The organism is Vibrio toranzoniae (genome assembly GCF_024347655.1).
Taxonomy (GTDB): Bacteria; Pseudomonadota; Gammaproteobacteria; order Enterobacterales; family Vibrionaceae; genus Vibrio; species Vibrio toranzoniae.
The window spans coordinates 634,094-864,779 of the sequence record NZ_AP025514.1; the positions used below are offsets into that span (position 1 = coordinate 634,094).

225 protein-coding genes (2 of these 225 cut by a window edge) are annotated in these 230,686 nt (G+C 44.3%); 144 read left to right on the top strand and 81 right to left on the bottom strand.

All coding sequences use genetic code 11. From position 1 onward, the window contains the following. From tgt to secF, 4 genes are all read left to right on the top strand, one after another. A protein-coding gene (gene tgt / locus OCU50_RS02780; RefSeq protein ID WP_017056177.1) for a tRNA guanosine(34) transglycosylase Tgt crosses the window boundary here: on the top strand, positions 1-742 show its 3' portion. 395 nt of this gene lie to the left of the window's left edge; only the last 742 of its 1,137 coding nucleotides appear in the window; the start codon falls outside the window, past its left edge; it ends in the stop codon at positions 740-742. Positions 743-852: 110 nt separating this feature from the next. Further along, positions 853-1,182, top strand: a complete 330-nt coding sequence (yajC, locus tag OCU50_RS02785; protein WP_010440492.1) for a preprotein translocase subunit YajC — start codon at positions 853-855, stop codon at positions 1,180-1,182. Between the two features lie 20 nt (positions 1,183-1,202). Then, on the top strand, positions 1,203-3,059 hold the full coding sequence (gene secD, locus OCU50_RS02790; protein ID WP_082710345.1) for a protein translocase subunit SecD: 1,857 nt from the start codon (positions 1,203-1,205) through the stop codon (positions 3,057-3,059). 14 nt (positions 3,060-3,073) lie between these two features. Then, positions 3,074-4,021: a protein translocase subunit SecF gene (gene secF, locus OCU50_RS02795; RefSeq protein WP_017056180.1), complete on the top strand. Its 948-nt coding sequence runs from the start codon at positions 3,074-3,076 to the stop codon at positions 4,019-4,021. Positions 4,022-4,307: 286 nt separating this feature from the next. On the opposite strand, the gene suhB is transcribed toward secF, so the two are convergent. Continuing rightward, the gene (gene suhB / locus OCU50_RS02800) at positions 4,308-5,111 is read right to left on the bottom strand and encodes an inositol-1-monophosphatase (protein WP_060468420.1); all 804 of its coding nucleotides are present in this window, start codon (positions 5,109-5,111) and stop codon (positions 4,308-4,310) included. A gap of 181 nt (positions 5,112-5,292) precedes the next feature. On the opposite strand from suhB, the gene trmJ reads away from it, so the two are divergent. From trmJ to ureG, 33 genes are all read left to right on the top strand, one after another. Further along, a complete protein-coding gene (gene trmJ / locus OCU50_RS02805) occupies positions 5,293-6,021 on the top strand; it encodes a tRNA (cytosine(32)/uridine(32)-2'-O)-methyltransferase TrmJ (protein WP_060468419.1) in 729 nt (242 codons plus the stop codon). 116 nt (positions 6,022-6,137) lie between these two features. Beyond that, positions 6,138-6,659 carry a Fe-S cluster assembly transcriptional regulator IscR gene (iscR, locus tag OCU50_RS02810; RefSeq protein ID WP_029626962.1) on the top strand — a complete coding sequence of 174 codons (522 nt, stop codon included), beginning with the start codon at positions 6,138-6,140 and terminating at the stop codon, positions 6,657-6,659. Positions 6,660-6,686: 27 nt separating this feature from the next. Further along, a complete protein-coding gene (locus OCU50_RS02815) occupies positions 6,687-7,901 on the top strand; it encodes an IscS subfamily cysteine desulfurase (protein ID WP_017056184.1) in 1,215 nt (404 codons plus the stop codon). A gap of 33 nt (positions 7,902-7,934) precedes the next feature. Beyond that, complete coding sequence (gene iscU, locus OCU50_RS02820) at positions 7,935-8,312, top strand: Fe-S cluster assembly scaffold IscU (RefSeq protein ID WP_060468418.1); 378 nt, start codon at positions 7,935-7,937, stop codon at positions 8,310-8,312. 97 nt (positions 8,313-8,409) lie between these two features. Further along, positions 8,410-8,733: an iron-sulfur cluster assembly protein IscA gene (iscA, locus tag OCU50_RS02825; RefSeq protein WP_010440519.1), complete on the top strand. Its 324-nt coding sequence runs from the start codon at positions 8,410-8,412 to the stop codon at positions 8,731-8,733. 84 nt (positions 8,734-8,817) lie between these two features. Beyond that, complete coding sequence (hscB, locus tag OCU50_RS02830; protein ID WP_060468417.1) at positions 8,818-9,333, top strand: co-chaperone HscB; 516 nt, start codon at positions 8,818-8,820, stop codon at positions 9,331-9,333. Between the two features lie 22 nt (positions 9,334-9,355). Further along, positions 9,356-11,206, top strand: coding sequence for a Fe-S protein assembly chaperone HscA (hscA, locus tag OCU50_RS02835; RefSeq protein WP_060468416.1), 1,851 nt, complete (start codon positions 9,356-9,358; stop codon positions 11,204-11,206). Positions 11,207-11,226: 20 nt separating this feature from the next. Next, positions 11,227-11,565 carry an ISC system 2Fe-2S type ferredoxin gene (gene fdx, locus OCU50_RS02840; protein ID WP_060468415.1) on the top strand — a complete coding sequence of 113 codons (339 nt, stop codon included), beginning with the start codon at positions 11,227-11,229 and terminating at the stop codon, positions 11,563-11,565. Positions 11,566-11,682: 117 nt separating this feature from the next. Then, positions 11,683-11,883 (top strand): Fe-S cluster assembly protein IscX, encoded by a 201-nt coding sequence (gene iscX / locus OCU50_RS02845; RefSeq protein WP_004740335.1) that lies wholly within the window; start codon positions 11,683-11,685, stop codon positions 11,881-11,883. A 203-nt stretch (positions 11,884-12,086) separates the two neighbouring features. After that, positions 12,087-13,382, top strand: a complete 1,296-nt coding sequence (pepB, locus tag OCU50_RS02850; protein WP_060468414.1) for an aminopeptidase PepB — start codon at positions 12,087-12,089, stop codon at positions 13,380-13,382. Positions 13,383-13,483: 101 nt separating this feature from the next. After that, complete coding sequence (gene ndk / locus OCU50_RS02855) at positions 13,484-13,918, top strand: nucleoside-diphosphate kinase (RefSeq protein WP_060468413.1); 435 nt, start codon at positions 13,484-13,486, stop codon at positions 13,916-13,918. 291 nt (positions 13,919-14,209) lie between these two features. Beyond that, positions 14,210-15,352: a dual-specificity RNA methyltransferase RlmN gene (gene rlmN / locus OCU50_RS02860; RefSeq protein ID WP_017056191.1), complete on the top strand. Its 1,143-nt coding sequence runs from the start codon at positions 14,210-14,212 to the stop codon at positions 15,350-15,352. A 436-nt stretch (positions 15,353-15,788) separates the two neighbouring features. After that, complete coding sequence (locus OCU50_RS02865) at positions 15,789-16,679, top strand: RodZ domain-containing protein (protein ID WP_060468412.1); 891 nt, start codon at positions 15,789-15,791, stop codon at positions 16,677-16,679. Between the two features lie 7 nt (positions 16,680-16,686). Then, positions 16,687-17,808, top strand: a complete 1,122-nt coding sequence (gene ispG / locus OCU50_RS02870; protein WP_060468411.1) for a flavodoxin-dependent (E)-4-hydroxy-3-methylbut-2-enyl-diphosphate synthase — start codon at positions 16,687-16,689, stop codon at positions 17,806-17,808. A gap of 70 nt (positions 17,809-17,878) precedes the next feature. After that, on the top strand, positions 17,879-19,147 hold the full coding sequence (gene hisS / locus OCU50_RS02875) for a histidine--tRNA ligase (protein WP_060468410.1): 1,269 nt from the start codon (positions 17,879-17,881) through the stop codon (positions 19,145-19,147). Between the two features lie 76 nt (positions 19,148-19,223). Then, the gene (locus tag OCU50_RS02880) at positions 19,224-19,838 is read left to right on the top strand and encodes a YfgM family protein (RefSeq protein ID WP_060468409.1); all 615 of its coding nucleotides are present in this window, start codon (positions 19,224-19,226) and stop codon (positions 19,836-19,838) included. Between the two features lie 10 nt (positions 19,839-19,848). Further along, complete coding sequence (bamB, locus tag OCU50_RS02885) at positions 19,849-21,009, top strand: outer membrane protein assembly factor BamB (protein WP_060468408.1); 1,161 nt, start codon at positions 19,849-19,851, stop codon at positions 21,007-21,009. 158 nt (positions 21,010-21,167) lie between these two features. Next, the gene (gene der / locus OCU50_RS02890; protein ID WP_060468407.1) at positions 21,168-22,655 is read left to right on the top strand and encodes a ribosome biogenesis GTPase Der; all 1,488 of its coding nucleotides are present in this window, start codon (positions 21,168-21,170) and stop codon (positions 22,653-22,655) included. Between the two features lie 132 nt (positions 22,656-22,787). After that, the gene (locus OCU50_RS02895) at positions 22,788-23,690 is read left to right on the top strand and encodes a hypothetical protein (protein ID WP_060468406.1); all 903 of its coding nucleotides are present in this window, start codon (positions 22,788-22,790) and stop codon (positions 23,688-23,690) included. A gap of 402 nt (positions 23,691-24,092) precedes the next feature. After that, entirely contained in the window at positions 24,093-24,320 is a 228-nt protein-coding gene (locus OCU50_RS02900; RefSeq protein ID WP_060468405.1) for a zinc ribbon domain-containing protein, read from the top strand. A gap of 296 nt (positions 24,321-24,616) precedes the next feature. Further along, the gene (gene urtA / locus OCU50_RS02905; protein WP_060468404.1) at positions 24,617-25,903 is read left to right on the top strand and encodes an urea ABC transporter substrate-binding protein; all 1,287 of its coding nucleotides are present in this window, start codon (positions 24,617-24,619) and stop codon (positions 25,901-25,903) included. A 160-nt stretch (positions 25,904-26,063) separates the two neighbouring features. Continuing rightward, positions 26,064-27,692 (top strand): urea ABC transporter permease subunit UrtB, encoded by a 1,629-nt coding sequence (gene urtB / locus OCU50_RS02910; protein WP_060468403.1) that lies wholly within the window; start codon positions 26,064-26,066, stop codon positions 27,690-27,692. Between the two features lie 10 nt (positions 27,693-27,702). Beyond that, on the top strand, positions 27,703-28,875 hold the full coding sequence (gene urtC, locus OCU50_RS02915; protein ID WP_060468402.1) for an urea ABC transporter permease subunit UrtC: 1,173 nt from the start codon (positions 27,703-27,705) through the stop codon (positions 28,873-28,875). Next, the gene (gene urtD, locus OCU50_RS02920) at positions 28,872-29,714 is read left to right on the top strand and encodes an urea ABC transporter ATP-binding protein UrtD (RefSeq protein ID WP_060468401.1); all 843 of its coding nucleotides are present in this window, start codon (positions 28,872-28,874) and stop codon (positions 29,712-29,714) included. The genes urtC and urtD overlap by 4 nt, the downstream gene beginning before the upstream one ends. Position 29,715: 1 nt before the next feature. Then, positions 29,716-30,411 carry an urea ABC transporter ATP-binding subunit UrtE gene (urtE, locus tag OCU50_RS02925; RefSeq protein WP_060468400.1) on the top strand — a complete coding sequence of 232 codons (696 nt, stop codon included), beginning with the start codon at positions 29,716-29,718 and terminating at the stop codon, positions 30,409-30,411. After that, entirely contained in the window at positions 30,408-31,355 is a 948-nt protein-coding gene (locus tag OCU50_RS02930) for an urease accessory protein UreD (RefSeq protein WP_060468399.1), read from the top strand. The genes urtE and OCU50_RS02930 overlap by 4 nt, the downstream gene beginning before the upstream one ends. Before the next feature lie 133 nt (positions 31,356-31,488). After that, positions 31,489-31,791: an urease subunit gamma gene (gene ureA / locus OCU50_RS02935; protein WP_004735119.1), complete on the top strand. Its 303-nt coding sequence runs from the start codon at positions 31,489-31,491 to the stop codon at positions 31,789-31,791. An 11-nt stretch (positions 31,792-31,802) separates the two neighbouring features. Then, complete coding sequence (locus OCU50_RS02940) at positions 31,803-32,138, top strand: urease subunit beta (RefSeq protein ID WP_060468398.1); 336 nt, start codon at positions 31,803-31,805, stop codon at positions 32,136-32,138. Positions 32,139-32,178: 40 nt separating this feature from the next. Beyond that, positions 32,179-33,882 (top strand): urease subunit alpha, encoded by a 1,704-nt coding sequence (gene ureC, locus OCU50_RS02945; RefSeq protein ID WP_060468397.1) that lies wholly within the window; start codon positions 32,179-32,181, stop codon positions 33,880-33,882. A 141-nt stretch (positions 33,883-34,023) separates the two neighbouring features. Beyond that, positions 34,024-34,476, top strand: a complete 453-nt coding sequence (gene ureE / locus OCU50_RS02950; protein ID WP_060468396.1) for an urease accessory protein UreE — start codon at positions 34,024-34,026, stop codon at positions 34,474-34,476. Between the two features lie 72 nt (positions 34,477-34,548). Further along, positions 34,549-35,145 (top strand): HupE/UreJ family protein, encoded by a 597-nt coding sequence (locus tag OCU50_RS02955; protein ID WP_060468395.1) that lies wholly within the window; start codon positions 34,549-34,551, stop codon positions 35,143-35,145. 41 nt (positions 35,146-35,186) lie between these two features. Next, entirely contained in the window at positions 35,187-35,867 is a 681-nt protein-coding gene (locus OCU50_RS02960; protein ID WP_060468394.1) for an urease accessory protein UreF, read from the top strand. Between the two features lie 46 nt (positions 35,868-35,913). Then, positions 35,914-36,552, top strand: a complete 639-nt coding sequence (ureG, locus tag OCU50_RS02965; protein WP_060468393.1) for an urease accessory protein UreG — start codon at positions 35,914-35,916, stop codon at positions 36,550-36,552. Positions 36,553-36,654: 102 nt separating this feature from the next. Here the strand turns inward: ureG and xseA are convergent, their stop codons facing one another. Next, the gene (gene xseA, locus OCU50_RS02970) at positions 36,655-38,001 is read right to left on the bottom strand and encodes an exodeoxyribonuclease VII large subunit (RefSeq protein ID WP_060468392.1); all 1,347 of its coding nucleotides are present in this window, start codon (positions 37,999-38,001) and stop codon (positions 36,655-36,657) included. Positions 38,002-38,270: 269 nt separating this feature from the next. Between xseA and guaB the strand changes: the two genes are divergently transcribed. From guaB to OCU50_RS02985, 3 genes are all read left to right on the top strand, one after another. Then, complete coding sequence (gene guaB, locus OCU50_RS02975; protein ID WP_060468391.1) at positions 38,271-39,734, top strand: IMP dehydrogenase; 1,464 nt, start codon at positions 38,271-38,273, stop codon at positions 39,732-39,734. A 202-nt stretch (positions 39,735-39,936) separates the two neighbouring features. Further along, positions 39,937-41,490 (top strand): glutamine-hydrolyzing GMP synthase, encoded by a 1,554-nt coding sequence (gene guaA / locus OCU50_RS02980; RefSeq protein WP_060468390.1) that lies wholly within the window; start codon positions 39,937-39,939, stop codon positions 41,488-41,490. Between the two features lie 289 nt (positions 41,491-41,779). Further along, entirely contained in the window at positions 41,780-43,453 is a 1,674-nt protein-coding gene (locus OCU50_RS02985; RefSeq protein ID WP_060468389.1) for a chitinase, read from the top strand. Positions 43,454-44,117: 664 nt separating this feature from the next. Here OCU50_RS02985 and ebgR read toward each other — a convergent pair. After that, the gene (gene ebgR, locus OCU50_RS02990) at positions 44,118-45,101 is read right to left on the bottom strand and encodes a transcriptional regulator EbgR (RefSeq protein WP_060468388.1); all 984 of its coding nucleotides are present in this window, start codon (positions 45,099-45,101) and stop codon (positions 44,118-44,120) included. 394 nt (positions 45,102-45,495) lie between these two features. On the opposite strand from ebgR, the gene galE reads away from it, so the two are divergent. From galE to galM, 4 genes are all read left to right on the top strand, one after another. After that, positions 45,496-46,515, top strand: a complete 1,020-nt coding sequence (gene galE, locus OCU50_RS02995) for a UDP-glucose 4-epimerase GalE (RefSeq protein WP_060468439.1) — start codon at positions 45,496-45,498, stop codon at positions 46,513-46,515. A gap of 137 nt (positions 46,516-46,652) precedes the next feature. After that, a complete protein-coding gene (locus OCU50_RS03000) occupies positions 46,653-47,705 on the top strand; it encodes a UDP-glucose--hexose-1-phosphate uridylyltransferase (RefSeq protein ID WP_060468387.1) in 1,053 nt (350 codons plus the stop codon). A 250-nt stretch (positions 47,706-47,955) separates the two neighbouring features. Then, complete coding sequence (gene galK, locus OCU50_RS03005) at positions 47,956-49,116, top strand: galactokinase (RefSeq protein ID WP_060468386.1); 1,161 nt, start codon at positions 47,956-47,958, stop codon at positions 49,114-49,116. A 112-nt stretch (positions 49,117-49,228) separates the two neighbouring features. After that, positions 49,229-50,308, top strand: a complete 1,080-nt coding sequence (gene galM / locus OCU50_RS03010) for a galactose-1-epimerase (protein ID WP_060468385.1) — start codon at positions 49,229-49,231, stop codon at positions 50,306-50,308. Positions 50,309-50,529: 221 nt separating this feature from the next. Here the strand turns inward: galM and OCU50_RS03015 are convergent, their stop codons facing one another. Then, entirely contained in the window at positions 50,530-51,528 is a 999-nt protein-coding gene (locus OCU50_RS03015) for a substrate-binding domain-containing protein (protein WP_060468384.1), read from the bottom strand. 199 nt (positions 51,529-51,727) lie between these two features. Here OCU50_RS03015 and OCU50_RS03020 point away from each other — a divergent pair, with 199 nt between their 5' ends. Then, positions 51,728-52,060, top strand: coding sequence for a tRNA-binding protein (locus OCU50_RS03020; RefSeq protein WP_060468383.1), 333 nt, complete (start codon positions 51,728-51,730; stop codon positions 52,058-52,060). A gap of 46 nt (positions 52,061-52,106) precedes the next feature. Here OCU50_RS03020 and OCU50_RS03025 read toward each other — a convergent pair whose 3' ends face one another. Further along, positions 52,107-52,661, bottom strand: coding sequence for a gamma-glutamylcyclotransferase family protein (locus OCU50_RS03025; protein ID WP_060468382.1), 555 nt, complete (start codon positions 52,659-52,661; stop codon positions 52,107-52,109). Positions 52,662-52,947: 286 nt separating this feature from the next. Here OCU50_RS03025 and OCU50_RS03030 point away from each other — a divergent pair, with 286 nt between their 5' ends. Then, positions 52,948-54,132, top strand: coding sequence for an NnrS family protein (locus OCU50_RS03030; RefSeq protein ID WP_060468381.1), 1,185 nt, complete (start codon positions 52,948-52,950; stop codon positions 54,130-54,132). 178 nt (positions 54,133-54,310) lie between these two features. Beyond that, the gene (locus tag OCU50_RS03035; RefSeq protein WP_060468380.1) at positions 54,311-54,628 is read left to right on the top strand and encodes a DUF3622 domain-containing protein; all 318 of its coding nucleotides are present in this window, start codon (positions 54,311-54,313) and stop codon (positions 54,626-54,628) included. Positions 54,629-54,811: 183 nt separating this feature from the next. Here OCU50_RS03035 and OCU50_RS03040 read toward each other — a convergent pair whose 3' ends face one another. Next, entirely contained in the window at positions 54,812-55,858 is a 1,047-nt protein-coding gene (locus OCU50_RS03040; protein ID WP_060468379.1) for a succinylglutamate desuccinylase/aspartoacylase family protein, read from the bottom strand. Positions 55,859-56,128: 270 nt separating this feature from the next. Between OCU50_RS03040 and OCU50_RS03045 the strand changes: the two genes are divergently transcribed. Beyond that, entirely contained in the window at positions 56,129-56,668 is a 540-nt protein-coding gene (locus OCU50_RS03045) for a DUF3332 family protein (protein WP_060468378.1), read from the top strand. A gap of 298 nt (positions 56,669-56,966) precedes the next feature. Here OCU50_RS03045 and OCU50_RS03050 read toward each other — a convergent pair whose 3' ends face one another. Then, complete coding sequence (locus OCU50_RS03050; protein ID WP_060468377.1) at positions 56,967-58,439, bottom strand: aminoacyl-histidine dipeptidase; 1,473 nt, start codon at positions 58,437-58,439, stop codon at positions 56,967-56,969. A 456-nt stretch (positions 58,440-58,895) separates the two neighbouring features. On the opposite strand from OCU50_RS03050, the gene vcdP reads away from it, so the two are divergent. From vcdP to OCU50_RS03125, 16 genes are all read left to right on the top strand, one after another. Beyond that, positions 58,896-58,982: a small protein VcdP gene (gene vcdP, locus OCU50_RS20795; protein ID WP_016767614.1), complete on the top strand. Its 87-nt coding sequence runs from the start codon at positions 58,896-58,898 to the stop codon at positions 58,980-58,982. Positions 58,983-59,497: 515 nt separating this feature from the next. Further along, a complete protein-coding gene (locus OCU50_RS03055; protein WP_060468376.1) occupies positions 59,498-60,787 on the top strand; it encodes an NCS2 family permease in 1,290 nt (429 codons plus the stop codon). An 84-nt stretch (positions 60,788-60,871) separates the two neighbouring features. Beyond that, positions 60,872-61,336, top strand: a complete 465-nt coding sequence (gene gpt, locus OCU50_RS03060) for a xanthine phosphoribosyltransferase (protein WP_060468375.1) — start codon at positions 60,872-60,874, stop codon at positions 61,334-61,336. A gap of 89 nt (positions 61,337-61,425) precedes the next feature. Beyond that, entirely contained in the window at positions 61,426-62,679 is a 1,254-nt protein-coding gene (gene frsA / locus OCU50_RS03065) for an esterase FrsA (RefSeq protein WP_017056246.1), read from the top strand. Between the two features lie 144 nt (positions 62,680-62,823). Beyond that, complete coding sequence (gene crl, locus OCU50_RS03070) at positions 62,824-63,213, top strand: sigma factor-binding protein Crl (protein WP_060468374.1); 390 nt, start codon at positions 62,824-62,826, stop codon at positions 63,211-63,213. Positions 63,214-63,335: 122 nt separating this feature from the next. Further along, positions 63,336-64,475 (top strand): glutamate 5-kinase, encoded by a 1,140-nt coding sequence (gene proB, locus OCU50_RS03075; protein WP_202603175.1) that lies wholly within the window; start codon positions 63,336-63,338, stop codon positions 64,473-64,475. Positions 64,476-64,628: 153 nt separating this feature from the next. Then, positions 64,629-65,879, top strand: coding sequence for a glutamate-5-semialdehyde dehydrogenase (locus OCU50_RS03080; protein WP_060468373.1), 1,251 nt, complete (start codon positions 64,629-64,631; stop codon positions 65,877-65,879). A 154-nt stretch (positions 65,880-66,033) separates the two neighbouring features. Then, a complete protein-coding gene (nrdR, locus tag OCU50_RS03085; protein WP_004734394.1) occupies positions 66,034-66,483 on the top strand; it encodes a transcriptional regulator NrdR in 450 nt (149 codons plus the stop codon). A 40-nt stretch (positions 66,484-66,523) separates the two neighbouring features. Further along, complete coding sequence (gene ribD / locus OCU50_RS03090; RefSeq protein ID WP_060468372.1) at positions 66,524-67,603, top strand: bifunctional diaminohydroxyphosphoribosylaminopyrimidine deaminase/5-amino-6-(5-phosphoribosylamino)uracil reductase RibD; 1,080 nt, start codon at positions 66,524-66,526, stop codon at positions 67,601-67,603. 69 nt (positions 67,604-67,672) lie between these two features. After that, on the top strand, positions 67,673-68,329 hold the full coding sequence (locus OCU50_RS03095) for a riboflavin synthase (RefSeq protein WP_060468371.1): 657 nt from the start codon (positions 67,673-67,675) through the stop codon (positions 68,327-68,329). Positions 68,330-68,437: 108 nt separating this feature from the next. Then, positions 68,438-69,547, top strand: coding sequence for a bifunctional 3,4-dihydroxy-2-butanone-4-phosphate synthase/GTP cyclohydrolase II (ribBA, locus tag OCU50_RS03100; protein ID WP_060468370.1), 1,110 nt, complete (start codon positions 68,438-68,440; stop codon positions 69,545-69,547). A gap of 279 nt (positions 69,548-69,826) precedes the next feature. Further along, positions 69,827-70,297: a 6,7-dimethyl-8-ribityllumazine synthase gene (gene ribH, locus OCU50_RS03105; RefSeq protein ID WP_004741508.1), complete on the top strand. Its 471-nt coding sequence runs from the start codon at positions 69,827-69,829 to the stop codon at positions 70,295-70,297. Beyond that, complete coding sequence (gene nusB, locus OCU50_RS03110) at positions 70,297-70,764, top strand: transcription antitermination factor NusB (protein ID WP_017056253.1); 468 nt, start codon at positions 70,297-70,299, stop codon at positions 70,762-70,764. Before ribH ends, nusB begins: the two co-directional genes overlap by 1 nt. Before the next feature lie 88 nt (positions 70,765-70,852). Next, on the top strand, positions 70,853-71,827 hold the full coding sequence (thiL, locus tag OCU50_RS03115) for a thiamine-phosphate kinase (RefSeq protein WP_060468369.1): 975 nt from the start codon (positions 70,853-70,855) through the stop codon (positions 71,825-71,827). After that, positions 71,827-72,336 carry a phosphatidylglycerophosphatase A gene (gene pgpA, locus OCU50_RS03120; RefSeq protein ID WP_060468368.1) on the top strand — a complete coding sequence of 170 codons (510 nt, stop codon included), beginning with the start codon at positions 71,827-71,829 and terminating at the stop codon, positions 72,334-72,336. Before thiL ends, pgpA begins: the two co-directional genes overlap by 1 nt. A 35-nt stretch (positions 72,337-72,371) precedes the next feature. Beyond that, on the top strand, positions 72,372-72,731 hold the full coding sequence (locus OCU50_RS03125) for a putative quinol monooxygenase (RefSeq protein WP_060468367.1): 360 nt from the start codon (positions 72,372-72,374) through the stop codon (positions 72,729-72,731). A 124-nt stretch (positions 72,732-72,855) separates the two neighbouring features. Here the strand turns inward: OCU50_RS03125 and dxs are convergent, their stop codons facing one another. The 3 genes from dxs to xseB are packed head-to-tail and all read right to left on the bottom strand — an operon-like array spanning position 72,856 to position 75,911. After that, a complete protein-coding gene (gene dxs / locus OCU50_RS03130; protein ID WP_060468366.1) occupies positions 72,856-74,739 on the bottom strand; it encodes a 1-deoxy-D-xylulose-5-phosphate synthase in 1,884 nt (627 codons plus the stop codon). Between the two features lie 21 nt (positions 74,740-74,760). Then, positions 74,761-75,648 (bottom strand): (2E,6E)-farnesyl diphosphate synthase, encoded by an 888-nt coding sequence (ispA, locus tag OCU50_RS03135; RefSeq protein WP_046223684.1) that lies wholly within the window; start codon positions 75,646-75,648, stop codon positions 74,761-74,763. A 20-nt stretch (positions 75,649-75,668) separates the two neighbouring features. Continuing rightward, entirely contained in the window at positions 75,669-75,911 is a 243-nt protein-coding gene (gene xseB / locus OCU50_RS03140; RefSeq protein ID WP_029626968.1) for an exodeoxyribonuclease VII small subunit, read from the bottom strand. Between the two features lie 297 nt (positions 75,912-76,208). Between xseB and pomA the strand changes: the two genes are divergently transcribed. The 7 genes from pomA to rlmM all read left to right on the top strand — a co-directional run bounded on the left by pomA (position 76,209) and on the right by rlmM (position 83,368). Next, complete coding sequence (gene pomA / locus OCU50_RS03145) at positions 76,209-76,973, top strand: flagellar motor protein PomA (RefSeq protein ID WP_017056260.1); 765 nt, start codon at positions 76,209-76,211, stop codon at positions 76,971-76,973. Between the two features lie 12 nt (positions 76,974-76,985). Next, positions 76,986-77,933, top strand: a complete 948-nt coding sequence (locus OCU50_RS03150) for a flagellar motor protein MotB (protein WP_060468365.1) — start codon at positions 76,986-76,988, stop codon at positions 77,931-77,933. A 344-nt stretch (positions 77,934-78,277) separates the two neighbouring features. After that, positions 78,278-79,726: a tRNA uracil 4-sulfurtransferase ThiI gene (gene thiI / locus OCU50_RS03155; RefSeq protein ID WP_060468364.1), complete on the top strand. Its 1,449-nt coding sequence runs from the start codon at positions 78,278-78,280 to the stop codon at positions 79,724-79,726. Between the two features lie 641 nt (positions 79,727-80,367). Then, on the top strand, positions 80,368-81,276 hold the full coding sequence (locus tag OCU50_RS03160) for a transcriptional regulator GcvA (RefSeq protein WP_017056263.1): 909 nt from the start codon (positions 80,368-80,370) through the stop codon (positions 81,274-81,276). After that, positions 81,269-81,892, top strand: a complete 624-nt coding sequence (locus OCU50_RS03165; protein ID WP_060468363.1) for an alpha/beta fold hydrolase — start codon at positions 81,269-81,271, stop codon at positions 81,890-81,892. Before OCU50_RS03160 ends, OCU50_RS03165 begins: the two co-directional genes overlap by 8 nt. Beyond that, on the top strand, positions 81,882-82,280 hold the full coding sequence (locus OCU50_RS03170) for a DUF423 domain-containing protein (RefSeq protein WP_060468362.1): 399 nt from the start codon (positions 81,882-81,884) through the stop codon (positions 82,278-82,280). The genes OCU50_RS03165 and OCU50_RS03170 overlap by 11 nt, the downstream gene beginning before the upstream one ends. Next, positions 82,277-83,368: a 23S rRNA (cytidine(2498)-2'-O)-methyltransferase RlmM gene (rlmM, locus tag OCU50_RS03175; protein WP_060468361.1), complete on the top strand. Its 1,092-nt coding sequence runs from the start codon at positions 82,277-82,279 to the stop codon at positions 83,366-83,368. The genes OCU50_RS03170 and rlmM overlap by 4 nt, the downstream gene beginning before the upstream one ends. Positions 83,369-83,448: 80 nt before the next feature. Here rlmM and xni read toward each other — a convergent pair whose 3' ends face one another. From xni to queF, 5 genes are all read right to left on the bottom strand, one after another. Further along, on the bottom strand, positions 83,449-84,222 hold the full coding sequence (gene xni / locus OCU50_RS03180) for a flap endonuclease Xni (RefSeq protein ID WP_060468360.1): 774 nt from the start codon (positions 84,220-84,222) through the stop codon (positions 83,449-83,451). Positions 84,223-84,338: 116 nt separating this feature from the next. Beyond that, entirely contained in the window at positions 84,339-85,706 is a 1,368-nt protein-coding gene (gene ppnN / locus OCU50_RS03185; protein ID WP_060468359.1) for a nucleotide 5'-monophosphate nucleosidase PpnN, read from the bottom strand. 287 nt (positions 85,707-85,993) lie between these two features. Next, complete coding sequence (locus OCU50_RS03190) at positions 85,994-87,559, bottom strand: GGDEF domain-containing protein (protein WP_060468358.1); 1,566 nt, start codon at positions 87,557-87,559, stop codon at positions 85,994-85,996. A 117-nt stretch (positions 87,560-87,676) separates the two neighbouring features. Beyond that, positions 87,677-89,935, bottom strand: coding sequence for a tetratricopeptide repeat protein (locus tag OCU50_RS03195; RefSeq protein WP_060468357.1), 2,259 nt, complete (start codon positions 89,933-89,935; stop codon positions 87,677-87,679). Between the two features lie 58 nt (positions 89,936-89,993). Further along, a complete protein-coding gene (queF, locus tag OCU50_RS03200) occupies positions 89,994-90,839 on the bottom strand; it encodes an NADPH-dependent 7-cyano-7-deazaguanine reductase QueF (protein WP_060468356.1) in 846 nt (281 codons plus the stop codon). A 131-nt stretch (positions 90,840-90,970) separates the two neighbouring features. Between queF and syd the strand changes: the two genes are divergently transcribed. From syd to OCU50_RS03215, 3 genes are all read left to right on the top strand, one after another. Next, positions 90,971-91,516 carry a SecY-interacting protein gene (gene syd, locus OCU50_RS03205; protein ID WP_060468355.1) on the top strand — a complete coding sequence of 182 codons (546 nt, stop codon included), beginning with the start codon at positions 90,971-90,973 and terminating at the stop codon, positions 91,514-91,516. A 4-nt stretch (positions 91,517-91,520) separates the two neighbouring features. Continuing rightward, the gene (locus tag OCU50_RS03210) at positions 91,521-92,297 is read left to right on the top strand and encodes a Zn-ribbon-containing protein (RefSeq protein ID WP_060468354.1); all 777 of its coding nucleotides are present in this window, start codon (positions 91,521-91,523) and stop codon (positions 92,295-92,297) included. A 409-nt stretch (positions 92,298-92,706) separates the two neighbouring features. Next, positions 92,707-93,912 carry a carbohydrate porin gene (locus tag OCU50_RS03215; RefSeq protein WP_060468353.1) on the top strand — a complete coding sequence of 402 codons (1,206 nt, stop codon included), beginning with the start codon at positions 92,707-92,709 and terminating at the stop codon, positions 93,910-93,912. A gap of 95 nt (positions 93,913-94,007) precedes the next feature. On the opposite strand, the gene metQ is transcribed toward OCU50_RS03215, so the two are convergent. The 3 genes from metQ to metN form a co-directional block, all read right to left on the bottom strand. Continuing rightward, on the bottom strand, positions 94,008-94,817 hold the full coding sequence (gene metQ, locus OCU50_RS03220; protein ID WP_060468352.1) for a methionine ABC transporter substrate-binding lipoprotein MetQ: 810 nt from the start codon (positions 94,815-94,817) through the stop codon (positions 94,008-94,010). A gap of 82 nt (positions 94,818-94,899) precedes the next feature. After that, positions 94,900-95,583: a methionine ABC transporter permease gene (locus tag OCU50_RS03225; protein WP_017060764.1), complete on the bottom strand. Its 684-nt coding sequence runs from the start codon at positions 95,581-95,583 to the stop codon at positions 94,900-94,902. Further along, a complete protein-coding gene (gene metN / locus OCU50_RS03230) occupies positions 95,573-96,607 on the bottom strand; it encodes a methionine ABC transporter ATP-binding protein MetN (RefSeq protein WP_017056277.1) in 1,035 nt (344 codons plus the stop codon). The genes OCU50_RS03225 and metN overlap by 11 nt, the downstream gene beginning before the upstream one ends. A gap of 241 nt (positions 96,608-96,848) precedes the next feature. Between metN and gmhB the strand changes: the two genes are divergently transcribed. From gmhB to treC, 5 genes are all read left to right on the top strand, one after another. Continuing rightward, positions 96,849-97,400, top strand: coding sequence for a D-glycero-beta-D-manno-heptose 1,7-bisphosphate 7-phosphatase (gene gmhB / locus OCU50_RS03235; RefSeq protein ID WP_060468351.1), 552 nt, complete (start codon positions 96,849-96,851; stop codon positions 97,398-97,400). A gap of 117 nt (positions 97,401-97,517) precedes the next feature. Then, the gene (locus OCU50_RS03240) at positions 97,518-97,853 is read left to right on the top strand and encodes an MliC family protein (protein WP_060468350.1); all 336 of its coding nucleotides are present in this window, start codon (positions 97,518-97,520) and stop codon (positions 97,851-97,853) included. 91 nt (positions 97,854-97,944) lie between these two features. After that, on the top strand, positions 97,945-98,889 hold the full coding sequence (gene treR / locus OCU50_RS03245) for a trehalose operon repressor TreR (RefSeq protein WP_060468349.1): 945 nt from the start codon (positions 97,945-97,947) through the stop codon (positions 98,887-98,889). A gap of 205 nt (positions 98,890-99,094) precedes the next feature. After that, complete coding sequence (treB, locus tag OCU50_RS03250; RefSeq protein ID WP_048661201.1) at positions 99,095-100,519, top strand: PTS trehalose transporter subunit IIBC; 1,425 nt, start codon at positions 99,095-99,097, stop codon at positions 100,517-100,519. Between the two features lie 122 nt (positions 100,520-100,641). Further along, positions 100,642-102,327 (top strand): alpha,alpha-phosphotrehalase, encoded by a 1,686-nt coding sequence (gene treC, locus OCU50_RS03255; protein ID WP_060468348.1) that lies wholly within the window; start codon positions 100,642-100,644, stop codon positions 102,325-102,327. Between the two features lie 144 nt (positions 102,328-102,471). Here treC and OCU50_RS03260 read toward each other — a convergent pair whose 3' ends face one another. The 3 genes from OCU50_RS03260 to OCU50_RS03270 all read right to left on the bottom strand — a co-directional run bounded on the left by OCU50_RS03260 (position 102,472) and on the right by OCU50_RS03270 (position 105,727). Further along, positions 102,472-103,380 (bottom strand): hypothetical protein, encoded by a 909-nt coding sequence (locus OCU50_RS03260; RefSeq protein ID WP_060468347.1) that lies wholly within the window; start codon positions 103,378-103,380, stop codon positions 102,472-102,474. 145 nt (positions 103,381-103,525) lie between these two features. Continuing rightward, complete coding sequence (locus OCU50_RS03265; protein ID WP_060468346.1) at positions 103,526-105,034, bottom strand: winged helix-turn-helix domain-containing protein; 1,509 nt, start codon at positions 105,032-105,034, stop codon at positions 103,526-103,528. Between the two features lie 90 nt (positions 105,035-105,124). Continuing rightward, complete coding sequence (locus OCU50_RS03270; protein ID WP_016767593.1) at positions 105,125-105,727, bottom strand: YitT family protein; 603 nt, start codon at positions 105,725-105,727, stop codon at positions 105,125-105,127. Between the two features lie 347 nt (positions 105,728-106,074). On the opposite strand from OCU50_RS03270, the gene glyA reads away from it, so the two are divergent. Continuing rightward, a complete protein-coding gene (glyA, locus tag OCU50_RS03275) occupies positions 106,075-107,325 on the top strand; it encodes a serine hydroxymethyltransferase (RefSeq protein ID WP_060468345.1) in 1,251 nt (416 codons plus the stop codon). 333 nt (positions 107,326-107,658) lie between these two features. Here the strand turns inward: glyA and OCU50_RS03280 are convergent, their stop codons facing one another. The 6 genes from OCU50_RS03280 to tsaA form a co-directional block, all read right to left on the bottom strand. Beyond that, positions 107,659-107,985 carry a hypothetical protein gene (locus OCU50_RS03280; RefSeq protein WP_004736794.1) on the bottom strand — a complete coding sequence of 109 codons (327 nt, stop codon included), beginning with the start codon at positions 107,983-107,985 and terminating at the stop codon, positions 107,659-107,661. 231 nt (positions 107,986-108,216) lie between these two features. After that, the gene (locus OCU50_RS03285) at positions 108,217-108,408 is read right to left on the bottom strand and encodes a DUF4250 domain-containing protein (protein ID WP_017056285.1); all 192 of its coding nucleotides are present in this window, start codon (positions 108,406-108,408) and stop codon (positions 108,217-108,219) included. Position 108,409: 1 nt separating this feature from the next. After that, positions 108,410-108,613: a YaeP family protein gene (locus tag OCU50_RS03290; RefSeq protein WP_060468344.1), complete on the bottom strand. Its 204-nt coding sequence runs from the start codon at positions 108,611-108,613 to the stop codon at positions 108,410-108,412. A 164-nt stretch (positions 108,614-108,777) separates the two neighbouring features. Continuing rightward, positions 108,778-109,473: a tellurite resistance TerB family protein gene (locus OCU50_RS03295; RefSeq protein ID WP_060468343.1), complete on the bottom strand. Its 696-nt coding sequence runs from the start codon at positions 109,471-109,473 to the stop codon at positions 108,778-108,780. A gap of 190 nt (positions 109,474-109,663) precedes the next feature. After that, positions 109,664-111,379 (bottom strand): proline--tRNA ligase, encoded by a 1,716-nt coding sequence (locus OCU50_RS03300; RefSeq protein ID WP_060468342.1) that lies wholly within the window; start codon positions 111,377-111,379, stop codon positions 109,664-109,666. A 101-nt stretch (positions 111,380-111,480) separates the two neighbouring features. Then, positions 111,481-112,176, bottom strand: a complete 696-nt coding sequence (gene tsaA / locus OCU50_RS03305) for a tRNA (N6-threonylcarbamoyladenosine(37)-N6)-methyltransferase TrmO (RefSeq protein WP_060468341.1) — start codon at positions 112,174-112,176, stop codon at positions 111,481-111,483. A 124-nt stretch (positions 112,177-112,300) separates the two neighbouring features. On the opposite strand from tsaA, the gene OCU50_RS03310 reads away from it, so the two are divergent. The 3 genes from OCU50_RS03310 to OCU50_RS03320 all read left to right on the top strand — a co-directional run bounded on the left by OCU50_RS03310 (position 112,301) and on the right by OCU50_RS03320 (position 114,660). Further along, positions 112,301-112,561, top strand: coding sequence for a type B 50S ribosomal protein L31 (locus OCU50_RS03310; protein ID WP_060468340.1), 261 nt, complete (start codon positions 112,301-112,303; stop codon positions 112,559-112,561). Then, entirely contained in the window at positions 112,562-112,687 is a 126-nt protein-coding gene (gene ykgO, locus OCU50_RS03315; protein ID WP_017056291.1) for a type B 50S ribosomal protein L36, read from the top strand. Positions 112,688-113,073: 386 nt separating this feature from the next. Then, positions 113,074-114,660 carry an AbgT family transporter gene (locus OCU50_RS03320; protein ID WP_060468339.1) on the top strand — a complete coding sequence of 529 codons (1,587 nt, stop codon included), beginning with the start codon at positions 113,074-113,076 and terminating at the stop codon, positions 114,658-114,660. A 111-nt stretch (positions 114,661-114,771) separates the two neighbouring features. On the opposite strand, the gene OCU50_RS03325 is transcribed toward OCU50_RS03320, so the two are convergent. The 4 genes from OCU50_RS03325 to OCU50_RS03340 all read right to left on the bottom strand — a co-directional run bounded on the left by OCU50_RS03325 (position 114,772) and on the right by OCU50_RS03340 (position 117,692). After that, complete coding sequence (locus OCU50_RS03325; protein ID WP_060468338.1) at positions 114,772-115,215, bottom strand: YaiI/YqxD family protein; 444 nt, start codon at positions 115,213-115,215, stop codon at positions 114,772-114,774. Positions 115,216-115,299: 84 nt separating this feature from the next. Then, positions 115,300-115,587 carry a hypothetical protein gene (locus tag OCU50_RS03330; protein WP_060468337.1) on the bottom strand — a complete coding sequence of 96 codons (288 nt, stop codon included), beginning with the start codon at positions 115,585-115,587 and terminating at the stop codon, positions 115,300-115,302. Between the two features lie 695 nt (positions 115,588-116,282). Next, positions 116,283-116,591 carry a DUF3301 domain-containing protein gene (locus tag OCU50_RS03335; RefSeq protein WP_060468336.1) on the bottom strand — a complete coding sequence of 103 codons (309 nt, stop codon included), beginning with the start codon at positions 116,589-116,591 and terminating at the stop codon, positions 116,283-116,285. 60 nt (positions 116,592-116,651) lie between these two features. Next, positions 116,652-117,692: a DUF3549 family protein gene (locus OCU50_RS03340; protein ID WP_060468335.1), complete on the bottom strand. Its 1,041-nt coding sequence runs from the start codon at positions 117,690-117,692 to the stop codon at positions 116,652-116,654. A gap of 87 nt (positions 117,693-117,779) precedes the next feature. Between OCU50_RS03340 and OCU50_RS03345 the strand changes: the two genes are divergently transcribed. Further along, the gene (locus OCU50_RS03345) at positions 117,780-118,094 is read left to right on the top strand and encodes a YqcC family protein (RefSeq protein ID WP_060468334.1); all 315 of its coding nucleotides are present in this window, start codon (positions 117,780-117,782) and stop codon (positions 118,092-118,094) included. Continuing rightward, positions 118,094-118,831, top strand: a complete 738-nt coding sequence (gene truC / locus OCU50_RS03350) for a tRNA pseudouridine(65) synthase TruC (RefSeq protein ID WP_060468333.1) — start codon at positions 118,094-118,096, stop codon at positions 118,829-118,831. The genes OCU50_RS03345 and truC overlap by 1 nt, the downstream gene beginning before the upstream one ends. A 117-nt stretch (positions 118,832-118,948) precedes the next feature. Here truC and OCU50_RS03355 read toward each other — a convergent pair whose 3' ends face one another. From OCU50_RS03355 to map, 3 genes are all read right to left on the bottom strand, one after another. Further along, entirely contained in the window at positions 118,949-119,332 is a 384-nt protein-coding gene (locus OCU50_RS03355) for a DUF3461 family protein (protein WP_017056299.1), read from the bottom strand. A 200-nt stretch (positions 119,333-119,532) separates the two neighbouring features. Further along, entirely contained in the window at positions 119,533-122,154 is a 2,622-nt protein-coding gene (glnD, locus tag OCU50_RS03360) for a bifunctional uridylyltransferase/uridylyl-removing protein GlnD (protein ID WP_060468332.1), read from the bottom strand. A 139-nt stretch (positions 122,155-122,293) separates the two neighbouring features. Further along, the gene (gene map, locus OCU50_RS03365; protein WP_060468331.1) at positions 122,294-123,172 is read right to left on the bottom strand and encodes a type I methionyl aminopeptidase; all 879 of its coding nucleotides are present in this window, start codon (positions 123,170-123,172) and stop codon (positions 122,294-122,296) included. A 456-nt stretch (positions 123,173-123,628) separates the two neighbouring features. Here map and rpsB point away from each other — a divergent pair, with 456 nt between their 5' ends. The 21 genes from rpsB (at position 123,629) to OCU50_RS03470 (ending at position 146,333) form a co-directional block, all read left to right on the top strand. Further along, positions 123,629-124,360 (top strand): 30S ribosomal protein S2, encoded by a 732-nt coding sequence (gene rpsB / locus OCU50_RS03370; protein ID WP_032547899.1) that lies wholly within the window; start codon positions 123,629-123,631, stop codon positions 124,358-124,360. A 138-nt stretch (positions 124,361-124,498) separates the two neighbouring features. Beyond that, a complete protein-coding gene (gene tsf / locus OCU50_RS03375; RefSeq protein WP_060468330.1) occupies positions 124,499-125,344 on the top strand; it encodes a translation elongation factor Ts in 846 nt (281 codons plus the stop codon). A 161-nt stretch (positions 125,345-125,505) separates the two neighbouring features. Further along, a complete protein-coding gene (pyrH, locus tag OCU50_RS03380) occupies positions 125,506-126,237 on the top strand; it encodes a UMP kinase (protein ID WP_017056304.1) in 732 nt (243 codons plus the stop codon). A 98-nt stretch (positions 126,238-126,335) separates the two neighbouring features. After that, positions 126,336-126,893 (top strand): ribosome recycling factor, encoded by a 558-nt coding sequence (gene frr / locus OCU50_RS03385; RefSeq protein ID WP_017056305.1) that lies wholly within the window; start codon positions 126,336-126,338, stop codon positions 126,891-126,893. Positions 126,894-126,991: 98 nt separating this feature from the next. Continuing rightward, complete coding sequence (locus tag OCU50_RS03390; RefSeq protein WP_017056306.1) at positions 126,992-127,744, top strand: isoprenyl transferase; 753 nt, start codon at positions 126,992-126,994, stop codon at positions 127,742-127,744. Between the two features lie 15 nt (positions 127,745-127,759). Beyond that, complete coding sequence (locus OCU50_RS03395; RefSeq protein WP_060468329.1) at positions 127,760-128,602, top strand: phosphatidate cytidylyltransferase; 843 nt, start codon at positions 127,760-127,762, stop codon at positions 128,600-128,602. Positions 128,603-128,652: 50 nt separating this feature from the next. Continuing rightward, positions 128,653-129,861 (top strand): 1-deoxy-D-xylulose-5-phosphate reductoisomerase, encoded by a 1,209-nt coding sequence (gene ispC / locus OCU50_RS03400; protein WP_060468328.1) that lies wholly within the window; start codon positions 128,653-128,655, stop codon positions 129,859-129,861. Next, positions 129,858-131,216 (top strand): sigma E protease regulator RseP, encoded by a 1,359-nt coding sequence (rseP, locus tag OCU50_RS03405; RefSeq protein ID WP_060468327.1) that lies wholly within the window; start codon positions 129,858-129,860, stop codon positions 131,214-131,216. Before ispC ends, rseP begins: the two co-directional genes overlap by 4 nt. 48 nt (positions 131,217-131,264) lie before the next feature. Next, positions 131,265-133,670 (top strand): outer membrane protein assembly factor BamA, encoded by a 2,406-nt coding sequence (gene bamA / locus OCU50_RS03410; RefSeq protein ID WP_017056310.1) that lies wholly within the window; start codon positions 131,265-131,267, stop codon positions 133,668-133,670. A gap of 27 nt (positions 133,671-133,697) precedes the next feature. Further along, the gene (locus OCU50_RS03415; RefSeq protein WP_017056311.1) at positions 133,698-134,198 is read left to right on the top strand and encodes an OmpH family outer membrane protein; all 501 of its coding nucleotides are present in this window, start codon (positions 133,698-133,700) and stop codon (positions 134,196-134,198) included. Positions 134,199-134,204: 6 nt separating this feature from the next. After that, the gene (gene lpxD / locus OCU50_RS03420) at positions 134,205-135,236 is read left to right on the top strand and encodes a UDP-3-O-(3-hydroxymyristoyl)glucosamine N-acyltransferase (protein ID WP_060468326.1); all 1,032 of its coding nucleotides are present in this window, start codon (positions 134,205-134,207) and stop codon (positions 135,234-135,236) included. Positions 135,237-135,329: 93 nt separating this feature from the next. Next, positions 135,330-135,782 carry a 3-hydroxyacyl-ACP dehydratase FabZ gene (gene fabZ, locus OCU50_RS03425; RefSeq protein ID WP_029626974.1) on the top strand — a complete coding sequence of 151 codons (453 nt, stop codon included), beginning with the start codon at positions 135,330-135,332 and terminating at the stop codon, positions 135,780-135,782. 1 nt (position 135,783) lies between these two features. Beyond that, positions 135,784-136,572: an acyl-ACP--UDP-N-acetylglucosamine O-acyltransferase gene (gene lpxA / locus OCU50_RS03430; RefSeq protein ID WP_060468325.1), complete on the top strand. Its 789-nt coding sequence runs from the start codon at positions 135,784-135,786 to the stop codon at positions 136,570-136,572. 82 nt (positions 136,573-136,654) lie between these two features. Continuing rightward, a complete protein-coding gene (gene lpxB / locus OCU50_RS03435) occupies positions 136,655-137,851 on the top strand; it encodes a lipid-A-disaccharide synthase (RefSeq protein WP_060468324.1) in 1,197 nt (398 codons plus the stop codon). Positions 137,852-137,899: 48 nt separating this feature from the next. Further along, positions 137,900-138,520 carry a ribonuclease HII gene (rnhB, locus tag OCU50_RS03440; RefSeq protein WP_060468323.1) on the top strand — a complete coding sequence of 207 codons (621 nt, stop codon included), beginning with the start codon at positions 137,900-137,902 and terminating at the stop codon, positions 138,518-138,520. Between the two features lie 126 nt (positions 138,521-138,646). Beyond that, complete coding sequence (gene dnaE, locus OCU50_RS03445) at positions 138,647-142,126, top strand: DNA polymerase III subunit alpha (RefSeq protein WP_060468322.1); 3,480 nt, start codon at positions 138,647-138,649, stop codon at positions 142,124-142,126. A gap of 45 nt (positions 142,127-142,171) precedes the next feature. After that, complete coding sequence (gene accA, locus OCU50_RS03450; protein ID WP_060468321.1) at positions 142,172-143,131, top strand: acetyl-CoA carboxylase carboxyl transferase subunit alpha; 960 nt, start codon at positions 142,172-142,174, stop codon at positions 143,129-143,131. 124 nt (positions 143,132-143,255) lie between these two features. After that, positions 143,256-144,590, top strand: a complete 1,335-nt coding sequence (gene tilS, locus OCU50_RS03455) for a tRNA lysidine(34) synthetase TilS (RefSeq protein ID WP_060468437.1) — start codon at positions 143,256-143,258, stop codon at positions 144,588-144,590. A 58-nt stretch (positions 144,591-144,648) separates the two neighbouring features. Beyond that, on the top strand, positions 144,649-144,960 hold the full coding sequence (locus OCU50_RS03460) for a c-type cytochrome (RefSeq protein WP_060468320.1): 312 nt from the start codon (positions 144,649-144,651) through the stop codon (positions 144,958-144,960). 130 nt (positions 144,961-145,090) lie between these two features. After that, a complete protein-coding gene (gene glnB / locus OCU50_RS03465; RefSeq protein WP_004738609.1) occupies positions 145,091-145,429 on the top strand; it encodes a nitrogen regulatory protein P-II in 339 nt (112 codons plus the stop codon). A 61-nt stretch (positions 145,430-145,490) separates the two neighbouring features. Further along, on the top strand, positions 145,491-146,333 hold the full coding sequence (locus OCU50_RS03470; RefSeq protein ID WP_060468319.1) for an endonuclease/exonuclease/phosphatase family protein: 843 nt from the start codon (positions 145,491-145,493) through the stop codon (positions 146,331-146,333). A gap of 52 nt (positions 146,334-146,385) precedes the next feature. Here the strand turns inward: OCU50_RS03470 and OCU50_RS03475 are convergent, their stop codons facing one another. The 3 genes from OCU50_RS03475 to gloB all read right to left on the bottom strand — a co-directional run bounded on the left by OCU50_RS03475 (position 146,386) and on the right by gloB (position 149,469). Beyond that, positions 146,386-147,072 (bottom strand): YIP1 family protein, encoded by a 687-nt coding sequence (locus OCU50_RS03475; RefSeq protein ID WP_060468318.1) that lies wholly within the window; start codon positions 147,070-147,072, stop codon positions 146,386-146,388. After that, entirely contained in the window at positions 147,069-148,640 is a 1,572-nt protein-coding gene (locus OCU50_RS03480) for a LysM peptidoglycan-binding domain-containing protein (protein WP_060468317.1), read from the bottom strand. The genes OCU50_RS03475 and OCU50_RS03480 overlap by 4 nt, the downstream gene beginning before the upstream one ends. A 70-nt stretch (positions 148,641-148,710) precedes the next feature. Then, complete coding sequence (gene gloB / locus OCU50_RS03485) at positions 148,711-149,469, bottom strand: hydroxyacylglutathione hydrolase (protein WP_060468316.1); 759 nt, start codon at positions 149,467-149,469, stop codon at positions 148,711-148,713. A gap of 53 nt (positions 149,470-149,522) precedes the next feature. Here gloB and OCU50_RS03490 point away from each other — a divergent pair, with 53 nt between their 5' ends. After that, entirely contained in the window at positions 149,523-150,305 is a 783-nt protein-coding gene (locus OCU50_RS03490) for a class I SAM-dependent methyltransferase (RefSeq protein WP_060468315.1), read from the top strand. A gap of 72 nt (positions 150,306-150,377) precedes the next feature. Here OCU50_RS03490 and rnhA read toward each other — a convergent pair whose 3' ends face one another. Next, positions 150,378-150,842, bottom strand: coding sequence for a ribonuclease HI (gene rnhA, locus OCU50_RS03495; RefSeq protein WP_060468314.1), 465 nt, complete (start codon positions 150,840-150,842; stop codon positions 150,378-150,380). 56 nt (positions 150,843-150,898) lie between these two features. Between rnhA and dnaQ the strand changes: the two genes are divergently transcribed. Beyond that, positions 150,899-151,687, top strand: a complete 789-nt coding sequence (gene dnaQ, locus OCU50_RS03500) for a DNA polymerase III subunit epsilon (RefSeq protein WP_201023950.1) — start codon at positions 150,899-150,901, stop codon at positions 151,685-151,687. Between the two features lie 9 nt (positions 151,688-151,696). Beyond that, positions 151,697-152,944 (top strand): TIGR03503 family protein, encoded by a 1,248-nt coding sequence (locus tag OCU50_RS03505; RefSeq protein WP_060468313.1) that lies wholly within the window; start codon positions 151,697-151,699, stop codon positions 152,942-152,944. Positions 152,945-153,074: 130 nt separating this feature from the next. Here OCU50_RS03505 and fadE read toward each other — a convergent pair whose 3' ends face one another. Continuing rightward, positions 153,075-155,540: an acyl-CoA dehydrogenase FadE gene (gene fadE / locus OCU50_RS03510; RefSeq protein WP_060468312.1), complete on the bottom strand. Its 2,466-nt coding sequence runs from the start codon at positions 155,538-155,540 to the stop codon at positions 153,075-153,077. Positions 155,541-155,867: 327 nt separating this feature from the next. On the opposite strand from fadE, the gene lpcA reads away from it, so the two are divergent. Next, positions 155,868-156,443, top strand: coding sequence for a D-sedoheptulose 7-phosphate isomerase (gene lpcA, locus OCU50_RS03515; protein WP_017056331.1), 576 nt, complete (start codon positions 155,868-155,870; stop codon positions 156,441-156,443). A gap of 63 nt (positions 156,444-156,506) precedes the next feature. After that, the gene (locus tag OCU50_RS03520; RefSeq protein ID WP_060468311.1) at positions 156,507-157,352 is read left to right on the top strand and encodes a class II glutamine amidotransferase; all 846 of its coding nucleotides are present in this window, start codon (positions 156,507-156,509) and stop codon (positions 157,350-157,352) included. Positions 157,353-157,468: 116 nt separating this feature from the next. On the opposite strand, the gene purN is transcribed toward OCU50_RS03520, so the two are convergent. Together purN and purM are read right to left on the bottom strand one after the other, a co-directional pair. Next, complete coding sequence (purN, locus tag OCU50_RS03525) at positions 157,469-158,125, bottom strand: phosphoribosylglycinamide formyltransferase (protein WP_099049788.1); 657 nt, start codon at positions 158,123-158,125, stop codon at positions 157,469-157,471. A gap of 151 nt (positions 158,126-158,276) precedes the next feature. After that, complete coding sequence (gene purM, locus OCU50_RS03530; RefSeq protein ID WP_060468309.1) at positions 158,277-159,317, bottom strand: phosphoribosylformylglycinamidine cyclo-ligase; 1,041 nt, start codon at positions 159,315-159,317, stop codon at positions 158,277-158,279. Positions 159,318-159,486: 169 nt separating this feature from the next. On the opposite strand from purM, the gene upp reads away from it, so the two are divergent. Beyond that, positions 159,487-160,113 carry a uracil phosphoribosyltransferase gene (gene upp, locus OCU50_RS03535; RefSeq protein WP_017056335.1) on the top strand — a complete coding sequence of 209 codons (627 nt, stop codon included), beginning with the start codon at positions 159,487-159,489 and terminating at the stop codon, positions 160,111-160,113. 140 nt (positions 160,114-160,253) lie between these two features. Here the strand turns inward: upp and OCU50_RS03540 are convergent, their stop codons facing one another. After that, complete coding sequence (locus tag OCU50_RS03540; protein ID WP_060468308.1) at positions 160,254-161,492, bottom strand: uracil-xanthine permease family protein; 1,239 nt, start codon at positions 161,490-161,492, stop codon at positions 160,254-160,256. A gap of 278 nt (positions 161,493-161,770) precedes the next feature. Between OCU50_RS03540 and OCU50_RS03545 the strand changes: the two genes are divergently transcribed. Beyond that, positions 161,771-163,036 (top strand): DUF2066 domain-containing protein, encoded by a 1,266-nt coding sequence (locus OCU50_RS03545; RefSeq protein ID WP_060468307.1) that lies wholly within the window; start codon positions 161,771-161,773, stop codon positions 163,034-163,036. A gap of 109 nt (positions 163,037-163,145) precedes the next feature. Here the strand turns inward: OCU50_RS03545 and OCU50_RS03550 are convergent, their stop codons facing one another. The 4 genes from OCU50_RS03550 to bepA form a co-directional block, all read right to left on the bottom strand. Then, on the bottom strand, positions 163,146-163,583 hold the full coding sequence (locus tag OCU50_RS03550) for a DUF2069 domain-containing protein (RefSeq protein WP_060468306.1): 438 nt from the start codon (positions 163,581-163,583) through the stop codon (positions 163,146-163,148). Continuing rightward, on the bottom strand, positions 163,580-164,173 hold the full coding sequence (gene wrbA, locus OCU50_RS03555; RefSeq protein ID WP_060468305.1) for an NAD(P)H:quinone oxidoreductase: 594 nt from the start codon (positions 164,171-164,173) through the stop codon (positions 163,580-163,582). The genes OCU50_RS03550 and wrbA overlap by 4 nt, the downstream gene beginning before the upstream one ends. 6 nt (positions 164,174-164,179) lie before the next feature. Continuing rightward, the gene (gene arsC / locus OCU50_RS03560; protein WP_046223728.1) at positions 164,180-164,530 is read right to left on the bottom strand and encodes an arsenate reductase (glutaredoxin); all 351 of its coding nucleotides are present in this window, start codon (positions 164,528-164,530) and stop codon (positions 164,180-164,182) included. Positions 164,531-164,651: 121 nt separating this feature from the next. Beyond that, positions 164,652-166,106 (bottom strand): beta-barrel assembly-enhancing protease, encoded by a 1,455-nt coding sequence (bepA, locus tag OCU50_RS03565; RefSeq protein ID WP_060468304.1) that lies wholly within the window; start codon positions 166,104-166,106, stop codon positions 164,652-164,654. 178 nt (positions 166,107-166,284) lie between these two features. Between bepA and OCU50_RS03570 the strand changes: the two genes are divergently transcribed. Together OCU50_RS03570 and OCU50_RS03575 are read left to right on the top strand one after the other, a co-directional pair. Further along, positions 166,285-166,524 carry a sulfurtransferase TusA family protein gene (locus OCU50_RS03570; RefSeq protein ID WP_060468303.1) on the top strand — a complete coding sequence of 80 codons (240 nt, stop codon included), beginning with the start codon at positions 166,285-166,287 and terminating at the stop codon, positions 166,522-166,524. Next, positions 166,517-167,593: an AI-2E family transporter gene (locus tag OCU50_RS03575; RefSeq protein ID WP_060468302.1), complete on the top strand. Its 1,077-nt coding sequence runs from the start codon at positions 166,517-166,519 to the stop codon at positions 167,591-167,593. The genes OCU50_RS03570 and OCU50_RS03575 overlap by 8 nt, the downstream gene beginning before the upstream one ends. Positions 167,594-167,740: 147 nt before the next feature. Here the strand turns inward: OCU50_RS03575 and bcp are convergent, their stop codons facing one another. Both bcp and OCU50_RS03585 read right to left on the bottom strand, forming a co-directional pair. Further along, positions 167,741-168,211 (bottom strand): thioredoxin-dependent thiol peroxidase, encoded by a 471-nt coding sequence (gene bcp, locus OCU50_RS03580; RefSeq protein ID WP_060468301.1) that lies wholly within the window; start codon positions 168,209-168,211, stop codon positions 167,741-167,743. 12 nt (positions 168,212-168,223) lie between these two features. Next, complete coding sequence (locus OCU50_RS03585; RefSeq protein ID WP_017056344.1) at positions 168,224-168,766, bottom strand: glycine cleavage system transcriptional repressor; 543 nt, start codon at positions 168,764-168,766, stop codon at positions 168,224-168,226. Between the two features lie 373 nt (positions 168,767-169,139). Here OCU50_RS03585 and dapA point away from each other — a divergent pair, with 373 nt between their 5' ends. Further along, positions 169,140-170,018: a 4-hydroxy-tetrahydrodipicolinate synthase gene (gene dapA, locus OCU50_RS03590; protein ID WP_060468300.1), complete on the top strand. Its 879-nt coding sequence runs from the start codon at positions 169,140-169,142 to the stop codon at positions 170,016-170,018. Positions 170,019-170,066: 48 nt separating this feature from the next. After that, complete coding sequence (bamC, locus tag OCU50_RS03595) at positions 170,067-171,113, top strand: outer membrane protein assembly factor BamC (protein WP_060468299.1); 1,047 nt, start codon at positions 170,067-170,069, stop codon at positions 171,111-171,113. Between the two features lie 141 nt (positions 171,114-171,254). On the opposite strand, the gene OCU50_RS03600 is transcribed toward bamC, so the two are convergent. The 4 genes from OCU50_RS03600 to OCU50_RS03615 all read right to left on the bottom strand — a co-directional run bounded on the left by OCU50_RS03600 (position 171,255) and on the right by OCU50_RS03615 (position 173,796). Then, on the bottom strand, positions 171,255-171,464 hold the full coding sequence (locus OCU50_RS03600; protein ID WP_060468298.1) for a DUF2897 family protein: 210 nt from the start codon (positions 171,462-171,464) through the stop codon (positions 171,255-171,257). A gap of 8 nt (positions 171,465-171,472) precedes the next feature. Beyond that, positions 171,473-172,147, bottom strand: coding sequence for a M15 family metallopeptidase (locus OCU50_RS03605; RefSeq protein ID WP_060468297.1), 675 nt, complete (start codon positions 172,145-172,147; stop codon positions 171,473-171,475). A 45-nt stretch (positions 172,148-172,192) separates the two neighbouring features. Next, positions 172,193-173,329: a succinyl-diaminopimelate desuccinylase gene (gene dapE, locus OCU50_RS03610; RefSeq protein ID WP_060468296.1), complete on the bottom strand. Its 1,137-nt coding sequence runs from the start codon at positions 173,327-173,329 to the stop codon at positions 172,193-172,195. Between the two features lie 119 nt (positions 173,330-173,448). Further along, positions 173,449-173,796 carry an ArsC family reductase gene (locus OCU50_RS03615; protein WP_046223736.1) on the bottom strand — a complete coding sequence of 116 codons (348 nt, stop codon included), beginning with the start codon at positions 173,794-173,796 and terminating at the stop codon, positions 173,449-173,451. A gap of 205 nt (positions 173,797-174,001) precedes the next feature. On the opposite strand from OCU50_RS03615, the gene OCU50_RS03620 reads away from it, so the two are divergent. The 3 genes from OCU50_RS03620 (at position 174,002) to OCU50_RS03630 (ending at position 176,635) form a co-directional block, all read left to right on the top strand. Continuing rightward, positions 174,002-174,289, top strand: coding sequence for a winged helix-turn-helix domain-containing protein (locus OCU50_RS03620; RefSeq protein ID WP_017056352.1), 288 nt, complete (start codon positions 174,002-174,004; stop codon positions 174,287-174,289). Positions 174,290-174,692: 403 nt separating this feature from the next. Continuing rightward, the gene (gene rimK, locus OCU50_RS03625; protein ID WP_017056353.1) at positions 174,693-175,598 is read left to right on the top strand and encodes a 30S ribosomal protein S6--L-glutamate ligase; all 906 of its coding nucleotides are present in this window, start codon (positions 174,693-174,695) and stop codon (positions 175,596-175,598) included. A 53-nt stretch (positions 175,599-175,651) separates the two neighbouring features. Next, positions 175,652-176,635 carry a succinylglutamate desuccinylase/aspartoacylase family protein gene (locus OCU50_RS03630; RefSeq protein WP_235588151.1) on the top strand — a complete coding sequence of 328 codons (984 nt, stop codon included), beginning with the start codon at positions 175,652-175,654 and terminating at the stop codon, positions 176,633-176,635. Between the two features lie 267 nt (positions 176,636-176,902). Here the strand turns inward: OCU50_RS03630 and OCU50_RS03635 are convergent, their stop codons facing one another. The 3 genes from OCU50_RS03635 to OCU50_RS03645 all read right to left on the bottom strand — a co-directional run bounded on the left by OCU50_RS03635 (position 176,903) and on the right by OCU50_RS03645 (position 178,609). Continuing rightward, positions 176,903-177,769, bottom strand: coding sequence for a universal stress protein (locus OCU50_RS03635; protein ID WP_060468294.1), 867 nt, complete (start codon positions 177,767-177,769; stop codon positions 176,903-176,905). A gap of 150 nt (positions 177,770-177,919) precedes the next feature. After that, a complete protein-coding gene (locus OCU50_RS03640; RefSeq protein WP_060468293.1) occupies positions 177,920-178,252 on the bottom strand; it encodes a DUF4156 domain-containing protein in 333 nt (110 codons plus the stop codon). A 12-nt stretch (positions 178,253-178,264) separates the two neighbouring features. Further along, positions 178,265-178,609 carry a DUF2956 domain-containing protein gene (locus OCU50_RS03645; protein WP_060468292.1) on the bottom strand — a complete coding sequence of 115 codons (345 nt, stop codon included), beginning with the start codon at positions 178,607-178,609 and terminating at the stop codon, positions 178,265-178,267. A gap of 109 nt (positions 178,610-178,718) precedes the next feature. Between OCU50_RS03645 and OCU50_RS03650 the strand changes: the two genes are divergently transcribed. From OCU50_RS03650 to OCU50_RS03665, 4 genes are all read left to right on the top strand, one after another. Next, positions 178,719-179,180 (top strand): DUF2919 domain-containing protein, encoded by a 462-nt coding sequence (locus OCU50_RS03650; protein ID WP_060468291.1) that lies wholly within the window; start codon positions 178,719-178,721, stop codon positions 179,178-179,180. 65 nt (positions 179,181-179,245) lie between these two features. Then, complete coding sequence (locus OCU50_RS03655) at positions 179,246-180,169, top strand: Dyp-type peroxidase (protein WP_060468290.1); 924 nt, start codon at positions 179,246-179,248, stop codon at positions 180,167-180,169. A 121-nt stretch (positions 180,170-180,290) separates the two neighbouring features. Further along, positions 180,291-181,424: a flagellin gene (locus tag OCU50_RS03660; protein WP_060468289.1), complete on the top strand. Its 1,134-nt coding sequence runs from the start codon at positions 180,291-180,293 to the stop codon at positions 181,422-181,424. A 298-nt stretch (positions 181,425-181,722) separates the two neighbouring features. Continuing rightward, positions 181,723-182,856, top strand: a complete 1,134-nt coding sequence (locus OCU50_RS03665) for a flagellin (protein WP_065311174.1) — start codon at positions 181,723-181,725, stop codon at positions 182,854-182,856. A gap of 382 nt (positions 182,857-183,238) precedes the next feature. Here the strand turns inward: OCU50_RS03665 and crr are convergent, their stop codons facing one another. The 5 genes from crr to cysZ all read right to left on the bottom strand — a co-directional run bounded on the left by crr (position 183,239) and on the right by cysZ (position 188,225). Further along, a complete protein-coding gene (gene crr, locus OCU50_RS03670; protein ID WP_004737851.1) occupies positions 183,239-183,748 on the bottom strand; it encodes a PTS glucose transporter subunit IIA in 510 nt (169 codons plus the stop codon). Between the two features lie 106 nt (positions 183,749-183,854). Beyond that, positions 183,855-185,579: a phosphoenolpyruvate-protein phosphotransferase PtsI gene (gene ptsI / locus OCU50_RS03675; RefSeq protein ID WP_060468287.1), complete on the bottom strand. Its 1,725-nt coding sequence runs from the start codon at positions 185,577-185,579 to the stop codon at positions 183,855-183,857. A gap of 136 nt (positions 185,580-185,715) precedes the next feature. Beyond that, the gene (locus OCU50_RS03680; protein WP_004734263.1) at positions 185,716-185,973 is read right to left on the bottom strand and encodes an HPr family phosphocarrier protein; all 258 of its coding nucleotides are present in this window, start codon (positions 185,971-185,973) and stop codon (positions 185,716-185,718) included. Between the two features lie 302 nt (positions 185,974-186,275). Then, positions 186,276-187,244, bottom strand: coding sequence for a cysteine synthase A (gene cysK / locus OCU50_RS03685; protein WP_060468286.1), 969 nt, complete (start codon positions 187,242-187,244; stop codon positions 186,276-186,278). A 222-nt stretch (positions 187,245-187,466) separates the two neighbouring features. Continuing rightward, entirely contained in the window at positions 187,467-188,225 is a 759-nt protein-coding gene (cysZ, locus tag OCU50_RS03690) for a sulfate transporter CysZ (RefSeq protein WP_046224676.1), read from the bottom strand. 228 nt (positions 188,226-188,453) lie between these two features. Here cysZ and zipA point away from each other — a divergent pair, with 228 nt between their 5' ends. From zipA to cueR, 5 genes are all read left to right on the top strand, one after another. Continuing rightward, on the top strand, positions 188,454-189,488 hold the full coding sequence (gene zipA, locus OCU50_RS03695) for a cell division protein ZipA (RefSeq protein ID WP_060468285.1): 1,035 nt from the start codon (positions 188,454-188,456) through the stop codon (positions 189,486-189,488). Positions 189,489-189,580: 92 nt separating this feature from the next. After that, entirely contained in the window at positions 189,581-191,593 is a 2,013-nt protein-coding gene (ligA, locus tag OCU50_RS03700; RefSeq protein WP_060468284.1) for an NAD-dependent DNA ligase LigA, read from the top strand. Between the two features lie 525 nt (positions 191,594-192,118). Beyond that, positions 192,119-193,219: a porin gene (locus OCU50_RS03705; RefSeq protein ID WP_060468283.1), complete on the top strand. Its 1,101-nt coding sequence runs from the start codon at positions 192,119-192,121 to the stop codon at positions 193,217-193,219. A gap of 98 nt (positions 193,220-193,317) precedes the next feature. Beyond that, positions 193,318-194,121, top strand: a complete 804-nt coding sequence (locus OCU50_RS03710) for a DUF2057 family protein (protein ID WP_060468282.1) — start codon at positions 193,318-193,320, stop codon at positions 194,119-194,121. 93 nt (positions 194,122-194,214) lie between these two features. Beyond that, positions 194,215-194,607 (top strand): Cu(I)-responsive transcriptional regulator, encoded by a 393-nt coding sequence (gene cueR, locus OCU50_RS03715; protein ID WP_017056369.1) that lies wholly within the window; start codon positions 194,215-194,217, stop codon positions 194,605-194,607. A gap of 69 nt (positions 194,608-194,676) precedes the next feature. Here the strand turns inward: cueR and OCU50_RS03720 are convergent, their stop codons facing one another. The 6 genes from OCU50_RS03720 to OCU50_RS03745 form a co-directional block, all read right to left on the bottom strand. Continuing rightward, complete coding sequence (locus OCU50_RS03720; protein ID WP_017056370.1) at positions 194,677-194,856, bottom strand: hypothetical protein; 180 nt, start codon at positions 194,854-194,856, stop codon at positions 194,677-194,679. A gap of 319 nt (positions 194,857-195,175) precedes the next feature. Continuing rightward, on the bottom strand, positions 195,176-195,625 hold the full coding sequence (locus OCU50_RS03725; RefSeq protein ID WP_060468281.1) for an NfeD family protein: 450 nt from the start codon (positions 195,623-195,625) through the stop codon (positions 195,176-195,178). A 3-nt stretch (positions 195,626-195,628) separates the two neighbouring features. Next, positions 195,629-196,558, bottom strand: a complete 930-nt coding sequence (locus OCU50_RS03730) for an SPFH domain-containing protein (protein WP_046224680.1) — start codon at positions 196,556-196,558, stop codon at positions 195,629-195,631. A 205-nt stretch (positions 196,559-196,763) separates the two neighbouring features. Continuing rightward, the gene (locus OCU50_RS03735; RefSeq protein ID WP_060468280.1) at positions 196,764-197,618 is read right to left on the bottom strand and encodes a co-chaperone YbbN; all 855 of its coding nucleotides are present in this window, start codon (positions 197,616-197,618) and stop codon (positions 196,764-196,766) included. Positions 197,619-198,016: 398 nt separating this feature from the next. Next, positions 198,017-198,844 carry an SDR family oxidoreductase gene (locus OCU50_RS03740; RefSeq protein WP_060468279.1) on the bottom strand — a complete coding sequence of 276 codons (828 nt, stop codon included), beginning with the start codon at positions 198,842-198,844 and terminating at the stop codon, positions 198,017-198,019. Positions 198,845-198,887: 43 nt separating this feature from the next. Further along, a complete protein-coding gene (locus OCU50_RS03745; RefSeq protein ID WP_060468278.1) occupies positions 198,888-199,802 on the bottom strand; it encodes a TIGR01777 family oxidoreductase in 915 nt (304 codons plus the stop codon). A gap of 301 nt (positions 199,803-200,103) precedes the next feature. On the opposite strand from OCU50_RS03745, the gene OCU50_RS03750 reads away from it, so the two are divergent. Genes OCU50_RS03750 through yfcE form a run of 5 tightly spaced genes read left to right on the top strand, consistent with a single transcriptional unit; the run spans position 200,104 to position 202,966 of the window. Next, complete coding sequence (locus OCU50_RS03750) at positions 200,104-200,838, top strand: DUF1538 domain-containing protein (protein ID WP_060468277.1); 735 nt, start codon at positions 200,104-200,106, stop codon at positions 200,836-200,838. After that, on the top strand, positions 200,835-201,629 hold the full coding sequence (locus tag OCU50_RS03755) for a DUF1538 domain-containing protein (protein WP_060468276.1): 795 nt from the start codon (positions 200,835-200,837) through the stop codon (positions 201,627-201,629). The genes OCU50_RS03750 and OCU50_RS03755 overlap by 4 nt, the downstream gene beginning before the upstream one ends. Next, positions 201,619-201,969 carry a P-II family nitrogen regulator gene (locus tag OCU50_RS03760; protein ID WP_017056378.1) on the top strand — a complete coding sequence of 117 codons (351 nt, stop codon included), beginning with the start codon at positions 201,619-201,621 and terminating at the stop codon, positions 201,967-201,969. Before OCU50_RS03755 ends, OCU50_RS03760 begins: the two co-directional genes overlap by 11 nt. Then, positions 201,966-202,373: a CBS domain-containing protein gene (locus OCU50_RS03765; RefSeq protein WP_060468275.1), complete on the top strand. Its 408-nt coding sequence runs from the start codon at positions 201,966-201,968 to the stop codon at positions 202,371-202,373. Before OCU50_RS03760 ends, OCU50_RS03765 begins: the two co-directional genes overlap by 4 nt. Positions 202,374-202,420: 47 nt before the next feature. After that, positions 202,421-202,966, top strand: a complete 546-nt coding sequence (yfcE, locus tag OCU50_RS03770; protein WP_060468274.1) for a phosphodiesterase — start codon at positions 202,421-202,423, stop codon at positions 202,964-202,966. 25 nt (positions 202,967-202,991) lie between these two features. Here yfcE and OCU50_RS03775 read toward each other — a convergent pair whose 3' ends face one another. From OCU50_RS03775 to OCU50_RS03790, 4 genes are all read right to left on the bottom strand, one after another. Continuing rightward, positions 202,992-203,303 (bottom strand): Rdx family protein, encoded by a 312-nt coding sequence (locus OCU50_RS03775; RefSeq protein ID WP_060468273.1) that lies wholly within the window; start codon positions 203,301-203,303, stop codon positions 202,992-202,994. A gap of 18 nt (positions 203,304-203,321) precedes the next feature. Then, entirely contained in the window at positions 203,322-204,077 is a 756-nt protein-coding gene (locus OCU50_RS03780; RefSeq protein ID WP_060468272.1) for a sulfite exporter TauE/SafE family protein, read from the bottom strand. Positions 204,078-204,191: 114 nt separating this feature from the next. After that, positions 204,192-204,707, bottom strand: a complete 516-nt coding sequence (locus tag OCU50_RS03785; protein WP_060468271.1) for a regulatory protein ToxS — start codon at positions 204,705-204,707, stop codon at positions 204,192-204,194. A 1-nt stretch (position 204,708) separates the two neighbouring features. Then, positions 204,709-205,620 (bottom strand): transcriptional regulator, encoded by a 912-nt coding sequence (locus OCU50_RS03790; protein ID WP_060468270.1) that lies wholly within the window; start codon positions 205,618-205,620, stop codon positions 204,709-204,711. A gap of 270 nt (positions 205,621-205,890) precedes the next feature. Between OCU50_RS03790 and htpG the strand changes: the two genes are divergently transcribed. The 3 genes from htpG to hemH all read left to right on the top strand — a co-directional run bounded on the left by htpG (position 205,891) and on the right by hemH (position 210,059). After that, entirely contained in the window at positions 205,891-207,795 is a 1,905-nt protein-coding gene (gene htpG, locus OCU50_RS03795; protein ID WP_060468269.1) for a molecular chaperone HtpG, read from the top strand. Positions 207,796-208,183: 388 nt separating this feature from the next. Continuing rightward, positions 208,184-208,828, top strand: coding sequence for an adenylate kinase (adk, locus tag OCU50_RS03800; RefSeq protein ID WP_046224691.1), 645 nt, complete (start codon positions 208,184-208,186; stop codon positions 208,826-208,828). A 268-nt stretch (positions 208,829-209,096) separates the two neighbouring features. Further along, on the top strand, positions 209,097-210,059 hold the full coding sequence (gene hemH / locus OCU50_RS03805) for a ferrochelatase (protein WP_060468268.1): 963 nt from the start codon (positions 209,097-209,099) through the stop codon (positions 210,057-210,059). Between the two features lie 106 nt (positions 210,060-210,165). On the opposite strand, the gene OCU50_RS03810 is transcribed toward hemH, so the two are convergent. Further along, entirely contained in the window at positions 210,166-211,563 is a 1,398-nt protein-coding gene (locus tag OCU50_RS03810) for a peptide MFS transporter (protein WP_060468267.1), read from the bottom strand. 504 nt (positions 211,564-212,067) lie between these two features. Here OCU50_RS03810 and rfaH point away from each other — a divergent pair. Then, positions 212,068-212,574 (top strand): transcription/translation regulatory transformer protein RfaH, encoded by a 507-nt coding sequence (gene rfaH / locus OCU50_RS03815; protein WP_060468266.1) that lies wholly within the window; start codon positions 212,068-212,070, stop codon positions 212,572-212,574. Positions 212,575-212,662: 88 nt separating this feature from the next. Here rfaH and asnB read toward each other — a convergent pair whose 3' ends face one another. The 4 genes from asnB to nagA all read right to left on the bottom strand — a co-directional run bounded on the left by asnB (position 212,663) and on the right by nagA (position 218,588). Beyond that, positions 212,663-214,333 (bottom strand): asparagine synthase B, encoded by a 1,671-nt coding sequence (gene asnB / locus OCU50_RS03820; RefSeq protein WP_060468265.1) that lies wholly within the window; start codon positions 214,331-214,333, stop codon positions 212,663-212,665. A gap of 231 nt (positions 214,334-214,564) precedes the next feature. Next, positions 214,565-216,151, bottom strand: coding sequence for a cation:proton antiporter family protein (locus tag OCU50_RS03825; protein ID WP_017056391.1), 1,587 nt, complete (start codon positions 216,149-216,151; stop codon positions 214,565-214,567). Positions 216,152-216,234: 83 nt separating this feature from the next. Beyond that, complete coding sequence (gene nagC / locus OCU50_RS03830) at positions 216,235-217,449, bottom strand: DNA-binding transcriptional regulator NagC (RefSeq protein WP_060468264.1); 1,215 nt, start codon at positions 217,447-217,449, stop codon at positions 216,235-216,237. Positions 217,450-217,451: 2 nt separating this feature from the next. Continuing rightward, complete coding sequence (gene nagA / locus OCU50_RS03835) at positions 217,452-218,588, bottom strand: N-acetylglucosamine-6-phosphate deacetylase (RefSeq protein ID WP_060468263.1); 1,137 nt, start codon at positions 218,586-218,588, stop codon at positions 217,452-217,454. A gap of 474 nt (positions 218,589-219,062) precedes the next feature. On the opposite strand from nagA, the gene nagE reads away from it, so the two are divergent. Together nagE and glnS are read left to right on the top strand one after the other, a co-directional pair. After that, the gene (gene nagE / locus OCU50_RS03840) at positions 219,063-220,622 is read left to right on the top strand and encodes an N-acetylglucosamine-specific PTS transporter subunit IIBC (protein WP_060468262.1); all 1,560 of its coding nucleotides are present in this window, start codon (positions 219,063-219,065) and stop codon (positions 220,620-220,622) included. A 301-nt stretch (positions 220,623-220,923) separates the two neighbouring features. Continuing rightward, positions 220,924-222,591, top strand: coding sequence for a glutamine--tRNA ligase (glnS, locus tag OCU50_RS03845; protein WP_060468261.1), 1,668 nt, complete (start codon positions 220,924-220,926; stop codon positions 222,589-222,591). A 169-nt stretch (positions 222,592-222,760) separates the two neighbouring features. Here glnS and fcrX read toward each other — a convergent pair whose 3' ends face one another. Continuing rightward, positions 222,761-223,210, bottom strand: a complete 450-nt coding sequence (gene fcrX / locus OCU50_RS03850; protein WP_004734226.1) for a ferric iron uptake transcriptional regulator FcrX — start codon at positions 223,208-223,210, stop codon at positions 222,761-222,763. Positions 223,211-223,417: 207 nt separating this feature from the next. Between fcrX and OCU50_RS03855 the strand changes: the two genes are divergently transcribed. Then, positions 223,418-223,927 carry a DUF4442 domain-containing protein gene (locus OCU50_RS03855; protein ID WP_017056396.1) on the top strand — a complete coding sequence of 170 codons (510 nt, stop codon included), beginning with the start codon at positions 223,418-223,420 and terminating at the stop codon, positions 223,925-223,927. Positions 223,928-224,020: 93 nt separating this feature from the next. Here the strand turns inward: OCU50_RS03855 and fldA are convergent, their stop codons facing one another. From fldA to OCU50_RS03870, 3 genes are all read right to left on the bottom strand, one after another. Then, entirely contained in the window at positions 224,021-224,554 is a 534-nt protein-coding gene (gene fldA, locus OCU50_RS03860) for a flavodoxin FldA (RefSeq protein WP_017056397.1), read from the bottom strand. A gap of 58 nt (positions 224,555-224,612) precedes the next feature. Next, on the bottom strand, positions 224,613-224,831 hold the full coding sequence (locus OCU50_RS03865; RefSeq protein ID WP_017056398.1) for a DUF2788 domain-containing protein: 219 nt from the start codon (positions 224,829-224,831) through the stop codon (positions 224,613-224,615). A gap of 108 nt (positions 224,832-224,939) precedes the next feature. Beyond that, the gene (locus tag OCU50_RS03870) at positions 224,940-225,701 is read right to left on the bottom strand and encodes an alpha/beta fold hydrolase (RefSeq protein ID WP_060468260.1); all 762 of its coding nucleotides are present in this window, start codon (positions 225,699-225,701) and stop codon (positions 224,940-224,942) included. Between the two features lie 93 nt (positions 225,702-225,794). On the opposite strand from OCU50_RS03870, the gene seqA reads away from it, so the two are divergent. Together seqA and pgm are read left to right on the top strand one after the other, a co-directional pair. Next, positions 225,795-226,334: a replication initiation negative regulator SeqA gene (gene seqA / locus OCU50_RS03875; RefSeq protein WP_017056400.1), complete on the top strand. Its 540-nt coding sequence runs from the start codon at positions 225,795-225,797 to the stop codon at positions 226,332-226,334. Positions 226,335-226,426: 92 nt separating this feature from the next. Next, complete coding sequence (gene pgm, locus OCU50_RS03880; protein ID WP_060468259.1) at positions 226,427-228,073, top strand: phosphoglucomutase (alpha-D-glucose-1,6-bisphosphate-dependent); 1,647 nt, start codon at positions 226,427-226,429, stop codon at positions 228,071-228,073. A 121-nt stretch (positions 228,074-228,194) separates the two neighbouring features. On the opposite strand, the gene OCU50_RS03885 is transcribed toward pgm, so the two are convergent. After that, entirely contained in the window at positions 228,195-228,953 is a 759-nt protein-coding gene (locus OCU50_RS03885) for a DUF1853 family protein (RefSeq protein WP_060468288.1), read from the bottom strand. Between the two features lie 123 nt (positions 228,954-229,076). On the opposite strand from OCU50_RS03885, the gene OCU50_RS03890 reads away from it, so the two are divergent. Next, positions 229,077-229,835 (top strand): Nif3-like dinuclear metal center hexameric protein, encoded by a 759-nt coding sequence (locus OCU50_RS03890; RefSeq protein WP_060468258.1) that lies wholly within the window; start codon positions 229,077-229,079, stop codon positions 229,833-229,835. Between the two features lie 135 nt (positions 229,836-229,970). Here OCU50_RS03890 and OCU50_RS03895 read toward each other — a convergent pair whose 3' ends face one another. Then, positions 229,971-230,686: the 3' portion of a citrate synthase gene (locus OCU50_RS03895; protein WP_017056404.1), read on the bottom strand. It continues 574 nt past the right edge of the window; 716 of the gene's 1,290 nt are visible here — the last part of the coding sequence; its start codon lies beyond the right edge, outside the window; the stop codon is at positions 229,971-229,973.

Here is a 230,686-nt window from a genome sequence, read left to right on the forward strand (position 1 = left end):
CCAAAAAGATTTAGGTTCAGATATCGTCATGATCTTTGACGAGTGTACGCCTTACCCAGCGACACACAAAGAAGCAAAAGACTCAATGGAGATGTCTCTTCGTTGGGCTGAGCGTTCACGCAACCACTTCGACAAGCTTGAAAACCCGAACTCACTATTCGGCATCGTTCAAGGTGGTGTGTACGAAGACCTCCGTGATGTATCTGTTAAAGGCCTAACTGAAATTGGTTTTGACGGTTACGCAGTTGGTGGCCTAGCAGTAGGCGAACCAAAAGAAGATATGCACCGCATTCTTGAGCACACATGTCCTCAACTGCCGGAAGATAAGCCACGTTACCTAATGGGCGTAGGCAAACCTGAAGACTTGGTTGAAGGTGTTCGTCGTGGTATCGACATGTTTGACTGCGTAATGCCAACGCGAAATGCACGTAACGGCCACCTATTTGTGACTGAAGGTGTGATCAAGATCCGTAATGCGAAGCATAAAACCGATACAACACCACTAGATTCAGAGTGTGACTGTTACACTTGTAAGAACTACAGCAAGTCGTACTTACACCATTTGGATCGTTGTAACGAAATCCTAGGTGCTCGACTGAACACGATTCATAACCTGCGTTTCTACCAACGAGTAATGTCAGACATTCGTCAGTCTATCGATGAAGACCGCTTTGAAGAGTTCGTTGCAGAGTTCTACGCAAGAATGGGGCGTGAAGTGCCACCACTAGGCAAAGAATCTTAGTATTTCTTTTTTGCGAGCCCTATCTCTCTTCCAAGAGGTGGGGCTTGAAAATAAAGGGATATAACCCAATTAGACAAACAATTACCAAAATATAATAGAGGATGTTTTTAATGTTTATTTCTCAAGCTCACGCAGCAGCAGAAGGTGCACCAGCAGGCGGCGGTTTCGAAATGCTTATCATGCTAGGTATGTTCGCTGTGATCTTCTACTTCATGATCTACCGTCCACAAGCGAAGCGTGTTAAAGAGCACAAGAACCTTATGTCTTCTATGGGCAAAGGCGACGAAGTTCTTACAAGCGGCGGCCTAATTGGCAAGATCACTAAGATTGCTGAAGACAGCGACTACGTTGCTATCGAACTGAATGCAAACAACGAAGTCGTTATCAAAAAAGACTTCGTTACAGCAGTGCTACCAAAAGGTACTCTGAAATCTCTATAAACAGCTAGAGGATCCTCGCTGTGCTAAACCGTTATCCGTTATGGAAGTATTTGATGGTGGTGTTTGCCATTGCTATCACTGCGCTATACGCACTTCCAAATATATACGGTGAAGATCCGGCAGTTCAAGTTACAGGGGCGCGTGGCGCCTCTGTAGATCTGTCTACGCTGGATGTTGTCACCAATGCTCTTGAAGCAGAGAGCCTTTCTACTAAATCCGTTGCTTTAGAAAACGGTTCCATTCTTGTTCGCTTTAACGATACAGATACGCAAATTAGCGCCCGTGATATCATCACAGAGGCACTAGGCGATGACGTTATCGTTGCTTTAAACTTAGCAGCTTCAACCCCTGATTGGCTTGAATCTATTGGTGCTGCACCAATGAAACTGGGTCTTGACCTACGTGGTGGTGTTCACTTCTTAATGGAAGTGGATATGGACGCTGCAATGGAAAAGCTCGTTGGCCAACAAGAAGAAGCGTTCCGCAGCGAACTTCGTGAAGAAAAGATTCGTTACCGTGCAATTCGCCCATCGGGTAAAGATGCCGTTGAAGTGCTTCTGCGTAATGAAGAGCAGCTTGCTGAAGCGAAATCGTTACTGCAATCTCAACACCAAGATATGACGTTCGTAGATTCTGCATCTAACGGTCGTTTCTCTTTGGTAGCTAACTTCACGGAAACTCGCCTTCAAGAAATCCGCAACTACGCGGTAGAGCAAAACATTACTATTCTACGTAACCGTGTTAACGAACTTGGTGTCGCTGAGCCTTTGGTTCAACGTCAAGGTGCTAGCCGTATCGTAGTGGAATTGCCAGGTGTTCAAGACACGGCTCGCGCTAAAGAAATTTTAGGCGCAACCGCGACTCTTGAATTCCGTGAAGTCGATAGCAGTGCAGATTTAGCTGCAGCCGCTTCTGGTCGTGCTCCTGCGGGGAGTGAGATCAAGCAAGATCGTGATGGTCGTCCTGTGGTACTTGAGAAGCGCGTTATCTTAGGCGGTTCAAGTATTACTGATGCAAGCTCTAGTGTTGATGAGTATGGTCGTCCACAAGTTAACATCTCGTTAGACAGCGAAGGTGGTAGCAAGATGTCGGCTTTCTCTAAAAAGAACATCGGTAAGCTAATGGCAACCGTATTTGCAGAGTACAAAGACAGTGGTCGTAAAACACCTGAAGGCCGAGTGATCCTAAGTAAGCACGAAGAAGTCATTAACCAAGCGACAATTCAATCAGCGCTTGGTCGTAACTTCCGTATTACTGGTATCGACTCAACGGCTGAAGCTCATAACTTGGCACTTCTACTGCGTGCGGGTGCTTTGATTGCGCCTATCTCGATTGTAGAAGAACGTACGATTGGTCCATCTATGGGTCAACAAAACATCGATATGGGTATCATGGCGATGGTTTGGGGTATGGCTGCAGTTATGCTATTCACGCTGCTTTACTACCGTAGCTTTGGTCTTATTGCGAACATTGCGCTAATGGCTAACTTGGTGTTGATTATCGGTGTAATGTCGATGATTCCGGGGGCGACTATGACCCTGCCAGGTATTGCTGGTATCGTATTGACGGTCGGTATGGCGGTTGATGCCAACGTTCTGATCTTTGAGCGTATACGTGAAGAGCTTCGAGATGGACGTAGTCCGCAGCAAGCGATTCACCAAGGTTACGCGAACGCATTCAGCACTATCGCCGATGCCAATATCACCACACTACTAACAGCAATTATTCTATTTGCTGTCGGTACCGGTGCGATTAAAGGTTTCGCGGTAACGTTATCAATTGGTATCTTGACTTCAATGTTTACAGCTATTATCGGAACACGTTGCATCGTGAACCTGATGTATGGTGGTAAACGCGTTAAGAAACTGTCGATCTAAGGCTAGGAATTAATATGTTTCAGATTCTAAAAGCAGAAAAAATGATCGACTTTATGCGTTGGTCAAAATTTGCCTTTGTGTTTTCTATCTTGATGATTGGTACTGCCATCTTTACCTTAACAACGAAATCGTTGAACTGGGGGTTAGATTTTACAGGCGGTACTCTGATTGAAGTCGGTTTTGAGCAACCAGCAAACCTACCCGATATCCGTAGCTCACTAGAAGCTGAAGGCTTCGGAGATGCAACGGTACAGAACTTTGGGTCGGCACGTGAGGTTATGGTTCGTTTACGCCCGCGTGACGGTGTTGCAGGCGAAACGCTTGGTAACCAGATTCTGGCTGCTATTAAAGACGGTACTGGTGAGCAAGTTGAAATGCGCCGTATCGAGTTCGTAGGCCCTAACGTGGGTGATGAACTAACAGAAGCTGGTGGCCTTGCTATCATCGTTTCTCTTATCTGTATATTGATCTACGTATCAGTCCGATTTGAATGGCGTTTGGCTGCGGGTGCGGTATTAGCACTGGCGCACGATGTTATCATCACACTTGGTGTGTTCTCTCTAATGCAAATTGAGGTGGATCTAACCATCGTAGCAGCCTTGCTAACGGTAGTCGGTTACTCCCTCAACGATACCATCGTTGTATTCGACCGTATTCGTGAGAACTTCCGTAAGATGCGTAAAGGTGAAGCGCCTGAAGTACTGAACAACTCAATCACACAAACATTGAGCCGTACATTGATCACTTCTGGTACCACGCTATTCGTAGTTATCGCACTGTTTGTACAGGGCGGTGCTATGATTCACGGTTTCGCAACCGCACTTCTGTTAGGTATTACGGTTGGTACTTACTCTTCTATCTACGTTGCATCAGCACTGGCTATGAAGTTGGGTATTACACGTGAGCACCTAATGCCACCACAAGTGGAAAAAGAAGGTGAAGAGTTTGAAGAAATGCCTTAGGCCTTGGCTTAACAAGTTTCGGTAAACCAAAAAACCGCTAGGCAACTAGCGGTTTTTTTACGTCTGCATTTTGTGGGAAAGCTCAAGCAATTTATCGGCGAAGTGAGTTGTACTTAATGTAACTAAGAGCCACCCTGCTCGTATCTCGTATCTCGTATCTCGTATCTCGTATCTCGTATCTCGTATCTCGTATCTTTGAATCGCAGGTACAAAAAAGCCTCGCAGTAGCGAGGCTTTGGAATTTCTGTGCGCCCTTGAAACAGGGAGCGTTAACGTAAGGTCTGAATTACTTCAGCATACCTTCGTTAGCGTTCTCACGAACGTGCTTAAGAATAGACTTAACACCACGTGCGCTTGAAGCAACAACGTTACCAGAAGCCATGTAATCAGTACCGCCAGCAAAGTCAGTCATGATAGCACCAGCTTCACGAGCGATTAGATCGCCAGCAGCTAGGTCCCATGGCTTAAGGCCTAGTTCTAGGTAACCATCAACACGGCCAGCTGCTAGGTAACATAGGTCAAGAGCAGGAGAGCCTGTACGACGGAAATCAGCACAGTCGATGAATAGACCAGAGATGATCTTCATGAAAGATTCAGAGTGTTGTTTTTGCTTGAATGGGAAACCAGTCGCTAGAACAGTACCTTGAAGGTCTTTTAGTTGAGTAACACGCATACGAGCGTTGTTAAGCTGTGCGCCAGCGCCACGTTGAGCGGTGAATAGCTCGTTTAGCATTGGGTCATAAACACAAGCTACTTCTGTACGGCCGTTCATGCGAACTGCGATAGATACAGAGAAGTGAGGGAAACCTTTTACAAAGTTGTTGGTGCCATCGAGTGGGTCAACGATCCATTGTACGTCAGAGTCTTTACCTTCAGTTAGGCCTTTCTCTTCAGAAATAATGCTGTGCTCTGGGTAAGATGCTTTGATTGTCTCGATGATCATGTACTCAGCTTCTTCAGCAATGTTAGTAACGTAATCGTTGTTACCTTTCAAAGACGTTTCGATCTTATCTGTTGTTTCTAGAGATTTTGCAATATGGTTGCCAGCTTTACGCGCAGCGCGTATCGCAATGTTTAGCATTGGATGCATATGGTTTTTCCCACAAGATGTTAAAGAACAATTTAAAGCGGCGGCGAGTATACCAAAGTTTCCGTAAAAAGGAAGTGGTTGTTTTTTGAACTCTTGAATTCACATTCCGCGAAGGGTCTGACCATTTTACTTTGCTATGTGTTAATATCTCGCGATTAATTTTAAAGTGGTGTCATATAGCATGTTAGACAATGTAAAAGTCGTTCTGGTCGGTACGTCTCATTCGGGAAATATCGGCTCAGCAGCTCGCGCAATGAAAGTGATGGGTTTGAGTCAATTAGTTCTTGTAGACCCTCAATGTGAAGTTGACGAGCAGACCTTAGCACTGGCTGCTGGAGCTGGTGACATCGCAGAAAATGCGGCCATTGTTTCTACGCTTGATGAAGCAGTAAAAGACTGTGGCTTGGTGGTCGGTTCAAGTGCGCGTTCACGTACGCTTGAGTGGCCAATGCTTGAACCTCGTGAGTGTGGACAAAAATTTGCTGTTGAAGGTCAAAAACATCCAGTCGCATTAGTGTTCGGTCGTGAACGTACTGGCTTAACGAATGATGAACTGCAGAAATGTCACTATCACGTATGTATCCCTGCTAACCCAGAGTACAGCTCATTAAATCTAGCGATGGCGGTACAGACTCTGAGCTACGAGGTTCGTGTTGCACACCTTGATATGGTGGCTAGCCAATATCAGCCACAACAACAAGATGAATACCCTCGTCACGAAGAGCTAGAAATGTTCTATGAGCACCTTGAAAAAGTGATCATTGAGACCCAATTTATCTCTAAGGATAAGCCTGGTCAGGTGATGAATAAGCTACGTCGTATGTTCAGCCGAGCACGACCAGAATTGCAAGAAATCAACACTCTACGTGGTATTTTGACTTCAATAGAGAAGAGTAAAAGCGACAAATAAATCCCATATAATATTCATGGGTGAATACTTGACTAATTTAGTTGGTTAAATACTTGACCAATTTAGTCAAGTATGGGAAAATTCCAACCACATAAACAATGTGGATACGGTGTGATATGAAACTTACATCTAAAGGAAGATATGCGGTAACAGCTATGCTAGATGTAGCACTGCATTCGCAAAAAAGCCCGGTTCCTCTGGCTGATATTTCAGAGCGACAAGGCATATCGTTATCTTACTTAGAACAACTGTTTTCTAAGTTACGTAAAGCTGGTTTAGTTGCTAGTGTTCGTGGTCCTGGCGGCGGTTACCGTTTAGGTGCTGAAGCAAGCGACATCGCTGTCGGAACTGTGATTGCCGCAGTGGACGAATCCGTTGATGCAACTAAATGTCACGGTCGAGCAGATTGCCAAGGTGGTAGTCGTTGTTTAACTCATACCCTATGGCGTGATTTAAGCTCCCGAATCAGTAGCTTCTTAAATGACATTACGCTCGGTGAGCTAATGAAAGATAACGAAGTTTTAGAAACTTCTGACCGTCAAGATATCGATCTTGCGGTTAATAATGGTTTTGCACATAAGAATACGAGCACTACAACGATTAGTGCAGCACCTCACGGTGTCAATGCCCGCTCTTAGCGGTCAGTTTTTACATTGGAGTAGAAAATGAAACTGCCTATTTATTTTGACTATTCAGCTACATGCCCAGTCGATCCACGTGTTGCTGAAAAAATGGTTCAGTGTATGACGATTGACGGTAACTTCGGTAACCCTGCATCTCGTTCACACCGTTACGGCTGGCAGGCAGAAGAATCAGTAGATAATGCTCGTGAGCAAATTGCCGATTTACTGAATGCAGATCCACGTGAAATTGTTTTCACATCGGGTGCTACAGAGTCAGATAACCTTGCTATCAAAGGTGCTGCGCACTTTTACGAGAAGAAAGGTAAGCACGTAATCACGTGCAAAACAGAACACAAAGCGGTTCTTGATCCATGTCGCCAACTAGAACGTGAAGGTTTTGAGGTAACTTACCTTGAACCTGAAGCAAACGGCATCATCGATCTAGACAAGCTACAAGCTGCAATGCGCGAAGATACTGTTTTAGTTTCTATCATGCATGTAAATAACGAGATTGGTGTCATCCAAGATATCTCTGCAATCGGTGAACTATGTCGCTCACGTAAGATCGTCTTCCACGTTGATGCGGCTCAGTCTGCGGGTAAAATTCCACTAGACGTACAAGAGATGAAAGTTGACTTAATCTCACTTTCAGCTCACAAAATGTATGGCCCTAAAGGTATCGGTGCACTTTACGTTCGTCGTAAGCCACGTATTCGTCTTGAAGCGCAAATGCACGGCGGCGGTCATGAGCGTGGTTTCCGTTCAGGTACGCTTGCTACTCACCAAATCGTGGGTATGGGCGAAGCTTGTGCTGTTGCTAAGCAAGACATGCAGAAAGATTACGATCACGCATTAGTACTTCGTGAGCGCCTATTGAAAGGGGTTCAAGATCTAGAAGCGGTAACGGTAAACGGTGACCTAGACCAACGTGTACCACACAACCTAAACGTGAGCTTTGCTTTCGTTGAGGGTGAGTCTCTGCTGATGTCTCTAAAAGACCTAGCGGTATCATCAGGTTCAGCGTGTACATCAGCAAGCTTAGAACCTTCATACGTTCTACGTGCTCTTGGTCTAAACGACGAACTCGCACACAGTTCTGTACGTTTCTCATTCGGCCGTTTTACTACGGAAGAAGAAATCGACTACGCGATTGCACAAATTCGTGTAGCGGTAAACAAATTACGCGACATGTCTCCTCTATGGGATATGTATAAAGAAGGGATTGATTTGAACACTGTTGAGTGGGCTCATCACTAATCTCACGGAACTAGAGGATTCGAGGTAACTATCATGGCATATAGCGAAAAAGTAATTGATCACTACGAAAGCCCACGTAACGTAGGTTCGTTTGATAAAGAAGATCCAAGTATTGGTAGCGGCATGGTTGGCGCACCAGCTTGTGGTGACGTAATGAAACTGCAAATCAAAGTATCTGCAGAAGGTATTATTGAAGACGCAAAATTCAAAACTTATGGTTGCGGTAGCGCAATCGCTTCTAGCTCACTAGTCACTGAGTGGGTTAAAGGTAAAAGTATTGATGAAGCGGCGGCTATCAAAAACTCTGAAATTGCCGAAGAGCTAGAGTTGCCACCAGTGAAAGTTCACTGTTCAATTCTTGCTGAAGACGCAATCAAAGCAGCCGTTGCGGATTACAAAAAGAAACGTTAATCGTTTCATTAAGTAATTACGTAAAATAAGCAATATTTGGGAGCATCCTTTGTGCTCCCCCTGAGTTCTCAATTTATATAAAACACAAGGTTGTAGTATGGCCATCACCATGACAGATACGGCAGCAAGCCGAGTTCAAGCTTTCCTAGATAACCGAGGTAAAGGTATCGGGTTACGCTTAGCGGTAAAAACGACTGGCTGTTCGGGTATGGCGTATGTACTAGAATTCGTTGACGAGCTTAACGAAGAAGACGAAGTGTTCGAGCATTCAGGTGTGAAGGTTATCATTGATCCAAAGAGCCTAGTCTACCTAGACGGTACTGAGCTTGATTATGTCAAAGAAGGCCTAAACGAAGGTTTTGAATTCAACAACCCTAATGCCAAAGGCGAATGTGGTTGTGGTGAGAGCTTCAACGTATAAACACTTCAATCGTTAAGCGTTTATTGTGAGCGAAGAATAAAATTAGGCTTTGTTTAAAAAGCCTAAACTTAGGACCACCGTTAAATGAATCATTTCGAATTATTTGGGCTACCACTTCAGTTTCAACTGGATGGTAGCCTTCTTTCTTCTCAGTTTAGAGATCTACAACGCCAATTCCACCCTGATAAATTTGCTACAGCTTCTGAGCGTGATCGCTTATTGGCCGTGCAAAAAGCGGCACAAATCAATGATGCGTATCAGGTGTTGAAGAATCCAATCAGCCGTGCTGAATACCTGTTGATTCAACACGGTGAGGATATTCGCGGCGAGCAGCAAACCATGCAAGATCCAATGTTCCTGATGGAGCAGATGGACTTGCGTGAAGAGCTTGAAGATATTGCCGACAGTTCTAACCCTGAAGATGCATTACTTGCATTTGAAGGAAAGGTTAGCAAAATGTATAAACAACAATTAAGTGCTATCCAACAAGAACTCGACAGCGAAGCTTGGCTAGAGGCAGCAGACCGAGTAAGAAAGCTTAAGTTTATTGCAAAATTAAAGAATGAAATTGAGCTAGTTGAAGATCGTCTGATCGGCTAGTTTGTATAACAAGGACACATCCATGGCACTACTTCAGATAGCAGAACCAGGGCAAAGCGCCGCTCCTCACCAGCACAAGCTTGCTGTGGGTATTGATTTAGGTACAACAAACTCATTGGTTGCCGCAGTGCGCAGTGGTGAGGCGAGCACTCTCGTGGACCAACAAGGCCGCAGTATTTTGCCTTCCGTTGTTCACTATCAGTCAGAGTCATACACAACGGGTGATGAAGCGCGTGCAAGTGCACAGACTGATCCTAAAAATACCATTATCTCAGTAAAGCGATTAATCGGTCGTTCACTGTCAGATATTCAACAGCGATACCCATCTCTGCCATATCAGTTTGAAGAAAGTGATAATGGTCTACCTGTGATTCGCACTGAGCAAGGCAACAAGAACCCAATCCAAGTATCAGCAGATATTCTGCGAGCGCTAGGCCAACGTGCTGAGTCCACGTTGGGTGGGGAGCTCTCTGGTGCTGTGATTACCGTTCCTGCGTATTTTGATGATGCACAACGTGCAGGTACTAAAGACGCAGCACAGCTTGCCGGTCTCCATGTTTTACGTCTTTTGAATGAACCAACGGCTGCAGCCATTGCATACGGATTAGATTCAGGTAGGGAAGGGATCATTGCCGTTTATGACTTAGGTGGTGGTACGTTTGATATCTCTATCTTACGCCTATCTAAAGGCGTTTTTGAAGTACTTGCAACGGGTGGCGACTCTGCATTAGGTGGTGATGATTTTGACCATTTAGTCGCGGAGCACTTTCAAGAGAAAATGGGCTTATCAGTACTAACAGCAGAACAGAATCGTATTCTGCTAGATGCAGCAACAGAAGCGAAGATTGGCTTATCTGAAGCTGAAAGTGTTGATGTTGAAGTGCTTGGTTGGTCTGGTTCATTAACTCGTGAAGAGTTTGAAGAGATCATCAAGCCGCTGGTTAAGAAAACATTGCTTTCGTGCCGCCGTGCACTGAAAGATGCAGACGTTGATGCGGACGAAGTTCTCGAAGTGGTCATGGTGGGTGGTTCAACTCGCACATTGCTTGTACGTGAAATGGTCGGTGACTTCTTTGGTCGTACACCACTAACCAGCATTAACCCTGATGAAGTGGTTGCGATTGGCGCATCGATTCAAGCGGATATCTTAGTCGGCAATAAGCCAGATTCTGAAATGTTACTACTGGATGTTATCCCGCTTTCCTTAGGTATTGAAACCATGGGCGGTTTGGTCGAAAAGATCATCCCTCGTAATACCACGATCCCTGTGGCTCGCGCACAAGAGTTTACCACGTTCAAAGACGGTCAAACTGCAATGACAGTGCATACCGTGCAAGGCGAACGTGAAATGGTTGACGACTGTCGTTCACTGGCTCGTTTTGCTCTAAAAGGCATTCCCCCAATGACAGCGGGAGCGGCGCATATTCGTGTGACTTACCAAGTGGATGCTGATGGTCTATTATCGGTTACCGCTATGGAGAAGAGCACTGGCGTTCAAGCAGAAATCCAGGTTAAACCTTCTTACGGCCTAAGCGACGACGAAGTGTCTAACATGCTGAAAGACTCGATGACGTTTGCCAAAGAAGACATGCAAGCACGTGCTCTTGCGGAACAACGCGTAGAAGCTGATCGTGTTATCGAAGGCTTGATTGCTGCAATGCAAGCTGATGGTGACGAGCTCCTAGATGAACAAGGGAAACAGCAACTTGTTCAAGCGATTGAAGTGTTGATTGAAGTGCGTAATGGCGACAATGCTGATGCCATTGAACTAGAAATTAAGAATATCGACAAAGCGAGCCAAGACTTTGCTTCTCGTCGTATGGATAAATCAATTCGTGCTGCACTGTCAGGTCAGTCAGTCGATAATATTTAATAGTTAGAGAATAGATAAGCATGCCAAAGATTATTGTTTTACCTCACGAAGATCTATGTCCAGAGGGCGCTGTTTTAGAAGCAAAAACTGGCGAAACGGTTCTTGATGTTGCATTGAAGGCCGGTATTGGTATTGAACACGCGTGTGAAAAGTCATGCGCCTGCACTACATGTCATGTTGTGATTCGCGAAGGCTTCGATTCTTTAGAAGAGAGTGATGACCTAGAAGACGACATGCTAGATAAAGCATGGGGCTTAGAAATGGAATCTCGCCTTGGTTGCCAAGCTAAAATGGCTGATACAGACCTAGTTGTTGAGATTCCAAAGTACACATTGAACCTAGCGTCTGAAGATCACTAAGAACTTCTCTACAGTTATGGTGGTTTCGCCATGACTGAGATAACGGTTTAACAAAACTGACCTAAAGTATAGATCATAAAGGTGACAGAGCGTCGCTGATAAATATAAGGAAGTGTTATGAGCTTGAAGTGGATTGATTCGCGAGATATCGCAATTGAACTATGTGATTTGTACCCAGATACTGATCCTAAAACGGTACGTTTTACCGATTTGCATCAGTGGGTGCTAGACCTTGAAGAGTTTGATGACGAGCCTAATCACTCGAATGAGAAAATCTTAGAGGCGATTATTTTGTGCTGGATGGATGAGATGGACTAAGCCTCTTGTCTGATGATTTGGTCGTGGGTTGGGATCTGTCCAATATAAAACGCAGCCAAGTTAACAATTCTTACTAAAAAAGCGGACCTTATGGTCCGTTTTTTATCAAAATGACATTTTACTTCTACATAATGCTAACATCAGTGCGCTAATAAAAAATAACCGAGCCACTCAAGCAAGGTGGTTCATGACAAGGAGAAATCATGTCTACACAGATGTCTGTATTTTTAAGTCAAGAAGCTGCCCAGCCTCAGTGGGGAGAAAGAGCTATTTTATCGTTCTCTGAAGCGGGATCGACAATTCATATTGGCGAGGGCCACGATTTAGGCGCGGTTCAACGTGCTGGTCGTACACTTGATGGACAAGGTATTGCATTCGTATCACTTCGTGGTGAAGGTTGGGATCTCGAAAGTGTTTGGGCTTTTTATCAAGGCTACCGTGGACCAAAGAAAAAGAATGCATTGGAGTGGGATGCACTTTCAGAAGCCGACCAAGCTGAACTAGAGGCTCGCATTCGTTCTACTGATTGGACTCGTGACATTATCAATAAAACCGCTGAAGAAGTGGCGCCTCGTCAATTAGCGACGATGGCAGCCGAATACATCAAATCAGTGGCTCCTGCGGGCACAGTTAAAGCGAAAATCGTTAAAGACAAAGACCTACTTACCGAAGGGTGGGAAGGCATCTATGCGGTAGGCCGCGGCTCTGAACGCACATCTGCGATGCTTCAACTGGACTTCAACCCAACCGGCGATGAAAACGCACCGGTATTTGCTTGCCTAGTCGGTAAAGGCATCACTTTCGATTCAGGCGGCTATAGCATTAAGCCAGGTCAATTCATGACAGCGATGAAGGCTGACATGGGCGGTGCGGCAACCATTACGGGTGGCTTAGGCCTTGCGATTGAGCGTGGCTTAAACAAGCGCATTAAACTTATCTTATGCTGTGCAGAGAACATGATCTCTGGCCGTGCGTTGAAGCTTGGTGACATCATTACTTACAAAAATGGTAAGACGGTTGAGATCATGAATACCGATGCGGAAGGTCGCTTGGTTCTTGCTGATGGTTTGATGTACGCCAGTGCACAAAACCCAGATCTGATCATCGACTGCGCAACGTTAACCGGTGCGGCTAAAAATGCACTAGGTAACGACTACCACGCATTATTAAGCTTCGACGATGAGCTGTCTCACCAAGCATTAACGGCGGCAAATCAAGAAAAAGAGGGTCTTTGGCCACTGCCTCTTGCTGACTTCCACCGTGGTATGCTGCCTTCTAACTTTGCTGATCTCTCAAACATAAGCTCTGGGGATTACTCTCCGGGTGCAAGTACAGCGGCTGCGTTCCTTTCTTACTTTGTTGATGATTACAAAAAAGGTTGGATTCATATGGACTGCGCGGGTACTTACCGTAAGTCAGCAAGTGATAAATGGTCGGCAGGTGCGACTGGTATGGGTGTCCGTACTCTGGCTCGCCTTCTTATCGACCAAGCAAAATAATAAGAGTGCGCGGTATTTAATGCCGCTTATTCATAACACTAAGATCGAATGATCTCAGTACTTTCAGTATTTAATAACAAAAATGAAGTGAAGGAATCCCTATGGCTCTAGAAAGAACGTTCTCAATTGTTAAGCCGGATGCAGTTAAGCGTAACCTTGTTGGTGAAATCTACCACCGTATCGAGAAAGCAGGTCTAGAAATTATTGCTGCTAAAATGGTTCGTCTAACTGAAGAGCAAGCGAGTGGCTTCTACGCAGAACATGAAGGTAAAGAGTTCTTTGGACCACTTAAAGAGTTCATGACTTCTGGTCCTATCATGGTTCAAGTGCTTGAAGGCGAAAACGCGATCGCTCGTTACCGTGAACTTATGGGCAAAACTAACCCAGAACAAGCGGCTTGCGGTACTATTCGTGCTGACTACGCAATCAGCATGCGTTACAACTCAGTACATGGCAGCGACAGCCCCGAGTCTGCAGCTCGCGAAATCGAATTCTTCTTCCCAGAATCTGAAATTTGCCCACGCCCAGCTCAATAATCGGCACTGCGAGTAAGTTTTAAAGGCTTCACTTCGGTGAGGCCTTTTTTGTAAGTAGATTTTACGCTCTCGATAATCAATTTAGTCGTCACTCCCGAAACGACGAAGGAGTGCTGTCGGGAATATTTTGTTTAAATTAGGCAATCTCAGGCCAATAAACAAAATTGTTCAAGTTTTAATCGCTTAAGTTTGAATGTCTTAATAAACACAGGGTTTTACAATGCTTGTTGAAGTTGCGTAAAGCCTGTACAATTCGCGCCCTTAATTATTGTTCCGTCATTGAGAGGCATCATGACCACAGCTAAAGTCAATCTACTCGATTTTGATCGTAAAGGTCTTCGTCAATTTTTCGCAGAAGAACTGAATGAGAAAGCGTTTCGAGCAGAGCAGGTGATGAAGTGGATTTATCATTTCGGTGTTGATGACTTCGAAAAAATGAACAACATCAACAAAAAGTTACGTGAAAAACTTGAGCGTCGTTGTGAGATTGTTGCACCAGTTGTTTCAGAAGCTCAACACTCTTCAGACGGCACAATTAAATGGGCAATGAGCGTTGGCGATCAAGATGTTGAAACCGTATACATCCCAGATGGTGACCGTGCGACGTTATGTGTATCGTCTCAAGTTGGTTGTGCACTCGAATGTAAATTCTGCTCTACTGCTCAACAAGGTTTTAACCGTAACTTAAAAGTTTCAGAGATCGTTGGCCAAATCTGGCGTGCATCTCGTGAAATAGGCCTAGAGAAAGAAACGGGTCGTCGCCCAATTACTAACGTCGTAATGATGGGGATGGGTGAGCCGCTGCTAAACATGAAGAACCTAATGCCGTCATTAGAAATCATGCTTGATGACCTAGGTTTCGCACTGTCTAAGCGTCGTGTTACGGTATCAACTTCTGGTGTTGTTTCTGGCCTTGACCAAATGACAGACAACATTGATGTTGCGTTGGCTATCTCTCTACACGCGCCAAACGATGCACTACGTAGCCAGATCATGCCGATTAATGATCGTTGGGATATTCAAGATTTCCTAGCGTCTGTTCGTCGTTACATTGCTTCTTCAAATGCTAACCGCGGTAAAGTAACGGTTGAGTATGTTTTACTGGATCATGTGAATGATGATATGGACCACGCTCGTGAGCTTGCAGAGTTAATGAAAGACACGCCGTGTAAGGTTAACTTAATTCCATTTAATCCTTACCCGGGATCGCCTTATAAGAAGCCAAGCAATTCTCGTATTGACCGCTTCCAAAAAACGTTAATGGAATACAATTATACCGTAACTGTTCGTAAAACTCGTGGTGATGACATTGATGCCGCATGTGGGCAGTTAGTGGGTGATGTGATTGATAGAACCAAGCGCACTAAAATGATCAAAGCCGCATCAGAAGCGAATTTGATTGCAGGCGGTGTGATTGAAGTAAAAGCGGTATAAAAGATAGTTGAACCTAAACAAGCCAGAAGCATTACTTCTGGCTTGTTGCTTTTCAGGGAAGAAGTTTTGTCATTTTGAGCTTCTTCTCCGTGCTTTCTTACATTTTTCGTCAAATTTTGGACAAAAGCATGAGCTGACGGTAAATTTTGTTTAAAGTGTTTTTGCCTTGCAATGGCATTAGCTTATGATTAAATAACCTTAAATTAATTTAAGTGCTCGCTTGCTACTAATCATCAATATGTCTATTTAGGTTGGCTACTTGATAAACTAGCTTCCTGAGAGGATCATTCATAACAATATGAGTGATGTTCGCTTTTAAGGGTTGATGATTTAGGTAACAGGAAAAATTTCACATAAAGTGGGTTGCTAGATTGAGCTTAAACGATAATAAAAATGCTCTCATCAACCTGCGATAATCTTTAGAAGTTCACTTTTTATGAACACAGAACACGATACAAAAACACAAGAAACCGTTGCTCCAGCTTTGGAGGCGGGAACGCTTCTCAAAAATAAACGCGAGTCTCTTGGTCTTACACAAAAACAGATCTCTGATCGCTTAAAGCTTCGCGTTACTTTGATACAACAAATCGAAGAAAACCAATTTGAGTCAGATCAAGTGGCGACTTTCATGCGTGGTTACATTCGCTCATACGCGAAATACGTCAATCTTGATGAAAAAGTGGTACTGAGCGCACTTCACCATGCAGGTGATGCTCAACATCAAGAACAAGAAATGTTGAGCTTTTCTCGTAAAACAAAAACCGAGAAGCACAACAGTCGCATTATGTTGCTGACTTGGAGTATCTTCGCTGTTATTGCTGGTATCTCTTCATTGTGGTGGTGGCAGAATCAACAACAAGACACTTTATCTCAATCTCTGGTCAATGCTGAGAGGCCAGAAGAGTTGGTGGCTGAAGAACCGCTTACTCCTGAGTTAGATTCATTAGCCGTTATCGAAAGTGTTGATGCTCTTACCGTGGTTAGTGCTGCTGAATCTTCAGATACACTCACGCAAGTTGAAGAAACCCAAGCAGCTGCAGAGGTTGACTCTGCTGTTGCTGAACCAGAAGTTGTAACTCCTGAACCTGTAGCTAATCAGCTCGTTATGCAATTTTCTGCTGATTGTTGGATTCAAGTAAAAGATGCGGCAGGCAATACTTTGTCTACCGGTATCAAAAAAGCAGGTCAGACACTCAATCTTTCAGGAACGGCGCCATACAAAGTGATTCTAGGTGCACCTGAGGGCGTATCGATGACATTTGCAAGTGAACCTGTCGACCTTTCTGGGTATACTTCAGGCAAAGTCGCTAGAATAACCTTACCTTAGAGTTAATATGCAACACGAATCTCCTATTATTCGTCGCAAATCAACCCGTATTTATGTGGGTGATGTGCCGATCGGTGATGGTGCGCCAATTGCTGTGCAATCCATGACCAACACAAGAACAACCGATGTAGCCGCGACCGTTGCTCAAATTCGAGCTTTGGAAAAAGTGGGCGCTGATATCGTTCGCGTATCTGTACCAACTATGGATGCCGCTGATGCGTTTAAGCTAATCAAGCAGCAAGTTTCTATTCCTTTGGTTGCTGATATCCATTTTGATTATCGTATTGCCCTTAAAGTGGCAGAATATGGCGTAGATTGTCTGCGTATCAACCCTGGTAATATCGGTAACGAAAGCCGTATCCGCTCTGTTGTGGATTGCGCTCGCGATATGAATATTCCGATTCGTATTGGTGTTAACGGCGGCTCTCTTGAAAAAGAGATCCAAGAGAAATACACAGAGCCTACAGCAGAAGCGCTTGTTGAATCCGCGATGCGTCATGTAGATATCCTAGACCGTCTGAACTTTGATCAGTTTAAAGTCAGCGTTAAGGCCTCGGATGTATTCTTAGCCGTCGGTTCTTATCGTTTGCTTGCCAAGCAGATTGACCAACCACTTCATCTTGGTATTACCGAAGCGGGCGGTGCTCGTGCTGGTTCTGTGAAGTCAGCCGTCGGTTTAGGCATGTTATTATCTGAAGGTATCGGCGATACGCTGCGTATCTCACTCGCGGCGGATCCTGTTGAAGAGATCAAAGTCGGCTTTGATATTCTTAAATCTTTGCGCATTCGTTCGCGTGGCATCAACTTCATTGCGTGCCCGAGTTGTTCTCGTCAAGAGTTCGATGTTATTAACACCGTTAATGCTCTTGAAGAGCGCTTAGAAGACGTTATTACCCCAATGGATGTGTCAATCATCGGTTGTGTGGTTAACGGCCCTGGTGAAGCTGAAGTGTCTCACTTAGGTCTAGCGGGTAGTGCACGTAAGAGTGCCTTCTATGAAGACGGTAAGCGTCAGAAAGAGCGTTTTGACAACGATGACCTTGTCGACAAGCTTGAAGCGAAGATCCGCGCAAAAGCATCGGTGCTTGATAAAGCAAATCGCATTGATGTAGAAAATTTAGAAGATTAATACAACACGATGGGGTGTGATTGTCTATTCGCACTAACATCTGGTCGTGAGAAATTACGGAATAAATACTGTGGCTAAAAATATTCAAGCAATTCGAGGCATGAACGACTGCCTTCCAACTCAATCACCACTGTGGCAGAAAGTAGAAAACGCAGTTAAAAACGTGGTGAGCGCATACGGTTACAACGAAGTACGTATGCCTATCGTGGAAGAAACGACCCTATTTAGCCGTGCGGTTGGTGAAGAGACTGATGTTGTTTCTAAAGAAATGTACACCTTTGATGACCGTAATGGCGATAGCCTAACGCTGCGTCCAGAAGGCACTGCTGGTTGTGTACGTTCATGTATTCAAAACAGCCTTATCAATCGTGATGAACAGCGCCTATGGTACATGGGGCCTATGTTTCGTCACGAGCGCCCTCAAAAAGGCCGTTACCGTCAATTCCACCAATGTGGTGTTGAGGTGTTTGGGCTAGACGGTCCAGATGTAGACGCAGAACTGATTATGATGACAGCGCGTCTATGGCGTGAACTAGGCATCGATAAGCATGTTCGATTAGAGCTGAACTCAATTGGTTCTCAAGAAGATCGTGTAAGCTACCGCACTGCGTTAGTGGCCTTCCTAGAGCAACACATTGATGTGCTAGATGAAGACTGTAAACGTCGCATGCACACCAACCCTTTACGTGTACTTGATACTAAAAACCCTGATGTTCAAGCTATCTTAGGTGACGCACCTCGACTATCTGAATATTTAGGTGAAGAATCGAAGCAACATTTTGCTGGTTTGTGTGAACTTCTTGACGCTGTTGGTATCGAATACCAAGTTAATGAACGTCTAGTACGTGGTTTAGATTACTACAACCGTACCGTATTTGAGTGGATCACCGACAGCCTTGGTGCACAAGGTACAGTGTGTGGCGGTGGCCGTTACGATGGTCTTGTTGAGCAACTAGGCGGCAAAGCAACTAATGCGGTTGGTTTTGCAATGGGTCTAGAGCGTCTGGTTCTGATGATGGAAACACTAGAACTAACAGAAGTTCGCCGTAGCGTTGACGTATATATGGTTGCTGCTGGTGAAGGTACAATGATCGCGGGCATGAAGTTAGCGAATCAATTACGCGACACCGTTGAAGGCGTGCGTGTAATGAACCACTTCGGTGGTGGTAACTTCAAGAAGCAATTCAAACGTGCTGACAAAGTAGGTGCTGTTGTAGCGCTTGTACTTGGTGAGAACGAAGTTGCTGACAATACAGTAGTGCTAAAAGATTTGGTTGGCGGCGAGCAAGAAACCGTGTCTCAAACGGAAGTCGCAGATAAAGTGGCTGCTCTAATCTAAACCATTGAGCAAACGCTCATAATGAATACTAACGTCAGCACTATGCTGGCGTTTAAAGAATTAAAGAGGACAGGAAGTGGAACTTTACGATAGCGAAGAGCAACAAGTTGAAGCCATTAAAGATTGGTGGAAAGAGAACGGTAAAGCCGTAATCTTTGGTGCAGTTATTGGTTTAGGTGGTCTATTTGGTTGGCGCTATTATCAAGATTCAGTCGTCGAAGCACGTGAAGCTGCTTCGGAAAGCTACACTTCTGTAATTTCAGCGCTTGATGCTAAAGGCGTTGCGGCTCAATCTGACATTCAAGCTTTCATCGATGCAAACAAAGACGCTGAGTACTCAGTACTTGCTGCAATGCAACTTGCAAAAGCACAAGTACAAGCGGGTGAGCTAACGGCGGCACTTGAACAACTTGAATGGGCAAAATCGGCAACGAAAGATGTGGCACTTGAGCCTCTGCTTACTTACCGTGTTGCACGTATTAAAGCTGAGCAAGGTGAATTTGACGCAGCATTGACTGACCTTGCTGCAATGACTGATGAATCTTGGAAAGGCCGTGTTGCGGAACTGCGTGGTGATATCTCACTTCGTAAAGGCGACACTGACGCAGCATACAGTGCCTATACAGAAGCACAGCAAGCTGTTGATGCGAGCCAAACGCTTCAAATCAAACTTGACGACCTAGCTAAATAAGGCGCTTTGAATGAAGAAGATGTTTCCAAAAGCGGCGTTATGTGCGATTGCTCTTGGCCTACTAGCTGGCTGTGCAGGTGAAGAAGACACCGTAATCATGGCGCCAGTACCAACAGTAAACAGTGAGTTCACTCCCAAACAAGAGTGGTCTACGTCGGTTGGTGATGGTGTTGGTCACTACTTTTCCAAATTAACGCCAGAGCTTGCTTACGACAAAGTGTTTGTCGCGAGCCGTGACGGTATTGTTAAAGCGCTAGACCCTGAAACGGGTAAAAAGTTGTGGGAAAACGATCTTGAAAAAGAAGTGATCGCACGCTTATCTGGTGGCCTAACAGCAGCTTACGGCAAAGTGTTCTTAGGCTCTGAAAATGGCGAAGTGATCGCACTGGAAGAATCAACTGGTGAACAGCTGTGGCGTGTATCAGTGAATGGTGAGGTGCTTGCATCCCCAGTAACTGATAGTAACATGGTTATTGTTCATACCAGCCGTGGCATGTTGATCGCGTTAGATCAAGACAACGGTGAGCAAAAGTGGGCCATCAGTACTGAAGTTCCAAGCCTAACACTACGTGGTGATAGTACACCAGTTGCGGTTTCTGGTGGTGTATTCTGGGGTACAGCAAATGGTCGTCTAGCAGCTGCTATCGTGGACCGTGGCCAGCTTATTTGGCAACAGCCAGTCGGCACGCCAAAAGGCGCAACGGAAATCGATCGCTTAGTCGATGTTGATGCATCTCCGGTTGTTCTTGGTGGCACCCTGTATACCGTGGGTATCAATGGTCAGTTAATCGCTATCGATCTTCGCTCTGGCAAGCCAGTTTGGAAGCGTAACTACTCGTCAGCGATAGATTTAGCGAGTGATGGCAGTCGTTTGTTTGTGGTCACAGACAAAGATCATGTGGTTGCGGTTGATGCTCGTAGTGGTACTGAACTTTGGAGCACTCCATTGTTAGAAAACCGTCTACTAACGGCCCCTGCTATTATTAACGGTTATGTAGTTGTCGGTGATACGGAAGGTTACCTACACTGGTTAGATCGTTCATCTGGTGAGTTTGTTGCTCAACAGCTAGTCGATGATAGCGGCTTTGCGGTTGCACCCATTGAAATGCCTGAAGGCTACTTAGTGACGACTCGCAATGGCGATGTAAAGAAACTAACGATTAGCAAATAAAAGCGTGATATAATTCACAATCGGCTCCTGGTTGGTAACAGCTAGGAGCCGTTTTGTTGTTATAAATTAATAAACCATGTGGTTATAGGTAAGAGTTTAAACTTGCGAACAAGAGTTTACCTATAACTACATTTAGAGAAGAAATTGTAGAGGTTGTTATGGTACCTGTTGTTGCTCTAGTAGGGCGTCCGAACGTAGGTAAATCTACGTTATTTAACCGATTGACTCGAACTCGTGATGCATTGGTTGCGGATTTTCCTGGCTTAACGCGTGACCGTAAATATGGCCATGCTCATTTTAGTGAGCATGAGTTTATTGTTATCGACACTGGTGGTATCGATGGTACTGAAGATGGTGTTGAAACTAAAATGGCTGAACAGTCGCTAGCAGCGATTGACGAGGCTGATGTTGTCCTATTTATGGTAGATGGCCGTGCGGGCCTAACACCTTCAGATGTGGCAATTGCTAAGCACCTTCGTCAGCTAGAGAAGCCTTCAATGCTAGTAGTTAACAAGGTTGATGGTATTGACCCTGATGCTGCAAGTGCTGACTTCTGGCAGCTAGGTGTAGAAGACATGTATCAAATCGCCGCGGCACACGGTCGTGGTGTAACAGCGCTGATTGATCTGGCTCTTAATCCGTTCGCCGAAGCTTTAAAAGCTGAGAATGGCGAAGTTAGCGATTTAACTGAGTTTGAAGACGAAGAAGAAGAGCAAGTTGATTTCACTGAAGAAGAGGCTGAAGAAGAATTCCAGCGTCTTCAAGATCAACCGATTAAGTTAGCGATCATTGGTCGTCCTAACGTAGGCAAATCAACACTCACTAACCGTATTCTTGGTGAAGAGCGTGTGGTTGTTTACGATATGCCAGGTACAACTCGCGATTCTATTTATATCCCAATGCAGCGTGATGAGCGTGAATACGTTCTAATTGATACTGCGGGTGTTCGTCGTCGTAAAAACATCAATGAAACCGTAGAAAAGTTCTCTGTAGTAAAAACATTGAAAGCGATTGAAGATGCTAACGTTGTATTGCTGCTTATTGATGCCCGTGAAAACATCTCTGATCAAGATCTAAGCTTGTTAGGCTTTGCGTTGAACGCGGGTCGTTCAATCGTGATTGCAGTAAACAAATGGGATGGCCTAGATAGCGACGTTAAAGATCGCGTTAAGAAAGAGCTAGACCGTCGTTTAGGTTTCGTCGATTTTGCACGTATTCACTTTATCTCTGCACTTCACGGTACAGGTGTGGGTCACTTGTTTGAGTCTGTTCAAGAAGCTTACAAGTCAGCGACGACTCGTGTTGGTACTTCTGTTCTAACTCGTATCATGAAGATGGCAACTGATGATCACCAACCGCCTATGGTTCGTGGCCGTCGTGTTAAACTAAAATACGCGCACGCTGGTGGCTATAACCCACCGATTATCGTTATCCACGGTAACCAAGTACGTAACTTGCCAGATTCATACAAGCGATTCCTGATGAACTACTACCGTCGTTCACTAGAGATTATGGGTACACCAATTCGCATTCAATTCCAGAACAGCGAGAACCCATTTGAAGCTAAGACTAACAAGCTAACAATCTCTCAAGAACGTAAACGTAAGCGTAAGCGTATGATGAGCATGATGAAAGGCCGTAAGTAGCTCTTTCCAATAGATTTGATACCCGAGCCTGTCTCGGGTATTTTTTTAAGCAAAATTTACGTTAATCCATAATAAGTTCCTCTTTATCGCTATGGATTAACGAACCAGACTAGATTCCAGAAGAAGAACGATATGACCACTAGCAACTTGATCACACAAGCTGAAGTAATCACACCAACCATCACTCAATTTTGCCATCAGATTTGGCAGCTCAAGGCTAAGGTGTTGAATATTGAAAGTGATGAGAATAAAACTTATCTGATCACTGATGTGACTCCTTTTCACCCTGTGAGTCATATTTGGCCCGATCACCCGGCAGACCAAGGCTTTGTCACTGTTGGCGACGTGCAATATCCAGTTGAAGATTGCCTTGTGGGAGCAATAGAACAATCTACTGGAAAACTTTTTATCGCAGCAGATATTCCTGTTAAGCGTGATGCGGAAGGCTGGGCATTTGTGGTTGTTCATCAGTTATCGGCATCAGCTTCTATGATTAATATTCACGACGAAATCGTGTTGTCGGTTGATAAAGAGTACCAAGCCAGCCTTAGCCGAGGTCACAGCGCAGGTCACATTGCTTCCTTAGCGTTGAATAAAGTATTAGCAGAGAGTTACTGGCGCAAAGATGCCGACAGAAAAGATCCGCTCGGCAGCTATGACTTTAATAGTTACGCGCAAGTGACCAGCTTTGTGACTCAAGAGTTGTGTACCGACAAGTATCGCTTGGGTAAAACTCTGAAGAAACGCGGCTTGAACGTTGCAGACATGCTAGCAAACCTTGAGAGTATTGAAGCTGATATCAATCAGATGATTTCTGGCTGGCTTGCTGAGTCAACTCCAGTAGCAATGAGATTGGAAGGCGAGGCATTAACAGATTCTCGTTACTGGGAATGGCAACTTGATGCAGAGACACTTGTCTCTATTCCGTGTGGCGGAACTCATATTGAGAGCACGTCAGAACTCAAGAGGTTATCCGTTAAGTTAACGCAACTGGATGAACAGCACATTGAAATGCTGACGCATGTAATTCGATGATTCAGATTACAGATCGAAATCACTTATGCTGTTTGTTTTGTTTTATTGTGTTTATTTTAATATAAATGACTATATAAAATTGAAATGCAGCACATGTAACTTATGCTTTCGGTGTGTGGTGATATAAATATTCTTTTTAGGGTAGATCGCTGATCAAAACAGATAAAGCAAAAGATCAACCTATGATCTTCGGTTTTGTGTCGTACTCATTTAGTCTGCTGATAGCAACTAATACGATCTTGCACAACAACGATCTGCGCCAAAATATATAATTGAAAGCACTAACGAATGACGCAACAATCTGTCTTAGAAGCTTATCGAGAGTTAAAGAGCTTGTTTCGAAAGCTACATAAGTTTCATCGGTAGTAGATTATAAAAATAGTAGTGAATTAGGAAGTGCTAATGAGTGAAAATATCTGCCCTAAGTGCCAGTCAGAGCTAGGCTGGGATGGTAAGTACCACTGTGAAAGTTGTCAGGCTCACTTTACTAAAGTGGGGCTTTGCCCAGAGTGCAGCAGCCAACTTGAGAAGCTTCAAGCTTGTGGGGCTGCGAGCTATTTCTGTAATGGCGATTGCAACGAGCTTAAATCGAAGTCGAGAGTAAAGTTCGAGTTTCAAGCTGCGGATTAGCTTGAAAGCGAGAAGGTTAAGTATCGTAATCCATAATATTTAATTGAGGCCTAATACTTATGTATTGGGCCTTTTTTGTATCCATTGTACGGTTATGTTTCATCTTGGTTCATTCTTATCGTCGCTGCACCAGTATGAAACATAGTTACATGATTGCTATGCACGCTATTGGTGTGAATGAATTTTTAGTTTCATTAATACAATGACTTATAAACTTATCGGTTAATTTTTAAGTTTGGCACTCTTCTTGTAACTCTGTAATTGAATAACAAAAATACAATTATGGAGTTACAATCATGAACAAGGTGTTCAATTTATCGCTAGCTGCACTGTGTACAACACTTTCATTTTCTTCTGCATCAGTACTTGCGGCTGACGAGACCATCAAGGTCGGTGTTCTACACTCACTCTCTGGCACTATGGCGATCAGTGAGACCACGCTAAAAGATACCGTGCTAATGCTTATTGAAGAGCAGAACAAAAAAGGCGGTTTGCTTGGCAAGAAGCTAGAGCCTGTAGTCGTTGACCCCGCGTCAAACTGGCCGCTATTTGCTGAAAAAGCGCGTGAGCTTATCGAAAAAGAGAAAGTCGATGTGGTTTTCGGTGGTTGGACATCGGTATCGCGTAAATCTATGTTGCCAGTATTTGAAGAGCTCAACAGCATCCTTTTCTACCCAGTTCAGTATGAAGGTGAAGAGTCTTCGAAAAATGTTTTCTACACTGGCGCTGCGCCAAACCAACAGGCGATTCCAGCCGTCGATTACTTGATGGAAGAGCTTGAAGTTGAACGTTGGGTACTAGCAGGCACCGATTACGTTTATCCACGTACCACCAATAAGATCTTAGAGGCTTACCTAAAAGATAAAGGTGTCGCAGAAGAAGACATTATGATCAACTACACGCCATTTGGTCACTCTGATTGGCAATCTATCGTTTCAGACATCAAAAAGTTCGGTGAAGCGGGCAAGAAAACCGCTGTGGTTTCTACTGTGAACGGCGATGCGAACGTTCCTTTCTATAAAGAGCTTGGCGCTCAAGGCATTTCATCTGAAGACATCCCGGTAATTGCATTCTCTGTTGGTGAAGAAGAGCTGTCAGGCATGGACACTGAACCACTGGTTGGTCACCTAGCGGCTTGGAACTACTTCATGAGTGTTGATACCGAAGCCAATGAAGAGTTCGTTGAAACGTGGCAGTCATTCATCAAGAGTGAAAAGCGTGTCACCAACGATCCAATGGAAGCGCACTATGTTGGCTTCAACATGTGGACGCAAGCGGTAACCAACGCGGGCACAACCGATCCTGAATCTGTACAAGATGCCTTAATTGGCGTGTCGGTTCCTAACCTTTCTGGCGGCTACTCAACCATGCTGCCAAACCACCACATCACGAAACCCGTCCTGATCGGTGAGATCCAAGACGATGGTCAATTCGATATCGTTTGGGAAACCACTGGTCTTGTTGCGGGCGATGCTTGGTCGAGCTACTTACCTGAATCAGCGAAGCTGTTCTCTAGTTGGTCGAAGCCATTCTCATGTGGTGCGTTTAACGTCGAAACCAAGAAGTGTTCTGGCGGTAACTAGAGCGTTAATTTAGGAATATTGAGCCTTCTTGTTTGGGAAGAGCGCCTCTGTTTAAGAGGTGAAGCAAGCGGAAGGCTCATCGTTTCAACTAACAATAATTCTCCACATGTCCACTGAGCAAAAATAACAATATCTAGCTAGGTGGATTAAGGAAGCAGGGATGAAAAACGTATTGAACGTATTTAAGGTGCTATTGCTTATGGCAGTCAGCGCTCAGTTGGCTTTTGCTGGAATAACGGATGAAGCTAGCTTTACCAAGGCGCTAGTTGGTAAGAAAACATCGGATAAAGAATTGGCTATCGATTGGGTTATTGAGGCGCAAACGGGAGACGTGTCGAAACCTATTTTGGATGGCTGGTTAAATGGTAATCTCTATTACTTCAATGACAAACAGAGCGAGCAGTACAAAAAGCTCTACCTTATTCAGAGCATCAAAACAGCGATGGTAGCTCAGTCGGCATGGGATGATTCAAGCCTCAATATCGAGAATGCTAGACAGTTCAAAAAAGTTCGCGTGAACAACAAGCTTCGCGGGATCTTGCGTGGGGAAATCGCCTCGATTGGACTGAATAGCAGTAAATCAGACGTGCGTTACAAAGCGGTTTTGGATCTGCTCGGTACCAAAGATTCTGACATTATCGATCGTTTAGCTGTACTCAGAACCAGTGAATCAGAGGGGAAAGTCGCTGAGTTAATGGACTTGTCGTTAGCCATATTTACCTCTCTTGATAAGAGTGCCACGGTTGACGATCGTGTGGCTTCGATTGACCGAGTTGGCGACTTCAAACATTCAGTGGTACTCAAAACCTTGAATAAACTGCTCAACAGCGAACAAGATCCAAAGGTCTTGGCTGCAGCTGAGCGTGCAATGGACGATTATCAACAGAGCCAAGCGCTGTATTCTGGTGTCGAAACCGTATTCTTCGGTTTGAGCTTAGGTTCAGTCTTGGTGCTGGCGGGTATAGGTTTAGCGATCACCTTTGGTGTGATGGGCGTGATTAACATGGCTCATGGTGAACTGATCATGATTGGTGCTTACACCACCTATGTATTGCAACTGCTAATGCCGAATCACATCGGTTTAGCGCTCATTCTCTCTATTCCTGCAGCGTTTATTGTGTCTGGCTTAGTGGGTATTGTGATTGAGCGGAGTGTGATTCGCCATCTTTACGGACGCCCATTAGAAACCTTACTTGCGACCTTCGGTATCAGCTTGATCTTACAGCAAGCCGTTCGCTCTATTTTCTCTCCACTTAACCGCTCAGTGAGCACGCCTGAATGGATGTCTGGCGCACTTCAATTAAACCCAATGTTGTCCCTGACCTACAACCGCTTATATATCATCCTTTTCTGTGGCTTGGTGTTTATGGGGCTATTGATGGTTCTGAAAAAGACACCACTAGGTTTGCAAGTTCGTGCGGTTTCTCAAAACCGTGGCATGGCGCGTGCGATGGGGATTCGTTCTGAGCGAGTTGATGCGATGACCTTTGGTTTAGGCTCAGGTGTCGCGGGTGTCGCGGGTGTGGCACTGTCTCAATTGACTAACGTTGGCCCGAATATGGGGCAAGCGTACATCATCGATTCTTTCATGGTGGTGGTATTCGGTGGAGTCGGCAACTTGTGGGGCACACTCGTCGCAGGTCTGAGTCTTGGTTTGTTCAATAAGATCTTAGAGCCTTGGGCTGGCGCAGTACTTGCCAAGATTCTAGTACTGGTTTTCATCATTCTATTTATTCAAAAACGCCCACGCGGATTGTTCCCGCAACGTGGCCGTGCGGCTGAAGGTTAAGGACAACATCATGCAGTCAAAATCATTTGTACTTTCGGCAATGCGTGGTGACAAAGGTGGCCAACTGACCATCTTTGCCATTCTTGCGGCCGTGATTCTTATCCCACTGGCTAACACCATGTTACCAAGTGGGCACCCACTTCATGTTGAGACTTTCACTATCTCACTGATGGGCAAATACCTGAGCTACGCAATGTTGGCGCTGGCGCTCGATCTTGTATGGGGCTATCTCGGCATATTGAGCCTAGGCCACGGCGCTTTCTTTGCGCTTGGCGGTTATGCGATGGGCATGTACTTAATGCGTCAGATTGGTGACCGTGGGGTTTATGGTGATCTAATCTTGCCTGACTTCATGGTGTTTCTTGATTGGTCTGTGTTGCCATGGTTTTGGCAGGGCTTCGATCAGTTTTGGTTCGCCTGTTTAATGGTCATGTTAGTGCCGGGTGCTTTGGCTTACCTGTTTGGTCATCTTGCTTTCCGTTCCCGAGTGTCTGGAGTTTATCTTTCTATCATGACTCAAGCGTTAACTTACGCATTGATGCTGGCATTTTTTCGCAACGAGATGGGTTTTGGTGGCAATAACGGACTGACGGACTTTAAAGACATCATCGGTCTGAGCTTGCAGAGTGATGCCGTTAAGATTGGCCTGTTTGTCGCGACGGGCATCTCACTCATTCTCAGTTACATCGCGTGTCGCATGGTAGTGACGAGTCGATTAGGTCGTGTGGCACTGGCGATACGTGATACCGAGTCTCGCACTCGCTTTATGGGTTACGACGTTGATGGCATCAAGTTGTGGGTCTTCGTTTTGTCTGCGGTTATCGCGGGTATTGCTGGTGCGTTATATGTGCCTCAAGTCGGCATCATCAACCCTGGAGAGTTTGCGCCGCTTAACTCGATTGAGATTGTAGTTTGGGTTGCCTTGGGCGGTCGTGCCACTCTGTTTGGTGCCATCGTTGGGGCTCTGATCATCAACTACGCCAAGAGCTGGTTTACCGTTGAATTTCCAGAAGTGTGGTTATTCGCTCTCGGTGGTCTATTCGTACTCTCAACCATGTACTTCCCACAAGGTGTGATTGGCTTTGTCAGTGAAAAATGGCAGCAGCTGCGCAAGGTATCAAATGGGAAAAACCAAGGTAAAGATAAGGATGATCAGCACAAGGCCAAGGAGGTAATCGCATGACCACATTTAATAGCGTAAAGGAATCGGTTCAGGCGTTCACTCGTCGAGACGAAGTGTTTGATTACCTCAAACCCGATATTCATCCTGCCATCGATACTCGCCATAACGTGCTGTTGTATGTCGAAGGCGTCAACAAAAGCTTCGATGGTTTTCAAGCGATAAACGACCTCAACCTTTATATCAAAGAGGGCGAATTGCGCTGCATCATCGGTCCTAATGGCGCAGGTAAAACCACCATGATGGATATCATCACCGGGAAAACTAAGCCGGATACAGGTGAAGTGTGGCTAGGTTCGAACATCAATCTACTCAAGATGAATGAAGCTGAAATTGCCAATGCAGGCGTTGGGCGTAAATTCCAAAAGCCGACGGTGATTGAATGCTTAACCGTGTGGCAAAACCTTGAGTTGGCGATGGCCGGTGATCGCTCAGTATGGGCGACTTTCACTGCGGTGATGTCTGGTGAGCAGAAAGACAAACTGACCTCGGTACTTGAGTTGATTCACCTCAAAGACGAAGCCGCGAATTTGTCGGGCAACCTGTCACATGGGCAAAAGCAGTGGTTAGAGATCGGTATGTTGCTGATGCAAAACCCTAAGCTGTTGCTGGTGGATGAACCCGTTGCAGGTATGACTCACCAAGAGATGGATCGCACTTCTGAGTTACTCAACTCACTGGCAGGTAAGCACTCGGTGGTTGTGGTTGAGCACGATATGGATTTCGTTCGTTCGATTGCTAGCCATGTCACCGTGCTTCATCAAGGTCACGTGTTGGCAGAAGGCACCATGGACCAAGTGCAGGTTCACCCTGAAGTTAAACAAGTTTATCTCGGAGAATAGGATGTTAGAGGTTAAATCAGTCAATCAATATTACGGTGAGAGCCACACCTTGTGGGATTTGGACATGCAGATCCCAGAGGGTAAATGCACGGTGTTAATGGGGCGCAATGGCGTCGGTAAAACGACTCTTCTGCAATGCATTATGGGGCTAGTTACAGTCAAAAGTGGTGACATTTCGTTATCGGGTGAATCGCTGCTGAAAACCGATGCCGAAGATCGCTCACGCCAAGGGATAGGCTATGTGCCACAAGGTCGCCAGATATTCCCAATGCTTACGGTTCAAGAAAACCTAGAAGTTGGCTTGCCGATTAGAGAAAAGGGCGACCGTAAGATCCCCGAATTCATCTTCGATATCTTCCCAGTGTTAAAAGAGATGCTGCATCGCCGCGGTGGTGACTTGTCCGGTGGCCAACAACAACAATTGGCGATTGGGCGTGCGCTGGTGGTTAATCCCAAGCTATTGATCTTGGATGAACCGACAGAAGGTATTCAGCCTAATATTGTGCAAGAAATTGGTGACATTATTCGCATGCTCAACGAGAAGATGGGGCTTACGGTTCTGTTGGTTGAGCAGAAGCTGCCATTTGCGAGAAAGGTCGGTGACCGCTTCTGTATTCTCGACCGTGGGCGCCAAGTGGCAGAAGGTGAAATGACAGGGCTCGATGAGTCCTTGATTAAGGAGTACCTAACCGTATGAATTCTCTCTTTTCTCCGAATGAAGTAAGGAACGCTTCTTTAGTAGAAGCCTTGTCTCTGAATGACACCATTGAACAAGATATTCGAGACGGTTGGCAAGCGAGCTTAAACCTCACTTTTGTCGACCGTGGTGATAAAACCGTTTTAAAGAATCGTCAGCAGTCTGGTCCGCTTGCGGTGCAACGCCCCCTGTATCCTGATGGGGAAACGTGTCACACCTACTTACTTCATCCCCCCGGCGGAGTGGTAGGTGGTGACACTCTCAATATTGAGGTAACCGTAGAAAGCGGTGCTCATACGTTGATCACCACACCCGGTGCGACCAAGTTTTACCGCTCAAATAACAAATACGCCAAGCAGAAGCAAACCCTTCGAGTGAAGAAAGGCGCACGTTTAGAGTGGATGCCACAAGAGAATATCTTTTTTCCTAATGCACACGTTCGCCTAGACACTGAAGTTCGCCTAGAAAAGGGTGCACAGTTTTGGGGTTGGGAGATGCACTGTTTTGGACGACCTGCACAGAATGAGGGATTTGAGCGTGGTCACCTTGTAGGGAAAACGGAAATCTATCTTGATAATCAAAGGCTTCTTACGGAAGGTTTTAATTTTCATGGCGGTGATAAGTTGATGATAAATATGGGGTTACTTGATTATTCAATGATGGGAACTTTTTATATCACTTCAAATGAGAAGCAAGATTTAGAGTTGGTACAGAGTTTGCTCTTATCTATTACACAGCAAGCTTCACAGCAATCAGTTACATCAAAAACATCGAGTGAACCCACATTAATAATGGGAGCGACTCAGATAGAAGGATTGATTGTGGTGCGAGCCTTGGGTTATTGGAGTGAAGACATCCTCCAAGCCTTTGGTCAGATATGGCAAGCAACTCGCTCTCATTTATGTGGTACGACTCCTGACTTACCAAGGATTTGGGCAACTTAGCGATTAGCCCTTTTTGTACCTAGGGTGACTTCCGGCTCTAGGTACATTTTTTCAAGCTTGCTGTGTTTGAATCCCACTTACTGCTCATACGTTTTTGAGCACTAAGAAAACAACACTAACAGCGGGCGGCTAAATGGAATTAACACCAAGAGAAAAAGATAAGCTACTTATCTTCTGCGCAGGAATGCTGGCACAGCAGCGTAAACAAAAAGGCTTAAAACTCAACTATCCAGAATCTATTGCACTGATCAGCAGTGCGATTCTTGAAGGTGCCCGCGAGGGGAAAACCGTTTCGGAATTGATGGATTTTGGGCGCACACTGCTTACTGTCGATGACGTTATGGAGGGGATCCCTTCGATGATCCCTGATGTACAAGTCGAAGCGACTTTTCCTGATGGCACCAAGTTGGTGACCGTTCATGAACCTATCGTGTAGGGAGAAGACATATGGCTGGTTCCACCAAACAATACTCAGGCTTCGTTCCCGGAAAAGTAGAAACGGCTCCTGGTGACATCACCTTAAATGAAGGCCGAGACACGACGTCCATTAAGGTGCAAAACATTGGCGATCGTCCTGTTCAAATTGGCTCCCATTACCACTTCTATGAAGCAAACCCTTCGCTGATCTTTGACCGAGAAGCGACTAAAGGTTTTCGACTTAATATCCCTGCAGGCACCGCCACCCGTTTTGAACCGGGTCAGTCGCGCAGTGTCGAGTTAGTACGTTACGCCGGTAAGTTAGAGATCTACGGCTTCCAAGGGAAAGTGATGGGTAAGCTCTAAGCGCTCTCACGGAAATAATGAAAACAACAAAGGATTGATCATGGCGAAGATATCCAAACAGGCTTACGCCGAAATGTTTGGGCCAACAATCGGAGACCGAGTGCGTCTTGCTGACACCGATTTATGGCTAGAAGTTGAAAAGGATTACACCGTGTACGGCGACGAAGTGAAGTTCGGCGGCGGTAAAGTGATTCGTGATGGGCAAGGGCAAAGCCAACGTCCAAGTGCCGAAACACCAGACTTGGTGATCACCAACGCGATTGTTTTGGACTACTGGGGCATTGTAAAAGCGGATGTCGCTATCAAAGACGGCCGAGTTCAAGCGTTGGGTAAAGCGGGCAACCCAGACGTTCAACCGGGTGTCGATATTGTGATTGGCCCGGGTACGGAAATTTTAGCCGGCGAAGGTTCGATCCTCACTGCGGGTGGCATCGACTCACACATCCACTTTATCTGTCCGCAGCAGATTGAAGAAGCATTGGCATCGGGTGTGACAACCATGATAGGCGGTGGCACGGGGCCAAACACCGGTACTAACGCAACCACATGTACACCGGGTCCGTGGAACATGCACCGTATGTTGGAATCGCTCGATCAGTTCCCAATGAACTTTGGTTTACTCGGGAAAGGCAATGCTAGCCAACCGGAAGCATTGCGTGAGCAAGTGGCAGCGGGCGCAGTGGGTTTGAAGTTGCATGAAGACTGGGGAACAACACCCGCGTCAATTGATACTTGCTTGAGCGTCGCCGATGAGATGGACGTACAAGTTGCGATTCACACCGATACGCTAAATGAATCGGGTTTTGTTGAATCGACACTTGGCGCCATCGGTGATCGCGTGATTCATACCTACCACACGGAAGGTGCCGGTGGTGGTCATGCTCCCGATATTATTCGGGCTGCAGGTGAGCCGAACGTTCTGCCTTCTTCTACCAACCCGACACGACCTTATACCGTCAATACGGTCGATGAGCACTTAGATATGCTGATGGTGTGTCATCACCTTTCACCGTCGATTTCTGAAGATGTGGCGTTCGCCGAGTCGCGTATTCGTCGTGAAACCATTGCCGCTGAAGACATTCTTCATGATTTAGGTGCGTTCTCGATGATCGCTTCTGATTCACAAGCGATGGGGCGCGTAGGCGAGGTGGTAACCCGTACTTGGCAAACCGCACACAAGATGAAAGTTCAGCGTGGCAGCCTAAAAGAAGATTCCGACTACAGCGATAACTTCCGCCTAAGACGTTATGTCGCTAAGTACACCATTAATCCTGCGATCACGCACGGCATGGCCCATGAGATCGGCTCTATCGAAGCAGGGAAATTAGCTGACCTAGTGCTGTGGAAGCCCGCTTTCTTTGGTGTGAAACCGAGTGTCATTTTGAAAGGCGGCATGATCGCGATGGCACCAATGGGTGATCCTAACGCTTCAATCCCAACCCCTCAGCCAGTTCACTATCGCTCAATGTTTGGTAGCTATGGCAAGGCATGTCAGAACACATCGATGCTGTTCGTTTCCAAGGAAGCCAAAGCACAGAATATCGATAAGCAGTTGGGGTTACAGAGTTTGATTGGCGTAGTCAGCAATTGCCGAAACATCAGCAAAGCGGACATGAAGCTTAACGATTGGATGCCGAAGATCGAAGTCGATTCTCAGACGTATCAAGTGCGCGCTGATGGCGAACTGTTGACGTGTGAGCCAGCTGAAGTATTGCCAATGGCTCAGAGATACTTTCTATTTTAATCGCTCGGCTGAAGGCTATTGTTTTAAGGCTTAGCTGAAGACCCATATTTTAGACCTTTAGCTGAAGCTCCTATTTTGGATCTTGGCTGAGGGCTCTTATTTTGAACGTTATAAATCTCACAAGGAGATTGAGGTAATAGCATGATTGAACTAACTCAAATTCAAACGGAGTTGAGCACGGCTCCTGATGGCTTTCTAAGCCTACCAATCGATAGCCGTATTAAGAGCCGCCTTAAGGTGATGCTCGATGACGGACGCAATGCAGGGCTGTTTCTACCACGAGGTCACATCTTGCGTGGCGGTGAACAGCTTTCAAGTGAATGTGGTTTAGTGGTGGAAGTAAAAGCCGCACCGGAAACCGTGTCGACCGTTTACTGTGAAGATTCGCATCTATTAACTCGTGTTGCTTACCACCTTGGTAACCGACATGTGCCGCTGCAAGTGGAAGCGGGCTGGGTTCGCTATCAACACGACCATGTTTTGGATGAAATGGTTGAAGGTTTGGGCGCGACAGTGACGACCGAAAAACAACCGTTTGAACCAGAAGGTGGCGCTTACGGCGGTCGCTCAGGTGGTCATCATCACCATCATTAATCGAGTCATTTGAGACTCACTAAACGATTTATATAACAACGAGATTAATAACAATAACGCAAGGATTATGCGATGAACTTTAAAACAGCAGCAGGCTTATGCACTTTCACAATAGCTTCTCTAACAACATCAAAATTGGCTTTTGCTCACCCAGGGAACGGTTCGCATTCGGTTTATGAGTCTCACTCATTTATGTCTGGCTTAACTCACCCAGTGACTGGCATGGATCATCTGATCATGTTGATCGCCTTTGGTTTGTTAATTGGCGCACTGTCGTTTTCAACCAAGATAAAAGCTGCGTTGATTGGCGGCGGATTGGCATCTTTAGTGGTAGGGCTTATCGCAGGCCAAGCCTTAGGTTTTTCTGTAATTGTTGAGCCAGCTATTATCGCTTCTCTGTTCGTCGTCAGCCTATGTTTATGGCACGTATTCTCACCATCAACCAAGCGTGTAAACAGCGTATTGGTCGCTTCGATTGCAATGCTGTTTTTCCATGGTTACGCGCACGGCGTTGAAGCGGCGAGTAACTTAACTCAATTTGCAACCGGTATGAGCATCAGTGCTTTGGCATTAATGGTTATCGGTACGTTTGTCGGCCGCGCGATTTACTCTAAATGGATGTCGGTCGGCGTGGCTTCAGCAAGCGCACTATTACTGTTAGGTGCGTAAGCTCTCGAACTTTTCGATTCTAGAGGACAAAGAACAAGAGTATGACCACAACAGAAAATGTCGCGATTTATCGTCTGTTCCAATTGATCAGTCCGTCGTTGCCAATTGGTGGGTTCACTTACTCGCAAGGTTTAGAGATGGCGGTTGAGGCGGGGTGGGTAACGGATCGCAATAGCATGGAACAGTGGCTTAATACCATTGTCAGCTCTAGTGTCGCGACCTTGGAGTTACCTATCTTAGATCGTCTTTATCACGCGCTAGAAAAAGGTGAACTCGATGAGATTGAGCATTGGTGTAACTACTTATACTCAAGCCGTGAAACCAGTGAATTGCGAGCGGAAGAGAAGCAACGTGGACATGCCTTGAATACCTTGTTGAAGCGCTTAGATATCGATATTTCGCTGGTGGATTCCGTTGATAGTCACCCAAACCAATTGTTGGGCATGTGTATTGCTGCTCAACATTGGAACATTGATTTAGAAAGCCTCAAGCAGGGTTATCTATGGAGCTGGCTTGAGAATATTGTCACCGCAGGGGTTAAGTTGGTGCCTTTAGGACAGACCGATGGGCAGTTGGCACTGATTAATATCACCAACACGTTCCCCGAGGTGATTGAGAAAGCACGCGCTATAGAAGATTGGATGATAGGCAGTTTTTCGCCATCAATGACATTAGCGAGTTCACTGCACGAAACACAATACACGCGACTATTTCGTTCGTAGCGCTAAGCACGGACGAGGTAGCAAAAAGAATATAAGGAAGTAGACAATGGAAAGTTATAAGCAACCCCTTCGAATTGGTATCGGTGGCCCGGTTGGGTCGGGTAAAACAGCGTTGTTAGAAGTGCTGTGTAAGGCGATTCGCGACAAGATCAATATTGCAGTAGTAACCAACGACATCTACACCCAAGAAGATGCAAAGATACTGACACGAGCTGAAGCTTTAGATCCTGACCGCATCATCGGTGTGGAAACAGGCGGTTGCCCACATACTGCGATTCGTGAAGATGCGTCGATGAACCTCGCGGCAGTCGAAGAGCTGGCTAAGCTACATAAGAACCTCGATGTGGTGTTTGTAGAGAGTGGTGGTGACAACCTCAGTGCGACGTTCAGCCCTGAGTTAGCCGACCTGACTATCTATGTGATTGACGTAGCGGAAGGGGAGAAGATCCCACGTAAAGGTGGCCCGGGTATTACACGTTCTGATCTGCTGGTCATCAACAAGATCGATTTAGCGCCATACGTTGGGGCGTCACTTGAGGTGATGGAGCAAGACACACAACGTATGCGCCCTACCAAGCCATACGTGTTCACCAACCTCAAAGAGAGCCAAGGGTTAGACTTCATCATCAACTTTATTGTGACGGAAGGGATGCTGACCATGAAAGAGCATTCTACGACTGAGTAGGATTGGAATCCGTTCGTTTGTGAAGCTGGTAGATACAAAAAAGCCCTGTCGATTATCGATAGGGCTTTTTGTTTTCAATGGTTTTCAGCGTTAGAGTTGAATCTAGAGCTCGCTCTTAGCGACTCTTGTTGTGACTTGTGATTCAATCACACCATCTTCGACCTGCGTGGTGATCACTTCGCCTACTTCAACATCGTTAATGGATGACACCGTCTTGCTCGACGCTGAATGGGTAATGCTGTAGCCACGCTTTAGGGTTGCCAGTGGGCTGACGGTCTCTAACTTCTCGGCAGCCATAGCTAGCTGGTGGCGAGTTGTTAGTAACGTCTTATCCATCGCATCCAGCAGCTTTTGCTCAGAACGCTGTAAATGTAACTTCTGTACACCAAGGCGTTTCACTGGTGAGTTCAACTGAAGCAGATGCTGTTTACGTTCAATATCTTGTGCATGCTGCTTTAAGTATTGAGTCATACCACGACGCAAACGCATGTCTAAGTCATCAAGTTGCTGACTCTGCTTTTGTAGCTGGTAGCTCGGGTGCTGTTTCTCTAAGCGGTATGTCAACGTTTGAGTTGATTGCACTTGCTTGATTAACACATGTCGAATCGCACTGACCAAGCGAGCTCGTTTAGACGCGAAAATTTGTTCTTTATGACTGTTATCACGGCTCACCAATTCTGCAGCTGCTGATGGTGTTGGAGCGCGCATATCTGCGACGAAATCGGCGATAGTGACATCGATTTCGTGACCAATAGCACTGATGATTGGGATCTGACTTGCCTTAATAGTGCGAGCTACTATCTCGTTATTGAAACACCATAAGTCTTCTAACGAGCCACCGCCACGACCCACGATCAACACATCACATTCATTGCGTTCGTTAGCTCGTCCAATCGCTTGGGCGATTTGAATCGCTGCTTCTTCACCTTGAACCATGGTTGGGTAAATCACAACAGGCAATGAAGGATCGCGTCTTTTCAATACATCGAGAATATCAAACAGTGCTGCGCCCGTTTTGGAAGTAATGATACCTACACATTTAGGATGCTCTGGCAAAGTCTGTTTACTCGATTGAGCAAATAAGCCTTCAGATGCCAAATCTATCTTCAGTTTTTCGAACTCTTGCTGAAGCTTACCGTCACCCTCTGGCTGCATGCTTTCGATGATCAGCTGATAGTCACCACGTGGCTCATAAAGAGAGAGGCGAGCTTTGACTAGAACTTGATTACCATTCTGAGGCTTAAAAGTGACTCGGCGGTTATTGCCACGAAACATGGCGCACTTAACTTGAGCGCGAGAGTCTTTAAGTGTGAGGTACCAGTGACCAGAGACAGGTGCTGAGAAGTTTGAGATTTCACCAACGAGCCAGACTATTCCCATTTCATTTTCTAATAGGAGACGAACCTCGGAGTTGAGGCGAGAAACAGTAAAGATGTTTGGATTAGTCATAGAAGCACTATCTTTCCTTGAAGGAAGGTCTTTCTTGGAATCTCACAGGGCGTGAGTATGGAAGATAGCGGCAATATAATACATAGCAAGGGGGGGGATGCAAATTAAAAATACAAAAATGTGTAGCCAAGCGATTTCGTTAGCCGTATAATCCGTCCGCAATATCTAATCCAAATGCAGTTTAATTTTCCTTAATTGGCTGCCCTCATTAGGCGAAACGATGAGATTGGATTGTTTCTTTTTACTCCTATTATTGTGAGATATTGCAAATGCTAAGAATTGCCAAAGAAGCGCTGACATTCGACGACGTACTGCTAGTGCCAGCACACTCCACCGTTCTCCCTAATACAGCTGATCTTCGCACTCAGCTGACGAAGAATATTTCCCTAAACATCCCAATGATCTCTGCATCGATGGATACTGTGACAGAAGCTCGCCTAGCGATTGCACTGGCACAAGAAGGCGGAATAGGCTTCATTCATAAGAACATGTCTATTGAACAACAAGCTGAAATGGTTCGCCAGGTTAAAATTTACGAAGCAGGTGTAGTTTCTCATCCTGTTACTGTAAACCCTGACGCGACAATCGCTGATGTTGTAGCTCTTACTCAAAAACACGGCTTTGCCGGTTTCCCTGTTGTTACTGAAACAAACGAACTTGTTGGTATTATTACTGGCCGTGATGTTCGCTTTGTTACTGACCTTTCTAAGAAAGTTGAAGTAGTAATGACGCCTAAAGCTCGCCTTGCTGCTGTTAAAGAAGGTGCAACTCGTGAAGAAGTTCAAGAGAAAATGCACGAAGCGCGTGTTGAGAAAGTTCTTGTCGTAAATGATGACTTCCAACTTACTGGAATGATCACTGCAAAAGATTTCCACAAAGCAGAACGTAAACCAAACGCTTGTAAAGATGAGCGCGGCAGCCTACGTGTAGGTGCTGCTGTTGGTGCTGGTGCTGGTAACGAAGAGCGCGTAGCTGCTCTAGTGGAAGCTGGCGTAGACGTTCTACTAATCGACTCTTCACACGGTCACTCTGAAGGCGTACTTAACCGTATCCGCGAAACTCGCGCTGCCTACCCTGATCTACAAATCATTGGTGGTAACGTAGCAACGGGGGCTGGCGCTCGTGCTCTTATCGAAGCCGGTGTTAGTGCGGTTAAAGTAGGTATCGGCCCGGGTTCAATCTGTACGACTCGTATCGTTACTGGTGTTGGTGTTCCTCAAGTAACAGCAATCGCAGACGCTGCTGAAGTTGCAAACGAATACGGTATTCCAGTAATCGCAGATGGCGGTATCCGCTTCTCTGGTGATATCTGTAAAGCTATCGTTGCTGGCGCATCTTGTGTGATGGTCGGTTCAATGTTCGCTGGTACTGAAGAAGCACCGGGTGAAGTTATCCTTTACAACGGTCGTTCTTACAAGTCTTACCGTGGTATGGGTTCTCTTGGCGCCATGTCTCAAGGTTCTTCTGATCGTTATTTCCAATCTGACAACGCTGCAGACAAGCTTGTTCCAGAAGGTATTGAAGGTCGTATCGCATACAAAGGTCGTCTAAAAGAGATCGTTCACCAACAGATGGGCGGTCTACGCTCAAGCATGGGCCTAACAGGTTCTGCAACTGTTGAAGACATGCGTACTAAAGCTGAGTTTGTTCGTATCTCTGGTGCGGGCATGAAAGAATCTCACGTACACGATGTTCAAATCACGGAAGAAGCACCTAACTACCGTTTAGGTTAATAATACGTCCAAACGTTTGAATAATGTGCTGATTTAGTCGGCACATTATTTTATTTGAGGCCTGTTTTGTTTAGAGAGTGATTCTCACAAAATATCGCCCTACAGATAACCAACGAAAACGTTTGCTTTATTTCTTGAAGAGTTAATCAGAGGTGAGTAAACTCGCCTCCGTTTTATCACATAGCCAATAAGACTGCTTACAATGACTAAAAATATTCATGACCAACGTATTCTAATTCTGGACTTCGGTTCTCAATACACACAGCTAGTTGCTCGTCGTATTCGTGAGATCGGTGTTTACTGTGAACTTTGGAGCTGGGACGTAGAAGAAGCGGATATTCGTGAATTCAATCCAGACGGTATCATCCTATCTGGTGGACCTGAAAGTGTAACGGAAGAGAACTCTCCGCGCGCACCTCAGTACGTATTTGATTCAGGTGTTCCTGTATTTGGTGTGTGCTACGGCATGCAAACCATGGCAGAGCAGCTTGGTGGTAAAGTTGCAGGTTCTAACGAGCGTGAATTCGGCTACGCCGCGGTTCAGGTTACGGGTGATTCAGCATTATTTGCTAACCTTGAAGCGACGCAAGATGTTTGGATGAGCCACGGCGACAAAGTGGTTGAGATTCCTGCTGATTTCATAAAAATCGCAGCAACAGACACTTGCCCATACGCTGCAATGGCAAATGAAGAGAAGAAGTACTACGGTGTGCAATTCCACCCCGAAGTAACGCACACTAAGAATGGTCTTAAAATGCTTGAGAACTTTGTTCTTGACGTTTGTGGCTGTGAGCGTTTATGGACCTCTGAATCCATCATCGAAGATGCGGTTGCTCGTATTAAAGAGCAAGTAGGTGATGACGAAGTTATCCTTGGTCTTTCTGGTGGCGTTGATTCATCTGTAGTCGCAATGCTTGCTCACCGTGCTATTGGTGACAAACTAACTTGTGTATTTGTAGATAACGGCCTTCTTCGTTTGAACGAAGCAGAGCAAGTTATGGATATGTTTGGTAACAAGTTTGGCCTAAACATCATCAAAGTAGATGCTGAAGATCGTTTCCTTAATGCGTTAGAAGGTGAAGCTGAACCGGAAGCTAAGCGTAAGATCATCGGTCACGTATTCGTAGATATCTTCGATGAAGAGTCTAAGAAACTGAAGAATGCTAAATGGCTTGCTCAGGGTACTATCTACCCAGACGTAATCGAGTCTGCTGCTTCTAAGACGGGTAAAGCACACGTAATCAAATCTCACCACAACGTTGGTGGTCTTCCTGATGATATGGAAATGGGCCTTGTTGAGCCTCTACGTGAGCTGTTTAAAGATGAAGTACGTAAGATCGGCCTAGAACTTGGTCTTCCATACAACATGCTTTACCGCCACCCATTCCCAGGTCCAGGTCTAGGTGTTCGTGTTCTTGGTGAAATCAAGAAAGAGTACTGTGATCTGCTGCGTCGTGCTGATGCTATCTTCATTGAAGAGCTTCACGCTGCTGACCTTTACCACAAAGTATCTCAAGCATTCACGGTATTCCTACCAGTGCGTTCTGTTGGCGTAATGGGCGATGGCCGTAAGTACGATTGGGTTGTATCTCTACGAGCTGTAGAAACTATCGACTTCATGACTGCTCACTGGGCACACCTGCCATACGATTTCCTAGGTAAAGTCTCTAACCGTATTATCAACGAAGTTAACGGCATTTCACGTGTTGTTTACGATATTTCTGGTAAGCCACCAGCAACTATCGAGTGGGAATAATCTCTTAGAGAATTAGCTTACGTTGATTGAAACCTTAAAAGCCTCGAACTCAGTTCGGGGCTTTTTTCTTTCTGATTCAGTTATTAAAGAGTCATATCGAACGGTTAGGAGCCAAACTAGTTGAAAATTAGACATCGCCTCAAGAAGCAATGAGACGCTTTGTTGTGTTGGACTATACATAAAAATATCACTCGCACTTTTTATAAATTCATACCACACCAGCTAGGCCATTTCACATGTGACGCATACTCTTTGATGGACTTATTAAGGACAGATAAGAGAATCCACCATGTTAAAAATTAAATATTTGGCGGCAATATTTGGCTGTACATTAGCAGCACAAAGCCATGCGTCTTTGAACATTCAACCTGATCCGCAAAACCCGAATGGTTACCTTGTTGAGAAGTCGGCATTACAAGCTGCTGAACAGGCGAAAACCTCCGACCCTATGTATGCTATCTGGTCACAGGCCCTACAAACTCGTTCGAACACTATCGTTGAAGCGATTGAACCCGGTTCACCTTTCAATCCTGAAAACGTAAAGCGGGTTGAGCGTGTATTCCCTCAATCTGAATGGGACTTCCTTACTCAGATGGCTGCTCCAGAATACACTTATACTCGTTTCTTGCGTGCGATTGGTAAATTCCCAGCCTTCTGTGGAGAGTACACTGATGGGCGAGATTCTGATGCCATCTGTAAGAAATCCATCATCACCGCTTTTGCTCACTTCTCTCAAGAGACGGGCGGTCACATCGCAATCGACAATACTTCTGATAACCCATTAGCTCTAGAAGAGTGGCAGCAAGCGCTGGTACATGTTCGTGAAATGGGGTGGTCTGAAGGGCAAGAAGGCTACACCACAGGTTGTGGCCAGAACGATTGGCAAAATGCACGTTGGCCTTGTGCCGTAGGGCAGGGCTATTTCGGACGTGGTGCTAAACAGCTTTCTTACCATTTTAACTACGGTGCGTTCTCGGAAGTGATGTTCGATGGTGATGCGACGGTTCTATTGAATAATCCGGCCTTAGTGGCAGACTCTTGGTTAAACCTAGCTTCTGCTATTTGGTTCTTCCTTACTCCTCAAGCTCCTAAACCTGCAATGTTGCACGTGATCGACCGTACATGGACACCCTCGCAACGTGAATTGGATGCCGGTATTGGTTATGGCTTTGGTACTACTATCAACGTGATCAATGGTGGAATTGAGTGTGGTGAGCAGAATAAAGACAAAGGTCAACCCGTTAACCGAATTCGTTACTGGGAAGGCCTAGCGGCGCACTATGAAATTCCTGTAGAAGTGGACGAGCAGAACACGTGTTGGCAGCAAACGCTTTACGGAAGCTTAAACCTCAACGGTGCCACTGACGTGCTATACACTAACTGGGATGGTAACTGGAAATACTACGCAGACCGCCCAGAAGGCTACTCATTTGAATGTGAGCTTGTTGGTTTCCAAACGGCATATTCAGCGTTGGTTGCTGGAGATTACGAGAAGTGTGTGACCAACTTCTACGGTTCTCACGCGAGCTGGCCTGAAGTGAAAGTGGTCGACAAGCTTGATCCGGTAGACCCAGGGACAGATCCCGGTGGCAACGGTTGGAGCGCGACTAAGGTATACAACGCTGGTGATCAAGTGACTCAAAATGGCGTAACCTACGAAGCGAAATGGTGGACACAAGGTGATGACCCTGCCAATGGCGGCCCTTGGAAATTAGTTGCCGGTGAGCCTACACCTGTCGATCCTGATCCGGTAGACCCAAGCCCTGTTGAACCGCCAGTGACTGAGCCACCAATTGTCGTAGATCCATCGGTGTTTATCACATGGGAAGCGGGCGTGAGCCAAGTGAGTAATGGCGACAAGGTGACACATAACGGCAAGTGCTTCGTGGCTAAAAATGGCCCTGGCGTATGGGAAAGCCCTGTTCAATCGAACTGGTTCTGGGATGAAATAAATTGCGATTAATAGGCGACGACTTTAATAAGTTGATATATTAAATCTATTGACCTGATTACCCAACATTATTCAAAAGCCGAAAGTTTCTACTTTCGGTTTTTTGTTTCTGACTATGCCGATCAGACACAAGCTCTAAGTTAAAAATCGAGCTAACGCAACAGATCTATATCAAGCTATTGAAAGGGCATTGCCGTTATTAGGTGTGTTTTTGTTGTGTTGAAAATGGTTAAGTACAGAAAATGAAGTAAAAGGATCATAGTAGGCCAAAAACTATTTCTGCGGATATAAAAATGGGCCTCAGCTTAACGCTAAGACCCAAATCTGAAGGCGGTATTAGAGGTGAGTAATTCACGTTGCCTCTCTCTCGGCCTGTTTGAATGCTGACCGACGTTCTTATGCGTAATTGGGTCGTAGTGAATACGAGTATTTTTGGACTGAGGTAATTATTAGTAAAAGTTTTACTAAATGAAATTGGTGAAAACGTTTTACTTTAACTCCATCACGTTTTTTATGGGCTTTTGACGGTGCTGTGTGATCCACTTAAAAGAATGCCATTTGGTGATTTAGGTGAGTATTTTAGAAGGGAGATATGCATATGTTGGTGTATATGAAAGACATAAAAAAGGCCACCTATAGTAGAGATGGCCTTTTGTTATCTATTTGAAATATATTGCTATTTTGTTGTATCGCGTAGCTTAAGTTTACTTGGTACGTAAACTCTTAGTGGGATAGTTCGGCCATCGCGTACCTTCTCGATCAGAAGGTTAACACCTTGAATTCCCATCAGTTCAGAGTGAATACGAACGGTTGATAAACTTGGGAAGGTAAATTTAGCGGTTGGGATGTCATTGACACTGATCAGCGCAATGTCTTCTGGAATGCTTAATCCGTGTTCATGAACGGCGCGTAAAACACCAATTGCAATCGAATCTGATGCAATAAACATCGCTTTCGGGTAATCGCCGCTCTCTAGCATTTTCTTCGCCAGTTTGTAGCCAGATGAGCTAGAGAAGTCACCACGGTAGATATCTTGTTCGCTGACTACGTTCTTCAAACCACCGTATTCCGCAAAGGCGACTTCGCGAATATCAGAGGTGTTAATGTCGTCTTGGCCACCGATGAAACCAATGCGTTCGTAGCCTTGGTTGATGAAGAAGTTGGTGATCTCTTTGCTGATGCGAGCCAGATCAATATCAACTGAGTCATAAGGTTCAGAGTGATCGGTAAAGTCGACATAACAGATATTATCGGTGAGATTTTTCGCTTGTGCGATAACTTTTTGGGTCATTCTACCAACCAGTAAAATACCGGTTATCTGGCTAGAGTTTGTCTGTATTTTACTTTCGTAACAGTTGGTTAGGTTAACTTCAATCTTCTCGCACTGTGTCTCAATACCGTGGCGAATCGATAGATAATAAGGGTCGTTAACTTCCGTTTCTTGCTTGTAGTTGTACAGAGCAAGGAAGTGGTGGTTCTGCTTTTTACCGCTAACCGATTTACGTGAGCTGCTGGTTTTGTATTCCAACTTCTCGGCAATTTCAAAGATACGCCTTTTGGTCTCTTCCTTGACGCTTAATGTAGGATCTTCATTGAGAACCCGAGAAACGGTAGCTAATGAAACATTTGCTTCCGTCGCGATATCTTTTAACGTTGCCATACTCACTTCCTGTTCTTGGAACATTGCGCTGCTTTGAAATTTGTCTTTAGTAAAAAAAGCAATGCACCTCTTTATTCTACAGACCTATTGTAATCAAACTGAAAGCCAATGCATTAACTTTTAGTAAAATAAATGCTCAACTCCTCTGTGATGTCGCAAATCTAACTATCTATAAAGATCTCATTTAATTTCAATGGATTAGCACTATCTATCGATTCATCAACTCTATGTTGGTATGAATATGTCTCGTGCAACCTTGTGTAAACGTTTACACTTCGTGGTTGTGATCACAGAATTATAGTCAAATTGGCTGCTACTATTTCTGTAACAACGAACTAATACACAGAGTATCGGTTCAGATTTCATCGTGAATGACAGTGAAGAGAGGTTGATTGTGAAAGTACTGGTAACGGGCGGCATGGGTTACATCGGAAGTCACACATGTATTCAAATGATGCAAGAGGGCATGGAGCCCATAATTGTAGACAACCTTTGCAACAGCAAAGAGCTAGTACTGGAGCGAATCAATGCACTAGCCGGTCAAACACCAACATTTTACCTTGGCGATATTCGTGATGAATCCTTCTTAGATGGTGTTTTTTCCAAGCATGACATTCAAGCCGTCATTCATTTCGCTGGCCTAAAAGCGGTAGGCGAATCAGTCGCTAAGCCTTTGGAGTACTACGATAACAACGTAAATGGGTCTCTGGTTCTAGCGCGCAGCATGAAGAAAGCAGGCGTGAAAAGCATCGTGTTTAGCTCTTCGGCAACCGTGTATGGCGACCCTGATATTGTGCCGATCACCGAAAGCTCACCAACGGGCGAAACCACGAACCCTTATGGCCGCAGTAAGTACATGGTCGAAGAGTGCTTGAGTGATTTGTTCAACGCTGAAAACGACTGGAGCGTCACTTTACTGCGCTACTTTAACCCTGTTGGCGCACATCCGTCAGGCACCATGGGTGAAGACCCGCAAGGCATTCCAAACAACCTAGTACCGTTCATCGCACAGGTTGCCGTTGGCCGTAGAGAGAAACTTTCTATCTTTGGAAACGATTACTCAACCGTTGATGGTACGGGCGTTCGTGATTACATCCACGTGATGGATCTGGCTGATGGCCACGTAGCAGCATTAAAAGCCGTGGCCGAGAAGTCGGGTTTGCACATTTACAACCTAGGTACAGGTAAAGGCTCGAGCGTACTTGAGATGGTTGAAGCCTTTGCACAAGCATCGGGCAAGCCAGTTCCTTATGAACTTTGCCCGCGCCGTGCTGGTGATATTGCCGAATGTTGGGCAAGCACTGAAAAAGCAGAGCGTGAACTGGGTTGGAAAGCGACACGCAGCGTGATGGAAATGACGGCGGATACGTGGAAATGGCAGTCGAATAACCCAAACGGTTATTCCCCTTCGTAATTGAAGTCGCAGCGTTGTTGGATGTAATTCCAATTTTATTGGTGAATGCAGATGAAGAGATATTTTGAATCTCCTTGTAGAAGAATTATTCGTCTTGGTGAATTGACCAAGACACAAAAATTAAGAGCAATGTAAGTATGTCAAAAGTTGAATTTAACCCAGTAGACCACCCGCATCGTCGTTATAACCCACTAACGGGTCAGTGGATCTTAGTATCACCGCACCGCGCTAAACGCCCGTGGAGTGGTCAAGACGAGAAGCCATCGACTGAACAACTTCCTGAGTACGAGAAAGAGTGTTTCTTGTGCCCGACCAACACACGTATCTCGGGTGACGAAAACCCAGATTACGAAGGTACTTATGTGTTCAGTAATGATTTCGCGGCGTTGATGCCTGATTCGCCTGACGCTCCAGAGTCTGACAACCCTCTATTTAAGACTCAAGGTGTTCGTGGGTTGAGCCGCGTTATCTGTTTCTCTCCAGACCACAGCAAAACGTTGCCAGAGTTACCGGTGAACAAAATCCGTGGTGTGATTGAAACCTGGAATGAACAGATTGAAGAGCTTGGTAAAGACTACCTATGGGTTCAAGCGTTTGAAAACAAAGGCGAGACCATGGGCTGTTCTCAGCCTCACCCACACGGTCAAATTTGGGCGAACAGCTTTTTGCCAAACGAGATTGAACGTAAAGAAAAGCTGCTAAAAGAATACTTCGAACAACAAGGCTCAAACCTATTAGTGGATTACGTTGAAGCTGAAATGAAAGACGGCTCACGCACTGTGGTTGAAACGGAACATTGGATTGCCGTAGTGCCTTACTGGGCGGCGTGGCCATTCGAAACTATGTTGCTGCCAAAAACGCACATTCGCCGTATGAGTGAACTGACTGACGAACAACGTGATGACTTGGCACTTGCGATCAAGAAACTGACTAGCCGCTACGACAACTTGTTCCAATGTTCATTCCCATACTCGATGGGTTGGCACTATGCGCCGTTTTTTGAAGAAGGCACCGACATCGACCATTGGCAACTGCACGCGCTTTTCTACCCGCCACTACTACGTAGCGCATCGGTTCGTAAGTTCATGGTGGGCTACGAAATGTTGGCGGAATCGCAACGTGATTTGACCGCAGAACAAGCAGCGCAACGTCTTCGCGATTTGAGTGACGTTCACTACAAAGAGCAGTAATACGAAGCTTCTTAAGTAACAAACGAGATTCCTGATATCTCGTCCCTCGATTCTGGAATGACGACAGCTGAGAAACCTAGGAGCTTAAATACCTAGGACTTTAGAAGCTCATTAGCTTAGAAACTTAGCCGCTGATGTTGTCATTTTCTACCGAGATGAACGGACAGGATAGGGAATTTCAAAGAATTAAAGTGGTGCCATGAAGGGGCCATAACCAATTGAACAAAGAGTTTAAGCAGAGAGTTTACTTATGTCTGATCTAATCCAAAACGTGAAAGCATCTTTTGAGCAAGTCCTTGGTTACCAAGCGACTCACATCGTTCAAGCGCCAGGTCGTGTGAACCTGATTGGTGAACACACTGACTACAATGATGGTTTTGTTCTGCCGTGTGCCATTAACTACCAAACCGTTGTCGCAGCAGCAAAGCGCGATGACAACATGGTGCGTGTTGTGTCTGTCGACTACGATAATGCGGTAGACGAATTCGATATCACGCAAGAGATTACCTTCCAACAAGACAAGATGTGGGCGAACTACATTCGTGGTGTGGTGAAGTGTTTAATTGGTCGTGGCTACCAGTTTAAAGGTGCGGATCTTTCTGTCTCTGGCAACGTGCCTCAAGGTGCGGGTTTGAGTTCATCAGCGGCACTAGAAGTGGTGATTGGTCAGACATTCAAGGTGCTTTACAACCTAGAGATCACTCAAGCGGAAGTGGCGTTGAATGGTCAGCAAGCAGAGAACGAATTTGTGGGCTGTAACTGCGGCATCATGGATCAAATGATCTCGGCTGAAGGCCTAGCGAATCACGCGATGCTTTTGGATTGTCGTAGCCTAGAAACTCAAGCGGTTTCGATGCCAGAAGACATGGCGGTGGTGATCATCAATTCAAACAAGAAACGTGGCTTGGTCGACAGTGAATACAACACACGCCGCGAGCAGTGTGAAGAAGCGGCTCGCTTGTTCGGTGTGCCTGCACTGCGTGATGTAACGATTGAGCAATTCAAAGCGAAAGAGTCTGAATTGGATGAGATGGTTGCTAAGCGCGCTCGTCACGTGATTACCGAAAATGACCGTACAGTTGAAGCGGCTCAAGCTCTGCGTACTCATGACATGAAGCGCATGGGTGAGTTGATGGCAGAATCGCATGCATCAATGCGTGATGATTTTGAAATCACAGTTAAAGAGATCGATACGCTAGTGGATATGGTTAAAGAAGTGATTGGCGATCAAGGCGGCGTGCGTATGACGGGCGGTGGCTTTGGTGGTTGTATCGTGGCATTGGTTCCGCCAGCTTTAGTTGATGAAATTAAAACAACCGTTGAGCAGAAATATCAAGCAGCGACGGGTCTAAAAGAATCAATTTATGTGTGCCAAGCGAAAGACGGCGCTGGCCTAATTGAAGTAATCTAACTGCTTCGAGACTTAAGATAGTGCTTACCGAGTAAAAAGTTCATGGTAGGCCAAATACTAAAGCCTTTACCTCAACGTAGAGGCTTTTTACTGGCAGTAGAAGGAATTTAGAATGACACAAGCGCAGAACCTGCATCAATCCATGACAGAAACTGCAGACTATGATGGCCAACCTGCTCAGCTTGTCACGCTGTCGAATGCACAGGGCATGGAAGTGACATTCATGGATATTGGCGCAACGTGGTTGAGCTGTATCTTGCCAGTAAAAGGAAACAGACGAGAAGTGCTATTGGGTGTGAATTCAATGGAGAACTTCGAGAAGCAAGCCAGTTATATGGGGGCGACAGTTGGTCGTTATGCTAACCGCATTGCCAATGGTCGTTTCAAAATTGATGGTAAGAATTACAAGCTAGAAACGAACCAAGCGGGAAATACCTTACACGGTGGCCCGAATGGTTTTGATAAACGTCGCTGGAATATTGCTGAGCAAACTGAAACATCGGTTGTGTTTAGTTTGGTGTCAGCGGATGGAGACCAAGGTTTTCCGGGTAATTTGAACGTGTCGGTTCGTTATGAAATCACCGAAGATAATCGAGTCTCTATCGATTACACAGCCAACACTGATAAACCAACCGTAGTTAACCTAACTAATCATGCCTACTTCAATCTGCTCGGTGCAGAAGCAGGGCACGATTGCTTGTCTCACATTGTGAGTATCAACGCGTCTCAGTTCTTACCAACCAACTCTGTCGGCATTCCATTAGGCAACTTGAAATCGGTGAAATCGACCAGCTTCGACTTCACTCAGCCTATGATGATCTCAGAGCGTTTATTGGGTGATGAACAACAGAAAGCCGCCAAGGGGTACGATCACTCTTTCTTATTGGCTGACGGCTGTAAACGCACTCAATGTGCTGCGACCGTGACCTCGCCAGATGCGCTCGTCACCTTAAAAGTATTTTCAACCAAACCTGCGATGCAGCTATACACCGGAAACTGGCTTGGTGGCACACCAAACCGAAGTGGTGGCAGCTATGAAGATTACGCAGGTTTGGCATTAGAAACCCAGTTCTTACCTGACTCTCCTAATCACCCAGAGTGGAAGCAGGACAGTTGTATTCTCCAGCCTGAACAAGAATACCACTACCGTACCTGCTACCAGTTTGAATTTTCGGGGGATTCTTCAAACTAGTACGCTCTAGCTCAAAGCGGTGATGCCAACTTCTTTTGTTAATTTATGAATAGAGCGGTGTGATTGATTACGCTGCTCTTGGGGGATGAACAAAAGTGGCGCCTAGTAATCTACTACCTCATAGGGAATGATTGTTGGGTACGAGAGTAAGGTAGGAAAGCCCTAACAGAAGCGATTCTGTTAGGGCTTTTTTTGTTTGCTGTTTGGTCAGTGACCAGAACTTAGATTTTTTCTACCGAATTACGGCGCACCAAAGTTGGCGAGAACATCATTGGCTCTGCCGAAGTGTCTTCACCTTTGGCTAGGTTCAAGGCAAGTCGTGTTGCTTTCTCAGCCATCATTTGAATTGGGTAACGAATCGTAGTCAGCTTTGGATGAACATAGCGAGCAATTAAGCCATCATCGAATCCGATGATCGACATCTTCTCTGGCGCTTGGATTCCGTTCTCATCGAGTACCGACAAAGCCCCCGCCGCCATGTAGTCGTTGTAAGCCACAATGCCAGTGATTGGCAATGACTTAGTCAGCAGGTTCGTCATCGCATATTCGCCACCATCACTGGTTGGAAGAGCCTGTTCAACATAGCTTTCTGATAACTCAATACCATACTCTTTTAGCGCGGCTTGGTAGCCTTCAACACGCTCGTTGGCATCTTCAATACTTGAAGAGGAGGCGATACACGCAATGTTTTTATGACCATGTCGGATTAAGTATTCAGTCGCGAGGAAGGCGCCTTTTTTGTTATCTAGGAAGATACAGCGATTGGCGATTTCTTCGATGTAACGGTTGATCAGCACTAAGCCTTTTACTTCTTTAGAGTAAGCAATTAGCTCCTCGTCAGTTAGGCCTTTCGAGTGAATGATTAGCGCATCACAACGGCTGTTGAACAGCAGTTCAATCGCTTGTTGCTCTTCTTCACGATTGTGAGAACCATTGCCCACCAAGATGTGTTTGCCGTTCTCTCTTGCAACGTTGTCGACCGACTTAACTAGCGTGCCGAAGAAAGGATCGGAAATATCACCAACCAATACACCGACGGTATTGGTGCTTTGGCTTACGAGCGCACGGGCATTGGCATTCGGGCGATAGCCGAGCTTTGCCATGGCTTTCGTTACCGATTCAATAGAGCTCGCACTGGCCTTCGGAGATTTGTTGATCACCCGAGATACGGTTGCGACTGATACACCGGATTCTTTTGCGACATCTTTAATTGTTGCCATTTTTAACCTCTATACATTGCTGCATCTATTTAACACCGACAATGAGAGCAAGGCAACGAAACTCTCATTTTACTTCCAGCAATGAGATCTTTACCACTTGTAATTATTAGGCTTAATGCTAGTGTAAACGTTTGTCATTTACTTAATTTTAGTAAACTTAATTGGTAAGTAATAAATCAATCAATATAGGAAGTGAGAAATGGATATTGTCTCTTATGGCGACTTTGCTAAGTTAGAAATGCGTGTGGGTAAGATCATTGAGGTTGTGCGTCATGAAAACGCCGACAAGCTTTACATCGTGCAAGTGGATGTGGGGGACAAGACGCTGCAAACGGTGACCAGCCTAGTCCCTTACTACACAGAAGAAGAGTTAATGGGTAAGCAGGTTGTTGTTTTGTGCAATCTAGCAAAGGCGAAGATGAGAGGCCACACTTCTGAGTGCATGTTGCTGTGTGCAGAAACGGAAGATGAATCTGAAAGTGTATTGCTAACACCAGAACGTGCGATGCCTGCAGGTATTCGTGTCGTTTAAGCTCGCTTTAGGTTGGTGAGTCAATGTGTTCACCAACCTAAATCAACTAGCTGCGCACGGTCAGTATCAAACCATCAATCACACTGTGGTGGTGATCGGAAACGCCAGCAAGGTTGCCGTATTTAGGCTGGTGGCGATCATTTTCTAATGGGTGGTGCCAACCTTGTGTATGTTCCACAAAGTGCGCGGCAAAGCTTTCAGACACTTCTAAACACCCGGCCATAACGGTATCGACGTAGGTTTGAACGATAGGACTATTTTCACAAGGCGCTGTAATATCGTCTTTAATGTATACCCAGATCGATTGATCCTGTTTGAAGTCAGTTTGGCTCTCTATCTGATCGGCTTTTAACTCGATTCGGTGATAACCACGTTCACGGCGATCAAACTCAGCCAAGGCTACATCATCGACTTCAAGCAAAACACCATTCACTTGCCCTTCACCAAGATTGACGATCAAAGGTGATAACACATAGCTGTCGTCGATCTTACTCCAGTGACGCACTAAGCCATGAACAATCGCAGGGATCGCTTGCCCAGTTTGACCAGTAAGTTGACGTGAGGATGAGTTGATCAAACTGCCATAACCAAAAATATACATCGCGTTCCCTGTCTGAGTTTTTTCATTTAAGTCTAACCTTACTATATGTGTCGCAATCGCAAAAGTCAGTAAGTTTTTATTTATACATCTATATGTCTTTATGACTCTTTTTGTTGTGTTTTTTTGACTTATTTATTGGCTAGTGAATCTTGTGAGTAGCTGTTTTACGGGCTTTATCGAATTGGCGCGTTTAATGCAGTGTGATCAGCAGATTGCATCGAATTTGATGCAAACCAAATTGGGTTTAGGTAATACCTTAGCCACTATCTGAGAATTAGGAGCGAGTTTGTTAAATATCACAGATAAAAGTGTAGAAGACGCGATTCCAGTCTACCTGCGTTTAGGCTTTCGACCATTCTTCTTTTTAGGCAGCCTCTATGCCGTGATTGCGATTGTGGCTTGGGTCATCATGTTCCAAAACGGTCAGCCAGAAATGCTAAAAGTACCGGCACTGTGGTGGCACGTGCATGAGATGCTGTTTGGTTTTTCGATGGCGATTGTTGTCGGCTTTGTACTTACTGCCGTGCAAACTTGGACGGGGGTCAATGGTACCAAGCATTATCGATTAGCTGTGCTAGTCGGATTGTGGTTGGCGCCTCGTATTCTGTTTTGGACACCAGCGCCGTTATGGCTGATCTCATCGGTTGAGGCGCTGTTCTTAATCTTCGCCGCTTACGAGATTGGCTTTCGAGTTGTAAAATCGAAAGGATGGAAGAACCTGTTCTTTATTCCGCTCTTTATACTGGCTATCGTGGCTAACTTTGCGAGCTACGCGACCATTAAGGGCATGCCTCCATTCCCGTCGTCTGCAGTATGGCAAGCGATGTTGTGGTGGTTTACTTTGCTATTATCTGTAATGGGCGGACGAGTGATTCCATTCTTCACCGCTCGTCGCTTCGACTTTGAGAAAGCGCAGCCATTGGTTTGGTTGGAATGGTTGGCAAACTTGCCTTTGGTAGGGCTGTTTGTTCTGAGCTTCTTCCCATTAACCTTTGCTCAAGTAGGCAATGAGCTGATGGTTTTTGCTGGCGTAACTCAGTTAGTCCGCTTTATTCGTTGGAAGCCTTGGACAACATTATCTGAGCCTTTAGTGTGGTCACTGCATGCGGCTTACTTGTGTATCCCTTTAAGCTTGCTGCTCAGAGGTTTATTAGACAACCCATTTGCCAGTCATAACATGCTGCACCTGTTTGCTATTGGTGGCTTGAGCGGTTTGATTCTTGCGATGATTACGCGCGTGACCATGGGGCACACCGGTCGTGCTATCTATAAAGGGCCAAGCATGGCTTTGGCGTTCTCGGCTATTTTTGTAGCAGCGCTCGTACGTGGCTTAGGCGTGACTTTCTTCCCGGCTTATCTGTTTGAGATGGTTAACCTCAGTGCAGGCTTATGGACGTTGGCTTTCGGTCTGTTTATTTGGAAATTTGGCATGATGCTACTAACACCGCGAGTGGATGGTCATCCGGGCTAAGTTAATTTCAGTCTATACAGCATTGGAGTGTGATCCGCTGCAAATATTTGCAGCAATATTCATTGATTTGTGCTCTAATATCGCGCTTACCAAGGGATGGTGTTAAAAGATGCTCACTTAGATGGAGTTATCAAAGTTGACCGATCCCTTAATGATCTCCCTTAGGAAAAAATAGAACATGTCTAAGAACAAAAAATTTGATATCCGCATTACAGAAAAACGCAACGGTTGGTGTGCAGAGATTACTCGTCAAGTAACGTCTCGCAGCACAACAGTATCTAAGCGTGAGTCTGGTTTCGAAACTGAAGCTCTTGCACAAGAGTGGGCAGAGAAAGAGCTAACCTCTTTCATCGCAAACCAAGCTGAACGTAACGAGCGTAAATCAGAACAGCGTAAAGAGCGTGACGAACTGCGTCACACTAAAGAGCTTAAAGCTGAGCAAGCACGTGAAGCACGCGCTAAAGCTCGTGCAGAAGAGCAAGAAGACGCTGAGTAATTCGGTGCACGATTAATTTATAGATCCCTTAATTTTAAGATAAGGGACCTATATAAACAAAAGCCCCAATATAGGTGACTATATTGGGGCTTTTTCGTGTGTGGAGTCCGTTTTCAATTTTGTCTAGGGCGATTGTTTTTGACTGGTCGCTGCTAGATTTTAATTGCGAATACAACAACCCGATCAGTTGTTGAGCGCAGTTAGCCAATCGTCTTCTGCTACTTCTTCAATGTAGCTCTCTACAGATTGTCCCACTTCTTCATCGTCTTGCTTGAAGTAAGCGATGTGGAACACAGCATCACCTTCGTTCACTAAAGGCAGAGTTTGCTGACCAATCACGATACCGCCTTTGGTCGTGATCACTTGACCTTCTTGGTGACCCAATGGAGAACTAATGTAAGCCAGAGTTTGCCCGGCTTCAACTTGTTCACCAAGCCCTACCATATTACGCAAGATGCCGTCTGATTCAGCGCGGATCCAACTGGTCGATTTACTCAATACTGGCTCTGGCAACTTCTTACGGTTCGGGCGCAACATACCGATTTCTTTCATAACTTGGTGAGCGCCAAGGTAACCGGCACGGATCGCTAAGGGATCAAAACGCAGAGCTTCACCACCTTCGTAAGTCAATACAGGAATCCCCAGCTTTTCGGCTTCGCTACGCAGTGAGCCGTCACGTAGGGGGGAATCAATGATCACTGGTGTTGCAAACGCTTTGGCAATGCGCAGTGTTTCGGGGTTCGACAGGTTTGCACGAATCTGTGGCAGGTTCGTACGGTGAATCGCCCCCGTGTGTAGATCCAAGATGTAATCACAGTGCTTCGCCACGTTCTCGAAGAAAGTGTGAGCGATACGTGATGTTAGCGATCCTTTCTCACTACCTGGGAAACAACGGTTTAGGTCACGACGGTCTGGTAGGTAACGAGACTTATGGATGAAGCCGAACACGTTAACGATCGGCACAACAATTAAGGTACCTTTCAACTTCTTCGGATCGATAGCATTGGTTAACTGTCGGGCAATCTCGACACCATTTAATTCATCGCCGTGGATCGCTGCGTTTACCATCAGTGTTGGACCCGCTTGGCGACCGTGAATGATTTCAATCGGGATCGAAAGTGGAGAGTGTGTATAAAGCTGAGCTGCTTGCAGTTCAATTTCCATTCGTTGCCCTGGCTGAACAGTATAACCAAGTAATTCGAATGGTTGATTAGGTTTTAGTCTTGCCATTTAGGTTGTTCTCAACATGGTGATAATTCGTTAACACGGAATGTATCAATCGTTGATTTTTAGTACGAATCAATCACTTTACGGTCACGACAAAAGATTTTTATGAAGGGGCTTATGAATTGGTTTCAATTTTTTACTGCGCTAATTATAGGGCGTTTCAAATTGTGAATTTCCTAACAATACATTGATTTAACTCTGATGTTGATCGTTAGCTAGCTTGGTAATATTCATCGCCATTTTTTACGGCCAAATTCAAATATCGAGATAAAAATGAAAAAAACAATTTCAAAAGTCGTTGCACTGGCGGCGGTTTCTGTCGCTTTATCTGGTTGTGTTGGTAGTAACGCAGTAACGGGTTACTTAATGAAGTTTAATGTTAAGGCTGTCGATAACCGTTACGCACGTGGTGGTTTGAACATGCTACTTGCACCAGCTTACGGCCTAACGATTGCTGCCGATTACCTGGTATTCAATTCACTAGAGTTCTGGACGGGTAGCAACCCACTAACGGGTTCTCCGCACATCTTTGATACAAAGACTGACACTTACCTAGACATCAATAACCAACTTGACCCGTCTCTAACGGAAGCGCCAATAGGCCCTATTACGAGTGTAGATGTGATTGAGAAAGGTCAAATGCAGCAGATTGATGAAAACACGATCCAAATGGACATTACTTACCAGTCTGGTGAGCGTGCGACGTTAATCGGTGTTCGTGATGGCGAGATGGCGACGTACTTTATTGATGGCGAAGTTGTGGCACAAACTTCAATGGATGAGCTAGAAAGCTACGCGGCTACACGCGCTTAGTTATACTAATCGTAGTAAATAACTGGTCACCCTAGCTTGTTAAAAATCTCGATAACTGCGTTGTGATTTTTGATTGTAGAATAACTACTTATCAGAAAATTACGCCTTGTTCTCAAGCCTTTTTCCTGCGCTATTTCTGAACACTTACTGGGATTGGTATTACTTCTTTAGTCACAAATAGTCGATTAACAAATATTAGATACAAAAACAGGTACTCATTGAGTACCTGTTTTATTTTGTCTCAAATAAAAGGTGCTTAATGAAAAGCACGATTTACTCAACAAACATAGCTTATCGATTATGCTTTTTCTGGGATTGCTTCAAGCAGTGCAACCATTTGGTTCCAGAATAGATCAACGGTATCAATCTTCACTTTCTCGTCTGGAGAGTGAGGGAATTTGATCGTTGGGCCGAAAGAAACCATATCCATGTTCGGGTAAGGTTCTTTGAATAGACCACACTCAAGACCAGCATGGATAACCATGATATTTGGCTTGTGACCGTAGATGCCTTCGTACATGTCGCGGAAGATGTGCATGATTTCTGAATCTGCATCTGGCTTCCAACCTGGGTAAGCACCAGAGAACGCGATGTTAGCACCTGCTAGGTCAGCAATAGAGTGAAGCATGCTTTCTACTTGGCTACGACCTGAGTCGATAAGGGAACGGATCAGGCAAAGCACTGTGATTGAATTCTCTTCTGTCGTGATCACACCTACGTTTAGAGATGTTTCCACAACACCTTCAATCTCGTCACTCATACGAATCACGCCGTTTGGTGCAGCGTTAAGTGCAGCGATAAAGCGCGTCTGTTCTGCTTGTGCAAGAGTACCCATTTCAACGGCGACTTCTTCGTTGAATGTTACGATGCTGTCTTCGATTTTACCTAGTTCAGTTGATAGAAGCTCGGTGTAGTAGTTGTATAGCGAAGCCAGTTCCTCTTGGTTTGCAGCAGGAACTGCAACCGTTACGAAACCTTCACGAGGAATTGCGTTACGAAGGCTACCACCTTTGAACTCTACGATGCGAAGGTCTAGCTTTTTTGCGTGACTTGCTAAGAAACGGGCAAGTAGTTTGTTTGCGTTTGCACGACCAGTATGGATGTCACAACCCGAGTGACCGCCTTTAAGGCCTTTAAGTGTTAGCTTGCGCGTTACGAAATCTGCAGGAATAGCATCTCGAGTGATGTCGAAAGTCATTGTACCGTCGATACCGCCAGCACAACCCATGTATACTTCACCTTCTTGCTCTGAATCGGTATTAAGAAGGATATCGCCTTCTAACCAACCCGCTTCAAGACCGAAAGCACCTGTCATTCCTGCTTCTTCATCTACAGTGAGTAGAACTTCGATAGGGCCGTGCTTGATTTCGTTTGAAGAAAGAACCGCTAGGCAAGAAGCCATGCCCATGCCGTTATCAGCGCCAAGTGTTGTGCCTTTTGCTGTAACCCACTCACCATCAATGTATGGCTGGATAGGATCTTTAGCGAAGTCGTGAACCGTGTCTTCGTTCTTTTGTGGAACCATATCGATGTGCGCTTGCAGCACCACACCTTTTTTGTTTTCCATGCCTGGCGTTGCAGGTTTAGTAATGAAGACGTTACCCGTTGGGTCGCGACGCACATTTAAACCTTGCTCTGTTGCCCAAGCAATAATGTATTGAGCTAGCTCTTCCTCATGCTTAGAAGGATGTGGGATTGAGCAAATCTTATCGAAGAACTGCCAAATAGGGGCAGGGGATAATTTACTGATCTCAGAATGGAATTCAGACACGGATGACTCCTTTTTTATTTGGTAACCATATATTTAGGATTCTTATGGGTAAAAACCTAGAACAAAAATCTAAAATATGGGTCTGTTTTGATGGTAACAGCATACCACTTGAGTGTTTTGACGAGTAGCGCTTCTAAACCTCAAACACCTCAAATTTTGAAAGCGACTTTGTCCATCCGATCATAACTAAGCACTTTGATGCTTATAAATAACCCAAATAAACGTTTGTCTGAGTCTTTTTTGTAATTTAATTACATTTATGAGTTTGAGTGGTGATCTTATTTAGTTAAAAGTGTGACGTGGCGCAATAAAAAGTTGTAATATTTTTTCTTTAGGGTATATTAATAACCAACTTCTAAGGTGAAGAGTAAATGCTCAAAGGATGAGTCCGTTTTATCGCCTCCAAGGAACCGAGAAATCAAATTCGTTTTTTATTGATTTATTAAGGTGATAGTTATGAAAGGTTTACCATCTGCAATGTTCTGGCTTAACAGCTCTGTTTACACTAGCAACTTTGCATACCCTACAAGCTTTGGTTACTAATACCGTAAGCATGTAACTCGAACAGTTTTGTTCACCCCTATATATTGGAATTCTTTTACAACCCTTTTGGTTGACAGATTCTACCGCCACTCAGTTTTGAGTGGCGTTTTTTTTGCCTGCTACTTTTCCAAACCGCTTTAGCTTGTCATTTTCCCCTGCTGTTCTGCATGGTTGTTTTTTAAATGCCGAAATATCAATTTGCGCCTGATTACTGATCTTGTTGAAAAATACATAACTCTTGTGGGTTTGAATTCAGAGTTTAATGGCTAGATTCTCTATCAAAATAATTGATGGTCGAAAAAGTAACCAAGAACTTCCATCATGAATAATAGTATTAATTAACTGTTTATTATGATTATTTTCCCTAGTCATCTTCCTTTTTAATCGCTTTGTTTCATAAAGTATTCTGATAAATATCGATTAGAGCCTTAATTCTATCTGGAATTTGTTATTTGATAACTTTATAATCCACGGCCAATCGATTACGCAACCGTTTACTCTTATAGGATTCGATAATGTTCGAAAAGCTATTCAAACTCAGTGAAAATGGCACCAATGTGCGCACTGAAATCATCGCAGGTCTAACAACCTTCCTAACAATGGCTTACATTATTTTTGTAAACCCAATGATTCTAGCTGACGCAGGGATGGACCATGGCGCTGTATTTGTAGCAACCTGTTTAGCGGCTGCTATTGGCTGTTTTATCATGGGCTTTGTTGCTAACTACCCAATTGCTCAAGCACCAGGTATGGGGCTGAATGCATTCTTTACTTACGCTGTTGTAATGGGTATGGGTTATACGTGGCAAGTTGCTTTGGCAGCGGTTTTCGTATCGGGCGTAATCTTCATTTTCTTAAGTATCTTTAAGATCCGTGAATGGATTATCAACTCTATCCCTATGTCTCTGCGTGTAGGTATCTCTGCGGGTATTGGTCTTTTCCTTGCGTTTATTGCTCTTAGCAATGCTGGCATCGTTGTTTCTAACCCAGCAACCAAGGTTTCACTTGGTGATATTACCGCGATTGCCCCAACCCTAGGCGCACTTGGCTTTTTCCTTACGATTGCTCTTGTTCATCGTGGTGTGAAAGGCGCAGTAATGATCGCTATTCTAGCTATCACGGCTCTTGGTATTGTCATTGGTGATGTTCAATACGGTGGCATCATGTCTACACCACCAAGCCTAGCACCAACGTTCATGCAGCTTGATTTCTCTGCGGTATTTGAAATAGGTATGATTTCAGTCGTATTCGCATTCTTGTTCGTCGATTTGTTCGATACTGCGGGTACTTTGGTGGGGGTTGCAACGAAAGCAAACTTAATCAAGGAAGACGGTAAACTTCCTCGTTTAAACAAAGCACTGCTTGCTGACTCAACAGCAACGTCTATTGGTGCATTGCTAGGTACATCAAACACGACTTCTTATGTTGAAAGTGTTGCAGGCGTAGCTGAAGGCGGTCGTACAGGTCTAACTGCGGTTGTAGTTGGTATCTTATTCCTACTGGCTCTTTTCTTCTCGCCACTTGCAGGTATGATTCCGGCTTACGCAACATCAGGCGCATTGTTCTATGTAGCTATTTTGATGATGTCTGGCCTCGTGGGCATTGATTGGCGTGATCTTACGGAAGCTGCACCTGTCGTGGTAACATGTCTGCTAATGCCGCTGACGTACTCTATCGCTGAGGGTATTTCACTTGGTTTCATCGCTTACGCTGTCATTAAGCTGCTAAGTGGTAAAGGTCGCGACGTTTCACCTGCTGTGTGGGTAATGTCGGCTATCTTTATTCTTAAATACATTTTCGCTTAATCGTCTAGATTTCTGCTTAACCGCTGAAGAGGCTATATTTAGCATAGCCTCTAATAACATGACAAAATTATTAGGTTTTATACTATGAGCAACAAATTCGTTATCACTTGGGACAACATGCAGACTTACTGCCGTCAACTAGCTGAAAAGCAAATGCCAGCAGAGCAGTGGAAAGGTATCTGGGCGGTCAGCCGTGGTGGTTTGGTTCCTGGCGCAATCTTGGCTCGTGAATTGGGTATTCGTCACGTAGATACGATTTGTATCTCGAGCTACGACCACGATCACCAACGTGATATGACAGTCGTTAAAGCGCCTGAAGGTGACGGTGAAGGTTTCTTAATCGTTGAAGATCTTGTTGATAGTGGTGACACTGCACGCAAGCTTAGCGAAATGTACCCTAAAGCGAAATTAATCGCAGTATGTGCAAAACCATCTGGTGCGCATTTACTCGATGAATACATTGTTGATATCCCTCAAGACACATGGATTGAGCAACCTTGGGATACGAGCCTAAGCTACGTTGAGCCAGTAAATCGCAAGTCAAAATAAGCGCAAGCTAAATTTTTTGAGAAATGACCCATCATAGGGTCATTTTTTTTTATATGATGAGTGACAACCATTTCTTATTAAGTATTCCAATGTCTGAATCAAAAGAAACGAGCTCAAACCTTTCGGAAACCTTGTTTGTTAAGCATAAGCAGGCCAAAGAGACCTCAATGCTAACGTGTTACATGCCCAGCTCCGAAGCGTTGCTCGGCGAGAAGCGTAAGCAGCACAATTCATCATGGTACCGAAACTTAAGACGTCTGCAGTGGGTATGGCAAGGGGTGAATCCAATAGAGCAAGAAGCTGTATTGGCTCGAATTGCGTCATCAAAGAACTCCCGAACTACTGATGAGTGGTTAGACACTGTGATGGGTTACCGCAGCGGTAACTGGGCTTACGAGTGGACTAAGCTAGGCATGCAGCACCAAAATAGTTCGAACGAAAAGAGTGGTGAAGAGATGGCAGAAGAATTGTTCTCTGCATCTTTGTGCTTCAGCATTGCGGGCTACCCACATCTTAAGAACGACAGCCTTGCAGTCCAGGCTCAAGTATTGGCGAACGCCGCTTATTCTGAAGCGATTAAGCATACCAAGCTGATCGTCAAACAGATTGAGGTGCCATACCAAAACAAGAAAATCAAAGCGAATTTGCATTTAACCAAAACGGACAAGCCACAACCCGTTGTGATTGTGAGTGCTGGCTTGGATAGCTTGCAAACTGATATGTGGCGCTTGTTTAGAGATTACTTAGCACCGAAGAACATTGCGATGCTAACCGTAGATATGCCATCGATAGGGCACAGTTCACACTGGCCACTAACCGAAGACTCTTCTTGTCTGCATCAAGCCGTGTTGAATGAACTGCCTAACATTCCGTGGGTGGATCATCATAAGGTCGGGTTATTTGGTTTCCGTTTTGGTGGCAATGCAATGGTGAGGTTATCTTTTATCGAACAGCGCAAGCTTAAAGCTTGTATCTCTTTAGGTGCTCCAATCCACGATATCTTCGTTCATGCCGATAAGTTAAAGCAGATGCCTAAAATGCATTTGGATGTGTTGGCTTCTCGCCTTGGTAAAGGTGCGGTGGATATCAATAGCCTTTCTGGACAATTGATGGCGTGGTCGCTCAAAGTTCAAGGTTTGTTATCTAACAGTAAGACGAGTGTCCCTATTTTGGCATTGGCTTTGGAGGGCGACCCGGTGTCGCCACATACGGATAATCAACTGGTTGCTATTTACAGTGATTACGGTAAAGCGAAGAAAATCAAAACTAAATCAATTACACAAGGTTATGAGCAATCCCTCGAATTGGCGATAAAGTGGCTTGAGGATGAATTATTTAGGTGACATTTCTCCGAAATTAGTTAAGCATGAAAAGTGTACAGATTAAGTACCTGATACTCAGTGATTATTTATAAAATCAAAGGCTATTTAGCCGTTTGCTTTAAACCTGAGTAACGTCATTCTTAACATTGAAGATGGAGATTCAATATGTCAGAAGTGACACAACAACCTACTCACTATCGTTTGCTTAATGTTTTAAAGGCTATTGGCCCTTACCTAAGAGAGCCGCAATCAAAAGAGGGGCACTATATTTTTGATTGTTTGTCTGTGTGTGTGAACGATAAAAAATCACCAGAAGAACGTGAGTTCTGGGGCTGGTGGTTGGAGCTAGATAAGTCGGAAGAGGGATATTCGGCGAAATACAACATCGGTAAATACAACACTGATGGTAATTGGGATTCTTTGCCACTGCCTAAGAAAGCGGTCACCGAAGTATCTCGAACTCAAGAAGCCTTTCATAAAAAGTTGGTTGATGAACTTCAAACTAAATTTGAAATCAGCGTTCAATTCGACGAAGAGTCTGTCGAATTCATCTGATTTTAAAGGTTAGTCTTCTCTATAAAGCAAAAAGGTGCGATTTCGCACCTTTTCTACTTGTGAATTCCCCTGTTGATTGCTAAAACATCACCTCTTATTTGTTTTTATCCATAAAAGACTTCATGACAATAAATCATCAAAGCGGGACAACAACACAGCGTAAAACTGTCGTTGTTAAACTGGGTACCAGTGTCTTAACTGGTGGAACATTGGCATTAGATCGTGCTCACATGGTTGAGCTGGTTCGTCAATGTGCTGAATTAAAAAAACAAGGCCACTCAGTGGTTATGGTTTCGTCTGGCGCAATGGCTGCAGGGCGTGAGCACCTTGGTTACCCCGCACTTCCCAACTCAATGGCAAGCAAGCAGCTGCTGGCGGCCGTTGGGCAAAGCCAGTTGATTCAAGCTTGGGAGTCTTTGTTCGCTATTTATGGCCTTAAGATTGGCCAGATGCTGCTGACTCGCGCTGATCTTAATGATCGCGAGCGTTTTCTAAATGCACGAGACACGATTAATGCATTAGTCGACCACGATATTATCCCCGTGGTTAATGAAAATGACGCAGTAGCGACCAGCGAAATTAAAGTGGGTGATAACGATAACTTATCAGCATTGGTTGGTATTTTATGTGGCGCAGATAAGCTCCTTTTGTTAACCGATCAAAAAGGTCTGTTTACGGCAGACCCTCGTAAAGATCCAAATGCAGAGCTCATCAAAGAAGTAAAAACGATTGATGACACACTACGTAAGATCGCAGGCGGCAGTGGTACTACGTTGGGTACTGGCGGCATGGCAACCAAACTGCAGGCGGCTGATATTGCTCGTCGTGCGGGGATTGAAGTGATTATCGCGGCGGGTAGTGCTGAAAATGTGGTGTTCGACTCATTGAGTGACAGCCCACAAGGCACCCGTTTCTTGCCTTTAGCAGAAGCACTTGAGAACCGTAAACGTTGGATTTTAGCTGGCCCAGCTTCTGTCGGTCACATCGTGGTAGATGATGGCGCAGTCAATGCTGTACATACTAAAGGCAGTAGCTTGTTGGCTAAAGGGGTCGTTCGAGTTAAAGGCGAATTCTCTCGTGGTGAAGTCACTCAAGTCACAGATAGAAAAAGTAAAGTCATTGCGCGTGGTATCGCCAGTTATTCGAGCCAAGACCTAGCGAAAATAGCGGGTAAGCACAGTAAAGATATTGGTGACATTCTTGGTTACGACTATGGTTCAGAGGTCATTCACCGTGATGACCTGGTTGTGATTCAAGAGTAGCTCGTGATGATAAGGCGATGAACTGCGGAGCTAGCTCTAGCATATAGCTTTAGTTTTTAGCATTTAGTCTCTAGCTTTAGCATTTAGTTTTAGTAGGTAGTGCGAATCGCCTTTTTACATCCAAAGACAGACAGAATTTAGGGAGAGTTAAACGTGGATTTAACTAACATGGGGATTGCAGCAAAAGAGTCTGCTTTCCACCTAGCGACTGCATCAACGGCGCAGAAGAACAAGGCATTGGCGATTATCGCTGATGAGTTAGAAGCAAACGCAGCAACGATTTTAGAAGCGAATGCGAAAGATATCGAACTTGGTCGCGAAGCGGGTCTGACCGATGCACTGCTTGATCGTCTACTTCTTAACGAAGAGCGCTTAACAGGCATTGCTAACGATGTTCGTAATGTGATTAGCCTGAATGATCCGGTAGGTAGTGAGATTGACAGCAAAGTACTGGAAAACGGTATGTCACTGTCTCGTCGTCGCGTGCCACTTGGTGTGGTTGGTGTTATCTATGAAGCGCGTCCGAACGTAACCATCGATATTGCGGCACTGTGCCTGAAAACCGGTAACGCAAGCATCCTACGTGGTGGTAAAGAGACATTCTTCTCAAACATGGAGCTGGTCAAAGTTATTCAGTCTGCATTAGAGAAAGCTGAACTTCCTGCTGCATCGGTACAATACATCGAGAAACCCGATCGTGAACTTGTCTCTCAGTTGCTTAAATTAGATGATTACGTGGATATGATCATTCCTCGTGGTGGTGCTAGCCTGCACAAGATGTGTAAAGAGAATAGTACCATTCCAGTGATCATCGGTGGTTTCGGTATCAGTCATATTTTTGTTGATGAGAGCGCTGACCTTGAGAAATCTGTTGATGTGGTTGAAAACTCTAAAGTTCAACGCCCATCTGCGTGTAATTCACTAGATACATTATTAATACACGAAGCGGTTGCTGAAGCCTTCCTAGCTAAGCTAGCACAGCGTTTAGCGGGCAAGGTTACCTTGGTTGCTGACACTAGCGCAAAATCTCTGATAGCGGGTTTTGAAGACCAACGTGATGCGGTTGAAGGCGACTTTGACACAGAATGGCTAAGCTACACGCTAGGCGTGAAAGTGGTTGCGGACGTTGCAGAAGCGATTGACCACATGCGCGTACACAACGCGAGCCACTCAGATGCGATCATGACTAACAGTCTAGAGAGCTCAGAGCGCTTTATTAACTCAGTCGGTTCTGCTGCAGTCTATGTGAATGCATCAACACGATTCACTGATGGCGCACAGTTTGGTTTGGGTGCAGAAGTTGCAGTCTCTACTCAGAAATTGCATGCTCGTGGCCCAATGGGTTTAGAAGAACTGACAAGCTACAAATGGGTCGGCAAAGCGAACTATTTGGTTCGTGGTTAACGTTCGCGTTAGTTTTTCTCCTCTGTTGATTTTAGAAATTGCTATCGAATAGCAATAATTAATGAATACCACACAAAAGGGCCAATTAAGGCCCTTTTTCTTTCCTAACGTTTGGCAATTCCGTTACACTAATATTCAATTATTTGGAGGTGATATGCATTGTCCTTTTTGTTCAGAGAACGACACTAAAGTAATCGATTCAAGACTGGTAGCCGATGGCCATCAGGTTCGTCGTCGCCGTCAATGCCTTGCGTGTAGTGAACGTTTTACGACGTTCGAATCGGCAGAACTTGTGATGCCAAAAGTCATTAAGTCGAATGGAAACCGCGAACCATTTAATGAAGATAAAATGGTAGGTGGTGTTCAGCGTGCCCTAGAAAAGCGCCCAGTGAGTGCTGATGCCATTGAACTTGCGATCAGTACGATTAAATCACAACTCCGTGCGACTGGTGAGCGTGAAGTACCAAGCGAGATGATTGGTAACCTTGTGATGGGCCAATTGAAAGAACTGGATAAAGTAGCGTACATCCGTTTTGCCTCTGTTTATCGCAGTTTTGAAGACATCCGAGAGTTTGGCGAAGAAATCGCTAAATTAGAGGACTAACCCTTCAATCATGCCGATTTTTACTCCCCTAGATTTTCAAATGATGTCGCGCGCTATTCAATTAGCGAAGCGCGGCATTTACACCACTGCACCAAACCCGAATGTGGGTTGTGTCATTGTGCAAACCGACGGCCAGATCGTCGGTGAAGGTTTTCATGCCAAAGCGGGCGAGCCTCATGCCGAAGTGCATGCCATGCGAATGGCGGGTGACAAGGCAAAAGGCGCAACAGCTTACGTTACGCTAGAACCTTGTTCTCATTACGGTCGAACGCCGCCTTGTGCTGAAGGTTTGATTAAGGCTCAAGTTTCGAAAGTGATTTGCGCCATGCAGGACCCAAACCCTAAAGTCGCAGGGCGTGGTATCAACATGTTACGCGACGCAGGTATTGAGGTTGAAATCGGTTTGTTAGAGCAAGATGCTATCGACTTGAACCCTGCATTTATCAAGCGTATGCAAACGGGCATGCCATTCGTTCAGTTAAAAATGGCGGCCAGCCTTGATGGGCAAACGGCACTAGCAAATGGTCAGAGCCAGTGGATAACATCGCCAGAATCGCGTCGTGACGTTCAGAACTACCGAGCAAAATCAGGCGCGGTGCTATCAACCAGCCAAACGGTGATTGAAGACAACGCGTCGTTGAATGTTCGTTGGGCTGAATTACCAAGCAGCGCTCAAACTCATTACGCTGAAGACGAGCTGCGTCAGCCGATTCGCGTGATTCTTGATCGCCAAAATCAACTGCGCCCTGAGCTCAAGTTATACCAGGCGCCAACATCGGTATTGAGAGTCGCTGAAGCCTCTGCTGATATTACCGTTGGAACAACGGATGTTGGTCAGCTGGACTTACACGATTTGATGCGTCAATTACCTGCGAATCATATCGACCATATTTGGGTTGAAGCGGGCGCCACGTTGGCAAAAAGCTTGATTGAAGCGCAGCTGGTGGATGAGCTAATCCTCTATTTAGCACCTAAACTTATGGGCAGCGACGGGCGAGGTTTGATGGGCGCATTAGGGCTCACCTCAATGTCTGATGTGATTGACCTAGAAATTAAAGATGTTCGACAAGTTGGTGCGGATATTCGCATCGTAGCGAAACCCGTATTACGAAACCGATAGTAACGAAACTATAGTGGAAATAAATCCGCTCACAACATACATGTCGTTGACAACAAAAAGAGTTTTTAAATGTTTACAGGAATTGTAGAAGCCGTCGGTACATTGAGTGCAATCACTCCCCGCGGAGAAGACATCACCGTAACGGTTAACGTGGGAAAGCTTGATATGGCTGACGTTCAGTTAGGCGATAGTATCGCTACCAATGGTGTGTGTTTGACGGTTGTTGAGTTCAATGACCATAGCTACAGTGCAGACCTTTCACTTGAAACCCTGAAAAAAACGGGTTTTGTGGATTACCAAGCTGGCGACAAGGTCAACCTAGAGAAAGCAATGTTACCGACGACGCGTTTCGGTGGCCACATCGTATCGGGTCACGTTGATGGTGTAGGCGAGATTGTTGAGCGTAACCAAGTAGGGCGTGCGATTGAGTTTTGGGTAGAAATGCCAGCTGAAATAGCAAAGTACGTAGCTCAAAAAGGTTCAGTCACGGTTGATGGTATTAGCCTGACTGTGAATGATTTACGCAAGAATGCCTTTAAGTTGACTATCGTTCCTCACACCTCTTCAGAAACCACCATTGATCAATTCAATGTTGGTCGTAAAGTGAATCTAGAAGTCGATGTATTAGCGCGCTACATGGAGCGTCTACTACAAGGCCAACAGCAAGAGTCTGAGCCTGAATCTCGATTGACGATGGAATTCTTACAGCAGAATGGTTTTGCTTAAAAGTTTGTACAAAGCGCGCTAAACCCCGCTTTGTAAATCAGAGCAATATCATCAGGTTTAAATAGTGTCGGTTCTAGGAAGCAGAACCATTTCAAAGGATATAGAACAATGCCAATTAGTACTCCTCAAGAAATTATTGAAGACATTCGCCTAGGAAAAATGGTTATCCTGATGGATGATGAAGATCGCGAAAATGAAGGCGATCTGATCATGGCAGCAGAACATGTCACGCCAGAAGCGATTAACTTCATGGCGATGTATGGCCGTGGCTTAATTTGTTTAACGCTGACAAAAGAGCGTTCAAATCGCATGGGGCTAGCGCCTATGGTTCAAGACAACAATGCACAATATACCACCAACTTTACGGTTTCGATTGAAGCGGCAGAGGGCGTAACGACGGGGATTTCTGCATCAGATCGCGCTGTTACCGTTCAAGCTGCCGTAGCCAAAGATGCGAAAGCGGCTGACTTGGTTCAACCTGGTCATATCTTCCCTCTGACGGCGCAAGAAGGCGGCGTTTTAACGCGCGCTGGCCACACCGAAGCGGGGTGTGATTTAGCTCGTCTAGCGGGCTGTGAACCAGCTTCGGTTATCGTTGAGATCCTAAACGACGACGGTACTATGGCTCGTCGCCCTGATCTTGAAGTGTTTGCTGAAAAGCATGACATAAAGCTAGGCACTATTGCAGACTTGATCGAATACCGTAACAACACTGAAACAACGATTGAGCGTGTCGCACAATGTAACCTACCAACGGAGTTTGGTGATTTTGAGCTTGTGACTTACCGCGATACGATTGATAACCAAATCCACTACGCGATGCAAAAAGGTGACCTGTCTGTGGGCGCTCCTTTGGTGCGTGTTCACCTGCATGATACGTTTACCGACCTGCTTCATTCCGATCGTGGTACCGAGCGCAGCTGGTCGCTAGATAAAGCGATGAAGCGTATTGGCGACGAAGGCGGGGTGTTGGTTATTCTTGGTAATGAAGAGTCGTCTGATTCTTTGATTTACAAAGTGAAGACATTCGAAGCACAAGATAAGAACGAGCAGCCAACGATGGCGAAGAAGCAGGGGACGTCGCGCCGTGTTGGGGTAGGTTCTCAGATTCTACAAGACTTAGGCGTTCATGATATGCGCCTATTGTCTTCAAGCACTAAGCGTTACCACGCACTGGGTGGTTTCGGTCTTAATGTGGTTGAATACGTTTGTGAGTAGTCACTCACATATCAGTTTGTAGCAACATAAATTAATGATGACTCTGCTTGCTCTTTTGGTAATAAATTAAGCCCAAAGAGCATAGTTGCTGAGCTCATTTTTAAGTGTGTTAAATGTGGCGGTGGGCTACTTGTGGTTCCTAGATGGTTCGGAGTCGCGCTGCTTTATCATCTTTGCATCTCCGGTGTCCGTTCTTCTAAATTAGCATTAGATATTGCTCACAGTTTTGTGCTAGAATCCGGCGATTCTCACTTTATGAAAATAGTTAAAGGAAGGCTTATGAAAGTGATCGAGGGTGGCTTCCCAGCGCCAAATGCAAAAATTGCTATCGTTATTGCTCGTTTCAACAGTTTTATTAACGAAAGTTTACTTTCTGGTGCAATCGATACTTTAAAGCGTCACGGACAAGTAAGCGAAGACAACATCACTGTTGTTCGTTGCCCTGGTGCAGTTGAACTTCCACTGGTAGCGCAGCGCGTTGCAAAAACAGGTAAGTTCGATGCGATTGTATCTCTTGGTACAGTTATCCGTGGTGGTACACCTCACTTTGACTATGTTTGTAGTGAATGTAATAAAGGTTTGGCACAAGTGTCTCTGGAATACTCTCTTCCAGTTGCGTTTGGTGTTCTTACCGTTGATACGATCGATCAAGCTATTGAACGCGCAGGGACCAAGGCTGGTAATAAAGGTGCAGAAGCAGCACTTAGCGCACTTGAGATGATCAACGTTCTTTCTGAAATCGATTCCTAATGGGGGCCAGTGTGAAACCAGCCGCACGTCGTAATGCACGTCAATTTGCTCTACAAGCAATTTATTCTTGGCAAATTACTAAAGAAAATATTGCTACCGTTGAAGAACAGTTCTTATCTGGTGGTAAGTATGATGAAGAAGAGCATCATGCTACAGAGCCTGCTCTAGCTATGCCTGAAACAGACGTTGCATACTTCCGCGACCTACTAACTGGTGTTGCTCTTAGCCACATGGAACTTGATAGCAAGCTTCGTCCATTCGTATCTCGCCCTATGCAAGATCTGGATTTGATGGAACTCGCGCTTCTACGTTTAGCTATGTACGAGATGACTCGTCGTGAAGATGTACCATACAAAGTGGTTATCAACGAAGCTATCGAACTTGCAAAAGTATTTGCAGCAGAAGACAGTCATAAGTTTATTAACGGTGTGCTTGATAAAGCTGCGCCGCACGTTCGTAAGAAATAATACGTTCGTTTATTGAATATAAAGGTCAGCTTTTATGCTGGCCTTTTTTGTTACTAAATTATTGTGAAATCTAAAGATAGGGCATGTGATGTCTGGCGAATTTAACCTTATTGAAAAATATTTTGTAAATCGACAACCACAACGTAAAGATGTACACCTGGCTGCGGGCGATGATTGTGCCTTGGTAAAAGCCCCAAGTAATGTTGAGATTGCGATCAGTACTGACACTTTAGTTGCAGGCACGCACTTCTTAGCGGAAGCGAACCCTGCTTGGGTCGCACACAAGGCTTTGGCTTCGAATATTAGCGATCTTGCTGCTATGGGGGCGACTCCGTCTTGGGTTTCACTTGCTTTAACCATGCCTGAGGTCGATGAAGAGTGGCTTGCTCCATTTTGTGATTCGTTTTTTAAACTCGCAGACTACTTTGGTATTCAGTTAATTGGTGGTGACACAACGAAAGGGCCACTAAGCCTGACACTGACGGTGCAAGGTTTTGTGCCCGAAGGACGAGCGCTACGCAGAGATGGCGCGAAAATCGGAGACTGGATTTACGTCACGGGTAATTTAGGCGATAGCAAAGCTGGGTTAGACGTGTTACTTAACCCCGAAAAGAACAAAGCGAAGCCTTATGCGTTAGAGCTTGAAGAGAGACACTACCTGAGCACTCCACGCGTTTTGGCAGGTCAGGCATTAGTGAATCTTGCCTCGTCTGCCATTGACATATCAGACGGTATTATCGCCGACATAAAACATATCCTTAAGCGTTCTCAGGTTGGCGCTAGCATTGATGTTAGTTCGCTACCAATATCTTCTGAATTACGTCAATTCGCCCCTGATATTGAATCTGCCCAGCAATACGCCCTTACCAGTGGTGAAGAGTACGAACTGTGCTTTACTGTGCCTGAAGAAAATAAAGGTTCATTGGAAAGTGCTTTATCGCACACTGGCACAAAAGTCACCTGCATTGGGCAAATAAGACCTGTAGAATATTTTGAATTACACAATAATGGTGAACCGCTAAGCTGGGACTTAACTGGTTACGATCACTTTAAGGTTAATTGATGACAAACCCACTATCTCTTATTTCTCTTAAAAACCCTTGGCACCTGTTAGCAACGGGTTTTGGCAGTGGCTTATCGCCTATTATTCCTGGAACGATGGGTACGCTCGCGTCTATTCCATTGTACCTATTGTTGGTTCAATTACCTTTCCCTGCTTATATAGTAGCTGTTGTTATGAGTTGCATTATTGGTATCAAGATCTGCCAAGTGACGTCTGATGATATGGGCGTGCACGATCACGGTTCTATCGTATGGGATGAGTTTGCGGGTTTTTGGATTACCATGAGCCTAGTGCCGATGTTGAATATCCCTACTGATGATTGGAAGTGGTTATTCACTGGCTTTGTGTTATTTCGCTTTTACGATATGGTAAAACCATGGCCAATTGGTTGGCTAGATCAGCGAATCCACGGCGGTTGGGGCATTATGATTGATGATATTGTGGCGGGTCTTATGGCCGCTATCTCGCTGTATGCAGTTGCACATTTCGCTGGTTGGTTAGCTAATTAAAAATAGAAAATACCGAATAAGAACAAGGAATAACAATGTCTAAGAAAGTTTATTGTGTTGCTCAGTTTCAGCCAAAAGAAGGTAAATTGAACGCGCTGTTTGACGTATTAAAATCGCTAGAACCGAATACTCTGCGTGAAGATGGTTGTATTCAATACACAGTGACTCGTCATATTCAGAGCCCATTTGCAGAAGGGGATAGCTTTCCTATCGCGTTCAACGAAATTTGGGCGGATAACGAAGCGTTTGAAGCGCACTGCCAACGTCGCGAAATCCAACAGTTCTTCCAAGAGCAGTGTGTTGAAAAGGCTGGCTTGGTTGAGAAATTCAATGTGGCTATCTACTCTGATGAGCCAGAGAACTACGACGCACCAGTGCTTAAGCCATGTTACTAAGCAGGTTTAATTGCGAATAACTAACAGCTAAACAGCGAATAGTTAATGAGTTAGCAGATACAAAAAAGGTTGTTCTTAAGAGCAACCTTTTTGTTTTATAGCTTATGTCATTTGCCTGTGAAAGCTATTTAGCAAGGTAATCAGAGATAGACTTCTCAATGCCTTTCGCGTCTAAGCCAAGCTCTTCGTGCAGTTCACCTTGTGTACCTTGAGCAATAAACTTGTCTGGTAGGCCAAGATTCAATACAGGCATTAGCAGCTTCTCTTGCATCAAGAATTCAACCACCCCTGTGCCCGCACCACCTGCGATTGCGTTTTCTTCGATTGTTACAAGTACATCGTGGTCAGCGGCAAGTTGTTTGATCAGAGCTTCGTCTAGCGGCTTCACAAAACGCATATCTGTAACCGTCGCATCAATAGCGTCAGCGGCTTGAAGTGCACTCTCAAGGAAAGTACCGAAGCTTAGGATAGCGACTTTCGAACCATCTTTTGCTTTTGCACTTTCGCGAACGATACGACCTTTACCAATCTCAAGCGCAGTAAATTCACTTTGAATCTCAGTACCCATACCATTACCTCGAGGGTAACGAACGGCACTTGGACCTGTGTGTTGGTGGCCTGTGTATAGCATTTGGCGACACTCGTTTTCGTCGCTTGGCGCCATGATCACCATGTTTGGAATGCAGCGCATAAAGCTTAAGTCGAACGCACCTTGGTGTGTTTGACCATCGGCGCCAACAAGACCTGCACGGTCAATCGCAAACATCACCGGTAAATCCATGATAGCCACATCGTGGATCAGCTGATCGTAGCCACGTTGTAGGAACGTCGAGTAGATAGCCACAATTGGCTTATCGCCAGCAATCGCCATACCGGTTGCTAGCGTCACTGCGTGCTGCTCAGCAATCGCAACATCGAAGTATTGCTCTGGGTACTCTTTCGAAAAACGCACCATGCCAGAACCTTCACGCATCGCTGGCGTGATCGCCATTAGCTTCGGATCCTGCGCGGCCATATCACACAGGAAGTCGCCAAAAACCTTCGAGAAAGTTGGTTTAGAGCTGGTGCTCTTAGGCAGACTTGAGTGTGCAGGATCGAATTTAGGCACACCGTGGTAGCCAATTGGGTCTTTCTCTGCTGGTTCGTAGCCTTTGCCCTTCTTGGTCATGATATGCAGGAACTGAGGGCCTTTAAGGTCTCTCATGTTCTTCAGCGTTTTAATCAACTCATTCACATCGTGACCGTCAACTGGACCAATGTAGTTAAAGCCTAATTCTTCAAACATGGTGCCAGGAACAACCATGCCTTTTAGGTGTTCTTCTGTACGACGAACGAGCTCTTTAATCGGCGGAACGCCAGATAGCACTTTCTTGCCGCCCTCACGAATAGACGTGTAAAGACTGCCAGAAAGAACTTGAGCTAGGTGGTTGTTTAGAGCCCCTACGTTTTCAGAGATCGACATCTCGTTATCGTTAAGGATAACCAGCATGTCATTGTGAATATCGCCCGCGTGGTTCATCGCTTCGAATGCCATACCTGCGGTAATTGCGCCATCACCAATCACACTCACGACTTTACGATTCTTGCCTTCTTTCTTAGCACTGATTGCCATGCCGAGAGCTGCACTGATCGACGTTGAAGAGTGGCCAACAGAAAGCGTGTCGTATTCACTCTCTTGACGCCATGGGAATGGGTGCAGTCCATCTTTTTGACGAATAGTCGACAGACGGTTACGACGGCCAGTAAGGATTTTGTGCGGGTATGCTTGGTGGCCAACATCCCAAACTAATTGGTCAAAAGGTGTGTTGTACACGTAGTGCAGAGCCACTGTTAGCTCTACCGTACCTAAGCCTGACGCTAAGTGACCACTTGACTGGCTCACTGAGTTAAGAAGATAGGTGCGTAATTCATCACAAAGCTGTGTTAGCGTCTCTTTTGGAAGAAGACGCAAATCCTCTGGCTTATCAGCCAAAGCAAGAGTTGGGTACTTTGATATATCAAGAGTCATAGGTAATGCGCGCTTATTGTCTTAGTTCTTGCGCTCGATGACGTATCGGGCGAACTCTTCGAGTAACTGGGTATTGTATGGGATTGCAGCCAAAGCTTGAAGCGCTTCCTGTAGCAGAGTGTGCGCTTTTTCTTGAGCGCCCTCTAAACCTAACAAAGAAGGGTAGGTACTTTTGTTTAAATTTTGGTCAGAACCCTGTGGCTTACCCAACGTTTCGGTATCGCTAGTGATATCTAAGATATCGTCTTGAACTTGGAAGGCTAGCCCGATGGCGTCGGCATACTTGTCTAATTGAGGCAGTACTTCAAACGCTTTCTCACCAGCAGAAAGTGCACCTAAACGAATTGCACTTTTCATCAGAGCACCTGTTTTATTACGGTGAACTTCTTCCAGCTCTTCTAGTGTGACTGCGCGGTTTTCTGCTTCAATATCAAGTGCTTGACCAATGCACATACCTTGAGCTCCAGAGGCTTCAGCTAGGCGTTGAATCATTCGAACGCGATTGCTTTCCCCGTCAGCACTTAATGTGCCTTCCGCAAGTATAGTAAACGCAAGAGTTTGTAGCGCATCGCCAGTTAAAATTGCTGTCGCTTCATCGTATTTGATATGGCAAGTCTGATGGCCGCGACGAAGGTCGTCATCGTCCATTGCTGGAAGATCGTCGTGAATCAGAGAATAGGCATGAATACATTCGATTGCAGAAGCTGGAGTATCGAGTTCTTCAGCGGTGCAGCCGAGCATCTCCCCTGTAATGTAGACAAGAAATGGACGTGCGCGTTTGCCGCCTAAAAGTAATCCATAACGCATCGCGTTGATAAGATTCTGATTTTGGTGAGGCAAGCGATCAAGCCAAAGGTTCAGTTGCTCGTTATTACGTGCTTGATAAGACAATAATAAAGTCTCGATCATAGGGGATCTCATACAATTCGTTATTCAGGTAGTGGGTGAAAGTCACTAAGTTCTGCATTTTCGTCATTTTGCAGTAGGATACTGACACGCTGTTCAGCATCGTTTAGTTTACTTTGACCAGCACGAGCGAGGGAGATACCTCGTTCGAATTTTTTTAGCGCATCATCTAAAGCTAGATCACCATTTTCTAGTTGATCAACCAAGCCATCAAGCTCTTCGATTGCCGCTTCAAAGCTCATATTTTCAGGTTTCTTAGTCGCCATAATAAATCTGCGTTTGGAAAGATGAACGAACGTTACCCTAGGCCGCAGATATGGTCAAATGTAACCAATAAATTTTGCTATAAAGTTCGTTTTTAAGAGGCTTGAACTTACTTTGGTTGAATAACCTTAGCTTTATCGAGTTTATGCGCTATGGATAAGAGTAAAGTAAGCCAATAGTTGTGATTCAAAAACGAAAAGTGTGATACTTAGGCCAAGAATTGACTAAAAGATCTTATAGTCTGGCCGATAAGAAGATTATCGTCGACGTAGAACTACAAAAAGCATGAGGAGTGCTCAGTGGATTTAGCAACCCTAATAGGTTTAATTGGTGGATTTGCCTTTGTAATCATGGCAATGATCCTAGGTGGTAGCCTCGGGATGTTCTATGACACGACATCCATTTTGATCGTGATTGGTGGTTCAACATTTGTTGTTCTAATGAAGTTCACCATGGGGCAGTTCTTTGGTGCGGCTAAAATTGCTGGTAAAGCATTTATGTTTAAAGCCGATGAGCCTGAAGATCTGATCGCTAAAGTGGTAGAGATGGCAGATGCTGCACGTAAAGGTGGCTTCTTGGCACTTGAAGAGATGGAAATCAGCAACAGTTTCATGCAAAAGGGTATCGACTTATTGGTGGATGGCCATGATGGTGATGTGGTTCGTGCTGCACTACAAAAGGATATATCGTTAACCACCGAGCGTCACGAGCAAGGCGCGAAAGTATTCTCTGCCTTTGGTGATGTTGCGCCTGCAATGGGGATGATTGGAACCCTGGTTGGTCTGGTAGCCATGCTTTCGAACATGGATGATCCAAAAGCCATCGGGCCTGCGATGGCGGTTGCGCTTTTAACCACGCTTTATGGTGCAATCCTATCGAATATGGTGTTCTTTCCAATTGCAGATAAACTTGCGCTGCGTCGTGACCAAGAAACACTGAACCGCCGTCTGGTGATGGATGGTGTATTAGCGATTCAAGATGGTCAGAACCCACGAGTGATTGACGGTTACCTGAAGAGCTACCTAAATGAAGGTAAACGTACTATTGATGGTGAACCGGCGTAAGAGGAATTGAAGATGGATGAAGAGAATCCATGTAAATGTCCTCCTCCGGGGTTACCTCAATGGATGGGGACATTTGCTGACTTGATGTCACTGCTAATGTGTTTCTTTGTACTGCTACTTTCGTTTTCAGAAATGGATGTATTGAAGTTCAAGCAAATTGCAGGATCGATGAAGTTTGCGTTTGGTGTACAAAATCGTTTGGAAGTGAAAGATATCCCGAAAGGGACCAGCATCATTGCCCAAGAGTTTCGTCCTGGTCGCCCTGAGCCGACACCGATTGATGTAATCATGCAGCAGACCATTGATATTACGCAGCAGACGCTGGAGTTTCATGAAGGTGAATCTGAGCGAGCGGGCGGTACAATGCGTGACCAAGGCAAGATGACGGGAGGGAAGTCACCAGAGGTTTCGACTCACGACAATCAAAACTCGGAATCGGACCAGCAGCAACAGCAAGCTGAAGCTCAATCGCAAGAGATGGAAACCTTGATGGAGAGTATCAAGAAGGCGCTAGAACGGGAAATCGATCAAGGTGCGATTGAGGTTGAAAATCTCGGCCAACAGATCGTTATTCGTATTCGTGAAAAAGGCGCATTCCCATCAGGTTCTGCATTTTTGCAGCCGAAGTTTAGACCTTTAGTCAGACAAGTTGCAGAGTTAGTGAAAGATGTTCCGGGTATCGTTCGAATCTCAGGGCATACTGATAATCAACGGCTTGATTCCGACCTTTATCGCTCTAATTGGGACCTATCATCACAACGAGCAGTCTCTGTCGCTCAAGAGATGGAAAAAGTTCGCGGTTTCTCTCATCAACGTTTGAGAGTGCGTGGTATGGCTGATACTGAACCCGTAGAGCCCAATGATACAGAATGGCAACGCAGCCTAAACCGCCGCGTAGAGATCAGTATCATGCAGGGTGAACCACTTTACAGTGAAGAAGTCCCAGTTATTTCTGAGTAGTGTCAAGTGATTGAATGAACCAGAAAGCCCAACTTTATAATGAAGTTGGGCTTTTTCTTTCTATTCATTTAGTTTCTTTGTGTTATTGGTTTGTCATCGACTGATTGCGGGTTGGTGCATCTATCAAACTATTGATGGCAAACAGAGACGCTATTTTTAATAAGGTGCGTATTTATTACTGGTGCTCAAGCAAGCACTCTTTTCCTTGTTTCACTTTCTCATGTATAATTCGCGCCCTTAGATTTAGATATGATCTACTCTTGCTTAAAGTGCTGTGTAAATTGTCTAATTTACTTGGCGAAGAGCTTTTTGAAAATTTTGAACATTAATGTTGTGAAAGTACTATGAAATTTATTGTTAAGCCCCATCCGGAAATTTTTGTAAAAAGTGAATCGGTGCGTAAGCGCTTCACAAGGATTCTAGAGTGCAACATTCGTAACGTTATTCAGCGTCGCTGTGAAGGTGTTGCGGTATTTAACCGTCGCGACCACATCGAAGTAACATCAGAAAGTGATAAGTACTACTCAGAAGTGTTAGAGGCATTGACTCACACGCCGGGTATTCATCATTCTCTAGAAGTACAACAGTCAGAATTTAAAGACTTACACGATATCTATGAGCAAGTACTAGAACGTAGCCGTGCTGACATTGAAGGCAAGACTTTCTCTGTCCGTGCTAAGCGTCGTGGTAAGCATGACTTTACGTCTATCGAGCTAGAGCGCTACGTAGGCGGTGGCTTAAACCAAGCGGTTGAGTCAGCGAAAGTTCGACTTAAGAACCCTGATGTGACCGTTAAGGTTGAAGTGTCTAACGACAAACTTAACCAAGTACTCGCTCGTCATAAAGGCCTTGGTGGCTTCCCTCTTGGTACTCAAGAAGATCTACTCAGCTTGATCTCTGGCGGCTTCGACTCTGGTGTCTCAAGCTACCTGCACATCAAACGTGGTTCTAAGGTCCACTACTGTTTCTTTAATCTTGGTGGCCCTGCGCACGAGATTGGCGTTAAACAAGTGGCTCACTACCTATGGAACAAATACGGTTCATCGGCAAAAGTGAAGTTCATCTCTGTGGATTTCGAACCTGTTGTTGCTGAGATCCTTGAGAACGTAGAAGATGGCCAAATGGGCGTTGTTCTTAAGCGTATGTTCATGCGTGCTGGTGGTATGGTTGCAGAGCGTTTTGGTATTGAAGCGCTAGTCACAGGTGAAGCATTGGGTCAGGTTTCTAGCCAAACGCTAACCAATCTTCGTCACATCGATAACGTGACAGATACGTTGATCCTTCGCCCGCTTATTAACTGGGACAAAGAAGACATCATCGATCTTTCTCGTATTATTGGTACTGAAGACTTCGCGAAAGTAATGCCAGAGTACTGTGGTGTTATTTCTAAGAAGCCAACCGTGAAAGCGAAGAAAGGCAAGCTTGAAGCAGAAGAAGCTAAGTTTAACTTTGAAGTGCTGGATCAAGTGATTGAGAACGCTCGTGTTATGGACATCCGTGACATTGAGAAAGAGAGCCAAGAGCAAGCGCCTGAAGTTGAACAAGTTGAGGCCGTAGCTGAGCACGCTATCGTTCTTGATATCCGTAGCCCAGACGAAGAAGACGAAAGCCCATTAGAGATCGAGGGTGTTGAAGTTAAGCACATCCCGTTCTTCAAGCTGTCGACTCAATTTGGTGACCTTGACCAATCGAAAGAGTACTTGCTGTATTGTGACCGTGGTGTAATGAGCCGTCTACAGGCACTTTACCTACAAGAGCAAGGCTTCCATAACGTTAAGGTTTACCGCCCTTAGTGTGGTGTTAACCGAATAGTTAAATATTTGCAAAGCCGCTTACTGAAAAGTAAGCGGCTTTTTGGTTTTCTATGATGAATGATTTACAGTCATCAGAAACAGGAGTGAGTTTGGTGTGTTGTATTCTGAAGTGATGGGTTTAGCTGGTTTCTGAGTGGCTGAAAAGTGTGAGCATCTTGATCTATTCTGTTACTTTTTAATGCAACTCAATGTTTCTATTTGTATGTGTTCAGTTGATTATTTGAGTGGATGTCTGATTCTGTGATTAACGATGAAAAATAATAAAGATTAATTAGCACAGCTATTGATAAACTTGTTGTTGTTTTTCTTTGAACATAAAAAAACACCGCCATAAAGGCGGCGTAAACAAATTTGACAGACAGGTCAAAATAAATACAGGAAGTACATGCTTCGTTTCAGTATAGAACTGCAACAAAGCATTTGGTAGAACTCTACCCAACTCGAAAAGAACGAGTTTGCAAACACAACATCGCAGGAGCTAAACCAATTGATTCTGGAGAGAATCAAGCCGTTCAGGCTAGCTTCTGCGGGATGAAATATAGAATTTCTCTGGCCGCTAGGCAATGGACAAATTATAATGTTTCAGATAAAAAAAACTAATGCTTATTTAGAGAGTAACTATGTCTCGTCGATTACCCCCATTAAACTCATTGAGAGTGTTTGAAGCCGCAGCTAGGCACTTGAGTTTTACGCGTGCTGCAGAAGAGTTGTTTGTTACCCAAGCTGCGGTAAGCCACCAGATCAAAGCACTTGAAGAGTTCTTATCTTTGAAGCTTTTTCGTCGAAGAAACCGTTCTTTGTTGCTGACTGAAGAAGGTCAAAGTTACTTCTTAGACATCAAAGATATTTTTACTTCATTAGCAGAAGCGACGGATAAAGTGCTTGAGCGAAGTGAAAAGGGCGCCTTAACTATCAGTTTACCGCCAAGCTTTGCTATTCAGTGGTTAGTGCCAAGGCTTGCCGATTTTAATCAGCAAGAACCTGATATTGATGTACGAATCAAAGCCGTGGATATGGATGAAGGCTCACTGACCGATGATGTCGATGTCGCAATTTACTATGGTCGAGGTAATTGGCCTGGGCTAAGAGCCGATAAGCTTTATCAAGAATATCTGATTCCTCTTTGTTCTCCTTCAGTGTTACTTGGCACAAAACCATTAGAGTCTTTAAGTGACTTAGCATGTCATACGCTACTGCACGATACCTCTCGAAAGGATTGGAAACAGTTCGCTAAGCAAAATAGTATTGAAGGTGTCAACGTTAATCACGGTCCGATCTTCAGTCACTCAACTATGGTGCTACAAGCGGCAGCCCATGGCCAAGGGATTGCACTGGGCAATAACGTTTTAGCACAACCTGAAATTGAGGCTGGTCGCTTGATCGCGCCATTTGACGAAGTCTTGGTTAGCAAGAATGCTTTCTATGTGGTGTGTCATGAGAAACAAGCTGACATGGGACGTATCGCCACCTTTCGCGACTGGATGCTGGCTAAAGCACAAAGTGAACAAGAGGATTTGCTGGATGAATAACGTCATTATTGATGGTGAAACTAACCCTATCACCTTTGTCTTTGCACATGGTGCTGGCGCAGGTATGGATCATGAATTCATGCAGTCGGTGGCAAAAGGGTTAGCCTTTAAAGGGATACGAGTGATTCGTTTTAATTTCCCTTATATGATTAAACGTGCTGAAGATGGCAAGCGTCGTCCACCAGACAGAGCCCCTAAGCTGCTTGAAGCCTACCAAGAGATTATCGAGCAGTGTGATGCTGATAAGCTTGTGATTGGCGGTAAGTCGATGGGAGGACGCATGGCGAGCCATTTATCTGAATTGGATAAAGTAGCTGCGATGGCGTGTTTGGGGTTCCCTTTCCATCCGCCGGGTAAGCCTGAGAAATACAAGGGCGAACATCTCGCTGAGTTAGCAAAGCCGTGTCTCATTTTACAAGGCGAGCGCGATACCTTTGGTAAGCGTGAAGAGTTTGCTGACTTCAATCTATCTGGTTCAATTCGAGTCGAATTTATTCCTGATGGCGACCACAGCTTCAAGCCGCGTAAAAGCTCTGGTTACACAGAACAGCAGAACATTGCCTTAACTGTTGAGAAGCTCTCTTCATTTATTAAAGAGGTGCTCAATGAGAAGTAAGTATTTACTCACTATCGCGGGCATTTCTGGTGCGATAGCTGTGATGTTTGGGGCATTTGCCGCGCACGGTTTAAAAGCTATTTTACCTGAGTATCTGCTGGGTGTGTTTGAAACTGGTGTTCAGTACCAGTTTATCCATACGCTCGCGATATTGGCGTGTGGCGCTCTGCTACAGATGAAACTTGGCGCTAAATCACAAAAATATTTTTTCATTGCGGCAATTTGCTTTATCATCGGCATCCTTTGTTTTAGTGGTAGCCTTTATGGGTTAGCACTGACAGGAATAAAATGGTTTGGCCCTATCACTCCGTTTGGTGGTCTACTATTTATCATTGGTTGGGGAGTCTTCTCCTTCGCTGCTTTGAATATAAAAGAGGTAACTCAGTGAAACACGTACTACTTTATTGTCGCTCTGGTTTTGAAAAAGAATGTGCTGGCGAAATTCAAGACAAGGCAACACAACTGGAAGTGTTTGGTTTTCCTCGCTTAAAGAGCAATACAGGCTTTGTATTGTTTGAATGTTACCAAGCAGGTGAAGCTGATAAGCTGATCAAAGAGATCGATTTCCAAACGCTGATCTTTGCTCGCCAAATGCTGGCAGTGGCTGTAGAAATTAAAGATCTACCAACTGATGACCGTATTTCTCCAATTCTTGAGGCGCTTTCTGAGAAAGAAGGTTTTCCACGATGTGGTGATATCCGCATCGAAACACCAGATACTAACGAAGCTAAAGAGCTTTTGAAGTTTTGCCGTAAGTTCACTGTGCCGATGCGTCAAGCAATGCGTGGTAAAGGCTTGATGACTGCGAAAGATAACGCTAAGAAGCCAGTGCTTCACTTGTGCTTTATCGCATCAGGCCATTGCTTCGTTGGTTACTCATACCCAACCAATAACTCACAATTCTTCATGGGCATTCCTCGTTTGAAATTCCCATCAGATGCCCCAAGCCGTTCTACATTGAAGCTAGAAGAAGCTTTCCACGTATTCATCCCTCGTGATGAGTGGGACGAACGTCTAGCTCCGGGGATGTGGGGGGTGGATTTAGGTGCGTGTCCAGGTGGTTGGACTTACCAATTGGTTAAGCGTTCGATGTTCGTTCACTGTGTTGATAATGGCATGATGGCAGACAGCTTAATGCAAACGGGTCAAGTTAAGCACCACATGGTGGATGGTTTTAAGTTTGAACCTGACCGTAAGAACGTAACGTGGATTATTTGTGACATGGTTGAGAAGCCAGCTCGTGTTGCTCACTTAATGGGTGAATGGATCATCAAAGGTTGGGCGAAAGAAGCACTGTTCAATCTTAAACTGCCGATGAAAGGCCGTTACGATGAAGTACTGCAGGATATCGAGAACCTAAAAGTGTTCCTTATTGAGAACAAAGTGAAGTTCAAGATGCAAGCTAAGCATCTTTACCATGATCGCGAAGAGATCACGGTACATATTCAATCACTTTCAAATATCTCACCACACTAATATTGTTGTTAGTGCCAGTGATAAAGAAAATGCTCCTTTAAGGGGCATTTTTAGTTTCTGAGTCGGTGCATCATAGAGAATTAAGCGTTTGCTTCGTAGCGAATATCTTGCAGGTTAAACCCTAAGTCAATATCGGTCTTTAAGGCTGAAACCAACTTGCAGGTACGTGCGGATTCGATATGTTCATCGAATTTTTTACGATATTTCTTTGGTAGTTCTTTAGATTGGAATGCCGTTTCGATATCCGGGTAGGTGGTCAATATCTCTTTGGCTGCTTTTGGCCCAATACCTGGGATCCCCGGAACTTGACTTGAGCTTACTCCTGCTAATCCCCAATAATCAGCGAGTTGTTCAGGGTTGACACCAAATTCAGCTTCAATGAAGGGTTTGTCTAACCAGCGGTGTTGGAAGTAATCACGGATCTGTAGTGTTGGTGATAATAGTTGGCAATAGCCCTTATCCGTAGAGATTATAGTGACCTTTTCTCCATGATCAGCTACTTTCTTGGCGAGGGTTGCCACCAAATCATCCGCCTCATCTCCATCGGATAGCAGAGAGTCAATGCCTAGTTCCCACCATGCTTGCTGGATCGCATCAAGGCCTTTCATCAATGGCTCTGGCATCGGCTTACGGTTTTGTTTGTAAGTAGGCAGAATTTCAGCACGCCAGCCTCGATCTTGCTCATGATGATCAAATACTGCGATGATATGAGTTGGCTGCGACTCATTTAAAATTCGATTTAAAGTTTGCGTGGTTGTGGTGATGGTTCTTGCTATATCTGCTGGGTCCGGCTGAACTGAGTGCACGCGTCGGATGAGGTTTAAAGCATCGATAATAACAAGATGGATAGACATAAGTTTCCAATAAATAAGGGGTTGCTAGCCCCTTATAGTACCGTATCACTTCGTGAGTTGAAACGTTAGCGACGTAAACGTCATGACTTGTTCATTTGGCTGTGGCGAATGGCTTGCTATCGGATATTTGGCGCAATTTTATAACAAGGAACGTAGTCCGTGTCGCCGGGTAATTTCATCCTATGTTGTTCCACAAAGTCATTCAACAGCAGATCCATTTTGGTCATCAGTTCTTTATCGCCATCAATCAGGAATGGACCGTATTTTTCTATCTCTCGAATACTTTCGGCTTTGACATTACCAGCCACAATTCCTGAGAACGCTTTACGTAAATTAGCCGCAAGGCTTTCTTTTCTTTGGTCCATGTGAAGGTCGAGTGCCGCCATAGATTCATGAGTAGGAGCGAATGGCAGTTGGAACTCTGGTTCAATATGCAGTGACCAGTTGTAGCTGTATGCATCGCCGGTCTCTTTACGGTGTGAACGTACGCTCGACATGGCTTGTTTCATGATCTTAGCGGCGCGCGCTGGGTCATCAATCACAATTTCGTAATGTTTTTGTGCTTCTTCCCCTAAGGTTTCACTGATGAACTTATCAATCGAACGGAAGTAAGCTTCGCTCTCTTTCGAGCCAGTCAAAACAATAGGCATAGGTTGATCGGCATTATTTGGGTGCATCATGATCCCTAAGATGTACAAAAGCTCTTCGGCAGTACCAGGGCCGCCAGGGAAAATAATGATGCCATGTGCCATACGAACGAAGGCTTCGAGACGTTTCTCAATGTCTGGCATGATCACCAGCTCGTTTACTATGGGATTGGGTGGCTCCGCTGCAATGATTGAAGGTTCGGTAAGCCCTAAATAACGATGGTTAGTATAACGTTGCTTAGCGTGGCCAATTGCAGCGCCTTTCATTGGGCCTTCCATTGCGCCCGGTCCACAACCAGTACAAATGTTCAGTTCTCGTAAACCTAATTCATTACCGACTTCGCGAGTGTATTGATATTCAGTCGCGTTAATCGAGTGACCACCCCAACAAACAATGAGGTTTGGTTCAATTCCTTGAGTTAGTGCTCCCGCGTTTCTCAAAATACTAAACACAAGGTTAGTAATGTGGGTGGCATTGGTTAGGTTGAGTCGTTGGTTGTCGGCCAAATGCATATTGACGTAAACAATGTCACGCAGCACTGAAAACAGGTGTTCTTGGATACCCTTGATGATCGCGCCATCGACAAAGGCATTCTCGGGTGGGTTGCTCAATTCGAGTTTAATACCACGCTCTCGACGCAGTACCTCAACATCAAACGATTGATACTTGTCGAGTAACTCCTTGGCGTTGTCGGTGTGGCTACCTGAGTTGAGTACCGCTAACGTACAGTTACGATACAGTTGGTACAGATCGCTAGATGCAGTTTTCTTAAGGCGCTCAACTTCAAGTTGAGAAAGTAAGTCCATGCTACCAGTAGGGCTAATATGAGTAATCATAATGCCTCCTTGCTGAAAAGAGCTGAGGCGACTTTGAAGTGACCCTCTAGCTCGAGAGTGAGAAGCAAACGTTGAAAGTGTTTGGTTAAAGGTGAGAGAGTTAACCAGACGAAACGGATACGACAGCGTTGCTTAATGGATTATATAAACTTGCTTAAGAGCGTATATACAGCATTGCTTGCCAAGATGTTTGTTAAGCGAATGTAATCATTAGCTTAGCAAACATTGAGGAAATTAGTATGTGATAAGTATTTGAAAAAATGAAATAAATTAAATTTGGAGCTGGATTAGTACCGAACAAGTTGGTTTGTACCGCGTTGTTTTGCTTTATTTAACGTTTTATTTAGCCTCTCTAATACTTCTTCAGGTGTATCTGACTCTTTAAATTGAGTACTTGCTGCACACAAAGTAATAGTGATCTGCTGGTCTCGGAATTTAAATGGTAGGCGACTAACTTGAGTTTGGATATTTTGAATCAATTGATGGCAGTATTCATCGCTTTGCTCTGGTAGCAATAAGATAAACTCTTCACCAGAAAAACGAGCTACGGTATCGGTAGTCCCCGTTTCTTTGGTGATGGTTCTTGCGATGACTTTGAGTGCTTTGTCACCAGCCATATAGCCAAAACTATCGTTAATGGCTTTGAAGTTATCGATGTCCAGCAGTACCACTTGTAGTGCATGTTGTGCGCGAATCCAACGGCGATATTCAAGCTCTAAGCGATCGGTAAAGGCCGTTCGATTGTAGACTTTAGTCAGAGGATCAAGCAGCATTCGCTGAGCCTGATCTTCCAAACGTTTTCGGTAATCCTGAGTCACCTCATAGAGAGAGTCTAACTGAGTTTTTCCGTAACTCATTCTCTCTATCAGAGCTTGTTCTTTCTGCTCTGCGTGATTAAGCCTTTCTGAAAGGGAGGCGATTTCACGAAGCAACGGGTTTATCGACTGCTTTAAATTATCAATGTCCGTAGCTTTATCAACAGAATTCAGGCTCTTAGTTACAAGATGGTTTAACTCAGAATTTAGACCTTGGCGGTGTTCAAAGTAGCTTTGGCTTTGGTCTGCATTTTGGTCTGCTGTTTTGATACTGGAAGCGAGTGATGTGTTGAGTTGCTCGATAAATTGCTCAGATTTTTTTCGTTCTAAGTTGGTGCCTTCGATAACCTGTTTGAGGATCTGAAGTGTTAGTTCAAGTAGGTTTTGTACTGAAACACCAAGTAGCAACCTCGCTCGAATATCGGTAAGCAGATCGCCTGATTCACCTTCGAAGTCGAGTTCAGTGATCAGATGTTGTAACTCTGTCGATAAATCGGAAAGTAATTCTTGCTCGGGCGTTTGTGTAGCTTCGGCAAAATGAGTCGGTGAGTTATTTGCCATAATCTTTATGGCACGTTCATAAATGCCGAGGAGTTTCATGGCATGATCGACTTTCTGGCTGCCATTGCATTCTGAGAAACTCAGTAAGTTACGTAGGTCGCGTTTTAGCTGAGCGGGAAGTCCAGTTATACGTTGTAACGTCTCACCACTGTGCTTAATACTATCGTCTAGATACCCGTTCTGTTTATCCATAGCCAACGTTTTCTGCTTAAGCATCCTCTCTAAGACTGCCAACTTTGGGATCATTGAGCTAATGTCTTTTTGATTTTCTAACTCTTCTCTAAGAGCAATGAGGTTTTCATCTAAATGACTGTTACTACCAATACACGCCTTACTCAAAGATGTGACAATACGCTTTAGAACTTTCTGCTCTCTCATAAACTTGAACGAGGTGTCTCTTTGCGTCAAACGAACTTGCTCTAACTGAAACTTCAGTTGGTGGAGTTGCGCCTGAATGTCTTTTTCAAGAATGCCCATAGATGTATTAATTAGCGCCGCGTAGATCGGTCATGATCATGTAGTGAAGTTCCGTTGCATCAATAATAACAAAACTAAAAATAAGGTCACGACTTACCAGTATTAACCGCTCGCAAATCAGTCATCTTTTAGCATTTTTTTGATGTTGTCCTCATTCTGGTACGACGATTGTATTTTAATTAACCCTTGATTTATCGCATGTTTACACGCTTCTCTTATGTTACCAGTTGCAAGGCTAGCTGCGGGAGCATTATCGATAGCTTTTAGGTATACCCATTGGCTACTGCGCTCTTTTAAGCTGATTTCACGTGCTAGGTTAGTCGACATTAATAGTACATCTAGCAGTTCTTGGTCATTTATTGCGGTATAAGCACGTGGTAAGAACGGGTAGTCAGCGATGCCCATACGGACAATTCGATTGATGTTACGCTCTGGCTCAAAGTTATTAACCCAAGATTGAATCTTCATGAATATTGCTTCTGGTGATAAATCACGGTCTGAGTTTGGTTCAATATAAAGCAGGTTTGAATCAGAAAAGTGGTAGACGCGAGCCGGACCTTCAAGCTTCGATTTAAGGAACTCACCGAAAGCATTTTCTAGTTCTAAGCCTGCTTTATAACCATTCTGTGTGTACATGTTCCGTAGGAAAGGTAAATCAATCATCACGAAGCGTAAACGATCGTTCAGTGGTTCATAAATCAATTCACCCAGTTGCCATTGTTCGAAGGTATGACTGGTTTGTTCTAAGGCGTTAGACAGTTTCGCATTGAGCATTCTTAAATTTGGAAGCTTCGAGCGTGAGTGCGTAAAGAGGTCTGTACGAAGTGAGTCCACTTCCTTGGCTAAGGTTTGGATCAGGTAACCTCTACGAAGCACAAAGAAGAACAGAATAATACTGAACAAGAAGAGGGCAAACGATATTTTCTGGAACTTACGATGCTCCAATTTGAATTTATCTAGCTCCTGCTCTTGGCCTGCATAGTGCAGGGTCTGTTCTGCAAACTCTTTCTGTTGGCGGAATGCATCTTCACCAACACGGTTGAGTTGTTGCTGCTCTAAAGAGACAAGACTATTGTATTGCTTGAGGTTTGCTAAGGCTTGTTGAGGGCGACCTGCTTGCTCATAACCTAAAGAGAGCAAGTAGTATGAGCGTTGTGACAAGTGCATGTTCTCTACTTGGCGCGAGATCTCGAGTGCACGCGTTGCATGTTTGATCACATCTTCGCTCTCTTGTAGGTGGTAAGCCAATCCAGCCGAGAGTAGGGCAGCGCGACCTTCCAGGTTTGGAATGTCGGTGTATTCTAACAGTTCAAGGGCACGGGTTAGGTACTGCTCTGCAAGAGGGTAGTTATAAAGACGTAAGTAGGTTGCCGATAAACTTAGACGAATATCAATGACTTGGTAGATATCTCGCTCGGTACTCTCGTGATCAAGGACATTAAAAAAATGCACGAGAGCCAGGTTATATTTACCTTGCAAGAAGTATACATCCCCCATTTGATTAAGCACTTGTGCCAACACCGGTGAGTTTTCAAAGTTGTCATAGAAGTCAGCGGCTTGAGAAAGGTGTTCTAATGCCTTATCTAGTACTTGGCGTTCAAAGAAAAGCTGTGCAAGTAGGCGGTTTACTTTGGCTAAGCGTGCGCTTAGGTTTCCTTCTACTGATTTCCAGTAGCCATACAGCAATTCTGATAGTGCGTGGTTATATTCCTTGTGAGTTAGATAAAACTCTCCGACTGCGATGTGGTAGTCGATGGTAACCTTTTCAGAATAGCGCTGATCTAGATAGGCTTTTGCTTCTTGGTAGAACTTCTCAGCTTCGTCGATTTTGTTGTCGTACGAGGCTATATCGGCTTTCAGCATGATCAAACGATAGGTGATGCCTTCTGCTAAGAGTAACGTTTTATTTTCCGACTCTAGGTTCGCTTCGATGCTAGTAAGTTCAGCTTTCGCTTTGGCTGATTCTCTATCACTGAGCCAGAGTAACTTAACTTTTAAGATTTGAAGATCCAGTTTGAGGTACTCAAGTTTATAGGTTTTTGCGAGCCCAGACGCCTTGTCTATGTGCTGAATAGCAGTAAGACTGTTACCAAGGTTGTACTCTGCTTTTGCTAAGATCTTATAGGCATCGATACTGCTATTTGGTGTTCTAATCGAAGAATCTGTTTCTTCACGAGAAATCGCAGAAGGGCTTTTTTCGCGTTGATCTGAAAGGACACGTAGCGTTAGGTAGCTGTTAGCCATTTTTTTTGCTTGATTTGGCTCGATCTCAACCAAGTTATTGGCTTCATTGAGCAGCGCTGACGAATAGATCGATGCATTAACCGATGTACTTAAGCTTAAAATAAATAGACTAACAACGTATAACCAACGCATTTCAATGTCCCTTTAATAATTAGTTAGGTTCAAGTAAGTGTGGGTGGTTCACGCCTGATTATTGGCGTGCCATACGTTTATTGTGGCTTGGTCTATCTTGCTCAGTTGAACGATATGGGTTGATATCTAGGCCGCCACGACGTGTGTAACGTGCAAACACAGTTAGCTTCGAGGGTTCGCAGTGTTTCATAATATCAGTAAAAATACGCTCAACACATTGTTCGTGGAATTCGTTGTGCTCACGGAAAGAAACTAAATAGCGTAGCAGTGCTTCACGGTCAATTTGCTTACCTGAATACTCGATCTCAACGCTACCCCAATCGGGCTGATTGGTGATTAAACAGTTCGACTTCAATAGGTGGCTGTGCAGTGTTTCGTTGACCTCTTGCTCGCCAGTAGAACCTTCAAGCAATGAGGCTTCGAAATCATAGCTGGTGATCTTGATGTCTTGGTTGTCGATACAGTCACCTTTCATCGTTACGATAGGCTGGTTAGTGTAGTCGGTGACTGAGTTTACATTCACAGTCACCGTCTCGCCTGCACATGCTGACAAATCTTGAGTTAGACGCTCTGTCACTTGATCCCAGTTTTCGAATTGAGTCTGGTTGTAGCTGTTTAAGTACAGCTTGAAAGATTTTGATTCAATTAAATTTGGACTCGTTGCTGGGATGAAAACTTCACCTACGGCCACTTGTGGTAGGCCATTGCTATTTAGCCACGAAAGCTCGTACATCGTCCAAATATCATGACCAACAAAAGGCAACTCACCGTTTAGCGCAAGATCATCACGATTAAGGCTACGAGGTACTGGTTGCAATAAACTTGCATCGTATTGGTTAGCGTACTCAGTTTTTTGGCCTAGGGTTAAACCCGTTAGCTCTTTTGCGTCAGAATATTTGCTCATACTTTCGTTTCAAATTCGATTAGAATGGGGTCGATTTTACTGAATCCCCATAACCCTGTCATTAAGTCATCGCTTAATCGGCACGGAAAGGGTTCGGATTCTATTTATTATTTTGTGTTTAGGAGATTTTCATGACTCAACGTGCTCAAGACGCACTACTTTCTTTTAGTCAGCGATACGTTGACGAGTGGCAACAGCAACACCAAAGTTTACCTCGCAATGAGGAGTTGGTGGACGTGGTATCGCCATGCGTAGAAGAAAAGAGCGGCGACGCCGTGTTATGGAAGCACTATCCACGTGAGCAATTCGCGGATTTCACCAACGTTGAAACCGGCATTGAATTGACGTTACATGAAGACATCAAAACTTTCTACGGTTCGCAATACAGTGCGGATATGAATGCGACCTTTGACGGTAATGAACTGACTTTATTACAGATTTGGAGTGACGAAGATTTCGAATGCCTACAAGAAAATATCTTAGGCCACCTAGTGACTCAGCGTCGCTTAAAGCTAAAACCTACGGTTTTTATCGCTGCGACCGATGCTGAACTGGATGTTATCTCTATTTGTAACCTAACGGGTAATGTGATTCTAGAGCGCTTAGGCACTAAAAATCGTGATGTATTAGCCGAGACATTAGCAGCGTTTTTAGCAAAGTTACAACCAGCGGTATAAATAGATGTACGTACTAGAACTTCAATTTGAGTGTTTTGATAACACAACGGTAAGTGCAGTCGATAAGGCTGTTAATGGCTTAATGGATGCACTTCGTTATAACGGACAAGTATTGGGGCGTGAATTCCCAATCGTGATGGGTGACGGCGAATTTTATGTTCGCGTTGTCTGCCCAGAACAAGATAGTTTACACCCACGTAACCATTCAGACTTCGTAAAAGTGTGTTTTGAGCGCTTGTCTAACGCGAGCTTGCTTGCGCCTAAAATGCGCTTGCTTGGTCGAGATCTTAACTCTGAAGAAGTGGCTGAAGACGAAGCGCCTAGCTGGCAGGTGCTTTACACGACGTTCGTTCATACCTGCTCACCGTTGCGTAGTGGCGATAGCTTATTACCGATCCCTTTGTACCGTAACCCGTCAACCTTCAATGGTGACCATAAAGCGGTGTTGAAATGGCAGACTGAATGGCAAGCTTGTGATGAAGTCCAAATGGGCGGGGGTTGCCGTGCTGAACATGCAACGCTGACCGAGATCAGTGATACCAAAAGCGTATTATTTAAACGTGGTTGGGGCTTAAGAGGGCGCATCGAATATCTGACTAAGATCCCAACTTACTACTACTTATACCGTGTGGGTGGCGTCAGCTTAAAGGCTGAAAAAGAGCGTAAGTGTCCGCAATGTGGTGGCGAGTGGCTGCTAGATGCACCGATCCACGATATTTTCTATTTCAAGTGTGATGACTGCCGTTTGGTATCAAACATCTCTTGGGATCATCTTAAGTAATCCATAAGCCTAATTAGCGATTCAAGGTATCGAAGTGTTAATCAATACTTCGATACCTATTTCTCAGTTTTCTCCCTGTTAGCTTCTCGTCTGTTTCTCTTTCCCGCTCTCTTTCTTTGACCTCCATATTGAGTATTAATCAGTATTGGCTTTTGCCAATATTGTCGAACCTATTTCGCCCTTAAATGCACACATTCTGTGCTGTATGTCTCTCTCTGTATCCCTCAAATATTCACCGGAATAATCCAACACTCATCAATTTTTCGCTACCTCAATAGTTAACCTGATCACAATAATCAATCAGTTCTCTTTCAATTTATATTCTGCTCAATATAAATGGGATCGGTCCCATGGGAATGTTCCCATTTGTAAAAAAATAACGCAATTCTAGATCTGAAAGGAATGGACGATGAAACTGTTACCTATTGCTGCTGCACTCTCTACTGCTTTACTTGCACCTAATTTATACGCTGATGAAACCACGCCATTGGAGTTTAATGGCTACATGCGCGGCGGCGTTGGCCTGAGTAATGAAGGTGGTTCAAATAGTAAATGGGAAGTGAGTAAAGTTGGACGACTCGGCAACGAAAATGACCTGTATGGCGAGTTTGGTTTTAGAAAAGAGGTGTATGCCGAGGACGACGTTTCATTTTTAGTTGATTCCATGTTGTCGTACTGGCAAGGCCAAGATGAGAACGCGGCGGATAAAAGCGTGGATGTAGTTCAACTCAATGTTCAAGCGGTAGGGCTTTTTGAAGATAAAGACATTGGTATTTGGGCCGGTGAGCGCTACTACCAACGCCATGATGTACACATCGTTGATAACTACTATTGGGATGTAAGCGGTATTGGTGCGGGTGTTGAACACATCAATATGGGACCAGGTAAATTATCGGTGGCTTTGATTCAAGACACAGTGACAGGCGATGTGTTTGATGGCAAAGAAACCACAGCCATGATTGCTGATATACGCTATGCGGGTATTCCATTGTGGAACAATGCGGATCTTGAGGTCGGCATTGATATGAACTTCGCCAATGAAAAGCAGGGGCAAACAGTGGACGCGGATGACAGCGTAATGCTGACAGCCAGCCTAAATCAAAACCTTACTGGTGGCTTCAACAAAACCATTTTTCAAGTGGCTAACTCTGGTTATGCCGAACAGATGACAACCTTTGGTACAGGTAAGGGGATCGTTCGTGATGCAAACAATAACGATGCGGATGGCTTCCGATTGATTAACTGGGGTGTGCTTGCTATCGGTGAGAACATCGAGTTTGGCCACACGGTTCGTTATGCGGCGTCAACGGGCGTTGGTGCAAATAACAGTGATGATGAGTCGTTCAGTGCAGTAATCCGCCCGCTTTATAAGTGGGACAAACGTATGCGTACCATCCTTGAAATTGGCGGTTTTGTTGAAACTATTGATAACCAAGATGGCGCGGGTGGCAAGTTTACCGTCGCTCAGGCTTGGGTACCGCAAGTGGGTTTTTGGTCACGTCCTGAATTCCGTATCTTTGCGACTTACCTAAATGATGCTGAAAATGACAATGCTTTCGGTGAAGGTAAAAACAGTGAAATGAGTGTCGGTATGCAAGTGGAAGCTTGGTGGTAAGCCGAGTCTTTCTCGTGAGTTGTCATTAATAAAAAGGGCTGACGCTAAGTCAGCCCTTTTGGGTCTTTGTATAGTGAGGTGCTAAGTGTCGGTAATTACCAACCTTTAACTAAACCACCTTGGAAAATATCATAAGCAGCTTTGTACACTTCTTCAGTTTGGTAAGCCTTTACGAAGTTTTGTACATTTTCCGCATTTAGGTTCTCTTCACGAGAAACAATTAGGTTTACGTATGGTGAGTCTTTGTCTTCAACGAATACACCATCTTTTTCTGGAGTTAGGTTGATTGAGCTTGCGTAAGTTGTATTGATGATAGATAGAGTTACGTCATCCAGAGAGCGCGGTAGCTGCGCAGCGTCTAGTTCAACAATCGTTAGGTTTTTAGGATTGCTAACTATGTCACGCACTGTCGCGAGAAGACCGGCATCTTCGCTAAGCTCAAGCAGACCTTGTTGCTCAAGAAGCAGGAGAGAGCGACCTAGGTTTGTTGGATCGTTTGGTACTGCGATACGAGCACCATCTTGAATGTCGTTTACTGATTTCACTTCTTTTGAGTAGCCAGCAATTGGATAAACAAAGGTGTTACCAGCGATAGTCAGTTTGTAACCACGATCGGCAACTTGTTGTTCTAGGTATGGTGCGTGTTGAAATGCATTGATGTCGATAGAACCGTCATCTAGCGCTGCGTTTGGTGTTACATAATCAGTAAAAGTCACTAACTCAACATCCAAGCCGTATTGCTCTTTCGCTACTTTCGCTGCAACTTCAGCAACTTGTGCTTCAGCCCCTGCAATTACGCCGACTTTGATTTTTGAAGTGTCGACTTCTTTATCGCCACAACCTGCTAGTACTAGCGCTGAAGCTGCTGCTGCGATAGTAAGTAAACCTTTAAGGTTAAATTTCATAATAATCTCCTTTTAATAAATCTATTTAATTTGGTTCAGACGACTCTTGGTTTTAGATAGTTTGCGTTTAAACGCTGAGTCTTTATCTGTGGTCAACGCGGCGAACTAATGAATCACCGATTGATTGAATAATTTGTACTAGCACAATCAACATCACTACCGTCACAGCCATGATGGTGACATCGTAGCGGTGGAATCCGTAACGAATGGCAACATCACCCAGGCCGCCGCCGCCCACAGTACCTGCCATTGCTGAGTAGCTCACCAGCGTTACTAGCGTGATGGTGACTGAGTTGATGATCGTCGGTAGTGCTTCAGGAAGCAGAACCTTATTGATGATTTGTGTTGGTGTTGCGCCCATTGATTGAGCCGCTTCCACTAGACCTGTTGGCACTTCAAGTAATGCACTTTCGATAAGTCGAGCCACGAATGGGATAGCGCCAATCGTCAGTGGAACAATTGCAGCGGTTGTACCGATGAAGGTACCAATCAGCATCTTAGTCAGTGGGATAATCGCCACCATCAGCACTAAGAAAGGCACTGAACGACCCACGTTCACAATCGCGCCTAGAATCTTGTTTACTTTGGTGTTCTCTAACAGACCACCTTTTTTAGTCGTGTGTAGAATCACGCCTAATGGGATACCGACAGCAAAACCCACAATGCCAGCAACAGCAACCATGTACAGCGTTTCGCCTGTTGCGCCTAATAGAAGGTTACCGTTCAGGCTGATCCAGTCAGCAATCTCGTTGAAACTAAAGGACATAACCAAGCACCTCTACTTTTACATTGTTGTCGCGTAGGAATTGGATAGCAGCATTATCATCGGCTTCATTACCGAACAGTTCAGCGACCATCATGCCGAACTTTACACCGCCGGCGTAATCAAGATCAGAGCTTAATATACTGACATCGATATTAAATTTGCGTGCAATCTGCGTCATCAGCGGAGCATCAACCGTTGCGCCCGTAAACTCAAGGCGTACCAGTGGATAGCTGCTGTTTACACGAGTCTCTTGCAGTCGCGCTTGGTAATCTTCAGGAATCGTCAGATCCAGCGTTGAACGAATAAATTGATGCGCCAGTTCTGTTTTAGGGTGTGCGAATATGTCACCCACAGTCCCTTTTTCTACAAGCTCGCCGCCACCAATGATGGCGACTTCGTGACAGATGTTTTTAACCACATCCATTTCGTGAGTAATCAATAGAATCGTGATGCTTAGCTTACGGTTGATTTTTCGTAGCAGCTCAAGAATAGATTGAGTGGTTGCTGGATCCAGAGCACTGGTTGCTTCATCACAAAGCAGTACTTTTGGGTCTGACGCTAATGCACGAGCAATCGCGACACGTTGCTTTTGACCACCACTTAAATTCGCTGGATAAGTATCACGTTTGTCCGCAAGGCCAACAAGATCAAGTAACTCACTCACTTTCGCTTCAATAGCCGCTTTATCTCTACCAGCAAGCTCTAAAGGCAGTGCTACATTGTTAAATACGGTACGAGAAGACAATAGGTTGAAGTGCTGGAAGATCATACCTATGTTACGGCGCGCTTCGCTTAGTTCAGATTTGCTGAGTTTTGTTAGGTCGATACCGTCAACAATCACTTCACCTGAAGTCGGGGCTTCTAACATGTTTACACAACGGATCAGGGTGCTTTTACCTGCACCTGAAGAGCCGATGACTCCGAAGATTTGACCTTGAGGTATGTGGAGGTTGATATCAATTAAGGCATTGATTTCTTTAGTGCCTTGATAAAAAACCTTATTGACTTGATTCACTTTAATCATAGAGAAACCCGTGCAGATAGAACAGAATAATATGTCGATAGCTCGCTCGATTTACAGACGATGCTATGGTGTTCTATGATCTAAGTCAATAGATATTTTTACGTCTAGACGGCTAAACGTAAGAGGTGTTATTTAAGTTGGAAACCGTTTTTTAACAAGTGCAGAAATAAATAGATAGTGATGAAGCAAATAAAGCGTGTAATAATTAATGATTAATAGAGCGTTGATAGAGAACTGAATTTTGTCTAAACCTGCTGTTTTTTTAGATCGTGATGGTGTGATTAACGTTGATCACGGCTACGTACATGATGAGCATGACTTTGAATACATCGACGGTGTGTTTGAAGCGGCTAAAGCGTTTAAAGATATGGGCTATTTATTGGTGCTAGTGACTAACCAGTCAGGCATTGCTCGTGGCATGTTTAGCGAAGACCGTTTTCTTTCTCTGACGCAGTGGATGGATTGGAACTTTGTTGATAATGGTGTCGAACTCGATGGCATCTATTACTGTCCTCACCACGCTGAACACGGCATTGGGGATTACAAACAAGATTGTGAATGTCGTAAACCAAAGCCAGGCATGTTCATTTCTGCTCGTGACTTTCTGAAAATTGATATGGCTAATTCAGTCATGATCGGCGATAAAGCTGAAGACATGATGGCAGCAGAGGCGGCAGGAGTTGGCACTAAAGTATTGGTGAGAACCGGTAAGCCCATTACTGAAAAGGGTGAAGCGCTAGCTAGCGTAGTACTTGATAGCATTAAAGACGTACCTGCTTTCTTAAAAGGCTAAGCGTTTATTTGCCACATAAGGTATTTACCTATGACTAGGCACTTAATTATCAATAAGGGTTTTCTAACTTGAGACTAAACTAAGTGTTATTGATCATATAAAGATGAGGAACGAAGTATGAAAGCTATGTTGGTAGCATCTCTATGTACGGTAGCATTGGTCGGGTGCTCTAAGTCAGCGGCCCCCGATAGTGAAGCATCGAATAATCAATTCATGACTTATCAATGTGAGTCGGATGTTTCGTTTGACGTCGCTTACCTTGATAATGAAAAAGCGGTACTTCGTTTGCCTGATAATGAATATCGTCTGACTCAAGTACCGGCAGGTTCAGGAACCAAATACATCCTAGACGATGGTACTGCAGAGGTAATGAACAGCATCACTTTGCGTACTAAAGGTGACAATGCACGTCTCGAACTTGGTCGTGTTGTGTATCGAAATTGCAATAAGTAAGTCATAGTAAGAACTGCTAGGATTTACAAACAGTTAAGTGAGGGTGTCTACCCTCACTTTTTCTTCTCTTCCTTTTAACGTTAGACTTTTTATGAGCAAAAAACTCACTATTCTCGATATTGCTAAGCTGTCCGGTGTTGGTAAGTCAACCGTATCTCGCGTCCTGACCAATGATCCTAAAGTGAAACCTGAAACCCGTGAAAGGGTGGAAAGAGTAATTCAAGAATCTGGGTACACGCCTTCAAAGTCTGCGCAATCAATGCGTGGTGGCAGTCAAAAAGTCATCGGCGTGATCATCTCTCGTTTAGATTCTCCCTCTGAAAACAAAGCCGTTAGCACTATGCTAACTGAGTTGTATCGAGCGGATTACGACGTGGTGATCATGGAAAGCCAACTTGATAGGGACAAAGCCAACGAGCATCTTCAGGTTCTTAAGCGTCGCAATGTAGATGGCATCATTGTGTTTGGCTTTACGGACTGTGACATTCCAGCGATCGAAGCGTGGGGACACAAAGCCGTGGTTATTGCTCTGGATACCGAGAACGTAACGTCGATTAACTATGATAACCAACAAGTGATCAATAGTGCGTTAACGCATCTATCGGATCAGGGGATCTCTGATGTTGGCTTCATTGGCGTTGATCCTAGCGACAAATCAACCGGTGAGCTTCGTCTTAAGGCCTACCTAGATTGGTGTGAAGTTACAGGCTCGATCGCCAACTATCGTACTGGTCAACTTCATCATGAAAGCGCTTATCAGCTGGTGGATGAGATACTGACTCCTGCGACTCAAGCGATTGTGTGTGCCAGTGACACATTGGCTCTTGGCGTGATCAAACGTCTACAAGAGCGACAACGCGAAGATGTAGTTGTGACAGGCGTTGGTGGCAACACTTTGCTCTCTTTTTTGTTTCCTCGTGTATTTAGCATTGATCCTGGCTATCAATCTGCAGGAAAATTGGCAGCTAATCTATTGATCTCTCAGCTTTTAGGTAATTCCGAGATCTCTCACCACACCCAATCTCCTATTTTATAATCCACTCAATTAAGCGAAATTGAACCGCTTAGATTAAAATTAGAGTGTGATCTCTTTCAATTAATGGGACTGTTCCCATTTTAATTTATCATTCATGCGGGCATTATAATAATCGTATTTGGGAATGTTCCCATGATTCTAAATCCTGAGTGATTATCGCTGCATGGTTTAGATGAGTAATTGAATGAAACCAGGGTGGGGTAGTATGAGTAAGATAGCGAAGCAAGACGTTGCGCGTCTTATCGAGTTAGTCGGTGGCAAAGAAAATATTGCGAGTGTCAGCCATTGTTTGACTCGACTGCGTTTTGTATTGAACGATACAGAACAAGCGAACAAAGCAGAACTAGAAAAGCTTAAACTGGTAAAAGGCTGCTTTACGAACGCAGGTCAATTCCAAGTCGTGATTGGCACAGAGGTTGATGAAGTGTACGCACTTCTGATTGAGCAAACGGGTAAAGAGGCGTCATCAAAAGATGAGTCGAAGCTTGCTGCTCGTCAGAACATGAACTTTCTTGAGCGTGGTATCTCCCATTTAGCCGAAATTTTCGTACCACTGTTGCCTGCCATCATTACGGGTGGTCTGATTCTTGGTTTCCGTAATGTGATTGGCGACATTCGCATGTTCGACGGAAAAACCCTCGTTGAAATCAGCCAATTTTGGGCAACCGTTCACTCTTTCTTGTGGCTGATTGGTGAAGCGATTTTCTTCTTCCTACCGGTTGGTGTGTGTTGGGCGACGGTTAAGAAGCTTGGCGGAACCCCTATTTTAGGTATCACGCTCGGTGTGACCTTGGTTTCCCCACAATTGATGAACGCTTACATGATAGGTAAATCGGTACCTGAGGTGTGGGACTTTGGTTTGTTCGTGATTGAGAAAGTTGGTTATCAGGCACAGGTGATCCCTGCGATGTTAGCGGGCGTGGCTCTGGCGTTCATTGAGACCAACCTTAAGCGTATTGTACCTTCTTATCTGTACCTTGTTGTCGTGCCATTTGTATCGATTATTTTGTCTGTGATTCTAGCGCACGCTTTCATTGGCCCATTTGGCCGTATGTTAGGCGATGGCGTGGCATTCGCGGCTAAAGCGGCAATGACGGGTGATTTTGCGATTCTTGGTTCAGTGGTCTTTGGCTTCCTATACGCACCTTTGGTTATTACAGGTATTCACCACACAACCAACGCCGTTGACCTACAACTGATGCAAGACTTGGGCGGCACACCAATCTGGCCTTTGATTGCGCTATCAAATATCGCACAAGCTTCAGCGGTGGTTGGCATCATCATCTTAAGCAAACGCGAAGGTGAACGAGATATCTCGGTTCCAGCTGCAATCTCTGCCTACTTAGGTGTGACAGAGCCTGCGATGTACGGCATCAACCTTAAATACAAATTCCCAATGCTGAGCGCGATGATCGGCAGTGCCGCAGCGGCTGCAATCTGTGGTAGTGCCGGTGTGATGGCGAATGGTATCGGTGTTGGTGGTTTGCCGGGCATCTTATCGATTCAACCGCAATATTGGTCTGTTTACTTAATTGCGATGCTGGTGGCGATTGTACTACCCGTCACATTAACACTGTTCTTCTATAAACGAGCACAGATGAAAGGCGAGCTAGAAACCGCCAACGCGTAATGCATTAAATAAGCGATGACTCCAAAGTGAGCCATCGCTTTTTCTCTTAGTTGTAACGGCTATTCGACCATGATTCACATGGTGATTTTTTATTTATATTTTCTGGTAAGTGAGTGTTAGAGATGGCGATGACTGAGCATGATGAAAGTTGGTGGAAAACCGCAACCATCTATCAAATCTACCCAAAGAGCTTTTGTGATAGTGGCAGTAAAGGTACTGGCGATATCAAAGGGATCATTTCAAAACTGGATTATCTTAAACACTTGAGTGTGGATGCCATTTGGTTAACCCCAGTTTACGCATCTCCAATGATTGATAACGGCTACGATATTTCAGATTACTACGCGATTAACCCGCAATTCGGCACCATGGAAGACTTCGACCTATTACTGGCTGAAGCGCATCAACGTGGCATCCGTATCGTGATGGATATCGTGGTAAACCACACCTCAACCGAGCATGCGTGGTTTCAGTCTGCATTGGGTGACAAAAACAGCCCATACCGCGACTACTACATCTGGAAAGATCCTGTAAACGGTCAAGCACCCACCAACTGGCAGTCTAAGTTCGGTGGTAATGCATGGGAGATGGATGAAGCGACGGGGCAGTATTTCCTACACCTATTCGCGAAAGAGCAGGCCGACCTCAACTGGGAGAACCCAGTTGTACGTGATGAAGTGAAAGACGTTATCAGCTTCTGGGCTGAGAAGGGCGTTGATGGTTTCCGCTTGGATGTGATCAACCTGATTTCGAAACAGCAAGATTTCCCTAATGATGATATCGGTGATGGTCGTCGTTTTTACACTGATGGCCCACGAGTGCATGAATATCTGAAAGAGATCAGCGAAGCGGTATTCCAGAAATACGGTAGCGTGACAGTAGGCGAGATGTCTTCAACCACGTTGGAACATTGTCAGCAATATTCGAACGTTGATAACAGTGAGCTATCGATGGTGTTTAACTTCCACCACCTTAAGGTGGATTACACCAATGGTGAGAAGTGGACTAATGCGCCGTTTGATTTCTTGCAGCTCAAGTCGATCTTCAATCATTGGCAAACGGGCTTGAACGGCAAAGGTTGGGGCGCATTATTTTGGTGTAACCACGATCAACCGCGAGTGGTGAGTCGCTTAGGTGATGATCAGCAATATCGTGTTGAATCGGCCAAGATGTTGGCTGCGTCTGTCCATATGATGCAAGGCACGCCTTATATCTATCAAGGTGAAGAGATTGGCATGACCAACCCGGGTTACACCGAGATCAGCCAGTATCGTGATGTAGAGAGCACCAACATGTACGACATCATGGTGAACCGTGATGGTGTGGCGCATCAAGATATGATGGCGATTCTGGCGCAGAAATCTCGTGATAACTCTCGCACGCCGATGCAGTGGAATAGTGAAGCCAATGCAGGTTTCTCACAAGCTCAGCCGTGGCTAGATGTTGCAAATAACTATACTGAGATCAACGCTGAGCAAGCGCTGGAAGACAAAGACTCGGTTTTCTATTTCTACAAGAGCTTGATTGAGTTACGTAAAGAAGTGCCAGTGATTACTCATGGTAGCTACAAAGATTTATTGCCTGAGCACCCATCGGTATTTGCGTATTCTCGTGAGACGGATAGTCAGACTTTGTTGTGTATTAACAACTACTATGGTGAAGAGGCGGAATGCGTTTTACCGGAACGTTTTGATATGAGTAAGGCGAAGAGTTTGTTGTCTAACTATCAAGAAGCGAACACTTCAGCAGTATTACATCATCAAGTCTTACGCCCTTACGAGACTCGTATTCTCTTGATTGAAGGTTAACCTTGTTTCATTTTAAGAAGCCTGATTCTTATTCCCCTTAAAGGATTGGGCTTTTACAAAGGCTTTGGAGAGCTCCCCAAAGCCTTTTTTATTGTTTGTAGCTAGTCAGCAGTTACGCTCAGGTTCAGTGAATCTAAGTCAGGGCTAGCTAATCGAAGTCAGTACCGCTGCTGATTCTTCGATCGTTGATTGCTCCACTGACATCAATTCAATCTGTTCAATTAGGCCAATCGTTGGATTGAACCAGCGTTCAGACGATGTCCCAAACTCTGCTGAATCCATACCTACACAGCCAATGTAGTAAGTGTTTTTTTCCGTAAGATTCGCAGCTTCGATCGATTTACCCGAAACAGTGAAGCTTTTACGAACACCAGTCTCATTAATGTCTTGCTGCCAAGTGACTTGGCATGAGGCGTTAGATGGTAAGTTTTCAACCCACTGGTGATCCTCAAAGTCACTCAACATATTCGCGACAGCTTCGCCATCTAACGTCATTTGTAATGAAACGGTTTCCTTACTGATATCAATGATTGGGTTACTCTCTTTTACGTCAGCACCTTTTAAACGGAAAAGAGGGCTGCTGTACATAACGGTTGTGATGTATTGGCTACCAATAAAATAGGCATTAGTGATTTCGTGTAGACCGCGGTCAGGGCCTGCAAAATAAATGCTGCCGTCTTCTTCTGTACCTTCAACATTCGTCATGATGTCTTCAGAAACATAAAATTCGGTGATGCCGTAGTTGATTAGGTCATTGATAACTTGAACTTCTGCTTCATTGCCGGTCTCTTCTTCTAACCCTGCAATGATGAGTTCACCGCTTAAAGGAGTGAAGTTCATTGTCATCACGCCTTCAGTCTGACCATCTTTGGTAAATGAGTAGCCCAATGTTGTTTCTGGTTTAGGGGCAAATACAGAGCTCGCAATTGGGTAATCCACCTGATTGCTTGGACCTTTATTACCATCTGTTGAACCAGAAGAAGAGCCACCTCCGCCGCCACAGCCATAAAGAGCAAAGAGAGAAGTCGCAAGCAGCGTCATGGATTTTTTCATGTTGAGCATTCCTAATATAGTTGGCCGAGAGCGACCTGATGTTTTTAGGAATGCTATTGGTGAGAGAGTTAACAGGGCAAAAAATGAAGATACATAAGATCTTAATTTATATTTAAGCTATTGTTTTTAAGTGTTTTATATTTCTTTATTCGGAGGGTTGATGACCGACATTCGTGCAGTAGTTAAGCATCAGGTTTTCCCACTGCTTAATGATAAGTGGCTCTTTGATGCTCAATTTTAGGTTTTTCCAAGGCTGGAGACAGGTCGATTTCGACTCAGGTTTGGATAAGCGAGCAAACAACTCTTCTGAAGGAACCACTCGCAATAACGCGACTAAGGATTCCATGTAGTTGAGGCGAAACTTATCCATGTCCCCTTGCTTATAAGCAATATGGGAAATCATCATATAGACCAGTGCGTTCTCAATGGTCGAATTGCCCGCCGTGTTGGTTAGAAATTCCTTCGCGGTTTGTAGGTCTCTTAACTTGAAGTGAATAATCCCAAGCCAGAGTTTTAGCTCGTCGGGAATCAACTTAAAACGCGTTTGTACCAGGCTAGTGAAACTAATAAGGCGTTGGTGGTCAGTCTCAAACAGTGCCAGTTGTCGAGCAAGCAAGGTTGAAGTCATCACGTTGAGTGGCACGCTATCAAGTTTCAGCGTTTGCCCGTTTAGCAAGCGGCTCAGCTCTTTATCACTGACAGACCACTCAGGTGATAGTGGAGCAGGTAAAGCGAAGTAGTTCGTTAGCTCTCTATTTATTTCCATCAAGTCTTCACTGAGGTTATCTATCTCTATTGAGTAGACACCGCGGAAAGCAAGTTTCCCTGAACTTGGATAAATAAGGCTGACTTTAGCCGCAAGGCGTGTATCGACTTCCTGATCTTTCAATTGAATATTGAGCAGGTAGTCACTGGTGCGCATGTTTTTGGCACCCGGAAAGAAGGGCGTGCTGTCTATTGGGTCTACGAAGTAACTTGGTGCGTCTTGATTCGCTAAATCGGTATAAGCGTATTCAATTTGTTGTTGAAGCAGCAGCGCTTTAACGGCTTTGCGATGCGCTCTCGCATTGTCTCCAATGGCATCGATACGGTTCAGTAATAGCTCTACCTTAGGAATCAGTCTTTGTGTACGTTCAAGCTCAGAGGCTTGGTTTGAAGAGTGCCAAAGCATATAACCTAAAGCCGCGGTGCTTATCAGCAGCACAGTAGAGAGTGACAGTAACAAAATATTAAACGGTGATGTCTTTTTACTTGGCTGAGGTTGCTCGGTTACCTCAAGAGGTTGGGGCTGTGCATTGGCCAAGCTCACAGAGCTAGGATTAAGGAAGTACCCTTTGCGTGGGTAGGTGACCAAGATCTTAGTCGCATCACTTTCTGGTAGGTACTTCTGCAGTACTGAGCGCAGTGTGCTGATCCTGTTAGTAAGCACATTCTTCGAGATGAAGTTACTTTGCCAAACCGACTCGATGATCTGCTCAGCTGCGAGCGGCTCACCCACGCTAGTCAGAAACAGTTCGAGTAATTCAATAGAACGAGGTTCTAGATCGATGACCTGCTCGTTGCAACTTAAGACACGTGTCGCTGGATTGAATTCTAAACCTTCGATAGAGATCGAGGTTTGAGTGTCTTTGGCACTAGAGAGGTAATCTTGCATAAAAAAAGAGAGGGTAGCTTATAAAAGCTAAATACTAGCTGTTTTCGTTATGAAAAACAGCTAGTAATTCATTGATTGGATAACTTGGAATTAAGACGCGTAGTTGACCGAATAACGAGTAGGCTTGTGGTTCATCGCTAATACGATGTTCAATACCGCTGTACCCAACACAGAAACCGCAATCACCCAAGGCGATACGAAGAAGAATGATGCAAACAGAATACACGCATCAATAGCCATTTGGGTTTTGCCCACTGAGATACCGTAGCGATCTTGAATGAACAAGCATAAGACGTTGAAGCCACCCAAGCTTGAGCGATGACGGAATAAGATCAGCATACCTAAGCCCATCAACAGGCCGCCTGCAACAGCGCAGTAAATCTCATTATGAACGTCTAACGAGATCACCAAGTATAAATGATCGGCAAACACAGACACTAAAGCGCCAGAAATGGCACTGCTTATCGCAAAGTGACGGCCAAATCGTTTCCATGCCAATAAGTAGAATGGGCAGTTGGCAATAAAGTACAAAATACCAAAGGTTACTGGTGTAAATTGACTCAAAAGAAGTGCCAAGCCTGTCGTGCCACCAGTAAGCAGGTTTGCTGACTGTAAAAAGAAGACGCCTAATGCGACTAAAAACGTACCAGTGAGGATCGCTACCCAATCTTCTTTACGTGAGTGTTTTTCCATCGTTTTTATAATTACCTAACCAATAAAGGCGTGCATAGTAGAGAAAAACCTTAGCTTTCGGTAGCTAGAGGGGGAAAATTAAGGTAAACCTATGTAATCTTCGTTTTACAGGGTGTAAAGCGTAAAATTGACAGTAAGTACCATCTTTGGTTGGATAAGCTTTATAACCATGATGAGCCTTAATTGTGATTATGAAAAAACCGCATGATAAAATTGCAATTAGATCTTTATGACCTAAATCAAATTATGTAGAATGCGTCACATCAAAACGGTGACGGAAACGTTTGCTTTCGGTCGTTGTGTGGTTTTTTTGAAACTTTCAGTACAATCTGAGTCAGGAGATACAGATGCTTAAGCGTGACATGAACATTGCTGATTACGATGCGGATCTATTCGCAGCTATCCAAGAAGAAACTCTTCGTCAGGAAGAGCACATCGAACTTATCGCTTCAGAAAACTACACAAGCCCACGTGTAATGGAAGCTCAAGGTTCTCAACTTACAAACAAATACGCTGAAGGTTACCCTGGTAAGCGTTACTACGGTGGTTGTGAGTACGTAGATAAAGTTGAAACTTTAGCAATTGAACGTGCATGTGAACTATTTGGTGCGCAATACGCGAACGTACAGCCTCACTCAGGTTCTCAAGCAAACAACGCTGTGTACATGGCACTACTAAATGCTGGCGATACCGTTCTTGGTATGAGCCTAGCGCACGGTGGCCACCTGACTCACGGTTCTCCAGTAAACTTCTCTGGTAAGCTTTACAACATTATCCCTTACGGTATCGATGAAGCGGGCCAAATCGATTACGAAGAGATGGAAGCGTTAGCTATCGAGCACAAACCTAAGATGATCATCGGCGGTTTCTCAGCTTACTCTCAAGTTTGTGATTGGAAGCGCATGCGTGAAATCGCTGACAAAGTAGGTGCTTACTTCTTCGTCGATATGGCTCACGTTGCGGGTCTAATCGCGGCAGGTGTCTACCCGAACCCAGTTCCACACGCGCACGTTGTTACAACAACCACACACAAAACGCTTGCTGGCCCTCGTGGTGGTCTTATCCTTTCTAACGAAGGCGAAGATCTTTACAAGAAGCTGAACTCAGCAGTATTCCCAGGCGGCCAAGGTGGCCCTCTAATGCACGTTATCGCGGGTAAAGCAGTCGCGTTCAAAGAAGCTCTAGAGCCAGAGTTCAAAGAATACCAAGCACGCGTTGTTGCTAACGCAAAAGCAATGGTTGCTGAATTCTTAGCACGTGGTTACAACATCGTTTCAGGTTCTACAGAGAACCACCTGTTCCTAGTTGACCTAATCGACAAAAACATCACAGGTAAAGAAGCCGATGCAGCACTAGGTGCAGCGAACATCACTGTGAACAAGAACTCGGTACCAAACGATCCACGTAGCCCGTTCGTTACTTCAGGTATCCGTATCGGTTCTCCTTCTATAACTCGTCGTGGTTTCTCAGAAGCAGACGCGAAAGAGCTAGCAGGTTGGATGTGTGACATCCTAGATAACATGGGTGATGAGTCTGTTATCGAAGCAACGAAAGCAAAAGTACTAAATATCTGTAAGCGTCTACCGGTTTACGCTTAATTTTTTCTGCGTAGAGTGAACGAATTTCTGTGTCGCACATACTCATTTGCTAGCGCAAACTCCGTGTGAGCTCCTTGAACTTTGCTCATCTACTTTGAAAAATACTTTTAAAGGGGCTCATTGAGTCCCTTTTTTGTTTTAGGGAAAGGTGTTGAAGACTCCGCACCTTTTCCTTGAACTAAAGCTATTAGATTGAAATACGATTTGAAGGGCTCCTTGTTAGGAGCCTTTGTTGTATTTGGTGATTTGAGTAGCTGAAAATATAGAAAAGCGGGTACTAAAAAGGGCTAATGCTTGCACATTAACCCTTTGTTCTCTCTCTTTGAGTTGGTTCTACTTTTTGATGCTAAGTAGCGTACCTGATTTACATCTAAATGAGTAATAGCTGCGGCTTTCATTGAATTTTCCCAAGCCTTCGCCATCACAGTAGTCGATGTTAATATCACGCATTACTTCTAGTGTGTCTTCGCTGTTTAGGGCGAATTTAGAACCATCAGAACAGACGATACGAATTCGCTCATCATGGCTTACTGAGTAAATATCGACTTCGGTATTACACAGCTCAAAAGAGGCTTCACGAAAGTTGTCTTGCTGTGTATTTGAAGCGCAACCTGCAGTCAGTGTTGCAGCGAAAACTGCCAAAAGTCCGAGTCTTTTCATTGTTAATCCTTCGCTATCATCAGATTGGATGATGAGTTTTATATGCTATTTGAGGTAGCCTATACAACAATACGCTTCGGTTCAAGGAGCGTTCGTTGACTCTAAGATATAAAAGTATAGATGTAGACAGATAATTTATAACGGGTTTGTTGCATGTTTACTTATTACGTATCACCAACAAAAAAGACCAACACAGAGGTTGGTCTTTTAATAGGAAGCTCGTTTAAATCATTATCGAAACTGTTTGGCTTCTGGAAGATACTCAAAACCAGCAGATGCGAGCTTAGCGATCAATGCAGCTTTGTCAATTTCGTAGAAGTTAACTACTCGATCCAAATTACCGCCGAAGTCATCGCGAAGCTTCATATTGACGATGCTCATCAACATTACTGGATCCATCTTTTCAAAGTTAGCGAGATTCATACTAGTCCTCGAAATCTGAAATCAGTAGGTTCGCGGCGGCAAATGCTGCACGTTCACGAGCTTCTTTAGCAAGGGATTCATCGGCAGCAAGGTCGTTCAATGTTTTTACTGCGCAGGTGATCGCTTTAGGGATATAGCCTTGGTCGCCACTGCCAATTTGAGAATACAGTTCACGCACTAAATCACAACAATCGTATACTTTCATTTTTATACCTAACCAAATGATAACTGATATCAATATACACATAGAGATAAGCAAAAACAAAGTGGATCTGCTCAAGAGCAGAGTTAGTTTGTCTTTGCTCAATATATCACTTAGTTAGCCTGCGGCTTAGGCTTCTCTTTACTGATTCGTTTGGTATTTACCGATTAGCCAGAGACTTGTTGTTCAAGTTGATAGGTGACTTCATCAGCAAGGTTTAGTTGTTTCGCGAGCTCTTTCAGGTACGCCTTTTCCATGAAATTCTGTTCGTCGGCCACAATCAAAGAGGCTAAGTAGATCTCGCTCGCTTGCTGAGGTGAAGTGGCTAGTTGCGCAATCTCACTTGGGTCGAGTGGCTTGTGCAGTTCTTCAGAGACCAACTTAGTCAGTTGATAATCAGCGCCCATGTTTTCTACTGCTTGTTCTATCTTAGCCATCTCTTCTTCATCAACATGACCATCAGCTTTAGACGCGGCTATCATCGATCGTAGAATCAGAACACTGTGATTAGCATCATTTTCATCAAACTGAGCCTGATCGACATCTGGTGCTTGACCTTGTTTAGACTGGTAGTCGTTGTAGACTTTATAAGCGAGAGCCCCAAGAGCTGCTGCGCCACCAATGCCGGCTGCTCTCTTACCCATTTTCTTGGTCTTTTTAGAGCCCATTAACGTCCCTAACAGTCCACCACCAACAGCGCCTGCACCGAAAGCGCCAAGTGTGTTCTTGTTGATACCCTTGTCATTGCTGCTACTGCCTTGAGAGAGGCTGCTTAAACCCGAAGACCCTTGGGCAAGCTTCTGAGTACCTTGTTTAACGAGATCTGACTTAAGTGCTTGGTTAAGTAAGCTTTTGATATCCATCGATACCTCCAATGGTGAGCATGTCCAAAAAGTTGATAACACCAATATACGGATTTGAATATGAACAGGGGATTAACTTACGTTATTAACTCTACTGATAAATAGAAGGGAGTTTGCAGGGAAATGACAGGTACAAAAAAGGCCACCGAATGGCAGCCTTTCAATGTTTATCTAGTCAGTAATCGGATGACTAAGCTAGTTGAGCTTTAAGGTGCTCGATCACCGTGTCCATTGCGATAGCTTCTTTATCACCAGTACGACGGTTTTTGTATTCGAAGTTGCCTTCGTCCATGCTGCGATCGCCGATAACGATAGTGTGAGGAATACCCACTAGCTCGATATCTTTAAACATTACACCAGGGCGCTCTTTACGGTCATCAAATAGTACTTCGATACCCATAGCGGTTAATTCAGCGTATAGCTTCTCAGCTGCTTCTTTAACGCGCTCAGATTTGTGCATGTTCATTGGTACGATAGCAACTTGGAACGGCGCTAGTGCGTCTGGCCAAGTGATACCGAATTTATCGTGGTTTTGCTCGATCGCAGATGCAACAACACGTGAAACACCGATACCGTAACAACCCATTTCTAGGATTACGCTCTTACCATCAGGGCCAAGCACGTTACAGTTCATTGCTTTAGAGTAAGTATTACCCAGTTGGAAGATGTGACCAACTTCGATACCGCGCTTAAGTTGGATAGTACCTTGACCACATGGGCTTAGGTCACCTTCAACAACGTTACGTAGGTCTTCAACTTGAGCAAGCTCAACGTCACGACCCCAGTTAATACCGAAGTAGTGCTTACCGTCTACGTTTGCGCCAGCGCCGAAGTCGCTCATTACAGCAACAGAGCGGTCAACGATGAATGGTAGCTCTAGGCCAACAGGACCTAGTGAACCAGGACCAGCACCAACAAGTGCACGGATTTCTTCTTCAGAAGCCATTTCTAGTGGAGAAGCAACCTGTGGAAGGTTTTCTGCTTTCACTTCGTTAAGCTCGTGGTCACCACGGATGATTAGCGCAATGATATCTGCTTCTACTTCATCAGACGCTTTAACGAATAGAGTCTTAACTGTCTTCTCGATTGCTAGACCGTGTTGCTCTACAAGTTCTGCGATTGTTTTTGCGTTTGGCGTGTCAACCAGTTCCATCTCTTGAGTCGGCGCTGCCGCTTCAGTCGTTGGAGCAAGTGCTTCGGCTTTCTCGATGTTTGCTGCGTAATCTGATTCAGAAGAGAATGCGATTAGGTCTTCGCCGCTTTCAGCAAGAACGTGGAACTCTTGAGAGCCGCTGCCGCCGATTGCGCCAGAGTCGGCCAATACTGGACGGTACTCAAGGCCCATGCGGTCGAATGCTTTACAGTAAGCATCGTGCATCGCTTGGTAAGACTTTTCTAAGCCTTCTTTGTCGATATCAAAACTGTACGCATCCATCATAGAGAATTCACGTGCACGCATTACGCCAAAACGAGGGCGACGTTCATCACGGAATTTAGTCTGGATTTGGAACAGGTTTAGAGGAAGCTGTTTGTAAGAGCTAATCTCGTTACGTACTAGGCTCGTCACCACTTCTTCAGCTGTTGGGCTAAGAACGAACGGACGAGAGTGACGGTCTGTGAAACGAAGTAACTCAGGGCCCATCTTTTCAGAACGGCCAGTCTCTTCCCAAAGCTCAAACGGTTGAACTACGGGCATCAAGATTTCAACGGCACCTGCATTATCGATCTCTTGGCGAACGATATTTTCGACTTTACGCAGTACACGTAGACCAGTAGGTAGCCAAGTATATAAACCTGAAGCTAGCTTACGGATCATACCTGCACGTAGCATCAGCTGGTGGCTGATAACTTCTGCGTCGTTTGGAGTCTCTTTCAGAGTAGAAAGAAGGTAGTTACTGGTACGCATTCTGTGGTATCCGTTTCATCATTGATAAAAGAAAATTTGCTGAGCTTAGTGGCGTCAGCAAATCTGATATAGCCGTATATAATATCAGCCTATTTGAGTTCTCAAAAGCGCTCAATGTCAGTAACATTGATGAAAAGCGTTTCAACAACGAATTTTACGTTAAGATCGAACAAATTTACCGCATATTCTTTACTGTCTGGTTTGCCTTTTTTATAGGCAGGGCGAGGATCTTGGCCAAGCACTTCTTTGACTACCTGAATGATGTGGTGCCCCTTTGGGTGTTGTACCAGCTTCGCTTGGGCTTGCTGTGAAAAGTTAACTTCTAGCACTTCTGGTTCATCAGCGGCAAACCCTGCTAATGCATCAGGAATCGAGTCAGAGTAGGGGATATAAGGTTTGATATCGATAATTGGCGTGCCGTCAACCAGATCGACACTGCCCAAACCCACCCAAGTTTGCCCCTTTTCTTGAGACACACCTTTGAGCTCAACCGCGGACATGCCAATTCCATTGGGCCTAAATGTCGCGCGAGATGCGAATACACCAATACGTTCATTCCCACCAAGTCGAGGTGGTCTTACGGTGGGTTTCCATCCTGCTTCGAGGTTTTTGTCGAACATGAACAACAACCAAACATGGCTAAATTGCTCAATATTACGGACGGATTCAAGGCAGTTTGCTGAGTCAACGAGTCTTATTCTTGAGCTGGATGTTGGTACTAATCTAGGTTGCCTTGGTACCGCGAACTTCTCTTTATAAGGAGACTCTATAAAGCCAATAGGTTCAATGGAGTACATGGACGGACACTCTCTAATTACGATCTATAGCGGAAAAATACCATAAAATCGCTTGTCTTTCTTTTGATAATAATTATCATCTAGTATGTTATAACGTATCAATTTAATCATTTAGGGAAAGACAATGAAACCGAATATCCACCCGGACTACCGCACAGTGGTATTCCATGACACCAGCGTTGATGAGTACTTCTTAATAGGTTCTACGCTGAAAACAGATCGAACTATCGAATGGGAAGATGGCAATACTTATCCTTACTTCACTATTGAAGTGTCGTCAAAGTCGCACCCTTTCTATACCGGTAAACAGAGAGTGCTACATAAAGAGGGACGTGTTGCGAACTTCACTCGTCGTTTTGGTCAATTAGGTAAAGGGAATAAGTAGATGAAAGTGGTTAAATCTCTTAAGAGTGCAAAAAGTCGTCACCCAGATTGTCAGGTTGTGAAGCGCAGAGGTCGCCTCTATGTCATCTGTAAGTCCAATCCGAGATTTAAAGCGGTTCAAAAATAGTCAGTCAATACGACGTGACACAGCTTTAAAAACGAGGGGAAAGTCAAACTTCATTCATTTGTCAGTTTTTCTTTTCCTTCGAGAGGAAGGTTATTAAATATAAAGTGTTTTTTATAGTACGGCGAACTTTGTTTTTAAATTAATCAATGGCTTATATCGTCAATTATATTTGTAGTGAATGTGTCCTTTTGAATTATAAATCTAGTTTTATCTCTCTATGTGGATTTATTTGCTAGTTAATTGTCCAAATAGAGTTAAAAATCATCAATTATTACACATTTTGTAACATTTTGAATTTCTAATTGATAATTTTGTCGCGTACCCTTCGCTGGCAATTTGAACATTTTTGTCACAATTGCACAGGAATCACTACAAGGAGGGAACTGATGAGTTCATCAGATTCAATAAAAAACAACTCGCCAAAGAAACCTATTTTTACCCGCTTTCTCGATGGCGTTGAATATTTGGGGAACCTTTTACCCCACCCAATTACTCTTTTTGCAATCTTCTGTGTCGCAATTTTAGTTACTTCAGGTATCGCTGGATATTTTGAGGTGTCTGTTATGGATCCTCGTCCAGACGGTGCGCCAGGTCGTGCTGCTGACGGCATGATTCACGTTGTAAGCTTACTTAACGCTGAAGGCTTACAGCTTATCGTCACTAATCTCGTTAAAAACTTTGTCGGCTTTGCGCCACTAGGTACTGTGCTGGTTGCAATGCTAGGTGTTGCGATTGCTGAACACTCAGGTCTACTATCTGCGGCGATGCGTGGCATGGTAATGGGCGCATCTAAGCGTATGGTTACAGTAACCGTAGTATTTGCCGGTATTATCTCTAACACGGCCTCTGAGCTTGGTTATGTTGTGCTTATCCCTCTTGCGGCAATGCTTTTCCACTCTTTGGGTCGTCACCCATTAGCGGGTCTAGCGGCAGCATTTGCTGGTGTATCTGGTGGTTACTCTGCAAACCTTCTAATCGGTACGGTTGATCCACTGCTTTCTGGTATTACCCAAACAGCAGCGCAAATGATCGACCCGACTTACAGCGTTGGTCCTGAATCAAACTGGTATTTCATGTTTGTTTCTACTTTCTTCATTGCAATTACCGGTGCATTTGTAACTGAGAAGATTGTTGAACCAAAACTGGGTAAATACAACGACGAAGAAGCGTCTGAAGATTTATCAAACGATTCAATGGGCAAGCTAACGGAAATTGAGAAGAAAGGCCTTAAGCTAGCGGGCATCGCTGTGCTAGCCGTTTCTGCTCTTCTTGCGTGGACGATTGTTCCTGCTGATGGTGTTCTGCGTTCAGCGGCTGGTACGGTTTCAGGTTCTCCATTCCTAAAAAGTATCGTAGCGTTTATCTTTGTCTTCTTCGCGGTTCCTGGTTTTGTTTACGGTAAAGTTACCGGCTCAATGAAAACTGACCGTGACGTTATCAATGCAATGTCGAAGTCTATGTCCTCTATGGGCATGTACATTGTACTTGTATTCTTTGCTGCTCAGTTTGTTGCTTTTTTCAAGTGGACTAACTTCGGTCAAGTATTTGCCGTTGCAGGCGCGACTTTCCTACAAGATATCGGCCTAACGGGTCCAATGTTGTTCTTCGCATTCATCCTAATGTGTGGTTTCATCAACCTGATGATCGGTTCGGCCTCTGCTCAGTGGGCAGTTACAGCACCTATCTTCGTTCCAATGCTAATGCTAGTAGGCTACGCACCTGAAACGATTCAAGCGGCTTACCGTATCGGTGACTCAACAACGAACATCATTACACCAATGATGAGCTACTTCGGTCTTATACTTGCTGTAGCAACGCGTTACATGAAGAACCTAGGTATTGGCACCCTGATTGCTACAATGCTTCCATACTCAATCGTATTCTTGGTTGGTTGGAGCTTAATGTTCTATATCTGGGTATTCGTATTTGGCCTACCTGTTGGCCCAGGTGCGGCGACGTACTACACGCCTTAGTTGTAGAGCAGGAGAAACTTTCTCTTAATTGATATTAAAAAAACCTGCATTGTTTGCAGGTTTTTTTGTTTTTATAGAGAGATAGAACTAGGTTAAGCTCGGATGAGCCTGCTAGCGTTTGGCTAGAATTCTATCTAAGTGGTTCGCGAACTCACGACGGTCGGTTTGAGAAAGGGTGCTTGGTCCGCCCGTTTGGATGCCACTTGAACGCATGGTATCCATAAAATCACGAATGTTGAGACGCGCTTTAATGGTCTCTTTGGTGTAAAGCTCGCCATGAGAGCTGAGTGCTTGACCACCCTTGGTGATCACTTCGTCAGCCAGGGGGATATCGGATGTAATCACAAGATCGCCGGGTTCAGTGCGTTTTACGATTTCATCATCTGCAATATCAAACCCGCTTGGTACTTGAATTGAGTGAATGTTATTGCGCTTAGGAACGGGAACTAAATGGTTTGCCACAAAGGTGCATTCAACACCTGTGCGCTCTGCTGCACGTACGATTGTTTCACGGATAACTTTAGGACAAGCGTCCGCATCAACCCATATCTTCATAGTGTTCTATTTCTCTGTTAGCTTGTTGTCTGTCACTTATTGCTCTGTTGCCTAATTGACCAGTTAGCTTATTGCTCAGTTAACTTATTGTTCCGTTAACTTAGCTTCAAGCGTGGCAATGCGAGCGGTAAGTTCAAGGATTTGCTTTTCCAGTTGGCTAACACGGTCTAGTGCTGGCTCTTCTTGTGTCGCGACTTCAACTTTAGGTACGCGATTCGCACTTTTCCAGCTCTTGATGGTTGTGATTAAAGCAGGCATTGGAACCGATGTACTCATGCGAGCTTTCACTAACGCAACGGTTGGCTCTTTACCTTGTGCTTGCAGTCCTTCAAGCACCGATTTCAACTCTTCAGAAACATCTTTTGTCAGCATGTTGACCTCCATTTTTAGTCTTTGTGCATTTTACTCGCTCCAGCAAATGATAGCGAATCATAAAACAGCCCATAACGTGTGAGAGATCTCTTACAAGCGCTGTGAGATAACACGAATATATTTCTAGAGAGATTGATATGCATATGAGTAAGGTGTTGAATTTTAGTTGTTTTATATAATTAACAACTCAGTTAGATGTGAAATGTGATGAGAATCTATTGTCCGAAATCGTAAATCGCGTAAATTAAACCTTGTCGGAAGGATTCTGACACGGAACAGGAAAGCACCAAGGATTTGGTTATCTTCAGGATGAAGATTTGGTCATTTAGGATTGAGTGATCAAGCATGGAGCGTAGGACATTGTAGGGAGACAGTCAGTTGACAGGAAGTTAGCTGCAACGGAATGACAATGGACACCTTTGGGATTAAAGGGTTGGATTCGCATCAGGACGATGTAAAGGACACCGCTCAGGGAACAAGTTATGTGCGCTAACTAGGATTGTTAGCTTTCAGGATGATTGGACACCGCTAGGATGGCGAAGTAAAGGAAAGAGCTGAAGGATTACAGCCACTATTATGGATGATGCATGGAGCATTAATTAGTAGCCGGACTGCTGCGAGTAAGACCCTAGCCCTGACACTTCGGTGTCGGGGCTTTTCTTTTTCTGAGTATCGCTATACAGCGTATTGTGACGTTACATTCGATGGGGCTGTAGCTCAAACCGCATCGAGCGGAAGCCAACCATGGTCAGCTTGCCTTGGTAGCAGTCATCACCTAACGCTGAAAATTCAAATTGGTACACAGTGTGCCAGCGCCAAATCGTGGTCAATTCATGGCGCATCTTAAGCTTATGACCACTGAAAGCGACACTTAGCAACTGTAAGTCTAGTTCTTTACACTTTCTCGCAATGGCAGTTTTCGCAAGCTCTGATTGCCTGCGCTGTTGCCAAAATAAAAAGCAAAAGAAGCACAGCATTAAAATAGCCAATAAGTTATCTATCATTTAATCCATACTTCCTTTTATCTCTTTATTCCTATCGTGATTTGATCTTGTTTTTACGAGTTATTGAGCTTTTGCCGCTTGCTGTAGTTCAACTAAGGCATTAGCAAGCTCAGGCGATGGGTTTGAGCTCAGTAAAGGTAAAAATACCATTCTCAACGTCGGAATCATCACTAAATCTGCAAATAATTGGTTGAACAGGTTTTGGTTGCCCGTTTGTGCGAGACGTAACAAGAATTGCTCAGCAATCGCAGGATCTTGTAGCGCATGCCAGCTGCGACCCGCTAAACCAATTAATACTTCTTGGTGGCTCAAGCGTGGGCTAGCCAGAACTTGGTTAATGATGTTATTCGTGATCCCTTGTTCTGCACCTGAAAGGGCACGAACCAACGCAGACAGCAAGAATAGGTCCGGCTCTTTACTTGTGATCTGACTCTCTGCCATTTCTTGCAAACGTTGCGCGAGCTTGTCATTGATTTGCGTATGTTCAAGTGCCCCCAGTGTGGCGTATAGAGGTTCTGATGGCAGTTTATTGAGCGCTTTGCGAATCGCGACACCGTTTTGCTGGCTACCTAAGCGAGCACACATATCTGTGATGCCTTGCAGGCCAACCGTTTTCCAGTTATCCCAGCCTAGCTCACCAGTGAAGTAATGCTGAGCGTGTTCGTAATATTGGCTCGTCGCGAGGTCTAAACCTGCTCTTACTTGGCTATGGAACACGGCCATTTTGTCTTCAGAAGGCTTAAAGGTATAAGGGTTGTTTGACAGCTTTTGTTGTTGCTCCTCGCTGATCTCGCCGTTCAAACGTGTGCCCATTGCTTCGATAACAAACTTCAGGAAATTACCCACATCACCTTGATGCAACAGGCCTCTTTCATCCAGTTTGAATTTTAGAAACCAAATCCATGGCTGTTTGTGTTCGTTCCAGTAGCTAATGGCTAAGTGAGCTTGTTTTTGAAGTGGAAACGGGTACGGCTGTTTCCCTTGCTCAACATCAGAAAATAAGGTGTTGTCGATCTTCTGAATGCGACGACCTAGGTCGTAGATATCGTATTGGCAACCGCTATTCTTAAGCAACTGAGTGAGCGTGTGAATTGTTTCCATAGCAATAAAGCTCCTAACTTTCTTTCCTCAATAGATGGTACTCTATGCCCCAATTTCAAGGTCACTAGATAAATAACTTGGTGAAAAATGACAGCAGCCACAAAGTTACCTATTTTACTTCAACAATTAGAACAACAAATGCGCCAATGTTCGCTGTGGAGTGATGTTCCACCTTCGGACGAAGCTCTAGGCAGTGTTGAGCCTTTCGCGATTGATTCTCTGCAACCGGAAGAGTGGTTGCAGTGGATCTTTATCGTTAAGATTAACGCAATGATGAATGCACAAATGACTCTACCAAAGGGCTTCGCGATTCATCCTTACTTTGGTGAAGTGTGGAAAAATGAGGCAGGTAAGGCCGAATTGCTAGTGACGATTCAGAGCATTGATGAGGTATGCGCGTAATGTTAGAGATCATTTATCAAGATGAGTATTTTGTCGCGGTGAATAAACCTGCGGGCATGCTAGTGCATCGTTCATGGTTGGATAAGCATGAGACTCAATTTGTGATGCAAACACTGCGTGATCAAATTGGTCAGCATGTATTCCCTCTGCATCGCTTAGACCGCCCAACGTCTGGCGTATTGGTGTTTGCGCTGTCGAGCGAGGTTGCCTCTGAGGTGATGCCAATGTTCGCTAACCATGAGATGCAGAAAACCTATCATGCAATTGTTAGAGGCTGGATAGAGGCGGGTGATACTCTAGACTACGCACTCAAGGTTGAGCTGGATAAGATTGCGGATAAGTTCGCGAAAGAAGACAAAGAAGCGCAAGAGGCGGTGACGGTCTATGAACCGCTAGCAAAAGTAGAAGTGCCATATTCAACGGGGCGTTTTCCAACGAGTCGCTATTGTCTTGTTAAGATGTTGCCAAAGACAGGTCGCAAACATCAGTTGCGCCGTCATATGGCTCACTTAAGACACCCAATCGTGGGCGATACTTCCCATGGTGATGGTAAGCACAACCGACTGTTTCGTGATGACCTCGATTCGCATCGTTTGTTACTGCATGCTTCTGAGTTGCGATTCATTCATCCTTTTACCCAAGAAGAGTTAGTGATGAAGGCTAACCTTGATGAAACGTGGCTAAGGTTGTTTGAAACCTTTGATTGGGATATCAAGTTATTAGATGCTCCAGCTTGAGTGTTCAAATAAAAGATGAATAAAAATAAAGGGTTGATAGGAATATCAACCCTTTTGAACTTCTGTGCTATTGAACGGTGAAGCTTGAGTGTCATAGGCTAACAGCCATTGCGGGGATCATTTTAGCTTTTCTAGATCGGCTTCGATCTCTGAGATCTTACTCGAGACTACTTTCTCTAAGTGGCGTAAGTCAGTCAGAATTTTCTGCTTCACATCCATCTCAGTGGTTGGTGTTGGTTTGGTGATCTTGTTCAGTTCATCAATCACAAGCGTGAGATTACGGTTTATCTCTGTCACTTCTTTGTATTGATTGTTACCACCGCTAACAAGCACACTTTTTACTTGTCTTGGGTATTTAAACTTAACGCTTTTTGCAAACAGTTCGCCTTTCTGTTTACGGAAGTAAATCTTGAGAATATCTTTGTGTGCTTCTTGGCGAAGGGAGTAACGTTCAATCTGCTTAGGTTCGTGGATACCTAAGCCAGTGAGGTTTGGATACATAAGTGACCTCTAGTTTATGAGTGTAGTACTTTTATGTAATTGACTTAATTAATGTAGCAGCCTAACGATAAGCTAGATAGTTGATATCTGGGAATTGATTGTAAGTTGTGGGCAAGATCGCTCTCTATCTTTACCCACGCTCAATAGATTATTGAATCTGATTTCTCGGATTGCTTATTTTTGGGAGCTACATTGAGTTTCTAAGGTGCGAGTTCAGAAACATGTTCCGTTAATCTTTCTCTTAGCGCTTGCTCTTGTTCTTCTGAAAGCCTGCCTCCCGCTTCACTGGTTAGAATAAACAAATCTTCTGCTCGTTCACCTATAGTGGTGATTTTCGCTCCGTGCAAATTGATATCTAGTTCCGCAAAGGTCGCACCTACTTGAGCCAATAATCCTGGAGTGTCTAATGCTTTCAGTTCCATCAAGGAATGTTTTTTACTTTTGGTTGGTAGGAACTCAACTCGAGTTTTTACCTTAAAATGCTGCAAGTTACGTGGTGTACGACGTGTTTTTATCTTAGTAGGACGCCCATCTGATAGAACATGGGTTAAGTGTTTGGCGACCGCTTTATGCCTTGCTTCATCAATGGCCTCACCATGCTGATCTAACACAACGAAGGTATCCAAAACGTGACCATCTTTGCTGAGCATGACTTGAGCGTCGTGAACATTAAAGTTGCGTCTATCGAGTTCTGCAACCACAGTTGCAAAAAGTGCTGCTTGGTCTTTACAGTAAACGAACACCTCAGTACCACCACGAGTCGCTTTTTCGCTGATCAGCACCAAGGGTTGGCTTGGGTCTTCGAGGCGAAGTAGGTGTTCACAGTGCCAAGCGATTTGATTGTGCGTATGACGTAAGAAGTAGTCGGCTTTGAAACGCTGCCAAAGTACTTCAATTTCACGAGCGGTGAAGCCCTCTTTACGCAGCAATGCGGAAGCCATTTGTTGATTGTGACGAATACGGTCTCTGACATCGACCGGGTTTTCTAGACCACGGCGTAGTGCTCTTTGTGTTGAATGAAATAATTCAGCCAATAAAGTGCGTTTCCAACTGTTCCATAGATCTGGATTCGTTGCACAAATGTCGGCGACGGTTAGACAAACCAACAGCTCTAAGGACTCTTCATCGCGCACTTTTTTAGCGAACTCTGTGATCACGTCAGGATCTTGAATATCACGACGTTGAGCGGTGACAGACATCAATAGGTGGTTTTGTACTAACCACGATACTAGCTTGGCTTCTGGTTTAGATAATCCATGCTCAATACAGAAAGAGTAAGCCTCGACGGCACCAATCTCTGAGTGATCTCCGCCACGCCCTTTACCTATATCATGGAAGATAGCCGCAAGAATGAGTAACTCTTTCTTCTGAACGCGTGGATACACTTCGCAGCAAATAGGATGTTTGTCATGGTTCTCAATTTGGCTGAAACGGTTGATGTGCTTGAGAAGACGAATACTGTGTTCATCAACGGTGTAAGCATGGAAAAGGTCAAACTGCATTTGACCAACGATTTGGCTCCACTGCGGTAAGTATGCCGAGAGCACCCCTAAATTATGCATCAGACTAAATGCTTTATGCAGTGCGTTAGGGTGGCGAACCAACGACATGAACTTTTCACGTGCTACAGGAATGGTGTGCAAGAAACGGTTGAGTCGACGGCGTGCAGTACGTAGCTGTCGTAATGTCGGTGGGCTAACCCCTTCGATGGAAGAGTCGTTCGCGATATGGATGAACATATCGAGAATCGTTTCCGGTCGAGCCTGGAATAGGGCGGGCTTGCGCGCTTCGATCAATGTCCCTCGACGTTGGAAATCATTATCGAGAATCTCAGCTTCTTGTGTTTCACCGCCATTGATTATTGCCTGGTCGAACAGTTTAAGCAGCATCTTGTTGAGCTCTGCTACGCGACGAAGGGTTCGATAGAACTCTTTCATCATCATCTCGACACCACGGTTTCCTTCACCGGTATAACCTAGATGTTCAGCGACTTGGGCTTGATGTGCAAACGTGAGGCGATTGTCGTAACGGCGTAATTCAATATGAAGTGCAAAGCGAATGCGCCACAAGAAATCTTGGCACTCGACTAACTCACGATATTCGGCATCGGTAAGAAAGCCATACTTACTCATCTCTAATAAAGAAGTTGCACCAAAGTGTCGACGTGCAACCCAGCTTAGCGTATGGATATCTCTCAAGCCTCCAGGGGTCGATTTAATATCAGGTTCTAGATTGTAAGTGGTGTCATGGTAGCGAGCATGGCGTTCTCTTTGTTCTTGAATCTTGGCTTTATAAAAGTTCTCACTTGGCCAAAAAGAATCGGAATGAATCTTCAATTTCAGTTCTTGAAAAGTGTCTTCACTGCCACACAGTAAACGCGACTCTTGTAGATTGGTTGCAACCGTTAAATCGTCGATACCAATCTCGATACACTCTGAAACTGTTCGTACTGCATGGCCGACTTCGAGTTTCAAATCCCAAAGTAGGGTGATGAATTGACTGACTTTTTCACCAAATGCATTTGGTAGTGTCTTTTGCGAGACGACTAAGATATCAATGTCGGATAAAGGGTGTAGTTCACCACGGCCATAACCACCTACCGCTACGAGTGATATATGTGGGAGTTTATTGAATCCGAAATGTTCCCACAATCGATTAAGGAGCAAGTCCATGTACTCGGATCGTAAGAATACCAAGTCGGTGACTGGGTGATGATTTAGAAATTCATTTTTTTGAAACTGTGTGAAAATTTCGAGCTGATTTTTCAATTCGCAGATTTCAATTTGTTCGTCATTGAACGTAAGAGGGCATTGATAAGGCATAGTCTGCTATCCGTGCAAGCAAATGAGAATAGTAAACAATTTAACAGAAGCTGATGGAAAATCGAAATTGAGCGGATAAAAAAATATCCTCGACAACGCGAGGATATTTTTAAAAGGCTGGTGCGCTCGGTTTGATGAGCTAAGCGTTTTTCATGATACGTGGAATGGTATCATCGCTGCGTAGTGTTAGTACTTCACAGCCAGTATCGGTAACAACGAGAGTGTGTTCCCACTGAGCAGAGTTCTTGCTGTCTGCCGTATAAACTGTCCAGCTATCTTCGTCATCTAGGCGGCAACCAAACTTACCCGCATTGATCATAGGCTCGATAGTGAAACACATCCCCGCTTTTAGCACGGTACGGTCGTTGTTTTTGTAGTGAACCACTTGTGGATCTTCGTGGAACTCAGAACCAATGCCGTGGCCGCAGTAATCTTTTACGATCGAGAACTTAGCGCGTGGGTTATTCTTATTGTTTGTTTTGATGTACTTCTCGATCGCCGTACCGATTTGACCAAGTTGAACTCCAGGCTTAACTTGACGCATGCCTTCGTAAAGGGCTTCTTGAGCAACCATGCATAGGCGTTTGTTTGCCGGTGATACATCACCAACTAAGAACATCTTAGATGTGTCACCATGGTAACCTTGTGGACGAACGCTTAGGTCTGCGTTTTCGTCATCAGGTATGATTACCGTGATATCAACGTTCAGAATGTCGCCATCTTTTAGTACCGCAGGTTTGAATTGACCCGTGCTACCCGTCTCGTCTTGTGATGCTGGAATACCGTGACACACAATGTGGTTGATAGACGTACAGATTGACTTAGGGAAACCGTGGTAATCAAGTGGTGCTGAGTATGCGCCTCTTTCCATTGCGTAGTCGTGACAGATTTGGTTTAGCTCTTCTGTCGTTGTACCTACTTGGATATGAGGTTCGATCATCTCTAGAATTTCAGAAGCCAGCTTACAAGCGACGCGCATTTTTTGAATTTCTTCAGCAGTTTTAATTTTTACAGCCATTGCATATCTCTTAATTGGGTAGCACCTAAGTGTGCATATTTGGGCTATTCTAGCAGTGCAGCATTTTAGCGCAACATTCCCATGCCCATTCAATGCTGGTGGAAACACCCCAAACTAAGTTAATAACGTTCTGTTTGATGATGTTGATGTGAATGGTTTAGGCCGCTATTTATAGGTAAAAACGGATGATAACGTTCATTATAGTCGTTGCCATTCTTAGAATTTTTGCTAGCCACAGATAGACAAAATATGGTATAAAGCGCGCCGGACGTCAGGACTGTTTTCTCCAATTGGCGAAACAAGCTTGTGTCCACTAACTTATTTCTTTAAATCACACACATTCCGACACATGTTCCGGGGTGCCTCAACAACGCAGATAACGGCTGAAAAGTGGTTAGTTGTTAGGGGTCGGATTCATGGGGGATGTGGAGGCCTAACCCCATAGAGGATTTTAAAATGGCAACTGTATCAATGCGCGATATGCTTAAAGCTGGTGTTCACTTCGGTCACCAAACTCGTTACTGGAACCCAAAAATGAAGCCATTCATCTTTGGTGCTCGTAACAAAGTACATATCATCAACCTAGAAAAAACTGTACCAATGTTCAACGACGCTCTAGCTGAAATCGCTAAAGTTGGCGAGAAGAAAGGTAAAGTTCTTTTTGTTGGTACTAAGCGCGCTGCATCTGAAGCTGTTAAAGAAGCTGCTATCAACAGCAACCAGTTCTACGTTAACAACCGCTGGTTAGGCGGTATGCTAACGAACTACAAAACTGTTCGTCAGTCTATTAAGCGTCTGAAAGAACTTGAAGCGCAAGCTCAAGACGGTACTTTCGACAAGCTTACTAAGAAAGAAGCTCTAATGCGTACTCGCGAAATGGAGAAGCTAGAGAAGTCTCTTGGTGGTATCAAGAACATGGGCGGCCTACCAGACGCTCTATTCGTAATCGATGCTGATCACGAACACATCGCAGTTAAAGAAGCAAACAACCTAGGTATCCCAGTTTACGCTATTGTTGATACTAACTCTAACCCAGACGGCGTTGACTTCGTTATCCCAGGTAACGATGATGCAATCCGTGCAGTACAGCTTTACCTAAATGCTGCTGCAGACGCGGTTAAAGAAGGTCGTAACAAAGATGTTGCTGCTGTAGCTGCTGAAAAAGACGGTTTTGTAGAAGCTGAATAATAGCGGCTCTGAGCCATATTTAGTTCACATTAAGTAATCATAATAGATGGCTTGAGGAACTGAATACAGTCAATATCAGGGGCCAATTAATGAGGCCCCTGTTTTTTATCTTTTTTAGAATTTACTGAGGAATAGAGAATGGCAACTGTAACTGCAGCTCTAGTTAAAGAACTTCGTGAACGCACAGCTGCGGGCATGATGGAATGTAAAAAAGCGCTTGTTGCTGCTGAAGGCGACATCGAGCTAGCAATTGAAAACATGCGTAAATCTGGTGCAGCAAAAGCAGCTAAAAAAGCTGGTAACGTTGCGGCTGAAGGCGCAATCATCATCAAAGAAGCAAACGGCGCTGCTGCTCTTCTTGAAGTTAACTGCCAAACTGATTTCGTTGCTAAAGATGCAGGTTTCCTTGCATTCGCTAACGAAGTTGCTGAAGTTGCTCTAGCAGAGCGTCTAGAGATCGCAGATCTTCAAGCTAAATTTGAAGACGCGCGTATCGCACTAGTAACTAAGATCGGTGAAAACATCAACATCCGTCGCGTACAATTCGTTGAAGGTGTTGCTCTAGCTTCTTACCGTCACGGTGAGAAAATCGGTGTTGTTGTTGCTGGTGAAGGCGAAGCTGAAACTCTTAAGCACATTGCAATGCACGTTGCTGCATCACGTCCTGAGTTCCTAAACCCAGAAGACGTACCTGCAGACGTAGTTGAGAAAGAAAAAGCAGTTCAAGTTGAAATCGCTATGAACGAAGGCAAACCAGCTGAAATCGCAGAGAAAATGGTTGTTGGCCGTATGAAGAAATTCACGGGCGAAATCTCTCTAACTGGTCAAGCTTTCATCATGGAGCCTAAGCAAACTGTTGGCGCTATCCTTAAAGAGAAAGGCGCTTCAGTATCTAGCTTCGTACGTCTAGAAGTTGGTGAAGGCATCGAGAAAACTGCTGAAATGAGCTTCGCTGACGAAGTTGCAGCGGTACAAAAAGGTTAATCCTTAGCGTATTGTTTGAAAAAAGACCGTGGCAATTGCTGCGGTCTTTTTATGAATAGTGACTTATTTTTTGCTCGCAATGTTAGCGGTTATGAATGCGAACTGACATCTTCAGTTTTTATCCATGACTGTTAATCACAACTCTTTGGAAGGTAAACTCCATGACTACGAACCCTAAACCAGCGTATCAACGTATTCTGTTAAAACTTAGCGGTGAAGCACTACAAGGCGAAGAAGGTTTTGGTATTGACCCGACGATCTTGGATCGTATGGCTCAAGAAGTAAAAGAATTGGTTGAACTAGGTGTTCAAGTCGGTGTTGTTATCGGTGGCGGTAACCTTTTCCGCGGTGCTGGTCTTGCTGAAGCCGGTATGAATCGCGTTGTTGGTGACCACATGGGTATGCTTGCAACGGTAATGAACGGCCTTGCAATGCGTGACGCTCTACACCGTGCTTATGTGAATGCACGTGTAATGTCAGCAATCCCTCTTAAAGGTGTGTGTGACGACTACAATTGGGCAGACGCAATCAGTCAACTACGTCAAGGTCGTGTTGTGATCTTCTCTGCTGGTACTGGTAACCCATTCTTCACTACGGATTCTGCTGCATGTTTACGTGGTATCGAAATCGAAGCTGACGTCGTTCTAAAAGCGACAAAGGTAGATGGTGTATTTACTGCTGACCCTGTAGCAAACCCAGAAGCAGAGCTGTATGATACGTTGTCTTACAATACAGTTCTTGATAAAGAACTTAAAGTAATGGATTTGGCTGCATTTACGCTAGCACGTGATCACAAAATGCCAATCCGTGTATTTAACATGAATAAACCAGGCGCACTACGTCGCGTGGTTATGGGTGAAACTGAAGGTACATTAATCAGCGACGCTGACTAATTTTTCGGGCTTACTGATGTGTTCTACTTCAGTAAGCTTATCCTTATCACTCCAAATAAAAAGCTTTCTTGAAGAAAGAACATAATCAAGGTGAAATTGTGATTAACGAAATTAAAAAAGACGCTCAAGAGCGCATGGTAAAAAGTGTTGATGCACTAAAAAACAGCCTGCAAAAGATTCGTACGGGTCGTGCTCACCCTAGCTTACTTTCTGGCATTACTGTGGAGTACTACGGTGCACCAACGCCTTTGACTCAAGTCGCGAACGTGATTGCAGAAGATGCGCGAACACTAGCAATTACAGTGTTTGATAAAACACTGACGCCTCTAGTAGAAAAAGCGATCATGACATCTGACCTGGGTTTAAACCCTATGTCAGCTGGTACAGTTATTCGTGTTCCACTTCCACCGCTAACGGAAGAGCGTCGTAAAGACCTCGTGAAAATTGTTCGTGGCGAAGCTGAAGGTGGCCGTGTTGCTATCCGTAATATCCGTCGTGACGCGAATGGCGATCTAAAAGCGCTTCTTAAAGATAAAGAAATCTCTGAAGACGAAGATCGTAAAGCACAAGACGAAATTCAAAAGCTAACTGACGCTGCGGTTAAGAACGTAGATGAAGTTCTAGCCACTAAAGAAAAAGAGTTGATGGAAGTTTAACTTCCCATATTCTTTTCTTTCCGGAAAAACGCTGTACTCACTGTTCAGCGTTTTTTTATGCTACTCTGTTCGACTATTAGAATTTGATTCACTCTTTTATGCATAATTCTCAAGCGTTCACAGACTCTCTTCCTAAACACATTGCTATCATCATGGACGGCAATGGCCGCTGGGCAAAAGCTCAGGGCAAACCTCGCGTCTTTGGCCATAAAAACGGCGTTCAGGCTGTTCGTAAAACCATCTCTTCTGCTGCCAGGCTTGGCATTAAAGCCGTTACTTTATTTGCATTTAGTAGTGAAAACTGGCGTCGTCCTGAAGAAGAAGTCGGAATCTTGATGGAACTGTTTATTTCAGTGCTGTCGAGCGAAGTGAAAAAGCTTCATAAGAATAATCTACAACTTCGTGTTATTGGTGATAAAAGTCGTTTTAATGATCGACTACAAAAGAAGATAGAAGAAGCGGAAGCTTTGACTAGCACTAATACCGGTATGGTTATTAATATTGCGGCTAACTACGGCGGAAAGTGGGATATTCAGCAAGCAATGACCTCTATTGCTCAAAAGGTAAAGTCTGGCAATATTAATGTAGAAGACATTGATGAAGCTATGATTACACAACACCTTACGATGTCTGATATTCCTGAGGTTGATCTACTTATTCGTACCAGTGGTGAGTGCCGCATTAGCAACTTTATGCTTTGGCAGTTGGCTTACGCTGAAATGTATTTCACTGAACAATTCTGGCCAGACTTTAATGAAGACAGCTTAGTTGAAGCTGTGACTTGGTTTGTAAACCGTGAGCGTCGCTTTGGATGCACCGGTGAGCAAATTAAAGCTCTGATGGACAGTTAATAAGGATTTTTTGGTTTGAAACAACGAATTATTACGGCGTTGATTTTGGCTCCCCTAGTTATTCTAGGTATTTTTGAGTTATCACTTCCCACTTTTATTCTTTCACTATCAGTCATTGCGCTGTTGGGTTTTTGGGAGTGGACTCAATTTGTTGAAAGTAAATCGCGTTATTTAGCGTTGATTCCAACAGTTGTTATAAGTGCTGCAAGTTTTGCTTTTATTCCTTTTGATGCATTTAGCCTTAATAACTTATCTAGTGCTCACTACGCCATTCTAACTATTGGCTCGATTTGGTGGGTTATAGCGAGTGGTATGGCAGTGACTTACCCTAAGTCTATGCCTGCATGGAAAGGTTCATTGCTACTCCGTCATGCGTTTGGTGTCCTGACTCTGCTTCCTTTCTTCTGGAGCGTGGTTATCTTGCGTGCTAATGGTATCGATGTTGACCCTTACCATGGTGCAAAACTCGTGATGTTCGTTTGCTTGCTGGTGTGGGCTGCAGACAGTGGTGCTTATTTTGCAGGAAAGAGTTTTGGTAAGCGTAAAATGGCGCCAGCGGTAAGCCCGAATAAGACGATTGAAGGTCTGGTTGGTGGCATTATTACTGCGGTGATCGTGGCTTGGATCTTTGCTGATTTGTTTGACATCCAGTTTACAAGCCCTTTCCACATGATTGTTATTACTCTTGTGACCGTCGTTATCTCTGTGCTTGGTGACCTTGTTGAAAGCATGTTTAAGCGTGTTTCTGGGGTGAAAGACAGCAGTAATCTGATTCCTGGTCATGGTGGTATACTTGATAGAATAGATAGCTTAACGGCTGCATTCCCTGTCTTTGCTCTGCTTTATTTAGCATTCTAATAAAAAGGGCAGTGATTCTGCCCTTTATTACATTTCTACGGTCATATGTGATGCGAAATCTAACTATCCTTGGCGCTACCGGCTCAATTGGTGCAAGTACACTAAAAGTCGTTGAGCAAAACCCAGACCTCTATTCGATTGTGGCATTGGCTGCTGGCTCGAATGTTAAAAAGATGCTGGCACTCGTTGAAAAGTGGCAACCAAGCTATGTTGCTATGGCTTGCCCTGATGCAGCGTCTCTGTTGGTTGAAATGTTGTCTGCGGATTACCCGAACGTGCAAGTGCTTTCAGGAGCTGAAGGCATGTGTCAGGTCGCTTCCCTAGATGAAGTGGATACAGTAATGGCTGCGATTGTTGGTGCGGCGGGATTACTTCCTACGATGTCTGCGGTTGAAGCGGGTAAGCGTATTTTACTGGCTAACAAAGAAGCCTTGGTGATGTCTGGGCAGTTGTTTATCGACGCTGTGGAAAAATACGGTGCAGAGCTTCTTCCTGTCGATAGTGAGCACAACGCTATCTTTCAGTGTCTGCCGCAAAACGTACAAACTAATCTAGGTCGTTGTGACTTGGAAGAGAACGGTATCAACCATATTCTCTTGACGGGCTCTGGCGGTCCTTTCCGCTATAGCGATATTGAAGAGCTTGAGTCAGTGACACCAGAAAGAGCGATCGCACACCCCAACTGGTCTATGGGGCCTAAAATATCTGTCGACTCTGCGACTATGATGAACAAAGGTTTAGAGTACATTGAAGCTAAATGGTTATTCAATGCCTCTCAGGAGCAGTTAAAGGTCATCATTCACCCTCAGTCTGTGATTCACTCTATGGTCCAGTATAAGGATGGTTCTGTGCTTGCTCAGATGGGCGAACCCGATATGGCGACACCAATCGCCTTGACGATGTCTTACCCTGCTCGTATTGAAGCCGGTGTTAAGCCTTTGGACTTCACTAAAGTGAGCGAGCTGACCTTTTTAGAACCAGACTTTAGTCGTTATCCGTGTTTGAGGTTAGCAATTGAAGCCTGCTATTTAGGGCAACATGCAACAACGGCAATTAACGCTGCAAACGAAATTGCAGTCGATGCTTTCTTGAGTAATCAAGTGAAGTTTACCGATATTGCTGTCATTAACGAACATGTTATGAGCAAAGTATGTGAACAACATAACTCTGAGAGCTTAGATAGCTTGGAAAGCCTTCTCGAGCTAGATAATATGTCTCGTCAAATAGCCATTCAATTTATTAAAGAGCAACTAACATGAGTGGAATTCTGTGGAACTTCGCATCTTTTATTGTAGCGCTTGGCATTCTGGTCGCTGTTCATGAATTTGGACATTTCTGGGTCGCTCGCCGTTGTGGTGTAAAAGTTGAAAAATTCTCGATCGGTTTTGGTAAATCAATCTGGAGCAAAGTTGGCCGTGATGGTACTGAATATAGCCTGTCAGTGATCCCACTGGGCGGCTACGTTAAAATGCTTGATGGTCGTGTTGATGATATCTCTGAAGGACAACAGCAGTACGCTTTTGACAAAAAGCCGTTGTGGAAGCGAACCGCGATTGTGGGGGCTGGCCCTGCATTCAACTTTATCTTTGCGGTGTTCGCGTATTGGTTAGTATTTTTGATCGGTGTGCCAGCGGTTAAGCCCGTAATTGGTGAAGTCACTCCGCAATCTATTGCAGCACAAGCCGGAATTGAAACTGGGATGGAACTTAAATCTGTTTCAGGAATCAAAACCGCAGATTGGGAATCAGTTAATATGGGGTTGATATCTCATATAGGTGATCAATCCATGACAGTAACGGTTGCTTCTCAAGACGATATCGGCTTTGAACAGCAAATGACATTGGATATTTCAGAGTGGTCGTTCAACCCAGAAACTGAATCTGCAATGACAACGCTTGGTTTTAGACCGTACTCTCCAGAGATATCGACAGTGCTTGCTCAAGTCATTGATGATGGCGCGGCATATCATGCAGGGCTAGAAGCCGGCGATAAAATTGTTGAGATCAACGGGCAATCTATTGAACAGTGGCAGTCGGTTGTGGACCTCATTCGTGCAAACCCAATGACCTCATTGGACATGGTCGTGTTGCGAAATGGTATTGAGAAGTCATTAGTTATGACGCCAAAAAGTCGAGAGCTTTCTGATGGCTCTACAATCGGCTATGCGGGTATTGCTCCGGAAGTCGCAGAATGGCCAGAAGATTATCGCTTTGAGTTACAATTTGGTGTAGTTGAGTCTGTAGGAAAAGCATTTGATAAAACAGGTCAAATCATCGGTTTGACGCTGACAATGCTTAAGAAGCTCATCGTTGGCGATGTTGGCTTAAACAACTTGAGTGGCCCTATTTCAATCGCTAAAGGTGCAGGTACAACCGCCGATTATGGTCTGGTTTACTTCTTAGGCTTTTTGGCTCTGATTAGTGTTAACTTGGGTATTATTAATTTAGTTCCGCTGCCTATGCTTGATGGCGGACATTTGCTCTTTTTCGCTATTGAGGCCGTTACTCGTAAACCGGTACCTGAGAGAGTTCAGGAAATGGGATACAGAGTGGGAGGGGCAATCCTCTTCTCTTTGATGGCTCTGGCAATATTTAACGATTTTACTCGTCTGTGAATGGTTTCTCACAGGCATTGGTAGTAGCAAGGAATAATTAGAATAAGTATGGCGATTAAGCAAATTCTGTTCGCAAGTCTATTGGCCACTAGTGTGGCTGCGAACGGAGCACAAAACTTTGTAGTTCAAGATATTAAGATCGAAGGTTTACAGCGTGTTGCACTTGGTGCTGCTCTACTGAAAATGCCAGTGCGTATTGGCGATGAAGTGGATGAAGGCGACGTATCTGAGATCATTCGTGCATTGTATGCTTCAGGTAACTTTGAGGACGTTAAAGTACTTCGTGATGAAGGTGTATTGATTGTTCAAGTTCAAGAACGACCAACCATTGCAAGTATTTCATTCTCTGGTAACAAAGCGATCAAAGAAGAGCAGCTTCAGCAGAACCTTGATGCGTCTGGTGTCCGTGAAGGTGAAGCGCTTGACCGCACAACGCTGAGTAATATAGAGAAAGGTCTTGAAGACTTTTACTACAGTGTTGGTAAGTACAACGCGACAGTTAAAGCGGTAGTCACGCCTTTGCCGCGTAACCGTTCAGACCTTAAGTTTGTGTTTACTGAAGGTGTGTCCGCTAAGATTCAGCAAATCAACTTTATCGGTAATGAAGTTTTCTCTGATGCTGACCTGCTTAGCCGTTTCAACCTCAACGTAGACGTTTCATGGTGGAACTTCCTTGCGGATGAGAAGTACCAGAAGCAAGTCTTAGCCGGCGATATAGAAGCGCTGAAGTCGTACTACCTTGATCGTGGTTACCTTAAATTTAAAGTGGACTCAACACAGGTTGCTATCTCTCCTGATAAGAAAGGCGTTTATATCACGCTGGGTATTGATGAAGGTGAAGCTTACACCGTTAAAGATGTCGCATTTCGTGGTGAGCTTATTGGTCGCGAGGCGGATTTTGATGCTCTAGTACCATTTGAAGATGGCGATACGTACAACGGCTCCTCTGTGACTTCACTAGAAGAAGGCGTAAAACGTATTCTGGGTGAGTCTGGTTATGCTTACCCACAAGTTCGTACTATTCCAGAATTCAATGACGAGACGAAAGAAGTTTCGCTCGTTATCAATGTAGAAGCGGGTAGCCGTATCTACGTGCGCGATATTCGTTTTACGGGTAACAACTCAACTAAAGATGAAGTGTTACGTCGTGAAATGCGTCAAATGGAAGGCAGCTGGCTCAACTCGAAATCAATCGATACCGGTAAGAGTCGCCTGAACCGTTTAGGTTATTTTGAAACCGTAGATGTACAAACGGTTCGTGTTCCTGGCAGCGAAGACCAAGTCGATTTGGTTTATAACGTTAAAGAAGCGAACTCGGGCAGTATTAACTTTGGTGTCGGTTATGGTACTGAGTCAGGTGTGAGCTTCCAAGTTGGCCTACAACAAGACAACTTTGCAGGTTCAGGTAACCGCGTTGGCGTAAGCGCCATGATGAATGATTATCAAAAGAATATAAGCTTAGATTACCGTGACCCATACTGGAACCTTGATGGTGTGAGTTTAGGTGGTAAGGTCTTCTATAACGAATTTGAAGCATCTGAAGCGGGTATTGTCGATTATACCAACCAAAGTTATGGTACAAGCCTAACATGGGGTTTCCCTATGGATGAGCTGAACCGTATTGAGTTTGGTGTCGGCTACACGCACAACAAGATCGGTAATGTTCCGACTTATATTCAGGTTGAACAGTTTGCACGAAGTATTGATCAATATGGTGACGAACATATCTTAACCGATGACTTTGACATCAATATCTCTTGGACTCGTAACAATCTGAACCGTGGTTTCTTCCCTACCGAGGGTAACCACCAACGTGCTTTCGCTAAAATGACAGTACCAGGTTCTGATGCTAAGTACTTTAAAGCTCAGTATGATGTAAAACATTACATCCCGCTGACCAAAAAGCATGAGTTCACACTATTGATGCGCGGCCGATTAGGCTATGGTAATGGTTATGGTCAAACGGATGGTAACGATAACTTGTTCCCATTCTACGAGAACTACTACGCGGGTGGCTTTACAACCTTACGTGGTTTTGGCTCTAACTCAGCGGGCCCAAAAGCAGTTTACGGAAGCAGTACGGGGAACAACCCGACTTACAGTTCTGCAACCGATGATTCAGTTGGTGGTAACGCGGTTGCTTTGGCAAGTTTAGAGTTAATCGTACCAACACCGTTTGCTTCTGACGAAGCTCGTAGCCAGATCCGAACCAGTGTCTTCTTTGACATGGCAAGTGTATGGGATACTGAATTCGTAGATCGCGGCGCACCTAATAGTGGCCGCCAGTATTACTACGACTACTCTGATCCAACAAACTACCGCTCATCTTATGGTGCCGCGCTTCAATGGATGTCACCGATGGGCCCACTGGTTTTCTCTCTAGCGAAACCAATTAAAATTTACGAAGGTGATGACGAAGAATTCTTTTCATTCACCATTGGTAGAACTTTCTAATATTTAAAGGACAATATTTTGAAAAATATGATTAAAGCAGCAGGTTTAGGCCTTGTGGTTCTTAGCTCTTCTTTCTTTGCAACAGCGGCAGAAGCTGCGCAAAAAGTGGGTTATGTAAACACTGCACAAGTATTCCAGGCTCTACCTCAACGCGAAGTTGTTCTTCAAAAAATGCAGGAAGAGTTCAAAGACAAAGCGGCTGAGCTACAAAGTATTCAAGCTGAAGCCAAAACGAAGATTGAAAAGCTTAAGCGTGATGGCGAGCTACTAGGTCCTGACGAAGTTGAGAAGCTTCGTATCGAAGTCGGTCAACTAGACAGCAAGTACAAAATCAAAGCTCAAGCACTAGAAAAAGCAAGCCAACGTCGTGAAGCACAAGAGAAGCAGAAGCTATTCAAAGTGATTCAAGATGCTGTAACAAAAGTTGCAGAGAAAGAAGGCTACGACATGATCGTTGATATTCAAGCTTTGCAATACGGCAAGCCAGAATACAACATCTCTGAGAAAGTAATTAAAGCACTGAAATAAGTTTTTATGAAGAACCTGACTTTAGCCGAATTGGCAACAATTACCGGTGGAGAGCTACATGGAGACGGGACTATTACCGTTTCAGCAGTTGCTCCTATGGATAAAGCGCAAGAAGGTAACATTACGTTCCTTTCTAACGTGAAGTACAGCAAGCACTTAGGTGACTGTAAAGCATCCGCTATTATGGTCAAAGAGAGTGAGCGTGAACTGTGTAAGACTAACGTGATTGTGGTTAATGACCCATACGTTGCTTTTGCTAAAGTGGCTCAAGCGCTTGATACTACTCCTGCACCTGCTGCGGCTATTGCTGATTCAGCTTCAATTTCAGGTGATGCGATCATTGGACAAAATGTGTCTATTGGTGCGAATGCTGTGATTGAGTCTGGTGTGGTACTTGGTGATGACGTGAGCATCGGTGCTGGCTGCTTCATTGGTAAAAACGCAAAAATTGGCACCGGCACTAAGCTGTGGGCTAATGTTAGCATTTACCATGAAGTTGTGATTGGCGAAGCATGTCTGATTCAATCAGGCACGGTTATCGGATCTGATGGTTTTGGTTATGCGAACGAGAAAGGTGAGTGGGTTAAGATACCGCAAGTCGGTTCAGTTCGTATTGGTCACCGCGTAGAAATCGGCGCGTGTACGACTATCGACCGCGGTGCTTTGGACGATACAGTGATTGAAGATAACGTTATCTTAGATAACCAACTTCAAATTGCTCACAATGTTCACATCGGATATGGTTCAGCTCTTGCTGGTGGTACTATTGTGGCTGGCAGCACGACGATAGGTAAGTACTGTATTATTGGTGGCGGTTGTGTGATTAATGGTCATATTGAAATCGTTGACGGCGTTACAATCACCGGTATGGGGATGGTAATGCGCAGCATCACTGAGAAAGGCATGTACTCTTCGGGGATTCCTTTACAGCCAAATAAAGATTGGCGTAAAACGGCAACGCGTGTACATCGTATTGATGAAATGAACAAGCGTCTGAAAACCGTTGAAAAACTTATCGAGAAGAGTGCGGAATCATAATTCCAGCATTTCTAATAAAAGGCTCGCGTACAGCGAGTCTTTTTCGTTTATAATCCTTCTAATTAAATAAAGAATATACATAGGAATACGACTTTGACTACTGAACAGACAACGATGAACATTACTGAAATTCAGGAACTATTACCTCATCGCTACCCATTCTTAATGGTTGATCGTGTGACTAGCTTTGAAAAAGCAAAAACACTTACCGCGATTAAGAATGTTTCTGTTAATGAACCTCAGTTTACGGGCCACTTTCCAAAGCTTCCAGTATTCCCAGGTGTGTTGATTTTAGAAGCAATGGCACAAGCAACAGGTCTTCTTGCATTTAAATCTTTTGGTTCACCTTCGGGTAATGAGCTTTACTATTTTGCTAGCGTAGATAAAGCTAAATTCCGTAAGCCAGTCGTACCAGGTGATCAATTGGTTATCGAAGTTGAATTCTTAAAAGAACGTCGTGGTATCGCATCGTTTAACGGCGTTGCTAAAGTTGATGGCGTAGTTGTATGTTCAGCTGAACTTAAATGTGCTCGTAGAGAGTTTTAATATGATTCATGAAACAGCGAAAATTCACCCGGCAGCAGTAATCGAAGGTGATGTAACTATCGGTGCTAACGTGACGGTTGGGCCTTTCACTTACATTGCTGGTAATGTGACTATTGGCGACGACACTGAAGTGATGTCGCATGTTGTGATCAAAGGTCACACAACGATTGGCAAAGAGAACCGCATTTTCCCACACGCAGTGATCGGTGAAGAGAACCAAGATAAGAAATACGGCGGTGAAGATACTACTGTTGTGATCGGTGATCGCAACGTGATTCGTGAAGCCGTTCAGATCCACCGTGGTACGACTCAAGACAAAGCAACCACAGTGATCGGTGACGACAACCTACTTTGTGTTAATGCTCACGTAGCGCACGATGTTATTGTTGGCAACCACACTCACATTGGTAACAACGCTATCCTTGGCGGTCACGTGACTGTTGGCGACTACGCTGGTGTAATGGCACTCTCTGCGATTCACCCGTTTTGTTCAATTGGCGCTTATGCTTACATTGGCGGTTGTTCTGCGGTAGTTCAAGATGTACTACCTTACGTACTTGCACAGGGTAACCATGCTGCTCCATTTGGTTTGAATCTTGTTGGCCTGAAGCGTAACGGGTTTGAGAAACCAGAAATTCGTGCACTACAGAAAGCGTACAAAGAGTTATACCGTTCAGGCAAAACACTTGAAGAAGCGAAAGCGGCTTTAGTTGAAATGGCGAAAGAGTTTACTTCGGTGGCCCCTATGCTAGAAATGCTAGAGAACTCTGAGCGCGGTATTATTCGTTAATACTTGGTGTGATTGGTATAAAAAAGATCGCTACTCGTTAGGCGGTCTTTTTTGTTTTAGGCAAGAAGGAAATTGAAAGAATATGGCACAGCAAGAATCACAAACCAATAGCTCGGGCTTTGTTTCGAATACACCATTGCGCATAGGTATCGTCGTCGGAGAGCTCTCTGGTGACACGCTTGGCGAGGGTTTCATCAAAGCAATAAAATCACAGTATCCGAATGCTGAGTTCGTAGGTATTGGCGGACCGAAAATGAAGGCTCTGGGTTGTGAATCTCTTTTCGAAATGGAAGAGCTTGCCGTAATGGGGTTAGTTGAAGTTTTGGGCCGTTTACCTCGCTTGTTAAAAGTGAAAGCGGAACTGGTGAAGTATTTCACTCAAAACCCACCCGATGTATTTGTTGGTATCGATGCGCCTGATTTCAACCTGAGGCTTGAGTTAGACCTTAAGAATGCAGGCATTAAAACGGTCCATTACGTGAGCCCTTCAGTATGGGCATGGCGTCCTAAGCGTATCTTTAAAATCGATAAAGCAACCGACTTGGTACTGGCGTTTCTGCCATTCGAGAAAGCGTTTTACGATAAATATAATGTTGCCTGTGAGTTTGTTGGCCATACACTGGCAGACGCAATTCCCTTGGATCCAAGCAAACAAGACGCTCGTGAGCTATTAGGTTTAGATCAAGACAAACAGTGGTTAGCCGTATTACCAGGCAGTCGTGGTGGTGAGATGGGGTTGATTGCTCAACCGTTTATCGAGACTTGCCAGCGCATTAAGCAAAAATACCCTGATATTAATTTTGTTGTTGCGCTCGTTAATGAACAGCGCAAAAAACAGTTTACTGAAATTTGGCAAACAACAGCGCCTGAGCTTGAATTTACATTAGTGGAAGATACTGCAAGAAACGTAATTACTGCGGCTGATTCTGTACTTTTGGCTTCAGGTACTGTTGCTCTTGAGTGTATGCTGCTAAAGCGTCCAATGGTTGTTGGCTATAAAGTGAATAAGTTGACGGGCTACATTGTCAAGAAGCTCGCTATCACTGAGTTTGTATCACTGCCGAATATTCTGGCGGGCGAAGAGATCGTGAAAGAGCATATTCTTGAAGAGTGCCATCCTGATTTCTTGTTCCCATCTGTCGATAAAATGCTGTCTGCCGATAACAGTGGCTTGATCGAACGTTTTACCGAGATGCACCATTGGATCCGTAAAGACGCTGATAAGCAAGCCGCCAACGCGGTGCTGAAATTGATCGGCCGAGAGTGTGTTGAATCATAGAGTGCAGCTCCCTAAAGCACTGACTTATTAGTTACAAAGAGAATTTTCATGGCAGTAAAAGAGAAAAAAGAGCTTCCTCCGTTTGAATACCCACAAGGCTACCTGTTGTTTGCTGGCGTGGATGAAGTTGGGCGTGGACCGTTAGTGGGAGATGTTGTGACAGCTGCCGTTATCCTCGATCCTAATAACCCAATTGAAGGCTTAAACGACTCAAAAAAATTGTCTGAGAAGAAACGTCTTGCGCTGCTTCCTGAGATAAAAGAGAAAGCACTGGCATGGTCGGTTGGTCGTTGCTCTCCGCAAGAAATTGATGAGTTGAACATTCTACAAGCAACCATGGTCGCAATGCAGCGCGCGATCGCTGGGTTGAGTGTTCAACCTGATATGGCACTGATCGATGGCAACCGTGTTCCTCAACTGTCAATGGACGGTTTGGCCATTGTGAAGGGCGATTTACGAGTGGCAGAGATCAGTGCGGCGTCTATTATCGCTAAAGTGGTTCGCGACCAAGAGATGGAAGATCTTGATAAACTTCACCCAGAATTTGGTTTTGCTAAACACAAAGGTTACCCGACTAAGGCGCATTTCGAGGCAATTGAAAAACACGGTGTAACCGAGCATTACCGCAAGAGCTTTAAGCCAGTAAAGCGTATTCTTGGAATAGATTAGAGCGCATTGATTAAGCTTTATGTTGATTAGAGCTGGGCATCGAATAAAGTTGCTTAGTGATGCTAGAAAAAAATAGAATACACACAGTTGTAACCCTAGGCTAAAACCTAGAATTCAGGAAAAATAATGTCAGATCCAAAATTTGTTCACCTACGCGTACACAGTGATTTTTCGATGGTGGATGGCCTATCTAAGGTACCGCCATTGGTCAAAAAAATCGCTGAAATGGGTATGCCTGCTCTAGCACTTACCGACTTTACCAACCTTTGTGGTTTGGTTAAGTTCTACGGTACTGCCCATGGGTGCGGGGTTAAGCCAATTATTGGTGCTGACTTCTTGATGCAGTCTCCAGATTTCGGTGATGAGTTGACGAAACTCACCGTCATTGCAACCGATAATAAAGGTTATAACAACCTAACGCTGCTGATATCAAAAGCCTACCTTCGTGGTCATATACAGCATCAGCCTGTTATTGATAAAGAGTGGTTAATTGAGCATGCCGAAGGTCTGATCATCCTATCAGGCGCGAAAGAAGGCGAGATTGGTAAGGCACTACTGAAAGGTAATCGTGAACTGGTTACAAGCAATGTCGAGTTTTACAAAACGTACTTCCCAGACCGCTTTTACCTGGAACTGATTCGTACCGGACGTCCAGACGAAGAGTCTTACTTGCACTTTGCGTTAGAACTTGCTGAACAAGCAGACTTGCCTGTTGTAGCGACCAACGAAGTTGTGTTCTTAACTGAAGACTTGTTTGATGCTCATGAAATTCGAGTTGCGATTCATGATGGCTACACCATGGTCGATCCTCGTCGTCCTAAAAACTACAGCGCGCAACAGTACCTTCGTAGCGAAGAGGAGATGTGTGAACTTTTTTCTGATATCCCTGAAGCGCTTGAGAACAGTGTTGAGATTGCTAAGCGTTGTAACGTAACCGTTCGTCTAGGTGAATACTTCCTACCTAACTTCCCAACGGAAGGTTTGGCGATTGAAGACTTCCTGATCAAGAAATCTGAAGAAGGCCTTGAGCGACGTTTAGCCTTTCTATTTCCTGATGAAAAGGTTCGAGCCGAACGTCGTCCTGAGTACGATGAACGACTTAAAATCGAGCTCGAAGTTGTCAACAACATGGGTTTCCCTGGCTACTTCTTGATCGTAATGGAATTCATCCAGTGGTCAAAAGATAACGATGTGCCGGTAGGTCCGGGTCGTGGTTCTGGTGCCGGTTCTCTAGTAGCTTACGCCTTAGATATCACCGACCTCGATCCACTTGAATACGACTTGCTGTTCGAACGTTTCTTGAACCCAGAACGTGTCTCGATGCCCGATTTCGATATCGACTTCTGTATGGATAAGCGTGACCAAGTTATTGATCACGTTGCTGAAATGTACGGTCGTGATGCGGTTTCTCAGATCATCACCTTTGGTACCATGGCGGCGAAAGCGGTAATCCGTGACGTCGGCCGTGTGCTTGGTCATCCGTTTGGTTTTGTGGACCGAATTTCTAAGCTTGTTCCGCCAGACCCGGGCATGACGCTAGAAAAAGCCTTCCTTGCTGAGCCTGCATTGCCAGAGCTTTACGATGGTGATGAAGAGGTTCGCGAACTGATTGATAAGTGTCGTATCCTTGAAGGCTGTACGCGAAATGCCGGTAAGCACGCGGGGGGGGTTGTTATTTCACCAACCACGATTACCGACTTTGCGCCCATTTATGCTGATGCGGAAGGTCACTTCCCTGTAACGCAGTTCGACAAGAATGACGTTGAAACGGCTGGCTTGGTTAAGTTCGACTTCTTGGGCTTACGGACACTGACCATCATTGATTGGGCGTTAGGCCTAGTCAACCCTCGATTGAAGAGAGAAGGCAAAGAGCCGGTTCGTATTGAGTCGATACCTCTTGATGATAAAGCGTCGTTTAACCTATTACAAAATTCTGAAACTACCGCGGTATTCCAGCTGGAATCGCGTGGTATGAAAGACCTGATCAAACGTCTACAGCCCGACTGTTTTGAAGATATCATCGCATTGGTAGCTCTGTTCCGTCCGGGTCCTTTGCAATCGGGCATGGTAGATAACTTTATTGACCGTAAACACGGACGAGAAGCGGTATCGTACCCTGATGAAACATGGCAACATGATTCACTCAAAGAGACGCTAGAACCAACGTATGGCATCATCCTGTACCAAGAGCAGGTTATGCAAATCGCACAGATCCTCGCAGGCTATACGCTTGGTGGAGCGGACATGTTGCGTCGTGCAATGGGTAAGAAAAAGCCAGAAGAGATGGCAAAGCAGCGTAGTATTTTCAAAGAAGGTGCGGAAGCTAACGGCATTGATGGCGAACTGGCCATGAAAATCTTCGACTTGGTAGAGAAGTTTGCAGGTTACGGATTTAACAAATCTCACTCAGCGGCATACGCACTGGTTTCCTATCAAACGCTATGGCTGAAAACACATTACCCTGCTGAGTTTATGGCGGCGGTAATGACGGCGGATATGGATAACACCGAGAAGGTTATTGGCCTTGTTGATGAGTGTTTCCGTATGAAGCTCAAACTGCTGCCGCCTGATATCAACTCTGGACTATATCGCTTTAATGTGGATGAAGATGGCGCGATTGTTTATGGCATTGGCGCGATTAAAGGGGTAGGTGAAGGCCCTATTGAAGCGATCATAGAAGCGCGCAATAAGGGCGGTTACTTTAAAGATTTATTCGACTTCTGCGCGCGTCTTGATCTGAAAAAGGTCAACAAACGTGTTATCGAAAAGTTGATTCTATCCGGTGCGTTAGATAGATTAGGCCCTCACCGTGCGGCAATGATGGCATCTTTGAAAGATGCAGTTAAAGCGGCAAGCCAGCATCACCACGCCGAGTCTTTTGGTCAATCTGATATGTTTGGTGTGTTGACTGATGCTCCAGAAGAGGTTGAACATAAGTATACCCAAGTACCGAAATGGCCAGAAAAAGTTTGGCTTGAAGGTGAACGTGAAACGCTTGGTTTGTATTTAACGGGTCACCCGGTTAATGCTTATATCAAAGAGTTAGCGAAATACACCAGCTGTCGTTTGAAGGATGCCACGCCAACGCGTCGTGACCAGTCATTAACGATTGCTGGTTTGGTGATTGCGGCGAGAGTAATGACCACAAAACGTGGTACACGAATTGGTTTGATGACACTTGATGACCGATCGGGCCGAATGGAAGTGATGTTATTCTCTGATGCGCTCGATCGCTATGCTGAATTGCTCGAAAAAGACAAAATTGTGGTCGTTTCTGGACAGGTCAGCTTTGATGACTTCAACGGTGGGCTTAAAATGTCCGCGCGCGAGGTCATGGACTTAGGAAGCGCCCGTGAAAAATATGCTCGAGGGGTCTCGATATCTATCGACCAATCCCAGATTAATGATCAATTTTTTGAACGCTTTGGTCAAATCTTAGAACCTTATAGAGCCGGAACGGTCCCAGTCAATGTATACTACCAACGTGCCGACGCTAGAGCGCGGTTAACATTGGGCACAGGATGGCGTGTGACGCCAAGTGATACATTGCTAGACGAATTAAAACAGCTGCTTGGAAATAGCCAAGTAGAACTCGAATTTAACTAAAATTTAGCTTCGTGCATATGAAGCTGAATCAACAAGGATTCATAGATGAGCCTGAACTTTCTAGAATTTGAAAAGCCTATCGCTGAACTTGAAGCAAAAATCGAAGCGCTACGTGACGTTTCACGTCACGGTGGTGACGCAGCGGTAGATCTAGACAAAGAAATCGAACAACTAGAGAAAAAAAGCTTAGAGCTTAAACAGAAAATCTTTAGTGACTTAGGTGCATGGCAGGTAGCTCAACTTGCTCGTCACCCTCAACGTCCTTATACAAAAGATTACCTGGAGCATGCCTTCACAGAGTTTGAAGAGATGGCGGGTGATCGCGCTTACGCTGACGACAAAGCAATTGTGGGTGGTATGGCTCGTCTAAATGGCCGTCCTGTTATGGTTATTGGTCACCAGAAAGGTCGCGAGACGAAAGAAAAAGTGCTCCGTAACTTTGGTATGCCAAAGCCAGAAGGTTACCGTAAGGCGCTACGTCTAATGGAAACGGCTGAACGTTTCAATATGCCAATTATTACTTTTATCGACACAGCGGGCGCATACCCAGGTGTTGGGGCAGAAGAACGTGGCCAATCTGAAGCTATCGCGAAAAACCTAAAGGTTATGTCTGGTCTTTCAGTTCCTGTTATCTGTAACGTTGTGGGTGAGGGCGGTTCTGGTGGTGCACTAGCGATTGGTGTTGGTGACTACGTGAACATGCTTCAATACTCTACGTACTCAGTAATCTCTCCAGAAGGTTGTGCTTCAATCCTATGGCGCGATTCAGATAAAGCACCACAAGCCGCTGAAGCGATGGGCCTGATTGCGCCTCGTCTTAAAGAGCTTGAACTTATTGATGAAATCATTCCTGAGCCTTTAGGTGGCGCGCACCGCGACCCAGTACAAACCGCTCAGAACATGAAAGACATGTTAGTGAAGCAGCTAGAAGAACTAGAGCAGCTTGATAACGAAACGCTGCTTGAGCGTCGTTACCAGCGTCTAATGAGCTACGGCTACTGCTGATAAGTTGCCTTAGCGATAAGGCTGGCTATGCGAACAAGTGATGAAAGGGTTGGACTCAGTGCCAACCCTTTTTTATTATTATGACATTATCTCTTCACACACGATCTCCTGGTTTATTAGCCTCATGACACACTTAATTGATACCTTCACATCGGTACTTCATCAAAGCGCACTCAAACCTCGTCGGTTGATCGTCGCTTTCAGCGGTGGTGTCGATTCTAGAGTGTTATTGGAATTAGCCTCTCAATACGCAAAATCTCATGACATTGAGTGCTGTGCGGTACATGTACATCATGGTCTGAGTAAGAACGCAGATCTCTGGGCTGAACAATGCCAAACATGGTGTGATGCTTTGTCTATTCCATTGGCTATAGAACGAGTGTTGCTGGATCTCAACAGCGGAGAAAGTGTAGAAAAGCTCGCTCGAGATGCTCGATACCACGCCTTCAAACAACATATTCAATACGGCGATGTGCTTGTCACTGGTCAACACATCGATGACCAAGTAGAAACTTTCCTGTTAGCGTTAAAGCGTGGCAGTGGTCCAAAAGGACTCTCTTCTATGGCTAAAGTCATGCCGTTTTGTGATGCTCATATTGTTCGCCCACTGCTATCGGTAACCCGAACCGAGATTGAAGTAGCTGCTCACGACATGGGCTTAACTTGGGTCGAAGATGAGAGTAATCAGGACGTGCGTTTTGATCGAAACTTTATTCGTCATCAAGTGACGCCAGTTCTTACCGAGCGTTGGCCAAGCTTTCGTGAGTCGGTCAGTCGCAGTGCCCAACTCTGTGCAGAGCAAGAGTTATTGCTCGATGAGTTGCTTGAATCACACTTCCAGCAAGCTTTAGGAGATAGCCAGAGCTTAAGCATTGAGGCGTTATCTCAGCACTCCGATCTATTACGCGCACGCTTGTTAAGGATGTGGTTAAGCCATTGCAATCAATCGATGCCCAGTAAAAAACAGCTTAAGCTTATCTGGGATGAAGTGGCATGTGCTCAAGCGGACGCCAATCCTAAGCTAGTACTGAACGATGTCGAAGTGAGACGCTTTAATCATCACCTGTACATAGTGAAGGAGACTAAAGACTTGTCGTGTTGGCACGCTGATGTTGTGCTTGGTGATAACTTGGAGTTGCCCGATAGTTTAGGAAAGTTACAGTTAATGTTGTCATCGAATGATGCAGTATCGAATGGTCGTAATTCGCAAAACTTCAGCTTGAAGGATACAAGTGGAGTACTACGAATTACCTTTAACCCGGAAGGACTATCGGCTCATCCAATTGGGCGTGGACACAGCAGAAAGCTCAAAAAACTCTTTCAGGAATACCAAGTACCCAGCTGGTTACGGCGCAGAACGCCAATATTAATGGATGGTGATCGAGTGATCGCTGTTTTAGGCTTATTCGTAGATAAAGATTACCAAGGTCAAGATTGTGAAGTACTTTGGAGCAAGTAGAAAAAGTTTGTGTCACAATTCGACGTTACTTTAATAAAAATAATTAATGGAATATGCAATGAAGAAAATTACACTAGGATTAGTTCTTGGATTTGGACTATTGAGTGGTAACGCTCTGGCGGGGGATGTTGCTGCGGGTCAGGCTAAAGCAGCAATCTGTGCGGCATGTCATGGTGCAGATGGTATCGCAGTGATCCCAGGTTATCCCAACCTGAAAGGACAAAACGAGCAGTACCTTGTTTCATCGATTAATGCGTACAAAACAAAGCAGCGTAACGGTGGCTTGGCTGCTGTTATGCAGGCTCAAGCATCAATGCTGAGTGATGAAGATATCGCGAATCTAGCGGCTTACTACGCAAGTCTTAAGTAAAGTGTTCTAAAAGCGCTGATCAAACAAGATGATAAATTTCGAGCCAGAGCTTTAAAGCTCTGGCTTTTTTCATTGAATGTTTACTATAGCTAACCGATAATGAGTCATTCATACAGTTTAAGGGATGAACATGAAAAAGATTGAAGCCATTATCAAGCCATTCAAACTTGATGATGTACGTGAAGCACTTGCAGAAGTGGGTATTACGGGCATGACAGTATCTGAAGTGAAAGGCTTTGGACGCCAGAAGGGCCATACTGAGTTATACCGTGGCGCCGAGTACATGGTCGACTTTTTACCTAAAGTGAAGTTAGAAATTGTTGTGACCGACGAAGTGGCTGACCAATGTGTTGATACCATTATCGAAACGGCGCAAACGGGTAAAATTGGCGACGGTAAGATCTTCATTACTGACGTTGAACGTGTGGTACGTATTCGTACTGGAGAGGAAGACGAAGACGCCGTATAAAAAAGCGATTACCCTAAAAGGAGCGTTTATCGCTCCTTTTTCATTTTAGGTAGGGTGTTGTATGTTTAAGAAAATCACCATTGTTATCACATTATTGGTGACATTTGCTGTTGCTAGTTTTCATCTTATCTTCGTGATCCCGAGTCAGCCTAGCCTGATCACTTCCTCTCAAAGTATCAGCAGTGATATCTATAGCTGCTACCAAAATTCAACACCGAAAGCGATTGATGTGTCTGATGGGTTGAGCATCACTGTGTGGAACATCTACAAGCAGAACCGCAGTAATTGGCAGAGCGAATTGAACAAACTTTCGGCAGGAAGTGATTTAGTGTTACTGCAAGAAGCACGTGTGACTAATGACTTTCGATTGTGGGTTACAAGTAGCCAGTGGGGCAGTATTCGCGTTAACGCTTTTGAAGCATTTAAGCAAAGTTCGGGTGTACTCAATTTAGCGACTCACTTACCAATCGAGGCTTGTGCCTATACTCATGAAGAGCCTTGGCTTCAACTGCCAAAATCAGCACTGTGGTCTCGTTACCTACTGAGTAATGGGGAAGAATTGGCAGTTATCAATATCCATGCCGTGAACTTTACGTTTGGCACCGTAGACTACGCATCGCAACTCAATAGTTTAACTGACAAACTGCAGCAGTATCGCGGGCCCGTGCTTTTTGCGGGCGATTTTAACAGTTGGAGTAAATCTCGCTTTACGGTGTTGAAGGATGCGCTGGAAAAGGTCGGTCTGACTGAGGTGGCTTTTGACCCCGACAACCGCACGCAGTTTATGACAGGGTTGGTACTCGATCACGTGTTCTATCGAGGGTTAGAGGTAGAAAAAGCAAAAGCGCCCTTTACGAACGCTTCTGATCATAATCCAATGTTAGTCACTTTTAAGACCAAATAGCCGCGAGCTCTTGCTAACTTGGTTATTTACGAAATTAGATTGAATGGGTTATCTACGAAACTAGAATGTAGATAGCCCAGATTAGGTAGTAGCCAACCCATGGCAAGCCTGAAATCACTAGTGCTTGCCCACGTTCAAATTCAGTCCAAGTTAGTACGGCTGCATAACCTAGCACAATGTACCATGGAAGCAGCAGTGGTAATGAGCTAGCAAACTGAGACCAGTCATTGGTCAGCGGTAACTTGATCAAGCCGTTTAAGCTGTTCAAGTCAGCCGCGTAGTTCATCACCTGACCGTGCTTTAGGATTAGGCTTGCGTAGCTCGCTACGTCACCTAAAACCGCAGGGAATATCACTACCGATGCTGCTGCAAACCATCGCCAAAAGCTATGCTGATGTTGGCTCGGTTTGGTTGCTAGGTTAAACCAGAACGCCAACAAAACGATGGTTAACGTTCGGCCAAACACGTCGCTGATGATCTCACTTGCAAGCAGGGTGTTGCTGTCAAGTAACGCCAATTGGTCAGGGTTAGTTTGAGCGAGTTGCTGTGACAACTCTGCGCTTAACCATGCAAAATCTACATTCGAAAAATAGGCACCCCAAAATAAAAAGGGGCTGAGTATTAATACGACGTAGGGTTGCCATCCCCAAGCACTTCGCTGATAAAGCGCTAAGAAACAAGCTGTTGGTGCTCGGAATATATCCAGCAGCATCACGAGTGGGTTACTTGACGGGTTCATACACTTACCTTAGTTACATCAACATACAGCTTCAGTTTTTGTCCTGGCTGTAGGTATTTTTTGTTCTGTAAAGTGTTCCATTTTACAACATCTGCACTTTTTACTTTGAACTTTGATGCAATACCGCTGACTGTGTCACCAGATCTTACTTTATAGAAGATAGTGCGAATAATTGAGCCGTCTGAGCCATTTTTCCAGATGACCAATTCTTGACCAACTCTAAGCGTATCGCGTGGCCCCATGCCATTCCACTTAGCCAGTGATTGGTGTGATACCTTATTCGCACGTGCAATTGTCCATAAGTTGTCACCACTTTTTACTGTATGGCTGAGCTTATATTGGCCCCGACTCTTCGACTGTGTGCTTGCTAGGCGATTTGACGCGCTTAGTGCGTAGGTCTTGTCGTCTTTGGTTGATGTTGGGATAAGCAGGTGTTGGCCAATACGAATATTGTTGTTGCTTAAACCGTTTGCAGAGCGGATCACTTTGCTGGTGGTGTTATATTTGCTTGCCAGTACGCTGATGCTGTCACCAGACTGAACCTTGTAGCGCACCAACTTCATACCCTTACCTTTGTTGGCTGCCACTTCTTTATTGAATTTATCAACGGTACTTAAAGGAAGTAAAAGCTGTTGGTGTTTCTCTGGTGCTGTGGCCCATTGGTTGTAAGCCGGGTTGTAACCTTGCAGTTCTTTTACCGGAATGCCTGCGTAATTAGCCGCAATAGCTAAATCAAGTTGCTCATCTGGGTTAACTAGAGTCAATACTGGCTTGTTAGGGATTGCTGGAATGTCGATGCCATACTTTTCTTGGTTAGCAATGACATCAGCCAAGGCAAGCAGTTTAGGTACATAGCTACTGGTCTCTTTTGGTAGATCCAAAGAGAAAAAGTCGATTGGCTTACCCAGCTTCTTGTTCTTACGGATTGCACTGTTCACACGACCACCGCCACTGTTATAGGCAGCAATGGCATGGTTCCAATCGCCATCGAAACGTCTGTTGAGATCTGATAGGAAATTCAATGCAGCATCGGTAGAAGCGGCGACATCACGACGGCCGTCGTACCAGAAGTTCTGTTCTAGCCCGTAGTCTTTGCCTGTGCCAGAAATGAATTGCCATAGACCTGCAGCGCTACCATGTGAGTAGGCAAATGCATCGAAAGAACTCTCTACAACGGGTAATAGTGCTAATTCTAGTGGTAAGCCTTTTTCTTCAATCTTAGTCGTGATCAGATAAAGAAAAGGTTCAGCACGTTGTGAGACGGTTTTGAGGTGGCTAGGGTGCTTTAGATACCAAGTTCGGTAGTAATTGACCTTCTTTTGGTCGGGGACTGCCATTTCAAGTTGCATCGCAATACGTTTCCAAACATCTTCTTGTGTTTGTGGAGTAACAGCGGGTGCTTCAACTTTTGGTTCTTCTTTGGTCGCTTCTGATGAAACGTTCGTTTGCGAAGCTTCTTTAGTCTGTGATGTGTTGGTTTGCTCGGGAGCTTGGTCTGGATTCTCTGACTGAGTTAATTGGCAACCAGAAAGTAGTAATACCAAAGCCCAGCTGTACTTAACTCGCATGTTACAGCCTTTTTAATAAACGGCTGCTGATAATACTTGCCACTCCCTATAAGTGACAAGTCTGTATTTGTTAAAATTCGTTCTTCCATGTACGTAAAGCGGTAAAAACTGATAAAGCATCAGTCTGTTCGGTGCGATTAGACACTGATTTCACGACACTTGGCTCGGTATAGCGCAAGAAAGGGTTAACTAATTTCTCTTGGCGTAAATTTGTGGGGATGGTCGGTTTATTTTGTGCTCTCAGTCGGTTAACTTGATCTCGATATTGCTGAAGGTGTTGGTTATCAGGCTCAACCGCAAGCGCGAATGCGATATTGGCCGCTGTGTACTCATGTGCACAGTAAACCTCTGTTTCTTGAGGAAGAGCGGTTACTTTATTGAGTGCATCAAACATTTGCTGTGGTGTGCCTTCCATGATTCGGCCACAGCCTGCTGAAAACAACACATCGCCACAAAATAGCTTGGCGTCACCTACATACCCTATGTGGCCAGCAGTATGCCCACTGAGTCCAAGCACAAGGAAAATTTCATCAAACAGCTCTAACTGGTCACCGTCATCAACTGGGTGGGTCAATGTCGGAATCGGTTCATTTCTTGGGCCAACGACATCAACACCGGGGAATTGTCTTACCAGTTCTGGAACGCCACCAATGTGATCGTGGTGGTGGTGTGTAATCAAGATTGCATCTAAAGTTAGCTCATGGTGTGCTAAGTACTCTAATACTGGAGTTGCATCACCAGGGTCGACGACAGCACAACGGCGATCGCTATTTTCAATCAGCCAGATGTAATTGTCATTAAATGCAGGTATGCTTTTGATATATAACATTATAGGTTCTCCAGTCACTTTTAGTGAGACAGAATAAGTGAGACAGATTATTGATGAAGCCAGCGCGTAGCAGAAAAAAGTTTGAGCGTCCCTACACTTGGGCACAGTTGCACAATGGAGAGTGGTCGAGAGAATCAATTCAAACTCGACTGGATGAGTGGTGTCCTAAGTTATTTGGTTACCACATGCTCAAACTTGGAGGCCTCAGCAGTGAGATTTCTAGCTGCACATGCAACATTCAACATCAAGTAAACCTAGATATCCAGAACCCATTACATAATGTGATAGCGGATGGCTATAATTTGCCCTTTTTAGAGAAAAGCTTCGATGTTGTGGTGTTTAGTCATCAATTAGATTATAGCAATGACCCACATAGATTATTGAGAGAAGTTGACCGAGTGATGATGGATGATGGCTATATCATCATCACAGGTTTTAACCCGTTCAGCCTAATAGGCCTTGCTAGTTTGATGCCTTGGCGTAAGAAAAGCTTGCCTTGGAGTGGCCGTATGTACACACCAAGTCGAGTAAAAGACTGGCTAGGCGTACTTAACTATGAAGTGATTCATTGTGATACTTACGCGCTGTTTCCTATGAGTAAATATCGAGCAATATGGACGTGGCTGGAGAACGGTTTGGGTGGTTGTGCATCATTTGCGGGAAGCCAATATTTTATTGTCGCTCGTAAGCGTACTTATCCACTCAAACCGATTAAGCCACATTGGCACCTCAAGCGACGTTTCTCTCCTGTAGGAGCAAGCTTCAGAACACACAGTCGCCGTACGTTGAGTTCAGCTAAAACTTCATACCCGATAAAAACAGAAAAAGCCGATTAGCAGTCGGATTCTCATTTTAAATATGGCTATGAAGCGTGTATCTAACTCAAGTGTACTAACTCAAGCAGGCCGTTAGCTTGGCTGATACCCCGTATCTTCTTGAGTTGGATTTTCAGCTGCGGTCCGTGCTAAATTATCACACATTTCGTTTTCTCTGTGTCCCGCATGTCCTTTTACCCAGCGCCAATCAACGGTGTGACGAGCCGTTTCTTTGTCAAGCCTTTGCCAAAGATCGGCGTTTTTAACTGGTTTCTTATCGGCAGTTTTCCAATCTCGTTTTTTCCAGTTATGAATCCACTGTGTAATGCCTTGACGCACGTACTGGCTGTCTGTCGTTAAAATCACAGAGCAAGGCTCCTTGAGGGTTTGTAGAGCCACGACAGCGGCGAGCATTTCCATCCGGTTATTGGTTGTTAGGGTAAAACCTTCCGCTAGTGTCTTTTCGACTTTTTTGTAACGAAGTACGATGCCGTAGCCGCCAGGACCGGGGTTGCCTAAACAAGAACCATCAGTGAAAATTTCAACTTGTTTCGTCATGATTTGATACTATTACCTCAAGCACATTATCGGCATAGTCTGACACAGTTATCCTTATGAATACCAGTAGCACCCCAGAACAAAGCGTTGACGCAGAAGCGAACGCCATGACAGAAAATGACGCGAACGCACAAAATAAGCGAATTATTGTACTCGATACCGAAACAACCGGTATGAATACAGAAGGTGGCCCTCACTACTTAGGGCATCGTATTGTCGAAATCGGTGCGGTAGAAATCATCAACCGTAAGCCGACAGGGCGTCACTTCCACGTCTACATCAAGCCAGATCGTGCGATTCAAGAAGAAGCGATTGGCGTTCATGGTATTACCGATGAATTTTTGGTTGATAAGCCAGAATACCAAGACATACATGAAGAATTTCTCGACTTTATCAAAGGCGCCGAGCTGGTGGCTCATAACGCGCCCTTCGATACAGGCTTTATGGATTATGAGTTTGAGAAGCTCAACCCTGCGATAGGTAAAACGGATGATTACTGTAAAGTTATCGATACCTTGGCGATGGCGAAAAAGATATTTCCGGGTAAAAGAAACAACCTAGATATCTTATGTGATCGTTACGGTATTGATAACTCGCACCGTACCCTCCATGGCGCATTACTCGATGCGGAGATCCTAGCCGACGTCTACTTATTGATGACGGGTGGCCAAACGTCGCTGCAATTTAACGCAGGCCAACAAGAAGGCGAAGCGGAAAGTATACGAAGAGTAGAAAGTGGTCGAAAATCCCTAAAGGTTTTACGAGCTACGGCCGATGAAGTAGAAGCGCATCAGAATCGTTTAGACCTCGTCGAGAAAAGCGGAAGCTGCCTTTGGCGTCAATAGGGAGAAAGTATGTTAAGGGTATTGGCTACCGGTTACTTATTGCTGTTAAGCTTTAGTTTGCATGCAGCAACAGAATCCGTAATGAGTTTATTGGACAACCGTTTTCGTGTTGATCCCAGTATTGAGCAAGTCACCTTTGTGATTTATCGAGCCGATAACTCTAAACCTGTCGTGTTGGTTCGCCCTGACGGCAAGAAATACTATTCGTGGCGCAATGCTGATAATGTCCGTTGGTACGAAGAGTCGTCCATGGACATTATCTCTATCGACAATCCGATGCCGGGCCCTTGGCAAGCGATTGGTAAAGTATCACCTAAAAATAACATCAAGCTCCTCTCTCATCTTGTTTTGGATGCTAATGAGTTTCCAGACAAATTGTATCAAACCGAACACATCAAATTTACGGCTCGTTTGACTTCAGACGGCAAGCCTCTTGTGCTGCGTGATTTTCTCGATCGCGTCAAACTCAAGGTGACCTTTACCAAGTTTGTCGAAAATGAAGAATCGTTAGTCAGAGAAGCACGCCCTGTGCCTGTTGTGATGGGCGAATTTTCCGACGATGGGGCTGAATTTGACGAAAAATCCGGAGATGGCGTGTTCACTGTGTCGTTACCGATTGATATTGAGCCTGGTAAATATCGAGCTCGTATTACCTCGGGCAATGGTGTGTTTTTGAGAGCGCAAGAGCAAGAGGTATTAGTGTATCCAACGCCAATCATCACAACCTTTATACAGTCCCGTAAAGAGGGTTTACCTCACACCATCGTGGTGTCTGGTGAACAGGGCATGATTGCGCCGAGTTCATTAGCGGCTCATGTTGAGCACAAGGCTCCTGATGAGTACGTGATCTACCGACAAGGCCGATCTGAAATCGATGCGATGAAAGTATCTTTAGAGATGCCATACAACAGTGACTTGGGGATTTATAATTGGTCGGGCATGGTTTATGCCACCGATGCATCCAGTCAACGTCCACTCGTCTTTCCAATTTCTGAGCAGTCTTATAGTGTTGTCGAAGATATTGATTTAGCGGAGTCTCGGCGCCTTCAAGAAGAAGCTCTCGCCGAACAGAAGCGTATCGCCAATGAGTTAATGATACTGAAGAAGCGCGAAGCTGATAAGCAGCGTAGTATGATCATTATCGCGGTGGGTAATGTGGTCGTGATTTTATTGGGTTTATTGATTTGGTTTGTGGTTCGTAAGGTCAAAGCGAAGAAAAAAGCGTTACCAGAGATGCAGCTTAAAGCGCCAAAGTAACTCGCTTAGATGATTAGGTTGTCTGGAGAGAATAAGTCTCTAGAGACAAATCATTAGAATTTGTGACAACGATTCATGAACAAAAAAACGGGACTTCTAGGAGTCCCGTTTTCGTTTCTATTTGCAGAACCTAGGCTACGTTATCAATCGATTGGCCTGGATATTGTGGCTTTGCTGCTAGCTCCTCTGGAGAGAAGTCATCAACATTAATCGTGTACAGTCTGTGTTCCTCCGCACTGACAAGTAATGCAGCTTCTTTCTCCGTTAAGATGCCTTTTTCAAGCCCTAGTTGAGCGACAAGGTCTAGTCGTAAGAAAGCACGTTTTTGATGCGTCTCTTTACAAACCTTATCGAACAAAGGTTCAGCTTGAAGAATCACTTCCAGTGCTTTCTCTATTTTACCAACAGGGTTGTATTGCGTGTCCGCCAAGTATTGGCCACGACCGATGCGTGAACGTGTTTCGCTTGGTGTTTGTAGGATGTGCGCGACTTGGCTATCCAGTTTGTCGTTTGGTGCGCGACGGATACGGCCAAATGGCATTAACACAACACGAAGTAGACGACCAATCACAGGGTTAGGGAAGTTCGCCAAGAACTCATCAATCGCCACTTCAGTCTGACGTAAGCTATCTTGCATACCCCAATGTACTAGCGGTAGATCCTCAGCGTGGCTGCCTTCACTTTCAAAACGCTTAAGTGTTGCAGACCCTAAGTACAGTTGACTCAGGATGTCGCCCAGTCTTGCAGATAGACGCTCTCTACGTTTCAAAGAACCCCCTAGTACTGCCATTGAAATATCAGACAGTAGCGCTAGGTTAGCGCTGTAGCGGTTTAATTTTTGGTAATAGCGTTGTGTTTGTTTGTCGGTTTTATTCGCTGGTGTTGGCGTATCAGAACCACGACCATCGGTTAAACCAAACCACAAACTGCGAACGAGGTTACTGAGCGTAAAGCTAACGTGTCCAGCTAACGCAGAATCAAACTTATCCAGTGCATCGCTGCTTTCAGAATAAGCCGCTTCCATTTCGCTTAGAACATAAGGGTGACAACGAATCGCGCCCTGACCGTAGATGATCATTGAACGAGTCAGGATGTTTGCGCCTTCAACCGTTATTGCGATGGGTGAACCTTGGTAACCACGAGCTAAGAAGTTTGATGGGCCCAAGCAAATACCTTTACCACCGACGATATCCATCGCGTCGATGATGCTGCGTTGGCCACGGTGCGTACAGTGGTACTTAACGATGGCTGATACAACAGAAGGCTTTTCGCCAAGGTCGATACCCGCAACGGTTAGGTTACTCGCTGCATCCATTACGTAAGCATTACCCGCTAGGCGTGCAAGTGGCTCTTCAACCCCTTCCATACGACCTATAGGCTGTTTGAATTGACGACGAATACGAGCGTAAGCGCCGGTTGCGAGTGCTGCAGATTTGATGCCACCTGTTGAGTTTGAAGGCAGTGTGATTCCACGACCCACCGACAGGCATTCAACCAGCATACGCCAACCTTGGCCAGCCATTTTCTGGCCACCAATGATGAAATCGATAGGGACGAAGAGATCGTTACCTTGAGTTGGACCATTTTGGAAAGGCACGTTGAGTGGGAAGTGGCGGTTGCCAATCTCAACGCCCTTTAAATCGGTTGGGATAAGTGCACACGTGATACCAAGATCTTTTTGGTCACCCAGTAGGCCATCCGGGTCACGAAGTTTAAAAGCTAAACCTAAAACAGTCGCAACAGGTGCGAGAGTGATATAACGCTTGTTCCAAGTTAGGCGCATGCCCAATACTTCTTCGCCTTGCCATTCACCTTTACATACCACGCCGTAATCAGGGATTGAACCTGCATCTGAGCCGGCTTCTGGACTCGTTAGGGCAAAACAAGGGATCTCTTTACCTTCGGCTAGGCGCGGCAGGTAATGGTTTCTTTGTTCTTCTGTTCCGTAGTGTTGTAACAGCTCACCCGGGCCTAACGAGTTAGGTACGCCAACCGTTGATGACAGCACGCTAGAAACACCCGTTAGCTTCTGTAGAACCAGAGATTGAGCGTAAGCTGAGAATTCTAAACCGCCGTATTTTTTCTTGATGATCATGGCGAAGAATTTGTGGTCTTTCAGGTATTGCCATACTTCTGGCGGCAAATCAGCAAGTTCATGTGTCACTTGGTAATCATTGACCATTTCACACACTTCATTGACTGGGCCATCTAAAAATGCTTGTTCCGCTTCAGAGAGCTTCGGATCAGCAATGTTCTGCAGCTTCTTCCACTCAGGCTTGCCTTTGAACAGTTCTGCTTCCCACCATACTGTGCCTGCTTCTAATGCTTCTTTTTCTGTCTGAGACATCGCCGGTAGAACTTTCTTAAATAAAGAGAGTGCTTTTTGACTGATTAGGGTTTGGCGAATTGTTGGGACAGCAAAAATCGCAACCGCTAAGAGATAGCAAAGCCAGCCAATGACAGCGACGCCACCAAACAATGTCAATGCTACCATCGCGCCAGTTAAGACGATTAATGCACGTACCAGACTAACTCTATGGTAAAGGCAGGCACCTAAGATGGCTGTAAAGCCGAGTAGGGAGAGCAATATGTTCATGAACGATTTCCTTTTCAGAGATCACTTATTGTTATTAAGTTTAGGTAAGAGGTCTAACCAGTCAAGTGTAAACAGAATATTAAATATTTGTAAAACTCCAAAGTGGATAAAAAGTGATCTTAATAGAGTTAAAATTCTAATTGTGAGAGGTCGGTGGTGAATGTTTGGACGAATTGACAGGGACAAGTTAATAAAGGTGGCAATCTTTGGGCTTAAGTGTCGACACAATTTCATGTTTGTGGGTAAACTCAGGTAAAAGAGGGAAAACCCCTCAGCTCTCATTTCACGTACCTTAAGCTGCGTAAATAAATATAAGAGATAAGCCTTATGTACCAAGACCTAATCAAAAGTGAATTGAACGAAGCGGCAGACGTTCTGAACAAGTTCTTGAGTGATGACCATAACATCGCTCAAATTGAAGCGGCGGCAAAAATGATTGCTGACTCATTCAAGCAAGAAGGGAAAGTGCTTTCCTGTGGGAACGGTGGTTCACACTGTGATGCGATGCACTTTGCGGAAGAGCTTACTGGTCGATACCGTGAAAATCGCCCTGGTTTCGCTGGCATTGCGATTTCAGATCCTAGCCATTTATCTTGTGTGAGTAACGATTTTGGCTACGATCACGTGTTTTCTCGTTACGTAGAAGCGGTAGGTCGTAAAGGCGATGTGTTGTTTGGTTTGTCGACTTCGGGTAATTCCAGCAATATTTTAAAAGCGATTGAAGCTGCTCAAGCGAAAGGTATGAAAACCATCGCGCTAACCGGGAAAGATGGCGGAAAGATGGCTGGTTGTGCCGATATCGAAATCCGAGTGCCACATTTTGGTTATGCTGACCGAATTCAAGAGGTTCACATTAAGATCATCCACATTGTGATTCAACTTGTAGAAAAAGAAATGGAATAACAGTTTACAGACATTGGAGCCTAGCATAGGCTTCGCTGGTTTTAATAGGGAGTAGATTAGACCATGTGTGAATTGCTCGGTATGAGCGCGAATGTACCAACAGATATTTGTTTTAGCTTTACTGGTCTAATGCAACGTGGAGGCAATACTGGCCCACACCGTGATGGCTGGGGTATTACTTTCTATGAAGGAAAGGGTTTTCGTACATTTAAAGATCCTACCCCGAGCTGTGAATCTAAAATCGCTGAGTTGGTTCAAAACTACCCAATTAAAAGCCAAGCTGTTGTCAGTCATATCCGTCAGGCCAATCGTGGTGGTGTCAATTTAGAAAACACTCACCCTTTTACCCGTGAGCTTTGGGGGCGATACTGGACCTTTGCTCATAATGGTCAATTAACGGATTATGATGATCTGGTGAGTGGGCGTTTTAGACCCGTCGGTGAAACGGACAGTGAACTCTCTTTCTGTTGGCTACTCAAACAACTTGAAGAGCGTTTCCCTGAGCCGCCTCAAGACATGGAAGGCATGTTCCGCTTCTTTGCTGAGTGCTGTGAGAAGTTACGAGAGAAAGGCGTTTTCAATATGCTGTTAAGTGATGGCGAGTACGTCATGACTTACTGTACCAACCATTTGTATTGGATAACAAGACGTGCACCTTTTGGTAAAGCGAGCTTAATTGATGAAGACGTTGAAATTAATTTCCAAGAAGAGACCACGCCGAATGATGTGGTGACTGTCGTCGCAACTCAACCTCTTACGGATAACGAAGAGTGGTTTAGAATGAAGCCGGGCGAGTACGCATTGTTTCATTTTGGTGAACTGATCAGCAACAATCATCACGTGCTGGAAGATGTTGCTTATGCGCCGAAAAAGGTCGCGAGCCAAGCGCCAACTGAACCATTGAGCTAATCGTCGCGAATAGCGTTATTTGATCCGCACAAAAGAAAGGCCGTTTACTTTACTCATAAGTCAGTAAGCGGCCTTTTTGTTTCTTAGTTATTGACTTGTGAGAGTCGTCTGATGAATTACTCTTCTGCGTAACCGTGCTTGCCCAACACGTTGCCGTCTAAGACTGCTTGTCCGTTTACCATTGATAAACGATCTTCGATGAACCACTTACAGGCCATAGGGTAAATGTTGTGTTCTTGAGTAAGCACACGGCTAGCTAACATGTCAGCATCATCATCTTCAAATACTGGAACCTTAGCTTGTAAGATCACCGGGCCACCATCAAGTTCCTCAGTAACAAAGTGAACGCTGGTACCGTGTTCTTTGTCTTGGGCGTCAATAGCACGCTGGTGGGTGTGTAAGCCCGGGTATTTAGGTAACAGAGAAGGGTGGATGTTGACCATCTTCCCAGCATAGTGACGAACAAACTCTGAACTTAGGATACGCATGTAGCCAGCGAGTACGATTAAATCTGGCTGGTAAGCATCGATCTTAATCATCAGTTCATGATCAAATTCTTCCCGGGAGTTAAATTCTTTTGGATTCACCGAGTGAGCGTCAACACCCGCTGATTTTGCTCGCTCTAGACCAAAAGCATCCGTTTTATTTGAGAAAACGGCCTTAACGGAGGCGTCAATCGTATGGTTATTACAGGCATCCAAAATGGCTTGCAAGTTACTTCCGCTTCCTGAGACTAAAACGACGATGTTTTTCTGAGGGTGACTGTTATTCATAGAATGGCTGTTCTTCATAGACTGGAAAATGCAATTGATTAACTAAAAGTATTTACAATTTACCTACATAAACTAAGGCTTTCTGCGGGCTAAATAGCAAAATGAGGACCATTAGGTCCTCATTGATTAACTAAGTAAGTGAGCGTATCACTTATTTGATTTCAACTTGCTCTTCACCCGCTTCTGCGTTTGCGATCTCACCGATAACCCAGGCGTTTTCGCCTTCAGCTTTCAGTAGTTCAACAGCAGCGTCTGCTTGAGCTTTAGGTAGAGCAACAACTAGGCCAACACCACAGTTGAAAGTGCGGTACATTTCGAATGTCTCCACGTTACCTTTCTCTTGTAGCCAACTGAAGATAGCAGGCCATTCCCAGCTCTTACCATCAATGACGGCTTTAGTACCTTCAGGAAGTACGCGTGGGATGTTCTCCCAGAAACCACCACCTGTGATGTGCGAGATAGCATGAATGTCATGCTCAGCAATCATCTTAAGCGCTGATTTGATGTAAATCTTAGTGGGTTCGAGTAGGTGTTCACCGATAGTGCGACCTTCTAGTTCTTCATTCTTATCAGCACCAGAAACTTCTAGAACTTTACGAATCAAAGAGTAGCCGTTTGAGTGTGGACCACTTGATCCAACAGCGATAAGTGCGTCGCCTGCTGCTACTTTAGTGCCATCAATGATGTCTGCTTTTTCTACAACACCAACACAGAAGCCCGCTACGTCGTAGTCGTCGCCCTCATACATGCCTGGCATTTCAGCCGTTTCACCGCCGATTAGTGCACAACCAGCTTGAACACAACCTTCAGCGATACCAGAAACAACGTCTGCTGCTGTGTCTACATCGAGCTTACCTGTTGCGTAGTAGTCTAGGAAGAATAGCGGCTCACCACCTTGAACGATTAGGTCGTTCACACACATTGCCACTAGGTCGATACCAATGGTGTCGTGTTTTTTCAGATCCAAAGCAAGGCGAAGTTTAGTACCAACACCATCAGTACCTGAAACAAGTACCGGCTCTTTGTATTTCGTTGGAAGTTCACATAGGGCGCCAAAGCCACCAATACCGCCCATTACTTCAGGGCGACGAGTGCGTTTAACGGCACCTTTAATACGGTCTACTAGTGCATTACCTGCGTCGATATCAACGCCTGCGTCTTTGTAGCTTAGAGAAGAAGTATTACCACTCACGGGATAGTCCTCGAACTTAAGTTGGATGTGAAAACGGCGTTATTCTAACAGGGCTTGTTTATGAAGAGCAAACGTTTGCGCGGTTTTTTTTATTAGAATAAAGATTCTGAAATAACCACAAAGTTCGTGTACAATCTACAGGTTTGTTTAAATATTGCCGGAGTTGGAAATGAAAGTTGTTGAAGTGAAACACCCGCTAGTAAAACATAAAATTGGCCTGATGCGTGAAGGTGAGATTAGCACTAAGCGTTTTCGTGAGCTAGCGACAGAAGTGGGTAGCCTTCTAACATACGAAGCGACATCAGACTTTGAGACTGAGCGTGTAACTATTAATGGTTGGAACGGTCCAGTTGAAGTTGACCAAGTTAAAGGTAAAAAAGTAACAGTAGTGCCAATCCTACGTGCTGGTCTAGGCATGATGGACGGCGTTCTAGAGCACATTCCAAGTGCCCGTATCAGCGTTGTTGGTGTTTACCGTGACGAAGAAACACTTGAACCAGTACCATACTTCAACAAGCTTGCATCTAATATCGAGGAGCGCATTGCTCTTGTGGTAGACCCAATGCTTGCAACAGGTGGTTCTATGATCGCAACGATTGACTTAATGAAAGAGAAAGGTTGTAAGCACTTTAAGATTCTTGTACTTGTAGCGGCTCCTGAAGGTATTGCCGCTCTAGAAAAAGCGCACCCAGACGTAGAGCTTTACACGGCTGCAATTGATGAGAAGCTCAACGACAAGGGTTACATCGTTCCAGGTCTTGGCGATGCTGGTGATAAGATCTTCGGTACTAAGTAATTCGGTTTCAGCTTAAGTCACTCTAAACCGTTTCTTAACTCGCTGAATTAGCCGTATTAATAAAAAGGGAGAGCATTCGGTGCTCTCCCTTTTTGATCTCGTTGGCTTGCGATTCTTTTGAATCTAGCTTTACCGATTGCTTAATCGATTTGAGCTTTGTCTACCACAGTGTTGTCGCCTAGCTCTTCAGGAAGGACTAGGTTCAGTAGAATTGCCACGATGCCACACAAGCTTACGCCTTGTAGGCTGAAGTCACCGATACCAAAGGCCATGCCGCCAATACCAAAGACTAAAGTAATACCCACAATCACAAGGTTACGTGATTTATGCAGGTCTACATTGTTCTTGATGAGAGTATTGAGCCCAACTGTTGCGATTGAACCAAACAGCAGAATCATGATGCCGCCCATCACTGGAACTGGAATCGTTTGAAGTAGTGCGCCTAGCTTACCAACCAAGGCTAAAACAATGGCCGTAACGGCAGCCCAAGTCATGATCACTGGGTTAAATGCTTTCGTTAGCATTACCGCACCTGTTACTTCACTGTACGTTGTATTTGGTGGCGCGCCCAGCATAGAAGCCGCAATCGTAGCGACACCGTCGCCAGTGATGGTGCGGTGTAAACCTGGTTTTTTAAGGTAGTCTTTGCCAGTTACGTTAGAGATAGCAAGCATGTCGCCAACGTGTTCAACGGCCGGTGCAATGGCGACAAATACCATAAAGAAGATAGCGTTGATGTTGAACTCAGGTGTTGTGAAGTTTGGTAGTGCTAACCAAGATGCTTGAGCCACGGGGGTGAAGTCTACTGCACCATATATCAGGCTGGTGATATAACCCGCAACAATACCGCCGAAGATAGGCAGCAGTTTAAGGAAGCCTTTTGAAAACACACTGATGACAATCGTCACTAACAATGAAATAGATGAAATCCACAATGCAGCATCTGCATCGATAAGCTGAACTGCACCGTCGCCTGTTTTACCTAGCGCCATGTTTACTGCAACAGGCGCAAGACCTAAACCGATAACCATGATGACAGGGCCAACCACGACGGGTGGAAGCAGTTTATGAATGAAGGCAACGCCTCGTACTTTTATCAATGCGCCCATTAATACATACACAACTCCTGCCGCCATAAGGCCACCCATGGTTGCTCCTACACCCCAAGTCTGAATTCCGAACATGATAGGTGCGATGAAGGCGAAAGAAGACGCTAAGAAGATTGGCACTGAACGGCGTGTAATAAGTTGGAATATAAGGGTACCGATACCCGCGCCAAAGAGTGCAACGTTAGGATCAAGCCCTGTCAGTAGCGGCACTAATACAAGTGCACCAAAAGCTACAAACAGCATTTGCGCACCTTGCAAAGCATTTTTCATGTTAAATCCTTAAAAATGGTCGTTATATGAAAGTCGAAAAATAAAATTCGCAGGATTCTATCACTTGGCAAACGATTGCTACACTAGATAGATCAAATTTATTTATCTTAGTGATGTTTGTTGCTATCAAAATAAGAAGAAATTCAGTTTACAAGTAAACGATTTATCATGGTTAGGTGATATTTTATGGTTATTAAACACAGTGGGGGTTATCGACCTTGCCCCTCAATCCATAGTTGCTTATCATCAAGGCACAAGATTTGAATATTAGGATCAGTATGCGCTACATAGCATTGTTGTTCATGGCATTATTAGCCTCTCCGAGCTATGCCTTAACTCAAGTAGATATCTTTAGTGTTGAGGTTGCGATTGACGCTAGAGGTAAACAGTCAGAGCAAGTGGCAAGAAATACTGGCATGGAGCAGGTATTGATACGTGCGACTGGCCAAACCGATGTCGCTTCGAATGAGACTATTCAAAAGGCGATGCGTAAGAGTGCGCAGTACATGTCTCAAATGAGTTTTGGTGAAAGTAATGGTCAATCAACATTACGCATGCGTTTTAATGCTGCTCAAATCCGCTCATTATTAACTCAAGCGCAATTGCCATATTGGCCTGATACTCGTTCAGACATCCTAGTTTGGTTGATAGAAGAAGATAACTACGACAAGAATATAGTATGGGAGCATACTAATTCGCAGTTAGCCGCGGGCTTACAAATAAACGCCAAAGAACGTGGATTACCCCTGACGCTACCTGTTGGCGATTTTGACGATATCACGGGCATTGAGATCTCTGATCTATGGGGAAATTTTGTTACGCCGATCAGTAAAGCGAGTCAACGTTACTCTGTTGATGCTGTACTTGTTGTGAAGGCTCAATCTTCTGGATTACGTTGGACTTTATATGATCAAAAGCCAAGCCAGTTGTCGAGTGCACCAGCTTCACCTGTGACTGGTTCGATATCGGGTAACAGTGCTACGGGTTCTAAGAAGCTGGTTGATCAAATTAGTAATTACTATGCAGGTAAAAGTGCCGTTACCGTAGCAAGTGAATCTTCAGAGTCTATCCTAACGCAGTTTATTAGCCTGAATAACGCCCAGGATTTTTTCCAATTGGAGAATGCGCTTAAGCGTCTAAACTCAGTAGCAAGCCTAGATATTCTGAAAATTCAAAGCAATGAAGTCACTTTCCAAATACACTTACTATCAACTCAACAAGAGTTTGAGCAAGAAGTGGAAAGCATTCGACAGGTTGCAAAAGTTGAAGAGTCTTACATTGAACCTGAAGTTAGCCCTGAATTTGAAACGCAAGACAACGCTATGTCTGTAGGTGATGATTCAGCAAGCGCTGTTGATACTGAAGGCGAGGGAAGTGAGATTGACTCAAGCGTTCAAGTGATTAAAGGCAGCGAGCTTTCTACGGATGCTGAGCTAACAAGCACGACTGATGCGACGCTAGACGAATCTGGTGAAGAAGCACTCATCATCACGGCTCCAGTGCACGCTAAGCCAAGCTTGGTCTACGAATGGGTTCGTTCGTAATTGTCTACTGACATCACTGATTAAATCGAAACATTAAAAAAGCCCTGCAAGAGCGATCCTGCAGGGCTTTTTGTTTATCTAACGTCAGTTCAAGAATAACGAATCAATATTACTGCTCGAATTTCGCTTTCTCTTTCTTTTCTACTTCAGAAAGGCGCTTCAGCTTGATGCCCAACTCTTTGGCACGAAAACGAGTAAATAAGATATTACCCGCAAAGCCTAATGTCGTCAGAAGCAGCTCTACAGCCGCTAGCAAGCGTTCACCACCGTCTATATACAAGATGGTTAATGCGTGCAGGAAGTAGAGCATCAGGACGAAGTTCGCCCAAGCATGCGTGTAAGGTTTACCTGCTAGAATGCCCGGTAATGGCAGCAATAGCGGTACCGCCCAAGCAATCGCAAGTGTGGTGTTACTCAGGTGTGGATGCGGGGACAGTGTCACCTGCCACGCCACAACCCAACCTAATAGTAATAAGTTGCCAGCTAAAGCAAGGTAGCGGAATAACTTTGTCTTGGGAGACATAGCCCTCTCAGCCATATACATCATTGAGAAATTCCCTTCTGGTTGATGGCGATGCGCGCTAAGCGCTTGCCTAGGTTTTGAGCCAGTTCAATCTCTTCTTTGCTTAACGATGGCGCTTCTCCTGTACTGCTTGCACCGTAAGGTGTGCCACCGGTTTGAGTGTTATGCAGCGCAGGTTCAGAGTAGGGGATTCCCACCACCAGCATACCATGGTGAAGCAGTGGCAACATCATACTTTGCTGTGTGGTTTCTTGACCGCCATGCAGTGACGAAGACGAAGTAAACACACAGGCAGGCTTATCGATAAGGTCACCATTGACCCATAATGATGTGGTGCTATCCCAAAAGTGCTTCATAGGCCCGGCCATATTACCAAACCAAACTGGACTACCTAGCGCTAAACCATTACAAGAACGGAGTTCTTGCAACGTTGCGATAGGATCGGTTGGTTGATAACGCGAATCAGCCTGCTCTTCTACCGTGTACACATCGTTCACCGTTCTTAACATGGCTTCGCAGCTCGGGATAGATTCAACCCCTCGCGCAATCTGCCTGGCTAGAGCTTGTGTGTTGCCGTGGCGACTGTAGTAGAGAACAAGAATATTAATGCTCATATTGGATTACAGGATCTCTAGCACTTGCTCTGGTGGACGACCAATTTTTGCTTTGTTGTTCGCGACAACGACTGGGCGTTCAAACAGCTTTGGATTTGTCGCCATTGCTGAGAAAAGGTTTTCATCAGTAACCGATGCATCACCAAGGTTTGCTTCTTTGTAATCCGCTTCTTTGGTGCGCATCATCTCGCGAACACTGTCAAAACCAAGCTGAGTGAAAAGCACTTTTAGTTGCTCGACAGTTAAAGGTGTGTCTAGGTACTTGATAACCTCTGGCTGTACGCCTTTTGCTTCAAGCAGTTCGAGAGTTTGACGGCTCTTTGAGCAACGTGGATTATGATAAATCACGACAGACATGGTTCTTCCTCACTATTATTTTTTGATTTAATTCGTCGATAGAAGCCACTCGAGCGGCTTCATTGTATTTGTTGAGCTTGCTTTTTATTTCGGTAGCGAGTCTTTGCTAGCAAATCAAAATTTACTGCAGCGACAAGAAGCGTTCCCGCTGAATCATCAGTTGGTCAATTCGAGCATCGTAACGTGCTTGCTTTAAACTTCCGAGCTCTGCGATTTGGCTTGCTTGCGTATAGTACTGAATCGCTTTGTTCCAGTTGGCTCGTAGTGCCAAAATCTCTGCACGAGCGGCGAGCTCTTCGTCGCTATTACCCAGGCTAGTACTTACTTTTGAAAGCAGATGCCAGCCATTGACGTCGTTCGGGTTATCGTGTGTGTAACGCTGTAATACACGAACAGCTTCTTGTAGGTTTTCATTCTCGAGCAATGCATTGGCGTAGTTAATGGTTAGAACTGGGTTGTTTGGCTGACGAACCAGTGCAGATTTAAGTTCTTTAATCGCAGTCTCAGGTTGCTTCTGTTCAATATGCAGATCCGAGATCGCATCTAAATAAAATAGGTTAGTCGGATCGCTATTCATTAGCTTTGTCAGAATAGGCTCGGCTTTATCTAGCTTTTTCGAATCTAGGTAAACCAGTGCTTGGCCATACTCTAGTGATGGCACTATAGCTTTAGGTGCTTTCTTCAGTTGGCGCTCAAACCAATCTAGAGCCGCATCATTATTGATACCCGCATAACGCGCGACAATGCGAGATCTCGCTAGATGGTAATCTAATGATGGAGCCAGTTTTAGCGGTGGATAACTGCGAGCTCGGGCACGAGAATCTGTAATTCGGTCTTGAGGTAATGGGTGAGTCAGCAACATGGGTGGTGGTGTACTGGCATAGCGGTATTCGTCAGCCAAACGGCCAAAGAAACGTGGCATAGCATTCACATCGAAACCAGCTTTTGCTAGCGTGTTGATACCAAAACGATCGGCTTCTTTTTCATTGCTACGGGTGTAGTTGATTTGGCTTTGCATGTTGCCCGCAGTTGTTGCGGTTAACGCAGCAATTCCTGCTTCGGGTGCTGCGATAGCCAGTAGTACAGAGGCGGCAAGTGCTGCGATGGTCGCTGGAGTACGACGAGCTTGGCCTTCCATGCTGCGTGCTAAGTGGCGCTGGGTTACGTGTGCGATCTCGTGCGCTAATACCGAAGCAAGTTCGCTTTCTGATTGTGCATGCAGAAATAACCCAGAGTGCAATGCAACATAACCACCAAAGAATGCGAAGGCATTGATATTGCGATCACGGATCATAAAGAATTGAAAAGGTGTTTTTACATCATTAGCGTTCGCGACTAGGCGATGGCCCAGTGTATCAATGTATTGGTTTAGAACCGGGTCATTGACGATAGGCTGGCTGTTTCTGATGATGCGCATGTAGGCATCACCATAGATAAGTTCTTGATCGATAGTGAGTGTACCGCCAGCAGCAGTGCCGATATCCGGTAGCTCTAAACTATTGGTATTTGCTAACGTTGGGGTACCTAATGTTGCTGCGATGCATAAGCAAGCAATTGAGCGAGCGCGTTTAAACATATTAGTCAGTAATACTCCGTTTCTTCTGACAGTAAGACAAGTGCAATGCAAATTGGTTCTGTATCCGATTTAACCTTTACCAAGCGCGTGCGCTATCATGAAGGAAGATGAATCAATGATGGCACGTTTTTAAAAACAGATTACAATATGCCTCTTATAATAAGCATCGAGTCCAAGAATGACACCTAATATTCTAGATTTACGCCAAGAGCGCTGTCCAATGGCGTTATTATTAGCCAAGCGTCACAGTGTAAAGTTAGAAGTAGGACAATCATTGTCAATTTACGTCTCTGATAACAGCTCGATGAAAGATATTGTGAGCTTTTTATCTCAGCACGCCTACGTTGTAATTACTGAGGCTTGCTCTAGCTACCATCACCTCCTCGTTACTAAAAAGGAATTGCAATCAAATGCTTGAAATGGTTAATCGTTGGTATAAACGACGTTTCTCTGATCCCCATGCCGTCAGTTTGGTTGCCATCATTCTATTCGGCTTTATTACTATCTACTTCTTTGGTCATTTAATCGCTCCGTTATTGGTCGCGATTGTGTTGGCTTACTTGTTAGAGTGGCCAGTAACTCAGCTTCAGAGACTAGGGGTTCCCCGAACGCCTTCTGTGATGCTGGTGATCTTGATGTTCTTTAGTTTAATGTTGCTTGCGCTATTTGGCCTAGTGCCAACCATTTGGGGGCAAGTTGGTAACCTTATTAATGATATCCCAAGTATGTATGGCGGCTTACAAAAGTTCATCTCGACGATTCCTGAACGTTACCCTGAGTTAGCAAACTTGCAGATTGTTGAATCCGTCATGTCGAATGCGAAGAATAAAGCACTAGGCTTTGGGGAAAGCGTTGTTAAAGGTTCTGTTGCTTCTCTTGTCAGTCTAGCCACGCTTGCGGTTTACTTGATTCTTGTGCCTTTGCTTATCTTCTTCTTACTAAAAGATAAAGAAGAGATGATTGGTATGGCGAGTGGTGTACTACCTAAAAACCGTCGTTTAGCGACCAAGGTTTGGGTAGAGATGAACCAACAGATTTCGAACTATATTCGTGGCAAAGTAGTTGAAATTTTAATCGTCGGCGGTGTCAGTTACGTCACCTTTGCGATCCTAGATTTACGTTATTCAACACTGCTAGCCGTGGCGGTTGGCTTATCAGTATTGATCCCGTATATCGGTGCGGCAGCGGTAACGGTGCCCGTAGCGATTGTTGGCCTGTTCCAATGGGGGCTTGAGCCTCAATTCTACTGGTTGTTGCTGGCTTACGGCATTATTCAGGCACTAGATGGCAACGTGTTAGTACCCGTTCTGTTCTCTGAAGCGGTGAATCTACACCCTGTTGCGATTATTGTGGCTGTATTGGTGTTTGGTGGTTTATGGGGATTCTGGGGTGTGTTCTTTGCTATTCCATTGGCAACGTTAGTGAAAGCGGTTTGGAATGCCTTACCGAGTCATGCGTTGGACGATGATCCTGAGCACTCACACTAACTAAGTTCTTAGTGTAAACACTACAAATACCCATTACAAAAAAAGCCAAATCTTAATGAGATTTGGCCTTTTTGATTTATTCTTTTGCTACGGTGCATTGGGTTAAGAAGCTCATTTTAACTTAGCGCTTTTAACCGAAACAGAGCATTAAGCTTCTTGATTGAAGTACTCTAGAACCACTTCGTGGTGAGTTTTAGTTTTGAACTTGTTGAAGACGTGTTCAATTTGACCTTCTTCATCAATTAGGAAGCTAATACGGTGCAGACCATCGTATACTTTGCCCATGAATTTCTTTTCACCCCAAACGCCAAACTGCTCAGCAACGCTGTGGTCTTCGTCAGACAACAGGGTGAAGTTCAGAGATTTTTTCGCAACGAAGTTTGGTAGACGTTTTACTGGATCAACACTCACACCTAAAACAACCACATTCAGGTCATCAAGCTGTGCTTTGATATCACGCAGGCCTTCCGCTTGCACAATACAACCTGGAGTCATTGCTTTTGGGTAAAAGTAGAAAAGTACTTTTTTACCTTTGAAGTCACCAAGAGATACGATATTGCCATCTTGATCTGGAAGAGAAAAAGCAGGTGCTGGAACACCAGCCGTTAGCGTATTCATGATATTTCCTTTTTAAAGACTGTTTTTGATAAAGTTGAGCGAGCCTTGTACGGATAGGCTCTGACACAGCGAATTGAATTCTTCTTGTAGCTGCATCAAATTACATTCTGACTGCACAGAAGCGGTAATTGAGATATGGAACTGGTCGCTATCGAACTGAACCTTGGATTTATTGATGGTTTGTGCGCTAAGCGAGTCGAGGCCGATGTTTCGGTCCGCGAAGAATTGAGTGAACTGCTCGGTAAGTCCAAGCTTGTCGTCTGACTCAACGAATACCTCTAGCGTGTATGAGTTCTCAATAATATCATGAGGAGAAGTGCGCTTCATAATCGTAATTAAGTCGTGCTCTTGACCAAGCAAGGGCAGGGTCGTTTCAACGCGGGTAATGTTGTTTGCCTTTCCAGACAGTAGCATGATAAGCGTAAATTCTTCGCCAAACATAGCGATACGGCTATCAATAATGTTACAGCCTGATTGGGTGACTAAATGAACCACTTGGTTGCATACACCTGGGCGATCAGTGCCCACAGCTGTGATTACTAGATGTTGAGTCATAAAATCACGTCTCTAAATATTCCGTTGATGTTTGCATGTTAGCACAGTTAGCCAGAGGAATAAGCGTATGGGCGGGGCTTTTTATTAGGCATCTTGCGTCCTACTGGCAACAAATGATTGGAATATCGAGAGCGTTAAAATTGAGATGGCAGAGTGAGACCACAGCTTACTTGCTACTGACATCCGGCGATAGGCTTTCCGATAGATTGAGCGCAGGTTGCCCAAATTTCAGGTATAACGCCGTTAGAAGTCGTTTTACCTCAAACATACGACAATATTTACTGCAGATGTTGCCGCTAAGCCACTTTAATGTCTTGTGTTTATTGATTGGCTTACAGTAACATGCAAAAAGAATAAATTAAGGGAGATAGACATGTTTTCAGGAAGTATCGTTGCGCTAGTTACGCCATTTAATACAGATGGTGAAGTGGATTTCGACAGCCTTAAAAAGTTAGTTGAGCACCATGTTGCTGCAGGTAGTGATGGTCTGGTTGCGGTTGGCACAACTGGTGAGTCTTCAACACTCACAATTGAAGAGCATGTCAAAGTCGTCAATAAGATCGTTGAATTTGCTGATGGTCGTATTCCTGTTATTGCTGGTACGGGTGCAAACGCAACTCACGAGTCAGTGCTATTCAGCCGTTTATTAAATGGTTCTGGCATTGCCGGTTGTTTGAGTGTGACACCTTACTACAACAAACCGACTCAAGAAGGTTTGTACCAGCACTATAAAGCGATTGCTGAAGTCAGTGACGTTCCTCAGATTCTCTACAATGTACCGGGCCGAACTGCCGTTGACTTGTTACCAGAAACGGTTGCTCGCCTTGCTGAGATCGAAAATATCGTTGCACTTAAAGATGCGACGGGTGATCTCGACAGAATTGCAATTCACCGTGAACTTTGTGGCGAAGACTTTATCTTACTAAGTGGTGATGACTTAACAGGTTTAGAATTTGTGAAGCTTGGTGGCGACGGCGTGATCTCTGTAACCAACAATGTTGCAGCCGCTGATATGGCAACTATGTTCAAACTAGCGAAACAAGGTAAGTTTGAAGAAGCAGAAGCGATCAATGAACGTTTGATGCCTCTACATAAGAATTTGTTCGTTGAGTCTAACCCTATTCCCGTAAAATGGGCGGTTCATAAAATGGGTCTGATTGCTGAAGGTGGCTTACGTCTACCGCTGACTGAACTGTCAGAACCAGCTCAACCTGTTGTTGCTCAAGCAATGACTGAAGCGTGTATTTACTAAAACGTATGAAGTAATGCCGAAGCGAACCTTCGGCATTTAGGAGTATAAATGAAGTATTCTCACCAGCTAGTGATTGGGTCACTGGCTGTTTTTGTTCTTACAGCATGTTCTGGCAGTCCGACTCAACGTCGGCAGGCCAAAGATGATTTCGAATACTTAGAAACACCTGAGTTTTCACAATGGCAATTGCCAGAAGATGCTCAGCCTCAGTTCTACCCAAATTTTGACATTCCAAGCGGCGAATTTAGTGGTGGTACAGGTCGTGAAGTGGATATTCGTCCACCGCAACAAGTACTTGAGCTGATACCTGGTGCTCGTACTGAGCGTCAAAATGGTGAAGTGACACTATGGCTCCTTCGTGCTGAAGAAGCAGACCGAGTGTGGCAAACGGCAGTAGACATGCTAGCTCAGCGTGGGATTGGCATTCGTGAACAGTCAGAGAATGAGATTGAGACCGATTGGGTAACTTGGGTTTCTGAAGATGAAGAAGTAGAGATTGGCAGTCGTTACTCTATCTCTCGTTTCCAAGCAAACAACCGCCATGGCTTCAAGATTAACCTCATTGATTGGCGTGAAGGTACTGAAGAGAAGCCGGTAACAGCAACCAATAAAGAGCGCTATAACGCGTTCCTGACCAACTTGGTCATGGCTAAATACGATGAAAATCTTCGTGCAGAAGCAGCGCTGAAAGCGCAAGAGTTGGTGAAGCGTATTCCAATCTCAATGGGTGCTGACCGCAGTGGCTTCCCTGTGATCATTGCTCGTACACCATATAATGTATTGTGGCAGCGTTTGCCTAGCTTGTTGCCTACGATGGGCTTTGAGCTTGAAGAGCGTAACCAATCTCAAGGTACGGTGAAGGCGAAGTACGCCGCGCCAGATGATGAATTCTGGGAAGAGATTGGCCTACAACCTATCGATTTAGCGCCAGGTACTTACACCTTCTTATTTGGTGATCTTGGTAACCGTACGTCGATCAACGTAACGGATACATCAGGTAAGCCAGTAGAAGAAGAGCTACTTAAATCAATGGTACCGGTACTAGCACACGTTGCTGACCAAACCAAAGATGACAATGATACTAATGCTGAATGATTAGCTTTAGCTAATAAAAAAGAGGACACATTGTGTCCTCTTTTTTTATGTTCGTTTATAAGTCAGCGGCTTATTCTAAAATCAGGCAAAGCCACCCAAATCACAAAGCTATCGAAATTATCAAGCCATCAGAGCCACAGGTTAAGCGTCTTTGTTATCCGATGACTCTTCTTTTTGATCCTTCTCTTTATTCTGCTTGTCTAAGTGATTGAGCTTATCTAAATCTCGCTCTGTTTTACCACGACCTGTCAGGTCCATATTGGCGGTCTGTTTAAGAGCTGCGATGTTACCCACCACGACGCTAACCACGATGATGATGATAACCCAAGGGTTTGTAAGCCATTCCAACATAAGCGCTCCTAATGGCTGATGTTCGCTACGAAGCGCGCGTAGATCTCGTCTAGCTGCTCCATAATAATCCTATACCCTAATATTGGCTTAGATTGGAGTTGCTTGCCAAGTAAAGTGGGAGATAACTGTGATAAACACGACTCCGAAACCTCACGGTGGCTAATATGCCAAGGCTCTATCGCCACACCACCCAGGTCTTTACTGTAAGGAAAGAAGAACCCAAATTGCGCAGCATGAACAGATAACCATTGGTAAAACGCTTGCTGGTGGCCTGTAAAGTATTCCCATGGTTCCAGTTGCAGTTGTGTGCCTTCAGGTAAGTGGTTGCGAGCAAAGACATCGAAGTCACAGCCCCAATGATGACGACTCGCACCGGGAAGTGCAGACCACCTCAGGATAGCCGATAGCTTTTGATGTTCAGTCAGTGTTGAAGCATCAAGAGGTTGGCTTTCTGAGTCTAATATCGGAACTTCGCCAGAAAACTTACGGTTCCAAATCAGAGATTGCCTTTCATAGTCACGAAAGCCACTGGCAATCTCCATTTTAAAACCTGCGAGCTGAGCAGCTTCAATCAAATGGTCCAGGTCACCTTTTACCTCACTGTGAACCAAGAAGGTCTTGGTGCCGATCAGGCTAGATTCCAGATGAGAATCTGATTGTCCGGTAAGCTGCTCTGGTGTCATAACGTGCCTCTCAATAATTAGATGCTATGAATCGCTGATGAAAGACTATTTAGCGAACAGGTTCACTAATGTTCTTTCGTACATGTCGGTTAGTTTCTCTAAATCAGCCACTTTCACACATTCGTTAACCTTGTGAATCGTTGCATTCACTGGCCCTAGCTCTACCACTTGTCCGCCCATGCGCGCAATAAAGCGCCCATCAGACGTACCACCAGTCGTTAGAAGAGCTGGTTTCACATCATTGACGTGACCCACAGCATCGACAATAGCATCAAGCAATGAACCTGCGTCTGTTAAGAACGGGTCGCCATTGAATGTCCATTTTAGGTCGTATTCGAAATCATACTTGTCGAGTGTTGTTGTGATTCGTTCAACGATGATGTCGTTGCTTAACTCGGTACTAAAACGCAGGTTAAACTGAACATTAAACTCACCAGGAATCACGTTTGACGCGCCAGTACCCGCACTTACATTTGGAATTTGGAAACTGGTTGGCGGGAAGTAATCATTACCTTTGTCCCACTCAGTTGTTGCCAACTCATTGATAGCAAGCAGAGAGCTGTGTACAGGGTTGTTTGCTAAGTGAGGGTAGGCTACATGACCTTGTGTACCTTTAATCGTTAGATCGCCTGTGATAGAGCCACGACGGCCATTCTTCACAACATCGCCTACGAACTCAGTGCTTGATGGTTCACCCACAATACACATGTCTATGTTCTCACCACGAGCCATCAGAGTTTCAACAACACGTACGGTACCATTGATGAACGGACCTTCTTCATCTGAAGTGATCAGGAACCCGATTGAACCTGTGTGATCTGGGTGCTTGGCAATGAACTGCTCTACTGCAACAATCATTGAAGCTAGCGAGCCTTTCATGTCCGCTGCGCCGCGACCGTGTAGGAAACCGTCTACGATAGTCGGTTCGAATGGCTTAGTGCTCCACTGTTCAATTGGGCCAGCAGGAACCACATCAGTGTGGCCAGCAAAGGCAAACAGAGGCGCTTCGGTACCACGGCGAGCCCAGAAGTTCGTCGTATCTTCAAATACCATCACTTCGATTTCAAAACCGAGCGCTTTTAAGCGATTCATCATCAGCTCTTGGCAGCCTGCATCTTCAGGGGTTACCGATTGACGGCTAATGAGGTCTTTTGCCAGAGCCAAAGTTGGGCTATCTGTCATCCTTGAATTCCTTGTTTAAATAAAACGTCTAGTCATTAATTTCAGGCGTGAACAGGGGAAGTTCAACGCTTTGTTATCTGTTCTAATAATTGCTTATTACGCTAATTGCTAATTGCTAATTACGCAAAAATAGCAGCGTATTGGTCAGCTTTGAAGCCAATATGAAGCTTGCCATCGACTTTTAAGATCGGGCGCTTAATCATTGCTGGTTGTTCAACAAGCAGAGTGACGGCTTTTTCTTCCGTTAATGTGTCTTTTTGCTCTTGAGAAAGTTGGCGATAAGTCGTACCACGTTTGTTTAGCACAAGCTCCCAACCAAGCTCTGAACAGAAGTTTGTTACTAACTCTTCGGTGATGCCTTGTTTGCGATAATCGTGAAATTCGAACTCGATACCTTCAGCTTCAAGCCATTTCTTTGCTTTTTTGATGGTGTCGCAATTTGGGATACCAAACATAGTGATAGTCATTATTCTTCCTTTGGGTGATTTTATTTCATTGTTATGAATTGAATCCTATCAGGAAGCGACAACTCAGACAAAATAGAGTGATGAATATTTCACAGAGTGAAAAAAAGCGGTAAGAAAATGTCACTATTGGAGACTTATTGATCAGCCTCAACATGTTGTCAGCAAAAAAAGAAATAATTGAGTTGCACATATATAGGAGGTGTCAATGGAGTTGAGTCCTGTTTTTGCAAGGCGGCTATATTTAGCATTGTTAGTGGAAAGCCTTGATAGGCCAAATGTGCCTAAACTCATCGAAAAAACGGGGTGGCCTCGTCGTACGATTCAAGATGTACTCAAGGCGTTACCGGGGATCGGTATCGAACTTATGTTTGTTCAAGATGGGCGACGTCATAATGATGGCTATTACCAGTTATCCGACTGGGGACCATTTGATAGTCAGTGGGTTCTAGAGCGTAAAGGCGATATAGAAATAAGCCTTGGATTTAGTGCATAAGCCAGCGAAAGCTGGCTTTTTTATTGGGTGGAACGTCGAGGTAGGATGATACTTTGTAGGTTTACCTTAGCAACAACGATAGGCCTCATAAGCGGTCCGTATTTGTAGCTAGAAATATTGATAAATAATCGAATAGGTGTACCAGTAAGGCACGGTTATTCACCTTCAAATGGAAACCACTTGAGAGGTTATTACCTGTCTATTCTAGTGTATCGCATGCGCGATAGGTGCAAGTCTTGGCGATTCGACGTGCAGAGAGCCATGAATATGGTAGACACGACAAAGGTTTTGAATAGTTGAATATGCATTAGCTTTACAAATTATCTCGAACAAAGTGTAAGAAAAAGATGAATCCTATCTATTATATAACGAGCACTACATTTTTTTTACAAGGTAAATAAGAATGAAAATCGCCATCTTATCGAGAAATTCAAAATTATACTCAACCACTCGCTTAGTGGAGGCAGGGGTTGAACGAGGACATGAAGTTGATGTGATTGATACGCTGCATTGTTATATGGATATTACGAGTAGTCGACCTACGGTTCGTTATAAAGGCAATGAGCTCCCTCTTTACGACGCTGTGATACCACGTATTGGTTCCTCTATTACTTTTTACGGTACGGCAGTTGCGAGACAATTCGAAATGATGGGAACTTTTAACGTCAATGAGTCTGTAGCGATCAGCCGATCCCGAGATAAGCTACGTTCTTTGCAGCTTCTTTCTCGCAAAGGTATTGGTCTACCAAGAACAGGTTTCGCAAGTAAACCTGACAACATTAAAGATTTAATCAAGAATGTAGGGGGAGCTCCTCTCGTTATTAAGTTGTTAGAAGGTACGCAAGGTATTGGTGTGGTTTTGGCTGACACTTCGAAAGCTGCAGAGAGCATCATTGAAGCTTTCATGGGGCTTCAAGCGAACATATTGGTTCAAGAATACATAAAAGAATCAGGGGGAGCAGACATTCGTTGCCTTGTTATTGGAGGTCGAGTTGTTGCGGCTATGAAGCGACAAGCGGCAGATGGAGAGTTCCGTTCTAATTTACATCGTGGAGGTTCAGCTGAAATTATTCGTTTAACTAAAGAAGAAAGAGAAACCGCCGTAAGTGCTGCAAAAATCATGGGATTAAACTTCTGTGGGGTAGATTTACTTCGAGCCAACAGTGGGCCAATGGTGATGGAAGTGAACTCCTCCCCAGGCCTTGAAGGTATAGAGATGGCCACTAACTTAGATATTGCTGGTAAGGTTTATGATTTTATTGAGAAAAATGCAAAGTTACACGCAAATAAAACGCGCGGTAAGGGTTAACGACTATGTCAGCTTTGTGTATTGGTACTTACAGTGTACTGCCTGGCCAACGAATGAAAATAGCGCTTCCTGTCGCTAAGTTATATACAGATGGAGAGGTTTCTCTGCCTGTTTACATTATGAGAGCGAAGCTAGATGGGCCTACAATATTTATTAGTGCCGCGGTGCATGGCGATGAACTGAATGGTATCGAAATTGTTCACAGAATCATCAACATGAAACGTTTTAAAGTACTTCGCGGGTCAATTATCTTTGCTCCTATGGTAAACGTTCATGGCGTTATACATCAAAGTCGATATTTGCCAGACCGCCGAGACTTAAATCGCAGTTTTCCTGGATCTCCTAAAGGCTCTCTGGCGGCGAGAGTCGCTAACATTTTTAGAACCGAAATTATCGAAAAGTGCCAGTACGGAATTGATTTGCATACGGGAGCGATTCATCGAACCAACTTGCCTCAAATTCGGGCTAATGTGGAGGATGAGGCAACCGCAGAACTGGCCAAGGCTTTTGGCGCACCTTTGGTACTGCATTCGAAAGAGATTGATGGATCATTGCGTGATTGTGCAGCGAGCTCTAATACGAAAGTACTTGTGTACGAGGGAGGTGAGGCGCTGCGTTTTGATGAGGCATCCATTCGAATGGGCACGAGAGGAGTCATACGTGTCTTGCGTCATCTTAATATGATTAGTAAAGGCCGCCGCCCGAGACGGGACGCGCCTGAACCTGTGATCGCCCGCGGTAGTCAATGGGTGCGAGGAAGCGCCAGCGGTATTGTCAAACATAAGTATCACCTGGGAGATTATGTAAAGAAAGGTGATCAACTGGCCACCATTAGTAGTGCTTATGGAGAAGAGTTGGCTGTGATTATAGCACCTCGTACCGGTGTCATTATCGGGAAGCAAAACATTCCTTTGATTCAGGAGGGCGAAGCTATGTACCACATCGCTTATTTTGATGAAGATGAAGAAATGATAGCCCAGCAGATGGATAAGCTATCTGAGGATGTGGCCTCGAGAGAAATTAAAGATGACTTGTGATGGTGGTTGACGATAAAAGTTAATGGCAGTTGGGTGTTCTGCGGTCCAAGTTTGTAGGGAGTTACTGATATTCACTTTGGCGGTGCCATCAAAATAATACGCGAATCAAATAAGCGGGCATTACGAGAGCCAATGATAGATATAAAAATGAGAGTTATTTGGTCGACTTCCCAACTCTGTTCAAACCAGAAGTTGTTTGAGGTCTTCATAGCTAGCTTCAATACAATTAACGCCGAGAGGTTAACTGTATTGAAGTTTTTGGTGTGTTTACTTACTAACCAGTAGTAGGTCACAAGGTGGGTTTGCTAATAGCACATCTACGGTACTTCCTGACCAGTAACGAGACAGAGCCGTCCGCTTGCAAGCTCCTAGCACTAGAATTGACGCTCCCATTGATTTAACAATGTCTGGCAGACCTTCTTCTGGGTTCGCTTTTATTAATCGAAGTGGTAGGTGATTAAATTTGTTAGTCTCAAGAAAAGCGGTCATCGATTGTTTTTGGTGTTTCAGAATGTCCTTAGAGTATCGATATAAGTATGGGGCAACGTACTGACAGTAAACGAGTGACATATTGGCTTTTAATCGTTTACTTAGCTCTAAGCTTCGAACAATAATTTCCTTATCTATTTCTGCGTTTTTATCGCTACGGTGAAGCGGATCGATGGCGGAAGCCATTTTCAGTGGTTGTGGCCATTTTATATCTGTGAGTAATAATATATCGCGGCCTTGACGAGATAACTCCCTAAGCAGTTGGAGTGCAACAATTCCTTTAGAATAATCAATAAGAAAGAAACCAGTGTTATTCTGATGTTCTTTAGTCAATTCATGTTCCCAACTATTACCCGCTAGTAAGTTAAAGTTAACTTCTATCATAGGTAGTTCTAGTTCAGAGTGAATCTCTTCTATTGTTTCTAATATTGAACGACACCATTGCATGAAAAAGTCATTGTATCGGGCGCCGCTTTCTTTGGGGGTTATTAAGTATTCTAAGAAAGTGTGCTCTTCACTACGACGATAATCTTCTGCGTATATGTTTAAGGATTGAGTAGAGGCATGTGCAAAATGAATCGCCTTCAGCAAAACTCGTCTAGATGGTTTAGCGCAAACTTTAGTTAGTAGATTGGTTGAACCCATTTTCATTTCCATTTGAAATAAGGAGTTCCAATAACTCCATGTATATTATTGATTCAAGCTGTTAAATTGATTTAGTCAAGGTTTGGGTGCTTTCTTTTGGGCGTCGTAAAATCAATGTATACCGAGATATCGATTCACTAATCTATTTGCTTACTGACACAGATAGGCTGTGCCAAGCATAGTGACGGAAGTACTAAAGTCTTGGGGAAGGGTAAATATGACGGTGTCTGCGCCTAACTCAATAGCATTGGACTTGAGCTCATTCATCGCGCCTTGAATCAGAGTGTCATTTTGGAAGAATAGATAGCTATACCAATGTCCTTCGCTGCCGGTGACTTCCCCTTTGTACTCGCACTGGTTGATATCAATCAGTCCGTGGTAATCCATTTGTACTTTGTCCGCTTTACTATGAGGCGCTGATGTGGGGGTTGTACACCCAAGTAACATGCCACTCATAGCCAAAGCGACTAATTCCTTTTTCATCCGTTTACCCTGCTATTGCATCAAATAAATCGCGAAGCCTACCCAGCTTGCAATCAGTAGTAACCACGGCAGTTTATTGGCGTGATTTGATGATGTTTCAACACTTGTTTCGATCGTGTCTTCTTGGTTTTGGTTCGCTTGTTGAGTCTGTTTCTCTTTCTGTACGCGTTTCTTGGCTTTATCAGCTTGGCGGCTGCGCTCTTTTTGTTGTTTTTTATAGAGTGCGATGCCTTTTTCGATTCCTTGAGCGATCAACTTAGTTTGTTCTTTAGTTTGAGCTGGCTTTTGAGTCGCTTTGGCTATCTTCATGGCCTCTTGTTGAGATTCAACAGACGGCGTATTAGTCTTCTTTTTCATACTGAGTTCGATAATTAAAACGGATTAGCTAATAAGATAACGCAAACCTAGTTAAGTATGAATGATTTGCGTTAAAGTGTTGGTTTGAAACTAAGTGAAAGTGAGATTTGTGCGGTACTCCATAGAACAATACGATAAGAACGGTTTTTTGAAAGCTCCAATCTTATTATGGTTGGGGTGGTTATTTCTGGCGAAAGCTTTGGTCGTTTTCATCGTTGCCGGCGCAAGCCGAGAGTCGGGCACTGATATCCTCGAGATCATCTACCCAGATCACCAAATGTTTTATATTGGGATTGCTTTGAGCATTCCTAGCTTGTTACTCATGTGGTTATTTGGACTACGAACTCCTGATAGAAGGCGCCTCAATAAAGTGGTGTCGTGGGGGCGCTGGGTCACTATAATGGCCATCTTGGCACAAGGTTCCCACACGATTTATTTAATCTATTTGGACAACGGATGGTTTCGTTGGTCGAATGGTATCACGTTGTTGTTGCTCTTGTGGTTAGCGCTTTATCTAACCAATAGTCATACTGCTAGAGATTGCTTTAAAGCGGTCGAGCACGAAGACTGATTCTCATCAAAACATTTGTCCCGTTCACAATTATACTTAGAAGCTAAAAATGAAAGGATTAATCTATGCTTAACATCTCAAATGAGCAGTCTCAAATTCAAAGTGCTATTTTGCCAGAATCTGGGCCTTTCGCTCTTTACGTTCAATTAAAAGTGAATGCTAACGCTGCGAATGTATTAGCAGAAATTCAAAAGCTTCCAACTTTAATTGACGAGCTAAACCAAACTCAACCAGATGCGTACTTGACAGTATCAATTGCGTTCTCAAAGGCTTTTTGGGAGCAGTTCGAGCAAGCAGCGCCTTCTGACTTAATTGATTTTCCTGCGCTTGGTGAGGGTGATATCACGGCTCCGAGCACATTGTCTGATGTTCTGATTCACTGTCATTCAAACCGACATGATCTGCACTTTTTTATCTTACGTAAATTGTTATCTGAAGTGGCAGCGGACGTTGAAGTGGTTGATGAAACTTACGGTTACCGCTTCCTTGATTCTCGTGACATGACTGATTTCGTGGATGGCACTGAGAACCCGAAAGATGCACAACGTGCTGAAGTCGCGATTGTTCCTGAGGGTGTATTTGCTGGTGGTAGTTATGTGATGGTGCAGCGTTTTGTGCACAACCTGCCAGCTTGGAATCGATTGAATGTATCGGCACAAGAGAAAGTGATTGGTCGTACTAAGCCAGATTCAATAGAGTTAGATGATGTTCCAGCTGCATCTCACGTTGGTCGTGTGGATATCAAAGAAGAAGGCAAAGGCCTTAAAATTGTTCGTCATAGCCTGCCTTACGGTACAGCAACGGGCGACCACGGTTTACTGTTTATTGCTTACTGTAATATCCGTCATAATTTTGATGCGATGTTGGAGAGCATGTACGGCGCGACAGATGGTAAAACAGACCAACTACTTCGCTTTACTAAAGCAGTGACAGGCGCTTACTATTTTGCTCCTTCAGCAGACATGTTGAGTGCATTAACGATTAAGTAAATCGTCTTAAAGATAGTCAGCAAAAGGAGCCTCAGGGCTCCTTTTTTATTAAAGCTTTATATGAACTGGTCGATATAGTACCAATCGTTAGTTTTATTCATCTTTTTGTAAGTGAAGGTCTATGGCTATAACTGTTAATACAAATGTCTCAGCGCTGGTGGCCCAGAGAAACCTCTCTAATGCCAACAACATGCTGAACCAATCTTTGGAGCGCTTAGCTTCAGGTAGCCGTATTAATAGTGCAAAAGACGATGCGGCCGGCTTACAAATCTCGAATCGATTGGAAGCGCAGATGAGCGGTATTGATGTCGCAGTTCGAAACGCTAACGACGGAATCTCCATTATGCAGACCGCAGAAGGGGCGATGAATGAAACCACCAATATCATGCAACGCATGCGAGATTTGTCATTACAAGCGAGTAACGGCTCGAATAGCCAATCGGAAAGAACGGCGATTCAAGAAGAAATTACTGCCTTAAACGATGAGCTGAATCGTATCGCAGAGACCACTTCATTTGGTGGTAAAAAACTCCTTAACGGTAGCTTTGGTAGCACGTCATTTCAGATTGGTGGCAGTTCTGGTGAAGCAGTGCAAATTGGCCTGAAAAGCATGCGTACCGATGACATCAACATGGGCGGTTTTAGTTATGTCGCCAATGGCATGGCCAATGACTCGTGGGAAGTGAAATCCAATCAGAATGATATGACGATGTCGTTTACCGATCGTTTTGGTCAGCCTCAGGAGATCACCATTAACGCGAAAACGGGCGATGATATCGAAGAGTTGGCGACTTACATCAATGGTCAAACGGATCTCGTATCAGCTTCGGTTAATGATGATGGGCAGCTTCAGATTTATATGTCTGGTGAAGATACCGCAGGCACGATTTCTTTTTCCGGTTCGCTCGCAAGCGAGCTTTCGATGTCGGCGGGTTATTATGAATCAGTCGATGACATCAATGTAACAGATGTGGGTGGTGCTCAACGCGCTGTTTCTATCTTAGATACAGCAATGAAGTATGTCGACAGTCATCGCTCCGAACTCGGCGCAATGCAAAACCGCTTTGATCATGCCATTAATAACCTTGAAAATGTCCATGAGAATTTGGCGACATCAAACAGTCGAATTAAAGATACCGACTACGCTAAAGAAACCACTCAAATGCTTAAACAACAAATACTGCAGCAAGTCAGTACCACTATTTTGGCACAAGCAAAGCAGGCGCCGAACCTTGCTTTAACGTTATTGGGTTAATAAATTCGTTCTAATCTTATAAAGAGATTTCGGATGAACACCAGTCATTTTAGCTAGTAGCAGCTCAACTTTTTACTCGTCCAACTTTTCCGTAACTTTAGCGTTTTCCTTCTCTTTTTTTGATAATTTTACTACCAGTCACGCTTTCTTCTCTTTTAATGCTATTTCTTTAATTTTATTGTTTTTTTTCTAAAGGTTTCACCATTCGAGCCGTTATTAAAAGTAACTTTGAGAGAACTACTTGGTTTTCCGAGACGTCGGAAACCGCTATACCGGAAAATCAATTGGAGAAATCACCATGGCAGTGAATGTAAATACCAACGTTTCAGCGATGACAGCGCAACGTTACCTAAATAATGCAAACAACGCACAACAAACATCAATGGAGCGCTTATCTTCAGGTTCTAAAATCAACAGCGCAAAAGATGACGCTGCAGGCCTACAAATCTCGAACCGTTTGAACGTTCAGAGTCGTGGCCTTGATGTTGCTGTACGTAACGCGAACGACGGTATCTCGATTGCACAAACGGCTGAAGGTGCAATGAACGAGACAACAAACATCCTGCAACGTATGCGTGACTTGTCTCTACAATCTTCAAACGGCTCAAACTCAAAATCTGAGCGTGTAGCGATTCAAGAAGAAGTAACAGCACTGAACGACGAACTGAACCGTATCGCGGAAACGACGTCTTTTGGTGGCAACAAACTACTTAACGGTACTCACGGTACTAAGTCATTCCAAATCGGTGCGGATAACGGTGAAGCGGTAATGCTTCAACTGAAAGACATGCGCTCTGATAACGCTCAGATGGGTGGTAAGAGCTACCAAACTGAGAACGCGAAAGACAAAGATTGGAATGTTCAAGCGGGCTCTAACGACCTGAAATTGTCGTTCACTGACAACTTCGGTCAAGCACAAGAAATCGACATCAACGCAAAAGCGGGTGACGACATCGAAGAGCTAGCAACGTACATCAATGGTCAACAAGATTCTGTTAAAGCGTCTGTGACTGAAGACGGCAAGCTACAAATGTTCACTGGTAACAACAAAGTGAGCGGCGATGTGTCTTTCTCTGGCGGTCTTGCGGGTGAGCTAGGCATTCAAGCGGGCAAAGAAGTCACGGTTGATACTATCGACGTAACGTCTGTAGGTGGCGCACAAGAGTCTGTAGCAGTCATCGATGCGGCACTTAAGTACGTAGACAGCCACCGTGCTGAACTGGGTGCTTTCCAAAACCGTTTCGACCACGCTATCAGCAACTTAGACAACATTAATGAAAACGTTAATGCTTCTAAGAGCCGTATTAAAGATACCGACTTCGCGAAAGAAACGACTCAGATGACTAAGTCTCAGATCCTTTCTCAAGCTTCAAGCTCGATTCTTGCTCAAGCGAAGCAAGCACCGAACTCTGCACTTAGCCTACTAGGTTAATCGATTAAAAGGCCACGTTGACTATAAGCGTTGTTGAGCATAAGCGTTAACGTTAGGCTTCCACAAATTAGCTCGTGGTGAGAGATGAGCGCTAAACAGACCCAGCTTCGGCTGGGTTTTTTATTGCCTGTTGTTTGTCGAAATCATACCGCGTGCTCTAACATGAGGGGGCTGCGCCTAGGATGGCTTTAAGTCATTTTAACAAGAAAGTAAGGGGGTTGTTGGCAACTAATGATTGGTATTGCTGTAGTTGACTGAGGGCGTATTGACCACGAGGTGAGGTGTGACTCAGCGCCGCTATTCAAGGAACTAGCAAAGTTAGCAGGCACAAAAAACGCTACCCTTAGGTAGCGTTTTAATTAAAGCAGATAAGTAACCGAGATTACTTAGTTACTTTAAGAACTGGAGTTTCGCCAACAGTTACAGAACCAGAAAGCTTGTTCAGCTCCTTGATTTCGTCCATGTTAGAGATAACAACTGGAGTAAGCGTAGATTTCGCTTTCTCTTCTAGAAGCGCTAGGTCGAAAGTGATGATAGTGTCACCAGCTTTAACAGATTGACCTTCTTCAGCTACGCGAGTGAAACCTTCGCCTTTAAGTTCAACAGTATCGATACCGAAGTGAACGAAAAGCTCAACACCGTCGTCAGACTCGATAGAGAATGCGTGGTTAGTTTCGAAGATCTTACCGATAGTACCGTTAACTGGAGCTACCATTTTGTCGCCAGCTGGTTTGATCGCGATGCCGTCACCAACGATTTTTTCAGCGAAAACTACATCTGGCACATCTTCGATGTTTACGATTTCACCAGAAAGAGGTGCGATGATTTCGATTGCACCAGCATCAGCGCTGTCATCAGATACAAGCTTTTTCAGTTTGTCAAACAGACCCATTGTGTCATGCTCCTAACGTTTAGTTTTATTCTATAGAATATACTATACCAATCTAACAAATTAGACGACTATTTTTAGCCGTCTAACTTTATTAAGCATTTGGCGATTACTGAGTTTTCTCAGCGATGAAATTTTCTACGCAAGCTTCAATTTCAGCAGCTGTTGGTAGAGATAGTGCTTCGTCAGCCATAGCTTTAACTTCAGCGAAGTTAGAGTTACGGATTACTTTCTTAACTTTAGGGATAGAGATACCGCTCATAGAGAACTCATCTAGCCCCATACCAAGAAGAAGTAGCGTTGCACGTTCATCACCAGCAAGCTCACCACACATACCCGTCCACTTACCTTCAGCGTGTGATGCGTCGATCACTTGCTTGATTACTGTAAGAACAGCAGGAGATAGTGGGTTGTATAGGTGAGAAATCATTTCGTTACCACGGTCTACCGCAAGAGTGTACTGCGTTAGGTCGTTAGTACCGATAGAGAAGAAAGCTACTTCTTTCGCTAGGTGGTGTGCGATTGCAGCAGCTGCTGGAGTCTCAACCATTACGCCGATTTCGATCTCTTCATCGAAAGCTAGGCCTTCAGCGCGAAGTTCAACTTTGTACTCTTCGATTGCTTTTTTCAGTTCACGGATCTCTTCAACAGAAATGATCATTGGGAACATGATACGTAGTTTACCGTGTGCAGACGCACGTAGGATACCACGCAGTTGGTCACGTAGGATTTCACGACGATCCAAGCTGATACGTACTGCACGCCAGCCTAGGAAAGGGTTCATCTCTTGTGGAAGGTCCATGTATGGTAGGTCTTTGTCGCCACCGATATCCATAGTACGGATAATCACTGACTCGCCTTCCATTGCTTCTGCTACTTCTTTGTAAGCAGCGTATTGCTCTTCTTCAGTAGGAAGCGCGTCACGGTCCATAAATAGGAATTCAGTACGGTACAGACCAACGCCTTCACCGCCGTTACGCAGGATACCGTCACAGTCTTTTACTGTACCGATGTTGCCGCAAACTTCTACACGGTGACCGTCTAGAGTTTCAGCATGCAAATCTTTTAGTTTTGCTAGTTCAGCCGCTTCTGCTTCGAAATCTGCTTTGATTTTCTTAGCTTCTGTTAGTTCTGCTTCAGAAGGGTTGATGATGATCTTGTTGTTCATCGCGTCTAGCACAAGCATGTCGCCGTTCTTAACTTGCTTAGTGATATCGTTAGTGCCAACGATAGCTGGAAGCTCAAGAGAACGTGCCATGATTGAAGTGTGAGAGGTACGACCGCCGATGTCACAAGCAAAACCAAGAACGTAGTCTAGGTTGATTTGTGCAGTTTCAGATGGCGTTAGGTCGTAAGCAACTAGGATTACTTCTTCATTGATGTCTGCTAGAGAAACAATGTTGATGCCTAGTGCATTTTTAACGAAACGAGTGCCGATATCACGGATATCAGTTGCACGTTCTTTTAGGTACTCATCATCAAGAGACTCTAGTGCTACAGCTTGCTCTTCGATCACAGTGTGGATCGCGTTGTCTGCGTGCATTTTATCTTTCTTGATGAGTGCTAAAATCTCTTCTTCTAGCTCTTCATCTTCAAGCAGCATGATGTGGCCTTCAAAGATTGCTTCTTTTTCTTCGCCAAAAGTTTCAAGTGCTTTTTGCTTAACAACTTCAAGTTGTTGAGAAGATTTGTTGCGAGCGTCAAAGAAACGCTGAACTTCTGCTTCAACTTGAGCGTCTGAGATAGGTTGAGTGTTTAGGACAATTTCATCTTCTTGAAGTAGTAGTGCTTTACCGAAAGCAATACCAGGAGATGCTAGGATGCCTGAAATCATAGCTTTACCTTAGTTGTTCAACTGTAAACGGGAGAGTGTGTAAATTTAAGTCGTCGACTAATGCCGCGCTTATTCCTATCTATTTCGAACAAAGCCACTTTGATATGCAAAATGGCTTTGAAAGAAGGAGACCGTATTAGTGTAGTTGATCCATAAGAGCAACTAGGTGGTCTACAGCTTGTTGAGCTTGAGGGCCTTCAGCTGAAATAGTTACGTTAGTCCCTTTTACTAGGCCTAAAGTTTGTAGTTTGAACAGGCTTTTCGCGCTAGCGCTTTTGCCGTTAGAAGTCACAGTGATGTCAGCGTCGAAAGATTTTGCTTCTTTTACGAACTGTGCAGCTGGACGAGTGTGAAGGCCGTTTTCTGCTGTGATTTCTACTTGCTTCTCGTACATTTTATATACCCCAATTAATTTATTTTTTGTAAGTTTGTAACCAGATTAGCTTAACTGCTTTAGCCCAAATGCGCTAGAGACTAGTACGCCATGTTCGTGTTAGAACTTAGACTGGTTATAAATTTTTATCCAGCCATGGTCATCTTTTGTTGAGTACTCATGACTTTCTGAATTTGTTTATTGCTTCTTTTATTTTGAAGCGAAAAATAAAACAGACCCGATATTACCAAAGGTAGGGCAGGGATCAACAAAAAAGCCCCTAAACGGGGCTTTTTTGGACGAAAAATTGATTTGACCACATATTATTGTTGGTTCTCTTTTTCCGTAAAGAGACCTGCAAATAGGGCTGTACTTAGGTAACGTTCACCAGAGCTTGGTAGCACGGTAACAATGGTTTTTCCTGCAAATTCAGGGAGTTCTGCAATTCTGTTTGCCGCTACTACTGCTGCGCCAGATGATATGCCTGCTAGGATGCCTTCTTCTTTCATTAGTCGTTGAGCCATCTCAATCGCTTCTTCAGAAGTTACCGATTCTACGCGGTCAATAATGTCTAAATCCAGGTTTCCTGGGATGAAACCAGCACCAATACCTTGGATTTTGTGTGGAGCTGGCTTGATTTCTTCGCCCGCAAGCGCTTGTGCAATCACTGGAGACTCTGCTGGTTCAACTGCTACTGAGATGATGGCTTTGCCTTTTTCACCTTTAATGTAGCGACTCGTACCTGTGATAGTACCGCCCGTACCAACACCGGCTACAAACACATCGACTTCACCATCAGTTGCTTCCCAAATTTCAGGACCTGTTGTTTGTTCATGAATTTGTGGGTTTGCTGGGTTGTTGAATTGTTGTAGGAGTAGATATTTCTCTGGATCTGAAGCAACAATCTCTTCTGCCTTGGCGATTGCGCCGTTCATGCCTTTTGGTGCTTCAGTCAGCACTAGGTTTGCACCAAGCGCTTTAAGTAGCTTACGACGTTCTAGGCTCATTGACTCAGGCATCGTTAGCGTTAGCTTGTAACCGCGTGCGGCTGCTACGAATGCAAGTGCAACACCTGTGTTACCGCTGGTCGGCTCAACAAGCTCGATACCTGGTTTCAGAGTACCTGCTTTTTCCGCTTCCCAGATCATGTTTGACCCGATACGACACTTAACACTGAAGCTTGGGTTACGAGCTTCGATCTTAGCTAGAACGTTACCTTTGCTTACTTTGTTAAGGCGGACTAGAGGCGTGTTACCAATCGTTAGGGTGTTGTCTTCGTAGATCTTGCTCATGCGATATTCCTTCATTTAATGACAGAACTAAACGTAGTATATCAATCACTTTACCGTCTAGTGTCTTTCGATGTTTGTTTAGCTTGAATTTAGGTTAAACAAGTTGAAAAAAAGTAAAAGGATTAAAAAGTTATATCATATAGATATGTAGCGGAGGTCACGCCTACCTCTATTGAAGTCAGAACTTAAAGAAGATAGGCGTTGTTAAAGAGAGAGTGAAGGTTATAGACGAGAACGCAGAGCTTGGTCTTTAAACTCAACAACCCACATGGCTGTGGCGCCACAAACCGCGACTGGCATCACGATCAGGTTTAAAATTGGGATTGTCGTAAAAACAGAAACAAGCGCGCCGAAGCTGTAGGTCTTACCTTGTTTTTGTTTCAAATTGTTTCTCATATCATCAAATTTTATTTTATGGTTATCAAATGGGTAATCAGCGTACTGGATCGCTAACATCCATGCGGTGAAGATGAACCATAAAAATGGTGCAACGGTTTGCCCCAGTGCTGGAATTAATAAAAGTAGGAATAAGCCGATCGCTTTTGGCAAAACGTAGACAAGCTTGCGCCATTCTCTGGCTAATATACGTGGCGTATCTTTGAGAACATCGAGTAAACCGTCGTCATTGACTTTATTGCCGCTAAGCAGTTCTTCGACCTTTTCCGAGAGCAAGCCATTGAACGGTGCGGCGATGAAGTTAGCGAGTGTGCTAAAAAAATACGAAAACGTTGCCAATACGGTTAGTACAAGTAGTGGCCATAAAATATATGACAACCATGATAAGAAGCTTGGTAATGCCCCAATCCATCCTTCAATCCAAGTGTTTAGGTTAGAGAAGATATAAAACAAAGCACCACCAACAAGTAACACGTTAGCGATAAGAGGAAGTAGGACAAACTTACGAATACTCGGTGACAAAGCGATCTTTATTCCGAAAATAAAGTAGCCAAAGCCTGAGCGAGGAATAGATTCAATAGTCATATTTAAATTGGGTCACATGTGAATTTGGTTAAATAGCAAACATCTCTAGTGTACTCGACCAAAATTAAGAAAAAAAGCGTGGCGAAAATCACACCAAGTAAGGAACTAATTGTATTAAGTTGTTCTAAAACGGTGGCTACTTTTGATAGAGTAGTGAGATTGGTCAAATTAACCTAACTTAGTGACAGCGTTTTAATAGCTAGTGACTACGAAAGCTGAGAGCGAAAAATGCAGGAATTGCGATTTGTACTCATTATTGTTGGCGCATTAGCTATCGCCGCATTATTGTTCCACGGTCTGTGGACGAGTAAGAAAGAAGGGAAAGCAAAGTTTGGAGATAAACCGCTTGGTAAGCTTGAAAACGATCGCTTAGGTGAGCCTGAAAATATCCCAAACCGCTCATTCGCCCCAGAAGATGATTTCGAGATAATCAGAAAAGAGCGTAAAGAACCGGATTTTGCTGCTTCACCATCCGATACTGATCCTTTGATTGACTCAGATCCGCTAACAGCACCACCAACGAAAGAAGTTTACGAAGATGATATTGAATTGAATGATCTTCCTTCTTTCAGTGTTGAAGAGCCAATCAAGGTTGAAAGCGAATCTAAAGAGATTGAAGAACAGAAGGTTGTTGAGCCTGAAGTTCCAAGTTTTGAGCTGACCGATGAGCAAAAAGAAAGTCACGCTGGTTTTCAAGAACAATATGGCTCGCTTGATGAAAAAGTAGATGAAATGATTGAAGAACCATTGGTGTCCAGTGAGCCGGTCGTTGCTGAAGAAATCATTGTTCCACAAGGTGCCTCATCAATTGAGTCAGAAGTAAAGCAAGATGAAGACCTTGGTCTTGAAGTGATCGTTCTTAATGTACATTGCGCTGGAGAGGTTCCATTCGTGGGCACTGAACTCTTCCGTAGCATGGAGAACAATGGTCTCACTTATGGTGAAATGTCTATCTATCACTGCTTTGCACAACCTAGTGATGATCCAAAAGTTATTTTCAGCGTAGCAAATATGATGCAACCGGGTACCTTAGAACACGATGATCCTGCTGACTTTACCACGAAAGGCATTTCATTCTTTATGACGCTGCCATGCTACGGTCAAGCAGATCAAAACTTCAATGTGATGTTGAGTGCAGCGCAAAAAATTGCTGACGATATGGGTGGAAATGTCCTAGATGAGTCTCGCAACTTAATGACACCAAGCCGTTTGTCTGATTACCGTAAACAAATCAGAGACTTTATGATGGCATCGAATGCCTAGCCGTATTCTTTAGCCTTGTAAATAATCTATATTTATAGAAAAGGGCTCCTAAGGGAGCCCTTTTTGATATTTCAATCACGATAGAGAATGATATGAAAGAATCGATTCAAGTTACCTTAGAGCAGTTAAGAGAAACTCTGCATTATCATGCCGTTCGTTATTACGTAGAAGATACTCCAGAGATTCCTGATGTCGAGTACGATCGATTAATGCAACAGTTGCTAAAAATCGAACAAGAAAACCCTGAACTTGTGACGGCAGATTCGCCAAGTCAACGTGTCGGCGGTCAGCCTTTAGATGGCTTTACTCAAGTGACCCATGAAATCCCAATGCTTTCTCTGGACAATGCATTCTCTGACGAAGACTTGGATGCGTTCAATAAGCGCATGTCTGATAGGGCTCCGACCGCAAGCCTTAAAACTTTCTGTTGTGAGCCTAAGCTTGATGGCCTTGCAGTAAGCTTGCTCTATGTGAATGGCACCTTGGTTCAGGCTGCGACTCGTGGTGACGGCGCTGTTGGTGAAAACATCACAGAAAACGTGCGTACGATCAGTTCGATTCCACTTAAGTTGCAAGGCAAAGGTTGGCCAGAGCGTATTGAAGTTCGTGGTGAAGTCTTTATGCCAAAAGCGGGCTTCAATAAACTGAACGAACTGGCGTTGAAAAAAGGTGAGAAAGTCTTTGTTAACCCACGTAATGCCGCGGCTGGTAGCCTACGTCAGCTTGATTCACGTATTACGGCTAAACGACCTCTGGCTTTTTATGCCTACAGTGTTGGTGTTGTAGAAGGCGCAGAGCTTTCCAAGAGCCACTATCAACGCTTCTTGCAGCTGAAAGGTTGGGGGTTGCCAATGTGTCCTGAAACTAAACAGTTGAGCTCGTTAGAGGATGTAAAGGCGTACTACCAAGATATTATGGCACGTCGTGATGCTCTGTCTTATGAAATCGATGGCGTGGTTATCAAAGTCGACGATATTGCGGCGCAAGAAGTGCTTGGCTTTGTTGCTAGGGCGCCTCGTTGGGCTATTGCTTACAAGTTTCCGGCTCAAGAAGAGATCACTCTGTTAAATGACGTTGAGTTTCAGGTTGGCCGTACAGGGGCTATTACGCCTGTCGCTAAACTAGAGCCTATCTTTGTTGGCGGTGTAACGGTAAGTAATGCCACGCTGCACAATGCTGATGAGATAGCTCGTTTAGGTGTGAAGGTAGGCGACAGCGTTATTATCCGCCGAGCTGGTGATGTGATTCCGCAAATTGTGGCCGTTGTACAAGATCGCCGCCCAGCTACGGCGACAGACATTGTTTTCCCTGATGCTTGCCCAGTATGTAACTCTGCAGTTGAGCGCGTAGAAGGTGAGGCGGTAGCGCGTTGTACTGGTGGTCTGGTGTGTCAAGCACAGCGAAAAGAAGCGCTTAAGCACTTTGTTTCGAGAAAGGCGCTAGACGTTGATGGGCTGGGCGTGAAAGTAATAGAACAGCTTGTAGACCGCGAAATGGTCGAAACTCCAGCAGACTTATTTAAGCTCAGTGCGGGCGTGATTACGGTTCTTGACCGAATGGGGCCGAAGTCGGCACAAAACGTGGTGAGCGCGCTTAATAAGGCCAAAGACACGACATTAGCGCGCTTTCTTTATTCACTCGGTATTCGTGAAGTAGGTGAAGCAACGGCAATGAACCTAGCGCAGCACTTCAAGACGCTAGAGCAGGTTCAAGCGGCAACTCACGAGCAGTTAGTAGAAGTGTCAGATATTGGTAACATCGTCGCTAGCCATATTACTGGTTTCTTTTCACAAGAGAAAAACAGAGCAGTAATCGACCAGCTAGTAGAGCTTGGTGTGAACTGGCCACAGCTCGAAGAGGCTGCCGATGACCAAGAACTACCATTAGAAGGTAAGGTCGTTGTGTTAACAGGCTCACTCTCTCAACTTGGTCGAAGTGAAGCTAAAGCTGCATTACAAGCGCTAGGTGCGAAAGTAACGGGCAGCGTATCTAAGAAAACCGACATCTTATTCGCTGGTGAAGCGGCAGGTTCTAAACTAACTAAAGCACAAGATTTAGGTATCGAAATAAGAACAGAAGAAGATCTAATTGACCTTATTTCGTAAGTAAATTCAGATAAAAAAAGCTCAAAGGCACTCCTTTTAAGGGAGTGCCTTTTTTATGTTTGTTATAAATTGATAGTCTTTTTAATTGTTGAGAATTTTGTTCCTATACGAACTATTAAATTATGACAGTGATGGCGTTCAATATTAATGAAATACCATTTTGGTTGTAAGATAAATGCGAGTCACTTCAATTTTATGGAAATTAAACTCAAGTCAAAGTATTGATTTAAATGAACTAAATTGGTTTGTTGTATAGGTTTTACAATTTATCGACTGAGATCACTAAGCACCCAGTAAATTTGCACTAACTCATATTTTTTTAGATGAAAATTAAGTTCTCATTGATCTTTTTGAGGGCGAAGTTAGTCTTAATGCCATGGATGCACACGATGTGTATAACCAGAAAGGAAATAGAGAATTCAGATTTTAGAGTTCTCAAACAAGAAAAGGTATTTCTCTCTACGGCGGCCAACTTTAGGCGGGGAATATTCAAACAGCTATATCCATTTTTAGGAGTTTTATTCCATGGAAAACAAAATTTTCAAACGTACTCTACTAGGTGCTTCAGTTGCACTTTTATCAACAGGCGTAATGGCGAAAGAAGTTGGTGTTAACTCTGACTTCAACGTTGATGTTTACGGTGTTGCGGCTATCTCTTTAGTTAACTACAACACAACTGATAATAATGACTCTAGCTCTGGTTACGTAGTAGAGAATGAATCTCGTATCGGCTTCCGTGCTCATAAAGATATGTTTGATGACGTATTAATTACAATGCAGATCGAATCAGGTTACGTAGATAGTACAGACTGGGGACATGGTGGCGTTTCAGGCGGTGTGCTTGGTTTCCGTGATACTTTTGTTGGTGCTTCTGGCTCTTGGGGTAATCTACGTGTGGGTCGTGTTCTTACGCCACTATACGAAATTGTCGACTGGCCATTCTCTAACCCTGGTCTAGGCTCTGTATTCGATTGGGGCGGCATCAATGGTCACTACGATCGTCAATCTAACCAAGTACGTTACGACTCAGCTAAATTTGGTGGTTTCTCTTTTGCAGCTTCTGTTGGTCGTGATGATAACGACAACGGTGGTGGTGCAGCGACTCGTGATGCTAACTTCTTTGGCGCAAGCGCTAAATACAGCTTCGAAAAAGTAACATTTATGGGTGCAGTTGAATCTGGTACTCGTGTAGTTGCCGCTACTGGTGGTGATTGGTCATTTGATGAGAATGGTAACCCTGAGCAAGCTCCTGAAGTCGCTGGCTACGATGATGATACATTCGCATACATCGTTGGTTTTGAGGCTAGCCTACCTGCAGGATTCGGCTTTGCGGCTGCATTTAAAGGTGAAGAGCTAGATAACGGCATCCGTAAGCAAACACAAGATTCTTACTCTATCATTGGCCAATACTGGAATGGTCCAATTGGTTTTAAACTGGGTTACGCAGCGAACCTAGAGTCTGAACTTAACGGTAGCAAAGAAGCTAATACAGATAGCAATACTATCTCTGGTCAGCTAATGGCAGTGCACAACGGATTCGTACCTTACCTACGTGTTGCGGGCCGTACTGTTGGTGACGCTGATACAGATATCGTAACTCGCGTTGGTCTTGAGTACGGTTTTTAAGCTAGAATTATCAGCTTAAACAGTTAGATAAAAATCAAAACGCTGGTAAATTTTTTTTGCCAGCGTTTTTCCATAGTGAACATAAGGAATTAGTCATAATGAATAAAGTTAGTGTGGTTGTATTATCATTATTTTTGGGAGCTTGTAGTTCACTCGATTCACAAAGTAATTTCGCAGATTCAGTTGCAGATGTGCAGTCAAAAGGTGGCTACATTCAAGTGACTGGCCAATCTTACGTTGCAGAAAACAGATCAAATGTAGGCGCAGACATTATCAAGTCATCGCTCTACTTTACGTACAATAAAGAAGTAACACAGAATTCAGCTCCAGAATCGTCAATTACTATGGATGTAAGTTACTTCCAAAGTTACAAAGAGTACCAAACCGTTAGCTTTTTTGGTAAGACGATAGAGTTAGAAGATAGACAAGTTCCAAGAGAGAGCTGCAGCGAACACTGTACAAAAACTCAATATATTAAGTTTCCTCTAAGCGAAGCTGATATCCAGCAAGCAAGAGAAAAGAATTTAGAGTTTACGCTTGATGGACAAAACTCAATAATGAGTACAACTTTCATTGTGCCGAAAGCGTATATCGACACAATCTACAATGGCGCCAATAATCATACTGCGATTGCTATCGCTCCAGTAGCTGCGCCTATTGCAGCTGTGGTTGCTGAAGAGCCAAAGGCGTCACAAGCTCAAGAGATGGTTAACTACTGGTATGGTCAAGCGACAAAAGAAGAGCAATCGGCAGTGACGAATTGGGCATTCCAAAATCGCAAGAACGCAACACCTGCACTACTAGAAGGCTCCAAAGAAATCGAAATGGTTTCATATTGGTTCAACAAGCTAGACAGTGAAGAAAAATCTCAAACTATGATTTGGCTTTTAGAGCAAGAGTAAGCCTCTAACGTTACGCTCTAGCTATGTTTTTCAACCGCAGTATTGTATAACAACAGTACTGCGGTGATACATTTTAGGCTTACAGGTAAGATTGTGAATATTGGTGAAGTAGCGAAACGTGTTGGTACAACAGCGAAATCCATTCGTTTTTACGAAAGCAAAGGAATGATGAGTCCTCCACTTCGTTCAGAAAACGGCTACAGGCAATACGGCGAGATTCACATCGAACAGTTAGAGTTTGTATTAAGAGCTAAAATGGTTGGGTTTACCCTTGATGAGTGTAAATCACTGGTTGAGTTGGCAATGAATCCCAATAGGCAAAGCTACGAGGTCAAGCAGAAAGCAACGCAGAAGTTAGATGAAATAGAATTAAAGCTTGCTGAATTAAATAAGATGAAAACTCAACTCCAAGCTTGGGTACAAGACTGCCCCGGCGATGCTTCAACGGAATGCCCTATTTTAAACAATCTATCTGGCCGCAGTTAGTTAGGTTATTTCCGTTAACAATAATCGTCAGGCTGTAAATTATATTACTAGCCTGACTTTAATCTCTTATCACAGCACTTTTCCGCCGTAATGTTTACAGATCAGCAATGGCACATGCGTGACCGCGTTACCATCCAAACACTTAACGATAGGCCCCATATTTCCGTTACCTGGAGACTGACTGCTCGCTAGAGCGCTTCCAAATGATAAACTGAAAACAGCCGTTAGAATTATTAAAAGATGTCTCATATGAACTCCATTAGTTTTATCTCTGATTGAGATAAGTCAAAGTATGGACAAGGAAATAAAAATTTCAAAAACTAGACGGACTTAACATTTTTAATAATTATAATTAAGCGGCAATAAGGCTAACTATTCATATATATAATGGAAAAGAAATCTGACTTTCTTATAGCTTTTTAGCTCAATCAAACTTTTTAGCTTTACGAAATAAGAACTTATTTTCTTTTCAATTCAATCTATCGTAATGATAATTCGAATATTATTAAGACACGAAAATCAAAAAAGCCTGCATCTGTTGAAAATGCAGGCTTTATATAGCACTTGATTATAAAGGTTCTATTATTAGAACTATTCCGTCTAAAGCGACAATCTTAATTTCGGTGCCAGATGGAATATCTTGACTGGATTTTGCAGACCAAGAAGAGTCACCGACCCTAATTCTACAGCTACCTTTGTTAACTGCTTCGGTAAGAAAAACGGTTTGACCTACCAGTTGTTTTTCTCTTTGGTTTAACTCTCGCCCCGCATCCGAGTGCTTGTCATTAGACAGTTGTCTTCTCCACCACAACCAAGTGGTGATCAACGAGAAGCTAGCAAAGGATAACCATTGCATCTGCCAGCCGATAGGTAGAGCACCCAAAAGGACACCGACCAGCATGGCAGATATGCCTATCCATAAAAAGTAACCAGCGGTTCCAATTAACTCAAGTGCTAGCAACGCTAGACCAAACGCCAACCAATGCCAATGGTTTACTTGTTCTAGTAATTCGACCATAAGTTAGTCCTTACTACCTTTATCACTCTTATGTGCAAACATTTCAGCGATACCAGCTACAGAACCCATTAGGCCTGTTGCTTCTAGTGGTAGCATGATGATCTTGCCGTTTTCAGCTTGGCCAATCGACTTTAGTGCCTCAGTGTAGCCCTGCGCAATAAAGTAGTTTACGGCTTGCATATCACCTTGAGCAATCGCAGTCGAAACCATCTCTGTTGCTTTCGCTTCTGCCTCTGCGGCACGCTCACGAGCTTCGGCTTGCAATATCGCTGCTTGTTTTTCACCTTCTGCTTTCAGGATCTCTGATTGCTTGTGACCTTCCGCTTTCAAGATTTCGGCTTGTCTAACACCTTCTGCCTCTAGTATATCAGCACGCTTATTTCGCTCTGCCTTCATCTGGGCATTCATCGCAGCGGTAAGGTCGGCGGGGGGTTGTACGTCTTTAATTTCAATACGCGTCACCTTTACGCCCCAAGGGTTGGTTGCTTGATCGACGATATTCAGTAACTTGGTATTAATCATGTCACGCTGGCTGAGCATTTCATCCAGCTCCATAGACCCAAGTACTGTACGGATATTGGTGAGGGTTAGATTGCGAATCGCATGCTCAAGATCGTTCACTTCGTAGGCCGCTTTAGGGGCATCGATAACCTGAACAAAACAAACCGCATCAATAACGACGTTCGCGTTGTCTTTAGAGATGACCTCTTGCGCTGGGATGTCGAGAACGCGCTCCATCATGCTGATGCGCTGTCCTACTTTATCTATAAATGGAATGATTAAGTTAAGACCTGGCTTGAGCGTTAAGGTATATCGCCCGAAGCGTTCAACTGTCCAGTTATTGCCTTGTGGGACGGTTTTCACACCAGCGAAAATAAATAATAATGCGACGGCAGTAAAGATGCCAATAGTAATTAATGTATCAATAGCCATGCAAAAATCCTTTGTAAGTGTAAGTTTTTGATAGTCCATTATTGATACTGGCTCATATTTAAAATCTGAGCAAATTTATAAATGAGAAACGGGCTATAAAACATTGATTTTATAGCCCGTTTTGATTTTTTACGACAAGCTAAAGGGTGACTTTGTCACTTATAGTTCATTGCAATAGCATGCTTTATCGATATGTTACTGATTGTTAGTAGAGCAATGAGTACAGTTGGCGACGGTACTTACTCGCAACGGGATTACCTTGTCCAAGTGCACTTAAAATATCCATGAACTCTTTTTTCATGTCGCCATCAAGGGTGTTGAGATCTTTGGCTAAAAAGGACCACAGTAGGTTCATTGATTCTTCGCTACGGTTTACTTGATGGTATTGCAGTGCCAGTTCAGATGCCGTTTTAGCGTCGCTTGGATTTTGCTGAAGAGCGGCTTCTAATGCTTGTATCTCCGGGCTGTCTGCTGCCTGTTTGTGAAGTTCCAGTTTCGCAACTAAACCTTTGTAGTAGTTGTCTTGGTACTCAAGGGGGATTGTTGCTAGTTGGGTTTCAGCAAGGTCAAACTGTTGCGTTTCTAATAAACATTCAGCGATCGCCAGTTTTACTTCACCCTTACTTGTTAACTCTGTTGGTAATTGCTGTATCGCGGCGAGTGCCTGTGCGTGTGCACCGGTTTGCATTTGTTCTAGAGCTTGGCGTAAAGCGAGTTCATCTTGACTAGGTAGGTGTTTACTAAGCATTTCTACAATTGCTTCTACGCTTTGGGGACCACCGAGTCCATCAACAGGTTGGCCATTAACAAAAAGTGCAACGGTCGGCAGTGCTTGAACACCGAACTGGCTAGCAATGGCTTGTTCTTGCTCACAATTCAACAAGGCTAAGGTGAAAGCGCCATTGTATTGCTGAGTTAATGTTTGTAGTTCAGGAATGATTTGGGCGCTCTCTTGGTTCATTGGTGCCCAAAAATGGATGAGTACAGGGGTCTGCATCGAACCTTCTAATACTTGACGAAAGTTCTGCTCATTAAGTTCAACAACATGCGGAGATTGCATTTACGTTCCTTGAGGTTTGTTTTGTGGATACGTTGCAAATATGGGGGGATTAGTCGGTAACTTCAAGATCTAACTCGGTTATCTCAGATAAAAAGCGCCAAAAATAGAAAAACGCCATGCTTCGATGTTGATAGAGTTGTTATCTCAACACGGAAGACACAGCGTTCTCATTGAGGTGGTCAGTGAGGTATTACTTAAGATATTCAAAACAGAATAAACAACGTAATAGCCAAACTCACACCTACCCAATTAAGGCGGTTTAAAGTCATGAAATATCCAGGATTAGTGTCATCAATAGGGAATAATTGATGAGATAGGCTAAATCATGACATCTTATTGTTACGAATAAATTACATCGTTACATTAAAGTTTGCGACTGTGCATTCAAAGTTAGTAATTTATGCTGCTTTTCTCAAAATAGGGTCTAGCAAGCGGCTTGGTAGGAGCCTTTTTAACACAGCGAACACTTTGGTTGGTGTCGTCACTCGGTACCTTAGCTTAGGTTTATCGGCAGTCAGCGCGTGAAAAACAGGTTCAATGCAGCTTTCAGCAGGCAGAACAAACGCGTTGTTTGACGACTCTTTTTCAAGTCGGTCTTTTTGCTGCTGGTAAGCTTCTTGGTGGACACTGCCTTCGATGCGTATCCACTTATTGAAGGCCTTTAGGGCGTTGGTTCTAAACTGGGTTTCGATAGGACCGGGTTGAAGTAATGAAATGTGTATACCGCTGCCATGCAGTTCCAAACGCAGAGTGTCAGTCCAACCTTCTATTGCGAATTTTGAAGCGTTGTAAGCACCGCGATATTTCATAGCGGCGAAACCTAACACTGAACTGTTTTGTACGATTCGTCCTTCGCCACGTTCACGCATGTGCGGGAGGACCTGACAAACAAGATGGTGCCAGCCGAAGAAGTTGGTTTCGAATTGCTCTCTGAGACCTTGAGTCGGTAGGTCTTCTAGTGCGCCTGCTTGACCGTAAGCGCCGTTGTTGAACAATCCAAACAGCCCATTAGGTGCGAGTTCAATCGCAAGCTTGGCGCCATGTTCAATACTTTCTTGGTTGGAAAGGTCGAGTTGAATGCAGGTGAGACCTTCATCTTGAAGGCGTTGAACATCTTGTGGGTCACGACAAGATGCAATGACATGAAAACCGCGCTTTTGCAGTGCATGAGCACATGTATAGCCAATACCCGTTGAGCAACCAGTGATAAGAATCGACTTGTTCACGCTTAATCCTTTGTTAGAGTCTCTATGACTCTAGGGTAAAGAATTAGTCTTGATGTTGTAACAAGTTTTTTAGTGCAGGCTCGATTCTTGAGTAACTAAAGATGAACCCCATTTCGGTGAGCTTCTTTGGTTTGGAGCGGATGCTATCAAATAGCAAACAAGATGATTCACCCATCAGCAGCGACATTGCCCATTTCGGTGTGAACAAGAAATGAGGTCGGCCCAATTGTTTGGCTAATGTACTACTGAACAGCTTGTTCGTCACAGGGTGCGGAGCGCACATATTAAACTCGCCTTGAGCGTGCGGAATCGACAACAAGTGGTTGATGGCCCTCACCATATCTAGCATGTGAATCCATGGCATATACTGTTTGCCTGAACCTAGAGGCCCACCGACGCCCAGTTTGTAGGGCATTAGCATCTTCTTTAGCGCGCCGCCATTTTCGCCTAACACAATCCCCGTTCTGAGCAGTATTACACGCGTGTTATCTGATTGAGCTCGCTTAGCTATCTCTTCCCAGTGAGCACAAACTTTATGAGGAAAGCTTTCATCCTTTACTTGCAACGATTCATCAAACGGATGTTGCTGTTGATCGCCATAGTAACCCACGGCTGATCCACTAATAAAAGCCTCGGGTGGGTTGTTGCTAGCACTAATCAACTCGACTAGCTTTTCGGTGATCTGCCAGCGACTGTTACAGATTCTCGCTTTTTGATCTTCGGTCCAACGGTTGTCTGCAATCGGTTCGCCTGCTAGGTTAACCACCACATCGAAGTCATTGAGATCGCTCAGTTCATCAAGGGACTGAATGTAATGAAGGTTGTTCTGGTTCAGGTGATTTAGGTTTTTCTTTGCTTTTTCAGGGCTCCGCGTCAGCAATGTCACATCATCAGTGTTCCAACTCTTGACTAATTCAGACCCAATAAACCCCGTACCACCCGTTAACAATATCTTCATACCAATCTCCCTATTAAACATAATTATAGACATGACTTGTTTTTTATCGCCAATCAATACGAAAAAATCACTATAGCGATCAATTGGTTTCAATCGTGTGATACCTAAATTACGCCTTTTTCAATTTATTAAAGAGTGAAGTCAAATTCATCAGGTCAAGATGTGTATCGTTATCACACTTATGGATTTTACTTGGATATGTTACCAACTGCGTAATATTTATCACATAAGGAATGATAAGGATTTGCCATGATTATTAGTAACCTATAACCAGAATCAATTTCAGCAATAAGGAGTTACGATGACGGCAGTGCTTGCTTTGTTTCGAGCCATGTTAGGTAGCCTGCGAGATCTATTGCCGATTGTCGCGGTGATCGCCTTCTTCCAGCTTGCCGTCTTACAAGAGCCGCTTCCTCATCTTTTATCGATTCTAACCGGATTAGTGCTAGTCGTTTTTGGGCTCACTTTCTTTATCTTTGGCCTTGAAATGGGGTTGTTTCCAATTGGCGAATCGATGGCTCAAGCATTTGCCAGAAAAGGGAGTGTGTTCTGGTTGTTGATCTTCGCTTTTTGTTTGGGTTTCGGGACCACCATAGCCGAGCCTGCGTTAACTGCAGTCGCTGCCGAAGCTGCGGAAGTGGCAGCCGAGGGAGGTGTTATCCCCAATACGTTAGATGAAATGGAAGAATATGCAGACGGCCTGCGTTTCACCGTAGCATTGTCGGTGGGTATCGCCATCTTACTTGGGGTGCTGCGTATCTTAAAAGGGTGGCCAATTCAGTACATGATCATCGGTGGTTATATTGGCGTGGTAGTACTTACCGCTTTCGCCCCTGAAAATATCATTGGGATAGCGTATGACTCTGGTGGAGTGACAACATCAACCATCACCGTTCCGTTGGTGACAGCACTAGGGGTGGGTTTAGCATCAGCAATCAAGGGCCGTAATCCAATGATCGATGGCTTCGGGTTGATCGCCTTTGCGTCACTGTTGCCGATGATGTTTGTCATGGTCTATGGGATGGTGGTGACATGATCACTGCTCAGCAATTTATTGATACTTTTTTAGGCACCGTGATGGATGTGATTCCAATTACGGTGATCATATTTGGTTTTCAACTTGCAGTGCTGCGTAAGCCCGTGAACAATTTAGCCAAAGTGCTGATTGGTTTCTTTTACGTCATCCTTGGATTGTCCCTCTTCTTGATGGGATTGGAACTCGCACTGTTTCCCTTAGGGGAAACCATGGCAATGCAATTGACCGAGCCAAGCTTTCTGACTGATTTTAAGGTCAGCTCTGGCCTGGCATTGGTTTGGTTTGATTACTACTGGGTTTACTTTTTTGCATTCTGTATTGGTTTTAGTACCACGATCGCCGAGCCTTCGTTAATTGCGGTGGCGATTAAGGCGAACCAAGTCTCAGGTGGCAGTATCAGTGTTAACGGATTGAGAATTGCCGTGGCATTAGGGGTCGCTATCGGAATCTCACTCGGCAGTTATCGGATTGTTGCGGGCGATCCTATCCATTACTACATCATTTTTGGTTATGTCGTCGTAGTTATCCAAACCTTTTACGCCCCTAAACTTATTATTCCATTGGCCTACGATTCGGGCGGGGTGACGACATCTACCGTGACTGTGCCTTTAGTGACGGCTCTTGGGTTAGGGCTCGCTTCAACCGTTCCTGGACGAAACCCAGTGATTGATGGCTTTGGTTTAATCGCCTTTGCCAGCTTATTCCCAATTATTTCAGTGATGGGTTATGCCCAAATAACACAATGGTTAAACCGTTTACACACCTCTAAGGAGAGCAAAGATGCGCTTTAAACTTATCTTAGCGTTTGTAGAAGAGAGCAAGACAGACAGTGTGCTCGATGCCGCGCGTGATGCGGGCGCCACTGGAGCAACGGTGATTAACAATGCTAGAGGGCAAGGCCTGAACCAAAAACGCACCTTCTTCGGATTAACGTTAGAGGTGCAAAAAGATGTGTTGTTGTTTGTCGTCGAGGAGCATTTGGCGAGACATATTTTAGAAACCATCGGTGAAGTTGGGGAGTTCGACCAAGAGTCAGGGCAAGGCATTGCTGTTCAGATCGATGTCGAGGATGCGGTCGGCGTTGCGCACCAAGTCGAGACATTAACCAAGGTTGTGGAGGATGAGTTATGAATACGGGTGAGACAATTCGAGTCAGCGATGTAATGGCTAACACGTATGTGATTATTGACGGGCTAACGACGGTGTTCGAAGCGATTGAGATGGCAAAAAAGCACAAAGTTAAAGCCATCATCGTCGATAAGCGCCATGAGGATGATGAATACGGCATCGTATTGATGAATGACATCGCTAAGAAAGTGTTAGCCAAGAACCGATCGCCTAAGCGCACTAACGTTTATGAAATCATGACTAAACCAGCTTTGAGCGTGTCTGCTGATATGAATGTGAAGTATTGTGCTCGCTTGTTTGAGCGTTTTGGTATCAGTCGTGCCCCTGTGGTCAGTGACCATAAAATAGTCGGTATGGTTAGTTACAATAATATCGTGATCAACGGTATGGCGAGAGATGACGTGTAGCCGTTAGATACGTACAATAGGCTCATAAATTTTATGGAGAAGTACGTGTGAAATTATTTTTTGCTTCAGACCTACACGGTTCGCTGCCAGCAACAGAAAAAGTATTAGAGCTTTACCAAGCGTCTGGTGCGCAATATTTGGTTCTATTGGGGGACATTCTGAATCATGGTCCAAGAAACCCGATTCCAGAGGGATACAACCCGCCGGCGGTTGCAGAGAAGTTGAATGCGTTTTCTCAAGAGATCATTGCCGTTCGTGGTAACTGCGACAGTGAAGTGGATCAGATGCTGTTGTCTTTCCCTATGATGATGGATTACTCATGGGTACTGCTTGAGTCAGGTCAGCGTATCTTCTTAACTCATGGTCACTTGTACAACACAACGAAGCGACCAGCACTGAAAGCGGGCGATATTATTGCTCACGGTCATACTCATATCCCAGTTGCTGGATACCAAGATGGTATCTTCATTTTCAACCCTAGCTCGGTGACATTCCCACGAGAAGGGCACGCAGCAAGCTATGGTCTATATGAAAACAATACCTTCAAAGTGATCAGCCTTGAAGGTGACCTCATGGTGAGCGGCCAGCTTTAAATAACAAAATCGGTCGCGAGTAGACTTACTTTGAATCTACGTGGCCGAGGTCTCTATCTGGAGCAATGATGTTTCGTACTCTTTGCTTCAGGACTTTAGCCTCAGGAAAACCGCCGTCCGCTTTTCTTTCCCAAATCTGTGTCCCATTACAAAAAATCTCGAATCGTCCGCCCGTATCAGGGTGTAGACTGACTTGTTCTATCTCTTCACTAAAGGTGTGCAGCAGTTCTTGGCACAACCAGCTTGAGCGCAGCATCCAATTGCATTGACGGCAATAGTGTATTGCTATCGTTGCTTGCGATACTGTTGAGGTTGTTGGATTCGATTCCGTATTCATAGTTAATCCTTTTGAATTCTATATCAGTAGCTTGATACCGACGGCAAACGTCAATATTTCGAAGGCCGTTTTGACGAGCTGATTGCTTGAACGGTTGGCAAGAAATGCGCCTAGGCTTCCACCTATAAATGAGCTAAGTAGAAGTATGGGTAGCCACAACCAGTATATGGGTGCGCCAGCTTGTACGATTGCGATACCGCCGATGCCATTCCAGAACAGGCCAACACATATCATGGTGAGCGCCACGGCCTGTTTATAAGTGAAACCAAACCAGCGAACCAGAAACAAGGTCACCAACAGTCCAGATCCCGCAGTCAGAGAGCCGTTGATGATGCCAATTAGCGTAAGCCCAATACCACCTATGATGTAACCTTTGGTGTCTCGGTTTTTGAGTTGTTCATCTTGTCCCAACTGCTTCTTTAGTCGGGAGTAAACGCCAAGTGCTAAGATCATCGCCCCAAGCAGTTTCTGTGCAATGTCGTCGGGAATCAGGAGCACGATATTAGCCCCAATGACCACACCTATACTACCCACAGCTATCAGGTAACAACAAACTCTCCAGTTTAGCGTTCCGCCTTTAATATGGGTATAGGCAGCCCCCAAACCTAACGCGACACTCGCGACCTTGTGAGTCGCTAAGGCGACCGAAAAGGGTAGGCCAAGAAAGATAAGCAACGGGAATTGAAGTAGCCCGGCACCGCCACCTGATAAGGAGGCGAGGGTATTGGCGATTAATGAACCAAAGAAGAGGGCAAGTGAGTTAATCCAATCCATAGAGTCTCGTATTTGTTAAAACAGCGAACAAAAAAGGGGCATCATGCCCCTCTTTCTATTGGTCTACCGTTAATGGTATTCAGCTATGCATATACAGCAAATAGCTACCCATTATTAGTTTGAAAACAATACGGTAGAACCGTGATTTAAGCTAGTCAGTAGCAGCGCTTTCTGATTAACGATATCAATTCGACGGCTTTGTTCAGCATCCATCTTGATCACCTGAGTTATGAGGTCTAATTGATCTTTAGAGAAATCCTGACGTTGAGCCGACGTGACATCTTTAAACTCAGTCGGAGAGATGAGTAAGTAATTATCGTTGATGTCCCACTGGCCAGTTTCGGATATGTTGATCACATTCGCTGGCGCAGTTTGTGTGCTGTAAAGCCTGACTATTGACATTCTTAAGTAGGTACCGTTTGGTAAATATTTCGCATTCGATGACAGTTCTACTTTACGAAGTGGGCCGATAGAGTCGGCTTGCGTGTTGTCGCTAATCAGAGTCACCATTTTTGCTTGCCACTCGTGTTGAGTTAACAGGTGTTCTATTTTTGCATCATTACCCCAATACAACCAACCACTTAAAAACGCGGAAATAACCAGTAGAATAATGGATACTTTTAATTTCATGTTACTGATCACCTTTACAAATGTCGTTTAAATCCGACTGGTTGGCGTAAATTTTAAGGGTTATATTCTCGCTCGAATATTTTTGTGGGTGGATATAGTTAAGAGCAAGGTTATTGGTTTGCCCACCTGTTGCAATCACCTCCGTTGGCTTCAATATGCCTGCGTGATTTTTGTTGTAGTACAAGACACACTTTTTAATTGCGGGTAGCCAACTGGTTAGATCTGGGTGGTTGATTGGTGACTGCACTTTCACGCCATCCACTTCAGCCAATGTTTTGAACTCGGATTCTGCCGGGTTAGTCAATGTTAAAACCAGAATCGGCATAATGAAAGCAACAAGTAGCAACCAAAACGTTAACCACTTATTTGTGTTTTTAGCCGGAGTTACATTAGGATCTCGTGTTGGCTCAGCTTCTACATCGGTTTCTTGAACCTTTGTTACTGGTTCTGGTTCAGCAGTTTCAGCAATGACTTCTTCCGACATTGTCGTGTTAGCGAACGTTAAGGTAGGTTCTACGTCATTTTCGGCAATTTCAGCGGCTATTGGCTGATCATTTGATGACAGTGGTGCTGAACGTTCAACGGTCGCAATAAATTGATATCCGCGCTTTGGGACCGTCTTTACAAACTCTGGAGATTTGGTCGAATCTTTCAGCATCTTTCTTAGCGTCGATACTGCTTGAGTTAAGCTTGAGTCATCGACCTCAAAGCCTTGGTCTCGCCAAACATATTCATGCAATTCATTGCGAGTGATAACTTCATTGGGCCTTTCCGACAGCATTAGGAGAATGCGGCTTTCATTACTACCAAGACGTACGACTTCGCCATCGCTTAGTTGATCAACAAGTGAATTGCTGTTTGGATCAAATACAAACCGCTGTGCGAGAATAAGCTTTGTGCCGATATTGCTCATTGAATTCTTCTATTTTGGGTGATTTTGGGTGAGAAATAGACAAACATTAGGTGAAGTTCAGTCAATTCTTCACCAAATCATGGCTTCTTTTATGTTCTTTTATATTTATAACACTCAAGGATAATAAAAACAGATCAAAAAAACAGTGTTTTTATGGTTTTTGACCTTGAATTTACATTTGTCATCCTCATGTTAATGAACACAAGAGTGACATAAAGTGTTACGTCCTTAAAATTATTCAACATAAAGTATAGATGTTTTGGAGTAAAAATGAGCGAAACGGCAACGCAAAATAAAGAGACTCGTGGCTTTCAATCTGAAGTGAAACAACTACTTCATCTAATGATTCACTCACTGTATTCAAATAAAGAAATCTTCCTACGTGAGCTTATCTCGAACGCATCTGACGCGGCTGATAAGCTTCGTTTTCAAGCCTTATCAAATGGTGACCTTTACCAAGGTGATGCAGATTTAGGTGTAAAACTTTCATTCAATGCTGAAGCAAACACCCTAACGATTTCAGATAATGGTATCGGCATGAGCCGCGACAACGTTATTGAACATTTAGGTACGATCGCTAAATCAGGCACTGCGGACTTTTTCTCAAAATTGTCTGAAGACCAAAGTAAAGACTCTCAACTGATTGGTCAATTTGGTGTTGGTTTTTATTCTGCATTCATCGTGGCAGACGCAGTAACCGTTCGCACTCGTGCGGCAGGTTTAGCGAGCAATGAAGCCGTTCAATGGCACTCTGCGGGAGAAGGCGATTACACCATTGAAGACATCACCAAAGAGTCTCGTGGTACTGATATTATTCTTCATATGCGTGAAGACGGGAAAGAGTTCCTAAATGAATGGCGTCTGCGTGAAGTGATTGGTAAATATTCTGATCATATCGGTATCCCAGTTTCTATCTTAACTGCGGTTAAAGATGACGAAGGTAAAGAGACCGAAGAGAAACACTGGGAGCAGATCAACAAGGCGCAAGCGCTTTGGACTCGTAACAAATCTGATATCGACAAAGAAGAGTACCAAGAGTTCTACAAGCACGTATCTCATGACTTTGCTGACCCACTAACGTGGAGCCATAACAAAGTTGAAGGTAAGAACGACTACACAAGTCTGCTTTACATCCCAGCTAAAGCACCTTGGGACATGATGAACCGTGACCATAAGAGCGGCTTAAAGCTTTATGTGCAGCGTGTATTCATTATGGATGATGCTGAGCAGTTCATGCCATCTTACATGCGTTTCGTTCGCGGCTTGATTGACTCAAATGATCTACCTCTCAACGTGTCTCGTGAAATCCTGCAAGATAACAAGGTAACTCAATCTCTACGTGGTGCATGTACTAAACGTGTTCTAACGATGCTTGAGCGCATGGCGAAGAATGACAACGACAAGTACCTAGAGTTTTGGAAAGAGTTTGGCCTAGTAATGAAAGAAGGCCCAGCTGAGGACATGGCGAACAAAGAGAAGATCGCTGGTCTACTTCGTTTCTCGTCAACGGAAGTGGATTCTGCTGAACAAACTATCAGCCTAGCGTCTTACGTTGAGCGTATGAAAGAAGGCCAAGACAAAATCTATTACCTAACAGCAGATAGCTATGCTGCCGCTAAGAACAGCCCACATTTGGAGCAGTTCAAAGCAAAAGGTATTGAAGTCGTTCTAATGTACGATCGCATTGATGAGTACGTAATGAACTACCTAACGGACTTCGACGGTAAGCAGTTCCAATCGATCACGAAAGCGGGCTTAGATCTAAGCAAGTTTGAAGGCGAAGAAGAGAAAGAGAAGCAAAAAGAGACAGAAGAAGAGTTCAAATCTGTTGTCGAACGCACTCAAGCTTACCTAGGTAATCGTGTTAAAGAGGTTCGTACTACTTTCAAGCTAGCAACAACGCCAGCAGTGGTTGTGACTGATGATTTCGAAATGGGTACGCAAATGGCTAAGCTTCTCGAAGCTGCGGGCCAAGCTGCACCTGAAGTTAAGTACATCTTTGAGATTAACCCTGAGCACGCTCTAGTTAAACAGATGGCAGACGAAGCGGACGAGCATGCGTTCGGCCGTTGGGTTGAGCTGTTACTTGGCCAGGCTATGCTGGCTGAAAAAGGCTCAATGGAAGATCCGTCACAATTCTTGGGTGCAATCAACGAGCTACTAACAAAACGTTAGTCTTTCGACTTTGGGCTAAGCAAATAATTGTATTAAAAAGCTCGCAAATGCGGGCTTTTTTTATGAACGTCGTTGAAAACTCATTAAACGTGGTCAACGTCACCGTTATCGTGGCAATAAATGCTACCAATGCATTCTTTAGTCGTAAATTCAGCCAAATTGAATATTAATGTGATAGAATGCTCGACCTAATCAGTTGAGAGTGTGAAAGTATCGTCTCCAGCTGTATGATTTTTAAACGTTATACCGAAACTTACCGTTTTGCTTCTGTTTACAGTTTTGCTTAACCTCTACTGTTATCTAACGCTTTCTGTTTATCTTACAAATGAACTAGGAAGGTAGGATAGTGAGCTTCGGTATAAATCATAATTTTATAAGAGGATTAAACATGCGCATCATTCTTCTAGGTGCTCCTGGCGCGGGTAAAGGTACTCAAGCTAACTTCATCATGAACAAATTTGGTATCCCTCAAATTTCAACTGGTGACATGCTACGTGCTGCTATCAAAGCGGGTACTGAGCTTGGTAAGCAAGCAAAATCAGTAATCGACGCTGGTCAGCTAGTTTCTGATGAAATTATCCTTGGTCTTATCAAAGAGCGTATTGCTCAAGATGACTGCGAAAAAGGTTTTCTACTAGACGGCTTTCCACGCACAATTCCACAAGCTGATGGCCTAAAAGAAATGGGTATTGCTGTTGATTACGTTGTTGAATTTGACGTAGCTGACGATGTGATTGTTGAGCGTATGGCTGGTCGTCGTGCTCACCTTTCTTCAGGTCGTACATATCACACTGTGTACAACCCGCCTAAAGAAGAGGGCAAAGATGACGTAACTGGCGAAGAGCTAGTGGTACGTGATGACGACAAAGAAGAAACAGTTCGTGCACGTCTAGGTGTATACCACGATCAAACAGCGCCGCTTATTTCTTACTACGGTAAAGAAGCGGAAGTCGGCAACACTAAGTACCTTAAATTCGACGGTACTAAGCAAGTTGCTGAAGTTAGTGCAGAACTTGAGAAAGCACTAGCATAATTGGCTAACAGCCAGTTTTAGAATTTGATATATTAGAAGCGACCTTATGGGTCGCTTTTTTTGTTCCAAATTTTAGTACGATACCAATCTCGATAAGTTTGATTGCGCTGATTTAAGGTTTTTAGCCCTGATGATGGATAGCAGTTTAGAGTTTGAGATACCTCACGTTCAGAATGATTATTCAAACATTTGGTATGCTCAATGATCTTGAATTTATGTAGATTAGTATATTACTTTCCAGAAAATTACATATGAGTCTCAGGTATCTATGGAAAATAATAAAAAGCAGGGCGTTTTACTGGTGAACTTAGGGACTCCAGATTCGGCGACCCCAGCTGGCGTTCGTCGATTTTTGAGTGAGTTCTTACATGACAAGCGGGTGGTTAACCTAACGCGTTGGCTTTGGTGTCCTATTTTGCACGGGGTGATTTTACCGATTCGCTCGCCTAAAGTGGCTAAGCTGTACCAGTCGGTCTGGATGGATGAAGGCTCACCACTGCTTGTGTACTCCCAAAGACAAGCTAAAAAACTCCAGAAAAAACTAGAGATGCCTGTTGCATTGGGTATGACCTATGGCAACCCAAGCCTAAAGTCGGGTGTTGAGCAGCTGATGGAGCAGGGCGTTGAAGATATCATCGTACTGCCTTTATATCCTCAGTATTCTGGAACAACCACAGCGGCTGTTTCTGATGGTTTAACCAAAGCGTTTAAGCAGATGCCAGTAATTCCAAGCTATCGCTTTATTCGTGATTATTACGCGCATCCTAGTTATGCTAAAGCACTGGCTGAAAGCGTTCGCAGCCATTGGGAGCAAAATGGCAGAGCCGATCACTTGGTTTGTTCGTTCCATGGTATTCCTAAGCGCTTAGCTGATGAAGGTGATATTTATCCTCAACATTGTGAAGCGACGACAAAACTGCTTGCTGAAGAGTTAGGCTTATCTGAGGAAGATATCACCATGACATATCAGTCGCGATTTGGTCGAGAAGAGTGGTTGAAGCCTTATACAGATGAAACGCTTGAGTTACTACCAAGTAAGGGCATTAAGAGTATCGATATTATGGCACCGGCGTTCTCTGTAGACTGCTTGGAAACATTGGAAGAAATTTCTGATCAGTGTAAAGATACCTTCATTGAAGCTGGTGGTGCGGACTTTAGTTATATTATGTGCCTTAACGACAGAGATTCGCACATCGATATGATGGCAGAGCTAGTGGAACTTCACCGTTAATTGATATGTAGGTTCTATACATAACAAAAGGGCTGCCTCATTGATTGAGCAGCCCTTTTTTAATTAGTGTTCTGAAGTCATTTTAGCTATTAGGTGTTATTAGATATTAAGCGACAGATGTTTCTGCTGACTGATCTGCTTTTGATTCTGTGTCAAGCGTCATGTTGGTTTCTACGCCATGCATCCATGACACAAGTTTACCAGCACACAGCAGCAATAATATGCCACTAGCCGTTGCGGTAATCGCTATACCACTGAAGATTGCCATAGCACCAAACTCGCCTACATGAGAACCAACCAGACCTGCTACGTAGTTTGCCACCGCGTTGAAGCCAAACCAAGCGCCCATCATCAGAGAGGCTAAACGAAGCGGAGCTAACTTAGTGACCAACGACAGGCCAATGGGCGATAGACAAAGCTCACCAAGGGTATGGAAGAAGAAAGCACCCACCAGCCATAACATTGATGTTTTCACTGTTAGGTCACCACCTTGTTCCATTACCGCGCCCATCATGCACACGAAACCCAAAGCTAAGAAGAACAAAGCCATAGCAAACTTCACCGGGGAATTTGGTTCACGCTTACCAAGCTTAACCCAAAATGCGGCAATGAATGGCGCAAGAGTAATGATGAAGAATGGGTTTAGAGATTGGAACCACGCGGCAGGTACTTCAAAACCACCAATCATACGGTCAGTATATTGTTGAGTGTAGATGTTCATCAGACCACCTGCTTGTTCAAAGCCAGCCCAGAAAACGATCACGAACAGACCCATAATTAAAATCACTTTTAGTCTGTCAAATTCTTCTTTGGTGAGTGGATCTTTTTCTTTAGATTTGTTTAAGGCTTTTGCTCGAGCTGCAGCAGGCACTGAACCTATGTTACCTAACCACGATTGAGCCATAGTCACTTGCATGATCAAACTAATAATCATACCAATGCCAGCGGCTAGGAAGCCTGCTTTCCAGCCGAAAGAGTCGACTGCAACACCTGAAATTAATCCACCAAGCAGTGCGCCTAAGTTGATGCCCATATAGAAAATAGTGAAAGCACCATCACGTCGGTTGTCGCCTTCTTGGTACAAGTCACCAACCATGGTCGAGATGTTTGGTTTAAACATACCGTTACCACTGATAAGCAGAGCTAAACCGAGGTAAAGAGCATTTACTTGGTCTAAGCCAATAAAGCCATTGGGTAGAGCAAGTGTAAATTGGCCTAGCGCCATTAATAAACCGCCAATCAGGATCGATTTACGTTGTCCTAAGTAATTATCTGCAATCCAGCCACCGATTAAGGGTGTAATGTAGACTAAGCCAGTATAAATACCGTAGAGATCAAGTGCGTCTTTCGTTGACCAACTGAGCCCACCGTTAATAGTGGTGTCGGTTAAAAATAAAACCAGAATTGCACGCATTGCGTAATAGGAAAAACGTTCCCATAATTCTGTGCTAAAAAGTAGGAATAGGCCTCTAGGATGGCCAAAGATATTGTGATTGCTTGGCATAAGTTTTACTAACTTCAGGTATTAAAAGATTTTATAGTAACTTATGTATACAGAGTGGAATAAAAAACTGCAATAGATGTTTTTTGTGGTTTTAAAAGTGTATTTATGTAAGGTGCTGATATTAATGGTTTTTTATTGAGTTTTGTTCTGAAAGGGTGCGATGAAAACTAATTTTCCAGATTTGAATTGGATGATTAATGCGCCTTCTTTAGTGCCTATCGAATGGTGTTTTACTTATGCATTAGTGCGGTGTATGGGTTGGTCGAAAATGAAAATGCGATCTAATAGGTTTTTATATATCAACACCTTCTATATTCATTATTTGTATGTAAATATTATCGCTGTACAATGGCTAATTGCATTTTTTGAAGGCTATTTTCTTGGTAAATAGCTCTATTCGGAAGATTACTCTGTTGATAACGGTTCATATTATTACGCCTAATTAAACCGTTTTATGCTGTGGTAAGATGTTCCAAAATAAAATAAAATAAATGGCTAGTAAAAATGAAACGTTGGTATTTAGTCTACTGTAAGCGTGGTGATCAAAAACGCGCACAGCAGCACTTGGAAAATCAAGGGGTAGAGTGCTTTTATCCCCAAATAGAAGTTGAAAAGTCAGTTCGAGGAAAAGAAAAACGAGTCAAAGAACCGTTATTCCCGTCTTATATCTTTGTTCGCTTTGACTACGAACAAGGCCCTAGTTTTACGACAGTTCGTTCAACCCGTGGTGTTGTTGATTTTATTAAGTTAGGTGCAAGGCCACATGAAGTCCAAGGTGACATAGTGTTTGAACTTAAAAAGTTCGAAAATTGTTGTAGTAACGAAGTTAAAAATTGTTGTGTTGAGTTTGAATCAGGACAAGTAGTGACAATTCAGAGTGGCCAGTTTGCTGGGGTTGAAGCTATTTTCGATCAGAAAGATGGTGAAGCTCGCTCTATTATGTTGGTAAAAATGATCAGCCAAGTGGTTCCGATCAGTATTGAGAACGAAGCACTACAAGCTCACGCATAAGTACAGCACTACAAAGAGAGAAGCAGGCTTAAAACAAAAAAGGCGCATAATGCGCCTTTTTTAGTATTTAGGGGGTGTTCAAAACACGTTAAGCGTTGTAAGCATCGTTGTGAACGGTTTGAACTGCACGGCCTGATGGGTCGACACAGTTTTTGAATGACTCATCCCACTCAATCGCTTTCGCTGATGAACAAGCAACTGAAGGGCCGCCGGGTACACATTCTGCTGCTGAATCTAGAGGGAATAACTCTTCAAAGATTTCGCGGTAAGCGTAACCTTCTTTAGTGGTTGGCGTGTTGTAAGGGAAGCGGAACTTAGCAGCTTCCATTTGTTGATCCGTGACTTTCGCTTCCGCTGTTGCTTTCAACGTATCAATCCAATCGTAGCCAACACCATCAGAGAACTGTTCTTTTTGACGCCAAGCGATTGAGTCTGGAAGGTAATCCTCGAAACACTCACGTAGGATGTGTTTTTCCATCTTACCGTTACCACACATCTTATCTTCAGGGTTCAGACGCATTGCTACATCGATGAAATCTTTATCCAAGAATGGTACGCGGCCTTCAACTCCCCATGCTGCCAATGATTTGTTTGCACGAGCACAATCGAACATGCTTAGAGCAAGCAGTTTACGAACGGTTTCTTCGTGGAACTCTTTCGCGTTTGGCGCTTTATGGAAGTACAGATAACCACCAAAGATCTCATCAGCACCTTCACCAGACAGTACCATTTTGATGCCCATTGCTTTGATCTTGCGAGCAAGCAAGTACATTGGCGTTGATGCACGAATTGTCGTTACATCATAAGTTTCGATGTGATAGATAACATCACGGATGGCATCTAAGCCTTCCTGAATGGTGTAAGTCATCTCATGGTGTACAGTCCCGATCTTGTCCGCAACTTCACGAGCAGCGATAAGATCTGGTGCGCCTTCTAGGCCAACGGCGAATGAGTGCAGTTGTGGCCACCAAGCTTCAGATTGTTCATCATCCTCGATACGCATTGCAGCAAAACGTTTAGCGACTGCTGAAGTGATTGATGAATCAAGACCACCAGATAGAAGTACACCGTAGGGAACGTCAGTCATTAGTTGACGCTTAACGGCAGCTTCTAATGCCTCAGTCAGTTCTTCTTTGCTTGTGCTGTTACCTTGAACGGCAGCATATTCGTTCCAATCGCGAATGTAGTAGCGTTGAGGTTCTGCATCTTTTGAAGAGTAGAAGCTACCAGGGGGGAACTCACTGATCGTCTTACATACAGGTACTAGCGCTTTCATTTCAGAAGCGACGTAGTAGTTACCGTGCTCATCATAGCCTTGATAAAGCGGGATGATTCCGATGTGGTCACGCCCCACTAGGTACTCGTCTTTGTCTTCGTCATACAATACGAACGCAAAAATACCGTTAAGTTCTTCTAATAGCTCTGCGCCCATTTCTTGGTATAGGGCAAGAATTACTTCACAGTCAGAATCCGTCTGAAATTGGTACTTGTCTTCATAGCGTGCGCGAAGTTCTTTGTGGTTATAGATTTCGCCGTTTACTGCAAGAATGTGCTTTTTGTCTTGGCTGTATAGCGGCTGGGCACCACTGTTAAGGCCAACGATAGCTAAACGTTCATGAGCGAGGATGGCTTTCTCACCAGCATAGATGCCAGACCAATCAGGGCCGCGGTGACGAAGCTTTTTAGACATTTCTAAAGCAATAGGGCGAAGTGCTGCGGCATCACTTTTAATGTCGAGAATGCCAAATACTGAACACATAGAACTTCCTTTTAAATAATTTCTAAATTAACTGTATTCAATTTGCCATTTTGGCTAAAAAAAGCAACCAGATGTGAGTAAAAAAATAATATAAAGGCTCGTACATTAGAAATAATCTAATAATAGTGTTGTTTTTGTGTTTCCTATCTAATTGCAGTTGGTTTTTTATACGAAAGCCTCTCAAAAGTGCACAAGTTCGCAATTTTGAGAGGTTTGGAGAGAGGTTTTAGACTAGATTTTATTGATGTTTGGGTTTAATTGTTCACATACATGCCGAGCAAAGCCACTACCAGCTTCACTGTAAATGTTGAATGCCGCATCGACGCCATTTTCTTTTAATGTTTCTAGTTGATCTGGATATTCGGCAATCGCTGCAATTTGACCTTTAAAATTACGCGACTTCAATTGTTCTATAGCGGTTTGATTACCTTGGTGATGAGGCATCGCTAATATCACCAGTTTTACATTGGCTGTATCTAAAATTCGTTCCCAAAAGTCTGGGTCAGTTGCGTCGCCAGAAATTACGTTTCTTCCGTGGCTTCTGTGGTTGTGCGCAGCATCTTCACGCACCTCCACACCTAAGCTGACTTTACCGTAGCGTGAACGTAGCTCGTCGTAGGCACCGGTACCAATTCGTCCCATGCCAAGGATAAGCACTTGAGCACGACCAGGGTCGATAAGTTGGTCTCGTTGGTGAAGTTTCTCTGCGGCGTGCTCTTTTAGCCACTTTCTGGATTGTTGATAAAGTTTGTGACCAGCTCTATTTAGAGGAGCGGCGATTAAGAACGAAAGTGATACGGCAATAGCCACAGCCACTAAGATGTCACCAGACATCCAACCCATTTTAAAAGCGAGGCCACCGACTATGAGGCCAAACTCACTGTAGTTAAACAGTGATAGAGAAGCGAGGAGTGATGTTCGAACACGGAACTTAAAGCGGTTGAGTACTAAGAAATAAAGTAAACCTTTGACTGGTAGCAACAATAAGAATAGGACAGCGAGCATAAATCCTTGAATGGTTGGTTGCTCGGATAAGCCAATGTTCAAAAAGAAGCAAATAAGGAAAAGCTCTTTAAGGTTAAACAGTGATTTTGATAGCTCTGAGGCTTTAGGGTGGCCTGCTAGTAACATACCTAGGATAAGGGCACCTAGATCTGGTTTCATGCCAACAAGCTCGAACAGGCCGGCGCCTATCACTAACGCAAAGAAAATGCCGAACAGAACTAACATTTCACCGTGCCCAACCCAATCAAGTACCTTGTAGAAAAGAGGGCGTAAGAATGGAAGAGCGAATAATGCGATGGCATACCACTCTGGAATTTTTCCTGTAGATGCTGTCAAAAAGACCACGGCAAAAATATCCTGCATCACCAGAATACCTATCGCTAATGTTCCGTAGGTCGCATTCATTTCTCCTTTCTCTTGCAGGGACTTAACTGCGAATACGGTACTAGAGAAAGAGAGGGCAAAGCCAAGTAAAACGATTTGTTCCATCGACATGGCAGCTAGCGATGAAATACCTAAGAGCTTAAAACCAAATAGGGCGGCTGCAAAAAACAGAGTCGATAAAAGATTGTGGATTGTTGCCCCTGCCCAGATTTCCTTAGAGAGTAAGGTTTTGATGTCGAGCTTTAAGCCAATAGTAAACAGGAGTAGCGTGACACCGAGGTCCGCTAAGGTAATGATGGTGTCATTGGTTTGAAAGCCTAGAGCATAGAGCCCAAAACCTGCGACCAGAAAGCCAACTAACGGGGGAAGGTGACATTTTAAAGCAATAAATCCTGCGATAAACGCAGTGGATATTAATATAAGTTCCATAACTTGTTGTTTTAGTTCCCTAGCTTAAAAAAACGGGCCGTGTTCATACAAACACGGCCCGCGGAAAATCAGAATGGTTTTCTTTAGTCTTCGAGTAGCTTTTGAAGTAACACGCCGTTGAGCATAGCGCGCTTAATCATGGCAAAAGCTCCCATCGTAGGATGTTTGTCGATCTGCGATGCTACAATAGGTAAGCCGCTATGGAAAGTCGTTAAAGACTGATTCTCTACATTGCGCTTAATTGCAGGGAAAACAACCTCTTGTGCCTTCGTAATGTCACCGGCAATGATCACTTTTTGAGGGTTAAATAAGTTAATCGTCATTGCGATAGCCTTACCTAATTGGTTCCCTACGCGAACTAAGCTCTGCTTGGCCAGTTCGTCACCGTTGATAGCATGGTCACAAACATCTTGAATAGTAATATGTTCAAGTTCTGTTAAAGAAGACTTATAGCCTTGCTTAATCAGTTTCTGTACTCGTTCAATAATCGCAGGGTTCGCAGCTACTGTTTCAAGACAACCGAAATTACCACACTGACACTGTTCACCTAGGGGATCAATTTGGATATGGCCAATTTCCCCAACGTTACGATTGTGGCCAAGGAAGACTTGGCCATTAACGATAATGCCAGCTCCAGTACCACGGTGAACGCTCACTAAAATCGAATCTTGGCTGTCTTTACTTGCACCGAAATAGTGTTCGGCAAGCGCCATTCCTCTAACGTCATTGCCAACAAAGCAAGCCACATGGAATGTGTCGCGAATAATGTCGCTTAATGCTAGGTTATCGATATCCGTGTTTGGCATATACTCAACGACACCTGTCGTAGGGTTCACCAAACCTGGAAGAGTGATACCAATTGCAATCAGTTGGTCGATCTTTGGTTGATGTTCTGCAATGAAAGCCTTCAAGTTGTTGAGCAAACCTTGGGTCAGGTCTGACTGATCTGAATAATCAAGGTCTTGCTGCTGAAAAGCCAATTCACGACCACCTAGATCATGAAGGCTCACTTGAATGTAGTCTCGCCCCAATCGTACAGCAATGGAATGGAAAGGTTCTACTTCTGTAGTTAGCGAAATAGCGCGCCTACCGCCAGTAGACGCTTGTTGCGCTACCTCTTTAATTAGGCCGCGCTCTAAAAGTTGGCGGGTAATTTTTGTAACACTTGCCGGTGCGAGTTGGCTTACATCTGCCACTTGTATGCGACTGATAGGCCCTTGTTGGTCTATTAGTCTATATACTGCCGCACTGTTTAGTTGTTTAACTAAGTCTACGTTACCTATTTGTCCGCCATTCATACTTAATTATGCTCGTATTGTCCGTTAACAACAGTCGCTTTAACGTTAAAGTCTCGGTCAAATACAGCGAGGTTTGCAACCATGCCTTTTTTGATTCGACCTAGCTTACTTTCTACACCAATAGCTGTAGCTGGGTATAGCGTAGCCATGCGGAGAGCTTCGTCTAAAGCGATACCAGCGTGCTCAACTGTATTCTGAACTGCTTCAATCATAGTCAGAGCTGAGCCGCCCAGTGTGCCATTTTCATCAACACACTTACCATCACGGTAATATACTTTCTTACCGACAAAAATAAAGTATTCCATGTTAGCACCTGCAGGAGCTGTGGCATCCGTCACTAATACCAACTTTTCTCCCTTGATTTTATGCGCAATTCGGATGTTTGCGTAATCAACGTGGAAGCCGTCAGCAATAATACCGGCATAAACCTCAGGGGTATCGTAAATCGCACCAACAACGCCTGGCTCACGGCCAACCATCGGAGTCATCGCGTTGAATAGGTGAGTCGCGAAGGTAATACCTGATTCAAAACCTTGACGCGCTTCTGCGTAAGTTGCGTTGGTGTGACCGATAGAAACTACTACGCCAGCTTTGTGTAGACGTTCGATATGTTCAGGGTCGTTAAGCTCGGGAGCTAGTGTTACTTTTGCAACAAGGTCGCTGTTCTCACAGATAAGCTCAATCATATCGCTATCGGATTTACGAATGTGATCGACGCTGTGAATGCCTTTCTTAGCAACGTTTAGGTAAGGACCTTCAAGGTGTAGACCTAAAGATTGATTCTGATACTGGTTGTGGTATTCGCGAGCTGCCTTAATAACCGCACGCATATCTTCGTCTGAAGAGGTGATAAGCGTTGGTAGGAAGCTAGTACAGCCAGATTTAAGGTTTGCCTCGTGCATGATCTGCATGGTGTTTGCAGTGATCTCATCGTTAAGCATGACACCGCCACACCCATTTAATTGTAGGTCAATGAAACCTGGGCTTAGATTTGCTCCATCTAGGTCGCGAACCTCGATGTATTCTGGCAGTTCAGAGATAGGGCATACTTTTTTGATCAGTTGGTTTTCGATTACAACAGCATGATCGGTTAGAACATCACTACCTGTGTAAATTTTACAGTTACTTAGCGCGTACATAGTCAGCTAATCCTTATTTCGTGAGATCTTTAAAATTTCTTCGTTACGTAAATGTGGACTTAGTTTGCGGGCATCATTTACGTAACGATTTATCTTCTATGGTCAAACAGATTTAAAATTGTAGTCAACTCAAAGCTTTGAAACTTAAGGTTTAATTAAATATTAGCCATACATTAATATTGAACGTTAACTGCTATTCACATGGGTAGATAAACGAAGAGACCCCTCTTTTCCAACTATGAATTAGATTTAGATTTTATCTATAAATGCCCATTTTTTGAATGATAAAATAAGTTTTATGATCTCGCTAGCAAAAACCTCTGGATTTGGTAAAAACTGGTGATTAGGATCACAAATGGTAAGGTTTTAATTTGCGGGGCAAAATTAATTGAATACACTGAAAAGGACTAAATTGAGCGACTAAAATAAGTTTCTCAAAACGAATTCTAAAAATCCTATAGGGGGAAACAACTGGTGAATATTTTAGGATACGCACAGAAGCTAGGTAAGGCATTAATGCTACCTATCGCAACACTTCCGATTGCGGCATTGCTATTACGTCTGGGGCAACCCGATTTACTAGATATCGCATTCATGGCATCTGCTGGTAACGCAATCTTCAGCCAACTACCATTGTTGTTTGGTTTGGGGATAGCTATCGGTCTGTCTAAAGATGGTAACGGCGCAGCAGGTCTTGCTGGCGCAGTTGCTTACTTTGTATTGACGGCAACAGCAACAAACATCGATGCAAGTGTGAATATGTCATTCTTCGGCGGTATCTTCGCAGGTATCATCGCAGGTCACTCTTACAACGCTTTTCATGCAACACGCCTTCCTGAGTGGCTAGCATTCTTCTCTGGCAAACGTTTAGTTCCTATCATGGCTGGTCTATTTGCTTTGGTTGCTGGTGCTATCTTTGGTGTTGTATGGCCTGCCGTTCAGTCTGGTCTAGACGCACTGGCTCACGCGGTATCAACGTCTGGCGCTATCGGCCAATTCGTTTATGGTACGCTTAACCGTGCACTTATCCCTGTAGGTCTACACCACGTATTGAACTCATACTTCTGGTTCGGTATGGGTACATGTCAAGAAATCGTTGTTGCTGGTCAAGGCGCATTCGCTAACATCACTCAACTCTGTGTTGACCCTGCACTTGCTAAAACTCTAGTTGTTGGCCAAGAGCACACATTCACATTCGCTAACTCTGTAATGCCAGAAATCACTACTGTAGTTAAAGAAGTGACTGAAACTGTTAAATCTGGCGACCTAAACCGTTTCTTCGGTGGCGATAAAGGCGCAGGCGTATTCATGAACGGTTTCTTCCCAGTAATGATGTTCGGTCTGCCAGGTGCTGCGCTTGCAATGTACCTAGCTGCTCCTGCTGAAAAACGTAGTCAAGTGGGTGGCGCACTGTTCTCAGTTGCATTCTGTTCATTCCTAACTGGTATTACAGAGCCGCTAGAATTCATGTTCGTATTCTTAGCTCCAGCTCTATACGCAATGCACGCAGTATTTACTGGTCTGTCTCTAGTCGTTGCTAACATGTTTGGTACTCTGCACGGTTTCGGTTTCTCTGCTGGTCTAATCGACTTCGTATTGAACTGGGGTCTAGCAACTAAACCATTCGTACTACTATTAATCGGTCTAGGCTTCGGTGCTCTATACTTCTTCACTTTCTCTTTCGCAATCCGCGCTTTCAACTTGAAATCGCCAGGTCGTGAAGATGATGACGAAGCGGTAGCTGCTCCGGCGGGTGACGCACCAAAAGGCGACCTTGCTCGTCAATACCTGAAAGCTCTAGGCGGCCACGATAATTTAACGTCAATCGACGCTTGTATTACACGTCTACGTCTAACTCTTAAAGACCGCTCTGTTGCAGATGAAGTTGTTCTTAAGAAATTAGGTGCTAAAGGTGTGGTTAAACTAGGTGAAAACAACCTACAGGTTATCCTAGGGCCACTAGCTGAAATTGTCGCTGGCGAAATGAAAGCTATCAGCGAAGGTGAAGACCTATCTGGTGTAAAACTTCCATAGTTTGGGAAGTGCTTAATTAAGATGTCACGCTAATCTTAAGTAAGTTCAAATTGAAGGCCTCCCTGATGGGAGGCTTTTTTGTGCCTGTGATTTAAGTTCGGTGAACAAGGTTCGTTCTATTCTTTACCGAATAGCAGAAATAATCGTAATTAACAGACGGTTCTTATTGTGCAAAGGCTAAGAATTGTGGATGATTAGCAACAATGATCTTTCTATCTTTGACTGGCGCTATAAGCGGCCGTTTTCTTGGAGACGAAAGATAACTTTCTCTGACAATACTAAATACATAGAGGTGCTATAGATGAGTGAAGCTGAGGCTCGTCCATCGAATTTCATTCGCCAAATTATCGATAAAGATTTAGCGGATGGTACACACAGTAGCGTGCATACTCGTTTCCCGCCGGAGCCAAACGGTTACCTGCATATTGGTCACGCTAAATCTATTTGCTTGAATTTTGGTATTGCTCAGGACTACCAGGGACAATGTAATCTTCGTTTCGATGATACAAACCCTGAAAAAGAAGACGTTGAATACGTTGAGTCAATTAAGAATGATGTAAGCTGGTTAGGCTTTGGATGGTCTGGTGATATTTGTTACTCATCAAACTATTTCGATACGCTTTACGCTTATGCTGTGGAATTAATTAATAAAGGCTTAGCGTACGTTGACGAGCTAAGTCCTGAGCAGATCCGTGAATACCGTGGCACGCTAAAAGAGCCAGGTAAAGCGAGCCCGTACCGCGATCGCAGCCCTGAAGAGAACCTAGCGTTGTTTGAAAAAATGCGTGACGGTGGTTTCGAAGAAGGCAAAGCGTGTCTACGTGCTAAGATCGACATGAGCTCTTCATTCATGGTGATGCGCGATCCTGTTATCTACCGTGTTCGTTTTGCTCACCACCATCAGACAGGTGACAAGTGGTGCATTTACCCAATGTACGATTTCACTCACTGTATTTCTGATGCGTTGGAAGGTATTACTCACTCTATCTGCACTCTTGAATTCCAAGACAACCGTCGTTTGTACGACTGGGTGTTAGATAACATTACGATTGACAGCCAACCTCGTCAGTATGAGTTTAGCCGCTTGAATCTTGAATACACAGTGATGTCTAAGCGTAAGCTGAACCAACTTGTGGTTGAGAATCTAGTTCAAGGTTGGGATGATCCTCGTATGCCAACTATCTCTGGTTTACGTCGTCGCGGGTTTACTCCAAGCTCGATTCGTGAATTCTGTAAGCGTATTGGTGTAACGAAGCAAGAGAATATGATTGAGTTCGGTTCACTTGAATCTTGTATTCGTGATGATTTGAACGAAAATGCACCTCGTGCGATGGCTGTTCTGGATCCTGTGAAGGTAGTTATCGAGAACTACGAAGCAGATACAGTAGAAACGCTAACCGTTGCAAACCACCCAAATAAGCCAGAAATGGGTACTCGTGAAGTACCATTTACACGTGAAGTTTGGATTGAGCGTGATGATTTCCGTGAAGAAGCAAACAAGAAGTACAAGCGTTTGGTTCTAGGTAAAGAAGTTCGTCTACGTGGCGCTTACGTGATCAAAGCAGAACGTATCGAAAAAGATGCAGAAGGCAACATTACGACTATCTTCTGTTCTTACGACAACGAAACTCTGGGTAAGAACCCTGCAGATGGCCGTAAAGTGAAAGGCGTTATCCACTGGGTATCAGCTGATAAAGCACTGCCTGCTGAGATTCGTTTATACGATCGTCTATTCACAGTGGCAAACCCCGCCGCTGCTGACGACTTCGCAGCAACGCTGAACCCTGAATCTCTGGTTACGCTAAACGGTTTTGTTGAGCCTAGCTTAGCTGAAGGCGTGGCAGAGCAAGCGTACCAGTTTGAACGTACCGGTTACTTCTGCGTAGATTCGAAAGACTCTAAAGCAGACGCGCTAGTATTCAACCGTACAGTTGGCTTGCGTGACACTTGGGGTAAAGCTGAAGCTTAATGACTCTGTTTCTCAAAGCTTAGTTTCTCAAGGTGCGATTAATAAAAAACCGGCTTAGAGCCGGTTTTTTTGTATCTGGATAAAATAACAAATTGTGAGTCAAGCTGATGTGAATCTTAATACCGCATGAGCCTAAATAAAAAACGCCAGCCTAAGCCAGCGTTCTTTGTTACTTCTTCGCTTTATGTGCGTCTGGGTTGCCTTTGCAATCCCCTGTGATGCTTTTACCATACAGATACAAACTGTGGTTAGTTAGCTGTACGTTGTAGCGTTGAGCGATTTCTTTTTGTCTTTCTTCGATAAGATCATCAGAAAATTCGATAACTTCACCGCAGTCTAGACACACTAGGTGGTCATGGTGATGCTGTGTTGAAAGTTCAAATACAGACTTACCGCCTTCGAAGTGGTGGCGAGTTACAATGCCAGCGTCATCGAATTGGTTAAGCACTCGATAAACGGTTGCAAGCCCGATCTCTTCACCTAGGTCGATCAGCTTTTTATATAAATCTTCAGCACTAATATGTTGGCAGTCTGGTTGTTGTAATACTTCTAAAATTTTGAGCCTTGGGAGGGTCACTTTAAGACCAGCATCTTTTAGCGCTTGATTATTGTCTGACATATACTTTCCTGTTGATGATCTGCAGCAATTAACAGTATTCAATATTAATACCATTATAGTTTAGTCAGGCATAACAATAAACCACGAACTTATAAGGGTTTCTATCCAGCATCACAATCTGTTTTGTAAATTGGAAGTATCTCACTTATAGTGGAGGTAAGACCAGTAACGGTCGCGGTATTTCTAATGTGAACACGGAATGTTGTCATGAACAAGCAACTTGCAAGAATATATAAACCAAGCATTGTAAGGTTCGCACTCAATGTTTGGCCTCCGTTTTGGGGCGCTGGTATTAAGATAGCCCATATTAGCTCTGATTTCAGGGTAGTAAAGACGGTGCTCAAGCTGCGTTGGTGGAATAAAAATGCCAATCGTACTCAATATGGAGGCAGTATCTTCTCCCTAACCGATCCGGTTTACTCGTTGATGTTAATGGGAATTTTGGGTGAGAGATACTATGTGTGGGATAAAGAAGCGAGCATTAACTTTATCAAGCCTGGCCAATCTGACTTGTATGCAGACTTTGAGATAAGCCAAGGACAACTTGATGAGATTTATCGGCAGACGCAGCTTGGAGAAAAGTGTTTCCCAGAATTCATTATCTATGTAAAAGATAAACAGGGGAATGTGGTATCAGAAATCCAGCGAACCTTGTATGTAAGGAAGAAGCCACAATTTAGAGAAGATGACGATAAAGCATTAGAAGCGGAATGTTAGTCTTTAAGTATTAAACAGAAAAACCTCCATTTAGGAGGTTTTTTATATCGATATAGTTGTCATTAATTGTAACAATTAACAACCGTTAGAGGATTAGTCTTCTAACTCTGCAAGGCACATCTCTTCGTGGATTTGTTTAACCCAGTTAGATACTCGCTCATCGGTTAGCTCTGGTTGACGGTCTTCATCAATACATAGACCAACGAATTGGCTATCGTCACCTTCAACTAAACCTTTTGATGCTTCGAATTCGTAGCCTTCAGTCGATGTGTGACCTAAGATCGTACCACCTTTCGCTTCAACGATGTCACGGACAGTACCCATAGCATCACAGAAGTACTCTGCGTAATCTTCTTGGTCGCCACAACCGAAGATAGCAACAAGTTTGGTTGAGAAGTCAATTGCTTCTAGTTCTGGGAAAAAATCATCCCAATCACATTGAGCTTCGCCGTAATACCACGTAGGAATACCAAGCAGCAGTAGATCGAAGTTATCGATATCCTCTTTGCTGCTTTTTGCAATGTCTTGAACGTGAACGAGCTGTTTGCTCAATTGCTTTTGAATCATCTTAGCAACAGCTTCAGTGTTACCTGTATCGCTACCAAAGAAGAGACCTACACTTGCCATAGAATCATTACCTTTCATTTTGTCTGTTGTCGGTGTAATAAAGTTCGGAAGGGAGTCATTAGATCCCTGTTCCTTCCCAGCTTAGTTGGATTATCCCTTTGGCGATAAAACCTGCACAACCAAGGAAAAGTACTAACCATACGATGCGACGACCAAATACAGGGACGTTTCCCTGCTTTAGAACATCTCTAATTGCCATACCGATCAAAAAGAAAATCGCGGCAAATAGGAGATCTAAACCAACAGATTCAATGATGTTCATGTAGTCGTAAAGCATGGGAACCTTATATACCAATTTTGCTTGGGCGCACTATATCACTGTTGTGAGATAAAGTTAATCTACACTGATTACACAGTTCTCATTTATCTGCATGAAAAAGAGTACTTAAGCGATGAACTTTCTGATTGCTCTGAGTACTTCGGCTGGCTTTTCTGCATGCAGCCAGTGCCCCGTGTTTGCGATGACATGAGCTTTCGCATTAGAAAATTGCTGCTGAACAGCGGTTTGATGTTCAGCCGTGAGGTAATCAGAATCCCCACCTTTTATCAGCAAGGTTTTGACCGACGTTTTATCAATAGGTTTCCAACCAATGATCTGCGAGTAATTAGCGAGCAGTGACGCAACATTGAAGCGCCATTCCATAACCCCTTGTTCTGATTTAAACAAAGATTTGGTCAAGAACTGACGAACGCCATCGATCTCGATATGGTTTGCGAGAACCTTTAGCGCCTCTGAGCGAGAGGTCGGTTGTTCTTCGATCACGGCTTGTAGGCCTGCGAATACGTTATCGTGACGGCTTTGAGTGTACGCGACAGGTGCCATGTCTAAGACAACTAACTTACGCAGTGTAAGGTGTTGTGTCAGTGCCATCGCTACTTTGCCTCCCATTGAGTGACCAATGACAGTGACATCTTCTAGCTCAAGATCATTCAACAGTTGAGCGACATCCTGTGCCATCGCTTGATAGTTGTGAGTGTCACTATGGAAAGATTGACCGTGGTTGCGTAGATCGACACTAAGAACCTGATGATCGGCTTTTAGATCCCTAGCGAGTAAGCCAAGGTTGTCCAGATTACCGAATAATCCATGGATCAAAACAATGGTGTGACCCTCACCTTCAATTTTATAGTTGAGCTGTACTGACATTTTTATCTTATTCATGGTGGGTTTGACGTAGAGTATCCGCGCGGATCTCGCTATAATCCCCCAGAGTTTAAACATTGAGATTGTGAAAAGCGAATGAAAACAATTGAGGTTGATGAAGACCTATACCGTTTTATTGCGGGTCAGACAGAACGTATTGGCGAAAGCGCTTCAGATATTCTGCGCCGCTTGTTACAGGTTGATAGTCAAGGTATGGCTCCGATCGAAGAGATCGTTGAGCCAAAAGGTATCGTTGTTAGCAAAGAAGTCGGCTTTACTCCAGAGAAGGTCGATGGCGTTAAAGAAATGCGCTCACTACTAATATCAGATGAGTTTGCGTCACTAAAGAAAGCCATTGATCGTTTTATGCTTGTGTTATCGACACTGCATAAAATCGACCCTGAAAGCTTTTCAGAAGCAACTCAAGTAAAAGGCCGCAAGCGTGTTTACTTTGCAGATAACGAAGCGACGTTGCTAGAGAATGGCAATACAACTAAGCCTAAGGCCATCCCACAAAGTCCTTTTTGGGTTATTACTAATAACAACACTAGCCGTAAAAGACAGATGGTTGAGCAGCTTATGAGCCGTATGAGTTTTCAAGCAGAATTGATAGAAAAAGTAACAGGTTCAATTTAACGAAACCTGATTTAAACCTCATAATATCCATGGATAAGAAGATATTATGAGGTTTTTTTGTTTTTAAATTTTATATATAAGGATGTCTAAAAATGGCTATGCACCCTCGTGCTGGGCAAAAAGCTCAGCAGGAAGATCTTCATAATATTCCGGCTTTAGTGGCTAACTATTTCTTACAGCAACCGGATGCTAACAACCCAGATCATAAAGTATTGTTTGGTACTTCTGGCCACCGTGGTACCGCAGACAAATCAACATTTAACGAAAATCACATTCTAGCGATTGCACAAGCAGTTGCAGAGGTTCGTGCCGAGCAGGGGACAACAGGCCCACTTTTCTTAGGTAAAGATACTCATGCTCTATCTGAGCCTGCGTTCTCTACGGTTATCGAAGTGCTTGTAGCGAACGGTGTTGAAGTTATTATTCAAGAAAAAAATGGCTTTACTCCAACACCAGGTGTCTCGCACGCGATCCTTACGCACAACCTAGCGAATGATAAAAAAGCCGATGGCATTGTTATCACACCTTCACATAACCCTCCTCAAGACGGCGGTATCAAATACAACCCGACACACGGTGGTCCTGCTGAAGCTGAATTAACGCAAGCGATTGAAGATCGCGCGAACGTTATTATCGCTGAGCAAATGCAGGGTGTTAAGCGTACTCCTATCGCACAGGCTAGACAGTCCGAGTTAGTGAAGGAAGTGGATCTGGTTGCTCCATACGTTGCTGATTTGGTTAACGTGGTTGATATGGAAGCGATCCAGAAAGCAAACATCAAGATTGGTGTTGATCCACTGGGTGGCAGCGGTATTGATTACTGGCGTCAAATTGGTAAAGCGTACAACCTAGATCTTACTTTGGTAAGTGAAGCCGTTGATCCTTCGTTCCAGTTTATGTCTTTAGATAAAGATGGCGTGGTTCGTATGGACTGTTCTTCTCCGTACGCGATGGCAGGTTTACTGGCGCTTAAAGATGACTATCAACTCGCGTTTGGTAACGACCCAGATTACGACCGCCACGGCATTGTTACGCCAAAAGGCCTAATGAACCCAAACCACTTCTTAGCGGTTTGTATCGACTACTTATACCGTAACCGTGAAGGTTGGGGCAAAGATGTTGCTGTTGGTAAGACACTGGTATCAAGCGCTCTGATTGATCGCGTTGTTGCTGATTTAGGTCGTGAGCTTTGTGAAGTGCCAGTTGGATTCAAATGGTTCGTTGATGGCTTATATAACGGTCAGTTTGGTTTCGGTGGTGAGGAGAGTGCGGGTGCCTCTTTCTTACGTAAAGACGGTACGCCTTGGTCAACAGATAAAGATGGCCTGATTCTTTGCTTACTTGCGGCTGAAATCACAGCAGTTACCGGTAAGAACCCACAAGAATACTACGAAGAGCTTGCCGCTAAACACGGTGAGTCTAAGTACAACCGTATTCAAGCGGTAGCCAACGGCGCACAAAAAGACGTGCTTAAGAAGTTATCTCCAGAGATGGTTTCAGCTGAGACGCTTGCTGGCGATGCGATTACTGCACGCCTAACGCATGCTCCAGGTAATGGCGCTGCGATTGGCGGCTTAAAAGTGACGACTGAGAACGGTTGGTTCGCTGCTCGTCCATCAGGCACTGAAGACATCTACAAGATCTACTGTGAAAGCTTTAAAGGTGAAGAGTACCTAAAAGCAATTGAAGCAGAAGCTCAAGAGATTGTTAATCAAGTCTTTGCTGCCGCTGGCCTATAATCAAATACAGATTAGTAGAGCCACAAGGTAAATAGTGAAAGGGTTGATGTGAAAGCATCAGCCCTTTTTATTTGTCTGTGAGTAAGTGGATAAGACTAAGTCAACTCAATGGCTGAATGGATTAGCCGTGTGGCCAGCTTTGTGGCATCACAAACCAGAATTGACCTGATTTGGTTTGTCCGTGAACGAAGCGATCACCAAACTCAGTAAGAGGTTCACAGGTGAAGTCATCAGTGCCAGCTGCCCATTGCTCTTTGGTGAGAGGGTAGAGTACTTCAGAGATTAAATGGGCTTGGTTTTGATAGCACCAAAAACCGTTTACTTGGCTTGAATTAATGTCATAACCCAAACATTCAGTAGGTACTTTTTGATCTAAGAAGGGGTTGGTATAGAGACGACCCTGCATGAGGAGATGTTTTGAGTCGACATCGATCTCTGGATATTGCTCAAGAAAGGCCGTTGAAGACGACATACCCAATTGGTGGCTCAACATTCTATCGAGCTTCTTATCTAATTGGTCATGAGCGTTAGGACCAAACCATGTTTGTTCATGGAGTAGGTAAAACTTAATCGCCACTTCCCAATGCTGCAGTTTTTGGCTGCGCTCTTCTTCGAGAATAAAGTCGATAGCACCTAGTGTTCTACCTTCAACATTAATCTGAATCTCATCGTACTTGACCGAATAATTATCCGAAGCACCGATGACTTGTTCACATAGGTGCTGGTAGAGGAAACCTAACCTAGGGTTACCATTGTATGTATGTGATGAATCGATAGTATGAGGGCCTGAGAAGCCCCTGAGATCAGAAATGGGTGGTTTGATTTCCAGTAACGGTGGCGAGTCGATAACCCATTGGTAAAAACGTTGCAGTGCTGTCATCTCTTCCTCATCAACATAGCTCTTTATAAACATAGATCTTGATAAACATAACCTTGGGGCTTTCGACATTCTACCCGTAAATTGATATAACGACGTTATTATAAAGGTAAGCTGGAAATAAAAATGAATAACTTACAATTAGAAAAGCTACTGAACGAAAAACTTCAGCCACAGCAGATTAAAGATTACTGTCCGAATGGTCTTCAAGTAGAAGGTGCTTCTGAAGTGAAGCGCATTGTAACTGGTGTAACAGCTTCTCAAGCACTGATTGATAAAGCGGTAGAATTGAACGCCGATGCTTTGTTAGTTCATCATGGTTACTTTTGGAAAGGTGAGTCAGAAGCCATCCGCGGTATGAAAGGCAAGCGCATTCGTACTCTGATTAAAAATGACATTAATCTTTTTGGTTATCATTTACCTCTCGACATTCATCCTGAGCTTGGTAACAACGCTAAGCTAGCTGAACTACTCGATATTGAGATAGAAGGAGGCTTAGAAGGGCACCCACAATCGGTTGCTATGTTTGGTAAGTTGAAAGCGCCTATGACAGGTACTGAGTTTGCAGATAAAGTCGACCAAGCTCTGAATCGTAAACCACTGCATATCGCTCCTGAAAACCAAGACAAACTGATTACCACTGTGGGTTGGTGCACTGGTGGCGGTCAAGATTATATTGAACTTGCCGCGTCTCAAGGTATTGATGCTTTTATCTCTGGTGAAGTTTCAGAGCGTACAACGTACTCAGCTCGTGAGCAAGATATTCATTACTTCGCTGCAGGTCACCACGCAACAGAGCGCTATGGTGTGAAGGCATTAGGTGAGTGGCTAGCAAACGAACATGATATAGATGTTGAATTTATCGATATTGATAACCCAGTATAGTCACGTTTAGAGGTTGTAACTCTCTGAATATTTGTACCTTCATTGAAGTGATACGAAATACTGAAAGACAAAAAAGGGTTGATGTTTATCATCAACCCTTTTTGATTTCAATCGATTAGAAAAGTCGAAATCTTACTATTCGCGTTCGTGTATCGCTTGGAAATCACGCTGCTCTTGACCAGTATAAAGCTGACGAGGGCGGCCGATACGATTCGTCGGATCGCTGTGCATTTCATTCCAATGTGCAATCCAGCCGACAGTACGAGACATCGCAAAGATTACCGTAAACATAGATACTGGAATGCCGATTGCTTTCAGAATGATACCTGAGTAGAAATCTACGTTCGGGTATAGCTTCTTAGAAACAAAGTACTCATCTGAAAGAGCGATACGTTCAAGTTCCATGGCTACGTCAAGTAGTGGATCTTGAATATTTAGCTCTTTAAGTACTTCATGACATGCTTCGCGCATTACTGTTGCACGTGGATCGTAGTTTTTGTAAACACGGTGACCAAAGCCCATCAAACGGAATGGGTCATCTTTATCTTTTGCTTTCGCAACGTATTCTTCAATTTGATCTACACTACCGATCTCTTCAAGCATACGCAGACAAGCTTCGTTTGCACCGCCGTGAGCAGGCCCCCAAAGTGATGCGATACCAGCTGCAATACACGCAAACGGATTAGCACCCGATGAACCAGCCAGACGTACAGTAGACGTTGAAGCATTCTGTTCGTGATCTGCGTGTAGGGTTAAAATCTTATCCATAGCACGAGCAACGATAGGATTCACTTCATACTCTTCACATGGGTTTGCAAACATCATGTGTAAAAAGTTTTCCGCGTAACCTA

What these genes read in the sequence shown, in the direction of transcription:
- glnD (WP_060468332.1), bottom strand. Translation starts at nt 122,154, where the DNA reads ATGCCTTATCAATGCCCTCTTACGTTCAATGACGAACAAATTGAAATC.
- OCU50_RS03270 (WP_016767593.1), bottom strand. Translation starts at nt 105,727, where the DNA reads ATGGAAAAACACTCACGTAAAGAAGATTGGGTAGCGATCCTCACTGGT.
- metN (WP_017056277.1), bottom strand. Translation starts at nt 96,607, where the DNA reads ATGATTAAAGTGAATCAAGTCAATAAGGTTTTTTATCAAGGCACTAAA.
- der (WP_060468407.1), top strand. Translation starts at nt 21,168, where the DNA reads ATGGTACCTGTTGTTGCTCTAGTAGGGCGTCCGAACGTAGGTAAATCT.
- OCU50_RS03335 (WP_060468336.1), bottom strand. Translation starts at nt 116,591, where the DNA reads ATGATAGATAACTTATTGGCTATTTTAATGCTGTGCTTCTTTTGCTTT.
- urtB (WP_060468403.1), top strand. Translation starts at nt 26,064, where the DNA reads ATGAAAAACGTATTGAACGTATTTAAGGTGCTATTGCTTATGGCAGTC.
- cysZ (WP_046224676.1), bottom strand. Translation starts at nt 188,225, where the DNA reads ATGACTATTGAATCTATTCCTCGCTCAGGCTTTGGCTACTTTATTTTC.
- xni (WP_060468360.1), bottom strand. Translation starts at nt 84,222, where the DNA reads ATGTCTATCCATCTTGTTATTATCGATGCTTTAAACCTCATCCGACGC.
- OCU50_RS02955 (WP_060468395.1), top strand. Translation starts at nt 34,549, where the DNA reads ATGAACTTTAAAACAGCAGCAGGCTTATGCACTTTCACAATAGCTTCT.
- bcp (WP_060468301.1), bottom strand. Translation starts at nt 168,211, where the DNA reads ATGAATACGCTAACGGCTGGTGTTCCAGCACCTGCTTTTTCTCTTCCA.
- OCU50_RS03325 (WP_060468338.1), bottom strand. Translation starts at nt 115,215, where the DNA reads ATGAAGATATGGGTTGATGCGGACGCTTGTCCTAAAGTTATCCGTGAA.
- glyA (WP_060468345.1), top strand. Translation starts at nt 106,075, where the DNA reads ATGCTTAAGCGTGACATGAACATTGCTGATTACGATGCGGATCTATTC.
- galM (WP_060468385.1), top strand. Translation starts at nt 49,229, where the DNA reads ATGACACAAGCGCAGAACCTGCATCAATCCATGACAGAAACTGCAGAC.
- OCU50_RS03600 (WP_060468298.1), bottom strand. Translation starts at nt 171,464, where the DNA reads ATGTTGGAATGGCTTACAAACCCTTGGGTTATCATCATCATCGTGGTT.
- OCU50_RS03260 (WP_060468347.1), bottom strand. Translation starts at nt 103,380, where the DNA reads ATGAAAAAATCCATGACGCTGCTTGCGACTTCTCTCTTTGCTCTTTAT.
- iscA (WP_010440519.1), top strand. Translation starts at nt 8,410, where the DNA reads ATGGCCATCACCATGACAGATACGGCAGCAAGCCGAGTTCAAGCTTTC.
- OCU50_RS02865 (WP_060468412.1), top strand. Translation starts at nt 15,789, where the DNA reads ATGAACACAGAACACGATACAAAAACACAAGAAACCGTTGCTCCAGCT.
- ligA (WP_060468284.1), top strand. Translation starts at nt 189,581, where the DNA reads ATGAAAGAATCGATTCAAGTTACCTTAGAGCAGTTAAGAGAAACTCTG.
- OCU50_RS02930 (WP_060468399.1), top strand. Translation starts at nt 30,408, where the DNA reads ATGAATTCTCTCTTTTCTCCGAATGAAGTAAGGAACGCTTCTTTAGTA.
- frsA (WP_017056246.1), top strand. Translation starts at nt 61,426, where the DNA reads ATGTCTGAATCAAAAGAAACGAGCTCAAACCTTTCGGAAACCTTGTTT.
- htpG (WP_060468269.1), top strand. Translation starts at nt 205,891, where the DNA reads ATGAGCGAAACGGCAACGCAAAATAAAGAGACTCGTGGCTTTCAATCT.
- OCU50_RS03460 (WP_060468320.1), top strand. Translation starts at nt 144,649, where the DNA reads ATGAAGAAAATTACACTAGGATTAGTTCTTGGATTTGGACTATTGAGT.
- OCU50_RS03225 (WP_017060764.1), bottom strand. Translation starts at nt 95,583, where the DNA reads ATGTCCTTTAGTTTCAACGAGATTGCTGACTGGATCAGCCTGAACGGT.
- suhB (WP_060468420.1), bottom strand. Translation starts at nt 5,111, where the DNA reads ATGCATCCAATGCTAAACATTGCGATACGCGCTGCGCGTAAAGCTGGC.
- OCU50_RS03825 (WP_017056391.1), bottom strand. Translation starts at nt 216,151, where the DNA reads ATGGAACTTATATTAATATCCACTGCGTTTATCGCAGGATTTATTGCT.
- OCU50_RS03750 (WP_060468277.1), top strand. Translation starts at nt 200,104, where the DNA reads ATGACGGCAGTGCTTGCTTTGTTTCGAGCCATGTTAGGTAGCCTGCGA.
- glnS (WP_060468261.1), top strand. Translation starts at nt 220,924, where the DNA reads ATGAGTGAAGCTGAGGCTCGTCCATCGAATTTCATTCGCCAAATTATC.
- rseP (WP_060468327.1), top strand. Translation starts at nt 129,858, where the DNA reads ATGAGTGGAATTCTGTGGAACTTCGCATCTTTTATTGTAGCGCTTGGC.
- OCU50_RS03585 (WP_017056344.1), bottom strand. Translation starts at nt 168,766, where the DNA reads ATGACTCAACATCTAGTAATCACAGCTGTGGGCACTGATCGCCCAGGT.
- dnaE (WP_060468322.1), top strand. Translation starts at nt 138,647, where the DNA reads ATGTCAGATCCAAAATTTGTTCACCTACGCGTACACAGTGATTTTTCG.
- OCU50_RS03490 (WP_060468315.1), top strand. Translation starts at nt 149,523, where the DNA reads ATGAAGCCAGCGCGTAGCAGAAAAAAGTTTGAGCGTCCCTACACTTGG.
- OCU50_RS03780 (WP_060468272.1), bottom strand. Translation starts at nt 204,077, where the DNA reads ATGGATTGGATTAACTCACTTGCCCTCTTCTTTGGTTCATTAATCGCC.
- rpsB (WP_032547899.1), top strand. Translation starts at nt 123,629, where the DNA reads ATGGCAACTGTATCAATGCGCGATATGCTTAAAGCTGGTGTTCACTTC.
- accA (WP_060468321.1), top strand. Translation starts at nt 142,172, where the DNA reads ATGAGCCTGAACTTTCTAGAATTTGAAAAGCCTATCGCTGAACTTGAA.
- bepA (WP_060468304.1), bottom strand. Translation starts at nt 166,106, where the DNA reads ATGTTTAAACGCGCTCGCTCAATTGCTTGCTTATGCATCGCAGCAACA.
- upp (WP_017056335.1), top strand. Translation starts at nt 159,487, where the DNA reads ATGAAAGTTGTTGAAGTGAAACACCCGCTAGTAAAACATAAAATTGGC.
- truC (WP_060468333.1), top strand. Translation starts at nt 118,094, where the DNA reads ATGTTAGAGATCATTTATCAAGATGAGTATTTTGTCGCGGTGAATAAA.
- ebgR (WP_060468388.1), bottom strand. Translation starts at nt 45,101, where the DNA reads ATGGCAACGTTAAAAGATATCGCGACGGAAGCAAATGTTTCATTAGCT.
- ureG (WP_060468393.1), top strand. Translation starts at nt 35,914, where the DNA reads ATGGAAAGTTATAAGCAACCCCTTCGAATTGGTATCGGTGGCCCGGTT.
- ispG (WP_060468411.1), top strand. Translation starts at nt 16,687, where the DNA reads ATGCAACACGAATCTCCTATTATTCGTCGCAAATCAACCCGTATTTAT.
- OCU50_RS03160 (WP_017056263.1), top strand. Translation starts at nt 80,368, where the DNA reads ATGTCTCGTCGATTACCCCCATTAAACTCATTGAGAGTGTTTGAAGCC.
- ptsI (WP_060468287.1), bottom strand. Translation starts at nt 185,579, where the DNA reads ATGATTTCAGGCATCCTAGCATCTCCTGGTATTGCTTTCGGTAAAGCA.
- xseB (WP_029626968.1), bottom strand. Translation starts at nt 75,911, where the DNA reads ATGGCGACTAAGAAACCTGAAAATATGAGCTTTGAAGCGGCAATCGAA.
- tsaA (WP_060468341.1), bottom strand. Translation starts at nt 112,176, where the DNA reads ATGTACTCCATTGAACCTATTGGCTTTATAGAGTCTCCTTATAAAGAG.
- pyrH (WP_017056304.1), top strand. Translation starts at nt 125,506, where the DNA reads ATGACTACGAACCCTAAACCAGCGTATCAACGTATTCTGTTAAAACTT.
- queF (WP_060468356.1), bottom strand. Translation starts at nt 90,839, where the DNA reads ATGAGCAAATATTCTGACGCAAAAGAGCTAACGGGTTTAACCCTAGGC.
- hscA (WP_060468416.1), top strand. Translation starts at nt 9,356, where the DNA reads ATGGCACTACTTCAGATAGCAGAACCAGGGCAAAGCGCCGCTCCTCAC.
- urtD (WP_060468401.1), top strand. Translation starts at nt 28,872, where the DNA reads ATGACCACATTTAATAGCGTAAAGGAATCGGTTCAGGCGTTCACTCGT.
- OCU50_RS03810 (WP_060468267.1), bottom strand. Translation starts at nt 211,563, where the DNA reads ATGCCAAGCAATCACAATATCTTTGGCCATCCTAGAGGCCTATTCCTA.
- OCU50_RS03545 (WP_060468307.1), top strand. Translation starts at nt 161,771, where the DNA reads ATGCGCTACATAGCATTGTTGTTCATGGCATTATTAGCCTCTCCGAGC.
- OCU50_RS03340 (WP_060468335.1), bottom strand. Translation starts at nt 117,692, where the DNA reads ATGGAAACAATTCACACGCTCACTCAGTTGCTTAAGAATAGCGGTTGC.
- treC (WP_060468348.1), top strand. Translation starts at nt 100,642, where the DNA reads ATGGCGATGACTGAGCATGATGAAAGTTGGTGGAAAACCGCAACCATC.
- purN (WP_099049788.1), bottom strand. Translation starts at nt 158,125, where the DNA reads ATGAATAACAGTCACCCTCAGAAAAACATCGTCGTTTTAGTCTCAGGA.
- OCU50_RS02900 (WP_060468405.1), top strand. Translation starts at nt 24,093, where the DNA reads ATGAGTGAAAATATCTGCCCTAAGTGCCAGTCAGAGCTAGGCTGGGAT.
- thiL (WP_060468369.1), top strand. Translation starts at nt 70,853, where the DNA reads ATGTCTGGCGAATTTAACCTTATTGAAAAATATTTTGTAAATCGACAA.
- OCU50_RS03735 (WP_060468280.1), bottom strand. Translation starts at nt 197,618, where the DNA reads ATGCAATCTCCGCATGTTGTTGAACTTAATGAGCAGAACTTTCGTCAA.
- tsf (WP_060468330.1), top strand. Translation starts at nt 124,499, where the DNA reads ATGGCAACTGTAACTGCAGCTCTAGTTAAAGAACTTCGTGAACGCACA.
- rimK (WP_017056353.1), top strand. Translation starts at nt 174,693, where the DNA reads ATGAAAATCGCCATCTTATCGAGAAATTCAAAATTATACTCAACCACT.
- OCU50_RS03095 (WP_060468371.1), top strand. Translation starts at nt 67,673, where the DNA reads ATGTTTACAGGAATTGTAGAAGCCGTCGGTACATTGAGTGCAATCACT.
- OCU50_RS03170 (WP_060468362.1), top strand. Translation starts at nt 81,882, where the DNA reads ATGAGAAGTAAGTATTTACTCACTATCGCGGGCATTTCTGGTGCGATA.
- OCU50_RS02940 (WP_060468398.1), top strand. Translation starts at nt 31,803, where the DNA reads ATGGCTGGTTCCACCAAACAATACTCAGGCTTCGTTCCCGGAAAAGTA.
- OCU50_RS03355 (WP_017056299.1), bottom strand. Translation starts at nt 119,332, where the DNA reads ATGTATCCAAACCTCACTGGCTTAGGTATCCACGAACCTAAGCAGATT.
- urtE (WP_060468400.1), top strand. Translation starts at nt 29,716, where the DNA reads ATGTTAGAGGTTAAATCAGTCAATCAATATTACGGTGAGAGCCACACC.
- dapE (WP_060468296.1), bottom strand. Translation starts at nt 173,329, where the DNA reads ATGACAGATAGCCCAACTTTGGCTCTGGCAAAAGACCTCATTAGCCGT.
- lpxD (WP_060468326.1), top strand. Translation starts at nt 134,205, where the DNA reads ATGAAGAACCTGACTTTAGCCGAATTGGCAACAATTACCGGTGGAGAG.
- OCU50_RS03855 (WP_017056396.1), top strand. Translation starts at nt 223,418, where the DNA reads ATGAACAAGCAACTTGCAAGAATATATAAACCAAGCATTGTAAGGTTC.
- ureE (WP_060468396.1), top strand. Translation starts at nt 34,024, where the DNA reads ATGATTGAACTAACTCAAATTCAAACGGAGTTGAGCACGGCTCCTGAT.
- ppnN (WP_060468359.1), bottom strand. Translation starts at nt 85,706, where the DNA reads ATGATTACTCATATTAGCCCTACTGGTAGCATGGACTTACTTTCTCAA.
- OCU50_RS03730 (WP_046224680.1), bottom strand. Translation starts at nt 196,558, where the DNA reads ATGGCTATTGATACATTAATTACTATTGGCATCTTTACTGCCGTCGCA.
- nagA (WP_060468263.1), bottom strand. Translation starts at nt 218,588, where the DNA reads ATGTACGCGCTAAGTAACTGTAAAATTTACACAGGTAGTGATGTTCTA.
- lpxA (WP_060468325.1), top strand. Translation starts at nt 135,784, where the DNA reads ATGATTCATGAAACAGCGAAAATTCACCCGGCAGCAGTAATCGAAGGT.
- OCU50_RS03020 (WP_060468383.1), top strand. Translation starts at nt 51,728, where the DNA reads ATGGATATTGTCTCTTATGGCGACTTTGCTAAGTTAGAAATGCGTGTG.
- OCU50_RS03870 (WP_060468260.1), bottom strand. Translation starts at nt 225,701, where the DNA reads ATGTCAGTACAGCTCAACTATAAAATTGAAGGTGAGGGTCACACCATT.
- OCU50_RS03505 (WP_060468313.1), top strand. Translation starts at nt 151,697, where the DNA reads ATGTTAAGGGTATTGGCTACCGGTTACTTATTGCTGTTAAGCTTTAGT.
- OCU50_RS03660 (WP_060468289.1), top strand. Translation starts at nt 180,291, where the DNA reads ATGGCTATAACTGTTAATACAAATGTCTCAGCGCTGGTGGCCCAGAGA.
- OCU50_RS03635 (WP_060468294.1), bottom strand. Translation starts at nt 177,769, where the DNA reads ATGGGTTCAACCAATCTACTAACTAAAGTTTGCGCTAAACCATCTAGA.
- fdx (WP_060468415.1), top strand. Translation starts at nt 11,227, where the DNA reads ATGCCAAAGATTATTGTTTTACCTCACGAAGATCTATGTCCAGAGGGC.
- dxs (WP_060468366.1), bottom strand. Translation starts at nt 74,739, where the DNA reads ATGACTCTTGATATATCAAAGTACCCAACTCTTGCTTTGGCTGATAAG.
- iscU (WP_060468418.1), top strand. Translation starts at nt 7,935, where the DNA reads ATGGCATATAGCGAAAAAGTAATTGATCACTACGAAAGCCCACGTAAC.
- OCU50_RS03040 (WP_060468379.1), bottom strand. Translation starts at nt 55,858, where the DNA reads ATGGCAAGACTAAAACCTAATCAACCATTCGAATTACTTGGTTATACT.
- OCU50_RS03720 (WP_017056370.1), bottom strand. Translation starts at nt 194,856, where the DNA reads ATGAGACATCTTTTAATAATTCTAACGGCTGTTTTCAGTTTATCATTT.
- iscX (WP_004740335.1), top strand. Translation starts at nt 11,683, where the DNA reads ATGAGCTTGAAGTGGATTGATTCGCGAGATATCGCAATTGAACTATGT.
- OCU50_RS03295 (WP_060468343.1), bottom strand. Translation starts at nt 109,473, where the DNA reads ATGGATATCAAAAGCTTACTTAACCAAGCACTTAAGTCAGATCTCGTT.
- nusB (WP_017056253.1), top strand. Translation starts at nt 70,297, where the DNA reads ATGGGGGCCAGTGTGAAACCAGCCGCACGTCGTAATGCACGTCAATTT.
- iscR (WP_029626962.1), top strand. Translation starts at nt 6,138, where the DNA reads ATGAAACTTACATCTAAAGGAAGATATGCGGTAACAGCTATGCTAGAT.
- cysK (WP_060468286.1), bottom strand. Translation starts at nt 187,244, where the DNA reads ATGAGCAAGATCTACGAAGACAACACCCTAACGATTGGTAACACGCCT.
- OCU50_RS03285 (WP_017056285.1), bottom strand. Translation starts at nt 108,408, where the DNA reads ATGAATCTCGCTAACTTTGAAAAGATGGATCCAGTAATGTTGATGAGC.
- arsC (WP_046223728.1), bottom strand. Translation starts at nt 164,530, where the DNA reads ATGTCTGTCGTGATTTATCATAATCCACGTTGCTCAAAGAGCCGTCAA.
- pepB (WP_060468414.1), top strand. Translation starts at nt 12,087, where the DNA reads ATGTCTACACAGATGTCTGTATTTTTAAGTCAAGAAGCTGCCCAGCCT.
- bamB (WP_060468408.1), top strand. Translation starts at nt 19,849, where the DNA reads ATGAAGAAGATGTTTCCAAAAGCGGCGTTATGTGCGATTGCTCTTGGC.
- OCU50_RS03575 (WP_060468302.1), top strand. Translation starts at nt 166,517, where the DNA reads ATGCTTGAAATGGTTAATCGTTGGTATAAACGACGTTTCTCTGATCCC.
- OCU50_RS03280 (WP_004736794.1), bottom strand. Translation starts at nt 107,985, where the DNA reads ATGAAAAGACTCGGACTTTTGGCAGTTTTCGCTGCAACACTGACTGCA.
- map (WP_060468331.1), bottom strand. Translation starts at nt 123,172, where the DNA reads ATGGCTGTAAAAATTAAAACTGCTGAAGAAATTCAAAAAATGCGCGTC.
- ispA (WP_046223684.1), bottom strand. Translation starts at nt 75,648, where the DNA reads ATGATCGAGACTTTATTATTGTCTTATCAAGCACGTAATAACGAGCAA.
- guaB (WP_060468391.1), top strand. Translation starts at nt 38,271, where the DNA reads ATGCTAAGAATTGCCAAAGAAGCGCTGACATTCGACGACGTACTGCTA.
- fcrX (WP_004734226.1), bottom strand. Translation starts at nt 223,210, where the DNA reads ATGTCAGACAATAATCAAGCGCTAAAAGATGCTGGTCTTAAAGTGACC.
- OCU50_RS03480 (WP_060468317.1), bottom strand. Translation starts at nt 148,640, where the DNA reads ATGCGAGTTAAGTACAGCTGGGCTTTGGTATTACTACTTTCTGGTTGC.
- ureA (WP_004735119.1), top strand. Translation starts at nt 31,489, where the DNA reads ATGGAATTAACACCAAGAGAAAAAGATAAGCTACTTATCTTCTGCGCA.
- yajC (WP_010440492.1), top strand. Translation starts at nt 853, where the DNA reads ATGTTTATTTCTCAAGCTCACGCAGCAGCAGAAGGTGCACCAGCAGGC.
- rnhA (WP_060468314.1), bottom strand. Translation starts at nt 150,842, where the DNA reads ATGACGAAACAAGTTGAAATTTTCACTGATGGTTCTTGTTTAGGCAAC.
- vcdP (WP_016767614.1), top strand. Translation starts at nt 58,896, where the DNA reads ATGAAAGGTTTACCATCTGCAATGTTCTGGCTTAACAGCTCTGTTTAC.
- hscB (WP_060468417.1), top strand. Translation starts at nt 8,818, where the DNA reads ATGAATCATTTCGAATTATTTGGGCTACCACTTCAGTTTCAACTGGAT.
- glnB (WP_004738609.1), top strand. Translation starts at nt 145,091, where the DNA reads ATGAAAAAGATTGAAGCCATTATCAAGCCATTCAAACTTGATGATGTA.
- OCU50_RS03655 (WP_060468290.1), top strand. Translation starts at nt 179,246, where the DNA reads ATGCTTAACATCTCAAATGAGCAGTCTCAAATTCAAAGTGCTATTTTG.
- dapA (WP_060468300.1), top strand. Translation starts at nt 169,140, where the DNA reads ATGTTTTCAGGAAGTATCGTTGCGCTAGTTACGCCATTTAATACAGAT.
- OCU50_RS03345 (WP_060468334.1), top strand. Translation starts at nt 117,780, where the DNA reads ATGACAGCAGCCACAAAGTTACCTATTTTACTTCAACAATTAGAACAA.
- OCU50_RS02815 (WP_017056184.1), top strand. Translation starts at nt 6,687, where the DNA reads ATGAAACTGCCTATTTATTTTGACTATTCAGCTACATGCCCAGTCGAT.
- gloB (WP_060468316.1), bottom strand. Translation starts at nt 149,469, where the DNA reads ATGTTATATATCAAAAGCATACCTGCATTTAATGACAATTACATCTGG.
- OCU50_RS03630 (WP_235588151.1), top strand. Translation starts at nt 175,652, where the DNA reads ATGAAAATAGCGCTTCCTGTCGCTAAGTTATATACAGATGGAGAGGTT.
- asnB (WP_060468265.1), bottom strand. Translation starts at nt 214,333, where the DNA reads ATGTGTTCAGTATTTGGCATTCTCGACATTAAAAGTGATGCCGCAGCA.
- OCU50_RS03165 (WP_060468363.1), top strand. Translation starts at nt 81,269, where the DNA reads ATGAATAACGTCATTATTGATGGTGAAACTAACCCTATCACCTTTGTC.
- OCU50_RS03215 (WP_060468353.1), top strand. Translation starts at nt 92,707, where the DNA reads ATGAAACTGTTACCTATTGCTGCTGCACTCTCTACTGCTTTACTTGCA.
- OCU50_RS03645 (WP_060468292.1), bottom strand. Translation starts at nt 178,609, where the DNA reads ATGAAAAAGAAGACTAATACGCCGTCTGTTGAATCTCAACAAGAGGCC.
- gpt (WP_060468375.1), top strand. Translation starts at nt 60,872, where the DNA reads ATGAGCAACAAATTCGTTATCACTTGGGACAACATGCAGACTTACTGC.
- OCU50_RS03210 (WP_060468354.1), top strand. Translation starts at nt 91,521, where the DNA reads ATGTACGTACTAGAACTTCAATTTGAGTGTTTTGATAACACAACGGTA.
- crr (WP_004737851.1), bottom strand. Translation starts at nt 183,748, where the DNA reads ATGGGTCTGTTTGACAAACTGAAAAAGCTTGTATCTGATGACAGCGCT.
- OCU50_RS03290 (WP_060468344.1), bottom strand. Translation starts at nt 108,613, where the DNA reads ATGAAAGTATACGATTGTTGTGATTTAGTGCGTGAACTGTATTCTCAA.
- urtC (WP_060468402.1), top strand. Translation starts at nt 27,703, where the DNA reads ATGCAGTCAAAATCATTTGTACTTTCGGCAATGCGTGGTGACAAAGGT.
- adk (WP_046224691.1), top strand. Translation starts at nt 208,184, where the DNA reads ATGCGCATCATTCTTCTAGGTGCTCCTGGCGCGGGTAAAGGTACTCAA.
- OCU50_RS03035 (WP_060468380.1), top strand. Translation starts at nt 54,311, where the DNA reads ATGTCTAAGAACAAAAAATTTGATATCCGCATTACAGAAAAACGCAAC.
- OCU50_RS03125 (WP_060468367.1), top strand. Translation starts at nt 72,372, where the DNA reads ATGTCTAAGAAAGTTTATTGTGTTGCTCAGTTTCAGCCAAAAGAAGGT.
- OCU50_RS03680 (WP_004734263.1), bottom strand. Translation starts at nt 185,973, where the DNA reads ATGTACGAGAAGCAAGTAGAAATCACAGCAGAAAACGGCCTTCACACT.
- OCU50_RS03665 (WP_065311174.1), top strand. Translation starts at nt 181,723, where the DNA reads ATGGCAGTGAATGTAAATACCAACGTTTCAGCGATGACAGCGCAACGT.
- hemH (WP_060468268.1), top strand. Translation starts at nt 209,097, where the DNA reads ATGGAAAATAATAAAAAGCAGGGCGTTTTACTGGTGAACTTAGGGACT.
- OCU50_RS03760 (WP_017056378.1), top strand. Translation starts at nt 201,619, where the DNA reads ATGCGCTTTAAACTTATCTTAGCGTTTGTAGAAGAGAGCAAGACAGAC.
- treR (WP_060468349.1), top strand. Translation starts at nt 97,945, where the DNA reads ATGAGCAAAAAACTCACTATTCTCGATATTGCTAAGCTGTCCGGTGTT.
- bamC (WP_060468299.1), top strand. Translation starts at nt 170,067, where the DNA reads ATGAAGTATTCTCACCAGCTAGTGATTGGGTCACTGGCTGTTTTTGTT.
- OCU50_RS02960 (WP_060468394.1), top strand. Translation starts at nt 35,187, where the DNA reads ATGACCACAACAGAAAATGTCGCGATTTATCGTCTGTTCCAATTGATC.
- OCU50_RS03330 (WP_060468337.1), bottom strand. Translation starts at nt 115,587, where the DNA reads ATGCTGACAAAAGATGTTTCTGAAGAGTTGAAATCGGTGCTTGAAGGA.
- secF (WP_017056180.1), top strand. Translation starts at nt 3,074, where the DNA reads ATGTTTCAGATTCTAAAAGCAGAAAAAATGATCGACTTTATGCGTTGG.
- wrbA (WP_060468305.1), bottom strand. Translation starts at nt 164,173, where the DNA reads ATGAGCATTAATATTCTTGTTCTCTACTACAGTCGCCACGGCAACACA.
- OCU50_RS03890 (WP_060468258.1), top strand. Translation starts at nt 229,077, where the DNA reads ATGAATAACTTACAATTAGAAAAGCTACTGAACGAAAAACTTCAGCCA.
- OCU50_RS03310 (WP_060468340.1), top strand. Translation starts at nt 112,301, where the DNA reads ATGAAACCGAATATCCACCCGGACTACCGCACAGTGGTATTCCATGAC.
- ribD (WP_060468372.1), top strand. Translation starts at nt 66,524, where the DNA reads ATGATGTCGCGCGCTATTCAATTAGCGAAGCGCGGCATTTACACCACT.
- OCU50_RS03055 (WP_060468376.1), top strand. Translation starts at nt 59,498, where the DNA reads ATGTTCGAAAAGCTATTCAAACTCAGTGAAAATGGCACCAATGTGCGC.
- guaA (WP_060468390.1), top strand. Translation starts at nt 39,937, where the DNA reads ATGACTAAAAATATTCATGACCAACGTATTCTAATTCTGGACTTCGGT.
- ispC (WP_060468328.1), top strand. Translation starts at nt 128,653, where the DNA reads ATGCGAAATCTAACTATCCTTGGCGCTACCGGCTCAATTGGTGCAAGT.
- OCU50_RS03775 (WP_060468273.1), bottom strand. Translation starts at nt 203,303, where the DNA reads ATGAATACGGAATCGAATCCAACAACCTCAACAGTATCGCAAGCAACG.
- OCU50_RS03885 (WP_060468288.1), bottom strand. Translation starts at nt 228,953, where the DNA reads ATGACAGCACTGCAACGTTTTTACCAATGGGTTATCGACTCGCCACCG.
- OCU50_RS03615 (WP_046223736.1), bottom strand. Translation starts at nt 173,796, where the DNA reads ATGACTATCACTATGTTTGGTATCCCAAATTGCGACACCATCAAAAAA.
- OCU50_RS02985 (WP_060468389.1), top strand. Translation starts at nt 41,780, where the DNA reads ATGTTAAAAATTAAATATTTGGCGGCAATATTTGGCTGTACATTAGCA.
- tilS (WP_060468437.1), top strand. Translation starts at nt 143,256, where the DNA reads ATGACACACTTAATTGATACCTTCACATCGGTACTTCATCAAAGCGCA.
- pgm (WP_060468259.1), top strand. Translation starts at nt 226,427, where the DNA reads ATGGCTATGCACCCTCGTGCTGGGCAAAAAGCTCAGCAGGAAGATCTT.
- OCU50_RS03540 (WP_060468308.1), bottom strand. Translation starts at nt 161,492, where the DNA reads ATGAAAAATGCTTTGCAAGGTGCGCAAATGCTGTTTGTAGCTTTTGGT.
- OCU50_RS03265 (WP_060468346.1), bottom strand. Translation starts at nt 105,034, where the DNA reads ATGCAAGATTACCTCTCTAGTGCCAAAGACACTCAAACCTCGATCTCT.
- OCU50_RS03865 (WP_017056398.1), bottom strand. Translation starts at nt 224,831, where the DNA reads ATGCTTTACGACTACATGAACATCATTGAATCTGTTGGTTTAGATCTC.
- xseA (WP_060468392.1), bottom strand. Translation starts at nt 38,001, where the DNA reads ATGACTAATCCAAACATCTTTACTGTTTCTCGCCTCAACTCCGAGGTT.
- syd (WP_060468355.1), top strand. Translation starts at nt 90,971, where the DNA reads ATGACTCAACGTGCTCAAGACGCACTACTTTCTTTTAGTCAGCGATAC.
- OCU50_RS03300 (WP_060468342.1), bottom strand. Translation starts at nt 111,379, where the DNA reads ATGCGTACCAGTAACTACCTTCTTTCTACTCTGAAAGAGACTCCAAAC.
- dnaQ (WP_201023950.1), top strand. Translation starts at nt 150,899, where the DNA reads ATGAATACCAGTAGCACCCCAGAACAAAGCGTTGACGCAGAAGCGAAC.
- ribBA (WP_060468370.1), top strand. Translation starts at nt 68,438, where the DNA reads ATGCCAATTAGTACTCCTCAAGAAATTATTGAAGACATTCGCCTAGGA.
- rlmN (WP_017056191.1), top strand. Translation starts at nt 14,210, where the DNA reads ATGACCACAGCTAAAGTCAATCTACTCGATTTTGATCGTAAAGGTCTT.
- ribH (WP_004741508.1), top strand. Translation starts at nt 69,827, where the DNA reads ATGAAAGTGATCGAGGGTGGCTTCCCAGCGCCAAATGCAAAAATTGCT.
- fldA (WP_017056397.1), bottom strand. Translation starts at nt 224,554, where the DNA reads ATGGCAAGTGTAGGTCTCTTCTTTGGTAGCGATACAGGTAACACTGAA.
- nrdR (WP_004734394.1), top strand. Translation starts at nt 66,034, where the DNA reads ATGCATTGTCCTTTTTGTTCAGAGAACGACACTAAAGTAATCGATTCA.
- thiI (WP_060468364.1), top strand. Translation starts at nt 78,278, where the DNA reads ATGAAATTTATTGTTAAGCCCCATCCGGAAATTTTTGTAAAAAGTGAA.
- crl (WP_060468374.1), top strand. Translation starts at nt 62,824, where the DNA reads ATGTCAGAAGTGACACAACAACCTACTCACTATCGTTTGCTTAATGTT.
- treB (WP_048661201.1), top strand. Translation starts at nt 99,095, where the DNA reads ATGAGTAAGATAGCGAAGCAAGACGTTGCGCGTCTTATCGAGTTAGTC.
- OCU50_RS03025 (WP_060468382.1), bottom strand. Translation starts at nt 52,661, where the DNA reads ATGTATATTTTTGGTTATGGCAGTTTGATCAACTCATCCTCACGTCAA.
- OCU50_RS03790 (WP_060468270.1), bottom strand. Translation starts at nt 205,620, where the DNA reads ATGAGCAATATCGGCACAAAGCTTATTCTCGCACAGCGGTTTGTATTT.
- OCU50_RS03705 (WP_060468283.1), top strand. Translation starts at nt 192,119, where the DNA reads ATGGAAAACAAAATTTTCAAACGTACTCTACTAGGTGCTTCAGTTGCA.
- trmJ (WP_060468419.1), top strand. Translation starts at nt 5,293, where the DNA reads ATGTTAGACAATGTAAAAGTCGTTCTGGTCGGTACGTCTCATTCGGGA.
- OCU50_RS03190 (WP_060468358.1), bottom strand. Translation starts at nt 87,559, where the DNA reads ATGGGCATTCTTGAAAAAGACATTCAGGCGCAACTCCACCAACTGAAG.
- fadE (WP_060468312.1), bottom strand. Translation starts at nt 155,540, where the DNA reads ATGAACATATTGCTCTCCCTACTCGGCTTTACAGCCATCTTAGGTGCC.
- OCU50_RS02895 (WP_060468406.1), top strand. Translation starts at nt 22,788, where the DNA reads ATGACCACTAGCAACTTGATCACACAAGCTGAAGTAATCACACCAACC.
- metQ (WP_060468352.1), bottom strand. Translation starts at nt 94,817, where the DNA reads ATGAAATTTAACCTTAAAGGTTTACTTACTATCGCAGCAGCAGCTTCA.
- rnhB (WP_060468323.1), top strand. Translation starts at nt 137,900, where the DNA reads ATGGCAGTAAAAGAGAAAAAAGAGCTTCCTCCGTTTGAATACCCACAA.
- OCU50_RS03470 (WP_060468319.1), top strand. Translation starts at nt 145,491, where the DNA reads ATGTTTAAGAAAATCACCATTGTTATCACATTATTGGTGACATTTGCT.
- proB (WP_202603175.1), top strand. Translation starts at nt 63,336, where the DNA reads ATGACAATAAATCATCAAAGCGGGACAACAACACAGCGTAAAACTGTC.
- ndk (WP_060468413.1), top strand. Translation starts at nt 13,484, where the DNA reads ATGGCTCTAGAAAGAACGTTCTCAATTGTTAAGCCGGATGCAGTTAAG.
- galK (WP_060468386.1), top strand. Translation starts at nt 47,956, where the DNA reads ATGTCTGATCTAATCCAAAACGTGAAAGCATCTTTTGAGCAAGTCCTT.
- lpxB (WP_060468324.1), top strand. Translation starts at nt 136,655, where the DNA reads ATGGCACAGCAAGAATCACAAACCAATAGCTCGGGCTTTGTTTCGAAT.
- OCU50_RS03240 (WP_060468350.1), top strand. Translation starts at nt 97,518, where the DNA reads ATGAAAGCTATGTTGGTAGCATCTCTATGTACGGTAGCATTGGTCGGG.
- urtA (WP_060468404.1), top strand. Translation starts at nt 24,617, where the DNA reads ATGAACAAGGTGTTCAATTTATCGCTAGCTGCACTGTGTACAACACTT.
- OCU50_RS03620 (WP_017056352.1), top strand. Translation starts at nt 174,002, where the DNA reads ATGGAGTTGAGTCCTGTTTTTGCAAGGCGGCTATATTTAGCATTGTTA.
- ykgO (WP_017056291.1), top strand. Translation starts at nt 112,562, where the DNA reads ATGAAAGTGGTTAAATCTCTTAAGAGTGCAAAAAGTCGTCACCCAGAT.
- pgpA (WP_060468368.1), top strand. Translation starts at nt 71,827, where the DNA reads ATGACAAACCCACTATCTCTTATTTCTCTTAAAAACCCTTGGCACCTG.
- nagC (WP_060468264.1), bottom strand. Translation starts at nt 217,449, where the DNA reads ATGAATGGCGGACAAATAGGTAACGTAGACTTAGTTAAACAACTAAAC.
- OCU50_RS03520 (WP_060468311.1), top strand. Translation starts at nt 156,507, where the DNA reads ATGTGTGAATTGCTCGGTATGAGCGCGAATGTACCAACAGATATTTGT.
- OCU50_RS03755 (WP_060468276.1), top strand. Translation starts at nt 200,835, where the DNA reads ATGATCACTGCTCAGCAATTTATTGATACTTTTTTAGGCACCGTGATG.
- OCU50_RS03320 (WP_060468339.1), top strand. Translation starts at nt 113,074, where the DNA reads ATGAGTTCATCAGATTCAATAAAAAACAACTCGCCAAAGAAACCTATT.
- OCU50_RS03570 (WP_060468303.1), top strand. Translation starts at nt 166,285, where the DNA reads ATGACACCTAATATTCTAGATTTACGCCAAGAGCGCTGTCCAATGGCG.
- seqA (WP_017056400.1), top strand. Translation starts at nt 225,795, where the DNA reads ATGAAAACAATTGAGGTTGATGAAGACCTATACCGTTTTATTGCGGGT.
- OCU50_RS03195 (WP_060468357.1), bottom strand. Translation starts at nt 89,935, where the DNA reads ATGCGTTGGTTATACGTTGTTAGTCTATTTATTTTAAGCTTAAGTACA.
- OCU50_RS03475 (WP_060468318.1), bottom strand. Translation starts at nt 147,072, where the DNA reads ATGAACCCGTCAAGTAACCCACTCGTGATGCTGCTGGATATATTCCGA.
- OCU50_RS03550 (WP_060468306.1), bottom strand. Translation starts at nt 163,583, where the DNA reads ATGATGTATATGGCTGAGAGGGCTATGTCTCCCAAGACAAAGTTATTC.
- zipA (WP_060468285.1), top strand. Translation starts at nt 188,454, where the DNA reads ATGCAGGAATTGCGATTTGTACTCATTATTGTTGGCGCATTAGCTATC.
- OCU50_RS03045 (WP_060468378.1), top strand. Translation starts at nt 56,129, where the DNA reads ATGAAAAAAACAATTTCAAAAGTCGTTGCACTGGCGGCGGTTTCTGTC.
- rfaH (WP_060468266.1), top strand. Translation starts at nt 212,068, where the DNA reads ATGAAACGTTGGTATTTAGTCTACTGTAAGCGTGGTGATCAAAAACGC.
- bamA (WP_017056310.1), top strand. Translation starts at nt 131,265, where the DNA reads ATGGCGATTAAGCAAATTCTGTTCGCAAGTCTATTGGCCACTAGTGTG.
- ureC (WP_060468397.1), top strand. Translation starts at nt 32,179, where the DNA reads ATGGCGAAGATATCCAAACAGGCTTACGCCGAAATGTTTGGGCCAACA.
- OCU50_RS03710 (WP_060468282.1), top strand. Translation starts at nt 193,318, where the DNA reads ATGAATAAAGTTAGTGTGGTTGTATTATCATTATTTTTGGGAGCTTGT.
- OCU50_RS03150 (WP_060468365.1), top strand. Translation starts at nt 76,986, where the DNA reads ATGGATGAAGAGAATCCATGTAAATGTCCTCCTCCGGGGTTACCTCAA.
- OCU50_RS03390 (WP_017056306.1), top strand. Translation starts at nt 126,992, where the DNA reads ATGCATAATTCTCAAGCGTTCACAGACTCTCTTCCTAAACACATTGCT.
- OCU50_RS03765 (WP_060468275.1), top strand. Translation starts at nt 201,966, where the DNA reads ATGAATACGGGTGAGACAATTCGAGTCAGCGATGTAATGGCTAACACG.
- OCU50_RS03725 (WP_060468281.1), bottom strand. Translation starts at nt 195,625, where the DNA reads ATGGTCGAATTACTAGAACAAGTAAACCATTGGCATTGGTTGGCGTTT.
- OCU50_RS03000 (WP_060468387.1), top strand. Translation starts at nt 46,653, where the DNA reads ATGTCAAAAGTTGAATTTAACCCAGTAGACCACCCGCATCGTCGTTAT.
- OCU50_RS03640 (WP_060468293.1), bottom strand. Translation starts at nt 178,252, where the DNA reads ATGAAAAAGGAATTAGTCGCTTTGGCTATGAGTGGCATGTTACTTGGG.
- OCU50_RS03415 (WP_017056311.1), top strand. Translation starts at nt 133,698, where the DNA reads ATGATTAAAGCAGCAGGTTTAGGCCTTGTGGTTCTTAGCTCTTCTTTC.
- lpcA (WP_017056331.1), top strand. Translation starts at nt 155,868, where the DNA reads ATGTACCAAGACCTAATCAAAAGTGAATTGAACGAAGCGGCAGACGTT.
- OCU50_RS03015 (WP_060468384.1), bottom strand. Translation starts at nt 51,528, where the DNA reads ATGGCAACAATTAAAGATGTCGCAAAAGAATCCGGTGTATCAGTCGCA.
- OCU50_RS03745 (WP_060468278.1), bottom strand. Translation starts at nt 199,802, where the DNA reads ATGAAGATATTGTTAACGGGTGGTACGGGGTTTATTGGGTCTGAATTA.
- OCU50_RS03605 (WP_060468297.1), bottom strand. Translation starts at nt 172,147, where the DNA reads ATGACACCAGAGCAGCTTACCGGACAATCAGATTCTCATCTGGAATCT.
- OCU50_RS03785 (WP_060468271.1), bottom strand. Translation starts at nt 204,707, where the DNA reads ATGAAATTAAAAGTATCCATTATTCTACTGGTTATTTCCGCGTTTTTA.